The following is a 230686-nucleotide window of genomic DNA, read 5'->3' as shown; positions in this document are numbered from 1 at the left end:
TTGCCGGGAATCGGGACCGTTGAGCACATGAAGAGGGCTGCGGATACAGGAATTCAAGTCATTCGCGTGGCCACCCATTGTACGGAAGCGGATATTTCTGAACAGCACATTGGAGAAGCGCGAAAGATGGGGCTTGAGACCGTGGGTTTTCTGATGATGTCCCATATGGTCCCGGCGGGTGTGTTGGTGGAAGAGGCGAAAAAAATGGCTTCTTACGGGGCACAAACGGTATACGTGGTGGATTCGGCGGGGGCCATGTTGATGGGTGAAGTCCGGGAGAAGGTCACCGCGTTGCGGGAAGCTCTGCCGGACGAGGTGGAGGTCGGGTTTCACGCCCACAACAATCTCGGGGTCTCGGTGGCGAATTCCCTTGCGGCAGTGGAAGCGGGTGCAACGAGGATTGACGCCAGTCTTGCGGGCCTCGGGGCCGGTGCCGGGAATACCCCGTTGGAGGTTTTCGCGGCGGTGGCGGAAAAAGCGGGCATTGATACAGGGGTTCGCCTGTATCCTGCGATGGACGCGGCGGAGGATGTGGTTCGCCCGAGGATGGCGCGGCCGGTACAGACGGACCGGGTGAGCCTGACAATGGGATACGCCGGGGTCTACTCAAGCTTCTTGTTGCACGCGTTCCGCGCTGCGGAACAGTTTGGCGTGGATGCGCGGGATATCCTGGTCGAATTGGGCAAACGAAAGGTGGTCGGCGGTCAGGAGGACATGATCGTGGATGTGGCGGTGGAGCTGGCCAAACGTAAAGAGGTTGGCGCCGCGGGCCGCTGAGCATCGGTGGCCTCACGTTGGGAAAGGCGCGAACCGGGCGGAAGGCTCCATGTCCCGGCCCATGGGCCTGTGACCGTGAACCGTGGCCCTCGCAGAGAGAAAGGGGATGAACGGATGCAGGATGTGGACTTGGATGCGTTGGCGCAGCGGGTGAATGAGCATCAGCGCAAAGGCTTGGCCATGAGAAAGCTAACGCTTGAATACCCGGAACTGACGGTGGAACAGGCATACCGCATACAGGCATTGGCCGTGGAAAGAGAGCTGGCCGCGGGCGACAGACTTATCGGATGGAAAATGGGACTGACCAGTCGGGCCAAACAAGTGTCCGTGGGTGTGGACGAACCGATCTATGGTCGATTGCTGGGCGCAATGGAATTGAAAACACCCATTCTCTCGGTCACGGGTTTGGTGCATCCTCGAGTGGAACCGGAGTTGGCGTTGGTGCTCAAGGGCCGGCTGGAGGGCGATTCCATCACACCGAGAGATGTGTGGCGGGCCACGGAGTGTGTAGTTCCGGCTCTTGAAGTGATCGACAGCCGGTATGAAAATTTTTCGTTCACATTGGTGGATGTTGTGGCAGATAACGCATCGTCTTCCCGCTTTTACTTGGGCGAACAAGGATTCTCCCCGTACCACACCCAGTGGGACGAGGTCGGCGTCGTGGTTCGCAAGAACGGCACGGTGGTTCAAACCGGGGCGGGCGCGGCGGTACTGGGTCATCCGGTGAGGTCCGTGGTGATGCTCGCTCAGATGTTGGCCCGGGAAGGATTGGCTCTGGAACCCGGTATGGTGATCTTGACAGGCGGCATCACCGAAGCGGTTTCCGTGGCGCCGGGGGATCGGCTCCAGGTGGCTTTTGACGGCCTTGCCACTTTAGAGCTGCGCGTGGAGTGACGACATAAAGCGCAATCCGGTAACAAGGGGGGACGGGAATTGCCTCTGGTACAGCTGCATATCCTCGAAGGGCGGTCACCCGAAATGAAGAAACGGGCTATTGAAGAGGTGACGGAGGCCCTTCATCGGAGTCTGGGAGCGCCAAGGGAGAATATCCGCGTGGTCATCTACGAGATTCCGAAAAGCCATTGGGCTGTCGGCGGGGTCACCATGGAGGACAAACAGACGAAGAAACACGAGCCCCCGAACGGCTCGTGAGCGGGATGCGAGGTGAACGGGCATGAGACCGAACGAACCGGTTCGATCCACCTTCGCCCTGAACCACAACACGGCGATGGCGATGGTTCAGGCGGCTGAAGCAAAGGCGCGGGAGATCGGAGTTCGTTTGAATATCGCGGTGGCGGATGCCGGAGGTAATCTCCTGGCCTTTTTGCGAATGGACGGCGCGCCCCTTTTGAGCGGAGAGATCGCCCGAAACAAGGCATACACGGCGGCGGCTTTTGGCAAGGCGACAGGGGATTGGTATGGGTTTATTAAAGATGAACCGGCTCTTTTGCACGGGATTGTTCACACGGACCGCCTGGTGATTTTTGGTGGGGGATTGCCCATTTATTATGGCGAGCATCTGCTTGGCGGGATCGGCTGTTCGGGGGGATCTTCCGAAGAGGATACGATCTGTGCCAGGGCGGGGCTGGCGGTGCTTGAAAATCACTCGAGTTCTTAAGAGAATCCTACTGAACGAAGACAGTTTGTGAATCGTCGAACAGATGGCAGCTATGGGGGACCCCAAAGGGGTCTCTTTTCATCAGTCGACAACTTAAAAATTCCTGTATAATTCCTTGTAAGAGACCAGGAGGGAGAGCACAGATGGATGCCATGACGTTTCGGCAAGTGATGGGGTTGTTTGGTACTGGGGTGACGGTGGTGACGGTGCCGGACGGGGACGGGGCCCACGGAATGACGGCCAATTCCTTCACGTCGGTGTCCCTGGATCCGCCGCTGATCCTGGTCTCGGTGGACCGGCGGGCCCGCACCCACGAGCTCATTCGGGAGGCCGGGAGGTTTGGGGTGAGCATCCTGCGGGAGGAACAGGAGGGAGTATCTCGGCATTTTGCCGGTAAACCGGATCCCGCGGTGGCGGCGGCTCTGAAGTATGAATGGCCCGAAGACATTCCGGTGTTGGCGGGAAGTCTGGCCCAGATCGCGTGCCGATTGTGGGCGGAATACGACGGCGGGGATCACACCCTTTATGTGGGAGAGGTTCTGTACCTGGCCGCCAATGAAGGACGGCCCCTGTTATTTTTCCAGGGACGGTATCGGAGACTTGGGGAGATTTTGTGAACGTCGCTCATATACATAAAGCAGGTTGTCGGTCACCGCAGCCTAAACCCGGTCCATTTGGTGAGGAGGGGACGGCGATGTGGAGGCATTGGCTGAGCCTGCTGATCGGAATCTGGCTTTTTATTTCTCCATGGGTCATCGATTTGTCGAATCGGGTGGCGACGACGTGGGATTTTGTCATTGTTGGGATTTTGGTTTTTATCCTGAGCATTGTGGATTTGTCCCAGGGAAGAGGTGCGCCTTGACGGTCAGGGGTTGAGCCTTTGTGGTTCGATCCCGGGCTTTGGGCGGAAGCCGCTGTCGCCGCGTCCGGTTGGCACAGGCAAGTGCCCATTGACCCACTTCCTTTTACCAGTTACGGCTGCTGGGAGTCCCGGAGCCGTATTTTTCGTGAGGACCGCCCTGAAGGTAGGCGATGTCTCATAAGGGGCCGGGTGGGGCCCCGGGACGTGGGTTCAACCCCTTTCGGGTTGCCCGAAGAGGACGAGGACACGTCAGGGCCTGGGTGCCCTGCGGTTGGCTTGCGTCCCAACTCCATGTATACTGGATCGTGAGCCAATGGTGCGATGGAGTCGGAGACAGGTGGAGTGGGTTCAATGTCTTTTCGCGTAGGATTGGTGCAGATGCGCCCGGTGTTAGGCGATGTGGCGGAAAATGCCCGCCGTCATGTGATGTGGGTGGAGAAGGCCAAGGGGGCCGGTTGCGATCTGGTGGTATTTCCGGAGCTTAGTCTCACCGGTTACTTGCTGAAAGACTTGGCGGTGGACTGCGCCCGGATGGTGGAAGACCGGGAGGTGCGGCAGGTCATTCAGGCGAGCCGGCACGCGGATATCGTGTTTGGCATGGTGGAGATGACCAAGAGATACACGTTGTACAACACCGCCCTGTACGTGTCCGGGGGCGAGGTGGTGTATCGCCATCACAAGGTTTACCCGCCCACATATGGGATGTTTGAAGAGAGCCGCTACTTTGGGCGGGGGAAGCGGGTGCGCGCCTTCGATGCCCCGGGGGGGCGTTTTGGACTGATGATCTGTGAAGATGCCTGGCACCCTTCGGTCCCTTATATCCTGAATGAGGACGGAGCGATGGTGCTGATTATTCCCTCGGCTAGCCCGGCCAGGCCGGCGGTGGGGGAGCGGGTGGGATCCCAGGAGACGTGGTACCGCACCTTGCGTACCTACGCCCAATTGTTCGGGGTCTACGTCTTGTTTGCTAACCGGGTCGGGGTAGAGGACGGCGTGGCATTTTATGGAGGGTCGGCGGTGGTGGATCCCTTCGGGGAGATCATCGCCGCGGCTCCGGAGTTTGAAGAGACCCTGCTGGTGGCGGATGTGCATGAGGAGGTGCTCCAGCGGAGCCGGTTGACAACTCCTCTGGGGCGGGATGAACAACTGGATGTCACGGTTCGGGAATTGGGTCGGATCTACGAGGGGTGCTACGGAGGGGGGCGGTCGAGTGAATCGTTTTGAGCGTTCCACCGAAGAGCTGTTGGCGATTTCGGCGCCCCTTGCCGTGGAGATGATGACCCGGTTTTTGCAGGATGAAGTGACCAAGGCGGGCTTCTCCAAAGTGGTATTCGGTCTTTCCGGGGGCATCGATTCGGCTGTGGTCGCGTATCTTGCCGCCCGGGCTTTTGATCGCGGGCAGATCCTCGCCGTGCTGATGCCGTATAAGACCAGTTCTCCGGCCAGCCTGGACGATGCCAGGAGGGTAGTCGAACAACTGGACTTGCCGAGCGAGATCGTGGACATCACCCCCATGGTGGACGCATTTTTCGCCGGGGATCCCGAGGCGTCGGCGTTGCGCCGGGGAAACCGAATGGCCCGGGAGAGAATGTGCGTGCTGTACGATCGGTCGGCCCGGGATGGCGCTCTGGTGATCGGCACCAGTAACAAAACGGAACTTCTTCTCGGCTATGGAACCCAGTTCGGGGATTTGGCCTCGGCGATCAATCCCATTGGCGATCTCTACAAAACCCAGATTCGCCAGGTGGCGCGATATCTGGGAGTCCCGAAGGAAATCCAAGAAAAGCCGCCGAGCGCCGACTTGTGGGCGGACCAGACGGACGAGCAGGAACTCGGGTTCACGTATGAGGAGGTGGACCGCCTCCTCTATTGTATGGTCGATCTGCAGTACAGCCGCCGGGATCTGGTGAGTTTGGGCTTTGCGCCCCGGTTTATCGATGCTGTGGCCAAAAGGGTGCGGATCAACCAGTTTAAACGCCGGTCTCCGGTGATCGCCAAGTTGTCCCGGAGGACCATCGGGGTGGATTTTCGCTATCCCCGGGATTGGGGCTTGTGATGAAAGGAAGGGGACGGTATGTCTGGACATTCAAAATGGCACAATATCCAGCGGCGAAAGGGCAAGCAGGATGCGGTGCGGGGGCAGTTGTTTACCAAAATGTCCCGGGAAATTTATGCGGCGGCCCGGCAAGGCGGTAGTAACCCGGAGACGAATTATCGCCTGAAGACGGCGATCGAGCGGGCCCGGGCGGCCAATATGCCCATGGACAGCATCCAGCGCACCATCGACAAGGCCGCGGGCAATGTGGAAGGTGTCAATTACGAGGAGATGTTTTACGAGGGCTACGGCCCGGGTGGCGCAGCGGTGATGGTGCAGCTTCTCACCGATAACCGCAACCGGACGGCCGCCGAGATCCGGCACATTTTTTCCAAACGGGGCGGAAGTCTCGGCGAGAGTGGGTGTGTGGCTTGGATGTTCGACCGCAAAGGAGTGATCGAAATTTCCCGGGAGGGGTTCCCGGGCTCGGAGGATGACGCCATGATGGCCGCCCTGGAAGCTGGGGCGGAAGATTTTACAGCGGAGGAAGATCGTTACGTGATCACCGTGGCACCCGAGCAACTCCGGGAAGTGCGTGAAAATCTGGAAAAAGCCGGAGTGCCCATCGAAGGGGCTGAGGTGACTTTTGTTCCACAAACCACGGTCAACCTTGAAGGGGACGAAGCCCAGCGGATGGTGGATCTCCTCGAAGCCCTCGAAGAACACGACGATGTACAAAACGTGTTTTCCAATGTGGATCTGGGTGACGAGGACTTGTTGTGAAAATATGTATTAGACCTGTGTCCAACGAGGCAGGGATCGGATAAACCGGGGGGGCCGCGGCGATACTGGGAATGAATCGGGTTTGCGGGAGGAATCGCCCATGGTTCATGCGCCAATGTTTCTGATCCGGGTGTTCACCGCGGTCATCCCGGCGCTGGCGGCGGTCGGTTTTGTTGCGGGTTCCGCCCAAGCGGCATCGCCGCTGTATCTTCCCACTTTCGGCGTATTTGCGCCGGAACAGGAGGCCCTTTTTGTCACGGAGTACACCGGCGGCCTGTTGCGGATTCACCAGGGGGTGGTGGCGGACGTGACAGAGCCGGCTTTTGCCGCGCACGGGGCGCGCTGGATGCTGGACGGAGGGCTGACGGTGGTGTCCAATCTGCCGGTGTTTCGGCGTTTGGTGTCCGATATCCCCCTTGACGCGAAGGGACACTTATACTTTGTCCTTCGCCAGGATAACCACCTGGTTCTCTGTGACGGACAGCCAGGGACCGGGAGGGTGGTCAAAGATTTTGGTCTGCTAAACGTGGAAAGGGCGGCTAAAGGGTTGCCTAAAGGGGCCCTGGATAGTTTGCGACGCGGGGTTCGGGTGGATGGGCGAGAGGATTATGCCTCCATTTTGGACACATATGGAGAATATTTACACTGAAAATGAGGCGAGAGGGCGGAGTGCGGGGTGAGGAGAGAAGCGGGGTTGCGCGTGCTCGGAATCGACCCGGGGATCGGCCGGATGGGGTACGGGTTGGTGCGATCACAGGGGAATCGGCTGCGGACAGAAGATTATGGGTGTGTTGAGACCCGGCCGGGACCCACCGGAGACCGACTGGTCAGAATCTACGAGAAGATGCAGGAACTGCTGCAAAACCTCAACCCTGACGTCGTGGCGGTGGAGCAATTGTTTTTTTATCGGAATGTAACGACAGCCTTTCATGTGGGGCAGGCCCGGGGAGTGGTCTTGCTCGCGGCTCGCCAGGCCGAGACGGCGGTGGCGGAGTATACGCCGATGCAGGTGAAACAGGCTGTGACGGGGTACGGATCGGCGGAAAAAGGGCAGGTTCAGCGCATGGTGGCCATGCTGCTCGGCCTCCCGGCGCCGCCGCGTCCGGACGATGCGGCCGACGCCCTGGCCGTGGCCATTTGCCACTTGCACACTGCGCCGACCATGGCTCTGGTTCGGGGGAGGAATGGGGATGATCGCTTTCCTGCGGGGGAAAATCGCCGGAGTGAATCCTGATCATGTGGTGATGGATGTCCAGGGCGTCGGGTACAAAGTCTATGTAGCCCCTTCCCTAGCCGCTACCTTCCGCCTTGGCCAAGAGGCGCTTCTGCACACCCAGTTAGTTTGGCGGGAGGATGGTCCGACGCTGTACGGCTTCGCGGATCCCAGGGAGCGGGATTTTTTTGTTCTTGTGCAGACCGTGCCCGGGATAGGGCCCAAGGTGGCTCTCGGCGTGGTGGCTGCGGGAATCGATCGCGTGAGCCGGGCGGTGGTCGAGGAGGATGTGGCTTTTTTGCGCGGGCTTTCCGGCGTCGGGCGGAAAACTGCGGACCGCCTTGTGGTCGACCTGCGGGACCGGCTGAGTGGTTTGGTCCCGGATGCCGCCGGTCCCGAACGAGAAGGTTCCGGGGTGCGCCCGATGGAAGATGTCGTTGCGGCTCTGTCGGCGCTTGGCTATAATGAGAGGGAAATCCAGTCTATCATGCCTGTGTTGCGCCGGGAATGGAAAGAAGGCCGCGAACCGGAAGAGATGATCCGCCTGGCGTTGTCTCAGTTGGCGCATCGTTGAGGGGGCGTTGGGAGGCGGAACCGTGCAGGAGCGGATGGTGTCAGCACATTATACCGGGGAGGATGGGCAGCTTGAGTCCCTGCGGCCTCGGAACCTGGACGAGTATATCGGCCAAGATCAGGTGAAAGAGAACCTTCGGGTTTTTATCACCGCGGCCAAGATGCGCCGGGAGGCGCTGGACCATGTGCTGTTGTACGGACCACCGGGATTGGGGAAAACAACTTTGGCCGGGATCATCGCCCATGAACTCGGTGTCCAGATGCACACGACTTCTGGGCCGGCTATTGAAAGGCCGGGGGATCTGGCGGCGATTCTTACGAACCTGGGCGAAGGAGATGTCCTCTTTATTGACGAGATCCATCGGTTGTCCCGGGTGGTGGAAGAGATTCTCTATCCGGCGATGGAAGATTATGCCCTTGATTTTATCATCGGCAAGGGTCCCAGTGCCCGGTCGATTCGTTTAGATCTTCCGCCTTTTACATTGATCGGTGCCACCACCCGGGCAGGGTTGCTGTCTTCCCCCCTCAGGGATCGGTTCGGGGTCGTGGGCCATCTGGAGTATTACAGCCATGAGGATTTGTGCCGCATTGTTCGGCGGGCAGCCCAGATCCTCCAAGTCCCCCTGGAACCGGAGGGGGCCGAGGAGATCGCCCGGCGGTCCCGGGGCACCCCCCGGGTGGCGGGCCGGCTGCTCAAACGGGTGCGAGATTTCGCCCAGGTGGACGGTCACGGCAAGATTGATCGGGAGGTGGCGGCGGCCGCCCTGGAGCGGATTCAGGTCGATTCCGCCGGGCTCGATGCGCTGGATCACCGACTGTTGTTGACGATGATCGATCATTTTGGCGGGGGGCCCGTGGGGCTTGAAACCTTGTCGGCCACGTTGGGCGAGGAACCCGACACCATCGAAGACGTATACGAGCCGTACTTGCTGCAGATTGGCTTCATTCAGCGCACACCGCGGGGCCGGGTGGTGACCGAGCGGGCCTGCGTGCACTTGGGACGGTGCCCGGCAGGTGGACGGGCCGGAAAGGGCTAGAGGGGGTAGAAGCGTGCATCCCGTCGCAAAAACCCTGATCGCGATCGGTGCGGTCCTGGTGGTCGCCGGGCTTTTATGGCAGTTTGTCGGGCGATGGCTGCCCCTGGGGCGACTGCCCGGGGATATCGTCATCCGCAAGGAAGGTTTTTCGTTTTATTTTCCCATTGTAACCAGTTTGCTCCTGAGCGTCGTGTTAACGCTTCTCGCCTGGTTATGGAATTGGTTGGGACGGCAATAAGACCCCCAGATACGCGAGAGCGGTAGCGAATTCTTTTCATATAAACGGGGTGAACGGGTGATGGTGTTCCCCTTTCACCGAAGGCGGAATGCTGAAGAGGCCGACCTTGGCGATCTCTTGGCGAGAGCGAAGGCTGGAGACGACGGGGTCCGCGACCAGTTGTTGAGAAAATATATCCCCTTTGTAGCAAAAAGTGCTTCTCGGGCATCCAGCCGGTATATTTCCCGGGGCGAGGATGATGAGTTCAGTATTGCCTTGGCGGCCTTCAACGAGGCCATCGACCGGTACGATGGAAATCGGGGCGCGAGCTTCCTGGGATTTGCCGATACGGTGATCCGGCGGCGGCTCATCGATTACTTTCGATCCCGAGAGAACCGGGTTCGAGATATTCCGATGGCGGAACTGGAAACCGAGGACGAGGAAGACCACCCGTACAACAAGATAGAGATTCAAAAATCTCTGGAGATTTACGAGACGACGCAGATTGAGGATGCGCGTCGAGAGGAGATCGAGCGGTACAGTGCGTGGCTGGCGGAGTTTGGGATTAGCCTGGAAGAGCTGGTGGAGTTGTCCCCGAAGCATGCGGACGCGCGGTGGAATGCGATGCAGGTGGCGAAAGTCATTGCCTCCCGGCCGAGTTTTTCCGACTACCTCCTCAGGAAAAAATCCCTCCCGCTCAAGGAACTGGTGGATGAGGTGGGGGTGAGTCGGAAGACGTTGGAACGGCAGCGCAAGTATATCATCGCCATCACTTTGGTCTTGATTGGAGATTTTGAATTGCTTCGCGAATATATTGCGTGAGCGGGAGGGCGCGTCCGCGGTGAAAGGGATTGTCATAAAGACCGATGAGAGCGAGGCCATTGTGCTCACCCGGGATCGCCGCTTTGTTCGGGTGCCATATCGTCCGGGGTTGGCGGTGGGCCAGGAGACCGAAGTCCCGCCGCAACGGTTATGGCACTCGGCTGACAGCGGCCGCTGGAAAGTGCTCCGCACGTGGGGATGGGTGGCGGCTGCCGCAGTGGTGCTTTTGGCGGGGATCGGGTGGCGGTTGTTTCAAGGTGCCCAGATCCCTTCGTCTGCGTATGCCTATGTGACCGTGGACAGTGATCAAGCGGTGGAATTTTCCATAGACCAGTCCAGTCATGTTACGGATCTTCGGGTCATTGGCCATTCTGGTCCGGTGGTAGATCCCGGGGGACTGAAAGGGTTACCCGTCTCTGAGGCGGTCGCCGCCTGGGTGCACCGCGCTGTCGCCCAGCAGCGAATACAAGACGGAGGAGAAGTGTTTATCGCCACCACCCCCGGGGATCGGGTTCCCGCAGTCACCGCCCAGGCGGCTCTGGACCATCTCAATCGGGAGGTCGCCTATGCTGTCGCCAATGCGGTAAAAAACGACCTCGATCTCGTTCATGTAGATGCCCTTCAAGTGCCGGAGGAGATTCGGAAAAAAGCCTTGGCCCAGGGGATGTCGCCGGGGCGGTACTATCTGTATGCGATGGCGAAGGAACGGGGCATGGCCGTCAATCTCGAGGAGTTTCGAAGCCAGTCCCTGACCGCATTATTTAGCAATTATCGAGAGTTAACGGGTTTGTTACAGCATATTCAAGAACAGGGGTCCCATCGGGATCAGCGGTTTTAAGCCAGGGCCGCCGGAGCGAATTCTTCCGGCGGCCCGTCCCTTGCGCAGGGGTCCCGGCCGTGGTATGGTTAGCGCAAATGCCTTGGAGGTGAAAGAAAAGCGTTGCGGGTCGAGGATTTTGATTACGACCTCCCGCCGGACCGAATCGCCCAGGTGCCGTCGGCAGACCGGACGGCGTCCCGGCTGTTGGTGTTGTACAGGGATTCGGGGAGGATGGAACACCGGCACTTTCGGGATCTGGTGGATTACGCGGTGCCCGGAGATGCCCTCATCCTCAACGACACCCGGGTGATCCCCGCTCGTCTTCTCGGTGTGAAAGCAGGCGGTGGCGGTCGGGTGGAGTGTTTGCTGTTGCGCCGGGACGATCCGGAACAAGATCCGGATCTATGGCGGGTGCTGGTCAAACCCGGGCGTCGCGTGCATCCCGGGCATCGGCTTGTATTCGGCGATGGGGCGCTGGAAGCGGAGGTCTTGGATACGACGGAGGAACGCGGCCGCTTGGTCCGTTTCCTGTATGCCGGGGATTGGGAGGATTTGCTTAAGCGCCTGGGAGAGATGCCTCTACCTCCTTACATTAAAGAGCGGACGGCGGATTCCGGACGGTATCAAACGGTGTATGCCCGGGTTCCGGGGTCGGTGGCGGCGCCCACGGCGGGTCTTCATTTTACCGAGGAGCTGCTGGAACAGTTGAGGGACAGGAGCATGGAGGTCGGCACCATCACCCTCCACGTCGGCCTCGGTACCTTCCGGCCGGTCCAGGTTGCCCGGGTGGAGGAGCACCACATGCATGCGGAATATTTTCGAATCCCTTCTGAGACGGCGGAATTGGTGTCCCGGGTGAGGGAGCGGGGTGGGCGCATCTGGGCCGTTGGGACCACCGTGTGCCGGGCTCTGGAAAGTGCGGCGCTCCAGGGTTGGGGGCCCCGGGAAGGGTGGACGGACCTCTTCATTTACCCCGGATTTTCTTTTCACGTGGTGGACCGCCTGATCACCAATTTTCACCTGCCCAAATCCACGTTGTTGATGCTGGTCAGCGCCTTGGCGGGGCGGGAACAGATCCTGCGCGCATACCAGGAGGCCATCGAAAAAGGGTATCGATTTTTTTCCTTCGGGGACGCCATGTTGATCACAACCGAATCGTAATACGTTTAGCTCCTGTGTATAATGAAAAGGTGGAAAGAGTGGGCCGATGGGTCTCCGAAAGAAAAGGAGTCGATTCATGGCAGTACAATTCCATCTCATCAAAACAGATCCCTCCTCCCGGGCGCGCCGGGGGCGGCTGTACACTCGGCATGGCTCGGTAGAAACCCCCGTTTTTATGCCTGTCGGCACCCAGGCCAGCGTAAAAACCATGAGTCCCCATGAACTTCTGGATATTGGGGTGGAGATGATCCTGAGCAATACGTATCATCTGTTTTTGCGCCCGGGCCACGATCTCATTCGGGAGGCGGGCGGGCTTCACCGCTTCATGGCCTGGTCGAAATCGGTTCTGACAGACAGTGGGGGGTTTCAGGTTTTTAGCTTGTCACCTTTGCGCCGGATCAGCGAAGAGGGCGTGACGTTCCGCTCTCATCTCAGCGGGGAAACCTTTTTCCTTTCACCGGAACGAGCCACCGAAGTACAGAATGCTCTGGGGGCGGATGTCATCATGGCTTTCGATGAGTGCCCGCCCTATCCTGCCGAAAGGTCCTACGTTGAAGAATCCCTGGAGCGGACGTTGCGCTGGGCCAGGCGGTGCCAAGCGGCTCACCGGCGGCCAGAAGACCAGGGGCTGTTTGGGATTGTTCAAGGGGGGATGGAGTTCGATCTCCGCCGTCATGCCGTCGAGTCTTTGGCGGAGATGGACTTTCCCGGTTATGCGGTGGGGGGGCTGAGTGTCGGCGAGCCGAAGGAGAAGATGTACGATGTCCTGGAGTACACGACTGAGCTTCTTCCGGTGGACAAACCTCGCTATCTGATGGGAGTGGGGGCGCCGGAGGACCTCATTGAGGGGGTCTGGCGGGGTGTAGACATGTTCGACTGCGTTCTCCCGACCCGGATTGCCCGGAACGGGACGGTGTGGACCCGGCGGGGAAAACTGGTGGTCCGAAACGGGGCCTACGCCCGGGATTTTCAGCCGCTGGATCCCGAATGTTCCTGTTACACCTGCCGACATTTCACCCGGGCATACATACGGCATTTGTTAAAAGCCGACGAGATTCTCGGTCTGAGGCTGACCACTTATCACAATCTGTATTTTTTGGTGCACCTCATGCAAGATATCCGGCGGGCGATTGAAGAGGATCGCTTCGCCGAGTTCCGAACCGTGTTTTACCGGACATTTGAAATCCGGAAATCGGAAGACGCCGAAGGAGGCCGATAACCTATGCAATGGCAAAATTACTCGGGAATCCTGTCGATCATTGTGATGTTTGCGATTTTCTACTTTCTCCTGATTCGCCCCCAGCAAAAAAGGCAGAAAGAACGCCAGGCCATGTTATCTAAGTTGCAAAAAGGCGATAAAGTGGTCACCATTGGAGGGATTCACGGGACCGTGGTGGATTTAACGGACGATCAAGTGACCCTCCGGGTAGCCGAAACCACGAAGATCGTGTTCGAGCGAAGTGCGATATCCAGTGTCATAAAGGACAGTTGAACCTACAGGAAGGCTTGAGTTCATCGGGCAGGTGGGACCCGACCCGTTCCGCAGACGAAATCCGGCTGGTGGGAAGTCGGCTTGCCCGATGGCCGCCCTTCCGCCGTTATTCCCGTTTCAGATTGACCCCGATGACGCCTCCGAACGTTCCGATGACCACGAGGAGCACGCCCTGAATGAACGCCGCGGGGCTCCACGTGACCTCTGCGGAGGTCAGGGCCAGGATCGTCACCGTCAGGGCGTAGCCGAGGCCGGTGATGGTCCCGTAGTACCACCCCCGCTCCCCGGCCATGCGGGCGGCCCACAGGGCTCCGACCACGACGGCCAGAACGTGAATAGTAAAGGTGAGATAGGGCAGCGAACGTTCTGACAGCGGGGTCCAACTCAGGGCGGACGCCACGATCAGAATGCCCACCAAGGCGGTGCACAGGCTCACGATCAGTCCGTATAAGACAGCGACCGCGGATGGACGAGACGGAGAGGGCGAGGGTCCTGAAAAATCGGCCATTTTTCATTCCTCCCGATGGCCCGGTTGGGTACCGAAGGCGCGGATGTCCGAAACCGGTACATGTATATGAGACGGCAGGTCGGAAATATGTGCCGGGATGAGGGTTCAGGTATGGAAGATGCGGGCCGGGGCAAGGCTGGATAAAGCCGAACCGCGGGACATGAAGCGGTTGAGACAGAATTCGAACATTGGACGCTCCCGGGCATTTCGCAAAGAGGATGGTTCGCCGGTTCGGCTCCCGTTTTTAGGGACCGGCGGGAGGGAGATTCATGGGGTTGTGGATCGGGCGCACAGTCTTTGTTTATCTGTTTGTCCTTATCGTGATGCGGATTATGGGCCGTCGGGAGATTGGCAAGCTGTCCATCTTTGATCTGGTGGTCTCGATTATGATTGCGGAATTGTCGGCCATTGCACTCGAAGACCCCCGCGGGTCGCGGTTGTGGCACGCGGTGGCAACCATCGCTCTTTTGGCTGGTCTGCAGTTGGCCGTTTCCCAACTTTCACTCCGGAGTTCTTGGTTTCGACGGTTGATCGACGGCCGCCCGGTGGCGGTGATTGAAGGCGGCCATTTGCAGGAAAAGGCGATGGGCCGCCTTCGTTATAACCTCGATGATTTGATGATGCAGTTGCGGGAAAAGGGCATTTTCCGGGTGGACGACGTGGAGTTGGCCCTGATGGAGCCGTCGGGGAAGCTGTCTGTGTGGCTGAAGGAGGGGCGGCAGCCGGTCAATCGGGAGGATCTTGGGATGGGCGGGCAAACCGGAGCCCTGCCGGTGATCCTTGTGTTGGACGGTGAACCCTACCCTCCGGGTTTGGCCCGGCTGGGCCGGGACTCCGGGTGGCTGAAGCAAGAACTGGCCGCGAGGGGGTACCCGGACATGAGGAGGATCTTTTACGCCCACATCGACAGCCGGGGCAGGTGGTATGTGGATCCGAAGGACAGCGCCGCAGGGGCGGCGGGTGCCCGGGGCGGACCGGGTTTAGGCGGCGGGGCCCCGGGGGATGGCGCGGATCAAGCGAACCAGGCTGTTCGGGTGTACGACGCCAAGCAGCATGAGCAAAGCGGTGTAGACCGCGGCACCCAGGGTGGCTGAGAGCAAGATCTCCGCCCAGGGGGACTGGGTCCACAGCGTCACATAACTCATCCAGGCGTAGGTACCAAAAGTGGCCAGAGCGATTTTGACCAGGTCCATGGCCGGGATGGGAAATCCGATCAGTCTTCCCAAGGAAACACTATGGAGGAGGGTGGTGAAGCAGATCGATGCCACCACCGCCCACAGCACGCCGAGAATATGGTAGGCGCTTTGGGAAGCGAGCCACCAGATGAGCCCGAGGCGCAGGACGGATCCCGCGATGGAATTGCGCATGGCGAGATCTGCCCGGTCCAGCCCCTGTAAAATGCTGGCGAGGGGGGCCTGGAGGTACAACAGAAATCCCACCGGAGCGAGCTGTTTGACGATGACGGCCACCGAGGCGTTGTGGTACAGTCCTTCGGACAGGGGTTCGGCAAATAAATACAGCCAGGCGGATGTGGGAAAGCCGATGATGGCCGAGATGCGCAACGCCTGAGAAAGGCGGCGCCGGATGAGGCCCGTTCGCTGCTCCGCCGCCGCTTCGGACACGGCGGGGACCAGGGCCGTGGACAGCGAGTAGGTCACCACGGTGGGCAGGAGGATCAGAGGCGCGGCCATGCCCGCATATTGTCCGTAAAAGGCGGTGGCCATCGAAGCAGTCATCCCCGCGATGATCAAAGAGCGGTGTACGAAGACGGGTTCCAGGGCATAGGCGAAAGATCCCAACAGTCGGCTGGCAGTCACCGGGATGGCGATGCTCTGGAGAGCCCGGACCGCGGACCGGGTGGAACTTCGCTGGCCGCTCACGTGGCGCCAAACGGCCCAGGTTCCGGTGGGCGTCAGCGGGCGGGCCCGCCAGAGCAAAAAAAGCAGACCGGAAAGTTCTCCCAGGACCGACCCTACCATCGCCGCGGCCACAGCGTAGGGCAGACCGTAGGGAAGGGCGAAACCGATGAGCCAATAGACGCTGCCGATGCGGATCGTCTGTTCAAGAATGACGGAGACGGCCAAAGGGTTCATGTGTTGCAGCCCCTGAAGGTATCCGCGTACCACCGAGGCGATGCTGATGATGGGAATCAGGGGCAACATGGCCACGAGCAAGGGATAGGTGTCAGGATTGTGAAAAATGGTCCGGGCGAGCCAGGGGGCGGCCGCCAGAAGGGCCAGGGTGCCGGCGGCGGACAAGCCGGTCACCACGCCGAAGGAGATGAGCAGCACCCGCTGAATAAACCCGGTATCCTCGGTCGCTGCTGCCTCCGCCACGCACTTGGAGACGGCCGTGGACAAGCTGAGGGTTGTCAAAGTCAGGACAAAGCTCAACAGCGGGGACACCGTCTGAAAGAGGCCCATGCCCTGATCGTGAATGAGGTTGGCGAGAAAGAATCGGTAAACAAACCCCATCACTCGGGTGATCAGAGCGGCCACGGTCAAGATCAAGGCCCCTCGAAAAAATTGCCCAGCTCCCATCCCCATCCTCCCTCCTCAGGCCAGTCCCTTTTTCACCCTATGCGGGTTTGTCCGGGAATAGTCCCGGGCTCCAGTTCGAGGAAAGGGTCCGGTCGGAAGGAATTCAGATCTCGGCCGCGAATTACTGGTGGTGGGGGAGGCGATGCCGATGCTTGCGCCGGAGGAATGGCCGATGATGTCACCCGAGGAGTTGACCCGGAGCATTGAGGAGTTGTGCCACAGCAAGGCACGGGAATTTGAGGTGCTCGGTTACGATAATGTCACGGGCCAGGAAATCTGGCAGTGTGTCTCTTCCCGGTACAAAGACGGTTTTCCGGCTCTTCATCGGATCGTCAACGATATTCTTTCTCTTAAACCCACTCAATATATGGATTGGGCCATGGTGAAGGCGATGAAAGGGGAATAGAGAGACCGCCGACTGGGCGCGGCGCGGTGGAACCTGCGGTTTGACAGGGAAAGGAAGTTGTTGCTACTATGAGAATATGGCCGAGCAGTCGAGGAGGAACGTCATGAGCCGTTCATCAAAACCTGTATGGAAACGGATTGCGTTATTTTTTTTGTTCATCATTCTTTTTGGCGCCCTGGCGGGATGGACGACCCCGAAGGTGATTCACCGGATCGTTCTGGGTCTCGACCTGCAGGGCGGTTTTGATGTTTTGTATCAAATTGTCCCACCCCCCGGCCAAAAGGTTGACCAGAATGCCGTCAAGGCGACGGTGGCGGCGTTGGACCGGCGTATCAATGCGCTGGGGGTGGCGGAACCGTCGATCCAGGTGGAAGGGACCGACCGCATTCGGGTACAGCTTGCCGGTGTATCCGACCAGGAAAAGGCCAGGCAAATGCTGGGCAAACCGGCGGTGTTGGAGTTCAAGGCTTCGGACGGAACGGTTCTTTTGACGGGAAAAGATCTCAAAAGCAATGCCAAATACGAAGCCGATCCCCAGACCAACGCGCCGCTGGTGGCGGTGGAATTCCAAGATCCGGCCAAGTTCCGGGATATTACGCAAAAATACCTGGGCCAGCCCATCGCCATTGTGCTCGACGGCCAGGTGATCAGCGCTCCCCAAGTAAAAGCAGTCATCCCAGATGGCCATGCGGTGATTGAAGGAGAAAAGACCCCGGACGACGCGATTCGCTTGGCGAATTTGCTGAATGCGGGCGCGCTGCCTTACCCATTGAAGGAGCTCAGCTCCACGGCTGTAGGGGCGACGTTGGGACAGGCCGCCCTTCATCAAACGATGATCGCCGCGGCGGTCGCGGTGGCGGCGATTTTCCTGTTCATGATCATTTGGTATCGAATCCCTGGCGTGATCGCGGTGATTTCTTTGATCGCTTACATGTACCTGATCATCGTGGTCTTTGCGGGGCTCAAGGTCACATTGACGCTGCCCGGGTTAGCGGCCCTGGTGCTCGGGGTGGGCATGGCGGTGGATGCAAACATCATCACCTATGAGCGGATCCGGGACGAGTTCAATAATGGGAAGTCTCTCATATCGGCTTTTGTTACCGGAACGCGCAAATCCCTGGGGACGATTCTCGACTCCAACATCACCACGGTGGTTGCGGGGGTGGTTCTCTATTTCTTCGGAACGGGGTCGGTTCGCGGCTTCGCCGTTGCCTTAGTGGTGAGCATCATCATCAGCATGCTGACAGCCGTGTTTTTAAGCCGGTGGCTCTTGCATCTGGTGGTTACGGCTAACTGGCTGAATCGGCCGGGATTGTACGGGCTGAAGGAAGGGGGCGAGGCGCGGTGAAGGTTCTGTTTCCCATCACTCGCCACCGAAAATGGTACTTTGCATTTTCGCTTTTAATTACGGTGCTGGGGATCGTGGCGATCCTCCTGTTCGGGCTCAATCTCGGCACAGATTTTCGCGCGGGAAGTCGAGTTCAGATGGATCTGGGCCCGGGTTGGAAAACCCAGGATATCATTCATCTTTTGCAGAGCCAAGGCTTATCCGTTTCTCCGGGTGATGTGACGTCGGCCGGAGCTCGGGGGGAGACGGCTGTGGTGCGGCTCAAGGACCGACTGGACCCGGCCAAAGAGCCTCAACTCACGGCGGCGATTCAAAAGCAGTATCCCCAGGCCAAGATCGGCATCGACAGTGTGGAACCCCTGGTTGCCCGGGAGTTGAGCCGCAATGCGATGTACGGGATCGGGTTGGCATCTCTTGGCATCTTGGTTTATGTGGCGATTCGGTTTGAGTTTCGCTTTGGCGTGGCGGGGGTAGTGGCCCTTCTTCACGACGCTTTTATTGTGATTTCGCTCTTCGCCCTTTTGCGTCGGGAGATCGATTTGCCTTTTATCGCGGCGGTCCTGACCATCGTGGGGTACTCGATCAACGACACCATCGTGATCTTCGACCGAATCCGGGATAACTTGAAAAACGCCAAAATCAAGACCGTCGAAGACCTGGAACACCTGGTGGATCAAAGTTTGTGGCAGACGATGCGCCGGTCGATCTATACCGTGCTCACGGTGGTGATCGCCGCCTTGAGCCTGTTTTTGTTCGGAAGCGCGTCCATTCACAATTTCTCGTTGGCTCTGCTGATCGGTCTCATCAGCGGCGCCTACTCTTCGATTTTTATTGCGAGTCCCCTCTGGGTTGCCTGGCGGGGCCGGGAACTTCGGCGCACGGCGGCTAAATGAACCGACCGGGGAGGTTAGTGCCTCCCCGGGATGACGGGGGACTGACGCTTGCGACGGGGACGACCGCCGTACTATAATGAACATATTCATATATGGAGGCGTTTTCCGACGATGGATTTTCAGTCGCACATTCGGGTCATCCCTGATTTCCCACAACCGGGGGTGTCGTTTAAAGACATCACGCCTCTGTTAAAGGATGGACGGGCATACCGGGCCGCCATCGACTCCCTGGTTTCCCTGGCCCGGCCCTTGGCGCCTGAGATCGTCGTGGGTCCCGAGGCCCGGGGATTCGTCATCGGTGCCCCCGTGGCATACGCCATGGGATTGGGTTTTGTTCCGGTGCGCAAAGCGGGCAAGTTGCCTGCGGAGACAGTTTCCGTGGCGTATGATTTGGAATATGGAAGTGATCGCCTGGATATTCACAAAGACGCGTTGCGGCCGGGGCAGCGGGTGTTGGTGGCGGATGATCTTCTGGCTACCGGCGGCACCATTCGCTCGACGATTCGGTTGGTGGAGCAGCTGGGGGCGGCGGTGGTCGGCTGTGTTTTTCTTATTGAATTGACCGAGTTGGAGGGACGGGCGAAACTCGCCGGCTACAATGTCCTATCACTTGTCCAGTATTGAGTCGGCCGAAACGGCCCCGAGAAAACCGGATCCGGCGGAGCGGGCCTTCGATCTTCTTTGCGAGAAAGTGCGCGGTTATGCCGAAGAAGGGGAGATTGCGCGTTTGCGCGAGGCCTTCGCCTTGGCCAAAGCGGCGCATGCGGGTCAGAAACGCAGCTCTGGGGAAGATTACATCCTTCACCCCATCGCCGTAACGGAGATCCTGGCCGACCTCCATCTCGATGGGACGACGTTGACGGCTGCGCTGTTGCATGATGTGGTCGAAGATACGCCGGTGACGTTGGAGGAGATCGGGAAGCGGTTCGGGCCGGAAGTGGTGGCCTTGGTGGACGGCGTGACGAAGTTGCGCCGCATTCAGTACGCCACCCGGGAGGAGCAGCAGGCGGAGAACCTGCGGAAGATGCTTTTGGCGATGGCCAAAGATATCCGGGTGATTCTGATTAAACTGGCGGACCGGCTTCACAACATGCGGACCCTTCGCCACGTTCCCGAACAGAAGCAGATGCGGATCGCGAAGGAGACTTTGGAGATCTTTGCACCCCTTGCCCACAGGCTTGGTATCTCCCGGATTCAGTGGGAGCTGGAAGACCTTGCGTTGCGCTACCTGAATCCTCAGCAATACTATCGCATCGCCAATCTGATGACCAAGAAGCGCCGGGAGCGGGAAGCGTACATCCAAAAGGTCATCGACACGTTAAAAGAAAAGTTCGTTGAGCTGAACATTAAAGCGGACATTTCCGGTCGGCCGAAACACATCTACAGTGTATATCGAAAGATGGTCAACCAGAATAAGCAGTTTGGCGAAATTTATGACTTACTGGCAGTTCGGGTGATTGTTGACAACATTAAAGACTGTTACGCGATTCTCGGCGTTGTTCACACGTTGTGGCGCCCTTTGCCGGGCCGGTTCAAGGATTACATTGCGATGCCAAAACCCAACATGTACCAAAGCCTCCACACCACCGTTGTCGGCCCCCAAGGAGAGCCCCTGGAGATCCAGATCCGCACCTGGGAGATGCACCGCACGGCGGAGTACGGGATCGCCGCCCACTGGCTCTACAAGCAAGGCGGACGGACCTCCGATCCTTCCTTTCAGCAGAAACTCGCTTGGTTTCGGGAGATTCTCGAATGGCAACAAGATTTTCGCGATGCCCAGGATTTTATGGAGACGTTGAAAGTCGATCTGTTCTCCGATGAAGTGTTTGTCTTCACCCCCAAAGGGGATGTGGTGGCCCTGCCCACGGGTTCGGTGCCCATCGATTTTGCCTACCGGATCCACACGGATATCGGAAACCGGTGTGTGGGCGCCCGGGTGAACGGCCGCATTGTGCCCTTGGATTATCGGTTGAAAACCGGGGACATTGTGGAAATATTGACCTCCAAGCACAGTTACGGACCCAGTCGAGATTGGCTTAAGATTGTAAAATCGTCCCAGGCCAAGAGCCGGATCCGCCAGTGGTTTAAAAAAGAGCATCGGGAGGAGAACGTCGGAAAAGGGAAGGAACTCTTGGAGCGGGAGTTGAAAAAACACGGGATCGAATGGGCCGACGTTCCCGAAGCGGTTTGGCAAGAAACTGGGGAGAAACTCCATTACAGCAAGGCCGAAGATCTGTGGGCGGCCGTGGGATACGGCGCCGTGGGGGCCCAGCAGGCGGTCGGTCGGGTGCTGGAGCGGCTGCGCAGGGATGAGCGCAGCACCCCAGCTCTCATACCCGGGGACGGCCGAGAGCGCAAAGGGGCTAAATCGAGCTCGGGAATCCGGGTAAAAGGGGTGGATAACCTGCTGGTGCGCTTTGCCCGGTGTTGTAACCCGGTTCCTGGGGATGAAATTGTGGGTTACGTGACCCGGGGAAGGGGCGTGTCGGTCCACCGGGCGAACTGTCCGAATTTGAAACAGCTGTCCCAGTCCGAGGGCCGCATGATCGATGTGTCCTGGGAAAGTTCTCCGGAGATTTCCTACAATGTGGAGATTGAGGTGACGGGGCTCGACCGGTGCGGTCTCATCAATGACGTGATGAACGCCGTGGCGGAGACCAAGACCGATATCACGGCGGTAAACGGAAGGGCGGACCAGCACAAGATGGCGATCATTCACCTGAGCCTCAATATCCGGAACGTCGATCATCTGCACACGGTGATCGAGAGGATTAAGCGGATTCGAGATATTTACACAGTGCGGCGGGTGGTTCAGTAGTGCGGGCGGTGGTACAACGGGTCTCCCGGGCCGAGGTGCGGGTGGAAGGCGAAAGGGTGGCCCGCATTGGCAAGGGGCTCCTGGTGCTCATCGGCGTCTCCAGGCAGGATGGGGAGGCGGACGCGGTTTGGCTGGCGGAGAAGTTGGCTGGGCTCCGGGTTTTTCCGGACGATGCGGGGAAGATGGGGCGATCGGTTCTGGATGTGGGGGGCGCGGTTTTGTCGGTGTCCCAGTTTACGCTCCTCGGCGATTGCAGGAAAGGGCGGCGGCCAGATTTTACAGGGGCCGCGCCGGCGGAGACAGCCCTGCCTCTGTATGAGCGGGTGAACGCCCACCTTCGGGAGAAGGGGGTGAGGGTGGAGACGGGCGTTTTTGGAGCCCACATGGACGTGGAGCTGGTAAACGACGGGCCTGTGACGTTATGGTTGGACAGCAGGGTCTGAATGTTTCGGCTGCCAGGAAAGGAGGAAGGGGAGTGCGGGTCGAGCGGCTGGTGATCAATGAGATGGGCACAAACTGCTATATTGTCTCCGGGGGAGACGGCGGCGCGGTGGTGATCGACCCCGGAGGCTCGAGCGAACCCATCGAGGAGTACCTTCAAAAACGAGGATTGGTCGTTCGGGCCATTCTTCTCACCCACGGCCACGCGGATCATCTCATGGGCTTGGAAGCGCTCCGGGAGCGCACCGGAGCACCGGTGTACGTCCACGAAGCGGATGCCGAGATGCTCACAGACCCCGCCAAAAACCTCTCGGCTTTCATGGGTCGGCCGGTGGTCTGTCGACCTGCGGAGCACCGTTTAAAAGACGGAGATGTTCTTGAGGTTGGGGGGCTGATGGTCAAGGTTCTTCACACCCCGGGTCACACGCCTGGGGGAGTCTGCCTGGACATCGCGCCCCAGGGGGCCTCGATTCGCCCGAAGGTCGTTTTTACCGGGGATACGTTGTTTGCCGGGTCCATCGGCCGGACGGATTTTCCCGGGGGCAGCTACGAGGTCCTGCTGGCTTCGATCCGAAAGTCGCTCTTGCCCTACGAGGATGACACGGTGATCTATCCGGGCCACGAGGAGGACTCTACCATCGGTGACGAGCGCCGGTACAATCCATTTTTGCGGGATGAGGAGGGCGTGCGGTGAGTTTACATAAGGAATGGATCGAATGGTCGGCAGCCGGTGCCCGGCGGCGGGGGTATGCCGTATGGCTGGAACGGGCGACCTTGCCTCTGCCTGTGGTGGTGGTTATTCAGGAGATCTGGGGTGTGGACGGTCACATCCGGGATATGACCGAGCGGTTCGCCAAGGCCGGGTATCTCGCGGTGGCCCCGGACCTCTATGCCGCCGATGGTGCGCGTCCCCCGGCGATGGCGGAGGAGCGGATTGAAGCGGTGAAAGAGTTTTTGGACACGCTTCCACCTGAGGCCTGGGGCAGCCCGGAGAAACGAGACGAGGCGCTGGGGCGGCTGCCCGAGCCGTCGCGCACCGAGATCGCCGAGACCCTCCAGGCGCTGTTTGGCGGGATGGCTTCGAATATGGAGACTTATGCCGAAATCCTCGACGGCTTGGTTTCGCATCTTGCCGGGTTTGAAGCGTCTCGGGGAAAACCCGTGGCTTCGGTGGGGTATTGTATGGGCGGGGCGCTGTCCGCCCGGTTGGCGGCCCGGCGGCGGGACCTGGCGGGAGCGGTGGTGAACTACGGGCGGTTGCCGGACGCCGAGACGGCCAAGGGAATCCAGTGCCCGATGATCGGGTTTTTTGCCGAGTTGGATCCGGGGATCACCGGTCAGGTTCCCGATTTTACCGAGGTCATGCAGCGAAACGGGAAAGCGTGGGAGGCGCACGTGTACCCGGGTGCGAAGCACGCCTTTTTCAACGACACGCGGGGCGCGTACCACGTCGAGGCGGCCATGGATGCCTGGGTGCGGACGCTGGAGTTCTTCCGCAAAGTGCTGTGGGGGAAACACAGCTGAGGTGACGGAAAGAGGCTTACTGCCTCTCCCGGTCCAATATCTGGACGGCTTTCCGTTCATATAGCCTGTAGTCCGCCCCGGAATACAAAACAAAGACAACTTCCCTCACACTCGACTTGCCGGGTAAGTGCTCGGCCACCGTGCTGATGGCGATGGTGGCCGCTTCTTCTTTTGGATACCCATAGACCCCCGTGCTGATGGCGGGAAAGGCGATACTCTTCAGACCGTGGGCATCGGCGAGGGACAAAGAGTTTACATAACACGATCGTAAAAGTTCAGCCTCTCCAGCGGAACCCCCTCGCCAAATCGGCCCCACGGTGTGGATGACATGGGCGGCCGGGAGGCGATACCCCTTCGTGATCTTCGCCTGGCCGGTGGGGCATCCCTTGAGTGTTCGGCACTCCTCAAGCAACTCCGGCCCCGCAGCCCGGTGGATGGCCCCGTCCACACCACCTCCGCCGAGCAGCGAAGAATTCGCCGCATTGACAATGGCATCAACGTCTAGCTTCGTAATGTCCCCTTGGTGCAACCGGATCAGGCGATCTCCCAGTGACCGAATCCACATCGCACGACCCCGCCCCTTTCCATAAATTCTGACAGGACGCGCTCCGCCATCATCGATGGGCGATACCCCCATTGCCGCGAAGAATGGGGGTATCCCCTGTGTCCTCCGATCATCCTGGAATCTTGGCTGTCGCGTTTTCGAGAATGGGAAACTCGCTTTCCCTATTGATGCGGCGCGGTCCTCACCGTTTCGATTATAACACGGTCAACCAGTAGGCGACCAAGGACAGCACCACCGAGGCCATGAGCATCGCCCCCAGGGGCCGGGCCGCCCGACCGAGCAACTGCCGCAACTCCACATTCAGCCCCAGTCCCACCATGGCCGCGGTGAGGAGCCAGGACGCCACAGCCGACACGGCGTTCAAAAACGCAGGCGTCAAGGGCGCGTAGGTGGTGATCACGCTCGTGGCGACAAAACCGAGGAGAAACCATGGAAAAGTAAACGCCGCCCGGTCTGTCGATCTGCCCCGGCGGCTCAGCCACCCGAGCAGTACCAGGGACAAGGGCACCAGGAGCGCCACCCGCCCGAGTTTGGCCAGGATCGCCTCCGCCAGGGCGCCCTGCCCGGCGGGAGCCGCAGCCGCGGCCACATGGGCGATCTCGTGTAAACTGGAACCGGCCCAGAGGCCAAACTGGAGATCGCTGATGGGCAGCCAAGGCCGAATCACCGTATACGCGATGGTAAAGACCGTTCCAATCAAGGCCACAAGCCCCACTCCGGCTGCCGTATCTTCGTCCCGGGATTTCAACAGTGGCGCGACAGCGGCGATGGCCGCCGCCCCGCAAACCCCCGTGCCCACCCCGAGGAGAAAAGACAGACGGCCATCCGCCCGAAACCAGCGGGCAAAAAGAGCGGTCAGGGCAATGGCGAGAACCACGCTTGCCAAATCTTGTAGGATCATGTGCCATCCCTGATGGGCGATCATGGCGATGTTCACCCGAAACCCGTACAGAATAATGGCCAATCGCAGCAGAACTTTAGAAGAGAATTGGATCCCGCTGACCAAGAACACGGGGTATCCTGCCACCTGTCGGTAAATGACAGCCAGGAGGATCGCCAGGACCATCGGTCCGAGACGGCTTAATCCGGGTAGTTCCGCGAGGGCCGTGCCCGCCGCCGCCACGGCAAAGGTAAAAAGCACGCCTGCTACCAATCGACCCGTTGGCTGCAAAGACCTCGGTATGCGCCGGTAAAATGGTCTGTGGGAATCCGCTCCGGTCGCGTGGTCCGCGGCGATCGATTTTGCTTCGTTCACTTTCGTCCCCCCTGTTCTTGTGGATGATTCGATCGCTCTCCAGAATACGCGAGGAGATTCAATAAGTAAAATAAATTGTTTTTATCCGATTGATGTATTTATATTATTATAAAATGAAAATAGTAGGAGCCTCCCTCGACATCACCCGAAGCTTCCGTCCCGCCAATGTCACCACGCCCCCGCTCAACTCTCGCAGCAACCTATTGGGAGGGATGACCCCATATTCGCACGCACCTCCGGACGGCAACAGTCCCGGCTCCGATTCCCAGAAACACTAACGGCATCGCGGCGACATTGTAGCGTCCAAACACAAAATAGACGCTGTACACAACTGTAAAATACCCGAGCACCATGGCGATGAAAAGCATTTCCCCACGATTGTGCCGGTTGAGCGCCAGATAGAGAAGTCCGCCTGCCACCCCGCCGACCACCGCCAAATGGTGGAGGACCACCACCGTCTCCGGGCTAATTCTGAAAATCTCGATCCAGTAAAACGTTCCGCCCCACAAGATGATCGGTTTGCGAAGCAGATAGCTGTACAGGAGAGACCCGGGGCTGCTTTGCCACCACTCCCGCAGTCGCTCCATGGCCACTTCTTTTTGGACTTGCATCCACGTGAAAGAGTCGGCGTTCGGGTATTCGGTCTGGAGACGCTGAAGGAGGGCGGACAAAGGCTCGTGGTTCGGGTACCCCACACCCTGGTACGTCCCCATTAACAGGGGATTCCCATCGCCGGCGGTCAGGGGGATAAACTGATGATAATGGACATAATTGCGCACCCACCACGGCCCGAGAACGACAAGTATCGCGACAAGGGCTATGGTCGCCTGGCGAATCATTAGAGGAAAAGGGTACCTTTTGAACAGCAGATACACGAACAACACCAGCGGATACAGGGCGACCGTGGCTTTGAAGAAAAGCGCAACAAGGTAAAAGAACAACAAGGCATAAAAATACACCGGTTTGCGTTTTGACGCCAGTTTCACCGAAAAGTACACCAAATAGATTAGACTCGTCATAAATGGGGTTTCCGTTAACAACAAATTATCGGTTAAAATCTGCTCAACCGAGACGGCTAACAAGAGCGCCGCTATCAAACCCGCCGCCTCGCCGAAACAATACCGCCCCAGCAAATAAATCCCATAGATCCCGGCCAGGCCGATGAGGATCGTGGCGATTTTAGCAGCATACACACCGACGGTTCCCGTTCCGAACAACCAGAAGATCGCGGCTAACAAAAATGGCTGTCCCGGCATGATTTTCACCGTCGGGTCGAGTTCGAATCGCGCGGGCTCGGAGGGGCCCCGGTAGGTCAAGGTGCCTGTTTGCAGGAGTCGGATCGCACTGTGAACATACCCTTGATCGTCGCTGTGGAGCGTGAGGCTCAAACCGTACGTCATTAAGGCGGCGATTCGCAGGACGAATGCTAGCAGGATGACCCATCCGATCCATCGCGGCCATCGAATCATCGACTGATCCCTCCCGCCGATCGAAATCGGATTATCGTTCTCATACACTGATTTGAATTGTAGTCGAGTTTGCCGCGGAATTGTACCTAAAGGATACCGCTTTTCCTCCAGAATTTCGGTAAATCGTCAGGAACTCCTTGCCACTCCTACCCCCCGGTGTATGGATAAGCCGAATCAATCCCGTTAAGGTGAAGGTATTGGAGGAACTTATCACGGGTTGGAGGCGTCTCCCATGGATCATTCTCTGCTGATCTTCGCGACCGTGGCCAAGACTCGCAATTTTTCCCGGGCCGCCGAAGCCCTTCACATGACTCAACCAGCTGTCAGCCTGCAGATCCAAGCTCTTGAACAGAAGTTTGGCGTCAAGCTTTTGGAACGCACCAACCGGACCGTGCGATTGACCCGGGCTGGGGAAATTCTTCTGGACCGGGCCGAAGAGATCCTCGAGTCCTATCGAGAACTCGGCCTGATTATGGACGACCTGGTGCAAGGGGAAGGGGGCCATCTCGCCATCGGGGCGAGCTATACCTTTGGAGAGTATGTCCTTCCCCGGATTCTGGCACAATTCTGTAAGCGCTACCCCAAGGTATCCGTGGCGATCACTATCGAGAATACCACTCAAGTGGCCGAGGCCATCCTGCGGCGAGAACAGGATGTGGGGATTGTGGAAGGGGGGCTGCATCATTCAGATCTGGAGGTGTTGCCCCTTTTTGAAGACGAGCTTCGCGTCGTCGTTCCCGCCAGCCACCGGCTGGCTGGCCGCGCTGAAGCGACGCCGGAGGAGTTGGCTGGGGAAAGGTGGATTCTGCGCGAGCATGGCTCCGGAACCCGGGAGGCGGCCGATAAAATGTTCTCGGCAACGGGACTTGTTCCTGCGGCCCTCGTGGAACTCGGGAGCACGCAAATCATCAAAGAATCGGTGGAGGCCGGCCTCGGGGTTTCCTTGCTTTCCACGTGGACCGTCGTCAAAGAAATCCGCTTGGGGACCTTGAAAACCCTGCGACTTCACGAGTTTCCGATTCTTCGCACGTTCTCTGCCGTGCTCCATCGCACCCGTTATCACATCCGGGCCGTGGATCATTTTATTGCCGTTTTGCGGGAGGAATCGGAGACCATTCGTCGATTTGGCACCAGCCGATGGGAGAATGAGATTCAGGAGGGCGGATGCACGCCCATCATGAAACGCGCCGGCATCGAAAAGGAGGCCCGCCCTGGGCCGAATGATGGCCAGGGCGGGTGAAAGTTTTGTGGCCAGGGAGATTTTAGACGAACTGCTCCTCTTCGGTGGAACCGGTGAGCGCCGTGGTGGAGGAAGTCCCCCCGGAGATGACCATGCTCACCTCGTCAAAATACCCGGCTCCGACCTCCCGCTGGTGTTTGGTCGCCGTGTACCCGTGCACTTCGGCGGCGAATTCCCGCTGTTGCAGCTCGGCGTAGGCGGCCATGCCGCGCTCTTTGTACTGCCGCGCCAGATCGAACATGCTGAAATTGAGGGCGTGGAAACCAGCCAGGGTGACGAATTGGAACTTGTATCCCATCTGTCCCAACTTTTTCTGGAAGTCGGCGATGGCGGCGTCGTCCAGTTTCCGCTTCCAGTTAAAGGACGGCGAACAATTGTAAGCCAACAGCTTGCCCGGGAATTTTGCATGAATCGCCTCGGCGAACAGGCGCGCCTCTTCGAGGTTCGGCTCCGAGGTTTCGCACCAGATCATGTCCGCGTACGGAGCATAGGCGAGTCCCCGGGCGATGGCCGCCTCCAGCCCGTTGCGCACCCGGTAGAATCCTTCGGAGGTGCGTTCGCCGGTGATAAATCCTTGATCCCGCGGGTCGATGTCGCTGGTGATCATCGTGGCCGCCAACGCGTCGGTCCGGGCCACCAAAATCGTCGGCACCCCCATCACGTCCGCCGCCAACCGGGCCGCGGTCAAATTCCGGATAGCCTGGGAAGCCGGGATCAGGACCTTGCCTCCCATATGGCCACACTTTTTCTCGGCGGCCAACTGATCTTCAAAGTGGACGCCCGCCGCTCCCGCCTCGATCATCGCTTTCATCAGCTCATAAACGTTCAGCGGCCCCCCGAATCCAGCCTCGGCGTCTGCCACGATGGGCGCAAACCAGTAGATATCATCTTTGCCCTCCATGTGGTGGATCTGATCCGCCCGTTGCAGAGCCTGGTTGATCCGTTTTACCACGTGGGGAACGCTGTTGGCGGGGTACAAGCTCTGATCCGGATACATCTGCCCGGCGAGATTGGCGTCCGCCGCCACCTGCCAGCCGCTCAGGTAGATCGCCTTGAGTCCGGCTTTGACCTGTTGCACCGCTTGATTCCCGGTCAAAGCCCCCAGGGCGGGGACGTAAGGCTCCGTATGGAGCAGATGCCACAGGCGCTCGGCTCCCATCCGGGCCAGGGTGTGCTCGATTCGAATCGAGCCTCTAAGCCGTAGCACATCTTCCGCCGAATAGGTCCGAACGATCCCTTTCCACCGGGGATCTGTTTCCCAACTGCGCTCTAACGCTTCCGCTTCTTGCTTGTCGATCATCGGCGAACATCCTTTCCCTTGTGAAAATATTCCTGATCCGGTTAGTCAATCGATCAAATCGTACCCGGGCAAGGTTAAAAATTCGGCGAAGGAATCGCTGGTGGTCAAGCGGCTGAACAGTTCGGCGGCTTCCGAGTACCGTCCACCGGCGAATCGGTCTTCTCCCAGCTCCGCCTTGATCTTGTTCAACTCCTCGTCCAAGACTTGCCGGAACAACTCCACCGTGACCTTTCTCCCGTCCTCCAGCACCCCGCGGGGGTGGCGGATCCACTGCCAGACCTGGGCCCGGGAGATCTCCGCCGTGGCCGCGTCTTCCATCAAGTTAAAAATCGGCACGGCTCCGGATCCCCGCAGCCAGGCTTCGATATATTGAATCCCCACACTGATGTTGGTGCGCAAGCCCTGCTCGGTGATCGGCCCCTCGGGTACCTGGATGAGGTCGGCCGCCGAAACGTGTACGTCTTCCCGCTTGCGATCCAGTTGGTTCGGCGTGGGCATCAACCGGTCAAAGACTTCCATTGCCACAGGCACCAGCCCGGGATGGGCCACCCAGGTCCCATCGTGGCCATCTGTCGCTTCCCGCTCCTTGTCCGCCCGCACCTTGGCGAAGGCCTCTTCATTGGCGGCCGGATCGTTTTTGACCGGGATTTGCGCGGCCATCCCCCCGATGGCCATCGCCCCGCGACGGTGACAGGTCTTAATCGTCAACTGCGTGTAAGCCCGCATGAAAGGCGCGGTCATGGTCACCAAGCCGCGGTCCGGCAGAATCACCTCGGGGCGGTTCCGAAAGCGTTTGATGAAGCTAAAGATGTAGTCCCACCGGCCGCAATTGAGTCCAGCGGCGTGATCCCGGAGTTCATACAGGATCTCGTCCATCTCGAAGGCCGCGAGGATCGTCTCGATCAACACCGTGGCTTTGATGGTGCCCCGGGGAATCCCCAGGCGATCTTGGGCCACATTGAACACATCGTTCCACAGGCGGGCCTCGAAGCGACTTTCCATTTTGGGAAGGTAAAAGTACGGCCCCGTCCCCCGCTCCAGCAACTCCCGGACATTGTGAAAAAAGTACAGGCCGAAATCAAACAGGGCGCCGGAGATCGGTTCGCCATCGACCAAAACGTGCTTCTCCGGCAGATGCCAGCCCCGGGGCCGCACGATCAGGACTGCCGTTCGATCCTTCAGCTCGTACCGCTTGCCTTCCGGGCTGACGTACCGGATCGTCCGGCGCACGGCATCCCGGAGATTGATCTGACCCCCGACGGTGTTTTCCCACGTGGGGGAGTTGGCGTCTTCAAAATCCGCCATAAAGGTTTTGGCGCCGGAGTTCAGGGCGTTGATGACCATCTTCCGGTCTCCAGCCGGGCCGGTGATCTCCACCCGGCGGTCCAGAAGGTCGGCCGGGATCGGTGCCACCGTCCAATCCGCCTGGCGAATGTCGGCAGTCTCAGCCGGAAAATCCGGCATCTGACCCCCGTCGATGGCCGCTTGGCGCTTCTGTCTTTCGGCCAGGAGTGCCTGGCGCCGACCGTTGAATTGACGGTGGAGATCGGCGACGAACTCCAGTGCCGCAGGAGTCAAGATTTCCCGAAAGGATTCGTCAACAGGTGCGGTGACCTGGACGCCAGCAGGGTACGCGACGGTTTCTGGCATGGTGTCCCTCCTTTTCGTATATTGATACACACATCAAAGGAAATAACTGTTATAGTACAGGAGGGGCACAGTCCTCCTCCTGTGGCCGGGCCTCACCCCCGATGGTTCTCCCCAGCCAAGGCCCTAACACGGGGCGCCCGGCGGCATCTGAAGTATAACACAGGAACAATTTACGCATCTATTATAACACAGGTGAGCGATCTGCCAAGAGGTGAGCGCAAAAAAACGGCGCACAAAAACATGCCCGCAGGTGAAATCCCCGCGGGCACGAAGTTCACTGGGTGAGTGGCCGATCAATCCAGGTACGCGTAACCGGGAAGGGTGAGGAATTCCTCAAAGTCGTCCCGAAGGGACATATCTGTGAACAGTGCCGCGGCCTGGTCGAACTTGCCGCGGGCGAATCGCTCCTCCCCCAGGTTCTCTTTGATTTTCTGCAATTCCTCGGTCAGAATCTGCCGGAACAACGCGGCGTCCACCTTGCGGCCATCCGACAGAATCCCCTTCGGATGGTGAATCCACTGCCATACCTGGGCCCGGGCGATTTCCGCCGTGGCCGCATCCTCCATGAGGTGGAAAATCGGAACGGCGCCGTTACCCCGAAGCCACGCTTCGATGTACTGGACTCCTACGCTTACGTTGTTGCGAAGCCCCTGTTCGGTGATCGGCCCTTCGGGGATCGCCAGCAGGTCGTCCGCCGTCACGTGAACATCTTCCCGTTTCCGGCTCAGTTGATTCGGGCCCGGCATCAGACGGTCAAACACTTCCATTGCAACGGGAACGAGACCGGGGTGAGCCACCCAAGTGCCGTCGTGGCCATCCTGGGCTTCCCGTTCCTTGTCCGCCCGGACTTTCGCAAAAGCCTCTTCATTCGCGGCCGGGTCATTTTTCACCGGGATCTGGGCCGCCATGCCGCCGATGGCAAAAGCTCCGCGCCGATGGCAGGTTTTGATCGTGTAGAGAGTATAGGCACGCATAAAGGGCACTGTCATCGTCACGAGATTGCGATCGGGAAAAATCACGTCGGGTTGATTCCGGAAGCGCTTGATGTAACTGAAAATGTAATCCCAACGCCCGCAATTCATGCCGACGATGTGATCCCGGAGCTCGTACAGCATCTCGTCCATTTCAAAGGTCGCCATGATCGTCTCCAAGAGCACTGTCGCTTTGATCGTCCCGACGGGAAAGTGCATCCTGTCTTCAGCAAAGGTGAATACATCGTTCCACAGCCGGGCTTCGTGCCGACTTTCCATCTTCGGCAGATAGTAATACGGCCCCGTGCCCCGGGCGATCAGGTTTTTCGCGTTGTGGAACAGGTAGAGGGCAAAGTCAAACAAGGCGCCGGAGACCGGGCGGCCGTCCACCCGGACGTGTTTCTCTTCCAAATGCCATCCCCGAGGCCGGACCATGAGAACGGCGACCTGGTCTTTAAGGGCATAGTGTTTCCCTTCGGGGCTGGTATACGTGATGGTGCGGTTGACGGCGTCTCGAAGGTTGACCTGTCCGCCCACGGTATTGGCCCAGGTGGGAGAGTTAGCGTCCTCAAAATCTGCCATGAACACCTTGGCGCCGGAGTTGAGGGCGTTGATGACCATCTTCCGGTCCCCGGCCGGGCCGGTGATCTCCACCCGCCGGTCCTGAAGATCGGCGGGAATCGACCCCACCGTCCAATCCCCGGCCCGGATCTCCGCCGTCTCTGCAGGAAAATCCGGGCGCCACCCGGCGTCGAGGCGCTTCTGGCGCTCTGCCCGGTCGGCGAGCAATGCCCGGCGCCTTTCGTCAAATCGGCGGTGCAGATCTGCCACGAACGCCAAGGCTTCTGGGGTTAAAATCTCCCCGTATTCCGGTGTCACTTCACCGATCACTTCGACCCCTTGCGGCCACTCAGCCATCCTTTCTCCTCCCTTCGAATCCCCTTTTGTGGATCCCGGGGACTCCCCAATCAGTTAAATAATGTGTCAGAACTGTTCCGTGATACAGTTTTTACTACGCGGTGTTCTGTAATACGGAACACTGTTCTATTTATATTCATCATACCATGAAGGCGAGGGGAGCGTAAACATTTTGACACGGGAAATCGGCCGAAAAAGCGTTCTGGAAGTGCGGGGAAGTGGTATAGTGAAAGACAAGCGGGCCAGTGGAAAGGAGCAGACGATCATGTCTCAGGGGAAACGCGCGTTAAACTTTAATGCCGGGCCGGCCGCCCTTCCGTTGGAGGTTTTGGAGCAGGCCCGGGAGGAGTTCGTCGACTTCGGGGGCACGGGGATGTCCGTCATGGAGATGAGCCACCGCAGCAAAACCTACGAGGCGATCCACAACGAAACGGCCGCCCTCGTTCGGGAGCTGCTTGGGGTGCCGGAGGGGTACGACGTGTTGTTCCTCCAGGGCGGAGCCAGTTTGCAGTTTGCCATGGTTCCGATGAACTTTCTCCCGAAGGGCAAAGCGGCGGGCTACGTCTTGACCGGCAGCTGGTCCGAAAAGGCATTGAAAGAGGCTCAGCGACTCGGAGAGACTTTTGTGGCGGCCAGCACCAAAGACGGTCATTATCGGCGCATCCCGGGGGCGGAGGAGATTTCCTTCGGCAGGGACAGCGCCTATCTGCATGTGACGTCTAACAACACGATCTACGGGACCGAGTGGGCCAGTTTTCCGGACACCGATCCGGTGCCTCTCGTGGCCGATATGTCCAGCGATATCCTATCCAGAAAGATCGATGTTCGCCAGTTTGCGCTGATTTACGCCGGAGCCCAGAAAAACCTGGGCCCCTCCGGGGTGACCCTGGTGATTGTGCGGAAAGACATGGTGGAGAGAGCGCCGGAAGATCTGCCGACGATGCTCCAGTACCGGACCCACGCAAAAAACAATTCGCTGTACAATACTCCGCCGACCTTCGGGATTTACATGATGGGCCTGGTGTTGAAGTGGGTCAAAGGACAAGGCGGGGTGGAGGCAGTGGAGCGCCGAAACCGCGAAAAGGCGGGGCTGATTTACAAAGTGATCGATGACAATCCCGATTTCTACCTGGGCCATGCCGAACCGACGAGCCGGTCGCTGATGAATGTCACCTTCCGATTGCCCACGCCGGAACTCGAGAAGGAATTCCTGGACGGTGCAAAGGCGGAGGGTTTTGTCGGGCTAAATGGTCACCGGTCGGTGGGTGGATGCCGAGCTTCTTTGTACAATGCGGTACCCGTAGAGCACTGCGCCGCATTGCGGGATTATATGGTGGAGTTTCGGAAAAAGCACGCCTGACCTTCGTTGTGCCGGTGGAGGATGACCAGGGTTTCCGTCTCCCGGAATGCGGGCGGGGACATTTCAGCGCCCCGCCCGAATGCTGGGTATACAGGTTAAGGGCGCTCAAGAGTTCTGTTTGGCCTTGAGTTGCTCGGCCAGTTGAACGAAAAAGTTTACCGCATCGGGATTGGCGGTAGAATCCAGGTTGACCGCCTTGTGAACCGGCGTGCCCAGCAGGATTTTCTTGATCGGGACCTCCAGTTTCTTTCCGTTTAAAGTCCTGGGCACTTCCCGAATTTGATAAATCTCATCCGGAACGTGGCGGGGCGAGAGATTCTTTCGGATTTGGTCTCGAATCTTCTTCTTAAGCCCGTCGTCCAACTCGATCCCCTCTTGAAGGACGACAAACAACGGCATAAAGGAAGATCCTTCCATTCCTTCGAGATCGATGACCAAACTGTCCATGACCTCAGGTAAGCTTTCGACTGTCCGATAGATTTCACTCGTGCCCATCCGAACGCCCAGGCGGTTGATGGTGGAGTCGGATCGGCCGTAGATGATCGCCGTGCCCCGGGGAGTGATCTTAATCCAGTCTCCGTGGCGCCATACACCGGGGTACATATCGAAATAGCTGTCCCGGTACCGGGCGTTGTCCGGATCATTCCAGAAATAGAGGGGCATAGAAGGCATCGGTTCCGTGATGACCAATTCGCCGACCTCATCGATCACCGGCCGGCCGTCGGGGTCGAAGGCTTCGACCTTTACGCCCAGGCTGCGGCATTGAATCTCCCCGGAGTAGACCGGAAGAATCGGACAACCTGTGACAAAGGAAGAACAGACGTCCGTACCTCCACTGGTCGAGGCGAGCCACAGATCTTTTTTGACATGCTGATAGACCCACTCAAAACCTTCGGGCGGAAGCGGCGAACCCGTGGAACCCATGCTTACGAGGCGTGACAAATCGTAGTCCCGGCCTGGCTCGATTCCCGCTTTCATGCAGGAAGTCAGGTATCCAGCGCTGGTTCCAAAAACGGTCATTCCAGTCTTCTCGGCGAACTCCCATAGGACGTTGAGGTCTGGATATCCGGGACTGCCGTCGTACAGCAGGATGGTGGATCCCGCCAGGAGGCCGCTCACCACGACATTCCACATCATCCAGCCGGTGGTGGTGAACCAGAAAAACCGATCGTCCGGAGTGAGGTTGAGGTGTAAACCGATCGATTTCAGATGTTCGAGCAGAATGCCGCCATGCCCTTGGACGATCGCTTTCGGCAGGCCGGTGGTGCCGGAGGAGTACAAGACCCATAGCGGATGATCAAAGGGGACTTGCTCAAACTGGAGCGTGCTGTTTTGTCCCAGAATGTCTTGCCAGAGAAGGGCGTTGGCAAGTCCCTCGACGCCGCTTTCCGGGTTTAGATAGGGAACCAGGACGGTGTGCGACAAAGTGGGCAGTGCCTGCTGCAACTCCTGGATCACGGGTCGGCGGTCGAAAGCCTTGCCGCTGTAGCGGTATCCATCGATGGCAAACAGCACCTTCGGTTCAATCTGCCGGAATCGATCGATCACGCTGACACTTCCGAAATCTGGCGAACAACTCGACCAAACCGCCCCGATACTGGCCGAGGCGAGCATGGCAATCACGGCCTCGGGCATATTGGGTAGATAGGCGACCACCCGATCCCCGTGTTGTACGCCCATATTCCGCAAGGCGGCAGCCACCGAAGCCACGTGTTCCTTCAACTGTTTCCAGGAGACCGACTCAAAAGGCCGGACTTCGGATTGAAAGAGGATGGCCGGTTGTTCGTTCGAGTCGTGGCGCAAAGCATGTTCAGCGTAGTTGAGTTCGGCGCCAGGGAACCACTGGGCGCCGGGCATGGAACGGGATGCCAAAACCCGGGTATAGGGCTTAGAGGCCTTGATATCAAAAAAGTCCCAAATCGAAGTCCAGAAAGCGTCCAAGTCGGACACTGACCACCTCCAAAGTTCCTCATAAGAACTAAAAGTCAAACCTCGTGTTTCTTTCAACCATTGCATATAACGATATAAATTCGTATTGTGTTTGAAGACTTCGGACCCTTCCCACAGCAGGGAACCCTCTGGCATGTTGGCCACGTTTCACACCTGCCTTTGTTATCAATCGAAGATGAGAGGCTCGGGCGGATGAATTTATTGTACCGTGTTCAAAGAGAGAAGGGAAGGCGGTTCCGATCGGGCACGCCCTGCCCTTCGATGTTTGGTCGAGATTGTGCGTGAAACAGTATTGTCTACTCTCGACCTGTTATAGTACAATTGCAAAAAGGCCACGGGAAAGGGGCAGGGGTACATGACCACAGGATTTCAGCTGGTGCACAAATGGATCGAGCGAAACCGGGGACTTGGAAAAACGGATGAAGAGATGATGAAGGTTCAATTCGTGTACGGGGATACCCTTTACCGGTTGAGAAAAACGGATAACGGGGAGATTGCGGTAGATGCTGAACCCGGTACGGTGATCATTTTTCGGGATGAACGGGAACTGGAGGACGAATTGACCTGTCGAATCTGTGGCGCCCGCTATACCAACAAGATCGACACGATCCGCTGCTGTATGAACGGGGACGAATGAAAGGTTCCGGGCCGAGGGCCAGGTGCGGTGAGGCTTGGTTGCAGGTGAGTGCCTGAATTGTTTCGGTGACGGCAGGTGTCCAAACACCGGAGCACCATTCTGCATTTCCTGACAGTGCGGAGGGGGGTGAGCCAAGATGTTCGGAGTGTTTGGATACTATACTCGGTGGGCTGTGGTGTTTCTGGTGATCTTTGTGCTGTTCTTCCTCCTCGTCCCGTGGGGCGGCTACGGTCCGGCGGCGGGTGCCGCAGCCAGCGCGGCGGCTTACTGAAGACAGATGGATAGAGTGAAACAAAAACCGGATCGGAAAGTCGTGGGCGGGGATTCTCCCCGCCTTTTTGTCTTCGTGCCGGAGGGTCAAGAAAAGAGGTTCAAATTAAAGCTCGCACCCGGTCGACCACGAGTTGCAGATGACCCCGGCGGCGTTCCACCGTCCCGTGAACCCCAAGGGCGATGGCGTCAGGGCGAAATAAGTCTCCTCCTGAACGCCGATATTCTTTCTCAAACATCACAGCGTCCACCATGCCGGTTTCATCCTCCAAGCTAAAGAATACCACTGTTTTTCCCGATGGGGTTGGCGGACGGTGGGGGCGGACCAAGATGCCCGCCGTCCACACCTCTTTCCCTTCAAAGGATTCCAAATCGACCACGGGCAAAAATCGCCGCATTCGCAGGGTCGGCCGGAATAGTTCCATGAGGTGGCCGGACAATCCCACCTGAATCAATCGGTATTCGTGAAAGAGACGTTCTTTCAATGTGAAATCTCCGCTGTCTCCGGGGGGCGGAAGGATTTGTGTCCAATGGATATCAACTCCCGGATGTTGCAAAAGATCTTCTAGGTACCAAAGGAGTTGACGGCGATTCGGATAAAGGCGGTCAAAGGCTCCGGTCAGAATCAGATTTTCAAGCAAAGTTCGGGATGGATGGATTCGAAGGCAAAACTCCTCCGGAGAGGCGAAGGGACCCTGGCGTTCCCGATCCTCGACGATTCGCGCCACTTCCTCCCTCGGAAGGCCTTTGATGAGGTTCAGTCCCAGTCTGATGTTTCCCTTCTCTAAACGGCACCCCGTTTCACTGTTATTGACATCGGGGGGGAGGATCTCCACCCCCCTTCGACGGGCTTCCGAACATAGGACGTGGATGGGGTAATATCCCATCGGGAACTGATTCAACAGCCCGGCATAATAGGCCGCCGGATAATGTCTAGCCAGATAGGCCGTACGGTAGGCGGTGGCCGCGAAGGCGGCGGCGTGAGCTTCGCAAAAACCGTATGAGGCGTATCCCTTGATGTAGTTGTAGATCTGCTCCGCCGTCTCTCGGGAGACCCCCCTGGCCATGGACTTTTCTAGAAAAATTTTCCCAATTTCCTCCATTTCCCGGAGGGAGCGGTGGTGGCTCATCACCCGGCGGAGGCGGTCTGCTTCACCAGGAGTAAATCCAGCCACCGCTGTGACGATTTCGATCACTTGTTCCTGAAAAAGGATGACCCCGTACGTCTTGTCCAGAATGGGTTTTAAGGCGGGATGAATATAATGGAATTCCGCATTCCCCCTTCGCCGTTCCAAAAAGGGTTCTACCATATTGCCTTTGATCGGACCCGGGCGGATAAGCGCTACACTGGCGACCAAATCTTCGAGGTGATCGGGTTTGAGACGAACCTGCAGGGCGCGCTGGGCGGGGCTCTCCAATTGAAATACGCCGATGGTCCGCCCTTCTCCAATGGCGGCGAACGTGTCCGGATCGTCCAGAGGGATATCTTCCGGATCGATCGGTTTTCCGTCGCGGTGGAGAAGCTGGACGGTATCCTCCACTGCGGATAGAGTTCGCAGAGAAAGAAGGTCCAGTTTCATCAAACCCACGTCTTCCACCGCTCGCTTGTCGAAGGGAGTGATGATGACCCCTTTGGCCGACCGTTGCAAAGAGGTGACGGTGGTCAAGGGGTCCCGGGAGATCACCAGTCCACCTAAATGGGTGCCGATATGTCTGGGGATATCGACGAGGGCGGACACCAGGTGGAATAGCTGCCAAACTTGTTTGTGTTCGATTCCCGCGTCTCGCAATTCTGGGAACCGTTCCAGCGCCGCTCCCAATTCCCCAGCCCGCACCATGTGCGGAATTCGCTTGGCTAGGCGATCGAGCAGGGGCGGGGGAAATCCCATCACCCGGCCCACTTCCCGAATGGCGGAACGGATTTGGAACGTCTGGTAGGTACACACGGCGGCCACGTGATCTTCGCCGTACCGGTTATACACATAAGCAGCCACTTCATCCCGGCGCCGGGCGTCGAAATCGACATCGATATCCGGTTTTTCCCCGCGCTCTAAACTGATAAATCGCTCGAACAATAATCCTCTCCCCGCGGCGTCCACATCGGTGATGCCGAGGCAATAGGCCACCGCCGAATCGGCGGCAGACCCTCTTCCGGCATAACGAATCCCTTTCTTGCGGGCGAACTGGACCACATCCCAAACCACCAAAAAATAATCGGCATACCCCAAGGTTTCGATAATGGCAAGCTCATGTTCTAACCGCCTGCGGATCTCCGGTGTGAGGGACCCGTAACGACGAATCGCACCTTCTTCGGTGAGGCGCCTCAGGATCGCCATGGGGGTATCTCCGGGACCGTGGGGAAAGGCCGGGTGGCGGGGGAAGGAAAGGTCCAGGGATACCTGGCATCGTTCTGCAATCTCCTTCGCCCGGTGAAGAGCGTCGGGACGTCGCTGAAATCGCAGGTTCATCTCCTCGGGCGATAACAGATACGCCTTGCCGTTCAACGGGCGCTCGGGGTGGGGAGACTCCAAGTCCGTTTGGTTTCGGATACAGGTGAGCACATCATAAATCGGAAATTGATCCGGGCTTGCGTAATGAATATCGTGAGTGGCGGTGACGCCGATGTCGAGAGTATCGGCCAGTTCACACAGCCGTTCTGTAAAATATTGGCTGCCGGGGGTGAAGGAGTCTTGGATTTCAAGAAAAAAGCGATCTTTTCCGAGCCCGTCTCGAAGCCATTCGGCCATCTCCCTCGCTTTCTGGTTTTGTTTCTGCAGGAGCAGAGAGGGGATTCGCCCCCTTCGGTCACCGGAAAGGACGATCAGCCCTTCCCGGTGTTCCACCAGATCTTGGTACAAGGTCCGCGGTTCTCCGCGGGGGTGGGAAAGGTGGGCTTTCGTCAAAAGGGTGCAAAGTTCGGCGTATCCTTTCGCGTTCTCAGCGAGGACCGTTAGAATGGTACCGTCCTCCATCGTGACCTCTGCCCCGGAAATCGGTCGAATGCCCACTCGTTCAGCTGCCCGGTGAAAAGGAACAAGTCCCGCTACAGTATCGCGATCGGTGAGGGCCATCGCCGAAATGCCCAGCTGGGAGGCGATATCTACCAATTCCTCCGGAGCAGAGGCGCCGTCGAGAAAAGAGAAGTAAGAATGGGCATGAAGATGGACCATGGGTGATTCCTTCTTTCAGTCCCAGATTCGGTACAACCGCCACTCCTCTTTGTATCGTTTGAGGTCGAAGACCCCAAGATCCGCCGTCTGAACGCGGTAGATTCGATAGGAAGGCTCTCCTTTCCACCAAGCTCCGCTTTCTTCCCACTGATCGATAATTTCGAGGATCTGGTGGCTCTGTCCGCGGAACGAGAAAGAATCGGGCAGGCCTTTTTTCACCCGGACTGCAACGGGGCGGTCGATCAGCCGGCTCAAGAGGACAACTGGGAGCCCTTCATTGGATTTGGCGGACTCCCACACGCCTGTGAGCTGTTTTGCCAAGGATCCCACCAAGCTTGTCGTTGATTTCGCCAGGGAACGGAAAGTCCGAAACGAATCGGAGCGCGGGGGTACTTTTGCCCTAACTCGTCGATCAAAAATCGCCATGTTTGTTGCCGGAATTCGAGGGGAGGGTAGAACTCGTTCCCTCGTAAAAGCCAGCTTACCTGTTCCCCGCGAAAGGGATGAAGGTGTGTGGCGGTGAGTTGAACCCCGGAAATTCGGGTTATCTCGGGGTGCCGGCTTCGAAGGCGAATGTTTAATACCCGAGCGGATCTCCGAATTCCTTCGGGATGAGCGAGAACTTCGGGGAACAAATGCTGTTCCCAGACCCGGTTTCCTTCATCGTCGGTCCACTGGATGGCGATTCCTTGGATTCCGACTTGTTCTCGTTCAAGTCGCTTTACTAATGCATCACACAGCAGATCTAATAAAAGCTCGGTCGACTCAGTCGGGACCGCCTCCCCAGCTGGGGCTACCCAGGTTTGTGACAAGGTTTTACCGGGGTCTCGGGGAACAAAAGAATCCCCGAGCTCTCCGGCAGCAAAGTGCTGCCAAGTAAGAGCTTCAGGGCCAAACCTCCTTTGTAGCAAAACGGGGGGGATCTTCGTCAACTGCTCTCCGGTGTGTACGCCGAGTCGTTCCATCTCCTCCTTTATCTGAGGTGGAATGTGCCGAAAGAACCGAAGGGGAAGGTGGCGGACAAACTCGGCGTCATCTTCGACCCAAGCGCCGGACACCGGCAGCACTGCCATGCGAGAGGGCGGGGAGAACGCCCTCAGGCCTTCTTCGACGATGCGCAGGGAAATGGCTTCGGCTGTCGACGGACGGCCGGCGAGGCCGCTATATCCCCTCCACCCTCGATCGGGAAGTCGGTCCTTCAGGCGGGCAAATAACTCCCGCCATTGTTCCCGGGGATGCTCTGAATAAAAGGCGGCATACCATTCCTGATCTGAAACGATCTTTAACCACGGAGTCCATCCGCGGAGGATGTCCTGCATGGTATCAATCCACTTCCGGTGGTGGCGCGGGTGGAAATCCACTACGAGGGCGTCCGGTGCCAGCCGAAGAGCTTCTATTAAAGTCTTGAAAGGAGTGATTCCTAGCTCCTTCGCCGATGTGTTGTAATCAAGGATCTGACCATCTTGCACAACCAGCACCGGCCGACGATCCTCTTTTGCTTCAGCCGCAATTAACCCCACAAACACAGCATGGATCACCCAGCGTTTCTTCACCCTTTGTGCGGGTCTCCCGTACGGGGTTCCCGCAGCCCCCTCTCTTGATGTGGTGCTCTTTATTATAACGGGTAGGGGAAAGAATTGCAAACAAATGTTTGCGATAAGACGAAAACGTACCCGGGCGTACCGTGGCTGATCGTCGGCCCCACCGGAGCGGGTAAAACCACGGTGATCGATCTGTTGATGCGATTCTACGATGTGAATGCCGCCTTCGCTTAGCAAAGCCCCGGTCGCTCGTGTGCGCCGGGACCTTTGATTGGCTGAGGGGTGAGGCTCTTGGGGTCCCAAACGTGGACGGTCATCCCCCGGCTCGGTACAATGGAGGAGAGGTGAGCCCCATGATGATCCGCGACCCGATCCACGGCGATATTCATCTCAGTTCTTGGGCCACCCGGGTGATCGATACCCGGGCTTTTCAACGATTGCGGGGGATTCGGCAACTGGGAACGGCCTACCTCGTGTACCCCGGGTGTCACCACACCCGGTTCGAGCATTCCCTTGGCACTTATTGGGTGGCGAAACAGATCATGAACCACCTGTGGGCGGCCGGTTCGTCCGAACTCACCCAAGCGGATGCGGGACAACTGGAAGGGGTGGCTTTGGCGGCTTTGCTTCATGACGTGACCCACGTCCCCTTTGGTCACACCCTGGAGGATGAGTGGCGCCTGTTTCCTCGCCACGACACCGGTGCCCGGCTTCGTCACGTGTTCTCCGAAGAGATCGGCGAACTCTTGGACCGGATGGGGGTGCTGTCTTTTGTCCACAGGCTCCTGGATCCCCGGGAACCTTTTGAATGGCCATGGGCGAGAGAGATCGTATCCGGGACGGTGGACGCGGATCTGTTCGATTACGTGCGCCGGGACGCGCGATTTGCCGGCCTTCGAATGGATTACGACGATCGGATCGTGTCCAATTTTATCATCGCGGAGGGAAGGTTGGCCCTGAACCTCGTCAAAGGGGGCCGGGAACGGGCGGACGTGCGGTCTGAATTTTTCCATATGCTTCATATGCGGTATGTACTGACAGAACGGTTGTATTATCATCATGCGAAAATTGCTTCGTCGGCGATGGTGGCCCGGATGGTGGAATGGGGGGCGGAAGGAGAAGGGATCACCGAGGAGCAGCTTTTGGGCTGGGGGGATGCGGAACTATTGGAAGCTCTTCGGCGCATGGGCGAGAAGGACGGCCGGATCGGCCGCATGTTGGATCGCTTGGCGCGCCGGGGCCTTTTTAAACGCGGAGTAGAAGTGTATCCTGGCGATCTCTCCCCGGAACAGAGGATTCGGTGGGTCCAGGGTCTCCGGGAACCGGCCACCCGCCGAAGACTGGAACGGTGGATAGCCCGGCGCTTGGGATGTGGGGAAGACGAGGTGATTCTTTACTGCCAGGCGGAGACCTTTATGAAAGAGGTCGATGCCCGGTGTCTGACGGCAGACGGGGTGAAACCCTTGGGCGAGGCGGGGGTGACCACCGAATTGGAGGTGCGCCTCTTGGAACAAAAATATCGGGACCTGTGGCGTTTGTATGTGTTGGTTCCACCCGAATGGAGGGAGCGGTGCCGGGAGCACCGGGAGCCCATTTTGAAGGCGCTGGACGAGGCTGCCGAGGCGCCTTCCGGGAAATTAGGATGACTTGGGGAGGGTGGCTTGGTAATCGTACACCATTCTCGACACGGTGGAAAGAACCTGGGCGGCGGTGTCCTGGTCGATGTCCCGGCTGAATAGGCTGATCACGTACGGGCGCCCGGACAGGAAGACGATCCCCACGTCGTGCCATTGATCGGTCCAGTTGCCGATCTTGTGTGCCACCGGGACTCCCTTCGGCAGTTTGGCCGGGATTCGATCGTTAAAATCCGTGTGTTCCAGGTCGTCGATCAGGGGCGCCGCCACAGTGGGATTTTTCTTGACGAATTCAAATAATTTCACCGCATACAGGGCCATGTCGTCAGGAGTAGTCACGTTGTCGCCATCCACCACCTCTTTGCCGCCCAATTGGCGCATAAAGGCCTTTACGTTGTCGACCCCCAGGTCGTCCAGGAGAATATTCGTGGCCACGTTGTCACTCGCCACGATCGAGGCTTGGGACAGTTCTCGGATCGTGTACTCCGTTCCCACGGGGGTGGAGGCAATCCATCCTGTGCCATCTTCGTAATCGGACGCCTCGTAGATGAGTTTGGTGTTGGGATCGACTTTACCTTGGGCGATCAACGTGTAAAGATAGAGATTCATAGGAAGCTTAAAGGTGCTGGCCGCGAAAAAAACGCGATTTCCGTCGATGTCGAGCTTCGCGCCCGAGTCTAGGTCCACTACGACGACGCCATAAGTTCCGGGCTGAGACGTTATGTATCCGTTGATGGCTTGTTTCAGTGCTGTATAATCCGGCGGGGCAAGGTGGGCCGATGCGTCAGTTCCCCTAGCCCAGGTGGCGATGGCCCGCCCCAACTCCCATCCTGTCCACCCGAGAACCAAGACGAGAACCGCGAGGGTCAACCGGCGGCGGCGCATGCGTTTTCGCCGCGCGGCGGCATTTTTTTGCTGGGTGAACCGGGATAGTCGCCCGGGACTGTACGGGGTGTACATGCAGCGGCCTCCTCACAGGTGTTCTTTTTGCGCTGAACTGGTATCATTGTAGCATGGAAAAGAGACAGAGAGATAAGGAGGTGTGCTCCTCCGAGACGGTGAGTTCCTTTTATTTGACGTACACGCTTATGGATGGATCGGTGGGCGCGGCCCGTTTTGAGACCGAAGAAGACCGGGATGGTTGCCACATTTCCCTCGATCTGTACCGCGCGAATCTCGGGCCGGTGGATGATGGCGTTTTTGCCAGGATGGTGCTTCGGCATCGGGGTCGCGTGTTGAAAAATGGCGAGGATAGGGGGCCGGACGGAGCCGATGGAGCGCGGTGACGGAAGGCGGTCGAATAAACCCGCGGGTGGAGGATGGATGTCTCATGATAAGCCAAGTCCGGGTTCTTCCGCCGGGCGCCGGGGATCCCGCCGCCGGCGTCCTCCGGGGCACGGGCGGGGGCGCCTTCCCGGAGAAGGGCCAAGGGCCGGTGGACGGCACCATCGCCGTCCGGCGACTCTCCACGTGTCAGACGATCTGGGCAGAGAGTTTCCCGGGGCGCTGGATCTTGTGTCTGGAACGACGGGAGGGGAGTTCCAAGTCGGACAAAAAGTGAAATACCTCGGGCATGTGCGGCGTCATCGGTATCGGGTGGGGATTGTGGAGCAGGTTCTCGGCGACGGGGAATACTTGATCAATATCCAGCACGAATTGATCTGGACCTACGGTTCATACCTTGAACCCACAGATGAGCCGGTTTTTTACAAGTAGCGCCGCCCGAAGCCCTCGGGGCGACCCGGTGGGCACAGTGTTTCCCGGAATCTCGGGCAGACGAAAAAATCGCCCCGACGGGGCCAGATGGACAGGAGGATGTGTGGTGACCGAAGAACTGCGAATGTCGCTGGACCAGATCCGCCAGGAGATGCCGGCGGCAATGCGGTGGATTTATATGAATACGGGGACCACCGGTCCCCTCCCGGAGCGGGCAATGCGCGCCGTGGAGAAACAGACGGCGGCGGAGGTGGATCGGGGTCGGATCGATCCAGAGCTCCACCAGCGTGTCTCCGAGTTGAAAGAAACCCTTCGTCGGGCCTGGGCAGAATTGACAGGAGCAACGACCGCTTCCATTGCCTTGACCCAGAACACCACAGAGGGGATCGGGCTGGCCTTGGCGGGGCTCGATTGGCAGGCGGGCGACGAAGTGATCACTACAAACCTCGAGCACTCCGGCGTCATCATGCCCCTTTATCTCCTCGCTTCTCGCAAAGGGGTCCAGATCCGGTTCATCGACCTCGGGGTCGGGGAGAAAAACATGATTGCGGCGTTGGAGCAGGCGGTGACTTCGAGGACTCGAATGATCGCTTTCTCCCATGTTTCCTACCAAACCGGGGCTGTGTTGCCAATGGAGCGCGTGGCTTCCTGGGCAAGGGAGCGGGGGTTGTGGACACTGGTGGATGGCGCCCAGGGCGTCGGTGCTCTCCCCTTGAATCTCAAACAAACGGGCGTGGATTTTTACGCCATGCCGGGACAAAAATGGCTGTGCGGCCCCGAGGGGTGCGGCGCCCTGTATATTGCCGAAGACCGGTTGGAACAAGTCCAGCCTACTTTGGTGGGGTGGGCCGGGCTCAAACAGATGGGACCTTGGCCCGAGGTGGTCCTTCATCAAGACGCGCGAAAATTCGAAGTGGCATCGTTCTCGGCGCCACTCTTTGCTGGAATGCTGGAGAGTCTGCGATTCGGTGAAGACGTGGGGTGGACGGGGATTTACCGCCGAACCCATCGATTGGCGGCGAGGTTTCGGTCGTTGCTCGGCGAAGTTCCCGGCGTTCAGGTGGTCACACCGGACAATCATGCGGGACTGGTGAGTTTTGAAGTGCAGGGGCGGAAGCCTGAAGAGGTGCTGGAAAGACTGCGATCCCGAGGCATTCTGATGCGGATCATTCCCAGAACTCCGTGGGTGCGAGCCTCTTTAGGATTTTTCAATAGCGAAGAAGACGTGGATCGGGCGGTTGAAGGAGTGGCGGAATGGCCGTGAAGGGAGGGTGTCCCCTCCCCTCGCGTACCCTTGCCGTCTTAGAAAGCCGCCGCGCTGGCTGCTGCACCACCGCCGACTCCGTAACCGCCCAACCCGTCGCCGGGTGCGATGAGGAAGAACAACACAAAGATGATCAGGAACACGACGGCCCAGCGGGTCGCGGGACCGAACACACCCCAGTACATACGTTGTTCACCTCCTTATCTGGTGCTATAAAGATGCAGCCCTGCGCCAAGAATTGTGGACGCCTTACCTAGGGCCGGGAAAATGTGCGATGGCTCGTTCGATGGTCGGCATGAGGAGTTGAAGGGAAGGGCATACTTTTTCCAAAGATTTGCCGAAATGGCCGCGGGGAGGGATTTGCGATGGGGTTTGCAATCGTAGGGGATTGGGATACGGCGGAAGACCGTTTTCTCGATGCGCTGCAGGCGGAGATGCGCCGGAGAGGGATGGTGCAGGCGGATCAGGCAGAGATTCGGGAATCTACGGTGGTCTTTCACGTGTTGGAGCCCGGCCGGATAATCCCCTATCGGCGGCGTTCGCAAAGTGTGTACGTGGTGTCGGTGGTCTTTCTCGACCAGTGGCCGGACAATCTCCTTCATTTCGGTTATCCGATGCTCATTCGATCCCTGGGGAATCTCCTGCTCATGACGGATCGGGATCCCTCGGCTTGCCGGGCGGCCTTCGTGACGCTGGAGCAAGGCTCTTACGTGGTGGAAGAGGACGGCGGGTTTGATCGGTGGATTGCGAAGGTGGTGGATCGGCTGTGGCCCCTCGCCACGTCGCGGTTGGTGATCAACAATCGATTTGAACCGGATCTTCCCGAGTTCCTGTGGGAAGGAGATGCCGTATCCAAGCGGTTGTGCGAAGCGGGCCGGCGGCTGGATGAATGGGACTTGTTGCCTGCGCCTTTTCCAATGGAGCAATTGTTATCGCCCCGGGACATGCGCCATATCCACCATTTGTTCGGTATCGGGGGGCTCAGCTACGGTAATCTCAGCGCCCGTTGCCCGAGCGGCGGTTTCTGGATGAGTGCCAGCGGCATTAATAAAGGAGCGATGACCACCGTGGGCGAGCACGTGCTGTTGGTGAAAGATTACGATGAGACTCGCAACGAGATGGTCCTGTCCGTTCCTCCCCACATTCAGCCCCGCCGGGTGTCTGTGGACGCCATTGAGCATTGGATGATCTACCGCGACCATCCCCAGGTTGGTGCCATTGTCCACGTCCACGCGTGGATGGACGGCGTGAAGGCCACCCAGGTGAATTACCCCTGCGGGACGATTCAGTTGGCCAGGGAAGTGGCGGGACTCGTCCGGGAGGCGCCGCGGCCCGAACGGGCGGTGATTGGCCTCAAGAATCACGGCTTGACGATTACGGGCACGGATTTGGACGACATTTTTGCGCGGATCGACGGGAAAATTCTCCGTCATGTCCCGATGGTTTGAGACGGGGTGACAGCCGATGACACCCGATATGCGTCCCCCCGAAGACCCGCCCCACCTCGTTGAATGGGGCGGGGGATCTTCTTCGTGTATCATATGTGGTCGGCCAGTCTCCGATGGCGTCCCCTTATGTGAAGACGAGGTATGTATGAAGCGATTTGCCGATGTGTTTCTCACCGGCATGACGAACACGCGGAAGGGGGATCAAAGTGGGATTCTATGACGGCCGATGTGTGGCGATCGTTGGCGCCTCCCGGGGGATCGGCCAGGCCGTTGCAACTCGGTTATCTGGGGAGGGTGCCGAGCTCATTCTCTTTGCCCGGGACCGGGATGGTTTGCTGAGGGCGGCCGAAACGTTGCCGGGAAAGGTACACGTTTTTTCTGTCGACGTGACCTCCACCGAAGCGGCTTCGGCCATGGCCGAGGCTGTTGAACAAAGCCTCGGGCGATTGGATGCCCTCATTTATTCGGCGGGGATTCTGCCCTTGGCTCCGGTATCCGGGATGTTGACGGAAGAGTTCGAACAGACGATGAATGTGAATTTCTGGGGGGCCGTTCGGGCCGTTCAGGGCTTAGTACCGATTCTCGGGCGAGGGGGGATGAGGTCCATTGTCCTGTTATCTTCCTTGTCCACTCATTTTCCCTTACCCTTTTTCGCGGCCTATTGCAGCAGCAAAATGGCCCTTCGGGGGTTTGCCGCCTCTCTGCGCCAAGAGCTGGCTCCGCAAGGATTTCACGTGGGGCTCGTCTCTCCCGGGCCGGTGGATACGGCGATGGTGAAGGGAAAGCTCCACACCCCTTTGTACCGGGTTCCCCGGTGGATGCCGCTTTTGCGCCCGGAGGATGTCAGCCGGGCGGTGGACCGCGTTTTGCGCCGTCGACGGGCGGAGGCAATCGTTCCAGGGTGGCTGGCGCCCCTCGCTTGGTTGGGGTTAGCGCAACCCAGCCTGGTGATGGGCAGTTACCGGTTCGCTGTGCCGGGATGGGAGCAGGCTGTGCGGGAAGGGATGAACCGGGCTATTCCCGGAGAAGTGAGCCCCGAGTCCCGGAGCTTTAATCAAAATCATTCGTAAGTTAAAGGAAATTGATCTAGTCCAACTTGGCAGGCTATGGTATAGTTGTGTGTGCCACGGTTCTACAAATGTGGACAATGCAATGGGGTGGGAGGGGTGTCAGTGAGCGGGAACCGGACAGGAGGCCGGCCACAGCCGGACCGAACACGAACAGAGAATCCCACTGGTTCCTTAGGGTGGAAGATCCGCGAAGCGAGGCGGGCCCGGGGGCTGACCCAACAATCGTTGGCGGAAGGCATCGTGACAGTGAGCATGGTCAGTCAGATTGAATCGGACAAAGCCATGCCTTCGTATCGGGTGTTAAGGGCATTGGCCGAACGTCTGGCGTTGCCCCTGGAACATTTTCTTTCTGACGTCGCCCAGCAGACGCGGCAGAACGCGTTGTACAAGTTGGCCAAAGGGAAGATGGAAGCTGGGATGGCCCAAGAGGCGGCGCCGATCCTTCAAGACCTTTTGCAACAAGAACCGCTATATGTTCCCGCGTGGAAACTGCAGGTAGATTTAGCAGAATGTTATGTACGGACAGAACAATGGGAACAAGCGGAAGAACTCTTGGAAAAACTGGTCGAGGGGCTTGACGGAGAGGCGGACCCGCAAGTGATGGTGCAATGTTTAGATCGCCTGGCCCGGGCCCGGCTTCAGCTGCGCCGGGTCTCCCTGGCGATTTACCATTGGGAAAAGGCGTGTGAACGGATGGGGGAGGAGGCCGATCTGTACGGCACCCTCTTCTCGGAGGTCTATTATCACTTGGGGATGGCCTATGCCCGGGTGGGGCGGCTCGAAGATGCCGGCCGAGTGTTGGCCAAGGCTTTCGTTTCGATCCAGAAGGACCCGGCAAAAGTCGGAAAAGTGGCGCTTCAACTGGCCGAGGTTTTACATGCCATGGGGGAGGACAAGAAAGCGTGCCAGTACGCGGAACGGGCGATGAGGTTGTTTGAAGACGCCCGGCAGCGAAAGTTGTATCTGGACATCAAAGCACGTTATGCCCGGTATTATGGTTACCTGGGGAAGGTCGCGGACTCGATGTTTATGTTGCGGGAGTGTGCAGAGGAGTACCGCAACGCCGGACATCGGGACGAATGGGTGGAGACCCTGGAGCAGATCGCGCTGTTGTCGCTTCAGAGCGGCCGGCCGGAGGAAGCAAAGACCATATGCCGGCAGGCTTTGGAGTCCGCAGAGCCCGACAGTGGGCAAGAGGCGCGGATTCGATATCTGTTGTCCCGGATTTTACGGGAGGTCGGGGATCTGGAGGGAACAGTGGTCGAGTTGGAAAAGGCTGTGGCGATTTGGCAAACTTTAGGTGACGAAGAGCGGCTGTCAGAAGCCTACCCGGACCTGGTGGAACTCTATCGCAAACGGGGGGATTATGTCCGGGCCGAGGCGGCGTTGCGGCACGGTTTGACCACGATCCGCCATTATCGCCAGTTATTCTTGGAAATGGGGTGATGCGATCCGGAGGTGGTGCCGGGTGTGGCCCGACCCTCGGCTGTACAAAGATCGGACCCATTGATAGAATAAGAACAGTCTGGAACACGGCGAGCCGATCGGCGGCTTTGGTCGCGGCCAAGAAGGAGTGAAAGTTGTGCGAAGCGATATGATTAAACGCGGTGTGGACAAGGCGCCGCATCGCAGCCTCTTGAAGGCCACGGGGGTACGGGATGAAGATTTCGGAAAGCCTTTTATCGGCATTTGTAATTCCTTTGTCGAGATTATTCCCGGCCACGTGCACTTGCAGGAGTTTGGCCGGTTGATTAAGGAAGCGGTCCGGGAAGCGGGCGGGGTGCCCTTTGAATTCAACACCATCGGCGTGGACGACGGCATTGCCATGGGTCACATCGGGATGCGCTTTTCCTTGCCCAGCCGGGAGCTGATTGCTGACGCGGTGGAAACGATGGCCATGGCCCATTGGTTCGACGGCCTGATCTGTATCCCGAATTGCGATAAGATTACGCCGGGTATGTTAATGGCGGCAATGCGGGTGAATATCCCGACGATTTTTATCAGCGGCGGACCCATGGCGGCCGGGCGCACACCATCGGGCAAGATCGTGGATCTCATCTCCGTGTTTGAAGGGGTGGGGGCGTACCAATCGGGCCAGATCTCGATGGACGAACTCAAGGAGCTAGAAGATTATGGATGTCCCAGTTGTGGGTCTTGTTCAGGGATGTTTACGGCGAATTCTATGAACTGTTTGTCCGAGGCCCTGGGCATGGCGCTGCCCGGGAACGGATCGATTCTGGCGAACACCCCGGAGCGGGAAGAATTGGCGCGAAGGGCCGCAGCACAGATTTTGGACCTTGTGCGCCGGGATATCAAACCCCGGGATATCGTCACGATCGATTCCCTCGACAACGCCTTTGCGCTGGATATGGCGATGGGCGGCTCCACCAATACGGTTCTTCACACCTTGGCGATTGCAAAAGAGGCGGGGGTAGAGTACCCCCTTTCTCGAATCGATGAGATTTCCCGACGGACCCCCCATCTATGCAAAGTCAGCCCCGCTTCCCATTGGCACATGGAAGATGTCCATCGGGCCGGGGGTATTTCCGCGATTCTGAAAGAGTTGAGCCGGATCGATGGGTTGCTGCACCTGGATGCCATGACGGTGACCGGTCGTACCCTGGGTGAGAACATCGCCAATGCGGAGATCCGGGATGCCGAAGTGATCCGGCCCATTGAGAACGCATACAGCGAGACGGGCGGCTTGGCCATTCTTTACGGGAACCTGGCTCCGGACGGAGCGGTGATCAAGGCCGGTGCCGTGGATGAGTCGGTGAAACGGTTCGAGGGTCCGGCGGTGATTTTCGAGTCCCAGGATGAAGCTTTCGAAGGGATCATGTCCGGCAAGATCCACGAAGGGGACGTGGTCGTCATCCGGTACGAAGGTCCAAAAGGGGGACCGGGTATGCCGGAGATGTTGGCGCCGACGTCGGCCCTGGCCGGGATGGGGCTTGGAGCCAAAGTTGCACTCATTACCGATGGGAGATTTTCCGGGGGCTCGCGGGGAATCAGTGTGGGGCACATTTCCCCGGAAGCTGCGGAAGGCGGACCGATCGCCTTACTCCAAGACGGGGATGTGGTCGTGATTGACATTCCCGGACGCAAGCTCGAGGTGAAGTTGAGCGACGCGGAATTGGCAGAGCGTCGGGCAAAGTGGCGAGCTCCGGATCCTAAGGTCCGCACGGGGTATCTGGCCCGTTACGCAAAGCTCGTCACCTCGGCCAACACCGGGGCAGTATTGAAAATCGACTGATATTCGGCAAGGGGCGGAGGTGTAGTGCTGGCCGCCCCCTTTTTATTAGCCGGCCCAGATCCGGCGGGGAAGGCGGGGCTCGGGCTCGGCTGAGGGGGCGCCGGCTCACCGGTCAAGTACAGGTGGACCGTTTCTCCCAGGACGACAGACTGGACGTGAATGGCCCACACGCGGCCGTCCACGAGAATGGTTCGTCCCTCCAAAAGGCCGATGATGAGGTCGGGGTGGTCGTTGAGGGTGGAGAGACTTTTCCCGATCAACGTTTTGGTCTGGTCCTTGGCAAAGCGAAGGATAGCGATTTCGGCGAAATGATCGTTTGTTTGAACTTGAACCTCAATGGTGCGGATTTCCGGTTCTCTGGACTGCTGGTTAAGTTTTGCCCGCAAACCGTTAAGTTCCTCGGTGAGTCGGTCGACCTGGAGGCGGTACTGTTCGATGGTATAATGCAACTCGTCCATTTCCCGGGCGGTGATGGCCATCCACCCCGCGGCGCCGGTGATGAGGCCGAGAAGAAAAACGGCGACCGCGCGAACGGGATTCACGGTTTGATTCCGGTTGCCGCCCGGAGCACGAGGTAGGCGGCCTGGCTGCCGAGGAAAGCAGCCATGAGGTAAGTGAATTGTTTGGCGACCGGGGACAAATGACCACCGAGCACCCCGGTCTCGATGACTCGGAGCGTATCCATGGTCCCGCCCAGGGCACTGACGAGGCCCCAAATCTTAAGATGATCCGCCAGCCGCATCATGGTGCTCCCGGGTGGCAGGTGCACCAAGACGGCGGCCATGCCCCCAATGAGCGAACCGCCCAGCACGATCCCAAAGGCGACGAAAAAGTCGAGTACCACTGTGCTCGTAAAACGGTCCATGCGATGTCCCTCCCCGTCCATAGCTATGGCCGGGGGAGATGGGATATGCCTTCAAGACTAGGATTCTTCCATTTTGGTTTTCGCGTGCTCATAAAGAGCATAGATGAACTTTTTTTGATTCCTGTGAAGCGTGATATCGCGCAGGGCATGATAAGAGCCGTACCATTTATTGACCTGGTGAAACTCGATCAAATCCTCCCCTCCCGCTGTCGTAGAATGAACCGGACGTGAAGGGATTGTATCGAAAGGCCTACAAAAGGTAACAGAAAACCATTGATTCCTACATACAGGCGTAAAAAATAGGCCTTTCGCCCCAGTCGATTTTCTGGGCTTGTCGAACAATTCCGGGTTTATTCGGGGGTTTTAGTCCAAACGTCTCATGTAGGATAAAGATGGATTCCGATACAATTCTGTTACAGGATTTGTCGGATTTCGTCGGAGATCCTCGAAAATCAGGGGATCCTGTCGGGGGCGAGTTCGACATCCCCGATCACCAAAGGACGGGGAGGGACGCAGCTGGAATATCCTTGGCAACCGGATACAGATACATACCGAGAGCACGTAGTCGCTGGAAAGACGGCGGTGGTTGATATGAAAAGAAAAACCATTCGTCAAGGACGGACTGAAACAAAGAAGGGTGAGAAAAAGTCCGTTTGCCGCTTTGTAGGTACGGGGTGATCAAAGCGGTGTAAAAGAGATGAAACCGGGCAGAGCCGGTTGCAATGGGGTGGGGAAGCAAGATGGATGAACTAACGGCTCTCGCGTGTCGGGCCAAGTCCGAAGCGGACGCGTTTTCGGAATTGGTTCAGCGTCTCAATCCGCTTTTGGGAGGCTTGGCTCAAAGATATTGGATCCCGTATGAAACCGACGACGAAGTGGCTCAGGTGTTGCGGATCGAGTTGTGGAATGCCGTTCGCTCCTTCCGCAGCGGCCATGTTCCGTTTTTGCCTTTTGCCAAGATGTTTGTGGAAAACCGCATGAAGACGATGATGAAGCGAAGGGTTTACGGGGCCAAGTACTTGTTTATGAATCAGATGAAGCGGGTGGACGAGCAAGGACCTGCGAACGATCGGGGAGAACCTCTACCCGGGACCACGCCGGCGGTGGAAGAGGACGTTGTGCACGAGCTCGTACTAAAAGCGGCCCGGGAACGTCTGTATGAGTTGCTGGAGCAATTGCTGACAGATCTGGAACGGGAGTGTTTCGTCCGGCGGTACATTTACGAGCAGTCTTACCGGGAGATCTCCGAACAGCTGGAACTCGTCAGTGTGAAAGCGGTGGACAACGCCATCGCCCGGGTGAAGAAAAAGATGATGAACCACCCGGCGGTGGTGGAACTGTGGAACAGTGTAGCCGGTTGAAGGACTTCATATTCGCATTTCATCGATGAGTAAGCGCGTCTTAATGCTTAGCAGGGAGGGCCACCTTTTTCAGGTGGCCCTTGTTCGTATGCGGCGCCTTCTAAGGGTGGCGCCTTCGCAAGTCGGGCTTGGGGGTCGGGTCTTGTAGAGCGCAAGGGCCTACAAAGACTTGGACGGGTATTGCACGATGTAGACGGGCACATCGCGCTTGACCCCGAACTGGAGGGCTTTGTTGACATCGGTCATGTATATGTCGATTCTTCGCCCCCGTATGGCACCGCCCGTATCCTCGGCGACTCGATAGCCGATTCCTTCGATATACAGTTTTGTACCGATAGGAATCACATTCGGGTCAACAGCCACCGTCCTTCCGGGGGTGGCTGGACGCCCACTGGCCGTGACGCCGTAGCCCGGATCACCGGGGGACTTCCCCGTGGATTCCGGCCCCGAAGTGTAGGCGGTTAAGGTACAATAGAACACGGCCAGCGGTGCGGCCGGCTTACCTTCCTGGGTAGTCGCCGGCTCCGAAGAGGTGGGCGCGGCCGCTGTCGGAGCAGCCCCGTCCGGGATCACTAACGTTTGCCCACTTTGCAACAATCTCGGGTCGACGATGCCATTCGCCGCTTGCAGGGCCTGCGGCGAGATGCCGTAGCGTTTTGCGATGCGATAGATTGTTTCGCCCGGTTTTACGAGATACTGGTGGTGGGTTTGGTTCGTCATCCCGTCGCCGCCCCGGGACGCCAGGGCACCCCCCGCACCGTCTTCCGCCGAGGCCGTCCAAGGGGCCAGATTCCGGGTGGAATCGAAGGCGGCGAAGGGGTTGTCGATCCAGAAGGCTCCGGCATGGGAGGCCTGGGTTAAGGCCATCAGCAAGAACACCCCGGCCGGCGCCCGATAGCGAGTCATCGGGAATCTCTCACCTCTCAAGTGTAACAGATGGTTCTATCCTGGCCAGGGATGAGAAATTTTAAACATACCTGGCAACTCGCCGATCAAAAAAAGTTGTCGGAGCGGTAACCCGACGCTGAATGTGGTATAAACGTATCTAGAAAGGGGAATCGGCAGTGGCAACTCAAACCCAGAGCGCAAAAGAGAATCTGCGCCGCACCTTAGAGCGTATCGATGGTCGGGGGTATCCGGCTTATCGAGATCTGGAGGGTACATACAGGTTTGAAGCTTTTCAGTTGGTGATCGAACACGTCCAGTCGGACCCTTTTGCTCCTCCGTCCCGCTTCCGGGTGGAGATGGGGTTGGATACAACCGGGATTCCAGAAGAGCTGTATGCCGATCCGGTGAGGCGAACGGCCATGGAGGATTTTATTCTGAGGACGGCCCATCAGCGGTTGAAAGGGTGGCGACAGCGGCGGGGTAGTGGCAAGAGTGGGCTCATTGAAATTACGGAGCCAAGCCAAGTCGTGATCCCGCGAAGTGCCGTGGAGATTGGGCACAGCCGGTTGACCGTGCGTTTTGTGGTTGGACTCCCGGCCCGGGGACGGACTGTGCTCGGCCGACAGGCTCAAGAAATGATTCTCGAAGACATCCCCGCATGGGTCGAGGAAAGTTTTCTCTGGAAATCGATGGATCAAAACAATGCCCGGGACCACGTCGCTTTGGCGGTGGATCAAGCGGCGCTCAGGAGATGGATGGCGGAGGAAAAGGTGATTGCCTTTGTTGCAGATGGGGCGATCCTCCCCCGGGAAAGCGGCCAAAGTGACAAACCGATGGGCCGGGGTGCGGTTCCCTTTCGGTCGCCGGAATCGCTGCGCCGGGAGGTTCGACTGCCGAGTGGCCGTTCGGTCGCGGGGATGGCCATTCTCCAGGGGATCACGCTGATTTGCGGGGGCGGGTATCACGGCAAAAGCACCCTGCTCCGGGCGCTGGAACAAGGGGTGTACAATCATATTGCCGGCGACGGACGGGAATGGGTGTTGACAGACCCTACCGCCGTGAAGATTCGGGCTGAAGACGGCCGGTGGGTCCGAGGGGTCGATATCAGTCCCTTTATCAACGACCTTCCCTATGGAAAGTCCACAGATCAGTTTACGACCGAGTCGGCCAGCGGGGCTACGTCCCAGGCCGCCAACATCATGGAGGCCGTGGAGATCGGCGCCACCACTCTCTTGATCGATGAAGACACCAGTGCGACGAACTTCATGATTCGAGATGCACGGATGCAGGCGCTGGTAGCGAAAGAGCATGAACCGATCACCCCGTTTATCGACCGGGTGCGGCAGTTGTTCGATGAGTGGGGGGTCTCCACGGTGTTGGTGGTGGGCGGGGCCGGGGATTACCTGGATGTTGCGGACGCGGTGATCGCCATGGAGAGCTATATCCCAAAGGACGTCACCGAAGAAGCCCGGCGGGTGGTGGAACGGTTTCCTTCGGGGCGGAGGGCGGAAGCGGTGGGCCCACTTCCCGCAAAACCTGTGCGAAAGGTGCGGGAGTTGGGCAGGCGGCCGAAACCCGGAGATAAGTGGAAAGTCGAAGCGAAAGACGAGCACTTGATTCTTTATGGCCGGGAGCGGGTGCTTCTACAGGCGGTGGAACAATTGGTGGAAATCGGGCAGACCCGGGCCATTGCCGCCTGCTTGCGAATCCTCACCGAACGCGCGGACGGGCGCACCTCCCTGGACGAATTGGTGCGACAACTTTTGGCCGAAATGGACCAGAAAGGGTTCGCGGCACTGGCTGGGCCTCGGGGCTGTCCGGGCAATCTCGCCATGCCGCGACCGCACGAGGTGGCGGCGGCGGTGAATCGCTTAGAAGGGTTGAAAATTGTCTAAATCAGAGAAGGAGGGCGATGTCATGGCGGTGATCTCGACGGTTCGGGTGCGCTATTGTGAAACTGACGCCATGGGTCATGTCAACAATGTCAGTTACTTGATTTACTTGGAGCAGGGCAGAACGGACTTTATGAGGGAGATTCGCAAAGACCTGGGCCGGGAGGTAGGAATCGTCCTTGCGTCCATCCGTTGCGATTTTCGAGCCCCGTGTTATTTTGACGACGAGCTGCAGGTCCGGACCGAAATCCAGCGGGTGGGCAAAACCAGCATCACCATGTCCCAGGCGATTCTGAAAGGGGATCAGTTGGTCGCCGAAGGGGAGAGCGTGATTGTACACGTGGATCCTGTCGTCCAGCGTCCGGTCCCCATCCCGGACGATCTTCGCCAAGTGTTGATGGGACAGATGGCCGGGGAGGTCAACTGTTCATAGTCGGGCTCGGGGCTCTGTGGACGCCGGCCCGCCAGCGGGGGTGTCGGCGGCTGAAGGTTTCGGACCGGGCCTGGTGATCGCCGGTTACCGCGGCGATGGGAAAGGGGCGCAGTCGATGGCGTGGTGGCAAAATCTCAATCTGTTGGAAAGCGCCTTCAAGTCCTGCCGTCGCTGCGGATTGCGGGGCGGGTGCAGCCAAGTCGTGGTCTCCCGGGGCACCCCAGGCCCCGTGGTCCTTGTGGGTGAAGCGCCCGGGGCGGACGAAGACGCGCAAGGATTTCCTTTTGTGGGACGAGCAGGGCAGTTGCTGGACAGAATGCTGAAGGAAGCCGGTTTCGATCCGGCCCGTCTCTATATCACGAATGCTGTGAAGTGCCGGCCGCCGGGGAATCGAAAACCTGCACCTGAGGAAATGGTGGCGTGCCGCCCGTATCTGATGGCGCAGTTCGCAGTTTTGCAGCCTAAAATCGTGGTGACGATGGGGGCGACGGCCATCCAGGCAGTGTTGGGCCGTCCGATTCCCGTGGGGCGGGCCTCCACCCGCTTTTATCATGCCCGGCACCGGGGCCGGGAGTTTCTGGTCGCCCCTTGCTATCACCCTTCCGCCATCCTGCGGGATCCGCGAAAATACCCCCAGGCGGTGGCCAGGTGGGTGGATATCCGAAAGCGGGTGGAGGCGGCAGGTCTCATCCTCTGACGGTTCAATCGTTTTTTAGAAGGCGGAGGAATTGGCGGGTGAATTCCTCGGATAGCCGGACGTGGAGGGTCCCGGCGCCCGTTTCTGTAATCCCACTCGGGCGATGGATGCGCATGTTGGTGGCGACGATTTTCACTACACCCGGGCTGTCCGCAGCCGGTACCCGGGTGTCTCCACTCCACTCCTCGGGGAATACCGGGGGAGTGCCTTGTTCCACGACGCCGAGAATGTCGTCAAAGGCGATGTGGTAGGCTTGACTTTCTTTTTGCAAAACGAACTCTTGAGTGGTCAATTGAAAACCGGTGTTGCGTCGAATCTCCGTGCGCCGCAACTCTCCGCGCAGCGCCTTGACGCGCCAGAGCTTTTTCAAACCCTTGCCCCCTCGTATCGGAGTTCCCGAATCAACCCCAAACTTTGGCCCATACGTACGGGATCCCCGGTTTTCAGATGGGATTTCCATTCGACTCGTCCCCGTTCAAACAGCAAAACCACCGTCGACCCAAAGGAAAAATATCCGATCTCCTCTCCTTTACCGATCGTGGGAATGTGGGAGACCTCCCACTTTTGCAGGATTTTGCGATCGGATATCTGCTGGATCTCCTCTGGCAGATACGTTAATCGCACACTTCCGACGATGAAAGATCCAATTTCCACCAGATACATGGTGCCAGCCGCCGTGGAGAAGGTCGTTACCCAGCGTTCATTTCGGGCGAACAGCCGGCGCACCCCCCGGGTGCCGAGGCGATTGACCGGGAAAAAGGTTCCGGGTATGTGAGCGGCCTGAAGCGGCTTCCCTCTCAGCGGGAGGTGAATGCGGTGGTAATCGGCGGGACTGAGATACAGCGTGATCCAAGTCCCTTCCTCCAGTTCATCCGGAAAATGGCCGCCGAGCAAGTCGGCCACTGGATAGGCGTGACCTTTTGCCTGGATGAACGTCCCGTCGTGGATGACCCCCATCCCTCCCACCACGCCGTCCACGGGTGAAACGACCGTTTTGCCACCCGGGTCGACGGGACGCGCGCCGGGCCGCAGACGCCGGGTAAAGAGTTCGAACAGGGATCGATATTCCCCCGGGGGAAGGATCGCATCGGTCAGGTCTAGAGAATACCTGCGAATATACCAAGGGATGAGCAGCCGGCTCACCTCGTGTTCAAGCAGCCGCCCCGCCGCCCGGGTTAAACTTCGTTTGGGTAACAGGGCCAGGAGCGCCCCGATCAGGGAAAATCGACTTTCCAAGAAAACGCCTTCTTCCAAGGCAAGATGTCCTGGTCTGACAGGATCATACGCGAAGTGGTCCATTTTGGCAAGGCGCGGTGCCGGGGAATTCTCCGACTCAGACACGTCCAGGCGCCGATTTATTGGATCAGGTGGCGGCGCAGCGCCACGGCCACCGCCTGGGCTCGGTTGGAAGCGCCCAGTTTTCTCAGGATTGTTCCTACATATTCGGAAACGGTGTACTCGCTGAGGTGAAGTCTCGCGGAGATATCCCGGGTATCCAATCCATCTGCAATGAGTTGTAAAATCTGGTGTTCCCGCCGGGTCAGCACAGAGGGGGTCTGTCGGGATGTGGGCCGGGGTGAACCCGACAAGTGGGTGGCGATAGGTTTGGACGCCCGGCAGAGCAAAGTATGCACCAAGCGGACTGTGCGATCTTCCGGCTGAAAGGGTGTGCCCCCCTGGTCGAGCAGCAAAACGGCCCCGGGTCGGCGGGGTTCGAAGACCATCGGGCAGAACAGAAGGGAGGTCAAGTGAAAAGTCTGCACATAATGATCGGGCAGGCGACGGGCGACATTTTCATAAAAAACAGGGGTGGTGGACCGCATGACTTCCTGGATGCCGGAAAGGTTTTCCTCATATTCCCGGATGCGGAGGATATCCTCGCGTTGCAGGTTGAAGGCGTGAGCCCCCACCACCGTCCGGGTGAGAGGCGTATACCAAAAAAGGGCTCCCCGGCGAAATCGACCGATGCGGCACACTTGATCCACGGTGCTCGACAGAATTTCTTCTAAATCTCTAGATTGGAGTAGCGCTTCGTCAAAATTCAGGACGGCATCGTACAGATGAAAAAGATCACCCGCTTTGCCACTCGGTCCGGTGATCCGGGCCGAGAGATCGAAGCATAAACTGAGCCACTGGGCCACTTGATTGACCCGAAACCGGGTTTCTTCGCCCGGTAAGCCCGCCGTCTTGACCACAAGGTCCACCCCCGGGGCCACGGAACGACAAAGGGTGTGCCGGTCGACGGTACGGACCCGTTCCTCGAGGTCCATGGCTTGGCCGGACGCCATATCGGCTTCCTGCCATCCTCCCTCCGGTGTGGCCATGGCGGCGTCCAAAAGTCTGCACGACGCCGATCGATCCACGAGCGCCGCCCACTGCCACGCTTCCCCCCGGGCCACGCGGTTGAGCAGTCGGGTGAGGGGTGGTTTCCACTCCGTCTCCGTTTTTTCCTCTTTGCAAGGCCACAACGGCATCTGAAGGACCAGGGCGTGGACGTTAAGGATCAAGGAGCGGATCCAAGCGCAGCCTTGCTCGGCATTGCCAGGTCCCAGGGCATGCCGGAGTGTCCGGCAGACGGTGTCTTCCCAGTGGGCTAGCATGGCCACCACCGCCGTCGGGGAAACGGCGCTCCCGTTGCTGATCAGATCAGAATAGAACCCGCTTAAAAATGCGATTGGGTCGCCTCCTTCCGCGCAGAAACGCCGATGGAAGGAGGAAAATAATTCCTCTAGAATCTTCTTTTCCGCCTTCCTGAGGTTCATGGTGTTGAGCATCACCATCCATGACGCCAGGGATTGAGTGGACCCTTGATCGATGATCTCAAACACCTGCTCCAGGCAACGAGAAGATAGAAGGGGCAGGGGGAATAAAAGATTCCGAATGATCACGGTGGACCCCCTCTCTCGACAGAATTCGATATTAGATACAAAAAGTTCGCTTATTATAGAACTTCGAGATCGTCCATAAACTTGTAAGGGTACCCCCGGAAGATAGGGGATAAAATTCCCCGAAAATGAGGTATTGTTTGATTTTATATGACGATTATATGATACTCACTGAACTGAGAATCAATCACGAGGGGGCGATGGGGTGGGGCTTGAAGCCTTTGGGCCCGAATGGGCGAAAGCGTGGGGGGAAAAGATCAATGCCAGTGCGGCATACCGCCAGGCGGCGGGAACCTGGGAGTGGCCGCTCGTCTTAACGATGGAACGGGATCCGTCAGCGGGGGTTTCGGAAGACCGGTCGGTTTACCTGGACCTTTGGCACGGAGAATGTCGGGAGGCCCGGGCTGCGACGCCGGAGGATGTCGAATCGGTTCCTTATGTCATCAGCGCTGACCCGTATTCCTGGAAGCAGATTTTTGATCGAGAAGTCGAGCCGCTTACTGCCATGATGCGGGGCCGTCTCAGGTTGGTGAAGGGGAATTTGTCCACTTTGTCAGCTTACGTGATGGCGGCCAAATATCTGGTGGAATCATCGTTGGAAGTGGAGACCGACTTTCCGGAGGGACTGCAATGAAGGCGGTCGTTTTTCGGGGTGTCGGCCAGGTTTCGGTGGAGTCGGTGGAGGATCCAAAGATCCTTCAGCCCGGTGACGCGCTCATCCGGGTGACCACCGCTGCGATCTGTGGCTCAGATCTCCATCTGTACCACGGCCGGATTCCCGGTGTTCTTCCGGGTATGATCATGGGCCACGAGTACGTGGGAATTGTGGAGGAGGTGGGGTCCGCTGTTTCCGCCGTGCGCAAAGGTGATCGGGTGGTGGGCGCTTTTCACGTGGCTTGCGGGCACTGCCGCGCATGTCGAAGCGGGTACTTCAACCAGTGCTCTCAGGGCGGGGTGCTCGGCTACGGGATGGCTTTCGGCGATTTGGCGGGAACCCAGTCTGAATATGCGCGCATTCCCTTTGCCGATTGGACCCTTCGCAGGGTACCCGATGAGCTGACCGACGAGCAGGCGCTGTTTTCGGGGGATATTCTTTCCACCGCCTACGGGGCGGTGAGGAATGCCGGCCTTCGCCCGGGGGAAACTGCAGCGGTCATCGGGTGCGGACCCGTGGGGCTCATGGCGGTCATGAGTGCCCTCGCCTGCGGAGCTTCCCGGGTGTTTGCCGTGGACCTCGTGAAATCGAGGACCGACGCGGCGGCCCGGTTCGGTGCGATCCCCGTTCCCTCGGGGGAAGTCAATCCGGTGGCGAGGATCAATGAGGGAACGGACGGAGAAGGGGTCGACGTGGTCATTGAGGCGGTGGGTAGCATCCAGACGTTGACGCTTGCTTTTCAGTTGGTTCGCGGAGGCGGGCGGATTTCGGCGGTGGGCATCGCTTCGGAGGAACAGTTTCCGTTTCCGTTGGCCCAGACCTTGGTCAAAGACATCACATTTCGGATTGGAGTTGCCAATGTTCATCGGGACATCGATACGACCCTGGCGCTTGTCCGGGCCGGTCGGATCGACCCGACCGCGGTGATCACCCACCGGGTTCCCTTGCATGACGCCCCGGAAGCCTACCGACTGTTCGATCGCAAGGAAGCGGGGAAAGTGGTCTTGCGCTTGGCGTAATACGAATTCGGGGGGATGGATTGTGCGGGTTTATCAGACCACCAGCGAGAACGGGCTCAATCACGCCCTTCTTCCCATGCGGCTTTATCACAAGGCGAAACGGCTTGGCACATGGGATCCGAAAGAGATCGATTTCACCCAGGACATTGAAGATTGGCAGACCCTTGACGAGCGGGAACAAGAGACGGTGTTGCGCCTGTGCTCTCTGTTTCAGGCCGGGGAAGAGGCGGTCACCCGGGATTTGCTTCCCCTGATTCAGGTGATTGCCGAGGAAGGGCGCCTGGAAGAAGAGATGTTTCTCACCACCTTTTTATTTGAGGAAGCGAAACACACGGAGTTGTTCCGGCGTGTGTTGGATGAGGTGATCGGAGCCAAAGGCGACCTTGCCGGGTGGCACCAAGAGAATTACCGGAAGATTTTTTACGAATTTCTGCCCGAAGCCATGAACCGGCTGAAGGAGGACCCGTCTCCCGAGGCCCAGGCGGAGGCCTCGGTGACTTACAACATGGTGGTGGAAGGCGTGCTGGCCGAGACTGGGTACTACAGCTTTTTTAACGGACTGGGGAGGGTGGGGAAGATGCCGGGGCTCATCAAGGCCGTTCATCTTCTGCGCCAGGATGAGTCCCGACACATCGGATACGGCACCTATCTCTTGTCCCGGCTGGTGGCGGAACATGAACAGATCTGGGAGGTTATCAACCGCCGCATGGGCATCCTTTTGCCCTACGCGATCGGGGTGGTCAACGACACCTATGAAGGTCAGGAAGAGCCCTATCCGTTCGGAATGACCCAGGAGGAGACGGTAGAGTTTTCTACACGGCAGTTCCAGACCCGCATGGAGGTCTTGGAAAGAGCCCGGGGCCGGTCGGTGGAGGAAATTTTCGCCCTCAGTGAGACGGTTGTCGGTGTTGAGGGGTGACGGTCGATGAGTTCCAGCCTGGAGTTGCCGGCGGTTTCCGAGTCGGTTCGCCGCTTTGTCGGCGAGGGGCCGAAACGGCTGCTCGTCGGGGGAAGGTGGATTCCGTCCCAATCGGGGCGCTGTTTCGAGACACTGGATCCCGCCACCGGCGACGTGTTAACCACGGTCTACGAGGCCGGCGAAGAGGAGGTTGAAGCAGCGGTACAAGCGGCGCGGCGGGCTTTGGATGGGCCGTGGAAGTCCCTGTCCCCCGCGGAACGGGGAAGGTTGCTGTGGCGGCTTTCCGACCTCCTTGAAGCGCATGCCGATGAGTTGGCACAACTGGAATCGCTAGACACGGGAAAACCCCTCACCGAGACCATGCTCGTCGATATTCCGTACACTGTTGACCATTTTCGCTATTACGCCGGCTGGACCACGAAGTTGTCCGGGGAGGTTCTACCGGTGTCTGCCCCGGGGCAGTACCTGGCTTACACCCGTCGGGAACCTGTGGGTGTAGTCGGGGCGATCGTACCATGGAATTTTCCCCTCATGATTGCCGCCTGGAAAGTGGCTCCCGCCCTGGCCTGTGGGAATACCGTGGTGCTCAAGCCTTCGGAGCTGACCCCGCTCACCGCTTTGCGCTTGGGTGAGTTGGCTTTGGAGGCCGGAATACCCAGGGGGGTGCTCAATGTCGTTCCCGGATTCGGCCACGTGGCCGGGGCCGCCCTGACCCGGCACCCGGGTGTCGATAAAGTCAGTTTTACGGGATCGACGCGGGTCGGTCGGGAAATCGTTCAGGCGGCCGCGGGCAATTTTAAGCGGGTCACCCTGGAACTCGGGGGCAAATCCCCGAACATTGTTTTTCCCGATGCGGATCCCGATACGGTAGCGGGCGGAATCATGATGAGCATCTTTTTTAACCAAGGGGAAGTGTGCTGTGCCGGATCGCGATTATACCTCCACAAGCGGGCGTACGATCGGGTACTCGCGGCGGTGGTGGACCGGGCTCGGTCGATCCGCCAGGGTGTGGGCGTGGACATGGCGACCCAAATGGGGCCTCTTGTGAGCGAGCCGCACATGAAACGGGTGCTGGATTACATCGAAAGGGGGGTGGGAGAGGGCGCCCGGGTGTTGACCGGGGCAAAACGCAAAGGAGACCGGGGGTATTTTGTTGAGCCGACGGTCCTGGAAGCGAGGGACGAAATGGTGGTGGCCCGGGAGGAGATTTTCGGACCGGTCTTGGCGGTGATGCCCTTCGAGGATGTCAGCGATGTCGTGCGCCGGGCGAATGCCAGTGACTACGGGCTGGCTGCGGGGGTGTGGACGGCCGACGTGAGACAGGCGCTTCGCGTCGCCCATGAACTTCGCGCCGGAACGGTGTGGGTGAACGGCTACAATTTGCTCGATCCCACCAGTCCTTGGGGTGGTTTTGGACACAGCGGCTGGGGCCGGGAGATGGGGCTCTACGCCTTGGAGCATTATACCGAGGTGAAAAGCGTCTGGGTGAATTTATCGTAAATTCTTGAGAAACTAGGCGAGATCGACGCGGGAGAATGGGTAAAGGCGAGAGAGCTCGTCGATGCACGCAGTGGAGGGAGTTGCGAGTTATGCGGGGTAAGCGAACTGAAGGGTGGAAGCGGAAAAGGAGGCGGCTGGCTGCAGGGGCTTTGGCGGCCGCCTTGGTTCTTCCCGCGGCAGTGCCGTGGGGAGGTGCGGCGTCGGCCAGTGATGGCCAGGATTATTCCGGAAATGGTTCCGCCACGGCGGTGCAGGTCAGTATCTTGTCAGGGTTGTCGGCGGGGAGTGCCGCCGGTTCGGGAAGCTCCGTCGGCCATGCGTTAATTGGGTTGGGCGGGGCTACGGGCCTGCTTGGCGGCCTCACAAATACGCTGGGGAAGGTCGTGGGTGGAGTGGTAGGCGGGGTAACCGGTCTTGTGGGTGGCCTTTTGGGCGGGTCATCCGGGGGCTCGGGGAATGGGGGTGGCACTGCTTCGGGTACCACAGATACCAGTTCCGGAAGCCCGGCGACGGGGCAGACCGGCAGTGCCGGCGGGGCGGGCGGAGGCTCGGATAGCCTGCTCGGTGGCCTGACGGGGCCGGTGACAGGTTTGACGGGAACCATTGGAGGGCTCACGGGTACGGTGGGAGGTCTGACCGGGGCGGTGGGCAATACGGTGGGAGGCCTCGTCGGGGGGTTGACCGGAACCTTGGGCGGGTTGACAGGAGGTCTGACGGGATCTAATTCGGGCAGCAGCGCCGCGGGGGATGTTCCGGCGGGTACATCCGTGCAGATCGGGGTCAGCCAAGCCACCCTGGACAGCGCGGCGGCCAAGCCTTCCCAAGCCGATGCGTATCCTCTCGGGGTTCAAGCTCCCGGGGCGGGGATGGTCAAACCTCTTGATGCTCATGCCGAAGCGCCGCCGGACTCGGAAGATGGAGGCCCGATTCCCGATGTCAATGCCGGGGGTGTCCAGGCGAAGCTCCTCAATGCCCACGCCAGGGCGGTGTGGGAAGGGGGTTATCCGGCTTCCGAGTCGAATACGTCCACGGCAAATGTCGGGGCTCTGGGACTTTTGAATCTCGGGGCCGTCGAAACATCGACTTCGGTGACCACTGACCCCTCGGGGGCGCTGACGACCACATCCCACATGCATGTGGCCGATCTCTCCCTGGCAGGGGTGGTCAAAATCGCGGCTTTGGACGCGACGGTCACGGCAACGGCGAACGGCCAGAGCGGCGGCGCGAAAGTCACGTCGGATTTTCCCGCGGCTAAGCTCTCGATTCTTGGTATTCCTTACGAAATTCAGTCAGGTAAAGTTTTAAATATTCCGGGAGTTGCTAAAGTGGCTCTTGGGGAAGTCGGCAAACAGGAGGATCCCGCCGGCCTGACGGCGTCGGGTTCGGGCAGCGGGTTGACCATTGAACTGCTCGGGGCTTTGTTCAACGGGATTACGGTACAAATCGGCGCCGTTCACGCGGATGCGAAGGTGCCCGAGGGCGGGATTCCGTTTCAGGCTCCCTACACCCTCGCAAAAACCGCTGTGCGAGACACGGTGGAGCCCGGGGGTGAGATCGAATATCACCTGGTATACAACATCACCCGGGATATTCCAGGGGTGCAGATCAAGGACCCGCTTCCGGACCATACGAGCTTCGTTAGTGCCGACTCTGGAGGTACTTATGATCCTTCCCAAAATGCCGTGATCTGGAATTTAGGGGACCAGAAAAAGGATGACGGCGGTGTTTTGACTTTTAGGGTCAAAGTGGATCCGGCAACTCCGGAAGGGACCGTGATTGCGAATACAGCAACGATCTCGGCGCCCGGGGCCGAGCCGGTGTCCTCCCAGACGGTGGACGTGACCGTAGGGGCAAAGGTCCACATTCCCTTCCTAATCGGCTACCCGGATGGCACTTTCCGCCCCGATCGATCGGTGACCCGGGCAGAGTTGGCAACCATTGTTGCCCATATCATGAAATTGCAAGATTACACGAATCAACCGATTTCCTTCCGGGACGTGCCCAGCAACTACTGGGCGAGGCCCTTTATCGCAGCGGTCACGGCCAAACATCTTTTCCCGACCTTTAATGACCAAACCTTCAGGCCGGATCAACCGGCCACCCGGGCCGAGGTGGCAGCGGTTATGGTGCGGATGCAGCAGACAGACCCTGTCGAGTTTGCCAAACTCCCCGCCGGGGCGAAGGCCACGTTCACCGATGTCCCAGCGGGATACTGGGCCTATAACGACATTGAGACCGCTGTGCGCCTTGGGTTTCTATCTGGATATCCGGATGGACATTTTGGACCGGATGATCCGGTGACCCGGGCTCAGGTGGTATCCCTGTTGTGCCGGGCCCTGGGCCGGGGGCCTTTAGTAGACGGCAAAATCCCCGTGGTCCAGCACTACCCGGATGTGGCTCCCGACTCCTGGTACTTCGGATGGGTTGAGGAGGCCACCCGTTATGGACATAAAGGGGTCTACGTGGAAGGCCACGGCGAAGAGCTGCAAAGCTATGTGCCGGATGTGAATGTGTGGTAAGGAATGTCCGGGGGCTTTTCGCCCCCGGGCTTCACGGTGTACCGGAAAGGAGGAGAGGACGGCCATGGGGACGATGTCGGCGGAATACGTGCGGGCCCCTATCCATGCACTGAGCCTCGAAGAGAAAGAAGAGATATCCCGACGGATTTCCGCGATGCGGGCGGGGATCACCAGGGGACGGCGGTATCGGGCCATCGCCCGGGCTCTGTCCAAACACGGTCTTCTCCATCTGTTCCAGGACCGGGGCCGACTCCGCCTTTTCGGCCGACGTGCCCGGGCAGAGGAGGACGAACTTCGCCAGATTGGTCGGCGGTTGCGTTTGGTGTTTGAAGAGCTGGGGCCCACCTTTATTAAACTGGGTCAGGTGCTGGTCACCCGCCAAGAGCTGATCCCGGAACCCATTACCCAGGAGTTGGCGGAACTCCTGGACGAAGTGCCACCGATGCCTTTTCCGTATTTGGCCGCGGTCATGGAGGACGAACTTCCCGGGGGTTTGGATACCTTTGAATGGATTGATCCGGACCCCATCGGCTCGGCGTCCCTTGCCCAAGTGTACAAGGCAAAGCTCAAAGATGGTCGCTTATGTGCGGTGAAAGTCGTGCGCCCTTTAGTGGGCGACCTTTTTCAAACGGATATCGCGATTATCCGAAGGCTAGTGCGCCGCATCCAACGGCGCCTGCCTCCGCGACTGGCTGCGTCCGTGGACTTGCCCGGGCTGATCGACGACTATTACAGCAGTTCGAAGAACGAGCTCGATATGCGAATTGAAGCGCGAAATATGGAGGAGCACCGACGAATCGCCGCTGAATTTGAAACTTTGCACGTACCGACCATTTACGAAGTTACCGAGCACGTGTTGGTCATGGAATATATCGATGGATGGAATCTCAAGGAATTTCCCGTCGATTTTTTGGATTTTGAAGAGAGATTTACGCGCATGGTGGATTTGGCGCATTATTATATAAAAACGTTTGTCGAAGGATTTTATCACGCTGATCCCCACGGTTCCAACATCATGATCGACCGGCACAGCAGGAAAGCGGTCATGCTCGATTGGGGCATGGTGGGACGGATGGATAGCCTGCATACTGAAGCGATTTTTCGGATGTTGTTGCACTGTCGGTTGAACCAAGCGGAAGATGCCGCCGAGGCCGCCCTGGACATCATTCAGCCGACGGTGTACACGAATCCGATTCATCTAAAAGACCAGTTGCGTTCGATGTTGATTCACTATGTCAACAGCGAGCAGGCCAGTCGGTACAACTGGGGCAATATGGTGATTCAAATCATCACCATCGGCATGAAAAATGCTTGCCGAATTCCCAACGGATTGGCGCTTTGGGCCAAGGGGTTTTCAGCGGCAGAAGGGACCGCCCGGTGGCTTTGTCCCGAGATCACCTATCACACAGTGGTGGAAAGCGCCGATGTGCAGATTCTGCGCCGGTGGCTGGGCAGGCGGTTCAATTACCGCGCCAACGCCAGCCTCGTGTCGGAAACCGCAAAACTGATCGGCACTCTCCCCCGCAGGCTGAATAAGATTCTCGATCGCCTCGTGTGGAACGACCTGAAGTTGGTGGTGGAAGGCCGGCTGTCCCCGGATGTCGTCCGCTCCACCAACCGGATGGTCAGTCGATTCACCCTCGGCCTGATGTCCGCAGGATTTTTCGTTGGGGGAGCGGTGCTTGTCAGTTCCGGTCCCGCAGGGCTCGCTGTCGTGCCCGGCGGGAGAGGTCTCGCGGCAGCTGTGCTCTGGGGATCCGCCGTGCTGGCGTTGGGGGTGCTGTGGAGTGCCTTTCGCTCCCGGCGACAGGGGTGACGCGAGCGAAGGGGCTTGGGCTGAGGGCAAAAAGGTCTGGCTCTCTCCAAGACGGCCGGGCCCGATGGACTCGATGATCCCAGGAGATTGACGAGAGATCGGAGGGAGAACAGGTGGGATACCGGTGGAAATGGTTTCTTTACAGCATGAGCGGGGCGCTGGCTTTGTTGTTTGCTCTGGTGTTCGGGATTTGGAAAGGCGGGGTAGCCCTGGCGGTACCGGTTGCGGGAATCGGGAGCTTTTATATTGAGGCGGACCAGATCGACGTAACGAACTTTAAACTCCTACCGAAAATCGGAGAGAGCAGTGAATCGAGTGTGGTGCCCCAGGGGGCTTCCACCCTGGATGCGACCATCAAGGGCATGAAACTGTACAAAGATATCGACATGCCCGGCAAGGGTCGGGTCCGGGTGTTGATCACCGCTGCCGGGGACGTCAAAGCGTCTGGCTTGACCCTGGATTTAAGCCGGCTCAGCAGCGACGGGTCCTTCACCAAATTGGAGGTGGCGGAACACAACGACACGGATCCCACTAAGAAATTTTCCATGGGCGCGAGTTCCATTGTCTTAAACAAGCCGGTAATCGAGGGCCATTATCTCTTTGCCAACAGCATTTCGTTGCCCGGCATGGTCATGCAGTTTGAATTAAACCCGAGCCAGTGAGGAGGGGGGCGCCGTGGTAGAGGGGATGGATGTGAGGCCGAGGGAAGGGGACTCACCAGGTGACGGAGATCGCGCGCGGGCGAAAAACAGACCCGAGATCAGAGCGATGCGCCGACGGCCCCGGGCGGGGTTGACCCTCGTTACGCTGGCGGGGCTTCTCATCGTTTGGATTCCAGCCAATTTGTACTGGTTGGCTTTCGTGCCCGGCAGTTTTGCATTCGCCGGACTCCTGTTTGGATCTTTGGTGCTCGCCTGTGGCGTGGTGGGTTGGATCATGCCGCGTTACGTTAGGCTTCTCGGCGTTTTTGCGATCATCGTATCGATTCTGTCGATCATCGGAGCCCTTGGCGGGATGATCATCGGCATGTTGCTCGGTATCATTGGGGGAGCTCTGTGCGTGGCCTGGAGTCCGAAAGACCGGGCCACTTCCGAAGATGCGGGTGCCGGATCTGCGTCGGCGGGGGGAGCAGTGACGTTGCCCGCGGACGGGATGTGGAATCGGTGGTTTCGATGACTAGGAGAAGAGGACGGTGGTTTATGGGGCTTACGGCCGCGATGGCGCTGGGGATCGGGGTTCCAGCTGCCCAGGCTGCGGTGCCCCCACTCGGGGTACTGGCATCTTCTCCTGCGGGGGATGGGGGAGTCGTGGTGCGGGCCGCCCGGATCACCGCCGAAGGGCTGCTCCCGACCCTGGCCCAGGGCTCGGATGGTGGTGTGGTGATTCGTTTGTATATCGCCCATGCGACCGCGTACGGGATGCGTCTCATTCGAAATCAGGCGCTGGGCGGAACCAGTTGGGGGCTTGGCATCGACAGTCCTGGACCGGTGGAGCTCACGGATCTCACGGCAGACGTAACGGCGCTGGGCATGCGGGGAGTGGGGTTGAAACTGGACGTCAGGGTTCCGGGATTGACCTTGACCGATGTGTATCTCCGGTGTGACCGACTGACTGCTGCCCAGGTTTCTTTGCCTTCTATGGTACTGAAGACGGAGCCCACGGTGCCTGACCAAGGTACCGCGCCCCTGCTCGATTTGCGCACTTTGGCGCCCGTGAACGGCCAGGGTCTTGCGGACCTGATCAACGGAATTCTGTCAGGGTCAGGCATAGGAACCGAAGCGAAAGACGCCCGGGGAAAATCCACCACCGCCAACCCCGGTTCGGGTTCCGGAACAGAAGTGAATGGCAGCGTCCCCGCCAGGGACGGGGAGCATGGCGGGACATCGGGTGGGCCCGGGACTCCCGCACCCAGTCCTTCTGATTTCAGCCTGGCCTGGAGACCCTTGCCACCCCGCGGACAGGGTTCCGCCGGATCTGGAGCCTCGGGAGGTCCCCCTCAGGAACAATCTCCGGGCACTGAGCCGGCGATGGGGGAACGGATGCCGCCCGCCCTGGGCATGCCGCCGGAACTTTTGCCATTCTCGGGTGACAGGACCCCGGTGGGTGGGACGTCTCATCCGTTCACCGGGCCGCAGCCGGGAGGCACGGTGGAACAATCTCCGGCTCAGTCCACCGACGAGGCACCTGCCGAAAGCCCCGCTCCCGCCGGCTCCATAAACGGTACGTCGGGACTGGATTCCTTGCTCCGCTCCCTGCTTGGCGGGCGGTGAATCGATTGTGGAGGTTGCGCCATGGATAAGAAGATGACGATGGAAGCGCGTATTGAAGCTTTTTATCGGCAAAGCGGAGGTCCCCATAATCCGCGGATTGATAAATTGCTGCAAAAACATTTGCTTTACGGTAAGGATCACGGCATGCCCGGGTATCGCGAAACCTTTGCCGACGCTTTGATGGACGTGGTTCTTCAGGATCCGAGCTTGCTGCTTCTTTTCGAGCGCATTCAACGCAGTCGAGTTGCCCGCTCGGACCATTCAAAATGGGAGGCGCTCGAGCAGCGCCTGGAACGGAGGTTTCAAAAAATAGAAGCGGAGTTGCAGGCCATTCAGGCACGGCTCGATGAGTTGGCGGGAGGCATGGAATCTGGGAGCATGCCCAAGATCGATTCCCTCGACCGCTGAAGGTGCAGGCGGCCCGGAGTTTGGCGGTCGGGCGCGAAGCCAAAGTAAAAAAGGGATAACAGGTCTGCGATTGTGTAACAACCTCCGTATGGGGCGGATGAGTAAAATACCCGAAATCGGCATGAGAAGTCGAGCAAGAGAGTCCGGTGGACGGCTTGCCGCTCTTTCGCCACTCAGCGGGTTGGAAGTCCAGTTGGAGATATTGATACAATCAGGGAGGAAATCAAAGGGAAACTTGGTTTAAAGTCCAAGAGAAAAACGAGACGGGAGGAGAGGTTGCGTGCGAGGTTGGCAATGGGTGATGGGAGCAGGGGTGTTGGGTATAGGCGTGGCGTTGTGTCCTTGGCCAAGTAGCCCAGGAAACCCGCAAACCGTGGGAGAGATGATATCACTGCTTGTAACTAGACAACGACCGGACGTCTCGACGGCGGCATCCGCAAAATCTCCTCCCATTCTCGCTGCTGCAGTTCCGGTACTTCGGTCGGGTACGCCGTGGGCTCCGATTTCGTCTGGACAGCCCGGTTCGCTGACTAGCCGCGGTAGGGAGGGCGTCAAAGAGGAGGATGCGTCTGGCGCGGACGGAGGCTTCGGGGCCCTCGGGTGGCTGGGCCGCCCGGAAGGGGGCACAGGTTGGGCGGTGTTTATTGGAACTTTGCGAATGGTTGGCTGGCCTGGTTCGGATTTTGCATACAACCCACTCCCAGGGTCTCGGGGCACGGCGGCTTCGTCTCTCAGTGCGTCTAATGGGAACCCGGCGTCGGTGCCAGCGGGAAGCGGGGCCTCTGGGGAAAATGCACGTTCGGGCAATGTAGGTCGGCCAGCTTTTCACTCATCCACGAACCCCTGGCCTTTTCCGAGCAGTTACGGCGGGTCTCATCGTAGCGGCGCTACAGCACCCCCCGCGCCACCTCGGCCATCCGTTCCCGAGCTACCCGAGCTACCCAAACCGGCCCAACCGCCCATACCGACAGTTCCGGAAGGGAGTGCCAACCCGCCGACATCCGTTCCAATTCCGGAGCCGCCGACGGTACCAAATCCTCCTGTTGCCGTGATTACTCTGCCGGTCTTACCCGGACTACCAGCTTTGCCCAGTCTACCGGTGTTACACGATCTGCTGACTTTACCGGATCATCCGGAACTTGGGAAACCAGAGCCCGGTGGCAAAACTGGCCCCAGCGTGCCGCGCATGGAAGCGGGGTCGTTGCCCGATTCATTGTTCGGCCAGGTTTTAGATGCCCTTGTTCCCGAAAAGAATGCCGAACTTTTTCCGATGCTTCCGTTCGATCCGACGGCTCAAAGTCCAGCCGACGTTCCCGGGCAAAAGGCGATGGCGCCAACCCCCGACGGGCTACTTTCCCGGTCCGAACAATCCCGGGTGCCCGCTCCGGGAGACGGTGCGAATCGTTCACCGGTAAGTCCCGTCGGAGATGTGCGGCAGTGGATGGACGAAATTCTTTCCGTGGGGAACACTTCCAAGGACAGAGGTGGGGTGTCGACGGGGCACACTGGGCCAGCGCATTCCGAGACTCGATCCACACCGGCGTCCGTCGGGAGAGATTCGAGTGCTGTCCGGGGGACATCTTGGGGTTCACCGGCGGCGAGGTCCAGTGCTTCACCTCAGAGCTCAGCGGATGCTCATCCATCCTCTGGAGGCACGTCAGTGTCCTCCTCGTCTTCCACAGCATCCGCCGGTTCGGCTTCTTCTCGATCCGGAGGCCTAGGCGGGACCATCAGCCATCTGCTAAGCAGTTTGGCGAAAAGTCTCTCCCTCCCCTGATCTGCCCGAGGGCGAAGGTCGAAGTGAGTCGGGGTTCTGGTGGGCTCTGTTGCGCCGTGACATTCCTGTGAAGACTTTGCGTCCTTCCGCATGAAACCAGGTTCGTTTGTATATCCTGGCTTATAACTGCAGGAGGGAGGGGCGCAAAGTGAATGGCCGCGGGAAGAGCAAGCCGGATCCCGGGTCTGATAACCGGGATCCATCGGCAGCCGGGGAGAAGGCAGGAGACGCCCCGGAGGCGGTCTCGACAGAATCTCCTGATCAACAGCACGGTCCATTTTGCGAGTGCATTTATTGTCTGGGGACTTGACCGGGGATGGCCCGGCAGGTCCTTTTTTCATGGTATACTGGCAGTCGGGACCCCGGACAGGCCGAATCTCGGGGGTGTGATGAATAGAGTAAACTGACTTCCTGTGACCATGGCAAAGGTGTGGATCAATGTGCAAGTGGATCTCGGCGGCTTGCGAATCAGTTATGAGGATCGCGGGGAGGGATTTCCCGTGCTCCTCCTTCACGGGTGGGGCGGGCGGGCCGAAAGTTTCCGGCCGGTGACCGATCGTCTGGCTCAGGGATATCGGGTTCTCGTCCCGGACCTTCCAGGATTTGGAGAGAGCGCTCCTCCCCCTTCAACTTGGGGAGTGGGGGATTATGCGAAGTTCGTGCTGGAATTTATGAAACATGTTGGTATTTCTAGAGCTCACGTGATCGGACATTCCTTCGGGGGGCGGATCGGCATTGTCCTGGCTGCCACCCACCCGGACCGAGTTGCCCGTATGGTGTTGGTGGACGCAGCGGGAATTCGCCCCCGCCGTTCCTGGAAGTACTATATCCGGGTGTACACATTTAAAACGTTGCGCGCTCTGTACCAGCGTCTGCCCGGCAAGGACCGGGACAAACGGTTGGCGCAGTTGTACGCGCGGTTTGGATCGAAAGATTATCGGGAGGCCGGCCCCATGCGGGCTGTGATGGTGAGGGTGATCAACGAGGACCTGCGGTCGTTTTTGCCCCGGATCCGAGCTTCAACCTTGTTGATATGGGGTGAAGAGGATCGGGATACCCCGGTGTGGATGGGCAAGGTCATGGAAAAGGAGATCCCCGATGCGGGACTCGTCGTGTTCCCGGGGGCCGGGCATTTTAGTTATCTCGATCGATTTGCGGACTTTTCCGTGATCGTGGAACGTTTTTTTAAAGGGTGATCGGGTTGGGTATGGGATGGTGGGTCATCGCGGCAGTGCTTTCTCTTCCCGTGGTGGTCGGACGTGGAAAATACCTTCTTCACATGGCGCAGCTGGAAGGGTATCGGCCGGAGCGCTACTTGCGGTGGATGAAGCGAATGCCATCCGCGCTGTGGGAACGCTGGGCCGCGGCGGTGTGGGTGATTGGGTTATTGGTCGGGCTTCTGGTCCCAGGGGATGTTGTCGGCGGGATCGTCTGGGTCGCATTCGCCGTCGCCGTGTCGGCCCTCGCTCTGCGGGGCGTGCGGTTGCCGGCGAAAAAACCGCTGGTGTGGACGTCAAGGGCGAAGCGACTGTACGCGTGTTTTCTCGGGCTGAACTTGGTATTGGGGCTTATTTCCGCCATGGTCGGGCCGAGGTTTGGGTTGCCCGTTCTCGGGTTCATGTTGTGGACGGAACCTTTGTGGATGATGGTGGCGACCGGGCTGATGAGTCCAGTGGAACGGCGTATCAACAACAGATTTCTGCGTGCCGCCCGGGAAAAACTCGCTCAGCGCCCGGATCTCATTATCGTGGGTATCACGGGAAGTTACGGGAAAACCAGCACAAAGTTTATTCTCGGCACGCTTTTGACCCAAAAATTCAACGTCCTGGTGACACCGGACAGTTATAACACTCCGATGGGGGTCTGTCGGGTTGTCAATGAGCGCCTGAAACCGGAACATGAAGTTTTCGTGGTTGAGATGGGGGCCAGGCAACCTGGGGACATCCGGGAGTTGGCCGATTTGGTTCACCCGAAAATCGGTGTTCTTACAGCCGTGGGACCGGTGCATCTTGAAACTTTCGGGTCTGTAGAAGCGGTGGCGAGAACAAAATATGAACTTATCAAAAGTTTGCCTCCCGACGGGCTGGCCGTGATGAATTACGACAATCCGTATTGTCGGGAGCTTGCCAAGGAGACGCGGCATGTCCAGGTGGAGGGATATGGTCTGGAGAACCCGGGGACACGGCTTTTCGTGTCCGATGTTCACGTCTCCGAAAAGGGCACGACTTTTGTGCTCGCGGACCGGGAAACCGGGGAATCCGTGTCCTGCAGGACAGATTTGCTCGGTCGCCACCAGGTGCTCAACATTCTCGGTGCGGTGAGCGTCGCCAGGCATCTGGGTCTGTCCCTGCGCCAGATTGCGGCGGGGATTGGGCAACTGCAACCTGTCCCTCACCGTCTACAGTTAATCCGCTCAGGCGGGGTCTATGTGATCGATGACGCGTTTAATGCTAATCCAACCGGGACCGAGGTAGCCCTGGAAGTGCTCAGCGGCTTTTCCGGCCGCAAGGTCGTGGTCACCCCGGGGATGGTGGAATTGGGAGGGGAAGAAGAAAGGTACAACCGGGAGTTCGGCCAGCGGATGGCCCAAGTCTGCGATCATGTCATTCTCGTCGGGCCGGAACGGACGAAACCCATCGCTGCGGGTCTTTTGGACGGCGGGCTTCCCCGGGACCGAGTGTCGGTGGTGACGAGCCTCGAAGAAGCGACGGCGGTGTTGCAGCAGTTGCTGCGGCCGGGGGATGCGGTGTTGTTTGAGAATGATTTGCCTGACAACTACACCCGGTGATAGTCGGTGATGCGGGAGGGAGCCCCATGAAAAAGCTTATTGCGGTCATTTTCGGGGGGCGGTCGGTGGAACACGAAGTTTCCATTGTGACCGCCCAGCAGATCATGTATCAACTCCGCCGGGATCTCTATGACGTGATGCCCCTTTACATCGACAAAGAAGGGGCCTGGTGGACGGGCGATGTACTCGCCAAATTGGAATCTTTTAAGGCAGCCAACCGGAATGCCGCCCTTGCCCAAGCGGCCCGCGTGATCGTGGTTCCGACTCCGGGCGGGGGGGTGATCGAAGATCCCAGGGCTTTGCGAGGGCTTTTTCGCAAACCCCGGCGGTGGACTCCCGATGTCGCGATTCTGGCCACCCATGGAACTTACGGGGAGGACGGGTGTTTGCAAGGGCTTCTTGAGATGGCCGGAATTCCTTACACCGGTCCCGGGGTGCTGGGATCGGCAGTGGGGATGGACAAAATTCTGATGAAAGATGTATTCCGGGCCCAGGGGATCCCGGTGGTGGACTACATGTGGGTCCACCGGGACGAATGGCATGAGCATCCCGATGAGGTGGCGGATCGGGTGGAAGGGGAGTTGCAGTATCCGGTTTTCGTAAAACCCTCCAACCTCGGTTCGTCGGTGGGGATCGGCCGGGCGGAGGACCGGGACGGTCTGTTCCACGCCTTGGATGTGGCAGCGGGGTACGACCGTCGGCTGCTCATCGAGCAAGGGGTGGTCTCGCCCCGGGAGATCAATTGTTCTGTTCTGGCCGATGGCAAGGATCTCCGGGTTTCTCTTTGCGAAGAACCGGTGTCCTGGGAAGCCTTTCTTAGCTATGAAGATAAATACATTCGCGGGAATTTCACCAAGGGCCAGACCGGCCGGCGCATTCCGGCGGAGCTGCCGGACGGGGTGACGGAGACGGTGCAGGAGTTGGCTCGCCGGGCTTTTCGCGCCATTCAAGCCCGTGGGGTAGCCCGGGTGGATTTCCTTCTTTCCCCAGACGGTTCGATTTATGTGAATGAAATTAACACCATTCCGGGTTCCCTCTCCTTTTATCTGTGGGAGCCCAGTGGCGTGTCGTTTCCCGATCTCCTTGACAAATTGATCGAAGACGCCTTGGGCGATTACCGGGATAAAAGTCGAAATATCTCTACGTACGATACAGACCTCATCGAACAATTTGGCCGAGGTGGGAAAGTGGGCGGTAAGGCGTCGCCACAAACTTCTTAATTCGACAAACCTCTCCCGATCGGCAGGAACCGCGCGAGGGATGTCGAACCCTCTTATGGAGTGAAATTCATAGGAGGGACGAGATTGCGAGAACGGTGGAATGCCGGGAGGCACGGCGGGTGGATCCGTTTGTCGGTGGCCGGCGCCTTGGCGGCGATGGCGGTAACCCGGGCGGGGGTCGGCCTTGCGGCGAGTGGGGCCCCATCTTTTCCCGACGTGCATCCCGGGGACTGGTATTATCCGGCGGTCAGCGACTTGGCGAATCGGGGCATTGTGCACGGCTCTACGGATGGTCGATTCCATCCGGAGGCCTCGGTCACCCGGGCGGAGTTCACAGCCATGGCGGTCCAGGCTTTCGGCTATCATTATACGGTCCTACAGGGTACACAGCCGAAGCAGGTCTTTTCTTCTCAATCGGATGCAATCGCTTACGCTTCCCAGTTTGATCATGCTTTCGTCCGAGATAATCAGACCGGGGCGGTGGTTTGGAACAATTATCCGAGTTCCGACCAGTCCCAGCTACAGCGGGATAGCACCTACTCTCATTTCTCAGATGTTCCCTACGGCGCGTGGTACTGGCCCGTTGTGGAAGGGGCGTGGGCGGCAAACGTCGTTCATGGGGTGGGGGGCGGGCAATTTGCTCCAGATGCCCAGATCGAGCGCCAGGACATGGCTGCTTTGCTGATCAACGCCCTGCGGCTGAGCGGGGTGGACCCCGGAAAGGACGTTTTACAGCCCTTCGGGGATGCGGGGCAGCTGAGTACATACGCGGTGGTGCCGGTAGCCATGGCGGTGAAGGTGGGCGTTGTCTCCGGGGATGACAAACGGCTTCTTCATCCCAAGGATCCGGCGAGCCGGGCGGATGCGGCGGCGATGATTGACAAGGCATTGCAGATTCCCCCAGATCAGCTCCAAGCGTGGCAAACTCGAACCATTCAGCAACTTCAAGCGGTTCCTCAGCAGGTTAAGTTGTCGCTGGGTCAAACGCAAAAGATCGTGGCCCTGGCCCTGCGGCAGGACGGCGAGGCGGTTCCCGTCAGCGTGAATTGGCAGGTGGAGGGAAACATCGGAACGATCCAAGGGGGAGAATTGCAGGCGAAACAGGCCGGCACCGGTACAGTCATCGGCACCTTGACCACAGCGGATGGCCGGACATTGACCACCAAGATTCCCGTGACTGTGGACGCCTCGGTGCCGGTGCAGGTGGAACTGGCCGTCACCCCCTCCCTCAGTTTGGTGCCTGGGGGACAAGCCCATATCCAGGTGACGCTTCGCGACCCGGCCGGGCAGTTGGTTCCAGGGGAAGTAGATTTGAACGTCAGTGTCTCTGACCCCTCCAAGGGTCATCTCGATACGACAAAAGCTGTCGTCACCGGAGGCATCGGGGATCTGGGGACGTTTACAGCGGGATCCCAGTACGGACCGGTCCAGGTTCGCGCGGATATTGCGACCCAGGGGTGGAAGGGGTCCGGACAGGTGACACTGAATGTGGTTAAAGTGCAGAACCCAGTCAATGGCAAGGGCATCTGGGGAACCTGGGTGGAATGGGGAACCTCCGGTTATGACCCGGACCGCATTGTACAAACGTCGAAACAGGCGGGGGCTAAATATATCTATCTCATTGTCCGGAATCAGCCTGGCGAAGGGACGATCCGTCCCGAGTCCAAGGCCATGCTTGACGCCATCGTTCCCAGAGCCCATGCCGCCGGGATACCCGTTATCGGGGTGGTCTACCTAGTGGATGATCCGGCATTGGATTCAAGCCGGATGTTGACGGTGGCGAAATACACGACGCCGACCGGGGAACGGGTGGACGGCCTTGCGGCCGACATCGAGGAGAGCCCGACTTCGGAGTCCATCAGTGGCACCATGATACCGGTCCGTCAGGCTCTTGGGCCCGATTACCCGATTATCGCCGTGACCTATCCGCCTCATATCAGCACGGCATGGCAGCGATCGGCGACGTACCCGTGGAGCACCTTCGGTCAATATTTTACGATGATCAGCATCATGGACTACTGGCATTACGAAGATCGAGCGTACACGGCGGACGAAGTGCGGAATGAAATCTACAACGAAGCGAAAGCCGCCGCCACTCTGACCGGTCGGCCCGTAGAGGTGATCGGACAAGCGTACCGCATGAACACCGCCTCGGGAAAACCCTTTGCCACGGTGCCCACCGGTGAAGAGGTCACCGCGGCCATGCAGGCGGCGAAAGATGCCGGGGCGTCGGCATTTTCCCTGTATCGCTGGGACACGGCCACTCCCGAAGAGCTGAGCGCATTTCATAATTTTTCCTGGTGAGCCAGGCCGCGCAAGCTTCTCCCTGGGATCGGTGATACTGAGAGAGAATCGGTTCATCGATAACACAGGGGAGGGACGTTACGTGATAAAACCGTGTATGCTGGCGGCCGGCGCCGTCCTGCTGGTGGCGAGTCTCGGGACGTCGGTGCCGGTGTTGGCGGCGGAAGGGCCGCAATCCACGGCACCGGTCCACGGCCGGGCTCATTGGGACATTGACTGGGATGAAGTGCACAGCAGTGTTCAGTTAACGGACGCGCAGAAAAAACAGCTCCGTGTGACCATTGAACAGGCGTACCAGCAAGCGCTCATGCCTCACGCCAAGATTACGGCGAAACAGGCGGAGCAAGCGGCCCTGAAGGCCGAGCCAAAGGGCATGGTCACCGAGGTCAAGCTTCACAGTGTTCACGGGAACGTCGTGTATCTGGTGCACATGAACCGCGACGGGGCGCGATCCTTGGTGGTGGTCGACGCCGGCAACGGCAATGTTTTGGTGCACAAGACCATGATGAAGGCGCACGGCGACGATTGACAAACGAGGGTCCATTTGGGCCGGGCGCTCCCGGAAGGTTTTCTGCCGCTGGGGGCGCCTTGGTTTTTGGACCTTTGAGTTTGTGCGAGATTGGCGAGGGGGATCACCATGAATGAAAAGAGAATTCCGCAGCGGATTTTGTTGGGACCTGGCCCAAGCGACTGTCATCCCGAGGTTCTGAAGGCCATGGCGACCCCCTTAGTGGGACATCTCGATCCGGTTTTCCTCGAACAGATGAACGAGACAATGCAACGGCTGAGACAGGTGTTTCAAACCCGTAACCCGCTGACCCTGGCGATGTCCGGAACGGGCAGTGCAGGGATGGAAACGGTGTTTGTCAATGCCTTGGAACCCGGAGACCGGGTGGTAATCGGCATCTGCGGCGCCTTCGGGGAGCGGATGGTGGACGTCGCCTCCCGTACCGGTGCCGAAGTGATTCAGGTGCGGGCGCCGTGGGGGAAGATCGTCGATCCGGGTCAGATTCAGGAGGCTCTGAAAAGTCACCCGAGAGTGAAAGCGGTGGCGGTAGTTCACGCCGAAACTTCCACGGGGGTTTTACAGCCCCTGGAGGAGATCGGCAGATTTGCCCAGAATTACGGGGCTTTGTTCCTGGTCGATGCGGTGACGTCATTGGGGGGCGTTCCCGTGCCGGTGGAGGAGGCGGGGATCGACGCTTGTTATTCCGGAACGCAAAAATGTCTCAGTGCGCCTCCCGGGCTTTCTCCGGCGACGTTCAGCCCGAGATTCGAAGAAGCGTTGGAGCGCCGCAAGCGAAAAGTCCAGAGTTGGTATCTCGACTTGACGATGGTTCGCCAGTACTGGGGGATGGAGCGTTTCTATCATCACACCGCCCCCATTACCATGATGTACGCTCTCCACGAGGCCCTGGGATTGTTGTTGGAAGAGGGTTTGGATTCCGTATTCCGGCGGCACCTGGTGAACGGCCGGGCTCTTCAGGCGGGCCTTGAGGCGATGGGTCTCAAGCTGTATGCCGACGAACGGCATCGCTTGCCCCAGTTGACTTCGGTGTGGATCCCGGATGGTGTGGAGGATACTTTGGTGCGCAACCGCCTGCTCCACGAGTACGGGATCGAGATCGGCGGGGGGCTTGGAGAGGTCAAGGGCCGGGTGTGGCGAATCGGGTTGCTCGGCCATTCCAGCCGACGGAGAAATGTCCTGCTCCTACTCGGTGCCCTGGAGCAGATTCTCCGGAGTGTGGGTTACTCGGTGGAATCGGGTATAGGCTGTCAGGCGGCGGAGGGGGTGTACCGGGATTTTTTTGGCTAAGGAGTGAATTGGCTGCCGACACCTTTGCGCGGTTTTCGGCGTACCTGTATCGTAACAGGTTTCAAGTGAATTCCCCCGGGACATAACTGGTAAGGAACCTAGGAGAAGAGGGGGACCTCGCAGATGGACGATCTCCGCGTGGCCGCCGTGTTTCGCGCTTCCGCCCATCGGATGACCGTATATGAGCGGATGAAAACCTGGCGCGGTTCCGATGTAAGCACCGCGGTATCCCATACACCCCAAGCGACAGTTTATACGTCCTGCAGTTCCACGGGGGTGGTGCGGGTCCGGGCGGAAGAGGACAACCTGTCCGGGAGTGCCAGTTTTTACGGTGAGCCGGCGGCACTCGGTTGCAGCGGTCTGGTGACGGCCTGGCTCGACTTGCTCAAAACGGTGGAGGCCGGAGGCACCGCCTATGTGACGTGGAAAGGGCGCATCAGTGAGGTGCGCTTCAGCCGAGGTCTACTGTTTTGGGAAGCGGTGGGGCGAGTGGAATGGGATCAGCGGACCGACTGGGATTTACTTATTGAGAAGGAAACCTGGACAGGTCACGTGCACCGATATCTGGATCTGCTCGCCCAAGCCTTGGTGGTGCCAGACCCCGAGGCGCAGAAAAAGGCGGTATCCGAGTTGGCCCGGGCCCAGCAACACCTCCAGCGGGTGAACCAGGAACTCTCCGCCAGGCGGGGCGCCCAGGTGGCGATTGGCCGCAGTTCCGGCGGCCGGGGATGACGGAAGCCGCCTGTCCATCCGATGCAAGCGGGGTGTCACTTTGTCCTTCGGACAGCCGAGTCTCGGGCGGCTGTCTTTTTTCTTCGCGCCAACGCCCCTCAATCATGTCCCGAAATCGCTTTTTTGCTATGATGGAGAGCGGGGGGAAGTGCGGTGCGTCATTCGGTGCTCGTTTTTATCTGTGCGGTGGAACCCCTACAGGTGTTGTTGCTCAAGCGAACGGCGGAGCGGGGGGGATGGTGGCAACCGGTAACAGGGCACGTGGAGCCGGGGGAGCGGGCGGAGGAGGCGGCGGGGCGGGAAACCCGGGAGGAGACGGGGTGGATACCGGACCGGTTGATCAGGACTCCCTGGACGGCCCAGTTTGAGCATCTGGGGCAAACATACCGGCACACCGTCTGGATCGCTTGTTGCCCTCGTCCTTTCGTACCGCACCTGAGCGGCGAGCACACCGACAGCCGCTGGGTGGATCCCGGCAGGGCCGAAAAGATGCTTTTTTGGCCGGACAATCGAGAATTGTTGTTTCGCGTTACGGATTGGTTGGAGCGACAAAGGAGGATGGATGGTGGGATTACTTGACGGCAAGAAGGCATTGGTCATGGGGGTGGCCAACGACCGAAGCATCGCCTGGGCCATCGCCAAGGCCCTGGCGGACCAAGGGGCGGAACTGATCTTTACATATCAAGGGGAACGGCTGGAACGCCGGGTTCGGGAGTTGGCGGAGCAGATTCCGGGATCGTTGTTATTTCCCTGCGATGTGAGCCGGGATGAGGACCTGGATGCGTTGAAGGAAATCCTCGATCAACAGGTGGGCGCCCTTCACGTCCTGGTGCACAGTATCGCCTTTGCGAAAACCGAGGAGCTCTCCGGGCTTTATGTGGATACCTCCCGGGAAGGATTCGCCGTGGCCCAGGAGATCAGCGTCTACTCCTTGACGGCAGTGCTCCAGCGCCTGCGGGGGCTTTTGGCCAAAGAAGGCGGGAGTGTCATTACCATGACCTACATGGGTTCGGAGAGAGTCATGCCGAACTACAATGTGATGGGGGTGGCCAAGGCGGCCCTGGAATCCAGTGTGCGCTATCTGGCGGAGGATCTCGGCCCTGATGGGATTCGGGTGAACGCCATCTCGGCGGGTCCCATCCGCACCCTGTCCGCAAAGGGAATCAAAGATTTCAACAGCATTTTAAAAATCATCGAAGAAAAAGCGCCCTTGCGGAGGAATACCGACCCGGCGGAGGTGGGGGATACGGCGGTCTTCCTGGCCAGTTCCATGTCCCGGGGCATTACCGGGGAAATCATTCACGTCGATAACGGGTATCACATCATGGGGGTTTGAGTGGTTGGACAGTAAGGAGTAGATTGGCCGGGAAAAAAGGCAGTCCTCGGATCCGGAGGGCTGCCTTTTTGATCAGGTGTTCCAAAAACCTCCCAGGGTATCGGCCAAGCATCGCCGGGGGACGGGAGGGAAACGGGGGCCCCGGTGCCCAGAACCCCCGGGCCCGGGTGACTACTTCGTCGACTTATCGGCCTCAAAATGTTTGAGAAATCCCTTGTTCAGCCATTCACCGCCGTCCAAGGTCACAACTTCCCCGGTCATGAAACCTGCGTAATCGGAGACGATGAACGAGGCAAGCCTGGCAACCTCTTCGGGCTGCCCGAACCGCCCTGCGGGGATTTCTTGTTTCAGGCGTTCCTCGATCGTCTTGGTCGGCCACAGCTTGTCTGCGCCGCCCGTGTGTTCGATGGGACCCGGGGCGATGGCGTTGACCCGGATGCCGTACCTGGCCCATTCCACCGCCAAGGTTCGGGTCATGGCCACGACCCCGGCTTTTGCCGCAGCCGAGTGGACAGTGCCGGGTCCGCCCGTCCAGGCGTAGGTGGCGACGATGTTGAGGATGTTTCCACCTCGCCCGGATTCGATCATCTCTTTTCCCATCGCCCGGGAGCAGTAGAACGTTCCATTGAGGACGATGCCGACCACGGCGTTCCACCCGTTGACCGACAACTGTTCGGCCGGGCAGACGAAATTGCCCGCGGCATTGTTGACGAGGATATCGATCTGGCCGAAGGCTTGGCGCGTTTCTGCCACCCAGCGATCGACGTCCGCAGGATTGCGGACATCCCCTGCGACGGCCAACACCCGGGCTCCCGGGGTGCGGCTGAGTAGATCCTGGGCGGCGGCATTCAAGCGTTCTTCATTGCGTCCGGTGATGACGATGTGGGCGCCAAGCCGGGCGAATTCGCCGGCGATCGACTTTCCCAGGCCAGAACTGCCTCCGGTGATCACCGCGACGCGGTTTTTTAAGGTATCAGGACTTAACATGGGCGATTCTCCTTTTAAGAGTGATAGGGAAGGGATGTAGATAGAGTTGATTCATTAGATTCGAGAGGATTGGTCGATTTTCCTGCCAGAACGACCGTTTGGTTGCAGGAATTTGGGCAACAGTCCGTTGACGGACGGGAAAAGGACACGTAAGATGGTACCAGGAAACCTGATCGAACGCTCGCTCGGCGTTTGGCCGGCCGAAGAAATGTCGAAAGGAGGGGGGGCGGGGTGTGCCCGCAAAAGCACATTCCCTCGGCGGTCAAGGACCCCAAACTGATCGAAACCCGAAGACAGCAGATCGTGGCCGCCGCGGTGAATCTCTTTGTGAAAAAAGGGTTTCACGGCACCACCACCCGGGAGATCGCCCGGGAGAGCGGACTGAGCATCGGAGCCCTTTATGAATACGTGGAGTCCAAAGAGGACGTGTTGTACCTGGTTTGCGACAATATCCACACCACCCTTGAGACGCGGCTCCGGCGAACCCTCACCGAGGCGGGCAACGGCCGGGAGAGCCTGCGGTCGGCCATTCGACAGTATCTGTACGTGATGGACGATATGCAGGATGATGTGCTGCTCATCTACCAAGAAAGCAAATCTTTGCCCCTGGAGGCCCTGCGCTTTGTGCTGGGAAAAGAAGAGCAGATTACCGGGATATTTGCCGACATTTTGCGCCGGGGGATCGAGGACGGCAGTCTTCGCCTGGACCCCGGGGCGGTGACGCTGATGGCCCATAACATTATTGTGCTCGGTCAGATGTGGGCCTTTCGCCGATGGGCGTTGCAGCGGCATTATACGCTGGAGGAGTACATCAGGGTTCAGACGTCCCTCTTGCTGAACGAACTCATGAGTCCAGACGAGACAGATGACACAGATACACACGATAAAAAAGAACAGGGGGAAGCTGTCGGTGGAAACTGAAGTGTATCGGCCGCAGCACCAGGTGCGTTTCGTGACGGCTGCCAGCTTGTTCGACGGCCACGACGCGGCGATCAACATTATGCGGCGCCTGTTGCAACGCTCCGGAGTGGAGGTGATCCACCTCGGGCACAACCGCTCTGTGGAAGAAATCGTGAATGCCGCCATCCAAGAAGACGTGCAGGGGATTGCAGTCAGTTCTTACCAAGGCGGGCATATGGAATTCTTTAAATACATGTATGATCTCCTGCAAGAGCGGGGAGCGGGGCACATCCTGATTTTCGGCGGCGGCGGGGGGGTGATCATTCCCGAGGAGATTCGCGAACTCGAAGCATACGGCATCGCGAAGATTTTCTCCCCCGAGGACGGCCGGGAGATGGGGCTTCAGGGGATGATCAATCATATGATCCGGTTGGCGGATCACCCCACCCCCACCCGGTTGGCCGAGTCAGGTGCGGAGGTGCCCCTCACTCCCACCGAGGTGCGCCGGGTGGCCGAGTGGATCACCTTGGCGGAACGCCGGGTGGTGGAGAAACATCCGGAATGGGACGAGATCTTCGTCCGGCTGCGGGAAATGCGCCGGCCGGTTCCCGTGGTGGGGATCACCGGAACTGGGGGTGCGGGAAAAAGTTCGTTAACCGATGAATTGCTTCGCCGGTTTTTGCGCGTCTATCCTGATAAAACTTTCGCCGTTCTCAGCGTGGACCCATCCAAACAGAAGACTGGAGGCGCATTGCTCGGTGACCGGATCCGCATGAATGCCCTGGCCAGCCCCAGGATTTACATGCGAAGTCTGGCCAGTCGACGATCCGGGTCTGAACTGAGCGCCGCCATGGACGAGGCCCTGGATGTGGTCCGGGCGGCCGGATTCGATCTGATTATCGTGGAGACCAGCGGTATTGGCCAGGGTGATGCCGAGGTGGCCCGGGTTGCGGATCTGAGCATCTATGTGATGACCAGCGAATTCGGAGCGCCGAGCCAACTGGAAAAAATCGATATGCTCGATTATGCCGATTTTGTTGTCATCAACAAGTTCGACCGCAAAGGCTCCGAAGATGCGCTTCGGGAGGTGCGAAAGCAGTACCGGCGCAACCACAATCAGTTCGAGGGTCCCGATGAGTCGCTTCCGGTCTACGGGACCATTGCCAGCCAGTTTAACGATCCGGGCACCGATCGCTTCTTCAAGGTCTTGACCGACCGGCTGGCCCTACAATTTGGGGAGACGTGGCGGGGCGATTACACGCCCGGGGCGATGGACAGCCGGAAACCCGGCGTCATCCCTCCCGAACGGACCCACTACCTCGCAGAAATTGTAGACACGATACGACGCTATAAACGTTGGGTCGAGGAACAGTCGTCTATTGCAAGGAAAATTTACCAACTGGAAGGGGCCAGGACGGTGTTGGCCGAGGCGGCCGGGGAAGGGGAGGTGGTCCCCCTTCAGGAAATCGACCGCCAACTGGCCCATTTTTGGGAACAACTGCATCCCGACTGCAGAAAAGCCCTGGAGGAGTGGCCGAAACTGAAGGAGAGGTATCGCCAGGACGAGCTGGTGATGAAGGTCCGGGATCGGGAGATTCGCCAGCCTTTGTACACCACGAGCCTGTCAGGTACCCGGATTCCCAAAGTGGCCCTGCCGCGATACGAGGATTACGGGGAGGTTCTGCGCTGGATCCTGTTGGAGAACGTTCCGGGTTCCTTCCCTTATACCGCCGGGGTGTTTCCCTTGAAGCGGACCGAAGAGGAGCCCCGCCGGCAGTTTGCCGGGGAAGGTACTCCGGAGCGCACGAACCGGAGGTTTCACTATCTCAGCCAAAATGACACGGCGAAACGCTTGTCCACCGCTTTTGACAGCGTGACCCTGTACGGCCAGGATCCCGATCGGCGACCCGACATCTACGGCAAAATCGGGGAGAGCGGGGTCAGCGTCTGCACCCTGGACGACATGAAAAAGCTGTATGAGGGTTTTGACCTGTGCGCTCCCAATACAAGCGTGTCCATGACCATCAACGGGCCGGCGCCGATTTTACTTGCCATGTTTCTCAACACCGCCATCGACCAACAGGTGGAGGCATTCCGGCGGGAGACGGGCCGGGAGCCTTCCCTGGAGGAATACGAAGAGATTAAAGCCAAGACCTTGCGCACGGTCCGGGGGACGGTGCAGGCGGATATCCTGAAAGAGGACCAGGGGCAGAATACCTGCATTTTCTCCATCGATTTTGCCTTGCGGATGATGGGGGATATCCAGGAATATTTTATTGCGCACCAGGTCCGCAATTATTACTCGGTGAGCATCAGTGGCTATCACATTGCCGAAGCCGGGGCGAATCCCATTACCCAGTTGGCCTTTACTCTGTCCAACGCTTTTACCTATGTGGAATACTATCTGTCCCGGGGCATGAAAATCGACGATTTTGCCCCGAATCTGTCGTTTTTCTTCAGCAACGGCATGGACCCGGAGTACAGTGTGATCGGGCGGGTGGCCCGGCGGATTTGGTCCACGGCGATCAAATACCGATACGGCGGCAATGAGCGGAGTCAAAAACTGAAGTATCATATTCAAACGTCCGGCCGGTCGCTGCACGCCATGGAGATCGATTTTAACGACATTCGCACCACCCTGCAGGCGCTGCTGGCCATTTACGACAACTGCAATTCCCTGCATACAAACGCTTACGACGAGGCGATCACCACCCCCACGGAGGAGTCGGTCCGGCGGGCGATGGCGATCCAGATGATCATCAACCGGGAATTCGGCCTGGCGAAAAATGAAAATCCGCTTCAAGGGGCGTTCATCATTGAGGAGTTGACCGACCTGGTGGAGGAAGCGGTGCTTCAGGAGTTTTTGCGGCTCAATGACCGGGGAGGAGTGCTCGGGGCCATGGAGACCCAATACCAAAGGGGAAAGATCCAGGATGAGTCGTTGTACTACGAACAACTGAAGCATACGGGGCAGTTGCCCATCATCGGGGTCAACACGTTTCTCAATCCAAAAGGCCCATCCGAGACCGAGCACACCACCATTGAACTCGCCCGGGCGACCCGGGAGGAGAAAGAAGAACAGCTTCGCAACCTCCGGGCCTTTCAGGAGCGCAACCGAGATCGGGCACCCCAGATGCTCCGCAGACTGCAGCAGGTGGCCACCGAGGGCGGAAACATTTTTGCGGAGTTGATGGAGACGGTTCGATACTGCAGTCTCGGCCAGATCACGGCGGCGCTGTTCGAAGTCGGGGGCCAGTACCGGCGGAACATGTGACGATAGAGGGAGAGGGTCCGAACGCAACCGGGTCGGGTCGTCCCAAAGCGGCCCGGCTTTGTTGTGCGCTGATGGGGATGAGGTACCCATCATCCTCCTGGGGAGACGGAACGATGGTGACGTCTATAAGCGGCCGGGGAGAATGAGGGATTGATCACCGCTGGCCTTGAGGTGTCGCGGTGAACCTGTCGGCCGCCCTTTGCGGATGCGAGCCCCATGAGCAAAGGGACAGGAAGGGAGCGCAGTCCCTTCCTGTACGACACAATCGGATTCTTGCTCTGTGATCCAAGTTACCGACTGAACAATCCCGGGTCGGCCCAGATCAGAACCCCGTTCTGACCGCCAAATCCAAAAGAGTTGCTCATAGCCACGGCGATATGCCGCCTCCGGGGCCCGTCCAACACCAAGTCCGGAGGTGCTTCCGGGTCCGGCTGCCGACAATGAAGAGTGGGGGGAATCCAACCGGTCTCAATCGACTTAATGCTAACAATGCTCTCCACCGCTCCGGCGGCTCCCAGGAGGTGGCCCATCCCTCCCTTGGTGGAACTGACCGGAATCTGGTTGAGATGTCCCCCGAAAACCCGGCGCAACGCCAGGGATTCGGCTCGATCCCCGGCGGTGGTGGCCGTGGCATGGGCGTTGATGTAATCGATGTCCGCCGGACCCAGCCCTGCGCTGTACAGAGCCCGCTCCATTGCCAGCACCGCGCCGGTGCCGTCGGGATGTGGGGCTGTCTCGTGATATGCATCGTTGGATGCCCCGTAACCCACCAAGACCGCGTAGACCTTTGCCCCCCGGGCCCTCGCCCGATCCAGAGGTTCCAAGATCAGGGCTGCCGCTCCTTCTCCCATCACCATTCCGGTTCGGTCCACGTCAAAGGGCTTACACCAAGTGGAAAGATCTCCCTCTCCCTCCATGGCCACGGCGCCGGCTGAGCGCAGGCCGCCCAAGGCCGTGGGCGTGAAAAGACTCTCGGAACCGCCCGCCACCACTTGGTCAACGATGCCCAGCCAGAGCCATTGAAGGGCTTCCCCCAGGGCGTTCGCCGAAGCGGCGCAAGCCGTGGTGTAGGTCATCGCCGGGCCCCGGATTCCGTAGTGCATGGCCAGGGCCGCTTCGGCGGCATTGGGAATCGCCTTTGAAACCACCCGGGGCCCGACCCGGCCCTCGGGATGTTTCGCCAACCGCACCGCTTCCTCTTCATAGCTGGGAAGCCCGCCAAAAGCGGTTCCCCAGGCGATCCCCGTCCGATTGGCGTTGACTCCCCGCAACTCGAAAGGATCCTCCTCCGCTGTCCAACCCGCGTCGGCCATGGCTTCGGCGGCCGCCACCAGGGCCAATTGGGTGCTTCGATCCGTGTCCCGGACCGTTTTTTTGGGCAAATGGTCCATGGGTGAAAAATCTTTCACTTCGGCCACGGCGGGGCTAAAGTGGGCGATGCGGGCGTCAGACGGTGCTCCCACCGCTGTGCGGCGCCCCATGATCGCGTTCCACAGCCGCTGGACGCCCGAGCCAAAAGGAGTGACCGCGCCCATCCCGGTCACGGCGACGGGAGTGAATACAGGATTGCGCCTCATTGCCGCCGCCCTTCTCGGTAGGAAGCTGGTTGAGTGAGACGCTCCTGGGCCATCTCTTGCAGTTTGAACTTCTGAATCTTTCCGGTCCCCGTCATTGGCCACTGCCCGGGCTCCACGAACCAGACGTACCGGGGGACCTTGAATTTGGCCAAGCGGTCTTGACACCAACGAGCGACCTCTCTCCGGGTCAAGGTAGCCCCGGGCTTGAGTTCAATAAAAGCAGCTCCTACCTCGGTGGTTAAGGGATCGGGCACTCCCACCACGTACACCTGGCCGACGGCTGGATGGCGGGAAATCACTTCTTCCACTTCCTTTGGTGAGACGTTTTCTCCAGACACTTTGTACATCTCCTTACTGCGGCCGAGAAATTCGATATATCCGTTTTCATCGATGCGACCGAGATCTCCCGTGCGGAACCAGCCATCCTTATCGATCACCGCCGCTGTTTCTTCGGGCTTGTTGTAGTAGCCCCGGGTGACGATGTTGCCCCGGGCGGTCAATTCCCCGACGGCGCCTTCCGGCAGGTCTTCGCCGGTGTAGGGATCGACCACTTTGTACTGGACATTCGCCCCGCCGAACTCCGGCAGGCCGGTGGACCCCGCCGGCTTGATCCGTCCCACCCGGCTGACCACAATATCGATGGGATCTCCGACCTCGGTGTGTACAGTGGAAGCTGTCACCTCCGTTCCCCCGTAGCCAGTGCAAATTTCACGGACGCCCAGCTCCTTGACCGCCCGTTCCCAGATGGGCACCGGCGCCGGGGCGGCGGCACACATGAGGGAATGAAGGGCTCCCAGGTCAAATCGTTCCCGGTCCGGATGGTTGAGGATCGCCACAAGCATCGACGGCACGCAAAGGAAATCGGTAGCTCGGTGGGTTTCCATGAGAGCGAGAGCCTCCCGGGGATGGAACTCGGGCATCGAAATGATCGCGCCGCCGACAAAAGAAACAGCGAGCAGGCCTTCTTCGTAAGCGAAGACGTGGTAATACGGCAAAGGGGTAAAAATTCTCCGGCCTTCTTCAAAGGCTCGGCTGAGGGTGGTGCTGTACGCGCAGCGCAAAAAATTGTCGTGGGTGAGCATCACGCCCTTGGGAAGTCCCGTGGTTCCGGATGTATAAATGATATCGCTCACTTCATCGGGATACTCGGACTGCCGCATTCGCTCTTCCAGGGCCTGGTCCGAGACGGAGGAAGACTGCTGTAAAAAGGATTCCCAAGACAGAAAGGCACCCTCCCGGGCACCGGCGCCATCCCCGATGTACACCACTTGCTGGAGCTTACGTTCCCCTTCATCGTCCATCCGAGCGAGGAGCCGGGTCACCGCAGGACCGTGTTTCATCCCACCTGCCGACCAATGCATCACGAGCCAGCGGCTGTCTGACTGGCGAATCATGTAGTGCAGTTCATCTTCCCGCAGGAGGGTGTTTAAAGGAACGGCCACCGCTCCCACCATGGCCACGGCGAATTTCACGAACACATACTCGGGTTCATTGGCCATCAGGAGGGCGACGTGGTCCCGGCGCTTCACGCCGAGGGCCAGCAGGGCCTTCGCCACCGACCGGGCTTGCTGCCAAACTTCTCGGTAGCTGTAGTTCCGGTCGGCCGTCATAATAAATGGGCGATCGGCGAACTCCCGGCACATTTCCTGCATGTGGGATGTGAGTGTCCGGCGGGGCCAGGTGGGGAATCGACTTTCGAGCCACCTTCGTCGCTCCGAAGGGCTGCGTACCATAACGACACCTCCCTGTGGATTCGTTGATTTTCGACGTTTCTGTTACAATAGTACATCAAATACGCGATGCATGGTTGTATTTCCTGCAAGTTTGCCGATGAAGACGGTTTCCTTTCCAGGATGGAGAAAGACGGCAGGAAAATCCGTTTTCGATCTCGAATTATGCTATACTGGGAGTGGTGGATATACGAGGCTGAAGTGGCGGCTGGATCTTCCGACTGTTTGGTTGATGTTCATGGAAAGGCGAGATGGTGAGGAGGATTGTGAATGACCACAACGATCAACCGAGTTGCGGTTCTGGGCTCCGGCGTGATGGGAGCGGCCATCGCAGCGCATCTGGCGGGGGTGGGCCTCGAGGTGGAATTGCTCGACATGGTCCCTTCGTCCCTCACAGAGGCAGAAAAGGCCAAAGGGTTGACCCTGAGTGACCCGGAAGTTCGCCTGCGAATTGTCCGAACAGGGCTCGAGCGGGCTCTCAAAGCGAGACCGGCGGCATTTTATACCCAGCGGGCGGCGGACCGGATCCGGATTGGTAATTTCGAAGACCATCTGGATCGCATTGCGGACTGCCAATGGATTATCGAAGTGATCGTGGAAAATCTCGAAGCCAAGCGAGCACTTCTCAAGCATGTTGAAGCCTATCGGCGCCCCGGCACGGTGGTCAGTTCGAATACCTCCGGCGTGTCCATCACGAAGATGGCGGAAGGGCGATCCGAAGAGTTTCAAGCCCATTTTTTGGGCACTCACTTTTTCAACCCGCCCCGGTATATGAAATTGCTGGAGATCATCCCCACGGCGAAAACCCGGCCCGACGTGGTGGAGGACATGTGTCAGTTTGCCACTCGGGTACTGGGCAAAGGCGTCGTCGTGGCCAAGGACACGCCGAATTTTATCGCCAACCGCATCGGCACCTACGGACTTCTCGCCACGGTCCAGGCCATGTTAGAGGACGGGTACACTGTGGAAGATGTGGATGCCGTGTTCGGTCCGGCCATGGGTCGACCCAAGAGCGCGGTCTTTCGGACCTTGGACCTTGTCGGCATTGACACCTTTGTGCACGTGGCGCACAACGTCCGGGATAGTGTTTCCACCCCGGAGGAGAAAGCGGCTTTCGAGGTCCCGCCTTTCATTCTAGAGATGGTGAAGCGTGGTTGGATTGGAGAGAAGGCGGGCCAGGGAATTTATAAACGGGTCAAGAGCGAGGCCGGACGGGAGATCCTGACCCTGGATCCGTCGACGATGGAGTACCGGCCGAGAAAGAAGGCGGAGTATCCGTCTCTAACCCAGGCCAAGTATGCCACGTCCCTTGGCGACAAGATTCGGGCGCTACTGTTCGGCAAGGATCGGGCATCGGCGCTCGCCTGGAAGGTGACAAAGAAGACGCTGCTTTACACGGCCTCGAAGATCCCCGAGATTGCCGATGACATCTTGGCGGTGGATCGGGCGATGAAGTGGGGGTTCAACTGGGAACTGGGTCCCTTCGAACTGTGGGACCTGATCGGGGTGCGCGAGGCGGTGGAGCGCATGAGGGCCGAAGGAGAGGCGATCCCCCCACTGGTGGAAGATCTTCTGGCCCAGGGTCTGGACAGTTGGTATCACAAGGAGCCCGGCCAGGTCGGGCGGTTTATGCCGGATAAAGAAGTGCGGTACACGGAAGAACCGAAAGAGTGGATCCATCTTCCTCGGCTGAGGGAAGAGGGCAAGGTGGTGATGGAGAACAGCGGGGCGGCCCTGTACGATCTGGGGGACGGGGTGGCCTGCCTGGAGTTTCGGTCACCACATAACGCCATCGGCCCGGATGTGGTGGAGATGATGTTCAAAGCCGCGGAAGAGGTCTCGAAAAACTGGCGGGGCCTCGTGATCGGAAACCAGGCGAAAAACTTCTCCGTCGGCGCCAACCTGTTTCTCATCCTCATGGGGGTCCAGGAAGAGGAATGGGACGAGGTGGAGATGGCCGTCAGCCAGTTCCAACAGGCCAACATGCGCCTGAAGTATCTCGACAAACCGGTGGTGGCGGCGCCTTTTGCCATGACTCTCGGCGGCGGGGCCGAGGTGTGTTTTGCGGCGTCCAGGGTGCAAGCATCGGCAGAGACCTATATGGGCCTGGTGGAGACCGGGGTGGGCGTGATTCCCGGGGGAGGAGGTACTAAGGAGTTGCTCCTTCGAGCCATCGAGGGCGTCCCGGAAAAAAGCGGGGTAGACCTGCAGCCTCTCGTCAATCGTACCTTTGAAACCATCGCCATGGCCAAGGTCAGCACCAGTGCCGCGGAGGCCAAGGAGATGGGATTTCTGCGAGCCGGCGACGGCATCTCGGTCAACCCTGACACCTTGTTGTACGATGCCAAGCGCAAAGTCCTTCAGTTGGCGGAGAACGGGTACCGGCCTCCCGTCAGGAGAAAGATCCCGGTCGTGGGAGAACCCGGCTATGCCGTCATGGCGGTGGGGGCGTACACTCTGCGCATGGGCGGATATATCAGCGAACACGACGAGAAGATTGCGAAAAAGTTGGCCTGGGTGTTGGCGGGCGGAAGTGTGCCCGCAGGGACTCTCGTATCGGAACAGTACCTGCTCGATCTGGAAAGGGAGGCGTTTTTGTCCCTGGCCGGGGAGCCCAAGACACAGGAGCGAATGGCATATATGCTCAAACACAATAAACCGCTGCGGAATTAGTGATGGGGAAGGTAAAAACTGCGTAGACGAGATCGGGAGATGAAGAGGGGGAGAGCGATGCGGGAAGCAGTGATTGTGTCCGGGGTGCGCACCGCGGTGGGCAAGGCGCCGAAGGGTGCCTTGCGCGAAACCCGGCCGGAGGACCTCGCGGGGCTCGTGGTGGCCGAAGCCCTGCGCCGGGTGCCGCAGGTGGAACCCGCCGAAGTGGAGGATGTGATCATCGGTTGCGCCATTCCTGAAGCAGAACAGGGGATGAACCTCGGGCGGATCGTGGCCTTGAGAGCGGGTTTGCCGACATCGGTGCCCGGAGTGACTGTCAATCGATTCTGTTCATCGGGGCTTCAGACGATCGCCATGGCGGCGGAGCGAATCATGGCCGGATTTGCAGACGTGATCGTGGCCGGGGGCGTGGAGAGCATGAGCCTGGTCCCCATGACCGGCCACACCGTGCGCCCAAATCCCTATCTGGTCGAACATTATCCCCAGGTGTATTTGTCCATGGGGCTCACCGCTGAGCAGGTGGCCCGGAGGTTTGACGTGAGCCGGGAGGATCAGGATGCTTTTGCGCTCCGCAGCCATCAGCGGGCCGCCCGGGCGATTGACGAGGGACTGTTTCGTGACGAGATTGTTCCGGTCCCGGTGACCCGCACGGTGGTGGGTGAGGACGGCAAAGTGGTGAAAACGTCCTTTGAGTTCGTCGAAGACGAAGGGGTGCGCCGGGATACCTCCATGGAGGCTTTGGCGCAACTGCGTCCGGCCTTTGCCAAGGACGGCACCGTGACAGCGGGCAATTCCTCCCAGACCAGTGACGGCGCGGCGGCGGTGGTGGTCATGTCCGCCGAACGGGCGGCGCAGCTCGGCTTGGAGCCAAAACTGATTTTCCGCAGTTTTGCCGTGGGGGGTGTCGACCCGGATATCATGGGCATCGGGCCCGTAGAGGCGGTGCCCAAAGCCCTGAAAAAGGCCGGCCTGTCCATCGACGACATCGATCTTTTTGAGCTCAACGAAGCATTTGCCGCCCAGTCCCTGGCGGTGATGCGGAAACTCGGGATGGATCCGGAAAAGACCAATGTCAACGGAGGGGCCATCGCTTTGGGCCATCCCCTGGGCTGCACCGGCTCGAAGTTGACCGTCTCCCTGATGAACGAGATGCGCCGCCGGGGCAGCCGCTACGGGGTGGTTACTATGTGTATCGGAGGAGGCATGGGGGCGGCCGGAGTATTTGAACGCCCCTAGTGTTTGGTCAAAGCGTCCTGGGATGCTGTCTCGGGATGTCATAGAAACGATCGAGAGAGGAGTGGCATCATGGAAGAACAAAAAAAGGTCAAGGGTGGAGAATTTTTGGTGGGCCCGGTGGATCCCGCCAGTGTGTTTACACCGGAGGATTTTACCGAGGAGCACCGCATGATCGCCAAGACCACTTACGATTTTTGCGTCGGCGAGGTGCAACCCCGGGATGCCGAGATCGAAGCCCAGAATTTTGACGTCACTGTCGGGTTGTTGAAAAAGGCTGGCGAGCTGGGGCTGCTTGGCGCGGATGTCCCCGAGGAATACGGGGGCCTTGGACTGGACAAGATCAGTTCCACCCTGATTACTGAGTATGTCACCTATGGCGGGGCCTTCGCCCTTTCCCATGGGGCTCACGTCGGCATCGGGACCCTTCCCATCGTGTATTTCGGCAATAAGGCCCAGAAGGAAAAATATCTTCCAAAGCTCGCGTCCGGCGAGTGGCTGTCCGCTTACGCCCTGACCGAACCCACCTCGGGATCGGACGCCCTCGGGGCGAAGACCACGGCGGTGTTAAATGCTGAAGGTACCCACTATATCCTCAACGGCACGAAGCAGTTTATCACCAACGCCGGGTTTGCCGACCTGTTTATCGTCTATGCCAAGGTGGACGGGGAAAAATTCACCGCCTTCATCGTCGAGCGCGGATTCCCCGGGGTTTCCACCGGTCCGGAAGAGAAGAAGATGGGGATCAAGGGCTCTTCCACCCGGCAGCTCATCCTTGAAGATGTGCCGGTTCCGGTGGAGAATGTGTTGGGCCAGATCGGCAAGGGCCATCTGATCGCCTTCAATATCCTGAACATCGGCCGTTACAAATTGGCCGCGGGCTGTGTCGGGTCTTCGAAGATCGCCCTGGCCATGTCTGCAAAATACGCCAAGGAACGAAGCCAATTCGGCAAACCAATCGCCGAGTTTCCGCTCATTCAGAACAAATTGGCCACCATGGCGGTTCGCACCTTTGCGGCGGAGTCTGTGATTTACCGGACGGTGGGGTTGTTTGACAGGCAGCTGCAGGATTTTGACCTCACCCAGGACGAGGTGGGCATGCAGGCCGCTGCGGCCATCGGGGAGTACGCTTTGGAATGTTCCATCAATAAGGTGTTCGGCTCCGAGGTGCTCGACGCCGTGGCGGATGAGAACGTCCAGATTCACGGCGGCTACGGCTTTATCGCTGAATACGGTGCCGAGCGCATCTACCGGGATTCCCGGATCAATCGAATTTTTGAGGGGACGAATGAGATCAACCGCATGTTGATCCCCGGCATGTTGATGCGCAAGGTCATGAAGGGCGAGCTGCCCCTGCTGCAAAAAGCCCAGCAGCTGCAGGGTGAACTCATGTCCGGGAGTGTTGCCGGGGTGGAGGACGGCGGATTCCTGGGAGTCGAGCGGGGCCTGATCGAACAGGCGAAGAAGATTTTCCTTCTGGCGGCGGGCACAGCAGTGCAAAAATATCAGGCGAAGTTGGAACAGGAACAAGAAGTCCTCGCTGGTTTGGCCGATTTGGTCATCGACATCTTTGCCATGGAAAGCGCGGTGCTGCGAGCGGTGAAATTCGCCCAGGCCCAGGGGGAAGAGAAGGCCGGGCTCATGGCGGATATGGCCCGTTGCCAGGTTTATGAAGGGTTTGACCACTTGGAGACGACCGCCCGGTCGGTTCTTGCGGCGGTGGAAGAGGGGCAAACTCTCGCGATGATGCTGGCGGGGCTGAGGAAACTGGCCCGGAGGACTCCGGTGAACATCGCGGCCCTGAAGCGGCGGATTGCGGCCCGGATTCTCGATGCCGAAAAATACGTGGTTCAGTGATCGATAAAGGTGCCGGTGGTGATCGCCGCCGGCCAAACCGGCTCCTGGAAAGGGGCCGGTTTTTTTCTGCGTGCGCCCGGCATGGGCGTTGACTGGGTGGTGAAAGTCCACTGCAGGCGAGGCAGCACGAGTCTGCTAGCCAAAGGCAAGGGTGTCCGCTGCGAGGCGGAATCCGAAGGAAGCCGGAGGCAAACCCACGGCCCGATGAACAAGAACCTCATACGAGGCTGCACCGTTCGGATGAGCTGGCGCAACACAGCGAAATCCAAGGCTGCCAAGGGGCGGGGGAGTATATGAGGCGGGCGCGGGGGGAAGGTCAGCGTTCTTACCCGGGGAGGCCTGCCGGATACACCAGGAAAACTGGCAACCCCGAACCGAGAGGTTCGGCTGAACCGGCAGGAGTCAGCAGAGGGCATAGTACCCAGGAGGTCATGAATTCAGGGGGAAGGCCCGAACATCAAGTCAGAGGTGAGACCGATGCGTTCGCGAGAAGGACGAAGACAGCCGAAAACCCTGAACAGGGACTGCCCACGGGAGGAAGTGGTGAAGCCACGGGGGACCGTGGGAGAGCCGAGCCCTTCTCCGGCACAAAGCGGAGCCTCACCTCGCGGAGATCAAGGTGACGGCCTGATGGAGAAGGTGGTGGCCAGGGGTAACATGCTGGCTGCCCTGAAGCGGGTGGAGCAGAACAAGGGCGCGCCCGGCGTGGACGGCATTCCCACGGAAAACCTCCGGGAACAGATCCAAGCCGAGTGGCCGCGCATCCGGGAAGAACTGCTCGCGGGGACCTACCGACCGCAGCCCGTGCGCCGGGTCGAAATCCCGAAACTCGGGGGAGGCCAGCGGATGCTGGGGATCCCCACCGTGATGGACCGCCTGATCCAACAGGCCCTCCTGCAAGTGCTGACACCGATCTTTGATCCGCAATTTTCGGAGGCCAGCTACGGGTTCCGTCCCGGGAGAAAGGCCCACGACGCGGTCAAGAAGGCGAGGCAGTATGTGGAAGAAGGATACGAATGGGCCGTGGACATGGACCTGGAAAAGTTCTTCGACCGGGTGAATCATGACATCCTGATGGCCCGGGTCGCCCGGAAGGTCACGGATAAACGAGTACTCAAGGTCATTCGCCGATACCTCCAGGCAGGGATCATGGTGAACGGGGTGGTCATGGAAAGGGAGGAAGGGACGCCACAGGGCGGGCCGCCCCGTCCACTGTTGGCGAATATCCTTCTGGATGACCTGGATAAAGAACTGGAAAAGAGGGGCCACAGGTTCGTCCGGTATGCGGATGATGCCAACATCTACGTTCGAAGCAGACGGGCGGGGGAGAGAGTCCTGGCCAGTATCCGGAAATTCCTGCAGGAGCGGTTAAAACTCAAGCTTAACGAGCAGAAGAGCACGGTGGACCGACCGTGGAAACTCAAGTTTCTGGGGTTCAGCATGTACAAACGCAAAGCCGGGGAAATCCGGATTCGCCTGGCCAGGCAGTCGATCGACCGGGTCAAGACCAAGATCCGAGCCCTCACGGCGAGGAACCAACCGATCGCCATGGAGGAACGAATCCGACGGCTGAATACGTACCTGGGCGGCTGGATCGGATACTTTGCCCTGGCCGAAACGCCGAGCACATTCGAAGAAATCGAAGGATGGATCCGGCGGAGGCTGCGGATGTGTCTCTGGAAACAGTGGAAACGGGTGCGGACGCGATACCGTGAACTGCGCGCACTGGGGTTGCCGGAGTGGGTGGTACACCCATTCGCCAATGCCCGCAAAGGGCCGTGGCGAATGGCCCATGGGCCGATGAATCGAGCCCTGGACAACACCTACTGGCAGGCTCAAGGTCTGATGAGTTTAACCGAACGTTACCGAAGGCTCAGTCAAGCTTGGTGAACCGCCGGATGCGGACCCGCATGTCCGGTGGTGTGAGAGGACGGGGGCTAGCCGCCCCCTCCTACTCGATGTGCAAGGGGGCCGGAGTGGCTTCAGGTTTGGATAGTCAGGCTCCGCGTCCCTGGGATCCGCCTTCGCCTAAAGCGTCCCGGGACGGTCGGCCATATGCTGTAGGGTAGGGTGAAAGGGGGAGTGGCATATGGCTGACGCCGCATGGGCGCAGCAACACGGACTGCGAATTCCCTTTCCCGTGGATTGGGACTGGTGCCGCAGATGGAAGGGACAATGGGTCGAAGTACGGACCCGGACAGCGGTGTATCGCGGCACTTTGGTGGAAGTGGTGGAAAAAGGTCTGTATCTGCGCGTGCACGAAGCTCTGGCAACAGAGGGAGAAACCCGGGAGGAAAGTTCGGGTTTGCGCCGCGTCAACCCGTTTGTGTTATTCATCCCTTTTGCAGCGCTGTTGGCACTGACACCTTTGATTCTATCCCAACCCGGCCCCGGCGGTCCGCCGTACGGCCCCGGTGGTCCGCCCTATGGTCCGGGCGGTCCTCCTTACGGGCCTCCGCCGGGGGCCGGTGGGTATGGTGGCGGATACGGCGGGGGGTACGGCGGGGGATATGGGGGCGGTTACGGCGGGGGCTGGGGAGGCCCCCCGCCCGGCCCGCCGCCGGGGTATGGCAAGCCCTGGACCTGGTGACAGGCCCCCGCTCCCGGGCGGGTTCAGTGTAGACACGGACGGTGGTGAGGTGTATATTTATCACCATCACCGAATATTTATTCCCCACGCTGAGCCCGCGGGGATGGGGGAGTTTGGGCATGGAATTGAGGAAAGCTGTGGTTGAAGACGTCGACGCCATGTATGTCTTGATCGATTATTATGCACAACAAGGGTTGCTTCTCCCGCGTTCCCGGCTGTCCTTGTACGAATCCCTCCAATGCTTCAGTGTGGCGGTGGAGGGTGAACGACTGCTGGGGGTCGCGGGGTTGCACATCCTTTGGGCAGATTTGGCGGAGATCCGGTCCTTGGCGGTGGCGCCGGACGCCCGGGGGCAGGGGATCGGGGGTCTGTTGGTGGATCGGTTGTCGGAAGAGGCCCGGCATCTAGGTATCCCCCAGGTACTCGCTTTGACCTATCAGCGGCGTTTCTTTGAAAAATGCGGGTTCTACCCCGTGGAGAAGCAGACCCTGCCTCACAAAGTCTGGAAGGATTGTGTCACCTGCAGCAAATTCGCCACCTGCGATGAAGCCGCATATTTGCGGGTGGTCACGCCGGATGTCTCTCCCCGGCTACGCGTTTCTCCGGCCATCCAAGTGACGCAGCCTTAGACACCGGGGTGCAGGCCGGCATCGACGTTGACGCCGTGCCCCTCGTCCGGTACCTTAAGGGCAGAAACGGCTCGGGGTGGGGCGGATGAGAACTGCGGCAACGCTCGCAGCGACGGTGGCGGCTATTTTTCTGCTATTGCCACTTTTTGTTCTTGGGGTATCTTGGATGTTGCAGGCCACCGTGTCCACGGCAGTCCTGACCATCGTCCTGCGCACAGCGGTGGCGGCGGCTGTCGCCACCGCCATCGACATGATGTTTGGAATCGCAGTGGGTTATCGCCTGAGTCGGGACCCTGGGTTTCGCCGGAGGCCGCTCCGGGTGTTGTTACAGATCCCGGGTCATGTCCCCCAGGCGGCGGTGGGGCTCGCGCTGGTGATGGCCTGCGGGGGGATGCTGGGAAGTGGGTCTTCCTGGGCTGGCTACGCCCTCGTCATCGTGGCGATGGTGTTCGTCAGCCTCCCGGTTGCGGTGGAAGAAAGTCGGCGCGGATTCGATGCCGTTGATCTTCATTTGGAGAGGGTCTCCCGGACCCTGGGAGCCGGGGCGGGCAAAACCTTTCGACAGGTGACTCTGCCCCTGGCCGCCGATGGGCTTCTCGGAGCGGCGGCCGTGGTGTTTGCCCGAGCTTTCGGGGAATTCGCCGCCCTGGCCTTTGTTGTGCCCTTTCCCTTGACCGTGGGCACCGGTATTTATCAATGGTTTTCACAAGGAATGACGGAAAAAGCGGTGGAGCTGGCAGCAATCGGGGCCATGTTCAGCCTCCTCAGCTGGGTGTTGGTTGCCGGCATACGGCTGTGGGTCGGGCGACGGCTGGGGAGGTTTCGCGGTTGAGTCTGGAGATCGAGGGGTTGACGGTAGAGGGGGATCCCGGTTTTTCCCTGCGTATACCGGGGTGGTTTGTCGGGGAAGGAGACATTGCCACTTTGGTCGGACCCCAGGGTGCCGGGAAAACCCTCCTTTTAGAAACGATTGCCGGTTTCGTCCGACCCGTGTCAGGCGATATCCGGGTCGGGGGACGGTCGGTGGTGGGACTACCTGTAGAGCATCGCAACATCGCGGTTCTTTTTGCTCGGGACGGCCTTTTTCCCCATATGACGGTTTTTCGGAATCTGTCTTTTGTCGTGCCTCGCCCCCGCCTTGCCCGTCGCTGGCTCTCCCTCGCTGACCTTGAGGCTTTAGCCGATCTCTATCCCCGGCAGTTGAACTCCTTCGACAGGCGCCGGGTGGAGCTGATCCGGGCTCTGGCCAGCCGTCCCCGGGTGATTCTGATTGATGAACCGACGGCTGATATTCCCGAGGAGAGCAAGGAGCAGTGGCGCAGCTTTGCCGGGAGCTGGCTTCGGGAGACCCGAGTCACGGCGGTGGTAGCCGTTTCAAACGTGGAGGAGGCTTTCCACTGGTCGAACCGCCTTGCTCTGCTTTGGAAGGGCCGGTTGGTCCAGGAGGGCACCACGGAAGACGTATGGAACCGACCGGCCACCCCCGAGGTGGCGGCGATCTTGGGGGGAGGTCGGGTGTTCCGGGGACAGGTCGTCCAAAGGAGCCACTCGTGGATGTTGGTACGCCTGTATCCCGGCCAGGGCGCCGTGGACCTCATGATCTGGTCGAACTGGTTGTACCGAGAATGGGAGGACGTGTGGGTTTACATCCCATCGTACGCGTGGAAGGTGTGGCCCCGGGGGGAAGGGGAGGCCGCAGCGGCGTCCCCCAATCGATTCCCGGGCTCAGTCGGCAGCATTCAATTGCACCTCGAAGGCGTCCTTGTGGAAGTGAATACGCATCGCCTGACGGTCAGAGCCCTGATCCCCCATCGGGACTGGGCGCGGGCCGCCTTTGCCCAAGGAGAACCGGTATGGCTCTCCATCGACCCTAGTGACCCGCAGCTGATTCGGGCAAAACAATAGCGGGGTATCCCTTTTGGCGCAGCTCAGCCGCCAAAGCATCTGCCCGCTGCCGGTCGTGGAAGGCGCCGACCTGAACGCGGTATAACACTTCTGGCCCCGGGGAAGAGGTCGGAGCCGGAGTCGGAGCCGGCGTGGGGGTTCCCCGGAGGGGAAGTTGCAGGGCGTCGGCGAGCCCCGCGGCGGCCGCGGCTGCGAACTGGTCTTGGAATTCAGGTGAGACCAACAAGGCGCGGTCCTTGGCACTGTCGATAAACAGGACTTCCAGGAGCACCGCATCCATCACGGTTTCCCGAAGTACGGCAAAATCCGCTTCTTTCTTCCCCCGGTCCGCCACCCCGAGTTTCTGGAGAAAATGAGCGATATAATCGTGCAACACGTCCCGGATTCGGCCGGTGGATCCTTTCTCGGTGCCGGGGTAGATGTAATCCTCATACCCTTCCCCGCCGCCGGCGTTGATGTGAATCGACAAAAAGAAATTTGCCCGGGCATCGTTCGCAATTCTTGCCCGTTCGGATAAGCCGACGAACCGATCATCCTGTCTTGTGTACATGACATCCACAGAATACGTGTCCACCAGGCGACGGCCTAGCGCCAAAGCCAGGGCCAGGGTGAGGGTTTTCTCATAGAGGGTTCCATAGGTGGCCCCGGGGTCGGAGCCCCCATGTCCAGGGTCTAGGCAGACCAACATCGCATCTTCCTCCTTTTTGCCGATCTTCTTCCATGTATATGCGGACGGCCTTGAGGTCGGCAGACAGGCCGGCCAAAAAGGTCTGTCTGTCCATCGGCGGACATAGGATGAGGACAGGATGAGATGGTGCGGACGGAGGGGTTTGCATGGCGGAGGGGGGACATGGAAGGCGTCTGTCACCGTGGGCGCGGCTCATTTTGTACACGGCACTGGTCGCAGTGGCCGGGCTCGTGGTGACAGGGCTTAACGCAGGGGCTCTCAATGAGTCGGGAGGCGACGGCCGGCTCAGTGGATGGGTGCTCTTGGTTGCCGCTGCCTTGGTGCCGGTGATGTATCGCTTTGGCGAAGGCCGTTCTCCCGCCCATATGGGGCTGCGTCTGGAAGGTTTTGCTCGCCAGGCCTCCTCGGGAGCTTTGTGGGGGGCGATTGGCGTGATGGGCGCCGTCACGCTGTTTTGGGCAGTGGGATGGGTCCATTGGCCCAAGGGTTTTTCCGGCGCCACCCCCGGGCGGGGTTTGATCAGTTGCTCATTTTTGGCTCTTTGGGAAGAGCTGGCTTTTCGAGGCTACTTATTCTCCACCCTTCGCAGCCAGTATGGTTCCCGGCCCGCGGTGGTCGGAAGCGCGTTGCTATACGCCCTGTATGCGGCGATGGGGGCTCCGGGGCCGCTCTTCGCATGCAACCGCTTTTTATTGGGCTTGCTATTGGCCCAGTCCCGGGACAATAGCAATTCCCTCGGGTGGGCGGTGGGTTTTCATTGGATGTGGATCGGTCTTCAAGGCCCTCTCTTTGGTATGGGGGTGCCCGCCCTGGGCGGACCAGTGGCGGAGTGGTTTGGACCGCAGTGGTTGTTTCCAGACGAGGCGGGACTAGAATCGGGGGCGGCGGCCACCGCCGGGCTGATCGTGTATCTTGGCCTCTTTTCTCACTTTTTGTCCAAGCGATCCTCTTGACAGACTGCAAAAGGGGATCTATGATGAGAATGTGACGGGTTTGTGAAATAAAACACAAAGTGTGGGGGATATCGGTGAACAAGCGCGTGGTGGTTTTGGGAGCGGGGTACGGAGGATTGGTGGCCGCCCTGAAGCTGGCTAAAGGAACGCCGGCCGGATCGGTGGACATCACCCTCGTCAACAAATACGACTATCACCAGCTGGTGACCCAGTTGTATGAACCGGCGGCAGCGGCGAAACGGGATACGGAGGTTCGGATTCCTCTCAAAAAGTTGCTCGCCGGGAAGCCGATTCGCTTTGTCCAGGATGTGGTAACAAAAATTGACCCAAAGGAAAAGGTCGTGACCTTGGAGGGTGGGGAGCTCTCCTACGATTATCTTGTGGTGGCCCTGGGGAGCGAGACAGAGTACTTTGGCATTCCGGGGATGAAAGAGTACGGCATGACGTTGAAGTCCGTCGATGAAGCGCGGTTGATTCGCACGCATATCGAGCGCTGCTTCGCGGAATACCCGTTGGATCCCCGGCCGGAGTTGCTGACTTTTGTGGTGGGCGGTGCAGGACTCACGGGCATTGAGTTGGTGGGGGAGATCGCCGATTGGCTTCCCCGACTTTGTGAAGAAAGTAACATTCCCCGGGAACAAGTGACCTTGTACAACGTTGAAGCAATGCCTTCGATTCTTCCCGGTTTCGAGCCCGATCTGGTGGCCAAAGCGGAAGAAGTCCTCAAGGCCAAAGGTGTGATCTTCAAGGTGGGATCGCCCATCGTGCAGGTGGAGCCTGGAGCCGTTCACCTGAAAGATGGAGCAGTGATCCAAAGCCGGACCATCATCTGGACCGGCGGTGTGCGGGGCAATCAGATCGTCGTGGACGCCGGATTCGAAACCGAGCCCCGGGGGCGGGCTAAAGTCAACGAGTATCTTCAGGCCGTCGGTTACGATGACGTGTACATGGCCGGAGATTGTTGCTTTGTCCTGAATGAACAGGGGCGGCCGTATCCGCCCACGGCTCAGCTTGCCATCCAGATGGGCAATTCCGTAGCCCACAATCTGGCCGCCGACCTGCAAGGCCGCCCAAAGACCCCCTTTGTGCCCAAGATTCTCGGCACGGTGGCGTCCCTGGGAGGCCGGGATGCTGTGGGGAAAGTCGGAAACAATTACAAGGCCTCCGGGCGAGTGGCGTACTTCATTAAGGATTTGAGCCAGATCAGGTACCTGGCCAAAATCGGCGCTCTGATGAAATAACTTCAAAACGAGGGCGGCAACCCATTCCAAAAGGATGAAAGCGAGAAAATAAAATATGTCCACGAAACCAGGTGCCCTCCGTAAGGAGGGCTTTATTTTTGGCGATCATGGGAATAGAGTGAGAACAGGAGTTGTGACGGTATGGACGAGGAGGGAACCCTTTGAGTGAGGAATTTGAAACCACGACCGTTCCGGGAGGACAGGTGCACCTGTGGTCCACCAGTCGTTTCCACACCATCACCATGGTGGCGTACTGGGTGTGGCCGCTAGAACGGGAGACGGTGACCGCCGCAACGCTTCTTCCCCATGTGCTCCTGAGAGGAACTCGAAACCTTCCGGAGTTTGATGATCTTCAGAATGCCTTCTCCGATCTGTACGGGGCCTCGATCCAGGCGGATGCCAAACGCAAAGGGGATCTGGTCACGTTGGAGTTTGTCGTGCAAGTGCCGGCTGGGCAGAGAATCACAGAGGGGTTGGATTTGACCCGCCCGGCATTAGAATTGTTGGGACAAGTGTTATGGGACCCCCTGGTCGTCGGGGATGGGTTCGAGGAAGATCGCGTCCATCGGGAAAAAGAGCAGCATCGGAAAAGAATCGCAAGTCTCATGGACGACAAAATGCTGTATGCCGCCCAGCGTTGTACAGCGGAGATGTTCGCCGGCCAGGCTTATGCGGCCCCGAGATACGGATTTGAAGAAGACCTGGCCCAAATCAGCGGAGCTTCTCTCTATGCCCTCTATGAACAGATCCGGGACGGGGGCTCTTTTCACCTGTTTGTGGCTGGGCCGGTGGACCCGGATCCGGTGGTGGCCTTTGCCGCGAAATGGGGGAGAGCAGGGGTCCGGGGGGATTGGTCTGCCGGGGAGCCCTTTATGGCCGATCGACCGGTTAAAATGGTGGAAGAGGTCATGGATATTCAACAAGGGAAACTGAATATCGGTTATCGAACGGGATCCGGTTGGCGGGATCAAGATTTTCCCGCGATGATGATGTACAACGGGGTATTGGGTGGGTTTCCCCATTCAAAATTGTTCATCAATGTTCGGGAACGGGCAAACTTGGCCTATTATGCGTCTAGCCGCCTGGATGCCCACAAGGGAGTCTTGTACGTGATGACGGGGATTCCCAGCGATCATCGGGACACGGTGATGGAGATCGTCGACCGACAAGTGGAAGCCATGGCCCGGGGGGAAATCAACGACGAGGAGTGGACCTGGACGCGGATCGGTTTGCAAAACCAGTACCGGGAGTTGCAGGATTCGCCTTACGGCATGATCGACATGAGGCTGGCGGGAATTCTTCACGGTGTCTCCCGTTCACCCGGGGAGATGATAAAGGCCTTGGATGCGGTGACAGAGGAGGAAGTGGCTGCTGTAGGCAGGAGGGTTCAAAAGGATACCGTATATTTTCTGCGCGGAAAGGAGGGGACAGAGGATGCGGGAACGGAAGTATGATCACTTGGGGGTTCGCATGGTGGAACACCGGTGCGCGAACGGTCTGACGGTGACGGTGTTGCCCAAGCCGGGCTATAACCAGGTATTTGCCACGTATTCCACGAATTTCGGCTCCATCGACCACCGCTTCCGATCCGGGGACGGGCGGGAGATCAAAGTCCCCGACGGCGTGGCGCATTTTCTTGAGCACAAGATGTTCGAGAAAAAAGAAGGGGATGTGTTTCGATTATTTGCTTCCCGGGCGGCATCGGCCAACGCCTATACAACTTTTGATATGACCGCCTATCTGTTCTCAGCTACCCATGATATCCTCGAAAACCTCGAAACCCTTTTGGATTTTGTCGACGAACCGTATTTTACCGACGAGACTGTTGAAAAAGAGAAGGGGATCATCGCCCAGGAGATCCGCATGTACGAAGACAATCCGGATGCCCGGGTCTATTACCAGCTTCTCAAGGGACTTTATGAACACCACCCGGTGCGTATTCAGATTGCGGGTACAGTGGAGAGCATCCGGGCCATCAGCAAAGAAGACCTTTACACCTGCTACCGGGGCTTCTATCACCCCCAGAATATGCACCTGTTGGTGGTCGGGGGAATCGACCCGGAGACGGTGATTGAGACGGTGGAGAAGAACCAGGCGAAAAAGGCAAACCGCACTGCCGAGGGACCGGCTCAGCGATTGGCGGAGACGGAACCCGACCGGGTGTTTCAAGCTCGCCAGGAGTGCGAAATGCCGGTGAACACCCCGCGAATTTTTGTGGGGTATAAGGATGTCGGCACGGAGGTTCGGGGGGCGGAGGGGTTGAAAAGAGACACGGTGACCTCTCTTTTGTTCGACGCCTTGTTCACAAAGGGCGGTCCCCTGTACGGACAATTGTTCGAAAAGCAGCTGATTGATCAGAGTTTCGGGTGGGAGTATGATTACGGACGAGGATATGCCCACGCGGTGATCGGAGGCAACACCCCTGAACCCGAACGTTTTCTGGAGGTTGTGGCCGAGGGGTGGCGCCAGGTGGAGAAGGACGGGATTGGAGACGAGATTCTGGAGAGAAGCCGCAAGCGGTTGATCGGACAGTTCGTGAAAAGCCTCGATTCATTGCGGTTCTTGGCCCGGTACATCACGGCCTATCATTTTAAGGACATGGATTTGTTCGCCACCATTCCGGCCTTGCAAACAGTGAAGCGGGAGGATGTGGAGGCGCGGCTGCGGGAGTTGATCCGGCCCGAAAGACAAGCCGTCTCTCTAGTGCGTCCGGTGAACTGATGGTCTTCCTGCCCGGTGGGGATCCCGAGGGTCCCGGGGCTCGGCCGGAGAGGCGGGGACCCCTTGTGGAGGGATGTTCAGATGAAAAAAGCACAATGGGCGGTGGCGATTCTCTCTGCGATCGTGGCGTTAGCCGCCTTGGTGTTGTGGGAATGGCACCGGCTGGCGGGCCAGCCTGTACCCCTGTATGTATGGGTGATGGCCGCATACGGTTGGACCTTCGTGATAGGTCTTGGCGTCGATCGGTGGGCTCGGGGAGTGAGCCGGCGGCGAGGGATTCCGGGCAGCCGGCCGCGGCCAAAGCCGGCATCTGTTCCTGATGAACGGGAGGAAGTGTTATCGGCCTCTGCGACGGAGGATCTGACCGCATCGGCGGAGACGCGGGAGGGCCGGTAGCGGTGAACGACCCGGGTGCCCGGGAGCGTTAGCGTCGTCGGGACTGCCGCTTTTGGCCGATTGCAATTCTTGTCTTTTGCGCGTTGTGTTTTTATACTGAAAAAAACGGATTGGAGGGGAAGGCGCTCATGCTTCGGGAGAAAGTGGAAGAAGCTTTGGAGCGGATCCGGCCGGGTTTGCAATTCGACGGCGGAGACGTGGAGTTGGTGGATGTCGAAGACGGTGTGGTGACCCTGCACCTGATCGGCGCCTGCGGGGGATGCCCGATGTCCACCATGACCTTGAAGATGGGGATCGAGCGGGCACTTCGGGCCGCGGTTCCCGAGGTCAAGGAAGTCGTCGCCGTCTGAATCCCGCTGCAAGGTTCGTCTAAGGATAAAGCCTTTGTCCGCTTCGCCCCCGGTGAGTACTCCGGGGGCGAAGGCCACTTGTTGAATGGGTCAAGGCACGTCCTTGGCCACGGCGGCAAAAGCCGCGTCCGCAGCTTCGAGGGTCTCATCGATATCTCGTTCTGTGTGCGCAATGGTAAGGAACCAAGCTTCGTATTTCGAAGGGGCCAGATGCACGCCCCGGTTGAGCATTTCATGAAAAAAGCGGGCAAATTGATCTGACCGGGAAGCTTTCGCGTCTTCATAGTTGTGGACGGGCCGATTGCCAAAAAAGAGGGTCAGCGCCCCTTTCAGGCGATTGATGGTGACCTCGACACCGTGGTTTTGGGCCACGTCCAAAAGGCCTCTTTCCAGGCGGTCTCCCAGGAGATCCATCTTTTCATAGGTGCCCGGCCGGGACAGGATATCCAGGCAGGTGAGTCCTGCTCGCATCGAAAGAGGGTTTCCGGCCATGGTGCCGGCTTGGTAGGTGGGTCCTAAGGGCGCCACCCGCTCCATGATTTCCGCCCGCCCTCCGTATGCCCCGATGGGGAGCCCTCCGCCGACGATTTTCCCGAGAGCTGTGAGATCGGGTTCAACGCCGAACAGCGTCTGAACCCCTCCAAAATGAAAGCGAAAACCGGTAATGACCTCGTCGTAGATCACCAGAGCCCCCCGGTCCCGGGCGAGATCCCGGATTCCCTCCAAGAACCCGGGATGGGGGAGGACGATGCCGAAGTTCCCCACCACGGGCTCCACGAGGACAGCCGCAATCTCTTTGCCAAAATGGTCGAAAGCCTGGCTCAGGGCATCGAGATCGTTGTAGGGGACGGTCACGACATCCTCGGCGATGCCTTGGGGGACCCCGGCGCTGTCCGGCGTCCCCACCGTAGAAGGACCGGAGCCCGCGGCCACGAGGACAAGATCCGAATGGCCGTGGTAACAACCCGCGAACTTGACGATCTTGTTCCGGCCGGTGGCGGCCCGGGCCACCCGGATTGAGCTCATGACCGCTTCGGTTCCGCTGTTGACAAACCGAATTCGTTCCATGGACGGAATGGCCGATCGGAGGGTTTCGGCCAGGGTCGTTTCCCATGTTGTAGGTGTTCCAAACAGAATCCCGTCTTCTCCGGCCCGGGTCAGGGTAGCGGTGATTTCTGGATGGGCGTGGCCGAGAATCACCGGACCGTAGGCGCAAAGGTAATCAATATATCGATGGCCATCCACATCCCACAGATATGCCCCTTGGCCGCGGGTGATGAAGACCGGTGCCCCCCCGCCCACGGCTTTAAATGCCCGGGAGGGGCTGTTGACTCCGCCGAGAATGACCTTTTGCGCCCTTTCGTAACACCGCGCGGATTCCGGGCGATTGACCGACCCCGTTTGTTCCATACTTGTGACCCCTTCCTGCAAAATCGTCTTTGATCAATCCGGTATCGTCAGAACAGTGGTCGATAAGGCCACGACGAAGGGCCGCCCGGGCGGATTCGAAGGCGGCTTCTGCGGTTCGGCAGTTCGCCGGACTCGGATGTGAACGGTTTTCGTCGGTTTTGATCCTCCTGGTTGTCGGGAAACCGGGGGATCGTTCACGGACCCGCAGAAGAGAATGAGAGCTGATCCCCCAACATCAGGCGTGTGTGAGCGTGTTTACGAAGGAATATCATCCAGTTTCCCCTGAAAGCGATATCCTGTGCCATAGACGGTTTTAATGTACTTCGGATGTTTCGGTTGGTCCTCAATCTTGGCCCGAAGGTTTTTCACATGGGCGTCGATGGTTCGGGAATCTCCAACAAAATCCGGGCCCAGCACCCAGTCGGACAATTCTTGTCTCGAAATGGTTACCCCGGGCGAGCGGGCCAACATCAACAACAGCATGTACTCCGTGGGAGTCAGTGGAATCTGTCGTTCTCCGCGATACGCGGTGCGCCGGTAGACGTCGACCTCCAGATCCCCATCGTTGAAGCGCAGCCTTCGTGCAAAGATCGGTTCCTTTCGCCCCCGAAACAGAATTGCGCGCACCCGTTCGGGCAGTTCATCGGGCCGAAAGGGCTTGGGCATCCAACCGTCGGCGTAATCATTGGAACGTCTGTCCGCCGGGTCGGTATCCTGTAGCCATTGTCGGCCCAACAGGAGTAGCAGAAATCGATCGGGGATCTGCCGCAATGTTCGACATAGGTCCCAGGACATGTCTGGGACCGAAGCGTCGAGGATGACAATGTCCGGAGCTCGTTCCTGCACCGCCGCTAACCCCAGGCGGCCGCGGGGGACAACGGTGGGAATGAATCCGTTTTTTCTTAAATTCAGTGCAACTTGGCGAGCGATGCGAGGTTCCGCTTCGATGACCAGTACTCTCGGTGTCATCCTTTTCCCCCTCATCTGCTGCTCTGCGGGTCCGTTGCTTTCTATTGTCGTATAAACACCTTTTTTTGAAAAGGTGTAAAGGTGATTTGAAAGTTGCGAACTTAAGGGGGCTGGCTCAGGAAACGCTGAGCCAGGATGGCCTAGAAATAATTTCAATCCACAAGGGCCCCTCCGCCCATTTCATGGGGCCTTGCGCGGTCGAAAATTGAAACCAGCCTGTCGAAGTGCGGCTCCAGGTTCCTTCAAACATTTGGCCCGATCGAAAAAACCACCCCTGGCCCGACCCTGTCAATGTGATCTGACGGCGTCCCGCCTGATCGATGATCCGATCCGGAGCTACCATCACCGCGATATTCTGACTCTCAATCCGCGTTCCATCATCCATCACGTGGGGCGTACCGTTTTCGCTGCGCACGTACTGGCTTCCGTTCCAGGTCCAGGATGCCGAGTAGTCGTACCAATGCAGTTGCACGGCCTTGGCGGGTGTCCCCGACTCCATCATCTCGCCCCTGGGGATGGGTACCGGCTCTCCAAGGGAATATCCTTTCGCCTGAACTGCCGCCATCAACTTGTCCGTACTGGTATACAGGTTGTGGGGGGCCTGGCGATGGGGATCCCGCCAAAAGGCGGAACCGGCATTGTAGATCTGGTCCAGATCCGGCCAGCCGCCCCGGCGGACCATATTAAGGGCGTCGGGACTGCCGCCGGCGTGAGCTGTCGGCGCCCCCAGGGATTCGGCCAAGGTGGCAAAATACGGCCGGAGGCTGCGCACCGGTCCGATTTTCGCCACCTTGTGATCGACGAACACCTCGAAGCGCGTGATGGGTCCTTCGGCCAGGGCCTCCACCACCGCGGCCGCCTGGTCGACCCCCGCTTGAGGGCGGGCCTGTTGGAGATTGTCGATCATCACGGCTAATGTGCCGCCGAGAGGTGGAGGGGCAGAAGTGGTGGGTGGGCTCGGCGCCGGAGCGGGAGCCGGTGCCGGTGCGGGAGCCTGCATCGGAGCGGCGGGCCCGCAGCCCGGGAGAACGATGAGAAGGCCGAGGGCGGCGGTGGCGGCGAGTCGAGTGAACATCGAACGCGGCACAAAAATCCCTCCTCTCTGGGCTTGTCCAGGCTCCTTCCCCCATGGCTATGCAATCCCCTGGGCGCGTATGCTCACTCGGCGAGAAAAATGTCCAGAATCCGAATGCTTGCCCGGCCGTCCCCGTACGGGTGTGTCCACCCCCGGGGAGCCCGGGCCATCATTGACACCGCCTCAACGATGGTGTCCGGATGGTATCCCGCCAAGCGATTGGATCCGATGGCTAAAGTTTCCGGTCGCTCGGTGTTCTCCCGCAGCGTGACGCAGGGGACGCCGAGCATACACGCTTCCTCTTGGAGTCCTCCGCTGTCGGTGAGCACGACGGCCGCCTGGGACTGTAGGGCCAAAGAAGCAAAAACGTCCACCGGGGGGTAGACCACTCGTATCCCCGGGATGCCGTAGAATCGGTCGAGCCAGCCGTATTCGATCAGCCGCCCCCGGGTTCGGGGGTGAAGGGCGCAGACGATGGTGAAGCCGAGTTCTTTTCCGACCCTCTCGATCCCTTGGATCAAAAGATCCATGCGTTCCCGGTGGTCCGTATTCTCCTGCCGGTGCAGCGTCAGATACACGTACGCGCCCGGTTTGAGATGAAGTTCGTTCAAGATCGGATGTTCCGCCAAGCCCGGCCGGAGGAACTCAATGGCGTCCGCAGCAGTTTGGCCGGTTAAGTAGACCCCATTTTCGATTCCCTCAGCCCGAAGGTTGTCCACCGCCGCAGGGGTAGGGGCAAAAAGATGGGTGGCGACGTGATCCGCGAGAACCCGATTGACCTCCTCGGGCATGGTGCGGTCGAAACTTCGCAACCCCGCCTCCACGTGACCGATGGGGAGGTTGAGTTTCGCGGCTGCCAAGGCGCCCGCCAAGGTGGTGTTCGTATCGCCGTGCACGAGGACGGCCCGAATGTCTTCTTGCAGGATGTACGCCTCGAATCGTTCCAAGATGCGTGCCGTGACTTCGCCGTGCCGTCCGGATCCCACCCGCAGATTGACGTGAGGATCGGGAAGTTGGAATTGTTCAAAAATCGCCCGATCCATGGCGTGGTCGTAATGTTGGCCACTGTGGACCAGGCGATAGTCGACCTTTCTCCTCTCACATTCCCGAATCACCGGTGCCATCTTGATGATTTCCGGACGGGTCCCGACGATGATGGCGAATCGTTTGCCCATAATGTGCGCAACCCGCTTTCTGGCAGAGACTGTCGCAATGCGACGCAAAACTGGGATCAGTGTAGCACAGCGGAGATGGATTGACTATAGATTCCTGTCCACTTTCGGGAATGCCGGCGCCCAGTTTCTTGACGTTGGGTCGGCCTGTTCGCTATCATGATGCTGAGTGGCAGGTGGATGTCAGTCCCGTCCCTGCGCCCCGGGGCGGGTTTTTTGTTTGCGTGTGGGGGACGGGCTGGCCCCGTCTTCCGTGGCGAAGGAGGGATTCGGGGTGTTGACACAGCGACCGCGGGGGATGCACGACATCCTGCCCCAGGAGGCGTCCCTGTGGCATGAGATCGAGGAGGCGGCCCGGCGAATTTGTGCACGATACGGTTTTTCCGAGGTGCGTACCCCGATTCTGGAGCACACGGAGTTGTTTCAGCGGGGGGTCGGGGAAAACACCGATATCGTGGAAAAAGAGATGTACACGTTTAATGATCGCGGCGGCCGCAGCATGACCCTGCGCCCGGAAGGCACGGCAGGGGCCGTTCGGGCTTATGTGGAGCACAAGTTTTACGGTGGGCCACAGCCCGTCAAATGGTTTTATCTCGGCCCGATGTTTCGTTATGAGCGACCTCAGGCTGGACGGCAGCGCCAGTTTCACCAGTTCGGGGTCGAAGTGTTCGGGGTGGCGGACCCGGCCGTGGACGCCGAGGTGATTGCCCTGGGCCTGGATTTTGTGGAAGATATCGGTTTGAAAGGACTGCGGCTGGAATTGAATAGCGTGGGCTGTTCCCAGTGCCGGCCGGTGTACCGGGAGCGCCTGCTGGCGTACTACCGACCGTTGCGAGAACAGCTGTGTGAGGATTGCCAGGGCCGATTGGAACGCAACCCATTGCGGCTACTCGATTGTAAGCGGGAGACCTGCAAGGCTCTCGCCCAGAGGGCGCCCAGGATCGGGGAGGCGTTGTGCGACGAGTGCCGGGCTCATGATGAGGGGTTGCACCGCCATCTCGACGCCGCCGGCATTGCCTACGAGATCAACCCCCGGCTAGTCAGGGGTCTCGATTATTATACCCGCACAGCCTTCGAAGTGGTGGAAGAAGGAATCGGGGCCCAGGGCACGGTGCTGGGCGGAGGCCGTTACAACGGGTTGGTGGAGGAGCTGGGAGGCCCTTCGGTGCCCGGGATCGGATTTGCCGCCGGGTTGGAGCGCTTGATCTTGGCCCTTGAGCAGCGTCGGGGCGAGGGGGCCTCAGAAGCCGGTGTGGATGTGTTCGGCATCGCTCTCGGGGATGAGGCGTCGGTGGAGCTGACGGGGTGGCTGCGCCGCCTGCGGGCCTTGGGCTGTCGGGCGGAGCGGGGGTTCGAAGGGAAAAGCCTCAAAGCCCAGTTGAAGGCGGCGGACCGACTGGGTGCCCGGTGGGCCCTCATCCTCGGAGAGGAGGAACGGCGACGGGGGGTAGTGATCGTGAAGGATTTGACGGGCGGTGAACAACGAGAGCTGCCCGCTCTGGAATTGGAGTCATGGTGGAAGGAGACCGAGCATGGCACAGGCAGGTAAGGAATCGTTAACGCGCACCGCGATGTGCGGACGGCTAAGCGAGTCCGACATAGGCCGGGAGGTGGTTCTCAGCGGCTGGGTCCAGCGGCGGCGGGATCTGGGTGGAGTGATTTTTCTGGATCTGCGGGACCGCAGTGGAATCGTTCAAGTGGTGTCGAGTCCAGAGTTTGGAGAGGCTGCCTTTGCGGTGGCGGATCTCGTGCGCAACGAATATGTGATCAGCGTGCGGGGGGATGTGGTGGCCCGGGATCCGGATACCGTCAATCCGAATTTGGAGACGGGGACCATCGAAGTGAGGGCCCGGGAGGTGGAATTGCTCAACCGGTCGAAGCCGACCCCCTTTCCGATTGAGGACGGCATCGATGTGGATGAGTCGGTGCGTTTGCGGTTTCGATACTTGGATTTGCGGCGGCCGGAGATGCAGCGGACGTTTTTGCTGCGGCACCGGGCCATGCAACTGGTCCGGCGGTTCTTGGACCGCCACGGGTTCATGGAAATCGAGACCCCCATGTTGACCCGCAGGACGCCAGAAGGGGCCAGGGATTATCTCGTCCCCAGCCGGGTGCACCCCGGACAATTCTATGCCCTGCCCCAGTCCCCTCAGCTGTTCAAGCAACTGTTGATGGTCTCGGGGTTCGAACGGTATTTTCAGATCGTGCGGTGTTTCCGGGATGAAGATCTCCGGGCGGATCGCCAGCCCGAGTTTACCCAGATCGATATTGAAATGTCCTTTATGCCCCTGGCGGAGTTCCAGGAATTGATGGAGCGGATGATGGCGGAGTTGTTTCAGGAACTGCTCGGCGTGACGGTTCCACTCCCGTTTCGGCGGATACCCTATGATGAAGCGATGCTCCGGTACGGCTCAGATAAACCGGACTTGCGGTTCGGTCTGGAGATTCGGGACGTGACGGAGACGGTTAAAACCTGTGGATTTCGGGTGTTTCAGAGCGCGGTGAATTCCGGTGGGGCGGTGCGCGGGCTCAACGCCAAGGGATGCGGAGGGTTCAGTCGCAAGGAAATCGACGATTTGGGGGCACTGGCCGGACAGCTGGGGGCTAAGGGCCTGGCGTGGATGGTCATTACCGATGAAGGCGTCAAATCCCCGATCGCCAAATTTTTCACCGACGAGGAACTCGCCGCCATCCGCCGGGAGCTTGGCGCCGAGGCCGGGGACCTGCTTATTTTTGTGGCCGACCGGCCGGAGATCTGCGCGGAGGTGCTGGGGCAACTGCGGTTACATTTGGGGCGCAGACTCGGGCTGATCGACGACGGGTCTTTCGCCTTCGCATGGATCACCGATTTTCCGCTGTTTAGCTATGATGAAGAGGAAAAACGATGGGTGGCGGAACATCATCCCTTCACGATGCCTCGCTGGGAAGATGTGGATTTGATGGAACGAGACCCGGGGCGGGTACGGGCTCAGGCTTACGACATGGTGCTCAATGGTTATGAGATCGGAGGCGGCAGTCTGCGCATTTATCGCCGGGAGATCCAGGAGGCGATGTTCCGGACCCTCGGGTTCTCGATGGAAGAGGCTCGGGAGAAATTCGGCTTTTTGTTGGAGGCCTTTGAATACGGGGCCCCTCCCCACGGGGGAATGGCTTTCGGATTCGACCGGGTCGTGATGCTTATGGCGGGGAAGTCCTCCATTCGGGAGTGTATTGCTTTCCCGAAAACGGCCAGCGCCTCGTGCCTCTTGACCGGTGCTCCTTCGGAGATCTCGGAAGAGCAGTGGCGGGAGTTGCACATCCGGCCGGATGGCGTGACGGCCCGACAATAGGCCGGACAAGAGTCCGTGACGGAGAATTTCTCCATTGCACAGTGTGAAGTGCTGTGGTACCATAAAGATGCGGAGAGCGAGCGGGCGAGCTCGCGATACCGCGACGATCCGTAGGTTTGGGCCCTTCTGTGTTAGTGATCTATCGTGAAGTTTTGAGCCAACACCGTTTAAAAGGGAGACCGGGGTCGGCGCGGAGCGCATAAGCCATCTTCGGGTGGACATGTAAACCGTGACGCAGGTCACCCACCTGCCGAGGGCAGGTTCAAAACTCAGGGACACGGCATGGCAGGGCTCTTACCCCATATATGAAGGATCATCGAAAACGGGCGAGGGCCCGTTGTTTTTTTATGTTGGAAAGTAGAGTATAATGATGAAGTTACGGGTGAAAGAAGGGCGGAAAATGGATCTGTTTTCCTATCGCGCTGAGCAGGAGAAACGGATGAACGCTCCTCTGGCGGCCCGCATGCGTCCGGCGACCCTTGACGAACTCGTGGGCCAGGAGGATGTGGTGGGCCCTGGCACCCTTCTTCGTCGAGCCATTGAGGCGGACCGACTCACTTCGGTGATCTTTTACGGACCTCCGGGCGTGGGTAAAACGACCCTGGCTCGGCTGATCGCGGGGTACACCCGCTCTGCTTTCGTCACCCTTAGCGCCGTGACCGCGGGGGTAGCGGATTTAAGACGAATCGTGGATGACGCCCGGGAACGTTTGGGGATGTATGGGCAGAAAACCACATTGTTTATCGACGAGATCCATCGTTTCAATAAGGCCCAGCAGGATGCCCTGCTGCCTCACGTCGAGGACGGGCTGATCATCCTCATCGGGGCGACCACGGAAAATCCGTATTTTGAGGTCAACAAGGCGCTCCTGTCCCGCTCCCAAGTGTTCGCCCTGCACCCGCTCGGTCCGGAAGACTTAAAAACGATCGCGAGGCGGGCCATTGCGGATAAAGAACGGGGGCTGGGTACGATGCCTCTGGAGGTGCGGGAGGAGGCATTGGATCACTGGGTGCGCTATTGTGAAGGAGACGCCCGCAGGCTGCTAAGCGCCCTGGAGCTAGCCGCCTTGACGACCGCTCCGGACGACCGGGGCCGGATTGTTGTCACGCTGGAGGTGGCGGAGGCGTCCATTCAGCGCCGGGCGGTGGTTTACGATCGGGAAGGGGACGTCCATTATGACACCATTTCCGCCTTCATTAAATCGGTCCGGGGTTCAGACCCCGACGCGGCGCTGTTGTGGTTGGCGAAAATGCTCAAGGCGGGGGAGGACCCGCTGTTTATCGCACGGCGGTTGGTGATTCTGGCCAGCGAAGACATTGGGAACGCCGATCCACAGGGACTGGTGGTGGCGGTGTCGGCTTTTCAAGCGGTCCAGTGGCTCGGCATGCCCGAAGGGAGGATCCCCCTCGCTCAGGCCACGACCTATTTGGCCACGGCGCCAAAGAGCAATGCCAGTTATATGGCGCTGGAGAAAGCGTTGGCAGATGTCGGGAAAGGGCTGGACCTGACTGTCCCCCGCCATCTCCGGGATGCCCATTATAGCGGAGCAAAGGCCATGGGTCACGGAGAAGGGTATCTCTATCCCCACGATTATCCTGGCCACTGGGTGGAACAGTCCTATCTGCCTCCGGGAATTGCACCCCGGCGGTATTACCGGCCCAGCGATCAGGGCCACGAGCAGCAAATCGCTCGTTTCATGGCCGCGCGCTGGAAAGAAGAGCAGTCCCCGGGCGAAAAGAGGGGGGAGGCGGGCGAGAAGATCACGGGCGAGGGAAAGCATCAAGTCGAAGGGAGTGGGACTCCATGAAATTGTCGACCCGAGGTCGTTACGGGATTACGTTGATGGTGGATTTAGCGATCAACAGTGGGGACCAGCCGGTGTCCCTGAAATCCATCGCCGAGCGCCAGAATCTGTCGGAACATTATCTGGAGCAGTTGATTGCGCCTCTGCGCAACGCCGGGCTTGTCAAAAGTATCCGCGGCGCGTACGGGGGGTATGTGCTTGCCAAACCCGCCCAGGAGATTACGGCCGGGGATATCGTCCGGGTTCTGGAGGGCCCCATCACCGTGGTGGAAGATGAACCGACGGGTCTTCGCCGGCTGTGGGATGAAGTGCGGGATGCCATCAATGCCGTGTTGGACCGAACGACCCTGGTTGATCTCGCGGAGATGATGCGCCAGGGCACAGATGACGGTTTGATGTACTACATTTAAGAAAAACAAGTGAGGTGGAGCCGATGAGGGCCATCTATTTGGACCACGCGGCGACCACCTTCGTGCTGCCGGAAGTGCGGGAAGCCATGGCCCGCCACTTGGAAGAACGGGTGGGGAATCCGTCGAGTATTCACGAGTTCGGCCGCAGAGCCAAGGCGGCTGTGGAGGATGCCCGGGAGGCGGTGGCGGCGCTGATTGGCGCCACTGCGGCAGAAGTGGTGTTCACCAGCGGAGGCACGGAGGCGGACAACGCCGCGTTAGTCGGTGCCGTTTTGGCTCTGCGGGACCGAGGTCGGCACGTGGTGACCACGGCCATCGAGCACCATGCGGTGTTGTACACTGCTCGGCACTTGGAGGAGTGGGGGTTTGAGGTCACCTATGTCCATCCGGGGCCAAGGGGTGTTGTGGGGGCCGAAGACGTGGCCAGGGCGCTTCGGCCGGACACGGTTTTAGTCAGCGTCATGTGGGTGAACAACGAAACCGGGGCGGTTCAGCCCGTGCGGGATATCGGCGCATTGGCCAAGGAGCGGGGCATCCTTTTTCACACCGATGCGGTCCAGGCAGTGCCGTGGCTCCCGGTGGAGGTGGATGCGGTCGGCTGTGATCTGCTGTCCGTGTCCGCCCACAAACTGCACGGGCCCCAAGGGATCGGCGCGCTCTATGTCCGGAAGGGCACTCCCTGGGTGCCGCTCCTGTACGGCGGAACCCAGGAACGGGGGAGACGGGCGGGCACGGAGAATGTCCCGGGCATCGTCGGATTTGGCGCGGCGGCAGCCTGGCTCAAGGCGAGGCGAACTGCGGGTTTGGACCACGCGGCTCGGTTGAGAGAAATTTTTCTCGGTGCAGTCCGGGAGGAGTTTGGCCAGGTCCTGGTTCACTCCCCGGAAGACGGCATTCCCGCCATCCTCAATGTCGCGTTTCCCGGGGTTTCGGCGGAGACCTTGTTGATGAATCTCGATTTGCACGGAATTGCGGCGTCGAGCGGTTCGGCGTGTACTTCCGGGTCTTTAGAGCCCTCCCATGTACTGCAGGCGATGGGCCTCGGGGACGCGGTGGTGCGAAGTTCCTTGCGTTTTAGCTTTTCGATACAAACCACAGAGGAGGAGGTGCGGGAGGCCGGACGCGCGGTGGGGCGGATCGCCCGGCGATTGGTCCGGCCCGGTGGCCATGGATAAGGGGACCGTGGTGGTAGCCATGAGCGGCGGCGTGGACAGTTCGGTCACCGCCGCCCTGCTCAAGGAACGAGGATACGATGTGATCGGAATTACCATGCGGCTGCGGGGGGGAGAAGAGACTTCTTCCGGCCGGGGGTGCTGCTCGGTGGATGATGTGAGCGACGCCCGGCGGGTCTGTCAGACGCTGGGGATTCCTTTTTACGCCGTCAATTACCGCGAGGCTTTCGAAAAACGGGTCATTCAGTATTTTGAAGACGAATACAAGCGGGGACGGACGCCGAACCCCTGCATTGCGTGCAACATGTATATGAAGTACGACCTGCTCCTCGAGCAGGCGTTGGATCTCGGGGCGGACTACCTGGCCACGGGACATTACGCCCGGGTACTGTACGACGAATCCCGGGGTCGCTATGTGTTGCGCAAGGCGGAGGACCGGCGAAAAGACCAGACCTATGTCCTGTATCACCTGACTCAGGAACAGCTCGCCCGGACCTTGTTCCCCCTCGGGGAGTACGAGAAGTCGGAGGTTCGGGAGATGGCGAGGGAATTTGGGCTCCGGGTGGCGAACAAGGCGGAGAGCCAGGACATCTGTTTCGTCCCGAACGGGGATTACGGAGAATTTCTCCGTCGGAGGATGGGGGATTCAGCCGTAGCGCCGGGGGATTTTGTCGACACCGAAGGGCATGTGGTCGGTCGGCACGAAGGGGTTCCTTTCTACACCATCGGCCAGCGAAAGGGCTTGGGGGTGGCGGTGGGTCATCCCGTATATGTGGTGGATATTCAGCCAGAGCGCAATCGGGTGGTGTTAGGGCCCAGGGAGCGGGTGTTTGCGGCGGGCCTCGTGGCTTCGAAGGTGAATTGGGTCTCCCTTCCCCGGCCGGACGGTCCGACCCGGGTGAACGCGAAGATTCGTTACGGGGCCCCAGAAGCTGCGGCCACCCTTTACCCCGAAGAGGAAGGGCGGGTCCGGGTGGAGTTCGATGAGCCTCAGCGGGCGGTGACCCCGGGGCAGGCGGTGGTGTTTTACCGGGGCGAGGACGTGGTTGGCGGTGGTACGATCGAAAAAAGTTTGGCCTTGGCCTGAGGGGATGTCCCGGGTTGCACCGGGGCATCCCGGCTTTCGGCCGCCAGGTCAGGACGACCACCCGAGAAATGGATTTACAAGTATATTTTTGTTGCTTCCGGTCGGAAAATACGCTATAATAAAGGCAGCTCGGGTTCCCGGTCGAGACCCGGGCGAGTTGAGCCAAGGAGGGATTCAGATGAGTCAAGCGGCTTGGACGGCATGGCTGAGTGCATTGCTGGGGCTGTGGTTCATCGTATCACCTTGGGTCTTCAACTTCAGCCAGAACGTCGGGGCGATGTGGAACAGTATCATCGTCGGTATCGTCGTGGCGGTTTTGTCGGCCTATGCGGGCTCCCAGATGAGTAAACGGGGTTCGTGATCGTAATGGCACTTATTATCCACTACTTTGATAATCGAGGATAACCGGATATACCGGACCCCCTCACCCGAACGGCGAGGGGGTTTTTTGTGCCCCAGCTCTGGGGCGTGGATTTAGTTTTCCGCCGAGGAGATAGGATTCGTGTGCGTCGGCTGGGACTCATTCGCCTGGCGCAAAACCCGGATCTCCAAGCGAATCCAGAGCGAAACGGCCAAGGCGACAGCCAAAAGGCCGGCGAAGACGTAGAAGGTGGCGTCGTAGGATTTCGTGGCATCTTTGATCGCTGCCACCACCATGGGACCGACGATGCCCGCCGCTGACCAGGCCGTCAAAATGTACCCGTGTATGGCGCCCAATTGCTTGGTGCCGAACAGGTCTCCGATGTAGGCCGGAATCGAGGCGAAGCCGCCGCCGTAGCAGGAAATGATGGCGAAAAGTAGGACTTCAAACAACAGTGCCTGGTGAAGAGACGGCATATACAGGAAGGCGATCAATTGGAGCTGAGCAGGGCGATGATCCAGCGATTTTTTGAACTATTCATTCCAGTTTCCCCCTTTGTAAGATTAAAACGGATAAAGCCGTCATGAATGAGAAAAGCCGCCACAACCGGGATCCAGGGAAACGATCCCGAAGTTGTGGCGGCTAGCCACCAGCACGAGGGTACCGTGTACCAACCGCTAAACGGTCTTCTCATTCTGCACATTGACGCTGATTATTATAATCGGGATTTTGATTTTTGTCAATAAGTTTTCGTCATTTGGTCACATTCTCATCGGTGATTCGTTCGGCGTGGGTGTAGACATTCATCCCATTCCCCCGAAGAAACCCTGCCACCGTCACTCCGAGTTCATCGGCCAGGCGTAAGCCGAGGTCTGTCGGGGCCGATTTGGAGAGCAGGATCGGCGCGCCCATCTTGGCGACCTTCAACAGCACCTCCGAGGAGACGCGGCCGCTGAACACCACCATGACCTGAGTCGCGTCAAACTTTTCCCTGAGGGCCCAGCCGTACAGTTTGTCGAGCGTGTTGTGCCGTCCGACGTCCGCGCGGACAGCGACGAGATCCCCGGAAGATTGTGCCAAAGCCGCGTGATGGATGCCTCCGGTGGCGTGAAAAAGCTGGGATGCCTGCTGCAAAGAAGCCATGGCTCTAAAACAGGCTTCCGGGGACACGGTCCAGGTGCCGATGATCTTCCGGGCGGTGCGGGCGTCGTTGAAAAAATAAAATGAAGTCCGCCCTCGGCCGCAGCAACTGGTGAGGATCCGTTTTCCGAACATCCTCCGGGCGGGTGTCGACAGCCTGGGCAGTGACGCCCACACGATGCCGTCCGAGGCGTCCATGGTGAGAGATTGAATGTCTTCCGGGCCCCGGATTAGCCCTTCCGAGGCGAGAAAGCCGATAATAAGCTCCTCCACACAGTCGGGGGTGCAGACCAGGGTCACGAATTCCTCGTCGTTCACATAGAGAGTGAGCGGTGTTTCCACCGCCACCGTATCGTCGAACTCTTGGACGTGACCGAGAGTGATTTTTTTGGCTTTATACGAGCGGACGTTTTCCGCCATGAAGATCTCCTCGCTTTAGATTCCCAGCACGCCGGCGTGCGGACCTCTTTGTTCACGCCAAGCGGCCGGAGCTGTTTGGTTGACTCCGTTCTTAGAATAATGCTACATTGTTTTTGCGGGGGATGAAAGGATGGAGGAGTCGCGGCGGGATCGCGAGCAAGCGTTCGCGAATTTGGTGCGGGCCTATCGGAAAAACCATATCGGCAAGGGGCCGGAAAAGATCAAGGTGACCTTTTTTGGAAACTGGGCCATCGCCCACATGGCCGGGAGCCTCAGCCCGGTTGAGCGATTTATTGCGCGCACCGATCAGGGACGGATGATGATTTGGCAGGCGAGAACGCACATGATTAAAGAATTATACCAACAAACGCGTCCCGTGGACATGGAGGCTTTGGTGGGTGCGAATTTTGTAAAATTGTTCACCGATATTGACGTCGATCAGGATGAGGTGGTTTCAGTATTCGTTTTTGATCGGCCTATCGATGGAGGGACCCGGATGAATGAATTATAGGTCACGGGTTGGATCAGCAAACAAGGGTATACCGGTTGGAACACGGTACCGAAGGAGTGCTGGTGACTAACCATCGCGATGAATCGGAATATGGCTGAGGTGCATGGGGAGTGTACCGGCCGACAGCCGATCGTTGCGATGGTTTTTTGATGGGTCAAAGGGGGACGAGACAATGGCAGAGCGGGCGGATGGGATCACCCGGGAGGTTTCGGGGGTGGTCGTTCACGTGAACGGGGAGGTGCGACGGGGTCGTCTGGACCGGACGGTGCTGGAGGTTCTGTTGGAGCAGGGGGAGGAGATCCCCCATGTGTGTTATCACCCGAGCCTGGGTCCCATTCAGACCTGTGACACCTGTCTGGTGGAGATCGATGGCGAATTGGTCCGTTCCTGCGGTGTCAAGGTGACTGAGGGGATGCGGATCGACACCCGGTCGGAACGGGTGCGCCTGGCGCGGCTCGAAGCGATGGATCGCATCCTTGTGAACCACGAGTTGTACTGCACGGTGTGCGACAACAACAACGGCAACTGTGTCGTGCATAATACGGTGAAACAACTGGGGGTACAGCATCAGCGCGAACCCTTTTCCCCCAAACCTTACGAAGTGGATGCATCGAATCCCTTTTACCGGTATGACCCCAACCAATGCATTCTGTGCGGCCGATGTGTCGAGGCATGCCAGAATCTCCAGGTCAACGAAACTCTCTCTATCGACTGGAGCCTGGAGCGTCCCCGGGTGGTGTGGGACGGGGGCGTACCCATCGACCAATCCTCCTGTGTATCTTGCGGGCACTGCGTCACCGTTTGTCCGTGCAATGCGCTCATGGAAAAATCCATGCTCGGCCAGGCCGGGGTGATGACGGGGCTGAAGCCCGGCGTTCTGCGGGAGATGATCGAGGTCACCAAAGAGGTGGAACCGGGATACGGGCCGATTCTCGCCCTCTCGGACGCCGAGGCGGCGGTGCGCAGTCAAGGCATCAAACGCACGAAAACGGTGTGCACCTATTGTGGCGTGGGATGCAGTTTTGAAGTGTGGACCAAGGGGCGTCATATTCTCAAAATCGAACCGACTCCCGAGGCGCCAGTCAATGGGATTTCTACCTGTGTCAAAGGGAAGTTCGGCTGGGGACACATCAACAGCCCAGACCGCCTGACCAGGCCCCTGCTTCGTCGGGATGGGGTTTTTGTGGAAGTCTCCTGGGAGGAAGCCCTGGAGGCTGTCGCTCGGGGGTTTGGAGCGGTACGGGAGAAGTACGGGCCGGATGCTCTCGGGTTTATCGCTTCGTCCAAATGCACCAACGAAGAGGCGTACCTGATGCAAAAGTTGGCCCGAGCTGTCGTGGGGACGAACAATGTGGACAACTGCTCTCGATATTGTCAGTCTCCTGCCACCCAGGGGCTGTTCCGCACCGTGGGCTACGGCGGGGACTCCGGGTCGATCGCCGACATTGCCGCCGCGGATTTGGTGATCATCATCGGGTCCAATACCGCGGAATCTCACCCGGTTTTGGCGACCCGGGTCAAACGGGCGCAGAAACTCCGCGGTCAAAAGGTGATCGTCGCCGATCTGCGCCGGCACGAGATGGCCAGGCGGGCGGACTTGTTTTTGCCCCCCGCCCCGGGGACGGACTTTGTCTGGCTGGCGGCGGTGACCAAATACATCATCGACCAGGGGTGGGAGGATAAGGAGTTTCTGGCCAAACGGGTGAAGGGCTGGCCGGAGTATGTGGAGAGTCTCAAGGATTTCACCCTCACCCGGGCGGCGGCGGTGACGGGGATCTCCGAGGCGGATCTCACCCGGGCGGCACAGATGGTTCATGAGGCGAAAAGGGTGTGTGTCCTGTGGGCGATGGGCGTCACCCAGCACTGCGGAGGGAGCGATACCAGTACGGCAATTTCCAATCTCCTGCTCGTTACGGGCAACTACGGCCGCCCGGGCACCGGGGCTTATCCCCTGCGGGGGCACAACAACGTGCAGGGAACCAGCGATTTTGGCGCCATGCCGGCCTACTATCCCGGCTATGAGCGGGCTGAGGATCCGGCGGTGCGCCAGCGTTACGAGGTGGCCTGGGGCGTCAAGCTGCCGGAGAAGCCGGGCCTGGATAATCACGAGATGGTGGATGCGATCCACGCCGGAGATCTCCGGGCGATGTACATTATTGGCGAAGATATGAGTTTGGTGGACGCCAATGCCCATTATGTCCAAGCGGCGTTTGCGAAGTTGGACTTCATGGTGGTCCAGGATATGTTTCTTTCGCGCACGGCAGAGTTTGCGGACGTGGTACTGCCGGCCGCCCCGAGTTTGGAGAAAGAAGGCACTTTCACCAACACCGAGCGGCGCATTCAGCGACTGTACCGGGCGTTGGAACCCCTCGGCGAATCCAAACCGGACTGGGAGATCATCCAGGCGGTGGCGAATCGACTGGGAGCGAATTGGCGGTACGAGCACCCGGGGGAGATCATGGCCGAGGCGGCGAGGTTGGCGCCTCTCTTTGCCGGGGTGCGGTACGACCGGCTGGAGGGATTCCGCAGCTTGCAGTGGCCCGTGGCCGAGGACGGCACCGATTCACCGCTGCTGTATGCAGAAAGGTTTGCTTTCCCGGACGGGCAGGCGAGGCTCTATCCGATGGAGTGGGTACCGCCTGTGACAATGCCGGAGGAATACGACCTTCACTTGAACAACGGAAGGCTCCTTGAACATTTTCACGAAGGAAACATGACCTACCGCACCGAGGGACTGCGGTACAAAGTGCCCGGGGCCTTTGTGGAGATTTCCCGGGAGTTGGCCGAGGAGCGGGGGATCGAGTCCGGGGCACTGGTGAAACTCATCTCTCCTTTCGGGGAGGTGGTGATCCGGGTGCTGGTGACCGACCGGGTGAGGGGTCGGGAGCTGTATTTGCCCATGAATACGGCCACTGAAGCTGCCGTGAACTATGTCACCGGCTCCCATACCGACCGGGTGACTCATACCCCGGCGTACAAAGAGATTCAGGTTCGGATGGAAATTTTGGAAAAATCGGGTCCGACGCCGCTGCCGATCCATAACCCGCGGTTTCATGAGCCTACGCCGAGATCCGGCGTGGAAGTTGAGGAAAAATGGCGGCGCCGGGATTACGTGTTTCCGGGGAAGGGGGAGGGCGGACGTGGCTGAGCCGATCCGCATGGTGAAACGGTCTGTCGGGGGCGGGGAGCAACCGGCCGCTCCGGGATGGCAGGAGATGGCGGCCAAATACGCGCCGGCGTTGGAGGAGACCTTGGAGCTACTGGCCGTGTTGCGTGAAAAAGGGATCCTGCGCACTTTGCGGGATGTGGCGGCATCTGGGGAAGAGGTCCTGGAGATCCTGGTCCATCAGGTGAACACCCAAGGCGGAAAGCGGTTGTTAAAAAATGCGGTGGCTTTAGGAGAGGTATTGGCGTCGGTGGACTTGCAAGGAGCGGCGGAAACGGCCAAGATCGTTGCAGAGGGGTTGCGTCAGCCCGCCGGGGCCCGGGAATGGGAGCACCGGCCGCCGGGGATGATGGATCTGTTCCGGGCGATTCGGGATCCGGATGTGGCGGCCGGTCTGCTGATCCTTCTTCGGGCGGCGAAGGTCATCGGTGCCGCAGCCCGGGGGGCGGAGACCGGGACGGCTCCCCGCCCATAGGCGGCCCCGTCAAGTCAGATGTCTCATCGAACCGGAAAGGAGATCTCATCATGCCGAAATTAGAACCCATCGATTTTGCCGACGCGAGACGCCTGTGTTTCGAACGCGTGACACCCTTGGACCGGGTGCGAATCCCCCTGGGACAATCCGCCGGTGAGGTTCTTGCCCGGTCAGTGGAGTTGCCCGAGGACGTGCCCCCCTTTGACCGATCGGTGATCGATGGGTTTGCCGTCCGGTCGGTGGACTGTTCCCAGGCGAAGGCGAACGAACCCGCCGTACTGTCGGTGGTGGATGAGGTGGCGGCGGGGGGCTGGCCCTCCCGAAGCTTGGGGCCGGGTCAGGCAGTGCGAACCATGACCGGGGCGCCGGTGGCACCCGGGGCGGATGCGGTCATTCCCATTGAGGATGTCCGTTTTCCCGAAGGCTCCAGGGGTTTAGTAGGAGAACGCATCGAGGTGATCGCCCCGGTTCCCGTCGGAGAATCGATCCAGCGCCGGGGGGAAGATTTATCCCGGGGATCTGCGCCGGTGGAAGCCGGTCGCCGGATCGGTCCGGCGGAGGCGGCGGTGCTTGCCACGGCCGGGGTCGAAGAGGTGGAGGTGTGCCGTGCGCCTCGGGTGGCGCTGTTTTCCACCGGGGACGAGTTGGTGAGCGGCCCCGGGCCTCTCACCCCGGGGAAAATCCGCAACAGCAATGGCCCGATGCTCCTGGCAATGACGCGGTTGGCCGGGGCGGATGCCCGGGATCTGGGACGCCTGCCGGATCTCCCGGACAAAGTGATCGAGGCGGTGGCGGGGGTCTTGGAGTGGGCCGATGTGGTGGTGACGACCGGAGCGGTGTCTGTGGGGGATTACGATGTGGTGCCCGGGGCCATGGAAGAACTCGGGATGGACATTTTATTCCAAAGGGTTCGGATCCGTCCCGGAAAACCTGTGACGGTTGCGGTGAAGGGCAACAAAATGTGGTTTGCCCTCCCCGGCAACCCGGCTTCTGCCTTTGTCACCGGCCACCTGTTCCTGCTCCCGTCTCTGCGCCTCATGCGCGGCTATACGGGGTGGGATTTGTCGAAAACTGAGGCGGAACTCCGGGGCCGACCCGGCGGTGAACCCGGGCCTTCCGTTCGATTTTGGAGGGCCCGGGCGTGGATCGAAGACGGCCGAGTGGTGGCGGATGCTGACCGGGAACAATCGTCTTCCGCCCTCTCCAGTTTTGTGGGTGCGAACGCCGTGGTGGAAGTTCCGCCTTTCGCCGATCCTGCCGTAGGGGATCGGGTCACAGTCTGGTGGCTAAATCCCCTGGTACCCTGATGGCGAGACCCATGGCTTCCACTACGGGTTTTGTGCACCACTGCGCCGCATATACTCCTCGTAATCTCTTGGGGTGTTGAGATTCACCCAGCTTCTTCGTGTTGCCGGAAGAACCTGGGCGGGCCCCAGGGCGTCGAGCCATCCTCTGGCGGAGGCCCGGGGCCCAGCCTTTGTTAGAACTTTCCTGGCCGCCCGCAACGCCGATTCCCGCCGGTAGAGTCCGTGAAAGGGCTCGCCAGCCACATATATCCCGGCCAAGGGGGCGTCCGGCGAAGGGGTGGCGGCGATCTCCATCATTTCCGCCAAAAGCGCCGTATCCAGATTGGGGATGTCGCAACTTAGTAGCGCCATCCATTCGGAACGCACGGCGGCAGCCCCGGAAGCGATCCCCATCACGGGTCCCCGCCAGGCTTCGGCATCAAAAACAAAGGACGCCCAGGGAACCAAGGATTGATAACGCCCGATCCGGGCGGGAGGACCGGCGGGCGGGAGAACGATGACACAAGGCCAGCCAAGGGCCCGGACTTGCTCGGTCAGGTGTACGATCAGGGGCCGATTGCCAACCGGCAAGAGCGCCTTGTCTACCCCCATTCGAGAACTGCGGCCCCCTGCGAGCAAGACCGCCCAGGGCCGGAGCGTGCCTTTGTGCACGGTCATTCCCTCCGTTCCTTTGCCTCGCATTGTAGCGGCCCCATCCTTGGTGCACAAGCCCCCCTTCGGAGCATTTCCTGTCATTTCTCCCTTTTGCCCATGGGCGCATTTAGTATAAATTTTCCATGAAAAGGTCATGATACCAATGATGAGACTGCCGAAGGGGGGATGAGTTGTGGATCCGATGACCCAGTGTCCGCGCTGCCAATGTCGGGATGTGGGGCGAATCGGCACCCATCAGTACTACTGTTGGAGTTGCTGCACGGAGATGGTGGTGACGGACACGGAAGTGCAGATGTTTGAAGTGGCCGAAGACGGCAGCCTATTAGAAGTTGGACGGGTGGAAACCGCCGGTTGACTTTTCCCCCACCTCCCGGTAAATAAAGGGGAGGGGGCGTGGAACGTGAAGAAGCTCGTCTTATTTTTGCGACTGGTGAAATTCGAACATACGATATTCGCTCTCCCCTACGCTTACCTGGGAATGATCCTGGCTGCATATGACCACACCCGAGGCCTCCCCACCTGGGGGCAAGTGTTTTGGGTTACGGTGGCGATGGTCGGAGCCCGGAGCGCGGCCATGGGGTTGAATCGGGTGATCGACCGGGCCATCGACGCTCGAAATCCGCGCACAGCCCAGCGGGAGTTGCCCCGGGGACTCCTGTCGACGCTGGAAGTTTGGGTGTTTATCATCGTTTCCCTGGCGGTGCTCGGCGTGGCCGCATGGAAATTGAACCCTCTGTGCGTGGAACTGTTGCCGGTGGCCGTGGTGATTCTCGTAGTGTACTCGTACACCAAGCGATTCACCTGGATGAGCCACTTCGTTCTCGGCATTGCAGATGGTCTGGCACCCCTTGGCGGGTGGCTCGCGGTCTCTGGACAGTTCGATCTGCCCGCGGTGGTGCTGGCGGCGGCGGTGGCGACGTGGATTGCCGCCTTTGACATCATCTACGCCTGCCAGGATGTGGATTTCGATCGGGACAATGGCCTACACTCGGTGCCAGTCCGGTTCGGTATCCGGAGGGGTTTGTGGATTTCCCGGGGTTTAGACGTTGTATCGGTGGCTTTGTTTTTGAGCCTTCTGATCTGGGTGCCCCTTGGGTGGCTCTACGCCGTGGGAATCGCCATGGTGGCCCTGCTTCTGATTTACGAGCATCGGCTGGTATCCCCCGAGGATATGACTCACATCGAAAAAGCCTTTTTCACCGTCAACAGTTATGTGGCCATGGTAGCCTTTGTTTTTACGGCGGGGGACGTACTGTGGCATGTTTTGCGGTGATAGCCCCTTGGGATCGATGGGCGGCGCTGGGCGTTAGGCAGGGGCTGCTGATCTCGGCGGTGACCCGGGCGGCGGGTGCCAGTCCCGAGATCGGGGTGGACATGGGTGATCCGGGCGACGCATAATATGGTGGTGCGGATGGGGTAGGTATCCGGCCTGACTGATGGTTTTGCTTGGGGAGCAGGGGAGGGTGAGGCCGTGGGCAAGTGGACCCAGCGAGAGCTCCTCCAAACCGCCACCTTGATTTTGGTCGTTCTGGCTTGCGTATATATGGTGATCCAGCTGCGTCCGGTCTGGGATTGGGCTTTGGGTTTGATCGGATCGGTGGCGACTCCTTTTGTGGTGGCCTTGATCATTTCCTATCTTTTGAACCCCGTTGTCGAGGCCCTGGTGAAACGCAGGGTTCCCCGGGGTATCAGTATACTCATCATTTATGCCATCTTTTTGCTAATCAGTGCAGTGGCGGCAGTGCAGGGCATCCCTGCCTTGGTGGAGCAGGTCAAAGCTTTGGCCGCCAACCTGCCGGAAACGGTCAACCGCATCGATCAATGGCTGAATGAGCTGGCCCGGCAGACCCGATATTTACCTGACGGCATCCAGCAGGCGGTGGAAAATCACCTGAACCAGCTGGAGCGATGGACGGGACGGTTTCTCGGCCAGGTGGTCGCCTCCTTGGGGGCCACGGTGGGCCAGTTGCTCAGCGCCTTTGTCGTGCCCTTCCTGGTGTTTTATCTTCTTAAAGATCTTAAAATGGTCGAGCGCGTGGTGCTCAGTCTAGCTCCCCGGGAACAACGGGATTCCTGGAAAAAGCTGTTGCAAGAAATCGACGATGCTCTGGGTCGGTACGTGCGCGGGCAGCTTTTGGTGATGGCTCTGGTGGGCGTACTGACCTATGCGGGTTATTTGATCATCGGCCTCCCCTTTTCTCTACTTATGGCCTCGATTGTGGCCGTGGCGAACATCATCCCGTACGTCGGGCCCTTTATCGGCCTTGCCCCGGCCGCTCTGATCGGCTTGACCATTTCGCCGGCCATGGCTCTGAAGGTGCTCCTGGTCAACCTGATCGTGCAGCAGATCGAGAGCAATCTTATTTCCCCGACGGTGGTGGGGCGCTCTTTAGACATCCACCCCTTGGCGATTATTTTTGCATTGCTTCTGGGAGGACAATTGGCCGGTATTGCGGGGATGGTGTTCGCCGTCCCGGTTTTAGCGGTGCTTCGGGTGATTGGGCAGCATTGGTCATCTTTTCGCAAAGGGCCCGTTTGACAGTCCTTTTTATCTGTGAGTATAATGGCTATAACTGTAACCGGACCATGCAGGGATGGAGAAGAGTAGGGCGATTCCGCGTCCCAGAGAGAGGGCCCCGAGGCTGGAAGGGTTCTCGACGGCGGGCGTCCGAAGGCCGCTCCGAAGGAACCCTGCCGGCGGGCGACCGTTATCTCGCGAGTGAGGGACTCCCGGCCCTGCCGGGGGTAATCAGGGTGGTACCGCGTGAGTCAAACTCTCGTCCCTGGAGGGGCGGGGGTTTTTTTATGGGAGGTTGAAGGCGTGAAGGGCGCAGAGATTCGAAAGAAATTCCTGGAGTTCTTCGCATCTAAAGATCATGACGTCTATCCCAGCGCCAGTCTCGTCCCGGTGGACGATCCGTCGCTGTTGTGGATCAACGCAGGTATGGCGCCGTTGAAGCCTTTTTTCGACGGGCGCAAAGTGCCGCCGAATCCGCGCATCGCCAGTTCTCAGAAGTGCATTCGAACCAACGACATTGAGAATGTGGGGAAGACGGCCCGGCATCAGACCTTTTTCGAGATGTTGGGGAACTTCTCCATCGGGGACTATTTTAAGAAAGAGGCCATCGACTGGGCCTGGGAGTTCCTCACCGAGCACATGGGCCTGGATCCCGAGCGCCTGTCGGTGACGATTCATCCCGAAGATGACGAGGCTTACGAGCTGTGGCACCGGCGGATTGGGGTGCCCGCCCACCGGATTTTCCGGATGGAGGACAACTTCTGGGAAATCGGGGAGGGCCCCAGCGGGCCATGCTCCGAGATTTTCTACGATCGGGGAGAAGATCGGGGCTGTGGGCGGCCGGATTGCAACGTCGGGTGTGAGTGCGACCGTTTCCTGGAGATTTGGAACCTGGTGTTTACGCAGTTCAATCACAATCCCGACGGCACGTATACGCCGCTTCCAAAGAAGAACATCGACACGGGAATGGGCCTGGAGCGAATGGCGTCCGTCATGCAGGATGTGGACAGCAACTTTGACACCGATCTGTTCCGCCCCATCATCGAAGCGGCTGCCGAGGCGGCTGGAGTCCAGTACGGCCGAAAAACCCAGTGGGATGTCGCCCTCAAAGTGATCGCCGACCACATTCGGACGGCGGTCTTCGCTGTGGGGGACGGGGTTCTGCCCGGCAACGAAGGGCGGAGCTATGTTATCCGCCGGCTCTTGAGGCGGGCGGTGCGATACGGGCGGAACCTGGGGTTCGACCGTCCATTCTTGTACCGGTTGGTGCCGGTGGTCGGGGAGGTTATGGGGGAAGCGTATCCCGAGATCGTAGAAAAAGGGGATTTTATCGTACGGGCGGTCAAAGCGGAAGAGGAGCGGTTTCTGGAAACTCTGGCCGAAGGCGAGCAGGTGCTGGAAGACTATATCGAAAAGCTGCGGTCGGCGGGTCGGACGACCCTAGCCGGGGAAGACGCTTTCCGGCTTTATGACACTTTCGGCTTCCCCATCGATCTCACCAAGGAGATTGCTAGCGAGCAAGGGATCGACGTGGATGAAGAGGGGTTCGCCCAGGCTTTGGAGGCTCAGAGAGAGCGGGCCCGGGCGGCTCGGCAGGACGTGGAGAGCATGCAGTCCAAGCGAGGGGTGTTGGTGGATCTTGAGGCCCCGAGTCGCTTTGTCGGCTACGACGTATTGGAGACCCAAACCCGGGTCGAGGTGCTGGTGGTGGATGACCGGGTGGTGGAGCGGGTATCCGAGGGCGACCAGTGTTTGATCGTGTTGAATGAGACGCCCTTTTACGCCGAGAGCGGTGGCCAGGTGGCTGATCGGGGCACCATCGAAACCGCCACTGCCCGGCTGGAGGTGGAAGATGTGCAAAAGGCCCCCCGGGGGCAGCACGTGCACCGGTGCCGGGTGGTGAGGGGCACGGTGACGGCCGGGGAAGTGGTGCGGGCTCGGGTGGATCGCCGCTACCGGGAGGATATCATCAAGAACCACACCGCTACCCATCTGTTGCACAAAGCCCTGCGGGAGGTGCTCGGGGAGCACGTGGCCCAGGCGGGATCCCTGGTGGCGGACAGCCGGCTGCGTTTTGACTTCTCTCATTATGGCCCTTTGGCGCCGGAAGAGCTGGAGGCGGTGGAACGGGTCGTGAATGAGGAGATCTGGCGCAATGAACCCGTGGACATTCGGGAGATGCCCCTGGATGAAGCCAAAGCCATGGGAGCCATGGCACTGTTTGGAGAAAAATACGGTGAGCGGGTCCGGGTGGTCAAAGCGGGGGATTTCAGCATTGAACTGTGCGGAGGGTGCCACGTCCGCCGGACGAGTGAGATCGGGGTTTTCAAAATTGTTTCGGAAACGGGGATCGGTTCGGGAGTGCGGCGGATTGAGGCAGTGACGGGTCGCCACGCCTACGCATTTCTGGATTCGCGCCTGAAGGGGTTGGATCGGGCCGCGTCCCTCCTGCGAGTGGCCCCGGCGGATGTACCGGATAAGTTAGAGCAAGTCCTCGGGGACATGAAAGAGACGGAGCGCGAGCTGGAGTCTTGGCGGGACCGCTGGATCCGCGGCCAGGCTCTGCGGCTGGTGGATCGCGTGACTGACATCCAGGGGGTGCCCGTTGTTGCCGAGGTTGTGGAGGGCGCGACTCCAGACCAGATGAGGCGAATGGTGGACGTGCTGCGGGAGACGATCCACTCCGGAGTCGTGGTGCTCGGGTCCAAACAAGAAGACAAGGTCATGTTCGTGGCGGCGGTATCCCCGGATTGGGTGGCGAAGGGTCTCCACGCCGGACAGTTGGTGAAAGAGGTGGCCGCTGCGGCCGGGGGCGGCGGTGGCGGGAAGCCTGACCTCGCCCAAGCGGGCGGGCGACATCCGGAGAAATTGGCAGAGGCACTTTCCCGGGTGCCGGGGTGGGTGATGCGCCAACGAGGGGCCGGGGTGTCATAACCCGGGAGTCCTCGGGGCTCTGCCGGCCCCCAACCGGGGGGCGGCAAGCGGCTTTATGGCGGAAAAGGGAAAAAAATGATCACCGCAAAAGGAGTCTGCGGCTTTTGAGGCGAATAGAGTAGTTACGAAGAATGGCACACTACGGGGTAAGGAGGGGAGCGCATGCATTCCTCCATGGACGAAACGATGCACTTTAACGTGCAGAAAGACGGATCTTCCGCGGTCCGAGAGGCATTGTTGACGGCGTATGATGCCTTAAAAGAGAAGGGTTACAATCCTCTTCATCAGTTGGTGGGGTATCTATTGTCCGGAGATCCGGCTTACATCACCAGTCACCGCGACGCCAGAAACCGCATCCGCCGGTTGGAAAGAGACGAGTTGTTGGAGGAGTTGGTGCGGACCTATCTGGCGGTGCATCGTCCGGAATGAGCCGGATTCTGGGGCTGGACGTCGGACGGGTGCGCATCGGCGTGGCGGTGAGTGATCCTTTGGGACTCGTGGCGCAGGGGCTCGAAGTTGTGGCCGTGGACGACGAGGAGTCTGCCTTGGCTCGTATCGAAGGGTTGATCGCCGAGTGGGGCGTCGAGCGGGTCGTGGTGGGATTGCCCCGGAACATGGATAATTCCCTGGGGGCCCAAGGCCGCTATACGGAGGAATTCGCGGAAAAACTCCGCCATCGCGTGCGGGTTCCCGTCGATCTGTGGGACGAGCGTCTGACCACCGTCGTGGCAGAGAAGACTTTAATTGGTGCGGGGTTGCGAAGGGCCAGGCGCAAGAAAGTCGTGGACCAGGTGGCGGCGACGGTGTTACTCCAAAGCTATCTGGACGCTCATCCAGATGAAGGGGGATCAGGATATGGCTTCCGAAGACCGGGAGGACAGAGTGGTGTTGACGGATGAAGAGGGTGGGGAGCACCCATTTCGGGTTATTGACGTGATCGAGGTGGAAGGGAAGATCTACGCGATTCTCTTGCCTGATGCCGGGGATGTGGACGAGGCTGGCATGGAAGAAGCTGTAATTTTTCGGGTGGAGGAAGACGAGAACGGCGAAGAAGTGCTCTACGACATCGAAGATGACGACGAATGGGAGCGGGTGGCGGAGGCCTACAGCCAGATGGCCGAGGAGGAATAAAGGGGATCGGACCGGGGAATTTCCCGGGAAAAGTTCGGGGCGGACAAGGGCGCGCACAGTGAGGGTGCGCCTATCGTTTTGATCCAGGAGTGCCGGCGGTAGCGCAAATGGTCGAGTCGGTAACTGCAGAGATGGGTGATGGCCATGAATTCGTTGGAACGATTGAAATTTTTCGGTCCTCGGCATCGCACGTATGTGTGTCTCGTGTTGGAACGTGTTCAGAAGTATTACGCCGATCGACTTCTTGCCTTTGCGATCTACGGGTCTTATGCCCGAAGGGAGAACCGGATGAATTCGGATTTGGATTTACTGATCGTGCTTCGGGAGGCCTCGATCCGTCGGGAGCGGATTGAGGAGTTTATTACGGAGGTCGAGATGTTCTGTGAGTCTGAAGCCCAGGAATTGTATGAACAGGATGGTGTGCTGTGTGATCTCTCACCGATGCTGCTCGTCGAGGAGGAAGCGCTCCAGTTTCAGCCGATTTACTCACAGATATGACGGAAAATTGTGTCATCCTTCTCGATCGTGAAGGGCTTCTTCAGCGCATTTTGGTCTCAGTTCAGCGTTTGTTGCACGAAACCCATGCGCGGAAAGTCCGGCTTAACAATACGTGGGAGTGGCAGTATGAAAAATTCTTGGGGGGGACGGGGCTATAAAACGTGATGAATTGACCCGAGCATATTTACAAAAGGCGCCCGGGAAAGCCCACCTCTTTCGGGGTGGGATGAAAGCGAGGTATTTTCGGGCAGTGGTTGTTATAAGATCCGGTCCCCTAGAATGTATCTATGGATAATCAGTATATACGCAAACACACGTCTGTATAGCTGGTGAACTATCATTTTGTTTGGTGTCCTCGCTATCGGCGCAAGGTCCTGGTCGGGCCTGTGGAAACACGGTTGAGAGAGCTGATACAGGAGGTGGCTAAAAAACTGGATTTGGAGATTCTTGCCCTTGAAATCATGCCCGACCATCTCCATTTCTTTGTCAACGCTCCGCCGACACTGGCACCACACGATATTGTGGCACGCTTAAAAAGCGTATCTTCGCACCATCTCCGTCGGGAGTTTGATCATAGTGCCCGTATGCCGTCCATGTGGACGTGAAGCTATTTTGTTTCCACTGCTGGCGACGTTTCTTCCGATACCATCAAAGTTGTCGATCTTTCCGACCGAGATGCCTTGCTTTTGGGCCTGTTGGGTTTTGTAGCCACCAAGCTCTGGAATGTGGCCAACCATCATCGGCGTTCGGTTTGGGACGCCACCGGCAAAATACCAGACTTTGCGCAACAGTGCCGGGAGTTGAAAGTAAACCGCTGGTACAAGCTGCTCCCGTCCCAGAGCTCTCAGGAAATCCTAAGCGAACTGGATGATTCGTATCGTTCCTGGTTTTCGGGCCGGAAAAACGGCGACCCAAGCGCACGTCCGCCGGGATTCTGGAAGAAGGAAACATTAAGGACCGTAACATTCAAACCGAAGGCTTGAACCTGGCTGAAAACCACGGTGTTTCCACATCTTGGTCGGCGAATTAAAAGGTATTCGCGCAGACAAAGATTGGGGAGACGCGGGGAACCAGAAGTTTCACGCATGGCCGTTCAGCCGGATTAGCAACCTGCTCACCTACAAAGCGGCCCTTGCGGGTATTCGGGTCATCAAGGTGTCGGAGACAAACACCAGCACGACTTGTCCCCTCTGCGACAAGAGGGCGAAAACGGCCCGCGTCCGCCGAGGGTTGTTCCTCCATTGCGGACAAGCCTTCAACGCGGATCTGGTGGGCGCGTACAACATTCTGCAAAGGTATCTCCGTGAGACGGGTCGGGTTTTGCCGGACCCGGCGGGAGTAGTGGGCGCACTGGCACGCCCGGCGGTCAACCGGTTCGTGTGGCGGAAAACCACACCGAAAGGCCGTGAACAGGGGACGTTCAAACAGGCCGCTTAGGCAGTTTGGGCATCCGTAAATCGACCGTCAATGAAGGGGAATCCCACCCTTTAGGGGTGGTGGATGTCAGAAAAGGCGGAGGATTTTGTTCCGACTGAGGAGTACGATGACGCGGACGCCGAGCAGGCTATCCGGGAGGCCGCTTTCGTCTACAAAATTGTCCGGGGGGCTTTTGACGTGGCGGATGACCCCGATACCGATGGACCTTCTCCGCACAAATAAACGAAAATCTCCTCAAACACTGTCCTTTTGTGCAGTTACAGGATGATAGGAGAATCGTTAAGATAAAAGCGCAAGAACCTAAATTTCCTGTTAACGCCGAAAGGAGAGAAGATGAGGATGGGTGTCATGCGTTTGGGGCGGGTCGAAGCGCGGGTGCTCGATTTGGAGAAGAGCATCGACTATTACAGTAATGTGATCGGCCTGCAACTGGTGGCCCGGGAACCAGGAAAGGCCTATTTTAAAGCCTGGGACGAGGAAGACCATCATAGCCTGATTATTACTGAAGCGGATTACCCTGGACTGGAACATATGGGATTCAAAGTTCGTTACCAGGAAGACTTGGATACTTTCGAGAAGGCCATCGAACAGTACGGAATTCGCGTGAATCGCGTGTCGAACCGCCATCGGATCGGGGAAGGGGAAGCCATTCGATTTACTCTTCCGACCGGTCAGGTGATGGAGCTCTATCATGAGATTGAACGGATCGGCAATGGTTTGAAGCTGAACCCCGATCCCAAGCCGGAGAATCTCAAAGGGATTGCCCCGCCTTACCTGGACCATCTCCTCATTGCCGGGGAAGATGTCCCGGCCACTACCGACCTGCTCATGAAAGTGATGGATTTTCATATGAGTGAACGGGTCATCCTTCACGGTGACGAGCTGTTCGCGGTGTGGCTGTTCCGCACGAATACTCCCCACGATATTGCCATTATCAAAGGTCCCAATGGAAAGCTACATCACTTTGCCTTCGGACTTTCGAGTTGGGAGGATGTGCTTCATGCCGCTGACTGCCTCGCGAAAAATGAGGTGGTATTGGATGAGGGGCCGACCCGGCATGGCATCACCCGGGGCCTGACCATATATTTCTTCGATCCGTCTGGCAACCGCAATGAAGTGTTCAGTGGCGGTTATATCCCCGGAGAAGATTTTACCCCGGTGACTTGGACCGAAGAGCGGCTACCCCGTGGCATTTTCTATCACAAAGGGGAAATCACGGAGCGGTTCACAGGGGTATTCACCTAATGACCTGCATTTATCGGCGAGGTTAAACGGATGGCTAACGAATATCGGATTTTTGTCGCAAACAAAAGCCGGGAGTATCTTTGCCGACATGGACAGAATATTCTTTCTTCATCCATCGAACAGGGCGTTCGTGTGATTAAACGCGGATGCCTGGGGGGTGGTTGTGGATTCTGTAAAATTCGGGTGGAGGCGGGGCAGTACGAGCTCGGAAAGGTTTCAATCAAAGCTCTGCCGGCGGAAGAGAGAAAAGAGGGCTTTGTACTCGCATGTAAAACCGTTCCTTTGTCCGATCTGGTCATTCGCATCTCGGGGGACTAAAAGTCGGCGATATGGGGAGGTTGAATGCCATTGAGTGCGCGGGTCAAACGGGTGGAACCGGTCCGGGAGCGACCCTGGGACTGGGCGACGAAAAACGAGTACGAGGAAGTGACCGTGCGGATCCAGCCATATCTGCACGGCCACTATCGGCACAAATACCGCAAGACGGAATACGACATCTATGATCCCCGATATACCCGGCTGCGGTCAAGCAACTGGGACGCTTTCCGGGATCCTAAGCGGTTCTGGTACTATCCTTACACACTGAACCGCAAACGGATGGCAGACGATGTAGAGAGCCTTTTTGATCGCGCGCTGAAGCTCGGGCTTCAGGATCACGTGGCCGACTCGTGGCGGCGATTCAGCGAGGAGTTTTATATTCCGTTGCGGCATTACGAGTACGCAGGGGCGGTTCAGCTCCAGCACGTCGTGCGTTACGCGATGGGAGGGCCCATTGAGCAAGTCGCCACGTACACGGCCTTCGATAAACAAGGTCGCGCCCAGTGGTTGAGCTCCTGGGGGTTAGATTTTCCCGGGGGCGGGGGCAGTGCCGCGCTGGAGCATGGAAAGGAGTTGTGGCTTGACGATCCTGCGTTTCAAGGTTTGCGAGAGTATATGGAACAGGTTTTGACCACCGAGGATTGGGGAGAAGTATTGACCGCCCTTCATCTTGCGGTGGAGCCTCTCGTCGATGGGATTCTGTACGATGGCCTAAATGCTGTTGCTTTGGCACATGGTGACGTGGTTCTTCCTGAGCTGTCTTTGATCTGTCAGGAGCAGATCAAATGGCAGGAGCAATGGAGCCAAGCGTTCTTTACATGGATCACCGAGGATCCGGCGTCCAGCCGTTGGGAATACCTCAAGGCACTGGGTTACGAAAATTGGCCGGGCGATTATCGCTGGGGAAAAACGCTCAGTGATCCACGGGAAACTCCCGAAGAGGAGTTGACAAATCGAGAAGTGGTGGCAGAATGGCTCAGCTTGTGGCTGCCCCGGGCTCTTGAGGCGGTGCGTGGGCTTCAGCCTGTGTTTGATCGGCACGGGATTCCTTTTTCGGTGGCATCATCGGTGGAGCGGACGGTGGATCAAGCTATTCGCCCACTTGTGCGGGCGATGGGAATTGAATCGCTGCCGACGTTGGGAGGCGAACAGCATGTCGAATGAAGCCTATGTGGGGATGGATCTGGACAAAAACGGAGGCCTTTTGATCGACGCGATCCTTGAAGCCCTTCGGGAGGACAATCCTCGAATTGAAACGGTGGATTTTAACATTTACGTGAAGGTGAAATCGCCCCGAGAGATGGTCCTGAAAAGGGAAACGGTGGAAGAGAAACTGGGCCGGGACTGGGATATCAATGAGCTCCAGGTCTACATGTCCTCTTACTTTGGTTTTATTGAGGAGTGGGACGACGACCACCTGCTGATTCGCTGGAACGGCTGAAATCTAGTAGAAAATGGGGATGGAGAGGAGGCGCCGGGTATGGCAAAATTGGGGACAACCGGGAGGTATCGCGCCCTGACCCGGGATCTGATGTGGGATCCGAAAAGTGTGGATTGGAAACAGGTCTACCCACTGGTGGAGGCGGAGGGGATTATCCTCAAGGATCCTAGCCGCTGGGAGGACCCCTTCCGGATGACGTTTAATCAGTATGTGAAGATTCAAGCCGAGAAAGAGCATCTGCATCACGCCATCCGCCACGCGTTTGAGGCCCATCATGGGCATGCTCGGGTGGTGGATAGCAGATGGTTCGAGGGAGTGAAGGCTTTTGCAGTAGCGGTGCAACCCGCCGAATACCAGGCCCACCGGCTGATGGCGTACATCGGCCGCAACATTCCTGTGGAGGCGATCCGGTTTGCCACATTCAACCAAGCGCTGGACGAACTCCGCCACGCTCAGATCGAAATCAAGCACTATGCGTATCTCAGCCGCTATTACGACGGTTTCCATGCATACGCCAAAACGAACGAGAATTTGTGGTTCAACACCGTTCCAAAGTCCTTTTTTGACGATGCCCTGACGGCCGGTCCTTTCGAGGCTCTCATTGCCATTGCTTTCTCCTTTGAATACGTTTTTACGAATATTCTATTCCTCCCTTTTGCAGCTTCGGCGGCGGCAGTGGGGGATGAACACTTTGCTTCTGTGGGCAAGAGCGTTCAATCGGATGAGTCCCGGCACATGGCCCTGGGGATGTCTGCCATGAAAATGTTGCTGGAGGAAGATGACCGCAATGTCCCCATTGTTCAGCGCTACCTGGACAAATGGTACTGGCGGGCGTACCGGTTGTTCTCAGTGGTGGCGACCTTGGTGGATTACTATCCTCGGGTTCGGCCGATTTCTTGGAAAAGGGCCTTTGAAATGTACGTGGAGGAACAGGTGCTGCATGGTTTGTTTAAAGACCTTGAGAAATACGGTATCCGGCCGCCCAGGAATTTTGAGGACAGCATCAAAGAGAAGGAGCACTACTCCCATGTGACCATGCGGATCCTCGACCACGCCAAGCAGGTCAACTACTTCCGAGGTTTTAAACTTCAACCTGACGATTATGAGTGGCTTCACAACGAATACCCGAACACCTTTGATCGGTACTATGCTCCATTTTTCCGCAAAATGGACGATCATGTGTTGGCGGTAGCATCGCCGGGGTTGCCGGCCGTTTGTGCCGTGTGCCAGATTCCCACGGAGTTCCCGAATCCGGATAATCCGTCGGAAATGTGGACGCAGTACGCGGAGCACAAAGGGAAGACCTATCAATTCTGCTCACCGGGATGTAAAACTATATTTCTGGAAGAACCTGAGAAGTATATCCAGTTCTGGTGGCCGGCGGAGTCGTATTTGTCCGGGGAATTCGGGTCGACCTTGGAAGACATGTTTGAGTATTTCGGATTTACTCCCGAAGAGACGAATGAGCATTACTCTTCTCGGGATTACTACCGATGGATCCGCTATCGGGAAGCCTTGGGATTGGACCGTTCGTTCCAGGTGAACGGATAGGAGGGTCGAGTGATGTGGATTGTGTGGGTGAGAGTTCCGTCGGATGATCGGTTTATTACCCATATGGGCCTGACCGTGGAACCCACGGCGACGGGGGAACAGGTGATTCGCCAGGTGGCAGGGATGTGGGGGCTGGACGAGAAGGGATCGTATCGCTTGGTGAGGCTCCGTCCCGACGGTTCCGAGGATATCTCTCCAGGTCAGACTTTGCTGGAGAGCGGGGTGCGGGACGGCGACCCGCTGGACCTCTTGGTTCCTTAGACGCGTTGTCTAATTCTGGGGGTGAGGCGGTGTGAAGATGAAGGCCCAGTCTCTGGTGTTTGAACACGTGATCGACATTCATCCGCGGACCGGACAGATCACGATGAACGGCCGCCGTATGGCGTTGATGTCCACCGAAGCGTTGGGAATTTTGCGCCGGGACTTGGTCAGTACCCTGGGAATGGACCGGGCAAAGGGGTTTCTCATGCGCTACGGCTGGTCCTGCGGACGAAACGATGCCCGAGCCATACGCAGCCTGTTTGAATGGGAGTCTTTTGAGGAGCTGATTTTGGCTGGGCCGGCTCTTCACACCCTGGAAGGAGTGGTGACCGTCGAACCCGGGGAGATGCGGGTGGATTCGACTATCGGTGAGGTGTATTTTACTGGAGAATGGCGCCATTCCTTTGAAGCCGAGGAACACGTCAGGCACTTTGGCGTCGACGAAGAGCCGGTCTGTTGGAGCTTGGCGGGTTATGCCAGCGGATATTTGACAGAGTTGTTCGACCGTCCGGTGGTGACCTATGAACGAGAATGCCGAGGAAAAGGGGATGCGCGTTGCATTTATGTGGCCAAGACGGTGGATGAGGCCGACGAAGTCCAGATGCGGGATCTCCGGTATTACCAGGCGGAATCCCTGGCTACGGAATTGGACGAGGCTCATCGTAGAATTCGCGCGTTAAACGAGACATTGATGCGTTCGGTGGAACTCCACAAGCAATTGAGCAATCTGGTCATGGAAGGGAAAAGTCTCCGCCAAATTGTAGAGACGATGGCTGGGGCATTCGGCCGCAGTGTGGTGGTGGAGACAAAATCCAGGCGGGTTTTGGCGGCCAGCTTTGTGTGTCCTGAGCATGAGGACACGTACCGGCGCTGGAAGCCGGGAGAACGAGGTGCGGCGATGGACTCTGGCAAAACGGGACGAGAGAGCTGGACTGTTGACGGCGTTTCGGTGGAGGCGTGTCGGATCACAGCCAACCATGTTCACCTGGGCACCCTGTGTATGTTGGGGAATCCTCCTCTTTCTCATGAAGATGAGATGCTGATGGAACGAGCTGTCAACGTCTGCACGTTGCAAATGTTTTATGAACAGCTATTGACTGAGTCCACATACCAGATGCGAGGCGACTTCTTAGAGGAGATCGTCCGGGGGCGCTATGACGCGGAAACCCTTCGGCGACGGGCCCGCATTCTGGACCTCGACCCGGATACGCCCAGGCGGTTGTTGGCCATCAAGGTTTTGCCCCGGGAGCAATTGGAAGACGTTCGGGACGCATTGCGGGGAGCCTGTCGCGGTGACATCATCTCCCGGAATGGCTATCTGTTCGTTTTTCTCCCGGAGGCCGCCCATGTGCAGGGTGAAGCGGGAATCGGCGATTTTCTCGATAACCTGGTCCGGTTCGTAGAAACGAGGTTCAAGGCGGTTCGCGTGTATATCGGTTGCGGTCGAAGAGCGGAGACGATTACCGATCTGGGAAGAAGCTACCAGGACGCCATCCGGATCGTCGATTTTTTGGAGCTTTCCAGTCCGGGGGAAAGTCGGTTCGGCCTGTACGATCATTTGGCCCCGCTAATGTTTTTACTCCGGGTGGCGGAGCAGGAGGAGGTGTTGGAGTTCTACCAACGGGTGTTGGGTGCCTTGGTGGAATATGACAGGGGTCATCAAGGGGATTTGGTGCAGACATTGCATTCTTACCTGGAGATGACCGGGAATCTCCGCCGGGTGGCCGAGGCGATGCACGTCTCGGTCACGGGCTTAAGGTATCGACTTTCGAAAATCGAAGAAATCTGCGGTGTTGACTTGGATGACGGGACGACGCGATTCAATCTGCAGCTCGCTTTACAAATTCATTATGCCCTTCATATGAGGCGCCGGGATTTCTCGGGTGGCCCGGGTACTCCTCAATGAACGCATCGGAGAAAGATGGAGGGATGATCCATGGCGCCAACCAAGGAGAGCGTGTCGACGTACCAATTGCGGTTTGAGCCGAGCGGACGGGAGGTCTCGTGCAAAGAAGGGCAAACTCTCCTGGACGCCGCCATTAGGGCCGGGTTGAATATTCCCTATGGGTGCCGGCACGGGAATTGTTCGGCTTGCAAGGCCAAGGTCCTGGAAGGGGATTACACGTCAATGGACCGGGTTTCGGAGTTTGCCTTGATGGGATTCGAACGGGATCAGGGCTATGTTTTGCTTTGCAGTACCCTGCCGGAAAGCGATTTGGTGGTGGAGATCGAGGAAGAAGATGAAGAGCCCGGTGTACGTTTGTTCACTGTGTATGATTTTTCTGCTGTTGTGGTGGAAAATGAGGCGATGACCCAGGATATCCATCGCCTCCGCCTGCGCTTGGAAAATCCTGTGGATATCCCCTATGCCGCCGGGCAGTTTTTCGAGTTTGAGATTCCGGAGATCGAGGATACCCGAGCTTATTCGGTGGCGGCACCCCACCGGCCTGGAGAAGGGTTGGAATTCCACGTCCGAAGGGTCCCGGGCGGTCGCGGATCCGGGTACATGACCGCACTGCGTCCCGGGGATCGGGTGACGGGATCGGGACCGTACGGCAAAATGCAGCTTCGGGATCGAAGCAAAGACTTGCTTTTTGTCGCCGGGGGATCCGGGATGGCGCCCATCAAAAGCTTGTTGGAGGAATTGTACAGCGAGCCGGTGGATCGGCAGGTGTGGTTTTTCTACGGCGCCCGAATGGCCCGGGATCTCTATCTGGTGGACCAGTGGCGCCGATGGGAGGAGGAGCGGGCGGGGTTTCACTTTGTCCCGGCGCTCTCCGAACCAGGGCCTGATGAACCCTGGAATGGAGAACGGGGATTTATCGCCGATGTCCTCGCCCGGTACTTTAGCCGATTTGACGGGATGGACGCTTACCTGTGCGGACCGCCGGCGTTGATTCAGACGACGTTAAAGGTCCTCTACCAAGGTGGCCTTCGGAGCTCGAACATTTACTACGATGAGTTTTGACCCAGTGGACGCGGACGAGCTCCCCGGCAGACGGGAGGGCTTTTTTGCGGCTTTTTGTTGAGCCATCCGGGGGCATTCCCAACCAGCCGTCCGATCCGGCGGAGTGCAGACTATCGTTGTTGATGGATGGACGCGAACCCTTCATTGCCGGTACAATGGGGCTGGGGAGGGCGAGAAATTGGAAATGAATCCAAATGTGTCATCACCGTATGTGTTGCTTGATTTTGTCGACGACCGCGGCCGTTGCCGGCGGTTGTTTTTTTCCGATCCGGCCGAGGTGATTGTGGCCGCCCGGCCCGAGGAGGTCCTGCCGGCCCTCGGGAAAGTGCAACGGGCGGTGCGGGAAGGTCATTGGGTTGCGGGATTGGTTTCCTACGAGGCGGCTTCCGGATTGGATCCGGCTCTGAAAGTACGTGGTGGACATCAATTGCCCCTCGTGTGGTTTGGGGTGTTCGACAGACCTCCTTCGGCACCGGATCGGTCGGGTGTCGTGGGCGAACCTTTTCAGTTGTCTAACTGGAGACTTTCTCTTGCTCGGGAGGCATACGACGAGCGGATCCGACGCATCCGTCGGGCGATCGCCGAAGGGGATACATATCAGATCAATTTCACGATGCGGCTGCGGGCGTTTTTTGAAGGTGACGAGAGGATGCTGTACGAAACACTGCTGAAAAAACACCCAGTGCCCTACGCGGCCTGCCTATGCTTAGGGCGGTTTCGCGTCCTGTCGATGTCGCCGGAGCTGTTCTTTCGGGTTGTAGATCGACGAATCGTCACCCGGCCGATGAAGGGGACGGCGAAGAGAGGACGTTGGCCGGAGGAGGACGAACGTCAACATGACTGGCTGGCGGGTTCGGAGAAGAACCGGGCCGAAAATGTGATGATTGTTGACCTGTTGCGCAATGACCTGGCACGGATCGCCAGGACCGGTTCGGTGCGGGTGTCCCGTCTCTTCGAGATCGAACGGTATCGGACCGTCTTCCAGATGACCTCGACGATTACCGCTGATTTGCGGGACGGTGTTGGGCTTCCGGAGATTTTTGCTTCCCTGTTTCCTTCCGGTTCGGTCACAGGGACTCCGAAGGTGAGTGCAATGCGGATCATCGCCGATCTGGAAGAGGAGCCGAGGGAGGCTTATTGCGGGACCGTCGGCTTTGTGAATCCGCAAGGAGAGGCGGTTTTTAATGTGGCGATTCGGACCCTGATCATCGACGGACACAACAGGACGGCCGTTTACGGAGCCGGGGGCGGGGTGACATGGGATTCAGGCAGCAGAGAGGAATACGAGGAGGCCTTGGCCAAAGCGGCTTTTCTCGTTAAACCGCCCGCAGATTTTGCGTTGTTGGAAACGATGCGGCTGGAAAACGGGAGGTATGTGCTGTTGGAGCGGCATCTGGACCGCCTCTTCCGGTCAGCCGACTATTTCGACATGCTCGTGGATCGAAGTGAAATTGTCCGGGCGCTGGAACACCATGCACGGCTTCACCCGGGCGAGACTCGCCGGGTGCGGCTGTTATCGGGGCAGAACGGCGCCATTCATGTGGAGAGCACTCCTCTCTCCGCTTTGTCGGCGGGGCCGGCCACGTTTGCCGTGCGGCCGGCCGGCCCGGGGAAGGTTCGTGGGGGTGGAGTCGGAAGGGAGGGGAACGGCTCCATCGCCGCCCCCCTGCCGGTGGCCGTCGCTAAGAAACCAGTTTCCAGCGGGAATTCTTTTTTGTTCCACAAGACGACCCACAGGTCGTTCTATGAAGAACACCGGGAACCGTTTCCCGACGTGCTCGATGTCTTATTGTGGAATGAGAAAAGGGAGATCACGGAATTTACCAACGGCAACGTGGTTTTGGAGGTTGACGGTCGGAAATGCACACCGCCCGTGTCCAGCGGTTTGTTGCCGGGCACCTTTCGGGCGGAGCTGCTGGACCAGGGAGAGATTGTCGAAGAGTGTCTAACTCTGGATGATCTGGTGCGGGCGCAACGGATATGGTTCATCAACAGCGTGCGGGGCTGGGTGCCTGTTCATCTGATAGGCTATTGAGGCAGCTATCCTTGGTATTAGGGCAAAACTACAATGGGAGTGGCCATGGTTAGAAGACCGTGCACATGATGGTTTCGCAAAGGCTCCAAAACCAGATCTTCAGCGAGGGCGCGGGGCCGGACGTGAAGATTATTCCGATCGAGTCTGTGGACAAGGAGGTCATTATGGATCCGGAATACTTCGAGGAACTGCTTCGGTATAAAGAGGTCGTCGAGCAGGTGATGGACGAGGAAATGGTCCGGCTGGCCGCAGAGCGCAAGGACGATGCAGCGGATATTCCGTTGGATCGCGTGATTGGAGATAATTTCGGCTTCGATGAGATCAAGGCCGAAATGGACAGGATTGGGGTGGACGACGAGGAATGAGCCGTGGACTGGGACCGTTTCGACGAAATGCTCGGGCAATGCGGTGTTCGGGGTCGGTCCACGAAGGCTGCGGCCGGCCGGGAACGGGATTCCGCCCACCGGGAACTGGCGCGACTGGTAAAAATCAAGAGCAAATCGGCCAATTTGGGCCTGGCGATGGCATTGGGAAGGGTGCGGGAGAAGCGGCAAGAACGCATGAGGAGCTTGGTTCGCAGCGTGTCCTAAACGGAACGCGATCGTAGAAGGCGGAGCTCCTGGGCCAGGTAACCAAGAACCTGACCGTGGTTCAGCATGGCCTGAACAACCCAACCTGGGGAAAAGGGAAAAAGGGAAAAAGGGACATCGAAAAAGGCTCAATGCGAAGTATACTTAACATGTGCGTATTATTGGGAGTAGAATGATTATATTCCCTGGTTTACTTATCGTCTATAATGTTAGTGAATAACGGGTTTGGTTGTAAAGGACTCGCTGTAGGAGTACCCGTTCACCAGGAGGAGGGGCAACATGCAGCAGTACAGTTTTGCCATCTCTTCTATCCACCAGTTTACGTCTCGAAAGCACGACTTGTATCACCAATGGGAGAAGATGTGTAATCATGAAGAAGTCAGTACGATTCGCCAGGAAATTAATTCATCCTGGAAAAGGTGTTTATCGAAACGGGTGGATCCACTCCGTCAGCAAGCTCCTGTTGTGTTCACTGAAGCCACGCTGAAACAAAAAAAGGAAGAAAAATTGGAGCTTTTGCGTCTGGTGGAACCGTATATGGATCAGTTGTATGAGCAATTGGCTGCCGAGGACATATTGGTCATGTTGTCGGATTCAAATGGCGTTATTCTTGAAGGGAAAGCCACAGCCAGGGGCTGGTCCATGGTGGAGAAGCTTCATTTTTACCCAGGTGCTGACTGGTCAGAATCGGGAGCGGGAACGAATGCCGTGGGTACTGCGGTGGCTGAGAGAAAACCGGTTCAAGTGTTTGGTGCCGAGCATTTTTGTCAAGGATGGCATACATGGGTGTGTTCTGCAGCCCCGATTTTTGATCCTGTAACGGACGAGTTGTTAGGTGTGCTAGATATATCCGGTACCATGGACCGTGTGCAGGCTCACAGTTTGCCTGCGGTTGTCCATCAAGTGGACAGGATTCGTCAGGATCTGAGCAGTGCGTTTATGACTCGAGACGTCCCCACCTGGCGTGCGATATCTGACGCATTGGACCAGCCATTAGCCATATTTGACACAAAGTTGAGGGTGGTTCGGCTAAATGAACGGGCAAGAACTGTCCTCGGACTTCGCGCTGGGTGTACGATTCAAGATTTATTTACAGAAGACAATGCGTCCAGTCTCGATTCGCTGCACTGGAATACTCCTACACCCGTGACGTTTCGTTCGCTGAAACCCGGAACATGGGTGGCGACCCTTTATCCCTATCATGTTGCTAACCGGCTTCTCGGTGGTCTGATCGTGTTTTATCCCATAAAAGTATCGAATAATTCGACTCGGTCGCCGAGCGCGTCGTTTCATATATCAACTATAATTACCCAAAATAATGAAATGATTCGCCTGATCGAAAAGGCGGGAAAGGCCGCCAGATCCGATATGAACGTACTGTTGGTCGGGGAGACGGGCGTAGGTAAAGAGATTTTCGCCCGTTCCATTCATGAATCCGGCCCACGAGGTCGCGAACCGTTTGTGGCTGTGAATTGTGGCGCGATTCCTCGAGACCTTCTTGCCAGTGAGTTGTTCGGTTACGAGCCGGGCGCCTTTACTGGAGCGACAGCCAAGGGGAGACCCGGCAAATTCGTCGCGGCGGACGGTGGAACGATTTTTCTGGACGAAATCGGCGAGTTGCCGTTAGAGGCCCAGGTCTATCTTCTCCGGGTGCTGGAGGAACGGGCCGTGGTGCCTGTTGGAGGCACTGAACCTCGACCTATCGATGTGCGGATTATCGCTGCAACGAACCGAGATCTAGAGGAAGAGATTCAGCGGGGGCGATTTCGGGCGGATTTATATTACAGGCTCAATGTGTTGCGTTTTCGCATTCCCCCTTTGCGAGAGCGTAAAGAAGATATCCCTCTTCTCGTGCGTCACTTCCTGTTAAAATGTGACGACACGGGGATACCATGGGTTGTCGAAGACGCCGCCATGGACTGTCTCATGCGACACAGTTGGCCGGGGAACGTCAGGCAATTAAAAAACGTTGTCGCGCAGGCCGTATTCAATGCGGAGGATCATCGGATTCGACTTGAGGATCTACCTCCTGAGCTTGTGCATTCCGCCGATGGAACCACCACTGGATTGACAAAGGATAACAATGAGAGCGCACCCGTTTCCCGATTCAATTATCGCAAGGTTGTAAACCGGGAAGTTCTTGAGCACGCGTTAAAAATGACGGACGGCAATGTGAGCCGGGCTGCTCGGTTGCTGGGGGTTTCTCGGATGACGGTTTACAGGAAGGCAAAACAGTACAATTTGTCGACGTAGATGTAACAGGAGTGTCACAGTGGTATCTGTGACACTCCTGTTACATGATAATGTTACATGCAATGTATCGAGAAGAACAAATATGTCGGGGAATCCAGCGATTTCTCCAATGGGCCTCTTGTTGGCACGAGAATTGCTCTCTCCAATCTGAACAGAAGAGGGCGAAAGAGATTCAGGAGATTGTTCGCCTTCTTTAAACAGAAAATCGTGATTGGAGGAAGGAATGTATGGCCGTTGCAGCAGGGCCCAAACCCAGAATTCTCGCCATCGATGCCGGCGGAACCATGACCGATACCATATTGGTCAATGAAAAGGGGGAATTTGTGGTCGGCAAGGCACAGTCGACGCCTGAGGACGAATCTGTCGGATTTGTCAATTCGTTGAGAGATGCCCTCCATTATTGGAATGTACCCCTGGAAGAAGGGGTTCCACACCTCGTCTCGGGCATCTATTCCGGGACGGCCATGCTGAACCGCCTGTTGGAGCGTAAAGGACTGAAATTGGGTCTCCTTGTTACGGCGGGTTTTGAAGATTATCTCCGCATCGAACGCGGCATCCAGACCTATCTGGGGTATTCCTATTCGGACCGTCTGCACCTTGTGACCCACGTCCATAATACCCCCTTGGTCCCTCGGGATCGGATTTATGGCATTCGTGGTCGGATCGACATCTTTGGTGCGGAGCAGATTCCCCTGTACGAGAACGAAGTTCAACAAGCCATCCGGGAACTTCTACAAAAGAATGTGCAAGGTATATGTATAAATTTCCTACACTCTTATGCCAATCCCGCGCATGAAGAAAAAGCCAAGGCGATTGCGCAAAAGGTGATGGAAGAGTTCGGCGTCCATGTGCCGTTGTTCCTGTCTTCGGAACTCTATCCCGTTTCCCAAGACTTTGCCAGACTTAATACGGTCTTGGTCGAAGCCTACGCCGCGGAACCCTCTCGAGGCCAGTTTCAGCGAATTACCCAGAAACTACGCGATCTTGGATCGAAGTTTGAACTTCGGGTGATGGCCTCTCACGGGGGCACCATTTCTACAGAGGCCAAAGAACTGGCTCGGACCTTGGTGTCGGGTCCCATCGGCGGCGTAGTCGGAGCTCAGTATTTATCTAAGCAACTCGGCTTTGATAACGTCGTGTGTTCGGATATCGGCGGCACAAGTTTTGACTTAGCCCTCATCACAGGAGGTCAATTTGCGATTCGGACGCAACCCAATATGGCGCGATTTGTTCTCAAGCTGCCACTGGTTGAAATCGACTCCGTGGGAGCGGGAACCGGTTCCTTTGTACGGCTCACACCGAGTTCAAAACGGATCGAGATCGGGCCCGACAGTGCCGGCTATCGCATTGGCGTCTCGAATCCGGACAGCGGCGTAACCACGGTGACGATTAATGATTGCAACGTGGTTCTTGGTTATCTGAATGCCGATAATTTTCTGGGTGGCGATGTGAAACTCGACCGGCAACGCGCTTACGAGGCGATACAAGAGCAAATCGCGGCTCCGCTTGGCTTGGACGTATATGCGGCGGCAGAAGGCATTGTTTCCCTCTTTCAGGATCATCTGCGTAATGAAGTGATCTCCCGGGTTCTTGGGAAAGGCTACGCGCCAGAGAATTATCGGCTACTTTCCTATGGTGGAGGCGGTCCTGTGCATGTGGCCGGTTATACGGCCGGATTAAACTTTCAAGATATTCTCGTCCCGTCTTGGGCGGCCGGGTTTTCGGCTTACGGTTGCGCGTGTGCCGAGTTCGAATACCGCGCGGATAAGACGGTGCAGGTGGCCGTCGCTCATGCTCAGGCCGATTTCGGTGCATTTGCTTCCGCCATTAATACAGCATGGAGCGAACTGAAAGAACGGGTAATCGGTGAATTTGCGAAAAGTGGAATCGCCCAGCGGGACATCGAATTTCGCCATCATGTCCGGGTCCAGTATGTGGGCCAACTGAATGACGTTGAGATCCAAGTCCCATTTGAACGAATTGAAAGCTCAGAACAGGTGCAAACGATTATCGACCGGTTTGAGGAAGCATATTCAAAAATGTATTCTCGTTCCGCCCGGTCTCCGGAGCTGGGATACCTGGTTACGACGGCCATTATTACTGGGGTTGCCCCCAGTGAAAAACCGAGTTTGCCTGAAGAACCTGTTAGTAGGGAGCAGCCGGAGGCAGACGATGTCGAGACGAGGCCCGTATATTACAAAGGTGCTTGGACAACTGCCAATGTGTACAAGATGGAGAAATTGAAAGCCGGGAACCGAATTCAGGGATTTTCCGTGATCGAATCGCCGAATACCACGTTTGTCGTGCCGACAGGTTACGAGGCGATACTGGATACCCATCGAATTTTTCACTTGAAACCACCTGTGAGTCATTAACAGTCCCTGTGCCGGGATATTTCAAGTTAAACACAAGGAGGAGAAAAAGATTATGGGCGAAGGGTTGAAGCCGTCCACAGCCGTCCATCCACAGGTCGCAATCGGTTGGGGTGGAAAAACACTCAAGGAGATGCTCGAAGAGTCGGAGCGCGTGTTTAAGGAAACAGGAAGGTACGCAGGACTGGATCGGCTTTCATTGCGCGAGGAGGATCCTATTCGATATGAGCGCATCTTCTCACTGCTGCGAGGTGGGCTCGTCAATGCCCGAGAAACAGCATTGAACATCTCAGCGTCTCCGATTGTGAAAGAGATTGGCGAACTTTGTTTCGCGTTATATACACCGGAAGGCGATTCGATTGCGCTCTCCACGGGCATTATCGTTCATGTCCACACCATGAGTGACGCAATTAAATTCATGATTCGAAACAATTGGGAAGTCAGCCCGGGAATTCGATCAGGTGATATTTTTTCCAATAATAATTCGATCATTGGAGACGTTCATACTGCTGATGTACACACCATTATTCCGATTTTCTGGGAAGGAGAAATTATCGGCTGGGCGGGTGGAGTGACCCACGAGATCGATGTGGGTGCGGTGACACCTGGGTCGATGGCGTTTGGACACGAAGACCGATATGGCGATGGGTTGTTGTTGTCCTGCGAAAAAGCGGGTGAAAATGATGAATTTTACCAGAGCTATCTAAAAAAAGTCAGCGACTCGGTGCGTGCTGAGATGTACTGGGTCTTGGATGAACGCACCCGCTTGGCTGGTTGCCACATGATTCGTGACCAAGTTTACCGGGTAATTCAGGAAGAAGGCATCGAGACCTATAAACGTTTTATTCGTGAAGTTATCGAAGAGGGACGGCGAAGCTTTAAGGAACGCGTGAAGGAAGTGACGTTCCCCGGTATCTATGAGTCGCCGAGATTTACGGATGTTCCGTGGAAAGACGATCCTACTGTCTCCCACAAAGCTCGAAGAGACACGCTCATGCATGCGCCATTAACGATACAAATCGGCGCAGACGGCGATTTTAACATGTCGTACGAAGGAGCGAACAAATGGGGTTATCACTCCTTTAACTGTGCGCCGTCACCCATGCAGGGTGCCTTATGGGTTCAAATGACACAAAGCTTGATTCCGAACGATAAGGTCAACGATGGAGCCTATCTGGCGACGTCGCTAAAGCTCCCTTATGGGTCATGGTGCAATCCAGATTATGAAAAAGTCTCCACCACCCTTTCGTGGCATTTCCTGATCCCGGCCTTTACAGGGTTGATTCGCAGCTTGGCCCGTGCTTATTACTCCCGGGGTTACCTTGAGGAAATCTCAGCGAGTTTCCCACTGACAGGTAATATCCTGCAGGGCGGCGGCAAGAATCATTATGGTGTCGAATCTGCGTTTACCAATTTCGAGATGTCATCCGAAGGCACCGGGGCGATGTACTTTAAGGACGGAGAAGATTCCACAGCCGCCATGTGGAACCCCGAAGGAGATATGGGTGAGGCGGAGACATGGGAATCACTGGAACCACTTCTATACCTCGGGAGGAGCTTGAAGCCGATGACTCCTGGTCCCGGAAAGTATCGGGGAGGGGCCGGAATCGAAAGTGTGCGGATGCTGTATCGTACCGATGAACAGACCTTGTTCAATGGACTTGCTGACGGCCATGTTTTTGGAAGCGCAGGCATTTTCGGAGGTTATCCGGGTAACGCGGGCTATCGGCACAGTTTACATGGTACGAACATGAAGGAAATCATCCAAAATCAACGGCCTTATCCGACCCGAGATGGTGACCCGGAACATTCGGAAGTGGATGAGGTGATCCGTGCGGAGGAAAACGTGTTTGACAAACACGCCACTGCCGGGCCCCAGATCTTTCGTGAATATGACATTTACGTGTCTGTCCATCGGGGCGGACCAGGACTCGGAGACGTTCTAGAACGGGATCCGCACTTGGTGGAGAAGGATCTGAACGAAGGGTATCTCCTGCCGAGATATGCGGAGTCGATTTACGGGGTTGTTGCGGAACAGTCAGCCGATGGGACATGGAAGGCTGATCTGGAAAAGACGGCTGCCCGCAGGGAACAGATGAGGAAGGAACGCCTGGCTCGAGCCATACCGGCCGAAGCATTTCTTGAGCGCGAACGAGATCGCATCTTGCACCGGGATTTTATTGAACCGGTTCTGGAAATGTATCAGAGCTCGATGGACTTATCCCCGGAGTGGAGAGAGAAATTTTTGAAGTTCTGGGATTTGCCTGATGATTTCCGGATGGTCAACGGCTAAGAAACTTTTCTGATCGGTGACAGTCATGACGTGTGTAGATCTGAATTGAGGGGAGAGATGAAGCTGTGGCTCAATATGATCTGGAAACTCTGCGGCAACTCAAACGTGGTGAACTTCCTTTTCATTTGGTTCACGAAATGCAGTCGAGCCATAAGGATTCCGATCGATTTTTTAAAATGTTGGCCATTGCCCAAGAATCGGTACCTTGGGACGACCGGATTTTATTGCCTTACGCAGAACATCTCTACATTGTGGAAAAGCCGGACAAGAGCCGGGTTGTCAAGTGTGACTGCGGCCATGAGTTCGGTGATTATCGCCGGAATTGGAAACTACGTGCCTTGGTCTACGTCCGGGACACCGAGGAAAAGATTAACGAGATCTACCCGAATATGCTGGGATGTGACCCCGAGTGGATGCACCTAAGGGAGTATATTTGCCCCGGATGCGGCACGCTTCTTGAAGTGGAAGCTGTGCCACCCGGTTATCCGGTAGTCTTTGATTTCCAACCGGATATCGATACGTTTTATGAAAAGTGGTTAAAGAAACCCCTGAACCGTGAATAAACAAGTGATCGAGGAGCAAGCCTCCTGCAGTGAGTGTTGCTGCAGGAGGTGCCTCCTTTGGTCTATAATGTTTATCAAACCCATATCTCCGCGCCAGCGAAAAGGATGCATGTGAAGGAGGCTCTCTCATGATTTCAGAAGGGGAAATTTTATGGGAACCGTCTACATATTTAAAACAAACCTCTGGAATGTCACAATATATGCATTGGTTGGAGAGAGAAAAGGGTTTAGTATTTCCCGATTTTTTATCATTGTGGCGTTGGTCTGTGGACGATCTCGAGTCGTTTTGGGCGTCGATATGGGAGTATTTTCAAATACAGAGCCCGACCCCCTATACACGGGTGATGGAAGGCCATGAGATGCCTGGGGTTCGGTGGTTCCCCGGCGCTCGTGTCAACTTTGCTCAGCATGTATTCCGGGGAAGGCCAGGCGATCGACCGGCCTTGTTATTCCAGTCTGAGCATCGCCCCCTTACCATCGTGAGCTGGGACGAACTGTCCCGGTCCGTGGCCTCGGTGGCCGCTCATCTTCGGGAATACGGCGTCCGGCCGGGGGATCGAGTGGTGGCCTATATGCCGAACCTCCCGGAGACCGTGATTGCTTTTTTGGCCGCTGCGAGCATCGGCGCTGTCTGGTCGAGTTGTTCTCCCGATTTCGGTGCTGTGACGGTAGTGGATCGCTTCAAACAGATCGAACCAAAGGTGCTCTTTGCGGTGGATGGGTACCAGTATGGTGGAAAAGTCTATGATCGAACCGAAGTAGTACAGGATCTGCAGCGATCTCTGCCCACATTGGACAAGACGGTGTTCGTGCCCTACATTGGGTTGGACGGGGGCGGGGTGGAGAACGCGGTGATGTGGAACGATATTGTTCGGACACCGGCCGAACTGCATTTTGAACCTGTAGAATTCGAACACCCGTTGTGGGTGTTGTATTCTTCGGGTACAACGGGTCACCCCAAGGGAATTGTTCACGGCCACGGAAATATTGTCTTGGAGCTCCTCAAAGTCCACCAACTGCATTTTGACGTTCAGCCAGGGGATCGCTTTTTCTGGTTTACCACTACTGGATGGATGATGTGGAATTTCACCGTGGGCGCCCTCTTATCTGGGGCCACCATTCTTCTCTACGATGGTCATCCCGGCTATCCCAATCTCGATGTATTGTGGGAATTTGCGGAAAAGACGGGGATGACATCATTTGGAACAAGCGCGGGCTATATTCAGAGCTGCCTGAAAGCGGGGCTTGAACCGGGTAAGGATCACGACCTTTCAAAGCTGCGGGCGATCGGATCGACGGGGTCGCCGCTGACCATTGACGGTTTTGAATGGGTGTATCAAAAGGTTAAAAAGGACATTTGGTTGGCTCCCGGGAGTGGAGGGACAGACGTCTGTACACCCTTTGTCGGTCCCTGTCCGCTCTTGCCCGTCAAGGCAGGTCTTATGCAGGGACCCATGCTCGGCGTGAAGGCGGAAGCCTACGACGACAACGGTCAACCAATCATCGGTGAAGTAGGAGAACTGGTGATCACGCGTCCCATGCCTTCCATGCCTTTATACTTCTGGAATGATCCAGAGATGAGCCGGTATCGGGAAAGTTACTTCGAAATGTATCCGGGTGTATGGCGACATGGGGATTGGATCAAATTCTATGCGGACGGCAGTTGTGTGATCTATGGACGGTCGGATTCCACGATCAACCGTCATGGAGTTCGGATGGGGACAAGCGAGATTTACCGAGCCGTAGAAGGGTTGGACGAGATTGCTGACAGTTTGGTGGTAGACTTGGAACTACTGGGTCGACCTTCGTTTCTGTCTTTGTTTGTTGTGTTAAAGCCGGGGGTTGTGATGACGGATCAATTGAAAGCAGCCATTCGAAAGCGGATTCGGGAGACGGTTTCGCCCCGCCACGTGCCGGACGAAGTGTACGTGATCGATGAAGTGCCTCGAACACTGAATGGAAAAAAGATGGAAGTTCCAATTCGCAAAATCCTGTTGGGTTACTCTTTGGAGAGAGCCGTCAACCCTGATTCGATGAGTAATCCCCAATCCCTTGAGTTCTTTATAGAACTGGCGAAACAGTTAAACACCTAAGAGGTCACAATCCGAGGTGGTGATCGCCGTGAATACACCGTTTTCAGATCACCAATTGTCAATTGTGCAGACGGGTGAACAAGTGAATCGATGGGAAGCGTGGGTTAAAGACGGCATTCTTGATCCACAGCTGCGTAAACCGATTAAATCATCTTGGGAGAGGTGTAAAAGCATGGGGGTCGCTTTCAGCACAGATGCGGCCCCTATCCGCATGAAACGCGCCGAAGTTCAGCATATTTCGTCCTTTTACCGGGAAATGATCGAGGTTGCGTTACCGATAATGAGGTACGTTCAGCGGGAGCATGGTTCCGATCAGGCGGTGGTCACGTTGAGTGACCACACGGGGCTGCTACTGCAAGTCACGGTTGATAACGATGACTTACTGAAACATGTGAAACATCGACACTTTTTTGAAGGTGCCGATTGGAGCGAGAGTGGAGCGGGCACGAACGCCGTCGGGACGGCTGTCATCGAAAAACACCCTGTTCGAGTCATTGGTGCGGAACATTATTGTGCAGGTTGGCATGAATGGGCGTGTTTGGCGGTTCCGATTTTCGAGCCTTTAACGGGGACCCTGTTGGGTGTTCTCGACATTACAAGCCGACGTCAGTGGTATGAAACTCACAATCTTCCACTCATTCAATGGGCTGCGAATCGAATCGGGCAAGATTTACACAAGAATGCGATTTCTGACGCCTTTTTTGGCCTTGTTCAAGAGTTGGATAAGCCTGCGTTTTTATTGAACCGGCACTTGTATGTGACGTGGGCAAACGCCCAGGCGATGGCTGCAGGGATACGTTCGGGCGAACCATTGCCCGTTGTGGACGGTCCTCCGGCATTGCTCACCGGGCAAGATCATGGGACATACGTACAAGAATTTAGATTGGGGGAGGGGGATGTACGGACGCTGTTAAAGGTGATTCCGTACCGATTATGGGGACTGGATTTGGGTGTGTTGTGTCTCATGATGCCAACATCCGGCGGAAAATCTACGGCAAAATCATCTTCGAAGAGCAAGGCGATGTCCCCGGTCGATTGGACAACCCATTACACGATGGACTCTATAATAGGGAGAACTCCTGTCATACTCGAGGCGAAACGACTTGCCCACAAGGCGGCGAATCTTTTGGCTCCGGTGTTTCTGGCGGGGGAATCAGGCACAGGGAAAGAGCTTTTTGCTCATGCGATCCACGCTTCGGGACCTCGTCGTTCCGGTCCTTTTGTAGCTGTCAATTGTGGGACTCTCCAACGAGAATTGGCGGCGAGTGAGCTGTTTGGTTATGAGGAAGGGGCGTTTACGGGCGCAAAAAAGCACGGTCAACGAGGGAAATTCCTTTTGGCAGACAAAGGGACCATTTTTCTGGACGAAATCGCTGATTTGCCGACCGATTGCCAAAGTCTATTGTTGCGCGTGCTGGAGGAAAGGCGAGTAGTTCCCGTTGGTGGAACGCGCCCCATTCACGTAGATGTTCGGGTGATCACTGCTACCCACAAGAACCTGGACCAGGAAGTGCAGAGTGGTCGATTCCGAAAAGACTTATTCTATCGTCTGTCAGCTTTATGGATCCGCTTACCCTCATTGCGGGAACGTTCCGAAGATATCCCACTTCTCGTGGATACGTTTCTACGGCAATTTGCCAAAGAGATTGGGAAGATCTCCGTCCGACTTTCTCCTGAAGCGATGCAACGTCTGACCGAACATTCCTGGCCAGGGAACATTCGAGAATTGAAAAATGTTCTCCAACGGGCTGTGTTCTTGTGCGATGGCAATGTGATTGAGCCGCGGCACATTTGTCTGGCCGGGCCCTTTGAAAATGCACCGTCCGTGGATACGGCCAAAAAACGCAGAAGCATCCACCGCTCTCTGGTTGAACAGGCTTTACGAGAGAGCGGTGGAAATGTGACTGAAGCAGCCCAAACCCTGGGAATTTCCCGAGCAACAATGTACAGGAAAATGAAACTATTCAATTTAATCTAGAGGTTTGGGGTATACACGCTCAGCCTCATTGTTGCAAAGCGACAGTGTGAGACAGTGAGACATAAACTGAGACGTTAACCATGCGCCGAGGGCGCTTTTTTCATGTCTTGTAATCGTTGGCACGATAGTTGCTTATCGTGTCTCTCGGAACAACAATTCATTGATCAGAACTAGGGAGGGGGAAAAATGGCATTTTCGGTTGGCGCGTTTACTCGAGTGAGTCTGAAACAGTTGGTGCAGGAAGTGGCTGAACGGACGCGGAACACGGGGCATTATGCCGGTCTCGTCGAATTAGAGTTGCGCGACAAGAATCCCTTTCGGTGGGAAGAAGCCATGACGAAACTGATTGCCTCGGCGGTGACCGCCCGGGAGGTGGCTGTTCACATTGCTGCATCGCCGCTCACGCGGAGTCTTGGTGAGACGTGTTTTGCTCTCTTTACCGCGGACGGGGATGCGGTGGCGTTATCGACCGGCATTATTGTCCATGTTCACACCATGAGTGAAGACATTAAGCAAATGATCGAGGCGGGCTACGAGGAGTTTCCCGGGATACGCGAAGGCGACATTTACTCCAATAATGACCCAGCTCTCGGTAATGTGCACACGACAGACATTCATACCTTGGTACCGATTTTCTATCAGGGCGAGTTGGTGGGCTGGGCGGGCGGGGTGACGCATCAAGTCGATATTGGAGGCGTAACCCCGGGCCACGACATTGTTGCGGCCACGTCTCGCTATGAAGACGGGCTGTACATGACCAATGAGAAAATCGGGGAACAGGGAAAATTGCTGCCGCACTATCTGTTGCGATCAAGGCAAGGGGTGCGAACCCCTCTATACTACGACCTGGATGAAAAAGCGCGCATTGCCGGGGCAGAAATGATCAAGCGCGCGGTGATTCAATTTATCGACGAGTACGGATTGGATTTCTATCTTCGTCTGTCCCGAGAAGTCATTGAGTTCTCTCGTCGGAATTTCCTGGCTCGAGTGAAAGAACGGTTGGTACCAGGACGATTTCGTGCAACCGCCTTTGTAGATACCCCTTTTTCCAAGGAGGCCTGGCAACCTCAAGCTCAGAGGGACACATTGCATCATTTGCCGTTAGAAGTGGTGGTCAAGGCGGACGGAACATTGCGGCTTGACTTTGAGGGTAACAGCGGTTACGGCCCGTGGGCGTGGAACACTGCGTTGGCTTCCGTCCTTGGGGCATTGTGGGTCGTTCTTTCGCAGATGCTCGGGTACAGTGAAGTGGTTAATGAGGGATACAATTTGGCCCTTGAGACCTATCGTCCACCGCGCACATGGCTTAACAACAATGAAGTGTACGATTTATCCAGACAAACGCCTTGGTACCTGACAATTCCGATTTACACAGGGTTATATCGCTCGCTTCAACGAGGATTTTTGAGTCGCGGCTACGTGGAAGAAGGGGCGTCCGGGTACGGGATGACCGCGGATCCAACCCAAGGGGGAATGGTACTGAGCGGTGCGACAGGGGAACCCAAAGGGGTCTATGCACCGATCACGACCTTTGAAATTTCCGCCGTCGGGATGGGGGCAAACGCAACCAGGGACGGCATTGACCACGGTTATGCCATGTGGAACCCCGAGTCGGACATGGGGGATGTGGAGGAGTGGGAGCGGTTGCAAATGGGACTGCGTTACCTTTCCCGCCGCATCAAACCGAACAGTGCCGGCTACGGGCGTCGAAGAGGGGGCGCCGGTTTTGAAACGATGGGTTTGTTCTACGGGGTCGCCGGGGCTCAAGCTTTCAGCTTAAACCAGGGCATGGTGTTTACCAATGCAGGGAACTGCGGTGGCTATCCTGCGTTCGCATCCTATACGTTACACGTGAAAAAAACGGATATTGAGCAGTTGTGGCGGAACCATCAACCTTATCCCCAAGGGGACGACCCAGATTCCCCTGAGGTGAACAAACTCCCTTCTGCAGAGGTCACCCGATTGCCGTACGGCACCTACTACCCTCGACCGTTTGATCAGGGCGACTTGATCTACATGAAATATAACGGTGGCCCGGGATATGGAGATCCGTTGGAGCGTCCGATTGAGCTGTGCGAAAGGGATCTGAATGACGGGATCTACACGGAACGCATCATGGAAAGCGTTTACGGCATTGTAGCATCACGGGATATACATGGAGGATTTGTCGTCGATCGAAAAAAGTCCGAAGCGAAACGGGCGGAGATCCGTCGAAATCGGCGTGAACGTTCGGTGGATTTTGCCGAATTTTATCATCGAGAACGAAACCGCGTCCTCAACGGGGAGCTCACCCCGGTTGTGCGTGCTATGTATGCGGAGTTGGCGGATGTAGGGCCAAGATGGTGGGAGGAATATCGTGCAGTGTGGCAGTTGCCGGAGGAATTTACCTTATAATATCTGGTTCAAGCCATTCTTCTCGAAAGGAGGAAGTTGTATGACCCAACGTCAAACGCGAATCTTGGCCATTGACACCGGTGGCACGATGACCGACACGATACTGATCGATACCAATGGCCAGTTTGTGGTGGGTAAAGCGCAAACCACCCCTGACGCGGTTTCCAAAGGGATCATGGAGTCTTTAAAAGATGCGGCGGGCCAGTGGGATATAAACCTTCAAGAGGCCGTGTCGGGATTAGAATTGGTCGTATACACCGGAACGTTAATGCTGAACCGTGTGGTGAGCCGGACCGGTATGGCACCTTTGGGGGTTTTGACCAGTTCCGGCTTTGAAGATACACTACGGTTTGGCCGGGCGCGACAGTCTTGGCATCATTTGTCCCTCCCAGAACGACTGCATGCGGTGTCCCACTTTCATCCGGATCCTCTCGTAAGCCGAGATTTTATCAAAGGGGTGCGGGAGCGGGTCCTCCCAACGGGTCAAGTGATGATCCCCCTCTATGAAGAGGATGTGCGTGAGGCAACCTTGGACCTTTTGGATCGGGGCGCTAGAGCGATTATCATCTGCTATTTGAATTCTTTCGTCAATCCGTCTCACGAAATCCGTACCGCGGAAATCGTCGGCGACATACTGAAGGAGCGGGGGATGCAGATCCCAGTGTTTCTCTCTCACCGGGTACACCCGATCTTGGGGGAGGCGGGAAGGCTGAACGCTGTGGTGATTCAGGTTTACGCGGCGGAACCGTCCCGGGATCAGTTGAGAGATCTTGAGGGTACGTTCAGGGATCAAGGCAGCCATGCTGGAGTACGGCTACTGACTAACTATGGCACCACGGTTTCCACTGCTTACGATCAACTGATTCATACCGTGAATTCGGGCCCGACGGGCGGCATCATCGGGGCCCAGTTTCTCGGGAGCGTTTATGGTCTCAAGTACCTAATTGCGACGGATGTAGGCGGGACGACTTTCGACGTCGGAGCGGTGATCAATGGACAGATTGTACTTCGGGATGTTGATCGTCAAGTAGAATTGACCCCGGTTTGGCACTGAATTTTGACCCCCCTCAGAAAACGGAAGTCATTGCTTGCCATGTCGTGTCGTCACTCAGGGTTCATCGTCGTCGGCCGTTGTCCCAACGGGCCGAGTGTATCGGCCCTGGCCGCTCCGTCAAGGGACGCTTCGCTCGCCCAAGGGCGCCCTTGACCTCGCGGCTGCGGGCCGATGGGGGGCCCTTAGGGGACAACGGCCACGTGTGCGTGTCGCACACGCACGGACAACATGGGGTACCAAGTCCGCCGGGCTGGTGATTAGGCGGAGGCATCGGCCTTGAGCTTGTCCTTCATCCGGTAACTGTGACCCTGAATGTGAAAAATGTGACTGTGATGCACCAGACGATCAATGATGGCGGCAGAAGCAATTGTATCGCCAAACACCTTGTCCCACTCGTCAAAAGGCATGTTGGTCGTCAGGATGATTGATCCCGTCTCATAGCGCTTGCTGACGAGCTGGAAAAAGAGGTTCGCCCGTTGCTTGTCCATGGGCATGTAGCCCAACTCGTCGATGATCAGCAGGTGGTAGCGGCTCAGCGACGCCAGCTTTTGGGGCGTGGAACGATCCGCTAAACTGGCATACAAGAGATCCGCCAGTTCAGAGGCGGTGAAAAACGCGACCCGGAGTCTGGCCGTGCACGCTTTGACCCCAAGGGCAATCGCTAAGTGCGTTTTTCCAACCCCTGGAGGACCTAGGAAAATAACGTTTTCTTTTCGGTGGATAAAGCCGAGTTCTCCCAATTCCCGAATCTCCGCGGCATGGAGCGAAGGTTGAAACGAGAAATCGAACTCCTCCAATGTACAGATCCGCGGGAATCGCGCCAGATGAATCTTCGTGGCAATGGACCGGTTGGTCTTCTGCAACACTTCCGCTTCCACGAGCCGCGTGAGAAAAGCTTGGTAAGTCAGCTTCATTTTCACCGCGTTCTCAATTTCCCGTTCCACCACCTCCCGCATATACGGCAGTTGGAGCGTTTTGAGATGTTGTTTCAGGGTCTCCATCGCATCTTCGGTCACGGGAACTCCCCCTTGTTAATGCAACAGTTGACTGTAGTAGGACAACGGGCGAATGGTGTCGGCGCGCCGAGATAACGCCTGGACCTCGACGTTTCTCGAAGAGGCGGCCGGTTTTGTCGGGTAGTTGGCCAGCAGTTTCAACACGACCTTCTCGTCCGTGGCTCCGTAAGCCAAGGCCTCCTTCAGGGCCATTTCAATAGACTCGTCGCTATAGGTGCTGCGCATGTCCAGGATGCGGGCGGCATGGTACCGAGCGTTGTGGGCATACCGACGGGTGAGCCCTTGGTAGAATGCCGCACCGCTGGGAAACACCTCGCAGAATCGCTGACGAACCGAGACACGCTCCCGGTGAGGCGCCTGGTGTTCGGGCAGCGTGTGGATCGAGCCGGTGTCTCTCGATTTGACGTGCCGACACAAGAAGGTGCCGTCTGGGCCGTACATCTCGACATATGCCCCCCTGGGTTGCGTCACCCACACCTCCCGGCCGAGGTAGGAGGGCGGGACCGAGTATTCCACGTGATCGACGGAGATGTATCCGTCTCTGCTGACGCGGCGCAAGACGCGCACACTGTCGACATACCTGCGCTCGGGGAGGGGCCGTAAAGCCGCCCGGTCCGCCTCAAACCGCTCCAACGGGGTTTGTCCCAACCGGCGGTGCACCCGCTGATTCTCCGATTCGTCAAAGGACTTCCCTTGGGTAATGAGGTCCTCAAAGTCTTTGAACTCCGTCCCTTTGAGGAAATGCTGTTCCAGCATATAGAAGGCCCGTTCCACTTTCCCCTTCGTTTGGGCGCGGTACGGGGCGCATGCATACGGGTCCATCCGGTACAGTCCCATGACCTTGAGAAATTCCGGGTGGTACCGTACAGCTCCATCCGGCCGATGATCCACGACCATTTGACCGGCATTGTCGATCAGCACCCTCTCAGGCACACCGCCAAAGTGGCGAATCCCGCACTCCAGAGCTTCCAGGACCGTCTCCAGCGTTTGATTCAGCGCAAAGTGCGTGTATCGCATTCGACTATAACTGAGAATGTAACGGTACGCGTATACCTTGACCTCCTTGCCTCCTATCTTTACTGAGTACTCCGACCAGTCGAACTGGGCTTGTTCACCTGGAGCCGTCTCCATCCGCTGAACCCGCACTTCGGTGTGCGGCTGTTCTTTCTTCAGCCGCTGCAGACACCGGTGAACCGCAGAAAGTGAACCTTGGTACCCCATCTTCTGCAACTCCGCATAGATTCGTGTTCCGATCAATTGTTTTTCCACGTACATCTGTCGAATGTGCTCCAGGAATGGGTCTGTTGCCCGAGCCGACGGCTTCTTTCGCACATACTTGGGTGGATCGTCTCCCCGCAAGGCACGACGCACAGTGTTGCGCGAAATTCCCAGTTGCCGCGCAATCGCCTTAATACTGACACCGCGGGCATGGAGTGCTCGAATCGCAGTCCAATCCTCGATAGAGATCAACCCTTTCTCCCCCGCTCCCACTCAGATTAGTAGGAGCGTACCAGTCTATCTGGTGGGGGTCAATTTTCACTGACGATCTGGGGTCCATTTTCAGTGTATATCAACACGGGATTCCGGAATCATCGATCAGTTTTGGGTAAATACACCGATGGTAGCGGTCGATTCAATTGGATCCGGTACCGGATCGTTTGTCCGGGTGGATCCGGTTACCCAACGGGTTCGCCTCGGTCCCGACAGTGCGGGGTACCGTGTGGGGGTGTGTTGGCCCGAAGGTGGGGTCGACACCGTAACCGTTAACGATGCCAACCTCATTCTCGGGTATCTAAATCCGGATAACTTTCTGGGTGGCCAGGTAAAATTGGATCGGGAGCGAGCGACGCGGCTGTTCAAGGAGCAAATCGCGGACCGTCTGGGTATCGATGTATTCGAAGCGGCTTGGGGAGTTCACAACTTGGCCAATCTCACGCTCAAGCTTCATTTGCAACAGGTCATGCTCGGAATGGGATTCGGACCAGAGGTATTTCATCTCGTTGGATATGGGGGTGGAGGTCCCCTTCACGCCATTGGGTACACCCATGGTCTGGACCTGGCCGGAGTGATGATTCCAACCTGGGCCCCGGGCTTTTCCGCGTTCGGTGCGGCTTGCGGGGAATATGGTGTACGACAGGAAATTTCCACGGATATTTTTGTGCCACCTCCAGCGGGAGTAGATCCCACTGGAATCGCGTTGCAGATCATGCGTGGTGCTTACGATTCCTTACCTCCTGATGTCAAGGGCAGTGTCGATGAACAGTTAGCCCAAGGTCTGCGGTTGGAAGCCGCCATGAGAGGCGTGTTGAATCAGGTCGCGCTGGACCAGCTGAGCCGAGCGTGGAGTTCTCTGAAAGGCCAGATTGAGCTGGAAGCCTCTCGGGAGGGTCTGGATCCGACTCGATTGCGTTTTGTGTTTGGTGCGCGGATGCGCTACGCCGGTATGTTGGATGATCTGGAAGTACAGACTGGGGCCCCAGAGATCAAACCGGAAACTCTCTCTGAATTGGCGGAGCAATTCGAAGTGAGTTTTGACAAGGTATATGCCCGGGCAGCTCGGAGCACCGAGTTTGGGTACCAAATTACTCGGGCTGTAGTCACGGGGTATTACGAAAGTGTAAGGCCCACTGTGCCGGAAGAGTCGTTGGACGGTGAAACACCGGCGCAAGGCTGTCGAAAAGACCACAGACCGATATTTTGGAACGGCACCTGGCATGAGTCGGATGTATATGAAATGGATCGGGTTCGGGCAGGGAATGTGTTGACAGGTCCGTGTTTGGTGGAGTCGCCCGCGACGACTATTCTAGTTCCGCCGGAGTATCGGCTTTATATGGACCGCCGACGGGTGTTCTGGGTGGTCCGGCCCGGCGAGGATGTAGCGATGTATAAGGGAAGGTGAGATCATGGCGGTCAGTCGTGAGAAAATCCAGCGAATTGCCGATATGCTGGAGGGACGAATTTCTACCCAGGAGCTGTTTCGGGTGATCGCGGGACAGAAGGACCCCGAAGCCTTTGATGCGTTGGTGGCGTATTTTCAGGAGAAGGTGCCCTGGACTGAGCGTGTGATTCTTCCGCTTTCCGATCACCTTTGCATCGTGTCCAAGACTGAAGGAACAAAGAAAAAAGCGATTGTGAAATGTACCTGCGGATACGAATTCGAGGACTATCGTGTGAATTGGAAAGTGAAGGCGAGAGTCTATGTCCGCGAGTCATCGGAGGAATTTCACGAAATTTATCCCCAGTATATGCATGCTGAACCAGGTTGGCAGGTTTTGAGGGAGTATTATTGTCCTGGTTGCCTTACTTTGCTTGAGGTCGAGGCGGTCCCGGTTGGATATCCTCCTACTTTTGACGCTCTACCTGACATTCAAACCCTTTACAGAGATTGGCTTGGACGCGAATTGCCTGTGGACGAGCATACATTTGGAGACCTGACGGCGGACTATGTGAAAACACATTTCACTGTAAATCACTGAAAACAAGAAGCATTGGATGGGTTGCCGACAAAATCTTGACTCAGGGTTAAACGGGCGGTGAGGTTGCCGCCCGTTTGTCTGATTACATGCCTGGGTAAAACCACGAGGTCGGCAGGAGAAAGGTCCACGGGGCGGTTATAACTGCCAAGGTGGCCGATAATTTGGTCCGGGTAACCTTTTCCGCGACGATGCGCTTAAACGTGAAAAAGTAATTCAGCGCGTAAATGCACAGGGCGGAGAGAATGATGGCGCCGAGGACGGTGAGGAAGGCACCGACATTGGTAAAAGGGTTCAAGTTGACGGCGGAGACGAGGGATGGCGGGATGGACAAGGGAAGGCCGGTCACCGCAAGAAGCGTTATAACGCCGACAAGGTCCGCCACAAATCCGAAAAGCACAACCTTAAGAATCGAAGATTTATAAAGCGTTTTCAAACTTTGATTTGTGATTCTTGGCACTCCTGCGAGGGTATAGACCGCCACGAGCACCAGGCTATCCAAGAGAAAATTTCCAACCACAACCAAGATGATGACGGGTGGCAGTAACCAGAGGAACCAGATCGGGAAGATGATATTCCGCGCTTTCATGATCATCCCTCATTTCGCCTTTGGCTCGGCTACATTCCTCGGTGGAACCTTCGCAGCTGTCGCAGCTTCTTCAAGATACACGAAAATTCCCGGAGCCACAAGATTGTCTTTGCCACCCTACAAAAATGTTAAAGAAAGCGGGGACGCGAAGTCGTAAACCAGGCCCGTTGACCGAGTGGGAAGGCTGGGCATAAACTAGTGACTGTGGCGCAGTTTTCCGTGTAGGCCTATGCGAATCCAGGGTTCTGGGGGGGATGGATCGTGCAAGCGGTGGCCCTCGGAATTCTGGCGTCGTTCTTTTTTGCGGTAACTTTTGTGTTGAATCAATTGATGGCAGATGCCGGTGGAAGTTGGGTGTGGAGCGCATCGCTCCGCTTCTTTTTCATGGTGCCGCTGCTGATGGCGATTGTCTGGGTCAGGAAAGGGATCCGGCCCCTGTTTGTGGAGATGCGGCGTCATCCATGGCTGTGGCTTTGGTGGAGTTTCGTCGGGTTTGGCTTATTCTACGCGCCGCTTTGTTTTGCCGCGGCCTTCAGCCCAGCTTGGCTGACCGCGGGAGCCTGGCAGTTTACGATTATCGCCGGTTCCCTGGTGGTACCGCTGTTTGATGAGCTCGTGGCGACCCCGGAAGGGGTTGTGCGCCGGCGCAAGCGGATTCCGTGGAGGCGGATGGGCATGTCGGTGATCATCCTCGCCGGGATCGGGCTCATGGAGTGGTCTCAATCTACCCACGTTCCCCTGCGCGAGTTCCTCTTAGGCGCTCTCCCCATCCTGGTGGCGGCCTTCGCGTACCCCCTCGGCAATCGCAAGATGATGGAACTGTGCACAGGCCGGGTAAACGCCTACCAGCGAACCTTGGGCATGACTATCGCCAGCCTACCCGTTTGGCTCGTTCTGTCGGTGGGTCAACTCGTCGCCCAAGGAGGACCGAGTGCCGGTCAGACCTTGCAATCCCTGATCGTTGCCCTGTCCTCCGGTGTGATCGCCACGGTGCTATTTTTCCGGGCGACCGATTTGGCGGGTGGCGACGTTCATCAACTGGCTACCGTGGAAGCCACTCAGTCGGGAGAAGTGGTCTTTGCTCTAATCGGCGAGCTCTTGGTGATTCCCGGTACGCATATTTCCATAGAAGGTTTGGTCGGCCTGGGTCTGGTGGTCCTGGGCATGATTCTGCACAGCCTTGTCTCCGTTCGCTCCACGCACGCCACCTGGGGTGCAGCCTGAGGTGTGCGGGACTTGGTCCCTTTCTGGGCCTGGGCGAGGATCCAGAGGGCGTTCTCGAATCTCCAGGCCCGGGAGGGGCTATGTCTGTGGAGATGTGAGGTGCCTGCTGCAACGGTGAGGTCACGGCAGACAAATCGTCTGTCCGATGAGCAGGGCCTCGGGACGAACGTGGGGATTCATCCTCATCAAAGCGTCGACTGAAATATTAAACCGCTGGGCAATGGAGTAAAAGGTGTCGCCGGGCTGAACGATATAGCGGTGGGGACAGGTGACCGGCGGAACGGCGAGGGGGATGCAGATGATCTGCCCCACTCGCAGGCGGTAGGGATCGATTCCCGGGTTCGCCTCGATGAGATCGGCCAAGGAAACGTTGAAAAATTGTGCAATGGCAGCCAGGGTGTCCCCGGGGCGGATGGTGTAGTAATTTCCTTCTGGGCACGCCGGGTAGATGGGTTGATGAGGGATGCAGAGCTGCTGTCCGATGCGAAGATGGTACGGGTCGACGAAGGGATTGGCTGAGATGATGGCACCGACGGTGGTCCGATAACGCTGGGCCAAGTGATACAGCGTATCACCCGGCCTCACAAAATAAGGAAACGTTCGCGGTGGACAGGGCCTGAGGGCATTCATCGGCGGTTTTCCACCTCTTGTCACCGGAAATTTGCCCCATTGTATGCGAATCCGGCCCAAGGTGTGCGGCTGTCCCCCAGGTTAACGTGTGTCCGCGCCGGATACAGCGGCATGGAGAGTCTGCGCCTTTCCCGTTTTGAGATCTTGCAACAACTGCCTCAGATGTCCCACCACTTTCTGGGATGCCCGTTCCAGATCCGCCAAGCGGCTTCGCGCCTTCACCGTTTCTCCCGCCCGGATGAGCCGGTGAATCTCCTCCGCGAGCCGATGCACCTGGATGTGGGGTTCTTCAATGGCCCGGAAAGAATCCATGGAGGACAAGGGCGTCCGATTCCGGGCCTGTTCGTACCACTGTCCCAGGCGGCACCGGCGATGATCGAGCAACTCTTTTTCATCGATCACATGGTAACCGAGGATCATGTTGTACAGCCACCATTTCCACAGCAGGTGTTCCGTAATGACCACGCGGACCAGCTGCGCGTCTTCCAAACGAGGGATGTTGCCAATGAGTTCGAGGCGCAGGCGATTGGCTTGAACACTGGTTTCATGGATCTGATTTCCGATCCGGTTCGCCTCATCATCGGTGCGGGCCACATCGCCCAGGACGTGATCGATGCGAAGGGCAATGTCATCGGTGGCTGCAGCCTGCTCTTCCGTCGTCGCCGCCACTTCATTGAAAAACTCCGCCATGTGTCCCACCTGGCTGACAATCTCCTCGAGGGTCCGGAGCGCATCCCGGGATTGCGCCACCCGGAGGCCGAGGTTGTCGACGACCTGGTCAGCCAACTCCCGAACGGCCCGGGTTTCCCGTTGCACTTGTTCCACAGTCCCCGCGATCCGATGAATCGACTCCTTCGTCTGATCGGCCAGGGTGCGCACCTCGGAGGCAACGACCGCAAATCCCCGACCGTGATCGCCAGCCCGGGCCGCCTCGATGGCCGCGTTTAGGGCCAAGAGGTTCGTCTGATCGGCGATCTTGCGGATGAGACTGGCGATGTGGGAAATGTCCTCGGCAGCGTTCGATAATCCGACGATCTTCTCCCGGGCGGCTTTGAACGACTCCCCCAGATCTGTCATACCCTGGAGGGATTCCTGAATGACGCGGCGGCCGGATTCCACATGGTGAATCACCTGGTCGGAATAGTCGGCGACCCGGCTAGCCTGTTGGGCGACCTCTCGAATGGATGCCGTCAGTTGTTCGGCGGCGGCGCTGATCCCTTCGGCGTGGTTTTTTGACGTCGCAGACGCCTCCAGGATGTTCGCCGTTCCGTCAATCTTCAGAATCGACTCCATAATGCCCGAGATGTGATCGATGAACCGGAACTCGGTCTCCTCCTCGTAGGCTTCGAGAATCAACTGCATGTCAAAGGAGATCACTTTTAACACAGAAAGCAAGATGTCAGCCAATTGGTCCGGCTTTCTGGAATGACTATGTACCAATCGCGGGATGAGATGCTCGTAAAGTCTTATATAGGAGGCGATGTACCATTTGGCGGGGAGATGGACTTGACTGTGAATCCGTCCGATCGCTCGGCGGGTTTTGACGAAGTTATCATCAAAGTCTTCTATTGAAAATAAATTTGTGAAATAATGAACAAATGTCCCCGTCAGTTGTTCCCGGTTGCTGTGGCGGTCCATGATCGCTTGCAACTCCGGGATCTCTTCAATTCGATCATAATGCTCTGCAGCCACCTCGTGGACAACAGCCTTGATGTCACTTTTCAAAGCCCGCACCGTTTCCAAGTCCCGTGCGGACAAATGGAGAAATGTTAACTGATCGGTAACTTCAGGAGATGATTGGATCTCCAATTTCTTGCCCGTCCGAGTTGGTTCCTGTGGCCCTTTCCCTCTCCACTTTGCCCGATCGATCACCCGAAAGCCCCCCATACCACAATCAGAATCGTTGTTTGAATTATTTTATCGTAAAAAGTTATGGTGGTCAATGTCTCAGGGGTTCATGTCCGGCCGTAGGTCGGTTTTCGGCGTTATTGACGTTTCCGTAAACGTTATGTTAGAATCGACACCAGAACAATGTGACAGTCCAGGGGGAATGATCGGTGTCCCGGCAGTATACGATCTCGGATCTGGCCCAGATGTACGACACCACCACCCGTACCATCCGTTATTACGAGGAATTGGGATTACTGCGTCCGGAGCGGGAAGGTTCTCGGCGGGTGTATTCCGAACGGGATCGGGTCAGGCTGCAACTCATTCTGCGGGGGCGGCGACTGGGTTTTCACTTGGACGAGATTCAGGAGTTGCTCGATTTGTACGATCTCGATCCCACCGAAGTGTATCAGCTGCGGGAGGTGATTCGAAAAGGGGACGAGAAGTTGGCCCAGATCGAGGCACAGATTCGGGATCTTGAGGCGATTCGCGAAGAGTTGCTGGATTTGCGGGCGAGGATGGAGCGCCTGCTTGCCGAAAAAATCCGGGGAGGAGCGGAATCATGAGGCATCAGTCCTATGCGTACGGCCTCAACCATTGGTTGGAGGATCGAGATCTGCAGGTGATTTTGTCGCACTATTGGCCTTCTTGGAAAGAGTATGCACCTGAACTGGAATCTTTTGGTGGGTTAGCGGGTGCCGATGTGTATGAAGCGATCTACCACATTGATCACGATGCGCCCCCGGTGCTCGTGATGCACGACCTAGACGGGAGGCGGGTGGATCGGGTTCGCCTGTCCCCGGTGGAGACGCGATTGCTCAAAGAGATCGCCCCGATGAATCGCGTCCCCTATGAGGGTGGAGGGTGGCATCACCACTACGCGCTCGGATATCTTCTGGCGGATCCGGGGCTGTACTGTGTGATCACCATCACCGGTCAAACAGCTTATGCGATCCACAAGTACGCTCCGGCGCACGCGGAGTGGAAAGAAAAGCTCTTGGCGGGGGAGATGTTCGGCGCCACTTGGATGACTGAAAACCAGGGGGGCAGCGACCTGGGGGCCAACACCACCGTAGCCCGACCGGACGGAGAGGTGTGGCGGCTGACAGGGGATAAATATTTTGCCAGTGGTGCCGGATTGACCGATGTCGCCATCGTGACGGCCCGGCCGGAAGGGGCTCCGGCGGGGCCAAAGGGACTGGCCCTGTTTCTCGTCCCCCGGCTCAACCGGGCCGGCGAACTGAATTATCGGGTCAGGCGCCTGAAGGACAAGAGTGCCACCCGGGCGGTACCTTCCGGGGAAGTGGAATTGGAGAATAGCGAGGCGTATCTCGTCGGCCGGGCGGAGGAAGGGATCTATTATACTTTGGAGAATCTCACGGTCTCCCGGCTGGCGAACGCCGTGGCGGGCATGGGCATCGCCAAAAAAGCGCATCTCGAGGTGATGGAGCGGGTTCGCCGGCGTCACTCCTTCGGCCGGGCCCTGCAGGACCACCCCTTGGTCCGACGAGACCTTGTGGACATGGCCGTCCGACTGGTCGGGGGAACGGTCCTGGGCTTTCACGCCGTGGAGGCTTTTCAGCGGGCATGGCACGAGCGACCGCCCTATTCCCCGGCGTACCACTACGCCAGGTTCCTCAGCCATTTGGCGAAAAATCGCACGGCCGACCACGCGGCGGAGATCACGCGGCTGGCGATGGAACTGTTCGGAGGCCTGGGGTTCCTGGAGGAATACGCTGTGGCCCGGTGGCACCGGGAGGCGCTGATCACGCCGATTTGGGAAGGGCCGAGCAATATCCAGGCTCTAGATCTTCTGGAGACGGTGCAAAAGAAGAATGCCCATGAAGGATTTTTGGCAGAATTTATCCCAATCCTGGAAAAGGTGGGGACGGTCGAGGCCGGATGGGCGAGGGAAACGATCGAGAAGGTGTTTACAGATGCGGCGGGGCTGAACCCTGAAGAGTTGCAATGGTATGCCAAACACTGGGTGGTCCAGATGGCTGACGCCGCTCAGGTGGCGCTGCTGTACCGGTTGGCGGAGACCGGCGGTGAGCGGTACAGCCGGTTGGCGACGCTGTATGCCCATCGCTTCTTGCGGGGCGAGGAGTATCCCGCCTGGGCGTTGCAGGAACCTCAGGTGTGGGGAGGTGCAGCCCAGTATGAAGAAGCTCGTCGTTCATGAACTGCTGCGGCACACGCTGCTCAGCCGTCCGGAGTCGGAGATTGTCAGCGGGGACGTACGGCTCCCCTATGCCCAGATGTACGATCGGGTGGTGCGGCTGGCGGATCGCCTGGGGCGCATGGGCGTCGGCCGGGGGACGGTGGTCGGGGTGCTGGACGTGAACAGCCATCGGTATCTGGAGCTCCACTATGCGTTATCCATGCTCGGTGCAGTGATTCATACTTTGAATTTTCGCCTAGCCGCTGAGGATCTTGCCCATACCATCCGGCATGCCAAAGACGAGTGGATTTTCGCGTGGGAAGGGTTTGCTGAGGCGGTCCGGCCGTTGAGATCGACCGTTTCCCGGTGGGTGTGGATGGGAGACGGGGCTGATCCGGAAGACGGTGCTCTCACCTATGAGGCGTTGGTGGCCGAGGGGCGCCTGGTGGAGCCGGACGGGGCGGATAGGATTGATGAGGCTGATCCGTATTCGATTTTTTATACCACGGGGACCACGGGGCGGCCCAAGGGATTGATGTATCGGCATCGTGATGTTATCCTGGCCTCGTTGCAAATCGCCCACCATCTCGCTTTGTATCGGACGGGTGCGTCGGTGGGGACCGGCGACGTGTTTATGCCCTTGATTCCATTTTTCCATATTCACGGTTGGGGATCGGCGATATTCGTTCCCTATCTGGGGGCGAAGCTGGTGCTTCCCGGCCGGGCGGGTCCTGCGGAACAGCTTGCGCTGATTCGTCGCGAAGGGGTGACTTGGAGCAACATGGTCCCCACTCAAATGCAAATGCTGTTGGATGCGGCGGGGGACGAGCCTTTGGGGCTCAAGGTTTTGACCGGTGGGAGTCCGCTTTCTTCGGGTCTCGCCCAGGCGGCCCGGGATCGGGGTGTAACCTACAGTTTGATCTATGGCGGTTCGGATCAGTTGGGGGCGAGCATTTCGGCGGTTCCTGAACATGTGGACCCGACTTCCGCGGAGGCCGGTCGGATTCTGGCCACCCGTACCCGGCCTCTTCCTATGGTGGAAATCGAGGTGCGCGACCGAGAGGGGTTGGCCGTTCCCCGGGACGGAAAGACCATCGGCGAGGTGTGGGTGCGCAGCCCTTGGTTGCCCCAGGGATACTACAACGATCCGGAGAGAACCCGGGAGAGTTATGTAGATGGCTGGTTCCGCAGCGGGGATCTTGCCGTTTTGGAAGACGATCGGACTTTATATGTGGTGGATCGGGAAAAAGATGCGGTCAAAAGCGGCGGGGAATGGATCCCTTGTGGAGTGTTGGAAAGTTTACTGTCCGAACACCCAAAGGTCATTGAAGCCGTGGTGGTGGCAAAACCGGACGAGCGATGGGGGGAACGGCCGCTGGCGGTGATTCGGCCCCGGACGCCGATCTTCCCCGAGGAATTGCGAGCTTACCTCGGGGGACTGGTCGATGCCGGAAAGCTCACTAAGTTCTGGGTGCCAGATGATTTCGTGTTTCTCGACAACCTGCCGGTGACCAGTGCGGGGAAAGTTCATAAAGTCTCTCTGCGAAAGATGTTGGGGCTCGCCTGAAAGGAGTGGAGTCGTCTTTGGCTGACATTGGCTTATCTGATAGCGTTTTTATCGTGAAAGAGAACACCGTCTACCCGACTGAACTGGCGCGGGGGCCCTGGGATCCCAATGCCCAACATGGCGGTGCTCCGGCAGGTCTGTTTGCCCAGCTCATCGAAAGGGCGGCAGAACCCCAGCGGGTGGTTCGCCTCACGGTGGAACTCCTGCGTCCAGTACCGCTGTGTCCTCTAACCTACCACGTGACGGGGGCGGCGGGACGCAGCGTTGGCCGCTGGACGGCCTCCTTGTCTGCCGGCGACCGGGAGGTGGCCCGGGCTTACGCCCTGACGGGCAGGATCGACCCGGAAGGGGTGATCCTGCCCCGGGCGGATGAGGGTGAACCGAATGACCAGCTTCCGTTCCCTGAAAACGGGCCGGCCTTTCGGATACCGGGGATGCCTGAACAGCGCTCATTCTACTGTACGGCGATGGAGGCGCGGCTGGTGACGGGCAGCGTGACGGAGCCGGGTCCGGCGGCGGTGTGGTTCCGGCTGCGCCATCCGTTGACCAATGGAGACCCTCTAACCCCCATGGGGCGTGCGGCGGCTTCGGCAGATTTTGGAAACGGCATCAGCTGGGTGTTGCCCTTTGACCAGTACGTGTACACCAATGCCGACCTCACCGTTTCCCTTTTTCGCATGCCCATGGGAGAATGGATCGGCGTCGATGCTAGAACCAGGATTGATCTACCGGGAATCGGTGTAACATCCACAAAATTGTACGATCGCCAGGGCCTGGTGGGTTTCGCCCATCAGACCCTCGTGGTTCGCCGGCGCTAAGCTTAGGATACTAATGGGTGATCGAATTCGGATCGGACAAGGCAGTTTTGACGTTGATCGACGTGTAATTGGGGTTGACCTTGATCCACGAGGTTCCCTTTTTAAAACCGGCGCAGCCGTTCGTCGACCAAGGCCGAGCGATTGAGGCCCCTGGATACCGTGGCGGTGGAAACCCCTGCCCGTTCCGCCACCTGGCGGATGGTGACTCAGGGATTGCCCGACGGCGGGGGCCGGGGGCGGCAGGGAGTGGAGTTCTAAAGAGGGCGAGCCGCTCCCTGCCCTGTCGCCCTTTGTACCGGTCGGCATGTTACGACAATGGAGATGGGTTCACAACGCAGGGTCATAGACCCTTTTGGGCTGGCGATGTTTCGCTGGTCTTCGCGATTTCCCGAAGGTGTTGGAGCCCCACCCGGGTGCAGAAGTCTCCGAAACGTTCCCCGGGACGGCGATGGCGTTGAAACGCCACGAGCAGCGGCCGCAAGACATTCACCAGTTTCTCGTAAGGAACTAAGGTCTCGTAGAGAGAGGCAAGCCGGGTTCCTACCGAATCTCCGCCCACCCAGATGTCGTATCGCCCGGGGCTCCGACCTACCAGTCCAATGTCCCCCACGTAGGGCCTAGCACAGCCGTTCGGGCAGCCGGTCATGCGGACGCTGAGGGGTTCGTCAGCCAGGCCGACTTCGGCCAGGGTTTGTTGCAACTTTTCGAGAAGCCCTGGAAGCGCTCGTTCTGATTCCGCCACCGCCAGTCCGCAGGTGGGTAGGGCGACACAGGACATGGCGAGGCGCTGGACCGGAGGCAACTCTTCCGCCAAAGGAACACCGAATTGGTGAAGCACCTTCGAAATTTCTGTTCTCACTCCGGGATCAAGGCCAGTGAGAAGAAGGTTTTGCTCGGGAGTAAGGCGAATCCCCGGTCGGTAACGACTGACGATTTCCCTCAGTGCCGTCTTCATCCGAAACGATCCCGTATCTCGAATGCGGCCGCTGGGGATGAAAATCCCCAACCATCCTCTTCCATCCCCCTGATCGTGCCAGCCCAGGTGATCATTTGTATTTTTCCAGTGCAGGGGACGTGCTGGGAGCAACTCCCATCCCAAGCGTTGCTCGACCTCGTGCCGAAACCATTCTAACCCCCGGTTGTCCAGGAGGTATTTTAGGCGAGCCTGTTTGCGATCAGAGCGGTTTCCATAATCTCGCTGGACCGAGACCACCGCCCGGGCCAGGGGGATGATTTGGTCGGGGGTTACAAACCCCAGAGGGGTGGCTAACCGCGGGTAAGTATCGGGCCGGGAAGCGGTTCGACCCATTCCGCCACCCACCAACACGGTGAAACCCTCCAGGTGCTCTTTGGTGCCGTGGGCGACCAAGCCGAGGTCGTTGGTGTACACATCCACACAATTGTCCCCTTCAATGGCCAAAGCCACTTTGAACTTGCGCGGAAGATACGTTTGACCGTAGAGAGGCTCAACGGGATCGGCCACCTCAGCACCCGCGCTCACAGGCTGGGAGGTACCGTATATTTCCGCACCTGCCTCGTCGGCACCGACGTCCACCCGCTGGCCGTCCAGCCAGATTTCGTGGTAGGCGGGCGTCTTCGCCGACAGGGCGTCCGCCAAACTTTTGAGGACATTTTCCAACTCCCGGCGAAAAGGGGTGTTAAGGGGCGCCGGGCACAGAATGATGTTCCGAACCTGATCGCCACATCCTCCCAGAGTCGTGACCAACTGTTCGTTGATCGACCGAATGGTTTTTTTGAGATTGCCCTTCAGAACTCCGTGCCATTGGAACGTTTGGCGGGTGGTGATTCGCAGGCTTCCTTGTCCATAACGGTCACTGAGTTCGTCGAACACCAGATAGGCCTCCGGGGTGACGATGCCCCCCGGGATCCGGGCCCGGATCATCATCTGGTGGTGTGGTTCTTGGCCTTGCTTTTTCAATTGCGGGCGCAGATCGCGGTCGTCTTGTTGATAAATACCGTGGAATTTTAGAATCTCTCGGTTCTCATCCGAGAAGGAGGCAGTGTTTTCGGCCAACTCTGAAGCGATGGTGCCCCGAAGATAATCGCTGCGGGCTTTTATCGTTTCATTCTTGGTGGGGGAATGGGAGTCGCTCATCTCATCGCCTTCTTTCTCATTGGGAATGTCATCGATTCGGATTGGATTATACATAAATTCCGGGTAATTATCAATATCAGGGCTGTTAACTTGATATTTTCGATAAAAAAATAACGAAGGATTGTCTTCGTTCCCATGTACTAGATCTGCGGGCTGGGTCCGTCGTGGTTTGGGACACCCCGTTTACAGGTGCAACGGATTGTGTATAGAATACTTATAGATGAAATTTGCACTTACTGAAGGTCGGCCTTCCCGTGATGAAGGTGTGGGGATGGCTGGGATGGAAATGGCCGAATCTGTTACATAGGGATGGCGAAAGACGGGTGGACGACAAGCCGAAAGGGTGGGATACGGATGGCGAAGGACGATGGCATGCGGGCGGGGTCAAGGGCTGAATATGTGGAACCGCTTATACCCCAGGATGCTCCGGGGGCAGGCCGGGTGATCCTCCGGGATGGCCGGACGGCCCTACTCCGGTCGGTGGACGGGATGGATGACAGATTACGGGCGTTTGTGCGCCGGGAGACGGGCGATGTCCGATTGCAGCGGCTGTTCGGCGTCGAAGATGGGGCCGACGGGTCCGGGGCACGGACCCTTCTCGGGGTCTTTCAGGGGGACAGGGATGAGCACGGTCTCATCGCTGTGGGAGGGTGGTTTCAGTCCGCCCCCTCGAAGCCGTCGGCAGAGGTGGGGTTTTTGGTCCGGAAAGACAAGCGGGGGCTGGGTCTTGGCACGATCTTGCTGGAACAGCTGGCGCTGATGGCGCTTCGGCGGGGCCTGGACTTTTTCACTGCGACGGTGGACCCGAACAATCGCGAGATGCTGCAGGTGTTTCAAGACAGCGGGTTTGAAATCAAGATGGAGGAAAAAGGTGCTCCACTGCGCCTGGGTTTTGCCATTCGCCCGAACCGCCGCAGTGTGGAAGGGGCAGAGAGGCGGGAGCGAATCGCCACCGTCGCATCCCTTCGGCCCTTTTTTCAACCCAAGAGCGTCGCGGTGATCGGTGCTTCGAGGAATCCGGACGCCATCGGGAGGCGGATCTTTGAGTATCTGTTGATGAATCGTTTTGAAGGCCCGGTTTATCCCGTCAATCCCTCCGCCAGGGTCGTCGGCTCAGTGCCGGCCTACCCATCGGTGTCGGCACTTCCGGAGAAGGTGGATCTGGCGGTGATTGCGGTCCCCCGAGATGCGGTGATCCCCACTGTTGAAGAGTGCGGGCGGGCAGGGGTTCGGGCGGTGGTGGTCATCACAGCGGGATTCGCCGAAACGGGAGCCGAGGGTCGGGCCATGCAGGCTCAGTTGATCGAAACGGCCCGGGGTTATGGGATGCGGGTCGTGGGGCCTAATTGCCTCGGGCTCTTGAACGCAGATCCGAAGATTCGCTTGAACGCCAGTTTCTCGCCGATTTTCCCACCCTATGGTCCGGTGTCCATGTCTTCTCAAAGCGGAGCTTTGGGGATCGCCATTTTGCAATATGCGGCGGAGATGGGACTCGGCATGTCGAATTTTGTCAGTGTGGGGAACAAAGCGGACGTTTCAGGGAATGATCTTCTGGAGTATTGGGAAGAGGATCCGAACACCGGGTTGATCCTTCTGTACCTGGAGTCCTTTGGCAACCCCCGCCGGTTCTCCCGGATCGCCCGGCGGGTGGGACGGAAAAAGCCAGTGCTCGTGGTGAAAAGCGGGCGGACGGAAGTGGGGCACCGGGCGGCGGGGTCGCACACGGCGGCTTTGGCGGCGAACGAGACGATGGTGGACGCCCTATTCGAACAAGCCGGGGTGATCCGAGCGGACACTTTGGAAGAGATGTTCGACATCGCGGCATTGCTAGCGTACCAGCCGCTGCCTGCCGGGAAACGGATCGCGGTGGTCACGAACGCCGGAGGGCCGGGAATTTTGGCGGCCGACGTTCTGGCGGGCATGGGGTTAAGCCTACCCGAAACCTCTCCGGAGTTGCAGAAGAGGTTGGGCGAGGTGCTGCCAGCCACGGCGAGCCGCAGGAATCCCATCGACATGATTGCCTCGGCCACGGCGGACCAGTATCGACGAGTCCTCGAAGAAATCCTGGCCAGTCCCGAATACGATGCGGTCATTGTGATTTTCCTTCCTGTGGGACTGACCCCAACGGAAGAGGTCGCCCAGAACATCACCGATGCCCTGGGAACGATGCGTGACCGAGGGATTTCAAAACCTGTGGCCACGGTGCTCATGGGGCAGGGAGTGCCCGCGGCCCTCCGGGTCGGGGACATGTTGATCCCGAATTATCGCTTCCCCGAGGGTGCCGCCCGGGCTCTGGCCCGGGCCTACCGATACGCGGTGTGGCGCGCTACCCCGGAGGGAATCATTCCTGATTTTGATGATCTCGATGTTGACCGGGCCCGGGCGTTGATCAAAGAACAACTGGCTGCTGGTGCCAGTTGGCTGGACCCCGGGACGATGGCCGAACTTTTCACCTGTTTCGGCCTGCCCTGGGCCGGGGGCCGGGTGGCGGCAACGCCGGAAGAGGCGGCGGGGCTGGCTCGGGAGATCGGCTTTCCAGTCGTGGTGAAAATGGTCTCTCGCACGCTCCTCCATAAATCGGAATGGGGCGGGGTGGTGCTTGGACTGACGGACGGGGAGGCCGTCCGTGCCGCCTGCCAGGGTATCCGTGAGCGGCTTGCCCAGGCCGGAAGGGAGAATGAGTTGGACGGGTTCCTGGTGCAGCCGATGATTCAGGGTGGGGTGGAACTGATGGTGGGGGTGACCACCGATCCCCAGTTCGGCCCGCTGATCGCTTTCGGTCTCGGAGGGATTTACGTCGAAGTGCTTCGGGATGTGGTGTTTCGGGTCACGCCCCTGACAGATCGCGGGGCCAGGGAGATGGTCCGGGGCATCCGGGGCTATCGGCTGCTTGAAGGTTACCGGGGTCATGCCGCAGCCGATATTCCGGCGGTGGAGGACCTGCTCCTCCGCCTGTCCCGCATGGTGGAGGAGCTGCCCGAAGTGGTGGAGCTCGACCTCAACCCGGTGATGGCCCTGGAGCCCGGCCGGGGGTGCCGAATTGTGGACGCCCGGGTGCGGGTCGCCCGGGCCAGTCGGTAATCATCGCCGAATGGTGAACGTTTGATCGGTCAAGGGCACATCCAGGGACCTGATTTCCACGAGGTCCACCCGGGATCCGGGTGGGCCTTTTTTGACGGCGCGGACAAAGGCTTCCATAGCCTCCGCAGAACCCGCGGCGTTGATTTCCACGGTGCCCTCGGGATGATTTCGCACCCATCTGCGGATGTTGAGGTTGGCGGCCTGTCTCGCGGTGTAGGCGCGAAACCCCACGCCCTGGACTTTGCCATGGACCACGAGGTGTTGGTGAATCATCCGTATGACCCTCCCTACCTCAAATTTTCGGGGTGCCGGTGATAACGACGGTTCGGAATTCTTTCCCAAATCCTCCTCTGATCTTATAATACAGGTACGCGCTTTGGAAGGGGAGAGGCGGCATGCAAATGCTGTTAAGCCACCTATGGGCGGCGGTGGGTGATGGGTGGACGATCCTTTTTACGGCCATCCGGGTCACCGTGGTGTATGTTGTGCTCCTGGGTGTCCTCCGCTGGATGGGGCGACGTCTTCTCGGGCAGATGACCCCCTTTGATCTGGTGACTCTCCTTCTGCTGTCCAACGCTGTACAAAATGCGATGATCGGCCCGGATAATTCGCTGGTCGGCGGCCTCCTCGGGGCATTGATTCTGTTGGTCTGGAACCGGGTGATCAGCCGCCGGACGAAGCTTCGGCGGTTTTTTGAAGGGGCCCCCGTTGTGTTGATCACCCGGGGCCGGGTGGTAGAGGAACATCTTCGCCGGGAAGGGATCGATCTGGAGGAGCTTCTTGCGGCCTTGAGGGAGCACGGGGTGGACCGGATCGACGCTGTGGATGCGGCTGTTTTGGAGATGGACGGCACCATCTCGGTTATCCCGCAAAGTTCGCCGACGATCCACCGGTTGCGCAAGGTGCGTTCCAGTCGCAATCGGTAGGTGAAGATAGATTTCGCAGCTTCATTTTCAACAGGGACTTGACACGGTATCCCTTTTACTTTAGGCGGTGGAAAACGGTATCCGGGAAGGGGTGATTCGAGGGGGGAACGCCGATGTCGCTGAGCCAATCCATTTGGGCCAGTCTTCACGGGTTGACGTCGCTGTTGTTGGTTTTCCCAGGTTTTGGATAGCAATCTCAGGAAGCTTTGATCGACTATGATATTAATGCTTTGATGGCCGGAGTTGTCGTCTCGTCTTGAAGGACTTTTTGTTTGGTTTCATGTGAACAGTGTTAAGTTCGGGAGAAGGGGGCCCGTGAAAATGTTGGCGGGGATTCTGCTGGACCTGCTGCCGATTACCGCTGCCGTTCTGGTACGGCCCTCGCTACTTGTTGCAATCCTTGTGACGGGAAGAATGTAGAACATATCTTGCATTGTCAAAGAAACTGTCAAAATCCCAGGGTGTTTGTTCCTGGGATTGTTTTTTTGTCAAACTTAAGGAGTTCAAGGACAATGAATGAACATTTATAGACAAGTATGGGGAGAAAAGGTGAATACTCCGCGAAGAAATGTTGAACAAGCGAACAACACGCATGGCAAAGTGATATCGTTTCTAACAAACGGCGATGCCGCCGAATTGTCGGCTCGGGGAGCCGAAGGTGGCGGCGGCCGGGGATCGAGACTGAGAAGGGGGGATGCCGCATTGAAGCCGGTGAGTGCCGGACACAAGTCGTTGCTTCTCGTGGTGGGCGCGGCGGCCGCCCTTTTTCTGTCCGGATGCAGTCCGAACTACCTCGTGTTAAATCCTGCGGGGCCGGTGGGGCGGGAGGAGATGCATTTGATCGTTCTCTCCACCGTCCTGGTGTTGGCGGTTGTCATTCCCGTGTTCGTTCTGCTCGCTTTTATTGTGTGGCGTTACCGGGATCGCCCCGGAAACCCGGCGGCCTATCGACCCGAGTGGTCGGAGAGCCGGATTCTTGAAATCGTTTGGTGGGGAATTCCCATCATCATCGTCGGCGTTCTTGGTTTTTACACGGCGAAAACTACCTTTGCGCTGACCGAGCCACCTGAATCCAGCACCCAGCCGTTGACGATTCAGGTGACATCGTTGAACTGGAAATGGCTGTTCCAGTATCCGGGCCAGGGGGTTGCCACGGTCAACTATTGTGAGATTCCCGTCGGCGTGCCGGTTCAATTCGAGTTGACCGCAGATTCTCCCATGAACTCCTTCTGGGTGCCACAACTCGGGGGGCAAGAGTACGCCATGCCGGGAATGGCCATGCGCCTGTGGCTGCAAGCGGACAAACCGGGCACGTACTACGGACACGGCGCGAATTTCACGGGAGAGGGATTTGCCCATATGGGCTTTAACGTCGTGGCCGTCTCGCAAAAGGATTTTGATCAATGGGTGAGCAAGGCCAAATCCACCGGCCAGGCCCTGACCGAGGCCGGGTACCAGCAGTTGAAGAAACCCGGAGTCATGGGGACGGCGACCTATTCGTCTTATCCACCGGGGTTGTTTCACGACACGGTATGGACCAATGGCGGACGCTATGATCCAAAAATGGCCGGAATGGGCGGAACCGACGGGCGGGCAGGGATGATGCCGAAGGGGGCCGCTTCGATGCCGGGGACAGGTGCACCAAAATGATGGCGGAGGGGGTGTAGAACAGTGTCGGAGACCCTGCGTAATTTTGCCAATACGTACCTGATGTGGAACGAGGGTCCCCTCATCTGGGGATCGGACGTTTTGATTCTCTTGACGATCATCGGGATCGTCGGGGTTTTGACCTATTTTAAGAAGTGGCGATGGCTGTGGGACGAATGGTTGACCACCGTGGACCACAAGCGCATCGGGATCATGTATCTGATCGCCGCGCTACTGATGTTGTTCCGGGGCGGGGTGGACGCGGAACTTCTTCGCACCCAGCTGGCGATTCCGGGAAATCATTTCTTGGATGCTGCGCATTACGATCAAATCTTTACAACTCATGGCACGATCATGATATTGTTCATGGCCATGCCGTTCATTTTTGCTCTCTTTAACATTGTGGTGCCCCTGCAGATCGGGGCCCGGGACGTGGCATTCCCGTATTTGAATGCCGTCAGCTTCTGGCTGTTTTTCTTCGGCGCGCTTCTGTTCAACATCTCCTTTGTGTTCGGCGGTTCGCCGGATGCTGGCTGGGTGAGCTATCCACCCCTTTCAGAATTGGGGTTTGACCCCGGGCCAGGAGAGAACTATTACTTATTGGGCATCCAAATATCTGGAATTGGCAGTATTGCCACGGGGATTAACTTCCTGGCCACGATTTTGAAAATGCGCGCACCGGGAATGAGTCTCATGCGCATGCCCTTGTTTACCTGGTCGGTCCTCGGGGCGTGTATCATGATCATTTTCGCTTTCCCGGCCCTGACGGTGGCCCTGGCGCTGCTCCTTTTGGACCGGGTGGCGGGAACCCACTTTTTCACGATGTTGCACGGCGGGAATCCGGCGATGTTCGTCAACCTGTTCTGGATCTGGGGCCACCCCGAGGTGTACATCGTGGTGCTGCCGGCTTTCGGGGTGTTTTCTGAAGTGGTGGCCACCTTTGCCCGAAAGCGGATTTTCGGGTATGCCTCGATGGTGTCGTCCCTGATTCTGATTAGTGTCATCAGCTATTTCGTGTGGGTTCACCACTTCTTCACCATGGGAGCGGGCCCGGACGTGAATACCTTCTTTGCCATTGCCTCGATGGCGGTGGGGATCCCGACAGGGGTGAAGGTGTTTAACTGGCTGTTTACGATGTGGCGGGGGAGAATCCGCTTGTCACTGCCCATGATGTGGACCCTGGCCTTCATTCCGACCTTTGCCATCGGCGGGGCGACGGGGGTGATGCTGGCCGTAGCTCCGGCGGACTACCAGTATCACAATAGCTACTTCCTCATCGCCCATTTTCACCAGACGCTGATCGGCGGGGTGGTGTTCGGAATGCTCGCGGGGATGTACTACTGGTGGCCGAAGATGTTTGGCTTCAAGTTGGATGAGCGGTTGGGCCGTTGGGCGTTCTGGTTTTTCAATATCGGATTTTACATCTGCTTTATGCCCCAGTACGCCCTGGGTCTGATGGGCATGCAGCGCCGTATGTACGTCTATCCGGCAGACATGGGCTGGAACACCTTGAATCTGGTGTCGACCATCGGGGCGTATCTCATGGGAATTGGGTTTCTCTTCATCGTGGCCCAGGTGGTGTACAGCATTCGGCACGGGGAGCGGGATTTGACCGGGGATCCGTGGGACGGACGGACGTTGGAATGGTCGTTGCCCTCTCCGGCGCCGCACTATAACTTTGCCGTGATTCCCGTTGTCACCGATCGGGATATGTGGTGGATCCTGAAGCGTGAAGGCCGGGAGGAGGAGTTGATGCCGAGGCCCGAGGAGGTCAAGGACATCCACATGCCCAAGAATTCCGGGGTGCCGTTTTTGATGGGTGTCTGCTTCTTTGTCGGGGGCTTCGGGGTTGTGTTCAATTGGTGGTGGCTGGCGGTGGCCGGTTTGGCCGGGGTGCTCCTGTCTCTGTTGTCGCGTTCGTTCCAGTACGAGGAAGAGTATTCGCTGCCCGCCGAAAAGGTGATTGAGACCGAAATCTCATTGGGGAGGCTGTAAGCCATGGCAGTGGTGGAACGCGAACTGAAGCGGGTGGCCGGGCGAGCCCATCAAGAAGGTCCTCTCCAGGAGGATGCCGGGCGGGGCCCGCTGGAGTATCGAGATCCCCACCAAGCGGTGAAGATCTTCGGGTTCTGGCTGTTTCTCGCCACGGATATGCTGCTGTTCGCCTGTCTATTTGCCACCTATCTCGTGCTCCGGACGCACACGGACGGCGGCCCGACAGCCTGGGAGTTGTTCGACATTCCCGGGTTCACGGCGGAAACCTTTCTCCTGCTCACCAGCAGCTTTACCGGGGGCTTGGCGACGCTGGCCATGCGCCGGGATCGCCGGAATCAAGTTCTCGGGTGGCTGGCGGTGACGATGGCCCTGGGCCTTGGGTTCCTGGGCCTCGAGATCAAAGAGTTCGCCGCCGATGTGGCGGTTGGGGCCACCATGCAGCGGAGCGGATTCTTGTCGGCGTTTTTTACCCTGGTGGGGACCCACGGGGCTCACGTGACCTATGGCATTCTGTGGATGCTGATGGTTTTCATCCAAGTGGCCCGTCGGGGATTGACCATGCAAACGGCCCGCAAGGTGTTCACGGTTAACTTGTATTGGCATTTTCTCGACGTGGTGTGGGTGTTCATTTTCACCGTGGTCTATCTTTTCGGGGTGGTGATGTGACGTGGCGACACATGAGACGGGGGCAGCATCGGGGAGCGGAGCGGCCCCCCGGCATGCCCATTCGGGGGACGGCCACTCCGCGGGCAAATACGTCCTGGGTTATGTGGCGTCCCTGGTGCTGACGGCCATTGCCTTCGGGCTGGCCTTCACCCATACCCTGACGCCGAGTCCGCTGGTGTTGGTCCTTTTGGTGCTGGCGGGATTTCAGATTCTGGTGCAACTTTTCTTCTTTATGCACGTGACGGAAGGAAATGGGCCGGCCTTTCATTCGGTGGCCATCCTGCTCGGGTTTGTGTTCACTTTCGCTGTGGTGCTGATGTCGATGTGGATCATGACTTTCAGTTCCCAAGTCGCTTAATCGGGGGTGGGCCAGACGGCACCGAGCGGCGCGTCTGGCCCACGCTTTTTTACAGTTCGTCTTCCATCATCAACTCGATGATGTGACGGGCCTGGCGAATCGCTAAGGCACTGATGGTCAAAGTCGGATTTTCTGCAGCGCTGGTGGTAAAAACGCTGCCGTCTGCAATAAAGAGGTTTTTCACTTCGTGCGCCTGGCCGTATTCGTTGACGACAGATTCGTTCGGGTCTGTACCCATCCGGCATGTGCCCAGGTTGTGGGTGGCGGGATACGGAGGTGTGTCGAATACTTTGTACGCTCCTGCCGCGGTGTATAGCTCCCGGGCTTTCTCCCACGCGAATTGTCGCATTGCTTGGTCATTGGGGTGGTCGTTGTAGGTCACGACGGGGATGGGCATGCCGAATTGGTCCTTCTGATAGGGATGAAGGGTGACCCGGTTGTCGGGCTGGGGCATATCTTCCCCCACAATCCATAGGCCGGCCATATGGGTGTATTGCTCCATCAGCTCTGCCAATTCCTTTCCCCACAGCGCCCGCCGGTCTTTTGTGGAGGTCAAAGGCCCGGGCTGTACAAAAACCGATGTAAAGGACGGTCCCAGCATGATCGTTTCGAAATGGAATCCCCCGACGAAGCCCCTCCCCGATGGGTCGTTTGATGCAAAATCATCAATGAGGCCCATCATGGTGATCCCTTTATAGGCGTGCACAGGCTTGGGGAACAGAGCATAAGAAGATGCAGTCACGTGGCGCATATAATAGCGCCCGACGGTGCCGCTGCCGTTGGCAAGACCGTTGGGAAACTTTCCGGATACTGAGTTGAGGAGCAATCGCGGGGTTTGGATGCTGTTGCAGGCGACGACGACGGCTCTGGTTTTCTGTCTGACCAGCTGTCCGTCGCTTTGTGCATAGATGACTCCGTCGACCAGTCCGTTCGAATCCACGGTGATGGAAAGAGCTTGACAGTTTGATCGCAAATCCAGCCAGCCGGTGGCTTCCGCTTTTGGAATGGCTTCATACAGACTGCTCCATTTTGCTTGGTTGCGACATCCCTGAAAACAGTAACCTCGTTGGGTGCATGCCCCGCGCCCATCATAAGGCTCCGTATTGATGGCGATATAACCTGGGCGTGCATGGAGTCCAATTCGCTCGGCCCCTCGTTTCATGACCAAGTAGTTGGTGTTTCCAGGTGGGAGTGGCAATACCCGACCCGCCACGCCCATCACTTTTTCGGCTTCTTCATAAAAGGGCAACAGGTCACTGTAGTCGATTGGCCAGTCCCGCAGATCGGCGCCGGGAATGTCTCCGTAGGTTGTCCTTGCCCGGAATTCATGGGGTTGGAAGCGAAGTGCGGCTCCCGCCCAGTGGGTGGTGGTGCCCCCGACGGTTTTGCAAATCCAGGTGGCCATCCCCGTTGCATCGTTTCCTTCTGTCACGACAGGGTCCAGCCATGAAAGTTTGTAAAACATCGCCCACTCATCTTCTTCAAAATCTTTGTCCGGGTCGAGTCGAGGTCCGGCTTCCAGGGCAACCACTTTCACGCCCTTCAGGCACAATTCTCGGATGACATTGCCACCCCCGGCTCCGGTCCCAATCACCACGACATCGGCCGGTTCGTCGTAAGGAACCCGCAATGGCGCACGCGCCATGTGATCATCCCCCTTTAAAGTTGCCTATCGTCGTTAGTCCCACGGCAAGTGATCAAACCCTTTGTTGAGGTAGCCAGCTCCATCCCGTTGCTCCAAGCCGGGATAACCGATCACTTCCCATACAGCATGGCGATTATAAAAGTCGGAAATTGTTGCGTTGATTAGGTTTTGGAAAAAAGGGGTATCTTCGATTCCGCGCAGTAGCGTGTCTTGTTGGTCAGGTTCAAGGTCAGAAAAGGCTTGACCGAACGTTTTCTGCGAGTGAAGGTTCAACTCCCGGAGTTTGGACCTCACCTCTTGTCTGAGGAAAACTTGGTCAACGAGCCGGGCGTCGTAGGACTGGGCCGTCAGCCAAATTGCTTCAATCAAGGTGGGATGCGTGTGGGGGACAATTCGCCGCATGACGGCTACCAACGTGAGAGCTTCTTCAGGAGTCAGCGCTTGAAACGCAATCGACTGTAGGCTTTCCATTAAGAACCCCCATTTCATTAGTTTTATTCGATTTATTCCGTTTATACTATATAATTCTATTCCCTGTGAGTCAATCACAAAAAAGCCCCCGGCTCGCGGGGTGTGGGACAGCGTTGGCCGCCCCTGGAGGGTGTGGCTTTCAGTCTTGGTGAATCGCCGGCCTCTTTGTTAGGATAAAGGAAGAGTGGTTCCGCGTGCTGAACGGGTGTGCAGGGAACCAACCGCCTCGGTGGGCGTTCGGAAAGGATGAGAGGAACATGGCAACGAGGGATTTGACAGTGGTGCTTCAAGTCGCCGAGCGGGCGGCGGAGGCGGCCGGGGAGTTGATCCGGGAGTGGTCCGGCCGGCCGGAGGTGGTCGATACGAAAAGCGGGCCGCACGATTTTGTGACCGAGGTGGATCGGCGGTGCGAAAGTGTCATTCGGGAAACTATTCGGGACGCGTTTCCGGATGATTTTATCCTCGGGGAAGAAACGGTGGCGCAATATGGAGGCGCAGAAGTTGTCCTGGGAGCCGAGCATGAAGATCTGTGGGTGGTGGATCCCATCGACGGCACGACCAATTTTGTCGCGGGGATCCCCTTTTGTTCTGTGTCCATAGCCTATGCGCACCGGGGCATCCTCGAGGTGGGGATGGTCTATCACCCGTACCTGAAGGAACAATTTAGTGCGGTCCGGAGCGGCGGGGCCTTTTTGAACGGCCGACCGATCCGAGTTTCATCCGCCTCGACCCTGTCCGAGAGCGTCCTCGGGACCGGTTTTCCTTCAGGAGAACACGCCCGGGCGGTGAACACCAAGGGGATGGTGGACCTGGCCCCTCGGTGTCGAAACATCCGGACGCTGGGGTCCGCCGCTTTGCATTTGGCATACGTGGCTTGTGGCCGACTGACCGGGTTCTGGGAGACTCATCTAAACCCTTGGGACATGGCAGCGGGGGCCCTGCTTGTCCAGGAAGCGGGTGGCCAAGTCACAGATATCGAAGGGCGCCCATATACATTAGAGGTCAGGCACGTGGTGGGCACAAACGGCCTCATTCACGGCGAACTTCTCGGCCGGTTAAAAGGGGCCATGGCGGCGGAAATTTAGAGGTCCAAGTCGAAAAGTACGATGGGAAGGTACAATAATCATAAAGAGAGAGACGGGCCGCGAAGGAGGGATGAAGGTGACGATCGGATTGGCGCTAGGGGGCGGGGCGGTTCGAGGGCTTGCCCATATCGGCGTGTTCAAGGTACTGAAACGTTGCGGGATCCCGGTGGATTTTATCGCCGGCACCAGCATCGGGGGAGCGGTGGGCGGCCTTGTGGCGGCGGGGATCGATATCGAAGAAATCGAGGATTTTATCCTGTCCCGGCGGTGGTACCGGCTGGTGGACGTCGGGGTGGGAAAAGGCGGGATTTTGTCGGGAAATCGGCTTCGGGGCGCCCTGGTGGAACTCATGAAGCAAAAAGGGCTCGATAACATGCGCATCGAGCAGCTGCCCATACCCTTCCGGGCTGTGTCAGTGGATTTGGTTACCGGGAAACCCTTTGTATGGGAGCGGGGGAGGCTGATTCTCGCCATCCGGGCCACCACGTCGATCCCGGGGATTTTCGCACCGGTGGCGTATAAGGGCATGGTGTTGGTGGACGGAGGAGTTTTGAACAACCTGCCGGCGGATTTGGTGCGCCAGGCGGGGGTGGACCGGGTGGTCGCCGTGGATGTGGAGCGGGAGCACGAGGCCCGGGAGCCGCGAAACATGCTGGAGGTGCTGTACCGCTCGTACACGATCATGTCCGTCGCTTTGCGCCGGTCGAATCTCCGCTACGCCGACTTGGTGCTTCGTCCCGAGGTGGGGCGGATCCTGGCTCTTGACGTCACGAAAATGAAAGAATGCGTGGATGCGGGGGAACAGGAGGCGGAACGCCACATTGAGGAGATCCGGAGTTGGGTTTCGCACCCCCTTTGTCCCAGTCGGCCGAGCCCGGTATAATTGGGATGGCAGATGAGAGGACGGGAGGGTGAGACGGTTGATCCGACCCGCCGTAAAAAAGGCGCTGGCGGCCGCCATTGCGGTGTTGATCATCGCTGCGGGTGTTGGCGGTTGGGCCTGGTTTCGGCCAACGGCCGTGGGAGCCCCGGTGGTGGTGGTCATTCGTCCGGGGTCGTCAGTGGGCGATATCGCCGATGAGTTGCAGCGGGCCGGACTCGTACGTCATGCGTCGGCATTCCAGGTTTACGTATGGGGCAGGCGATTGGCCCCGCAGTTGAAAGCTGGGCGGTATCAGTTTGTCCCCGGGACAAGCATTCCGGCCTTGGCCTGGGCCATTGCTCAAGGCAAAGTGAGCCCGGATGTGGTACGGGTCACGATTCCTGAGGGATTCACCGTTGAACAAATCGCCGATCTTTTACAAGCCCAGGGGGTTTGTTCAAAGGCGGATTTTCTGCGGGAAATGGACCACGGTCAGTTCAAGGGGGAGATTCTCGCTTCCATCCCCAAAGGGGCACCGATGAAACATCGGCTGGAAGGGTATGTGTTTCCCGATACGTATTTTTGGGAAAAGCACAGCCAGGCACATCAGGTGATTCAGGATATGATTGACAACCTGGCCGCTCACATCCCCCAGGACTGGATTCGTACGGCTGAGGCCCGGGGGGAGAGTTGGCACGCGGTAATGACGGTGGCTTCGATGGTGGAGAGGGAAGCGAAAGTCCCGGCGGAGCGCCCACAGATAGCCGGAGTGATTTATAATCGTTTGCGCAGCCGGCCACCGATGCCTTTACAGGTGGATGCGACGGTGGAGTATGCGGTGGGTTATAAACGGGCATTGACCTACCAAGATCTCCGGGTCGACAGTCCGTTCAACACCTACATCCATACGGGATTGCCTCCAGGTCCTATCGCGAATCCGGGATTAGATTCGATCAAAGCCGCCGTTTTCCCGGCGAAAAACGATTACTATTACTATGTTGCAAAAGGGGATGGATCCGGGGAGCATTATTTTGCTCGGACCTATGCGGAACACCTTCAGAATGAGGAGAAGGCCCAGGGATCTTCGCCGTAGCCCGGGGACCGGCAAAGCGAGGGCGTAGGATGAAAAAAGAGTCGTACATGTCTTCACATCCGGGAACGAGGGAGGGAACGAAGACAAGGGAGCAGCGCCGGCCCGGGGGAGCGGAGGTGCGGTCACCGGGCACTGGACCGAAGCGGAGGCGCCCGGTGCTGATCGGGATCGCCGGGGGAACCGGATCGGGGAAATCGACGGTGGCCCGGGCCATTTCCCGGCATATCCACCGAAGAAACTTGGCCATCGTCGAACAAGACGCGTATTATCGCGATCAAAGTCATTTGCCATTAGAAGAGCGCAAGCGGGTAAACTACGACCATCCGGACGCCTTCGACAGCGACCTGCTGTACGACCACGTTTGCAAACTTTTGCGGAGGCAGCCCATCGAGAAACCCGTGTATTCCTTTGAGCAACACGTTCGCCTCCCGGAGACGGTTCATGTGGAAGCCCGGGACGTCATTGTACTGGAGGGGATCCTGGTACTGGACGATAAACGGCTGCGGGATCTGATGGATATTAAGATCTATGTGGACACCGATCCCGACGTCCGGGTGATTCGGCGCATCTTACGGGATGTTCGTTATCGTGGACGAACCATTGAGGCGGTCATCCATCAGTATCTGACGGTGGTGCGCCCCATGCATCTGGAGTTTGTCGAGCCGACGAAGCGGTATGCCGATCTGATTATCCCAGAAGGCGGTCGGAATCAGGTGGCGGTGGACATTCTCGTCGCCAAGATTCGCTCCATGATCGGCAGGACCGATTCCCGGTGTTAATCGTGGGTCAGATGGGCGACGGTATTCATCCTTGGGTCGGAGGAGTTGTCGGTGGCTTTGCGACTCGCGAGAGCCCGGCGGTGGGCGATGTTGGCCATCCTGGGGCTTGTTGTTCTGGCGTTGTTTGGATTTGGATTCATCTGGCTCACCCCTTATTGGATTGATCTCGTTCGTCCGGCACCCATGCCCCCCGCCGTGGACGAAAGGGATTTCGGTGATCGGGTTTTGTACATATCACCGCATCCGGACGATGAGTCCCTGGGCGGAGGAGGGCTGATCCAACGGCTGGTCGCCCAGGGAAAGCAGGTTTTTGTCGTCTTCATGACGGTGGGGGACGGATACCGGCGGGCTGCCGAAGAAGCGTTTCATGTATTCCCCGCCAGGCCCGCGGACCTGCGGCGCTTGGGAGCCCTTCGTCACGGCGAGGCTTTGGCGGCCCTCGGTCGGCTGGGGGTGCCCGCGGAGAATGTCGTATTCTTTGGCTTCCCGGACGGGGGCCTTTCGCCGATGTGGGAGGCTCATTGGTCTGACGATGACCCGGTCCGGGGACCCAATGGCGCCACCCGGGTGCCGTATCCTTTTGCCTATCAATCCGATCGACCGTACAGTGGCAGCGCGGCGGTGGCGGAATTGGAGGCGGTGTTGAAACAGTTTCAGCCCACGGATGTGATATACCCAGATCCCTTTGATCAGCATCCGGACCACCTGGCAACCTCGGCGTTTGTGGTGTACACTCTCGCCAAGCTACAGCAGGATGTGAGGGAATGGACGTATCTCGTCCATCGGGGCGATTACCCGGTGCCCTGGACTTATGAGCCAAAATGGTTTTTGTTACCGCCCGGCCCCTTGGTTGCCGTCGGGGTGCACTGGTTGGCTTTCCCCCTTCGCGGCGAGGAGGAGGCGGGCAAATATGCCGCCATCTCGCAGCACGTTTCTCAGGTGCGGACCATCGGCCCTTTTTTGCGGGCTTTCGTGCGGCGTAATGACCTGTTCGGCCGAATCGACACGCCGGTTCTCCGATCTGTGGCGGGTTTTGACCCGATGGGGGCCGCCCGGTCCGGTGCGGCGGCAGGCGCGCCAAGGGAGCACACCTGGAGTTTCATTGGCTCTGGCGGATCCGGAAACCGGGCTGAACCAGCCCCCTTGGCGCCTTATACTGTGGTGCTCGATGCGGTGGGGGATACGCTTCAACGGGAGTGGGAGGGATCGGCAGATCTTCGGGCGGTGGCATCGGTGCGCAGCGGTGGCCGCTGGTACATCGGCATCCAGACCCGGAGGCGGATTGATTCGGCTGTCTCTTACGAGCTTCACCTGCGTCTCTTCCAAAAGGTGGGGGTGAGGCGGGTCGATCTTGCTGTGCGGGGCGGGGTGCCCACGGTTCTGCCCGGATCTGCTCCGTCGGATGCGATTCCCCCCGGTGTCATGATTCGCGGAGACGTGTTGTGGCTTTCGTTTCCGGATGCGTGGCTCGCGGACACCGGAAGTTGGATGGTGGAGGTGCAGACCCGGGTGGCCGGCCACCAGGTGGACAGCTCTCCCTGGCGCATCATTCGTTTATCTCCCAAATGATTCTGCAGCTGTCCAAGAGTTCTCCAAAAAAAGTCGCCCGGTTGCACAAGGGGTGCCCGGGCGATGTTACGTTTCTCCGAGGTGATTGACCATAGATTTTTTATTCTTGGGCCTGCACTTCGTTGATGCAGTGCTCACACTCGGTGGCATAGGATTCGCATTGTTCTTCAAATTCTTTCCCACAGACGGTACACTGTTTTTTTGGGATTTTCGTATAAAATTCCATCACCGCGATCATCGTGGTCCCCTCCGGTCGTTCTCTGTTGTTGACTGTAGTATAACACCGACCGGGATATTCGTAAAGTGTAGTACAACAGAAAAACCCGCCCAAATCTGTGACGATTCTGTGGCAAAGAGGGGCCCGATGGCGGACTTTATGATGTTGTTCTACTGTGGAGAATGGGGAAAGGGGGCTGAGACGAATTTTGCCGCATAGGAACAATTGCCGCCCGGTTGTGGCGTTTCCCTCCGACCGTCTTTTGGCCCAGAGATAGGTTCAGGAATTTGCCAAGAGGTCTATCTTGACGGATGGCTCATGAAGAAGATGGATGATGTTCACATTCGGAAAGGAGAAGAGCAGTTTGGAGTTCGTGGGCGGAGGGAACTCGCGTCATTTACTGCGCCCGGACCAAAAGCATCTCTCAAGGAGAAACGTTTGGACAGAACTGCACGAGAAGTCGAAAAACAAACACCGCTGCCATCCCCCTGGGTCCAGCTGCCGAACCTGGAGAAATCGCCCGTGTTTCCGCCTCGCGTGCCACTTCGTTCGTCAAAGGAGCGTCGTGGTGTAATCGACGGGGGAGGGGAGATCCGGGGCGGAGGCAGTTTGTTTTATCCAGAAGACCGCCTGTCTCCGAGCCATTCCGAATTCCTGGCCGCGGGGCCGTTCGATGAGGCACTCGTATGCCGGATACCGCCCCTTCCTCCATACAAAGGTTTATGACGATCATATTGTAGGGCTGTGCGTTCTTCGATAGTATTATAAAAGTAACTCAGCGACGAAGCGGGAAGGATTCCGATGTTCTCCACGGAGTGCTTGCCGGAGATCGGTTTTTGTCAAAGTATCTCGCGAGAGCTTTCTGCCCGGCATGGGTTTGACCGACATCGGGAACGGGCGATTTTCTAAAGTGAGGGTAAACGAAGTGAGAATGCCGACAACGCGTACGGAATGGGTATATGAACAACTGAAAGAGGCGATGATGGCGGGGAAACTCCCCCCGGGGGAACGCCTAGTGGTGGATCAATTGGCGAAAGATCTTGGAACCAGTTCGATCCCGGTCCGGGAAGCCATTCGTCGACTGGAGGCGGAGGGCTGGGTGGAGAATACCCCCTTTGTCGGTGCAAGGGTGGCTCCTGTACGGGTTGAGGAATTTTCCGAGCTTTTTACGATTCGTCTAGCTCTGGAGCCCATTCTTGCCCGCACCGCCGTTCGCGGGGTGACCGATGAAGATATTGGCCGATTGGAGCAATTGGTCGACGGCATGGATGAAGCGATTGAACAGAACGATGCGGCCGAGTTCAGCCGTCTGAACTATGAGTTTCATCGTTCCCTTTATGAACTCTCTCCGTGGAAAGAACTGTTTCGTATCGTAATGGGCGTATGGGAACGCTGTGCACGCTCCCGATGGGTGTTTATTCATAACCCGGCGTCTATGCACACGTCTCAGCAAGAACACCGGGCCATGATCCAAGCGCTGCGGAATCGCGACGAAGATGCACTCGAACGGTTGACGAGGTTGCAAAAAGAAAGGTCCATGAGCGGCTATATGTCGTTTGTACAGGAGATGGCTCACCAGTCGGATGCCATCAAAACCTAGGTGTCGCTCCCCGTTCCCGTGATGGACCGCTGTTCGAATGTTTGTCCCGTTCGTTCCCGTCCCTTGCTTCGGTTTGGATCCGCCTAGCCCGGCGCCGGTTATCATCCAGATGACCGGTGTCGGGCTTTTTTTGATGAGCGCGGGATTTCGGCTGCCCTCCCCGACAGTTTCCGCCACGGTCCGCCCTCATAGATGAACCTCTGCGTCGGTTTCTCTTCAGGTATGCGTTACGAAAAATGAAGAAAAGAGCGGTAAACCGTAGAAATGAAAAGCGATCAAGAGATATTGAAAAAATATGATCTGTTAAGCCGGTTGAAAGTAAGCGATAGAAACAGAATAATAAGGGTTGTTCAATCATATATCATATATGATATATGATTGAACAGGGCCTGAGAATATGGGGGGAGACGATGGATACAAGGGAATTGCGGTACTGTTTTGGACGATTTGCCACGGGTGTGACGGTGGTTACATATGAGTTCGGCGGGGAACCTCACGGAATTACGGTCAACTCCTTCACGTCGGTGTCTTTGGAGCCGCCGTTGCTGTTGGTGTCCATCGCTCGACAGGCCAAAGCTTGCAGTCGGCTGGACGGTGCCCCTTTTGTGGTCAATGTTCTTGCCTCCCACCAACGTGCGGTGGCGATGAATTTTGCGGGCAGACCCCAACAAGACGCTTCGTTTGCCTGGGAGAGGGGGGAGCGGGCTCCGAGGTTGTCCCCGGTTCTTGCATGGATGGAGTGTGTTCCATGGCGCAGGTACGATGGGGGAGACCACGTTCTGTACGTCGGGGAGATCGTGGGGTTCGATTATTGCGAGGATTCACCGTTAATCTTTTTCACCGGGAATTTTGGGATTCCAGCTGCCGCCGGAGAGAGGGGGTAAGGTGTGCAGCCAGGGGCGCCGCCGCAGCAAAAACGGAGACGTTGTGGAGGGGGAGCTCGTCGCGATGTCCGGAATTCCGGGTGGAGGTGATGGCAGAAAGGCACAAAACCAAAAAACTGATGGGATAGGGGAAGAAAGACACTCAGATATGGAAGGGGAAATGATCCAATGGCAGTTCATGCAACTTTGAGTCGCCCCATGACCGGACAGGAGTATCTGGAGAGTCTGCGCGACGGCCGGGAAGTTTGGATTTATGGAGAACGCGTCAAGGATGTAACCACCCATCCCGCGTTTCGCAACTCGGCAAGAATGCTCGCGCGGATGTATGATGTCCTTCATGATCCCAAGTATCAGGATGTCCTTCTGACCGACACCGACACGGGCAACGGAGGAAAGACGCACCCGTTTTTCAAAGCTCCCAAAAGTGCCCAGGATCTGGTTGCGGCCCGGGATGCCATTATGGCTTGGCAACGAATCAGCTATGGATGGATGGGACGCAGTCCGGACTATAAAGCGAGTTTTCTGGGGACTTTGGGTGCCAATTCCGAATTCTACAAACCATTTGACGAGAATGCGAAAGCGTGGTACAAGCGCGCCCAGGAACAGGTACTGTTTCTGAACCATGCGATCGTGAATCCTCCGGTGGACCGAAACAAGCCTCCACATGAAGTGGGCGACGTGTTTATGCACGTGACAAAAGAAACGGATGGCGGTATATACGTCAGCGGCGCCAAAGTGGTGGCAACCGGATCCGCTCTGACCCACGCAAACTTTATGGCACCTTATGGAACACTGCCGGTTCAGAAAGAAGAGTTTGCCCTGACGGTTATCGTTCCCATGGACACCCCGGGAGTGAAGTTGTTGTGCCGTCCCTCGTACGAGTACACAGCCGCCGTGATGGGCAGTCCCTTCGATTATCCGTTGTCGAGCCGTTTGGACGAGAATGATGCCGTGCTGGTTTTCGACAATGTTTTCGTCCCATGGGAAAACGTGTTCATTTATCGCGACGTGGAGAAAGCGAACCAGTTTGTTCCGATGTCGGGGTTTGTCCCGCGCTTTACGTTCCACGGCTGCACTCGACTTGTCGTAAAACTCGAACTCATTGCCGGGTTGCTCATGAAGGCGCTTGAGTCAACCGGAGCAAAAGATTTTCGCGGTGTGCAGGCCCGGCTGGGCGAGGTGATCGCCTGGAGACACCTGTTTTACTCGATTACCGAGGCCATGGCCCACGCTCCCGTTCCGTGGATTGGAGAATATGTCAATCCGGACGTTCGCCATGGACAAGCCTATCGCGTCTTTGCCCCCATGGCCTATCCCCGTATCAAAGAGATTGTCGAAACGGATGTGGCCAGTGCCTTGGTATACATGAATTCCAATGCGGTGGATTTCAAAACCCCCGAGATTCGTCCTTATCTGGACAAGTATCTGCGGGGATCAAACGGGCATGACGCCGTTTCCAAGATGAAGGTGATGAAAGCGCTCTGGGATGCCGTGGGAAGCGAATTCGGCAGCCGTCATGAGCTTTATGAGCGAAACTATGCCGGAAATTACGAGAACATTCGCTTGGAAACCTTGCTGTTTGCCCAATCCATGCAGGATGTGGACAAATATGTCGGACTCGCCGAGACGATGATGGGTGAGTACGATTTGGATGGCTGGACGGTGGAGGACCTCATCAATCCGGACGATGTCAACATTCATCTTCAGAAATTGAAGAAATAGGGATATTAACAAATCTGTGGACATATCGAAAGGAGAGATCATTATGGGTGTCATGCGCCTCGGAAGAGTCGAGGTACGGGTCACCGATTTCAAACAAAGCATCGACTATTATAGCAATGTCATGGGATTGCAATTGATGGCTCAAGAGAACGGAAGGGCTTATTTCAAAGCTTGGGACGAGGACGATCATCACAGCCTGATTCTTGTGGAGGCGGATCATCCCGGACTGGTGCACGTGGGCTTCAAGGTGCGTAGGGAAGAAGAATTGGATCGCTTCGAGAAAGCGTTGGAAGAGTACGGAGTGCGCGTGGGCCGGGTGTCGAAAGGAGAACGACTGGCGGAAGGGCAGGCGATTCGATTCACCCTTCCGACCGGTCAAGTCATGGAATTATACCATGAAATTGAACGTCCTGGCAACGGTTTAAAACTGAACCCGGATCCTTATCCCGCGAATTTAAAGGGCATTGCCCCGCCGCATCTGGATCATCTGTTGATTTCCGGCGACGATGTCAAAGGAACCACCGATCTTTTGATGAATGTGTTGGATTTTCATATGAGCGAGCAAGTCATCCTGCAAGAAGAATTAACGGCCACATTTCTGTTTCGCACCAACACCACCCACGATATCGCGGTGATCAAGGGGCCGGACGCCAAGCTGCACCATTTCGCCTTTGCCTTGAACAGTTGGGATGATGTTTTGAGAGCCGGTGACTGGCTGGCCCGAAATAATATCGCCCATGATGAAGGCCCAACCCGCCACGGGGTAACCCGGGGCTTGACGATCTATTTCTTCGATCCGTCCGGGAACCGCAATGAGGTGTTCTCCGGCGGGTATGCACCCGGGCCCGACTTTATTCCGGTCACGTGGACGGAAGAACGGTTTTTCACCAGAGGAATTTTTTATCACCGAGGGGAAAGCAACGAGCGGTTCAGCACGGTGTTCACTTGATCCTGACAGGGTTGGGGTGCGGGATGAAACCCAGGTATCGTGTGATGGTGTCCGATCAGCAAACGGAGTACACGTGCCGACAGGATGAGAACCTATTGTCCGAGGCTTTGAATCAGGGCATCCGTGCGATCAAGCGCGGTTGCCTCGGAGGCGGATGCGGTTTCTGCAAGGTGCGTGTCGAAAGCGGCCGATATGAACTTGGAAAATGTTCTGTGAAGGTGCTCACCCCCGAAGAGAAAGAGCGCGGATATGTCCTGGCGTGCCGAACCAAGCCGTTGTCGGATTTGATGATACGTATCGAGAAATAGATTTCCGTCTTCCGGGACAAAGTCCCGGAAGACGGAAAAAAAGAACGAGGGATGAGAGGAATGGAAGTGTTACGCCACTTTATTGACGGAGAGTTTGTCGAGTCCAAAGACGGCAGGCGATTTCAAAACATCAATCCAGCCACGGAGGAAGTCATTGCCGAGGTGGCGGAAGGAGGGAGAGATGAGATCGACCGTGCGGTGTCCGCCGCGCGGAGAGCTTTTAAAGAATGGGGGCGCACGCCGGTGGCCCGACGTTCGGAGATCCTGCATCGGATTGCCGATCTGATCGAGGAAAGGGCGGAGGAGCTCGCGAGGCTCGAGACCCTGGATACCGGTAAGCCCCTTCAACTTTCCAGGACTCTGGATATACCCCGAGCGGCGTATAACTTCCGGTTTTTCGCGGATTTTGTCAAAGGCCTCGGCACCGAAGCGTTTCAGATGGACGATGTGGCGCTCAACTATGCGTTGCGCAGGCCGGTCGGGGTGGCCGGCTTAATTTCTCCCTGGAATGCTCCTTTGTTTTTGTTGACATGGAAAGTGGCACCATGTTTGGCGGCGGGCAACACGTGTGTGATCAAGCCGGCGGAGTTGACGCCCACGACCGCGACCAGATTGGCGGAGATCTGTCAGGAGGCGGGATTGCCCGACGGAGTGCTCAATGTGGTGCACGGATTTGGGCCCGATGCGGCTGGATCGGCACTGACCGAACACCCGAATGTGGACTTGGTTTCTCTGACAGGGGAAACCGCTACGGGAAAGGCGGTGATGCGTGCGGCCGCTTCCAATCTCAAAAAATTGTCCTTTGAACTGGGGGGGAAAAACCCCAACATCATCTTCGCCGACGCGGACCTGGAGGATGTGGTGGAAACGACGATCCGCTCAAGTTTTGCCAATCAGGGGGAACTGTGTTTGTGCGGGTCGCGGGTATACGTGGAGCGTCCTCTCTATGATGAGTTCCTGCGGCGCATGACGGATCGAATCGCCTCCCTGACCGTGGGAGATCCCATGGATACGGGGACGGATGTGGGGGCATTGATCAGCCAAGAACACCTCCTGCGCGTGGAAGGGTTTATCGAGCGGGCCGTCGCGGACGGGGGGCGAATTCTCATTGGCGGCGGCCGGCCGGCTCATCTGAAACGCGGGTATTACCTGGAGCCCACTGTGATCGTGGACGTGGATCGCTATTGTGAGATTGTCCGCCACGAAGTTTTTGGGCCGGTCATCACGGTTCAACCCTTCGATTCCGAGGAAGAAGTGATCGAACAAACGAACGACACCGATTATGGGCTGTCCGCGACGATTTGGACAACGAATCTCAAGCGGGCCCATCGGGTGGCCGCCCAGATCGAGGCGGGAGTCATCTGGATCAATACTTGGTTTTTGCGGGATCTCCGAACACCTTTCGGTGGAATGAAGCAAAGCGGGATCGGCAGGGAGGGCGGAGTACACAGTTTTGAATTCTTTACGGAATTGACCAATGTGTGTGTAAAGCTGTGAGGAGGACAAAAGGGTGCACCCGGAGAGAGTAGAAAAATGGGCAAAAAGGCTGCTGTTGGCAGAACAGGATCGCTCCCCGATCCCACCGCTGACCGAACAGGAACCCGGAGTCACCGTTGAAGAAGCGTATCAGATTCAACTGGCGCTTATTCATCGTAAGCTTGCCGCGGGAGATGGGATCGTCGGGCACAAAATCGGCCTCACCAGCCGTCCCATGCAGGAAATGATGGGGGTCAGGGAGCCGGATTACGGTCACCTGCTGAAGTCGATGCAATATCCCTCGGGAGTGCCGGTGAAGCACCCGCTCCTGCAGCCGCGGGTTGAGGCCGAGATTGCCTTTGTCTTGAAAAAAGAACTAAAGGGGCCCGGTCTTGGCCTCCATGACGTGCTGCAGGCGACAGAGTATGTGGTGCCCGCTATCGAAATTGTCGACAGCCGCATCGAGAACTGGCGGATTCGGCTTCCTGATACGGTGGCGGACAACGCTTCGTCCGGCTGTTTTGTCTTGGGAAACCGGCCCACCCGGGTGACCGACGCGGGGTTGGAACGGGTGGGGATGGTTCTGTATGAAAACGGCGAAATGGTGCAGACGGGTACCGGTGCGGCGGTGCTGGGACACCCGGCGATTGGGGTTGCCTGGCTGGCCAACAAATTGGCGGAATTCGGAACGATTCTTCAGCCCGGACACGTGGTGTTGTCAGGTGCGATCAGTGCGGCGGTCACCGTGAAGGCGGGAGCGTGGTACACCGCGTCCTTTGGGCGACTGGGTTTCGTGGACACACAAGTTTTGACACGGGAGGCTGCTGAATGAAAAAGGCAACGGCTGCAATTGTCGGGTCGGGAAATATCGGCACAGACCTGATGTTCAAACTCATGCGCAGCAAATGGATCGAACCACGATGGATGATCGGAATCGACCCGGAATCGGAAGGGCTGAGGCGGGCCCATCAATTGGGTCTGGAGACGTCGGCGGACGGATTGAAAGCGGCGCTGGAGCGCGGGGTGCGGCCGGATCTCGTGTTTGATGCCACCAGCGCAAAAGCTCATGTCAGACATTCGAAGTGGTTGCGGGAAGCACAAATCCAGACGATTGATCTGACTCCGGCCGCCGTGGGACCGTATGTGATCGCGGCTGTGAACCTGGGGGAACACCTGGATGCCCCGAACGTGAACATGGTCACCTGCGGCGGTCAGGCCACGGTTCCGATGGTCCGAGCCGTGAGTCGTGTGGTCGGGGTGTCTTATGCGGAAATCGTGGCCACGGTGGCCAGCAAGAGCGCCGGTCCGGGAACGCGGCAGAACATTGACGAGTTTACCCAGACGACGGCGAGAGCGTTAGAGGTGATCGGGCAAGCCCGTAAAGGGAAAGCCATTGTCATTCTGAACCCGGCGGAGCCGCCGATTCTGATGCGCGACACGGTCTCTTGCCTGATTGATGAGACGGGAAGCCACATCCACGAAGCCATCGACCGGTCCATCCGGGAAATGGTGGCACATGTCCAGACCTTTGTTCCTGGGTATCGGTTGAACCGGGAGCCGATTTACCGCGACCGTGTGGTCAGCATCTCGATCGAGGTGGAAGGATTGGGTGATTTTCTGCCGGTGTATGCCGGAAACCTCGACATCATGACGGCGGCCGCCACCAAGGTGGGCGAAGAGTTTGCAAAAAACCGATCAATGGTGCAACGGTAAGGGGGACGAAAGGTGGAGAAACAAAAGATCCGGGTCACCGATGTGTCGCTCCGGGACGGTATGCATGCGGTGCGCCACCAGTTCAGTGTGGAGGACGCGCGGGTCATTGCCGAAGCTTTGGATCACACGGGGGTGACGATCATTGAAGCGAGCCATGGTGATGGTTTGGGAGGCAGTTCGATCCAGTATGGATTTTCGAAGGAAACCGAAGAGGACTACCTGCGGGCGGTGTGCGGGGCGGTCCGGCGGAGCAAGGTCGCGGCATTGCTCGTGCCGGGGATCGGCACCGTCGAAGATATGAAGCGGGCGGTGGATTGGGGGATCCGGGTCATCCGGGTGGCGACCCACTGCACCGAGGCGGATGTGTCGGAGCAGCACATTGGCGAGGCGCGAAAACTGGGATTGGAAACGGTCGGTTTCTTGATGATGGCCCACAGCGTCGCCGCGTCCGTTTTGGTCGAGGAAGCCAAAAAAATGGCTTCGTACGGCGCTCAAACGGTCTATGTGGTCGACTCGGCCGGGGCCATGCTCATGGATGAGGTGCGCGAAAAAGTGTCGGCCTTGCGGGAAGCTCTGGATGCGGATGTGGAAGTCGGATTCCATGCCCACAATAATTTGGGAGTATCGGTGGCCAACTCCCTGGCCGCGGTGGAGGCGGGCGCGACGAGGATCGACGCCAGCCTGGCCGGGCTGGGAGCCGGGGCGGGGAATACGCCGTTGGAGTTGCTGGCGGCCGTCGCGGAGAAAGCCGGAATCGAGACCGGAATCAATCTTTATGTGGCCATGGATGCGGCGGAAGATATTGTCCGTCCGCGGATGATCCGTCCCGTGCAAACGGATCGGGCCAGCATCACCATGGGCTACGCGGGTGTGTATTCCAGCTTCTTGTTGCACGCGTTTAAGGCTGCGGAAGAGTTCAATGTGGATGCTAGGGATATTCTGGTGGAACTGGGGAAACGGAAGGTTGTGGGCGGTCAGGAAGATATGATTGTGGATGTGGCGGCGGAATTGGCAAAACGTGCGACCCCAACGGTGGGAGCCGGAGGATTGCAAGAAAGTCGGATGTAGGGGGGACGAAGTGGGTGGATTTATCGCAATTGGCCAGGCGGGTGATGGAACATCAGTTGTCGGGACGTCCGATGAAAAAGCTGACCGCGGAATATCCTGACCTAACGGTGGAGGATGCGTATCGCATTCAGGCGCTCTGTGTGGAAGCGGCGGAGGCCCGGGGAGATCGTCCGACCGGGTGGAAGATGGGGTTGACCAGCCGGGCGAAACAGATTTCGGTGGGAGTCGATGAACCGGTTTACGGACGGCTGATGGCGTCCATGGAATTGAGAAAGCCGCGTCTGTCCCTTGCCGGCCTGATTCATCCACGGGTAGAACCTGAATTTGCCTTTATTCTCAAGCACGACTTGGGAGGACCGCATGTGACGGCCCGGGATGTGTGGGCCGCTACAGAGTGCGTCATGCCGGCTTTGGAAGTGATCGACAGCCGATACGAAAATTTTTCGTTTACTTTGGAGGACGGAGTGGCCGACAATGCGTCCTCGGCAAAATTCTACGTGGGTGAGCAAGTGTACCTCCCGTACGGGATTCGCCTCGACGAGGTGGGGGTCACGGTGCGCAAGAATGGAGAGGCCGTGGTGACCGGAGCGGGGGCGGCGGTACTGGGCCACCCGGTGCGGTCGGTGATTCTGTTGGCGCAGATGCTGTCCCGCGTCGGGAAAATCATTGAAGCCGGAGCGGTGGTGTTGACCGGGGGTATCACCGAGGCCGTGCCGGTGAAGGCGGGAGATTGGATACAAGTCATCTTTGACGGGATGGGAATCATTGAACTTGCCGTAGACTGAAATGCCGCATCTTGCCCTTCCCGGTCGATGGCCGGAAGGGGGAGGCAAGGGTCGGGACTGCGAAAGGGGTTGAGAATGTGCCGTTGATTCAAATACACATACTGGAAGGTCGGTCGCCGGCCATTAAAAAGCGGCTGATCGAGGAGGTCACTGAAGCCGTCCATCGAAGTTTGGGGGGATCCCGGGAGGCGATTCGAATCGCCATTTATGAAATTGCGGAAGAGCACTGGGCCGTGGGTGGAGTTACGATGAAAGAACGGCGCTTGTCCAATTCTTGAATCTGCTGGGAAAATACCGCAACGGGACTGTGTATCTTGGTATTTAGGTGCACAAGGGGGGAATCCCCCTTTTTTCATGCCCACGCTACATCCGCAAACGAGAACCTCTCGTGGTATTCCACGGGCAAACGCGGTATCTTGAGCTCGATGCGTCCGAGGCCTGAGCATCTGGTTCCACCATGAAGGTCATGCGCCTTTGGATCACCTCGACGTTTCTTTGGTCGGGATCATTTTTCGAAGTCATCTCAGTTGCCTCTTTCAGGTACGGGGCCGGACAGGGTCACCCCCCTGCCCGCCCCGCATATACATAAACCGGAGCCTTTTCGCGCCAGGTTCCCAGGGGACGGGAGGTGGTCCAGTGGCCGGCTTGACGGCGCTGTTGGCCCTGTTGGTGCGGGAGATTGCCCTGTTTGTCTCCTATATCAAGAATAGTGCGTTTCCCCATCCACTGTCTGAAGAAGAACAATACCTAAAACAGATGGCCGAGGGAGACGAACGGGCGCGCAACCTGCTGATTGAGCACAATTTACGGCTTGTGGCCCATATAGTCAAGAAATTCGAAAACACCGGCGAGGACACCGAAGATTTGATTTCTATCGGCACAATCGGGCGAGGCGATGCTGGAAGAGGAACACGGGATTTCGGAGACCCGGAAATTCATCACAGACGTGTTCCCGGGCATCCAGGTGGAGGCGGTCGAGGACCTGTTCATGGACTTTGTGGAGATGCAGCGGCTTCCGGATTATGACTGGCGGTCGGTTCTGGACGAGCTGGAAGAGTTGCCGCAGGATGCCGACCGGTATGACTACTAGGTCTCGGAGTACCTGCTTCGGTGGCGGGACGATCCCAATGGGCGGTCAACGCCGGGGCAAGCCTCGGCGTTGGTCGGGTTCGGGTGGCCGATGGATGAAATTTCCGGCCTGAACCGATTTGAGGCGAGTTGGTGCATCGAAGCCCACCTGCGGGTGATGAAGGCGTGGACGGCGGAAAAGGCCAAGGTGCGGAGCGTGGTCATGGGCGAATCGGAAGAAGAAGTTGTAAGCAAGTATTTTCGCCAGCCGTGGCAGTTCAAGCCGGCGACGCCCAAACAGCTGGCTTTGCTGAAACGTTTGAAGGTGCCCCTGCCGCCCGGAGATCTGACGGCCGGCGATGCGTCCATCATCATCGACCGGGCGCTGGCGGCAAAGAAGGCAGGTTGATGTTTCTCTCGCGCCCGAAAAAAGATGAGTAGTTTGTCAATCTTGTAAGACAGGATTCTGACTGGCCCGCCCAAGATCGCAAAGAAAAGGCGGCCCCTTGAAGGAGATCGCCTCTTCTCGGCGGTCCGCCGGAGAAATTCCGTTCCAGGAGGTGAACGAGGAGGTGCTAGTACTACGACTCATTGGGCTGCCAAACAAAAGCTACTGCGAATCAGTATCAGTATCCGCCGCCGGAGTAAGCGCTGGCCGAAGCATATGATCCACCATCGTACCACGGTACAAGGAGGAAGAACAGCACGAAGATGATAAGGAACACAATCGCCCAGCGGGTAAAGGGACTGAACACCACGGTCGACCTCCTTTCGTATCAGCCTGCTACACCTTATGAAAATCGGTCTACGGGGGACAAGGCGGACAGTCTAGTTACATCGCCAAATTTTCCTGGTACTTCCGGGCGCGGTCCTGGATCGTGCCGCCGTCGGACTCCGGTGCGCGGCTAGAGTGAACCAGACGACGTCCTGTTTGGTCAAGTCTCGTCAAGTGGCGTAAAATCACCGTTTGTGTCAAGAGTGTGGCGGCATTGTCTTTGTCCTTGGGGAAGGTGGCGTCCAGCCAGACATACGGATATTCCCGTTCCAGCGGCCGCCCTTTGAACTGTTGGATGTCCTCATCCAGTTGCTTACACAAACGAGAGACTTCACTTTTGCTGATGCCGTCCAGCCCAAGCGCCCGAACCACATCGTCCACCTGGGTGGCGCTCGCGGTGGACCGGCGGATATTCACCCCGATTGCACGGGAGAGCTACAAATGGGCCAAGGAATGCAGGCACAGGGCCGCGGTGGAACGGGTGAACAGCCGATTGGACGTCTCGTTTGGGTTTGAACGGCACACCGTTCGAGGGCTGGGGAAGATGCGGTTACGCTGCGGCTTGGCTTTGTGCGTGATGCTGGCGATGGCATTGGGGAGGGGGCGGGAGAAACGGCAAGAACGCATGAGGAGCTTGGTTCGAAGCGTGTCCTAAACGGCACGCGATCGTAGATAGCCATGCCGAACTCACCACGCCGATGGGATTCGTGCTGAAGGTTCGGGGAAAACGGGACATCGAAAAAGGCTCCTGTGACGATTCTGTGGCACCGGGGCTGCGGCTAACAGATGGTAGTCCTCCGGCCGTTGGTTCCTGGTGATGAGGGCGCCTGTCCGCCAGGTCACCCCCCTGCCCGCCCCGCATATACATAAACCGGAGCCTTTTCGCGCCGGGTTCCCAGGGGACGGGAGGTGGTCCAGTGGCCGGATTGACGGCGCTGTTGGCCCTGGTGGTGCGGGAGATTGCCCTGTTTGTCTCCTATATCAAAAATAGTGCGTTTCCCCATCCACTGTCTGAAGAAGAAGAAGAACAATACCTAAAACAGATGGCCGAGGGAGACGAACGGGCGCGCAACCTGCTGATCGAGCACAATTTACGGCTTGTGGCCCATATAGTCAAGAAATTCGAAAACACCGGCGAGGACACCGAGGATTTGATTTCCATCGGCACAATCGGGCTGATCAAAGCCATTGAAAGTTTTCAACCCCACAAGGGGACCAAATTGGCCACTTATGCTGCCCGCTGCATCGAAAACGAGATCCTCATGCATCTCCGAGCCCTGAAGAAAACGCGCAAGGATGTGTCCCTCCACGACCCCATTGGAACGGATAAAGAGGGCAATGAAGTGACGCTGTTGGATATTCTGAGCAGTGATGCCGATGATGTTGTGGACATTGTCGAGATGAAGCTGGAGAAACATCAGATTTACGAAAAACTCCGGGAGTTGGATGAGAGGGAGCAGGAAGTGATCCGCGGCCGGTTCGGCCTTCAAAACGGCGAAGAAAAAACCCAACGGGAGATCGCCGAAGAACTGGGGATTTCCCGTTCCTACGTGTCGCGGATCGAGAAGCGCGCGCTTATGAAGCTGCTGCACGATCTGCGCCCGAGAAGAAAAACCACCGGGGACGACCGCTGACGCAAAGAAGTCGAGGCGGCCGGGACTTGACGGGGCTTCCTTTATTTTTCCGCTGAAGTTGAGGCCCCGTCCCGCGGAAAGGACATAGGATAGAGCAGCAGGACCGCGGGAGGTGATGGATGATGGCTTTCGCCGGAGCAGCGGCGTACAGCCGTTATTTGGGGCGTTGGGTTGCTGTGCGTTGTTACAGCGGCCGGGTGTATCGCGGGGTGTTGCACGAAGCCCGGCCGGACGGGTTGGTGCTTTACCAGCCGGGCGGTGTCTGGGCCTCTGCGCCGGGTCAGAACCGCACGAATCTGGTTTACGCCGATGGATCCCTGCGCCCGGAACAGACCAATCCCAGTCAAAGCGTATCCGGGAGCACCCCGCCGACAGGGGCGGCCCGCGAAGGGAGCGTGGGGACCGACTCCGTGTTTCGAATGGACACAGTCCCCGCACAGTTTTTTGGCGGATTTTTCTTTGTTCCCGCCTTCACTATCGGGGTGGTTGTACCGATAGGATTTTTCTGGTAGGAACGAAGAAAAGAAGTTCGAGAAAGCCCATCCTCATCGACCTGGCCCGGCCGGCCGAACCCGGCACCGGGCCAATTTTATTGAAAGGACCAACCCGCCCAATCTTCAATGCCATCTGATATAATAAAATCGCCTTGCAATCACGACAGGAAGGAGTGGTCGTGATGCTCCACAGGGGCGGTTCAATGGGCATGTGGCAGAGGTTTGTTCGGGAGGGAGTGTTGGATGAAGCCCGCATTGGAGGTCGGATTGCTGAGTCTTGGCGGCGCTGCCGCCGGGAAGGAGTGGACCCTTTCGGTGGATCCGGCCGGACCATTCTCAGCCGAGGGGAGTTGGAGGATCGGAGGATGGCCCGGGATCGGCTTTTGCGGGCTGCGGCACCGTATCTGGAGGATTTGTATCATTACATTGAGGACACCAAGCACCTGATCTTACTCATTGATGCCGAAGGATTCGTGTTATTTCGAAAAGGTTATCGAGAAATGGCGCGTCGGGCGGACGGCATTCAATTCGTTGAAGGAGCCCGTTGGACGGAGTCGGAGGTGGGGACGAACGCCATCGGCACCGCCTTGGCGACGGGCGAACCGATCATGGTCGTCGGCGCTGAGCATTATGCTGTTGCTTCCCACCCATGGGTGTGCGCCGCCGCACCGATTCGGGATGACCGGGGCAATCTGCTCGGGATTCTCGATGTCTCCGGCCCCGTGGAGCAGGCGCACCCCTTGGCCCTGGCGACAGTCACCGCTGCGGCCTACGCCATTGAACGGCAGCTTCATTTGGATCAACACAGGGATCGGATGACTCTCCTTCATATGACCCTGGAGGACCCCTCTCTTTCTCTAAGGGATGGACTGACCGCCGTCTGTGATGCGGATGGTTCGCTGGTGTGGTTGAGCCCGGCCCTGCGGCGGCATGTCGGCGGAGAGTCGGTACGGACATTGGAACAGCTGCAGGAAACAGGCGCCCGGATCCATGTGAAACGCCCGGTAACTGTCAGGGATTCGGGGTTCGACCGGACGCTGGGATCGATCATCTGCCTGGGAAACCCCGATTCTGGGGTATACAGGGTGGTGCAATCGCCCCGTCCCCGAGCTCCGGAGATCGAGTTCCCGGGTCAAATCGGAGAGAGTGCGGCGTTCCGGGCGGTTCTTCGTCAGGTGGAGAGGGTGGCCAAAACGGATGTCACGGTGTGTATCGAAGGAGAGACGGGAACGGGGAAAGAATTGGTCGCCCGGGCCATTCACGCCAACAGCGCTCGGAGGGGTGGCCCTTTTGTGGCCGTGAACTGTGGAGCGATTCCTGAAGAACTGCTCGAAAGTGAATTGTTCGGATATGTGGAGGGGGCGTTCACCGGGGCCAGGAAGCAGGGTTACAAAGGCAAGTTTGAACAGGCCCACGGGGGAACCCTTTTCTTGGATGAGATCGGGGACATCACTCCGGCCATGCAGGTGGCCCTTCTCCGGGTGCTTCAGGAACGTCGGGTGACACCCCTGGGATCCTCCAAGGAGGTTCCTGTGGATGTGCGAGTGATTGCGGCCACGCATCACAATCTCCGGGAACAGGTGAAGCGGGGACGGCTGCGCGAGGACCTCTTTTACCGGCTGTACGTGTACCCAATTCGGGTACCGCCATTGCGGGAGAGAAAAGAAGACATTCCGCACCTGGTTCGGTATTTTTTTCGCGAGCACAATAACGAAGTGTCGATTCCCCACTGGATTATGGAAAAATGGATGCAGTACGATTGGCCGGGAAATGTTCGGGAACTTTTCAACCTGTTGGAACGCGCTCAAGTGGCCGGTCCCGGGGAATGGGAGGCGTGGTTGCCGGATTCAGGTGCCCCCGGACCTGAAGGTGCAGCTGCCACCGGTGACCCCGGAGCCCCTTCATCGGGAAGGCTGAATTATCGGGAACAAATTCAAAAAGAAGAGATTATGCGGGCCTTGCAAGAAACAAAAGGAAACGTGCGGTTGGCGGCGGAAAGGCTCCACATGCCCCGCAGTACCCTGTATCGCCGGATTCAGAAATTCGGATTGTGAGACCAGTTTGACTCGGGAAGATCAGGCGGCACTTGGCGAAACGTGTTGGGACAGAATGGGACAATTTGAGACGGCGTGAGACGCGGGCCGGAGGCGCCCCGGGGCGCGGATTGGAGATGTTCTGAAAGTACCGGAGAAATCCGGTATTTTTCTATTTGGCACGACCTTTGCGATCGGATGCGCCGGGGAGGCCGACGAGAGGCGATCCCGGATAAAGAACGTCGGGAGGGATCGACGGATGGGGATGATGATGACCGCGGACGCGGCGCCGACCAAAGAACAGGCGCTCTGGATGTACGAACGAATGCAGATGATCCGGACTTTTGAAGACACGGTGCACGGGCTGTTCGCCAAAGGCAAGATTCCGGGCTTCGTCCATCTGTACGCCGGGGAAGAGGCGATCGCCGTGGGAGTCTGTGCTCATTTGGGTGACAAGGATTTTATCACCAGCACTCACCGGGGGCATGGTCACTGTATCGCCAAAGGATGCGATGAGCAGGGGATGATGGCGGAATTGTACGGCAAATCCACCGGCCTGTGTAAAGGCAAGGGCGGGTCGATGCACATCGCGGATCTAGAAAAGGGCATGCTCGGTGCCAATGGGATCGTGGGCGGCGGATTTCCCCTGGCCTGCGGTGCGGCCTTGACCGCCAAGAGAAAGAAGACGGGGGGAGTGGCGGTTTGCTTTTTCGGCGACGGGGCGAACAACCAGGGGACCTTTCATGAAGGGTTGAATCTGGCAGCGATCTGGAAACTGCCCGTTGTGTTTGTGGCTGAGAACAACGGATATGCCGAAGCCACGCCTTTTACGTATGCCTCAAGCTGCGAACATATCGCGGACCGGGGGGCGGGGTACCGCATACCTTCCGTACAGGTGGACGGAAAAGACGTGCTGGCGGTGTGGCGGGCGGCCGGAGAAGCGGTGCGCCGGGCCCGGGAGGGGGAAGGGCCTTCTTTAATCGAATGCAAAACGTATCGGAATTATGGTCATTTTGAAGGGGACGCCCAGACCTATAAATCGGCCGAGGAGAGGAATCGGCATCTGCAGGAATGGGACGCGATTCGGCGATTCCGGGAGTTTCTATTGCAGGGGCTTATATCGGAACAGGAGCTTGAGGCCATTGACTCTCAAGTGCGCGACAGGGTGGAGCGGGCTGTGCAGTTCGCCGAGGAAAGTCCGTTTCCGGATCCGGACCAGTTGACTACGGATGTGTATGTGACCTATTGACTCGGCAGCGCAAAACGGGTCGAGTTCTGTGAGGAGGGATACCGATGGGTCGACAGATCACCTTTGCCGAGGCGATCAACGAAGGCTTGGCGACGGCGATGGAAGCTGACGAAACGGTGGTGCTAATGGGGGAAGATGTGGCTGGCGGTGCCCAGGTGGATCATCTCCAGGATGAGGAGGCTTGGGGAGGTGTCCTTGGGGTCACGAAGGGCCTTGCAAAGCGGTTTGGCCGGGAGCGGGTTTTGGATACGCCGATCAGCGAGGCCGGATTCATCGGTGCGGCAGTGGGGGCGGCCGCCACGGGACTGCGCCCGGTGGCGGAGTTAATGTTCAACGATTTTCTCGGCGTGTGCCTGGACCAATTGCTCAATCAGGCAGCAAAGCTGCGCTACATGTTCGGCGGCAAAGCCCGGGTGCCCCTGACGATCCGGACGATGCACGGGGCGGGATTTCGGGCGGCGGCCCAGCATTCCCAAAGTCTGTATGCGATTTTTACACATATTCCGGGGTTGAAGGTGGTGGTGCCCTCCACACCGGCGGACGCCAAGGGGCTTTTGCTGGCGGCCATTGAGGACGACGATCCCGTGATCTACTTTGAAGATAAAACACTGTATAACGTCAAGGGCGAGGTTCCGGAGGGGCGGCATGTGGTGCCTCTTGGCAAGGCGGAGATCAAGCGTCCCGGCGAGGACGTGACCATCGTGGCCATCGGCAAACAGGTGCATACGGCTCTGACAGCGGCGGAACGGCTGGCGAAAACCGGGGTGGACGTGGAAGTGGTGGATCCTCGGAGTCTGTCGCCCCTAGACGAGGAGACGATCCTGGCGTCGGTGGCGAAAACCAACCGGCTCATTGTCATCGATGAGGCCAATCCCCGGTGCAGTGTGGCGTCCGATCTTGCTGCTCTAGTGGCGGAGAAGGGATTTGATAGTTTGGATGCCCCGATCAAACGCATCACGGCGCCGCACACGCCGGTGCCCTTTTCCCCGACTCTGGAGGATCTCTACCTCCCGACACCGGAAAAGGTCATCCAGGCCGTATCGGAGCTTCTCGGGGATGAGTCCATCGTGACGGCTTCGTGATAGCGGGCTCGGGACCCACTCGTGACCCGGAGGTTTGAGGAGGAGGATTCACCTTGGCAGTCGAAATCGTCATGCCAAAACTCGGCATGAGTATGGAAAATGGAACGGTGATGCAGTGGCATAAACATCCGGGCGATCCTGTGGAGAAAGGCGAGCCTCTTGTCGCGGTCAGCTCGGAAAAAATCGAATACGAGATAGAAGCCCCGGCGAGCGGGGTACTCCTAGAAATTCTCGTGCCGGAGGAAGGGGTGGTACCCTACGGCACGGTGATCGGTTACGTGGGACAACCGGGCGAGCGGGCAAATACGGCTATGGAAGGAAAACTGGAGGCGGCTTCGGCCTCGGCGGCTCCGGCGAGTGAACTGAGGAGGGAGGAGCGAATCAAGATTTCTCCGGCGGCCCGGAAAATGGCCCGGTCCGCCGGAATCGACACCTCTTCCCTCGTCGGAACCGGACCCGGAGGCCGCATCACCGTAGAGGACGTCCAGCGGGCGGTGGCCGACGCCTCGTCGCCGTCGGGGATTGCCGGTGAAATGCGGGCTCTGGACGTCGCCGGGCCCGACGCGGCCCGGGGCACTGGTAAGGCGGGGGGCACCGGCACGTCCACGGAGGGCACCATGGCCACGGGCGAAACCACAACGGCGGAGGCGACAGGTGGGATGGGGGCCTTCTCCGGCGCCGAGAAGGCGTCCTCCCATGGGCCGCAGTGGTTACCGGAGGATGCCGGGAACGTCTCCCGGGTGCCGCTCCGCGGCATGAGAAAGGTCATCGCCCAGCGGATGCAGAACAGCTTGCTGGAGACGGCGCAACTTACTCTTACCGCCCGGGCGGACGTGACCCAGGCGTTGCGGCTACTCCGAGAATTGGCCCAGGAGTGGGGTGAGGAAAAAAAACCCACGATGACCGACCTGGTGGCTCGGGCGGCGATCGCAGCCCTTCGCGAGCATCCGGAGATGAATAGTCGGTTTGTGGAGGGGCAGGTGGAGATCCATTCTTTGATTCATCTCGGGATTGCCGTGGCGCTGGACAAAGGGCTGGTGGTTCCCGTGATCCGAGACGCCGGCGGAATGTCCTTCGCCCAGTTATCCGCTGCCATTCGCATGCTCAGCCGGCGGGCCCGGGATCATGAGCTGGACTCCGCAGAGATGGCGGGCTCCACCTTCACGGTGACAAATCTCGGCCAGTATGGGGTCGAGTGGTTCACCCCGATTCTGAATCCGCCGGAAACGGGGATTCTCGGGGTCGGGCGGGCGGAAGATGCTCCGGTGTACTGCGGGGATGTTTTGGAACGAAGAACCCTCCTCCCCCTTAGCCTCACCTTCGATCATCGGGTGGTGGACGGTGCGCCAGCCGCCCAGTTCTTGGCCATGGTGAAACGCGGATTGGAGCACCCGTTGGATCTCCTCGTCGGGTGACGGCTGACCATTGATCGAGCGCTCGGAGCCGGGGAGGACCCGTAAGATCTACGGGCCCTGCCCGGTTTTTTCGCGACCCGAAACACCGGTCCTGGGCCAGTTTCCAGGCTGCACGTCAGCGGTCGGGGTCGAGGTTGACCGGCGTCAGTCCCTCTAGTCCCATCGACTGGAGCTGGGTGTGATTGAGCACCATCATCTTGGCGTGCGCCCGGGCCTTCGGGACCCCGTCCAAGCTGGTGATCTGGGCCTCCGCTTCAATCAGCCGGCGGGTTTTTCGCACGGGAAACGCCACGACGCGCACCGTCTCCCCAGAGTGGATGGGGTTTTGGAACTCCACATCGAGTTTAGCAGTGACCGTAATCAGCCCCAGATTATTGGCGACATAAGCGGCCGCTTCGTCCAAGAGCGCACAGGTGATGCCCCCGTGTTGAATCCCCGGCCAGCCGCCGTGCCATTCTTCGGAGTTGAATTCTGCGGTGACCCCTTCCTCGCCATATTTTTCAAAATGCAGATGAAGGCCCTTGGGGTTTTCGGCGCCGCACACGTAACACCGTTCGTATCCCACTGCTTTACATCTCCTTACGTGTTTCGGTTGGCATTCCGCCGGTCGGTGAACACCAGACGGACGTTCGAAAATCAGTTCTATTATAACAATCTGCCGGCGGGGTGGGGCAAGGGGACGGAGTGCGGCAAGACAGATCACAATTTTATGGTACAATGGGACTAGTCGGAACCTGGAGGTGGACATCGCCCGACACCGGGGCAAGCCCTATCTGGATCGAGGCGAAACCTTTGGGCTGGATGATCTTTTGGCCTGTGCGGAGCGACAGGGCGTGACCATCGAGAAGCACGACATTCTCGTTCTACGCACCGGCTGGCTGAAAATCTTTTATGAACAGGGGCCCGGGGCTTTTTATGGGGATTCGTTCAATGAGCCGGGTCTCGCTTTTTCCCCGGAGCTTGTAAAATGGTTTCATGCCATGGAAATCCCGGTGCTTGCGACGGACACCATCGCGAACGAGACGACGGTGGACCCGAAGACCGGAGCGCTGCTCGTGCTGCACAATGCCCTGATGCGAAATCTTGGAGTGCTCTTTAACGAAATCCTGTGGCTGGAGGATTTGGCGGCGGACTGCGCCGATGATGGCCAATACGCCTTCCTTTACGCCGGGTCGCCCTTAAAAGTCTACCGCGGCACCGGAGCGCCGGTGAATCCCGTGGCGGTGAAGTGAAGGATCCGTGATAACTGAGAGGGGGGTGCGCCGTGGGTTCTGTCTATGAGGAGAAGCCTTGGCTCAAGTTGTACCCGGATTTTGTGCCTCGAGAACTTCCGCTGCCGGAAATCAGCATGATCGACGCCTTTGAGAAGAGCGCCAAAAGGGCAGGGGGCCGTCCGGCAGTTCATTATTTTGACCAGACACTCACGTACGGACAGCTGGATGATCTGGCGACCCGTTTCGCGACGCTCCTGGCGGGTTGGGGCGTAGGCAAGGGGGACCGGGTGGCGGTGTATGTACAGAATAACCCGCAATTCTTGATTGCCCAATACGGAGCTTGGAAACGCGGGGCAGCGGTGGTTCCTCTCAACCCCATGTTCAAAGCAAAAGAGGTGGAATATCATCTCCAGGACTCCGGGGCCAAAGTTCTCGTGGCTTTGGATTCGCTCTACGCGGCCCATGCGGAGAAAGTGATCGGGGGAACGGACATCCAGCAGGTGGTGACCACCCACGAGAGAGATTTTGTCTCCGAGGATGTCGCAAAAAAGACGCCGCTTTTGAACCAGACGGACAAATCCCCCCCGTCAGGGACGGTGGATTTGGTTGCGGCCCTCAACCAAACGGTCCCGGACCCGGGAGTCCGGGTGGCGGTGGGTCCCGAAGATATTGCGTATCTCGTGTACACATCCGGGACAACCGGACGGCCGAAGGGCGCCATGAACCTGCACCGCAATGTCGCCTATAACGCAAATGTCTACAGGATTTGGATGAAGATGGCGGATGAAGACGGGGTGCTGGGGCTGGCTCCCTTGTTCCACATCACAGGCATTGTCGGCCACGCCGCTCTGGCCGCCATGGCCGGGATTCCGTTGGTCTTGTTTCATCGTTTTGATGCCGCTTTGGCCCTGGAGATGATCCAGCGGTGGCGGCCGACCATGACCGTGGCCTCTATCACGGCGTTTATTGCCCTGATGAACGCCCCCGAGGCCAAGGAGGCGAACGTGGCCTCGATGTCGAAGTACTACAGTGGAGGTGCCCCCATTGCCCCGAGCTTGGTGGAGCAATTTGAACGGGCCTTCGGTGGATACATCCATAACATCTACGGTCTCACGGAGACCAATTCTCCGACCCACGCAGTTCCGCTTGGGGTCCGGGCGCCGGTGGATCCGGGGAGCGGGGCCCTGTCGGTGGGGATTCCGGTGCCGGGTTGCCTGGCCAGGGTGGTGGATCTGGAGGACCCCAGTCGGGAAGTCGGTGTCGGGGAGCCTGGGGAGTTCGCGGTCAAGGGTCCGATGATTTTTTCCGGCTATTGGGACAAACCCGAAGCGACGAAAAGTGCGTTTCAAGATGGGTATTTTCTCACCGGAGACGTTGTGGTCATGGACGAACAGGGCTGGTTTTATGTGGTGGACCGCAAGAAAGATATGATCAATGCCTCCGGATATAAAGTGTGGCCCCGGGAGGTGGAGGACACCTTGTATCAGCACCCGGCGGTCAAAGAGGCGGCGGTGGTGGGGGTGCCGGATCCGTATCGAGGCGAAACGGTGAAAGCTTTTGTGGCCCTTCGAGGCGAATACGCCGGCAAGGTGACCGAAGACGATATCATCCAGTTTTGTCAAGAGCGGATGGCGGCGTATAAATATCCGCGACTGGTGGAGTTTCTCCCGGAGATTCCAAAAACCGCGACGGGGAAATTCCTGCGCCGGGAGCTTAGGGAGCGCTCTTCAGGGTCGTGAAGAACGAAAGGTCGAAGCATCTGATGAGTAAAGTCTACCTGTGGACGGCTAAGGAGCAGATCGACCCTTATCGACTCCGGGGTGGCGTGGCTGTGGTGATGGATGTCCTGCTGGCGACCACGACGATGATCACCATAATGGAGCGGGGAGTGGGGCGAGTATTTCCCGCCCGGGATCTGGCCGATGCCCTGGAGTTGAAAAAACGGTGGCTGTCACCGCGGCTATTGACCGGCGGTGAGGAAGAAGGCCGGGAGGTCCCGGGGTTTGACCTGGGGCCCTTCCCGGAGGAGTACTCCGAAGATGTGGTGGCCGGGCGGGATGTGGTGTTTTTGACGACCAACGGCACCCCGGCCTTGCGCCGGTCGGAAGAGGCCGACCGAGTCCTCCTGGCTTCCCTTCGGAATGCCCCGGCGGTGACAGAGTATCTTCAAAGGCACGCGTTCTCCGAAGTTTATCTCGTGTGCGCCGGGTCGAAGGGCAGAATGTCCCTGGAAGATGCCCTTTGCGCAGGCGTGATCGCAGGTGGCCTGGAGGCGGCGGGGTGGGAGCTGGATGATGGCGCCATCGTGGTAAGGGATGCGGCCCGGGCCAATCGTGGGAGGGTGGTGGAGGCTCTCAGTCGGGGGCGGGTGGGCCGGTGGTTCACCCGGGTGGGCCGGGAACAGACCTTGGCTTTCGCCGGGGCCGTGGGAGCGAGTGATGCGCTAGTCGGACTCGTGGAGGGACGGCTGCGATTCATTGATGACTGATCCAATGGGGAGCTTCGTTCAAGGAGGTCGGCGATGTGACCGAGACAGAGATGTTGAAAAAATCCCAAGAAAGGCGATCGTCATGAGCGGGGGAATGAATCACCCGAAGAGCGCCCGGGGGACCATCCCCGTTCGCCCCGGGGAGGAACTGGACGCGAAGGCCGTACAGAAATTTTTATCTGAGCATATTGAGGGGTTGGGGGATTGCGCCGTCCACATCGAACAATTTCCTTCCGGGGCGTCGAATCTGACTTACTGGATCCGCTGCGGGCAATGGGAGGGGGTGCTCCGGCGCCCGCCCTTTGGGCCGCTGCCGCCCAAGGCCCACGATATGAAGCGGGAATCCTCTTTTTTAAGCCGGCTCAACCGGGTGTTTCCCCTGGCGCCGAGACCTTACGCATTTTGTGAGGACTCCGGAGTCTTGGGAGTGCCTTTTTATGTGATGGAGTATCGGCGGGGTGTGGTGTTGGATGACCAGTTTCCTCCAGGCGTCGAGGTGACGCCGGAGCTTTGCCGCCGTATCTCCGATGCTGTGGTGGATACCCTCGTGGAATTGCATGCTGTGGACTGGCGTGAGGCGGGACTCGGGGAGTTTGGCCGGCCCGAAGGTTTTTTACAACGGCAGGTGAGGGGATGGATCGACCGGTATCACCGGGCAAAAACCGATGAGATTCCCCAAGTGGACCGCATTACCCGCTGGCTGGAAGACCATCTTCCGTCTTCGCCGGCGGCGACCATCATTCACAATGATTATAAGTTAAATAACCTCCTGTTGGACCCGGAAGACCTGTCCCGGGTGGTGGCCGTGGTGGATTGGGAGATGGCCACCATCGGCGACCCGCTGTTCGATTTGGCGGTGTCTCTCAGCTACTGGGCCGAGGAGACGGACCCGGAGCTGCTCAAAGAGGTATTGCCGACGGTGACCAAATACGGCGGATTTCTCAGTCGAGACGAGTTCGTGGAGCGCTATTCGCGCCGGAGCGGACGGGATGTATCGTTCCTGGATTTTTATATGGTGTTTGCCTACTTTAAGCTGGCGGTTATTCTTCAGCAGATCTATGTGCGGTGGAAACGGGGACAGACCCAGGATCCGAGGTTTGCCGGGTTTGGGCTGCGGGTGAGGCGACTGTTGGAGCACGCTGACGGGTGTATTCCAGGCCGGGCGTGAGGTGAACCCTGCACAGCGATCGGTTAGAGGATGCGGTAAAACCACTGGGTGATGGGGCCGAAAACAGCTTCCAAAGGAGCCAGAGGGTTAAACTGCAGGTAGACCTGCCACTGGACCATGGCTGCCATAACGAGGGCCAGCGCGAGTAACGTTCCGTGAACCGTCAACTCTCTGCGCTGGCCGGCCCGCCACATGGCGGGCCATTCCAGCAACGCAGCGGCGACGAACAGGATGGCCAGCCACAACATCTTCGTTTCCTCCGATTTTCCTCATGGTTCCACTTTAGGTTCGTCCAGAAAACCCGCGATTATACGGCGGGACAGGACTCTCCTTCGCCTGGAGACGGAGTCGCCGGTGGAGCGGACCGCCGTGAGGCGAATGCGAAGCCCGGTGAGAGTCCGTTCAAAGCGAACTTCCGCCCCAATGGAAGCGGCCCGCTGCCGGATGAGCGCCACCCCGTAATGTCCCTCCTTCTGTGCGCGATCCCAACTTTCTTCCCGCTGCCCGTCGTCAGTGATGGTCAACTCCCAGCGCCTCCCCGCCTGCGTCCAGGTGAGAAACACTCGGCTCGCCGCTCCGTGTTTGACGGCGTTCACCACTGCTTCCCGGCAGATGGCTGCGAGGACCGGCCACGCGACGGGAGCCAGTTCCGGCGCCTCTCCGGCGATCACGACCTGTGCGCCGAAACCGGTGGCGAACTGCTCGAGGTGCGTTTTCCACGTCTGCTCATCCACCGAATCCCCAATCCCGGGCCGCAGATCGAGGATGGTTTTCCGCAGTTCGTCATCGACTTCCCGAAGGGCTTCCTGAATTTCCTCCAGGTGTACGCCGGCGGGATGCCGGGCCGGCAGCTTTTTTCGGGCATGATTCAGTTGCACTCCGATAAAAAAGAGGGTTTGCCCGATGTCGTCGTGCAGTTTTTCAGCCATTCTTTTATGTTCGGACGCGACGAGCTCCCGTTCCCGCGCCTGGGCGATCTCGTCATGCAAGGCGTCCAGCCTGGCAAAAAGCCGCCTGGAAATGAGGGCCGTAACCAAACCAGCGAGGATGGCGGTAAGCCAGTTGGAGGCTTCCATCGGAAGAAGGCTGAGCACCCAGGGCGTGTGTCGAATCAGTTCGAAAAGGGCGACGACCACGGCGGGGACGATGAGCAAGGCACGCCGAACAGCGCGTTCGTTCACGGGGGATCACCTCTCTTGCTCGAACAGGCTTCTCCTGTATTGTGAGCGATCCGCAGGGGTTTCGCAAGGGAGCGGAAAGACGGTTGATGTGGCGTGGGGCTAGGCAGTCGAACATTCCTTAGTTCTGCCACACTCATACCTTGGAGGGAAGGTGGAAGGAGGGGCGAAGAATGAAGGTGGTGGCTTTTGGATCGGAGACACTGTCCCATTTTCCCTATCGCGACCTGTTGGAGGTGCTCCCGGCCGAGTGCCGGTATTATGTAGGCGCAGGGTCTGACTCTGGCGGTTCGGGTCTAGAAGAGAATGCCGATGTTGAGGATGTCGTTCGTGACATCTCTATTGAAGAGTGCCGGCGACTGCCAGCCGATGAAACCACGGCCATCGTGACCGAACCGCTGTGGGTGTCTGCCTTCGGGGGGTGGCGCCCGGAGCGCACGGTTGCCGTGATGGCTCATATTTCTTTCAGCACCGCCGCCCAGCGCCGCTTGGCGAACCTCGTTGCGGCTGCTGCAGACGCTGTATTTGTTCGATCGGAAACTCAGTATCTTCAATGGTGCTTTCAGCGGCCAACGGTATTTTTTTGGGATCCATACCGCTGCCGGCAAGAAGCGGTGCACTGGGTGTCGCGGGTTATAGGGGCATTGGAAAATCCTGAGGAACTCGGAGGGCTGGAAAGGGAACAGTGGCACTCGCGACTGAAGGAATATCAAGGCTTTGTGGGGCGGGAAGAAATCGCCGAAAAGGCCCTCTATTTCTCGGCGGCCTACCGGTACCTCTTGGAGGATCCAGCGGCCCGGGAGGACCTTCTTGCTTCTTTTGAACGGGCCGTGGCGTCGGGGCGTGCCGATTGTCTCGTCACGCATTACCGGTTTTTGTCCGCTATTCTGGTGAAGCAGGGGCGTTTGGAGGAGGCGGTTCAGGCCTACGGGGTGACTGCGCTGGACCAAGCTGCCAAATGGGAGTATGAACGTTTGCTGACGTGGCTGGAGGATGGACGGCAGGCGCTGGTCCGGGCCCGGCTCTTTCTGCTCAATGATGATCTGCGTTCGGCCCGGGAAGTGCTGAGTGAAACAGATGGGGAGGAAGCGGGACGACTCCGGTTGGAAATCGCTTTGCGGACAGGTTATCCGGACCAGGCTTTTCGCGAGGTCGCACTGGCGGATTGCAAAACCCATTCGGTGCACCGATCGGTCGAGATTCTTGAGGGTTTTTTCTACTGGCTTCAAGGAGACCGCCCCGGGGCGATTCACCATTTTCTCCGGGCCGCCGCCGAAGACCCTAACGCCCTTGGTTACATTCTTGAAATGGACGAGGCGGAAAGTCTTCTTGAGCAAATCCGCCGTGGGGAAAGAGCGTCATGACTCGTCCTGTGCGCAAATCCTCCGGTAATCGCTTGACGGCCATGATGCAGGTTCGCAATGAAGCGGACCGCTATTTGGACACCGTGCTTCGGTGCCTGTCGGAATTTGTCGATGACGTGGTGATCGTGGATGACGCCAGTACCGACGGGACCCCCGACCTTTGTCGCGATTTTAAGAAAGTCGTTAAATTAGTCGTTCTGCCCGAATCTCAATTCCGGCGGGAGTGGAACTTGCGGTCCCTGCTCTGGGATGTGGCGGTCTCCACCCACCCCGATTGGCTACTCGCCGTGGATGCGGACGAATTATATGAGGACCGCGCGAAGGAAGAGATCCGGGCCCTTATCGATCAGGACCAGTACGATTGGGTGGCCTTCCGGATGTTCGACATGTGGGGAGGCCTGACCCATTACCGAGAGGACGAGCATTGGAACCTTCACAAACGTTACACCGTTACCTTGGTCCGCTTCCTCCCGGGGTATCATTACTTTTTTCCGCCGATGGATCTCCACGTCCCCCGCGTTCCCCTATCCTATGGCCCCCTTCCCGGCCTGTGTTCGCCGATTCGGATCAAACATCTCGGGTGGGTGGGCCCCAGGGAGTATCTTCAGCAAAAATATGAGCGCTATATGGCCCTGGATCCCGACGGCCGCTGGGGAAGCCTTGCCCAGTACCGCTCGATCCTCGAACCGAATCCCCGTTTGGTGGAGTGGAGGGAAGACGGAGAATGAAAGTGGGGATTCTGACGCACAGCTTTGTCGACGGGTACAATGGCCGATTTGAAAGGGTTTTTGCGGGCGGGTTGGAACGCTACATGTTTGATCTGGCCCTTTTGCTTCAGGACTTGGGAATGCGGCCGGAAATCCACCAACTGTCCTTTCAAGGTGCATTTTCCAGTCAGGTCGACGGGATCGATGTGTATGGACACGCATGTGGCCCCGACGATGCCGTGAAGGTGTTTGAACAGATGGCGGATGCCGTGGATGGGCCTGTGATTTATGCCAGTTTCCTCTGGCATCCCCTTCGCTTCCGCCCCCACAGTATTGGAATTTGTCATGGAATCAACTGGGATCGGGGCGACGGCTCCGCCCAGGAGAAAGCCCAGGTGGCCGGTGCCATCCAAGGGGCGTTAGACCATCTGCAGCGCATCGTGTCCGTGGATTCACATTTTGTGACCTACTGCCGGTCGGTGTGCACCTTTAACGATCCGCGAAAATTGGTGTTTATCCCGAATCATGTGGATACTCGCAGGTTTCGCCCTGACCCCGGGATGCGGCGGGCTGATCAAGTGCGGGTACTCTTTCCCCGGCGCATCAGTTGGGAGCGGGGCGTGATTCCCATGATGATCACAACAGACCGGATTCTGGCCCGGCATCCGGATGTGGTGGTGGAGTTTGCGGGGGATGTGGTGGAAGGTAATCCTATAACCCGGGTGTTTCGATTCTGGATGAAAGAACACCCCCACCGCCATCGCCTCCTTCACCATGTGCTGTCCTTTTCGGAGATGGTCCGCGCCTATCAAAGGGCCGACATCGTGGTGATCCCCAGCATTTTTTCCGAGGGAACTTCGTTTTCTTGTTTAGAAGCTCTCAGTTGCGGGGCGGCGGTGGTGGCTACCGATGTCGGGGGGTTGAACGATCTGGTGATCGACGGGTATAACGGCCTGTTGGTGCCGCCAGATTTTGAAGCGTTGGAAGCGGCGGTGGGGCGCTGCATCGAGAATCGAGGTCTGCGTAGAGCCCTGGGGCGCAAAGCCCGGGAGACGGCCCGGGCTTTTGACCGGTCTCGCTGGCGGCTCCGGTGGAGCCGGGTGCTCAGACCTTGGTTGGCCGGTTGGGCTGCCCGGTCTCCCAGGGCCGTGGATTGAAATGTCTTCTAGAACGGGGGTTCGGAGAGGGCGGCCAGGAGCTGTCGGCTGTGGAGGGCCCATGGCAGGGGTCCCGGGAGAACTCTGGCTGCCACGTCGGGGACAAGGCGCTGGAAGGTGCGCACCGCTGCCAGGAATCGCCCAACCCGGGGTGCAGCCCGATGGGGGTACATCCCGGCGGCGAGGGCGAACCATTTGGCAGCCAGGGTGTCGAGGTCGCTTTCCAGGGCCAACCATCCGGCCAACAGGGCTTCTTGGTACGTCGGCTCGGAGGAGAGGCTCAAATACTGCCGGGCCCACGTGGCGATTTGTTCGCGGGAAACGCCCAGCAGATGTAACGGCCTGGGAGGGAGAAGGTCTATCGAAGGATCCGCCGGTCCCCGGTCGGGAGGGGGCACCGGAGCCCCCGGGTTTTCAGTGTTCATAGGCACCGACTGATTTCCACCTTGAGCGCTGTTCATATCGAACAAACATTTCAATTCGGCCAGCCGGCGCCCCGCCGGTTCATAGCCGGGGTGAGTCTGGAGAGCCCGTTGATAATGGTCCATCGCCTCCTCCCATAACCACAACCGTTCACAGGCGATACCGGCTAGAAAATGACTTCGATACGTTCCCGCCCCGGACGCCGAACTGTAGCGGCCGTCACAAGGGCCCAACTCCAGGCAATGGTCCAGGAGGGGCAGAGCCAGGTCCGCCCGATCGTCGTCCAGGTGCAGGATGGCCCTCCACTCGAAAAGATCGACAAAATCGCGGTAAAAAGCGGCCGCTTCCCGGAGCAGTTGTGCGGCCTCCCGCCGGCGGCCCAGTTCACGGAGGCAGTAAGCCGTTTTCATCACCAAGTCTGACGTGTATCCCGTAAAGACGGGGGCTGACTCCAGGGCCCGCTCAAAGGCTGTCAGTGCTTCCTTATAACGGGCTTGTTGGAACTGCTCCGTTCCCCAGGCGTAAAGGAGCACGGGATCCTCGGGACGCTGAGCTAGGGCTCTTTTCAACAGGCGCTCGTTGCGCTCATTTTTCTTTCTCCTGCGGATCACCTCATCGACATACCCCTCGTGCCAAAGGACCAGGTCGGAGAACCGAATCCCATCGCCATAGGCCGCCCGGATGGCAGAGGCGGTTTCCTCGTGGATGACCCCTTGAAATCGAATCTGCGGGTCATTCCGGAACAGGCGGCAGGCCGCATCCGTCACATATTCGCCTGAAGAACCGTCCCCGATCCGATGGAGGATCTGCAAAAAATATCCTTTTACATCTCGGTCCGCCAGGAGGCGGCCCAGGTACCCCGAATCCGGAGGCACGAGGGTTTCATCGGCGTCCATTACCAGAATCCACGGCATCCGAGCGGCTTCCAGCCCCGCGTTGCGAGCTTGGGAAAAATCGTCCGCCCAGGGGATGTCGAGAATCTTCGCTCCGAAGGAAGCGGCGATCTCCCGGGTCCGGTCTGTAGATCCGGTGTCCACCATGATGATCTCTGACACGTAGGGGGCGACGGAAGTCAGGCAGCGTGGCAAAAAGTCTTCTTCATTGCGCACAATCATGCAGAGCGAGATGTCAAAGGGCATGACTTGCCACCTCCCCGAGTTGTATCTGAGCGATCTCCAGGCGAACGGCGAGAATCAAGGATTGAAAGGGTGTAGAGTCTGTTATCCTGCACAGGTGCCGCTCCGCATCCGCCAGACGCCGGCTTACCCCAGGTGATAAAGTCGTGGAACCGATCCTCCTTGTTTGCCGGCCCTTCGGATCGCCTGCGGCCCAGGTGGCCCAAAAATCCGAAGCCGCCTTTTCCCCCCGGATGACACGGAGAATAGCCGCGATTCGAAGGGCGGCCGGCCGCAGGGCCGGCTGAAAGGTCAGCGCGGCTTTAAACCACATCAGGGCGGCGTCGTATACCCGGAGTTGTTCCGCGGCGGCACCGAGGGCGAAACAGGGAAGATACGTTCCCATTCTTTCTTCTCGATGGAACATCGAAGGAGCAGGGCCGAGCTCCACAGCCTTGCGCAGAAATTCTGTGCCCGCCCCCCACCGGCCCAGGTCCAGAGCAATGAGGCCGGCCAGGCAGTATAAATCTGTATACTTCGGAAATAGCCGCAGACCTTCCTGAATGAGGGCGAGGGCATCCCCGGGCTGGCCGGCGGCGTAGAGACACCGGGCTTCGGTTTTATACAGAAGGTGCGCCCAGGGGGTCCGCTCCGGTTCGATCCCCCGCCTCGCCCGGCGGAAACAGGCCAGAGCCCGCGGCAGTCTTCCGGATCGCACGTATTCGACCCCGAGATTGTACCAATGAAAGGGGCGGTCCGGGTGGTCGCGGATCTCCAGGCGAAGAAGCCTCAAGTTCCGGGCGACCTTGTTGCGGCTGTTCACCGTTTCCGGGTGGTAGCCCAGGTGGCGAACTCGGACTTCACTGACGATAAAGCGGGCTTCCGGCCGGGCCCGGCAGATGGAAGGAGTGATCTGTTCGTGAACCCTGCCTTCGAATCGGTATTCCGGCCGGTTCCGGAACAAACGAACCACCGGGTTGATGACGGTGGGCTCTTGACCGGGGCCGGGCTCATGACAGATTTGGATCAGCACAGCCTCGGCCTCCGGCTCTTGTGCCACGGTACGCAGCCCGGCCGCACCGCCAGGCTCCAGGCGCTCATCCGCATCGAGCACGAGAATCCAGTCGCCCCGGGCCCGGTCGAGACCGGCATTTCGGGCCCGGGCAAAGTCGTCCCGCCAGGGTTTACGGATCACCCGCGCCCCGTGGCGCATGGCCAACTCAGCGCTGCCGTCATCCGAACCGGTATCCACCACGATGATTTCGTCTACGGCGCCCCGAACGCTGGTGAGACAGGCGTCCAGGTACTCTGTCTCATTCTTGACGATCATGCAGAGGGAGATCTGCGGCCGACTCATGTCGATTCCTCCTTGTCCGGCCCCGCCAGTGGGTGTGCCACCCGATTCCATCGAGAAGTTCCAATGCCCGCCCGACAGCCCTGCGCTCCTCCGCGAACCCACCCCTTTTCGGTCGGAGAGCCTCGGCTTCTTCCAGCATCCTCTTGGCGGACTGAAGGGCGGCCGCGGCAGCGGCCGGCCGGGCCCGGGAAAACCCGAGACCTGCACTTTGCTCGAACAATTCCGCCGCCTGATCCCAATGTCCCTTGTCGTAGAGCATCTCTCCCAAGAGAAACAGCCCCTCGGCGTCCAACTCGCGCCGGGTAAGAAGACGGAGCAAGCGGTCTGCGGCGAGATAGACCCATCCTTCACGGTACAGGGTCTTGGCGAGAAACAGATCCATCCCGTTGCTGTGGAGGGCGGCCAGATCTTCCGCCAAGGGAATCAAGCGGTGTTGAACCGCCCGTTGGATCAGGGGCCGAAGGATGTCCGGTCCAATTGCCGCGTGGCTTTGAGTGTCCGGGGATGCGGGGCTCCCCATGAGCCTGGCGTCGATGCTTTGATAGACCGGGGGAAGTTCCAGTCTGCGGTCGAGGGATTGATCCTGAGCCCACCGGGCCAAGGCGTAGTCCATGATCTCCTCCTCGCCCAGAGGGACTTGCCGGTCTCCCGAATGGATACTGAGTTCCACTATCTGGCACGCCTCCCGCCATTGACCCAAAGCCACGAGACATTGAACTCGCAGCGGCCGGTTTTCACTGCCGAGAGAGGTATCTTCAGAATCTAGGAGCCCGATGACCTCGCCGTAGGCCCCAATATGCAGTAGCGCCCGCACCAGGCTCCGCTGGTCCGGCGGTGTTCCGGCACAGGAGGCCAATGCTTTGACGAGATCGCCCTCTGGTACATCCCGGGCCGCGAGAATTTCGGCCAGCGTTTCCAAGGCCGGCTCCCACCCCGGCCGGGCCGCCAAGGCCTGGCGTACCCACTGCTCTGCCTCTTGCAACTGCCCGAGGTCCAGGCACAGCTGGGCCGCCGCGTGGAGTGGGCGGAAGCTGTTGATCCCCGCGCTGCCGACGTGGGCACCGGGGGGAGGACAGGCCGCTGCCTGCAGATACGCCTTCAGCGCCTCCTCCCGCAACCCTTGAGCCCGCAGGGCGTCGGCGAATATCACAAAAAGATCGGCGTACTTCGGGTAGCGCTCGAGCTCCGGCCGCAGTGTCAACTCGACGTCGCGAAATTTCCCCAGGGCGAGCCAGACCATCCCCAGGTCTCGAAAGAGGGTGGGGCGGTACGGCGCCTGAAGTGGCGTCAAAGAGGCCGCTCGGCTGAGCCACAGGGCAGCCCGGTCCAGGCGGCCGGCCTGGCACCAGGTGACCCCGACTTGATACGTGTAAAACGGGTGCCGGGGGAGATCCCGAAGCGCAAGCCTTAAAAGCCGGAGATTGCGCCGGACCTTATCCCGCCGGGCGATGACCTCGGGGCGATACCCATGGTGGACAATCCGCCAAGGGGCTATCTGCGTTTCTGAAATGCCTTCTTGGTCCCAAACGATTTGTTCATGAATGCGCCCTTGAAAATACACTCCGGGTTCTCGCCGAAACAACCTGGGGACTCGGTGGATCAACCGGTCGTCCATCGATGGGC

218 protein-coding genes, 1 other RNA gene and 3 pseudogenes (2 of these 222 only partly in view) are annotated in these 230686 nt (G+C 58.2%); 170 read left to right on the top strand and 52 right to left on the bottom strand.

The genetic code is table 11. From position 1 onward, the window contains the following. The 19 genes from dmpG (CVV65_RS11290) to yajC form a co-directional block, all read left to right on the top strand. Positions 1-777: the 3' portion of a 4-hydroxy-2-oxovalerate aldolase gene (gene dmpG / locus CVV65_RS11290; RefSeq protein WP_100668216.1), read on the top strand. Its footprint begins 258 nt before the window's first position; the window shows 777 of its 1035 coding nt (coding positions 259-1035); its start codon lies off the left edge, out of view; its stop codon occupies positions 775-777. A gap of 114 nt (positions 778-891) precedes the next feature. After that, on the top strand, positions 892-1671 hold the full coding sequence (locus CVV65_RS11285) for a 2-keto-4-pentenoate hydratase (RefSeq protein WP_100668215.1): 780 nt from the start codon (positions 892-894) through the stop codon (positions 1669-1671). Positions 1672-1710: 39 nt separating this feature from the next. After that, positions 1711-1929 (top strand): 4-oxalocrotonate tautomerase, encoded by a 219-nt coding sequence (locus tag CVV65_RS11280; RefSeq protein WP_100668214.1) that lies wholly within the window; start codon positions 1711-1713, stop codon positions 1927-1929. 22 nt (positions 1930-1951) lie between these two features. After that, complete coding sequence (locus CVV65_RS11275) at positions 1952-2395, top strand: GlcG/HbpS family heme-binding protein (RefSeq protein WP_100668213.1); 444 nt, start codon at positions 1952-1954, stop codon at positions 2393-2395. 143 nt (positions 2396-2538) lie between these two features. Further along, positions 2539-3012: a flavin reductase family protein gene (locus CVV65_RS11270; RefSeq protein ID WP_100668212.1), complete on the top strand. Its 474-nt coding sequence runs from the start codon at positions 2539-2541 to the stop codon at positions 3010-3012. Between the two features lie 77 nt (positions 3013-3089). Beyond that, positions 3090-3257, top strand: a complete 168-nt coding sequence (locus CVV65_RS11265) for an SPW repeat protein (RefSeq protein WP_100668211.1) — start codon at positions 3090-3092, stop codon at positions 3255-3257. Positions 3258-3608: 351 nt separating this feature from the next. Beyond that, positions 3609-4481 (top strand): nitrilase-related carbon-nitrogen hydrolase, encoded by an 873-nt coding sequence (locus CVV65_RS11260; RefSeq protein WP_157935493.1) that lies wholly within the window; start codon positions 3609-3611, stop codon positions 4479-4481. After that, positions 4468-5313 (top strand): NAD+ synthase, encoded by an 846-nt coding sequence (locus CVV65_RS11255; RefSeq protein WP_100668209.1) that lies wholly within the window; start codon positions 4468-4470, stop codon positions 5311-5313. Before CVV65_RS11260 ends, CVV65_RS11255 begins: the two co-directional genes overlap by 14 nt. Before the next feature lie 18 nt (positions 5314-5331). Further along, positions 5332-6075: a YebC/PmpR family DNA-binding transcriptional regulator gene (locus tag CVV65_RS11250; RefSeq protein ID WP_100668208.1), complete on the top strand. Its 744-nt coding sequence runs from the start codon at positions 5332-5334 to the stop codon at positions 6073-6075. A gap of 100 nt (positions 6076-6175) precedes the next feature. Next, on the top strand, positions 6176-6724 hold the full coding sequence (locus tag CVV65_RS11245) for a BofC C-terminal domain-containing protein (protein ID WP_100668207.1): 549 nt from the start codon (positions 6176-6178) through the stop codon (positions 6722-6724). 45 nt (positions 6725-6769) lie between these two features. Continuing rightward, on the top strand, positions 6770-7309 hold the full coding sequence (gene ruvC / locus CVV65_RS11240; protein ID WP_100668206.1) for a crossover junction endodeoxyribonuclease RuvC: 540 nt from the start codon (positions 6770-6772) through the stop codon (positions 7307-7309). Beyond that, positions 7266-7862: a Holliday junction branch migration protein RuvA gene (gene ruvA / locus CVV65_RS11235; protein ID WP_157935492.1), complete on the top strand. Its 597-nt coding sequence runs from the start codon at positions 7266-7268 to the stop codon at positions 7860-7862. The genes ruvC and ruvA overlap by 44 nt, the downstream gene beginning before the upstream one ends. Before the next feature lie 22 nt (positions 7863-7884). Then, a complete protein-coding gene (ruvB, locus tag CVV65_RS11230) occupies positions 7885-8898 on the top strand; it encodes a Holliday junction branch migration DNA helicase RuvB (RefSeq protein ID WP_198592007.1) in 1014 nt (337 codons plus the stop codon). A gap of 13 nt (positions 8899-8911) precedes the next feature. After that, on the top strand, positions 8912-9136 hold the full coding sequence (locus CVV65_RS11225; RefSeq protein ID WP_100668204.1) for a DUF2905 domain-containing protein: 225 nt from the start codon (positions 8912-8914) through the stop codon (positions 9134-9136). Between the two features lie 60 nt (positions 9137-9196). After that, complete coding sequence (gene sigI / locus CVV65_RS11220; protein ID WP_100668203.1) at positions 9197-9937, top strand: RNA polymerase sigma factor SigI; 741 nt, start codon at positions 9197-9199, stop codon at positions 9935-9937. A 19-nt stretch (positions 9938-9956) separates the two neighbouring features. Then, entirely contained in the window at positions 9957-10775 is an 819-nt protein-coding gene (locus tag CVV65_RS11215; RefSeq protein ID WP_100668202.1) for an anti-sigma factor domain-containing protein, read from the top strand. Positions 10776-10877: 102 nt separating this feature from the next. Beyond that, the gene (queA, locus tag CVV65_RS11210) at positions 10878-11918 is read left to right on the top strand and encodes a tRNA preQ1(34) S-adenosylmethionine ribosyltransferase-isomerase QueA (RefSeq protein WP_100668201.1); all 1041 of its coding nucleotides are present in this window, start codon (positions 10878-10880) and stop codon (positions 11916-11918) included. 76 nt (positions 11919-11994) lie between these two features. Next, the gene (gene tgt / locus CVV65_RS11205) at positions 11995-13137 is read left to right on the top strand and encodes a tRNA guanosine(34) transglycosylase Tgt (RefSeq protein ID WP_100668200.1); all 1143 of its coding nucleotides are present in this window, start codon (positions 11995-11997) and stop codon (positions 13135-13137) included. Positions 13138-13140: 3 nt separating this feature from the next. After that, positions 13141-13410, top strand: coding sequence for a preprotein translocase subunit YajC (gene yajC / locus CVV65_RS11200; RefSeq protein WP_013075018.1), 270 nt, complete (start codon positions 13141-13143; stop codon positions 13408-13410). Between the two features lie 106 nt (positions 13411-13516). Here the strand turns inward: yajC and CVV65_RS11195 are convergent, their stop codons facing one another. Then, the gene (locus CVV65_RS11195) at positions 13517-13918 is read right to left on the bottom strand and encodes a TIGR04086 family membrane protein (protein WP_100668199.1); all 402 of its coding nucleotides are present in this window, start codon (positions 13916-13918) and stop codon (positions 13517-13519) included. Positions 13919-14187: 269 nt separating this feature from the next. Here CVV65_RS11195 and CVV65_RS11190 point away from each other — a divergent pair, with 269 nt between their 5' ends. Continuing rightward, positions 14188-15012, top strand: coding sequence for a DUF421 domain-containing protein (locus tag CVV65_RS11190; protein ID WP_100668198.1), 825 nt, complete (start codon positions 14188-14190; stop codon positions 15010-15012). Here CVV65_RS11190 and spoVB read toward each other — a convergent pair. Further along, positions 14899-16458 carry a stage V sporulation protein B gene (gene spoVB / locus CVV65_RS11185; RefSeq protein WP_157935491.1) on the bottom strand — a complete coding sequence of 520 codons (1560 nt, stop codon included), beginning with the start codon at positions 16456-16458 and terminating at the stop codon, positions 14899-14901. The two genes, CVV65_RS11190 and spoVB, sit on opposite strands and share 114 nt — an antisense overlap. Before the next feature lie 148 nt (positions 16459-16606). Here spoVB and CVV65_RS11180 point away from each other — a divergent pair, with 148 nt between their 5' ends. From CVV65_RS11180 to CVV65_RS11145, 8 genes are all read left to right on the top strand, one after another. Continuing rightward, a complete protein-coding gene (locus CVV65_RS11180) occupies positions 16607-16864 on the top strand; it encodes a post-transcriptional regulator (protein WP_100669446.1) in 258 nt (85 codons plus the stop codon). A 103-nt stretch (positions 16865-16967) separates the two neighbouring features. Next, the gene (gene secD, locus CVV65_RS11175) at positions 16968-18212 is read left to right on the top strand and encodes a protein translocase subunit SecD (RefSeq protein WP_157935490.1); all 1245 of its coding nucleotides are present in this window, start codon (positions 16968-16970) and stop codon (positions 18210-18212) included. Beyond that, positions 18209-19105 carry a protein translocase subunit SecF gene (secF, locus tag CVV65_RS11170; protein WP_100668195.1) on the top strand — a complete coding sequence of 299 codons (897 nt, stop codon included), beginning with the start codon at positions 18209-18211 and terminating at the stop codon, positions 19103-19105. The genes secD and secF overlap by 4 nt, the downstream gene beginning before the upstream one ends. Positions 19106-19216: 111 nt before the next feature. After that, a complete protein-coding gene (locus CVV65_RS11165) occupies positions 19217-19729 on the top strand; it encodes an adenine phosphoribosyltransferase (protein ID WP_100668194.1) in 513 nt (170 codons plus the stop codon). Then, the gene (locus tag CVV65_RS11160) at positions 19704-21923 is read left to right on the top strand and encodes a RelA/SpoT family protein (protein WP_232796595.1); all 2220 of its coding nucleotides are present in this window, start codon (positions 19704-19706) and stop codon (positions 21921-21923) included. Before CVV65_RS11165 ends, CVV65_RS11160 begins: the two co-directional genes overlap by 26 nt. After that, on the top strand, positions 21923-22366 hold the full coding sequence (dtd, locus tag CVV65_RS11155) for a D-aminoacyl-tRNA deacylase (RefSeq protein WP_100668193.1): 444 nt from the start codon (positions 21923-21925) through the stop codon (positions 22364-22366). Before CVV65_RS11160 ends, dtd begins: the two co-directional genes overlap by 1 nt. A gap of 32 nt (positions 22367-22398) precedes the next feature. After that, positions 22399-23058 carry an MBL fold metallo-hydrolase gene (locus CVV65_RS11150; RefSeq protein WP_198592006.1) on the top strand — a complete coding sequence of 220 codons (660 nt, stop codon included), beginning with the start codon at positions 22399-22401 and terminating at the stop codon, positions 23056-23058. Next, positions 23055-23888, top strand: coding sequence for a dienelactone hydrolase family protein (locus CVV65_RS11145; protein WP_100668192.1), 834 nt, complete (start codon positions 23055-23057; stop codon positions 23886-23888). Before CVV65_RS11150 ends, CVV65_RS11145 begins: the two co-directional genes overlap by 4 nt. A gap of 16 nt (positions 23889-23904) precedes the next feature. Here the strand turns inward: CVV65_RS11145 and CVV65_RS11140 are convergent, their stop codons facing one another. The 3 genes from CVV65_RS11140 to CVV65_RS11130 form a co-directional block, all read right to left on the bottom strand. Next, entirely contained in the window at positions 23905-24453 is a 549-nt protein-coding gene (locus CVV65_RS11140; RefSeq protein ID WP_100668191.1) for an O-acetyl-ADP-ribose deacetylase, read from the bottom strand. A 193-nt stretch (positions 24454-24646) separates the two neighbouring features. Further along, positions 24647-25708: a YeiH family protein gene (locus CVV65_RS11135; protein ID WP_100668190.1), complete on the bottom strand. Its 1062-nt coding sequence runs from the start codon at positions 25706-25708 to the stop codon at positions 24647-24649. A gap of 200 nt (positions 25709-25908) precedes the next feature. After that, positions 25909-27177, bottom strand: coding sequence for a glycosyltransferase family 39 protein (locus CVV65_RS11130; RefSeq protein ID WP_100668189.1), 1269 nt, complete (start codon positions 27175-27177; stop codon positions 25909-25911). Between the two features lie 232 nt (positions 27178-27409). On the opposite strand from CVV65_RS11130, the gene CVV65_RS11125 reads away from it, so the two are divergent. Next, on the top strand, positions 27410-28417 hold the full coding sequence (locus CVV65_RS11125; RefSeq protein WP_100669440.1) for a LysR family transcriptional regulator: 1008 nt from the start codon (positions 27410-27412) through the stop codon (positions 28415-28417). Positions 28418-28439: 22 nt separating this feature from the next. Here the strand turns inward: CVV65_RS11125 and aceA are convergent, their stop codons facing one another. The 3 genes from aceA to aceB (CVV65_RS11110) form a co-directional block, all read right to left on the bottom strand. Next, positions 28440-29717 (bottom strand): isocitrate lyase, encoded by a 1278-nt coding sequence (gene aceA / locus CVV65_RS11120; protein ID WP_100668188.1) that lies wholly within the window; start codon positions 29715-29717, stop codon positions 28440-28442. 45 nt (positions 29718-29762) lie between these two features. Then, positions 29763-31367 (bottom strand): malate synthase A, encoded by a 1605-nt coding sequence (gene aceB, locus CVV65_RS11115; protein ID WP_100668187.1) that lies wholly within the window; start codon positions 31365-31367, stop codon positions 29763-29765. Between the two features lie 293 nt (positions 31368-31660). After that, positions 31661-33256, bottom strand: coding sequence for a malate synthase A (aceB, locus tag CVV65_RS11110; RefSeq protein WP_100668186.1), 1596 nt, complete (start codon positions 33254-33256; stop codon positions 31661-31663). A gap of 265 nt (positions 33257-33521) precedes the next feature. Between aceB (CVV65_RS11110) and serC the strand changes: the two genes are divergently transcribed. Then, complete coding sequence (serC, locus tag CVV65_RS11105; RefSeq protein WP_100669438.1) at positions 33522-34616, top strand: 3-phosphoserine/phosphohydroxythreonine transaminase; 1095 nt, start codon at positions 33522-33524, stop codon at positions 34614-34616. A 105-nt stretch (positions 34617-34721) separates the two neighbouring features. On the opposite strand, the gene CVV65_RS11100 is transcribed toward serC, so the two are convergent. Continuing rightward, positions 34722-36701: an acetoacetate--CoA ligase gene (locus CVV65_RS11100; RefSeq protein ID WP_100669436.1), complete on the bottom strand. Its 1980-nt coding sequence runs from the start codon at positions 36699-36701 to the stop codon at positions 34722-34724. Between the two features lie 220 nt (positions 36702-36921). On the opposite strand from CVV65_RS11100, the gene CVV65_RS11095 reads away from it, so the two are divergent. Together CVV65_RS11095 and CVV65_RS17290 are read left to right on the top strand one after the other, a co-directional pair. Continuing rightward, a complete protein-coding gene (locus CVV65_RS11095; protein WP_100668185.1) occupies positions 36922-37203 on the top strand; it encodes a hypothetical protein in 282 nt (93 codons plus the stop codon). A 136-nt stretch (positions 37204-37339) separates the two neighbouring features. Beyond that, positions 37340-37474, top strand: coding sequence for a hypothetical protein (locus tag CVV65_RS17290; RefSeq protein ID WP_269148819.1), 135 nt, complete (start codon positions 37340-37342; stop codon positions 37472-37474). Between the two features lie 100 nt (positions 37475-37574). On the opposite strand, the gene CVV65_RS11090 is transcribed toward CVV65_RS17290, so the two are convergent. The 3 genes from CVV65_RS11090 to CVV65_RS16790 are packed head-to-tail and all read right to left on the bottom strand — an operon-like array spanning position 37575 to position 42196. Next, a complete protein-coding gene (locus CVV65_RS11090) occupies positions 37575-40643 on the bottom strand; it encodes a DNA polymerase III subunit alpha (RefSeq protein ID WP_100668184.1) in 3069 nt (1022 codons plus the stop codon). Between the two features lie 15 nt (positions 40644-40658). Further along, positions 40659-40898 (bottom strand): DUF6504 family protein, encoded by a 240-nt coding sequence (locus CVV65_RS11085; RefSeq protein WP_100668183.1) that lies wholly within the window; start codon positions 40896-40898, stop codon positions 40659-40661. Then, positions 40895-42196, bottom strand: coding sequence for a Y-family DNA polymerase (locus CVV65_RS16790; RefSeq protein ID WP_157935489.1), 1302 nt, complete (start codon positions 42194-42196; stop codon positions 40895-40897). The genes CVV65_RS11085 and CVV65_RS16790 overlap by 4 nt, the downstream gene beginning before the upstream one ends. An 84-nt stretch (positions 42197-42280) precedes the next feature. Here CVV65_RS16790 and CVV65_RS16785 point away from each other — a divergent pair, with 84 nt between their 5' ends. Together CVV65_RS16785 and CVV65_RS11075 are read left to right on the top strand one after the other, a co-directional pair. Then, positions 42281-42418, top strand: coding sequence for a hypothetical protein (locus CVV65_RS16785; RefSeq protein ID WP_157935488.1), 138 nt, complete (start codon positions 42281-42283; stop codon positions 42416-42418). Positions 42419-42537: 119 nt separating this feature from the next. Beyond that, positions 42538-43830 (top strand): HD domain-containing protein, encoded by a 1293-nt coding sequence (locus CVV65_RS11075; protein WP_100668181.1) that lies wholly within the window; start codon positions 42538-42540, stop codon positions 43828-43830. Here CVV65_RS11075 and CVV65_RS11070 read toward each other — a convergent pair. Then, positions 43822-44778 carry a serine hydrolase gene (locus tag CVV65_RS11070; protein ID WP_100668180.1) on the bottom strand — a complete coding sequence of 319 codons (957 nt, stop codon included), beginning with the start codon at positions 44776-44778 and terminating at the stop codon, positions 43822-43824. The two genes, CVV65_RS11075 and CVV65_RS11070, sit on opposite strands and share 9 nt — an antisense overlap. Before the next feature lie 80 nt (positions 44779-44858). Here CVV65_RS11070 and CVV65_RS11065 point away from each other — a divergent pair, with 80 nt between their 5' ends. From CVV65_RS11065 to CVV65_RS11055, 4 genes are all read left to right on the top strand, one after another. Next, complete coding sequence (locus tag CVV65_RS11065; RefSeq protein WP_100668179.1) at positions 44859-45104, top strand: hypothetical protein; 246 nt, start codon at positions 44859-44861, stop codon at positions 45102-45104. 44 nt (positions 45105-45148) lie between these two features. Further along, on the top strand, positions 45149-45379 hold the full coding sequence (locus tag CVV65_RS16780) for a hypothetical protein (protein WP_157935487.1): 231 nt from the start codon (positions 45149-45151) through the stop codon (positions 45377-45379). Further along, entirely contained in the window at positions 45376-45534 is a 159-nt protein-coding gene (locus CVV65_RS16775) for a hypothetical protein (RefSeq protein WP_157935486.1), read from the top strand. The genes CVV65_RS16780 and CVV65_RS16775 overlap by 4 nt, the downstream gene beginning before the upstream one ends. A gap of 106 nt (positions 45535-45640) precedes the next feature. After that, positions 45641-46798 (top strand): aminotransferase class V-fold PLP-dependent enzyme, encoded by a 1158-nt coding sequence (locus tag CVV65_RS11055; RefSeq protein ID WP_157935485.1) that lies wholly within the window; start codon positions 45641-45643, stop codon positions 46796-46798. Positions 46799-46836: 38 nt separating this feature from the next. On the opposite strand, the gene CVV65_RS16965 is transcribed toward CVV65_RS11055, so the two are convergent. Further along, the gene (locus tag CVV65_RS16965) at positions 46837-46983 is read right to left on the bottom strand and encodes a hypothetical protein (protein ID WP_170085966.1); all 147 of its coding nucleotides are present in this window, start codon (positions 46981-46983) and stop codon (positions 46837-46839) included. 180 nt (positions 46984-47163) lie between these two features. Between CVV65_RS16965 and CVV65_RS11050 the strand changes: the two genes are divergently transcribed. The 4 genes from CVV65_RS11050 (at position 47164) to ilvD (ending at position 52569) form a co-directional block, all read left to right on the top strand. Next, positions 47164-48246 carry a class II aldolase/adducin family protein gene (locus tag CVV65_RS11050; protein WP_100668176.1) on the top strand — a complete coding sequence of 361 codons (1083 nt, stop codon included), beginning with the start codon at positions 47164-47166 and terminating at the stop codon, positions 48244-48246. A 206-nt stretch (positions 48247-48452) separates the two neighbouring features. Then, positions 48453-49316, top strand: a complete 864-nt coding sequence (locus tag CVV65_RS11045; RefSeq protein ID WP_157935484.1) for an SDR family NAD(P)-dependent oxidoreductase — start codon at positions 48453-48455, stop codon at positions 49314-49316. Positions 49317-49418: 102 nt separating this feature from the next. Beyond that, positions 49419-50762, top strand: coding sequence for a helix-turn-helix domain-containing protein (locus CVV65_RS11040; RefSeq protein ID WP_198592005.1), 1344 nt, complete (start codon positions 49419-49421; stop codon positions 50760-50762). Positions 50763-50898: 136 nt separating this feature from the next. Continuing rightward, the gene (ilvD, locus tag CVV65_RS11035; RefSeq protein ID WP_100668173.1) at positions 50899-52569 is read left to right on the top strand and encodes a dihydroxy-acid dehydratase; all 1671 of its coding nucleotides are present in this window, start codon (positions 50899-50901) and stop codon (positions 52567-52569) included. Here ilvD and CVV65_RS11030 read toward each other — a convergent pair. Genes CVV65_RS11030 through CVV65_RS17285 form a run of 3 tightly spaced genes read right to left on the bottom strand, consistent with a single transcriptional unit; the run spans position 52515 to position 53626 of the window. Continuing rightward, complete coding sequence (locus tag CVV65_RS11030; protein ID WP_100668172.1) at positions 52515-53111, bottom strand: sporulation membrane protein YtrI; 597 nt, start codon at positions 53109-53111, stop codon at positions 52515-52517. The genes ilvD and CVV65_RS11030 overlap by 55 nt on opposite strands. Continuing rightward, entirely contained in the window at positions 53108-53434 is a 327-nt protein-coding gene (locus CVV65_RS11025) for a YtrH family sporulation protein (RefSeq protein WP_013075053.1), read from the bottom strand. Before CVV65_RS11025 ends, CVV65_RS11030 begins: the two co-directional genes overlap by 4 nt. A 57-nt stretch (positions 53435-53491) precedes the next feature. Then, positions 53492-53626: a hypothetical protein gene (locus tag CVV65_RS17285; RefSeq protein ID WP_269148818.1), complete on the bottom strand. Its 135-nt coding sequence runs from the start codon at positions 53624-53626 to the stop codon at positions 53492-53494. A 548-nt stretch (positions 53627-54174) separates the two neighbouring features. Here CVV65_RS17285 and CVV65_RS11020 point away from each other — a divergent pair. Beyond that, positions 54175-54795, top strand: a complete 621-nt coding sequence (locus CVV65_RS11020; protein WP_157935483.1) for a sigma-70 family RNA polymerase sigma factor — start codon at positions 54175-54177, stop codon at positions 54793-54795. A gap of 159 nt (positions 54796-54954) precedes the next feature. On the opposite strand, the gene CVV65_RS11015 is transcribed toward CVV65_RS11020, so the two are convergent. Next, positions 54955-55701 (bottom strand): 3D domain-containing protein, encoded by a 747-nt coding sequence (locus CVV65_RS11015; RefSeq protein WP_100668170.1) that lies wholly within the window; start codon positions 55699-55701, stop codon positions 54955-54957. A gap of 158 nt (positions 55702-55859) precedes the next feature. Here CVV65_RS11015 and CVV65_RS11010 point away from each other — a divergent pair, with 158 nt between their 5' ends. From CVV65_RS11010 to CVV65_RS11000, 3 genes are all read left to right on the top strand, one after another. Then, positions 55860-57578 carry an ABC-ATPase domain-containing protein gene (locus CVV65_RS11010; RefSeq protein ID WP_100668169.1) on the top strand — a complete coding sequence of 573 codons (1719 nt, stop codon included), beginning with the start codon at positions 55860-55862 and terminating at the stop codon, positions 57576-57578. 22 nt (positions 57579-57600) lie between these two features. After that, positions 57601-58008 (top strand): acyl-CoA thioesterase, encoded by a 408-nt coding sequence (locus CVV65_RS11005; RefSeq protein ID WP_100668168.1) that lies wholly within the window; start codon positions 57601-57603, stop codon positions 58006-58008. A gap of 115 nt (positions 58009-58123) precedes the next feature. Continuing rightward, a complete protein-coding gene (locus CVV65_RS11000; protein ID WP_133121289.1) occupies positions 58124-58705 on the top strand; it encodes a uracil-DNA glycosylase in 582 nt (193 codons plus the stop codon). 4 nt (positions 58706-58709) lie between these two features. Here CVV65_RS11000 and CVV65_RS10995 read toward each other — a convergent pair whose 3' ends face one another. The 3 genes from CVV65_RS10995 to CVV65_RS10985 form a co-directional block, all read right to left on the bottom strand. After that, positions 58710-59075, bottom strand: a complete 366-nt coding sequence (locus tag CVV65_RS10995) for a hypothetical protein (protein ID WP_100668166.1) — start codon at positions 59073-59075, stop codon at positions 58710-58712. Beyond that, positions 59072-59941, bottom strand: a complete 870-nt coding sequence (gene asd / locus CVV65_RS10990; protein WP_157935482.1) for an archaetidylserine decarboxylase — start codon at positions 59939-59941, stop codon at positions 59072-59074. The genes CVV65_RS10995 and asd overlap by 4 nt, the downstream gene beginning before the upstream one ends. 119 nt (positions 59942-60060) lie before the next feature. Further along, positions 60061-61593 carry a LuxR C-terminal-related transcriptional regulator gene (locus CVV65_RS10985; RefSeq protein WP_100668164.1) on the bottom strand — a complete coding sequence of 511 codons (1533 nt, stop codon included), beginning with the start codon at positions 61591-61593 and terminating at the stop codon, positions 60061-60063. 202 nt (positions 61594-61795) lie between these two features. Between CVV65_RS10985 and CVV65_RS10980 the strand changes: the two genes are divergently transcribed. From CVV65_RS10980 to CVV65_RS10935, 10 genes are all read left to right on the top strand, one after another. Beyond that, complete coding sequence (locus CVV65_RS10980; protein ID WP_198592004.1) at positions 61796-62224, top strand: SCP2 sterol-binding domain-containing protein; 429 nt, start codon at positions 61796-61798, stop codon at positions 62222-62224. Then, positions 62221-63264, top strand: a complete 1044-nt coding sequence (locus tag CVV65_RS10975; protein ID WP_100668163.1) for an alcohol dehydrogenase family protein — start codon at positions 62221-62223, stop codon at positions 63262-63264. The genes CVV65_RS10980 and CVV65_RS10975 overlap by 4 nt, the downstream gene beginning before the upstream one ends. 22 nt (positions 63265-63286) lie before the next feature. Beyond that, positions 63287-64183: a R2-like ligand-binding oxidase gene (locus CVV65_RS10970; RefSeq protein ID WP_232796594.1), complete on the top strand. Its 897-nt coding sequence runs from the start codon at positions 63287-63289 to the stop codon at positions 64181-64183. 6 nt (positions 64184-64189) lie between these two features. Then, the gene (locus CVV65_RS10965; protein ID WP_100668161.1) at positions 64190-65683 is read left to right on the top strand and encodes an aldehyde dehydrogenase family protein; all 1494 of its coding nucleotides are present in this window, start codon (positions 64190-64192) and stop codon (positions 65681-65683) included. Positions 65684-65772: 89 nt separating this feature from the next. Continuing rightward, positions 65773-68202 carry a choice-of-anchor P family protein gene (locus tag CVV65_RS10960; RefSeq protein ID WP_198592003.1) on the top strand — a complete coding sequence of 810 codons (2430 nt, stop codon included), beginning with the start codon at positions 65773-65775 and terminating at the stop codon, positions 68200-68202. A 64-nt stretch (positions 68203-68266) separates the two neighbouring features. Next, complete coding sequence (locus CVV65_RS10955; RefSeq protein ID WP_232796593.1) at positions 68267-70018, top strand: ABC1 kinase family protein; 1752 nt, start codon at positions 68267-68269, stop codon at positions 70016-70018. Between the two features lie 113 nt (positions 70019-70131). After that, positions 70132-70680, top strand: coding sequence for a DUF6230 family protein (locus CVV65_RS10950; protein ID WP_100668159.1), 549 nt, complete (start codon positions 70132-70134; stop codon positions 70678-70680). A 13-nt stretch (positions 70681-70693) separates the two neighbouring features. After that, positions 70694-71194 carry a DUF6114 domain-containing protein gene (locus tag CVV65_RS10945; RefSeq protein ID WP_100668158.1) on the top strand — a complete coding sequence of 167 codons (501 nt, stop codon included), beginning with the start codon at positions 70694-70696 and terminating at the stop codon, positions 71192-71194. 23 nt (positions 71195-71217) lie between these two features. Further along, a complete protein-coding gene (locus tag CVV65_RS10940) occupies positions 71218-72288 on the top strand; it encodes a hypothetical protein (RefSeq protein ID WP_100668157.1) in 1071 nt (356 codons plus the stop codon). 21 nt (positions 72289-72309) lie between these two features. Next, entirely contained in the window at positions 72310-72696 is a 387-nt protein-coding gene (locus tag CVV65_RS10935) for a hypothetical protein (protein WP_100668156.1), read from the top strand. An 887-nt stretch (positions 72697-73583) separates the two neighbouring features. Here CVV65_RS10935 and CVV65_RS16770 read toward each other — a convergent pair. Then, complete coding sequence (locus CVV65_RS16770; RefSeq protein WP_157935481.1) at positions 73584-73730, bottom strand: hypothetical protein; 147 nt, start codon at positions 73728-73730, stop codon at positions 73584-73586. Positions 73731-74913: 1183 nt separating this feature from the next. Between CVV65_RS16770 and CVV65_RS10930 the strand changes: the two genes are divergently transcribed. The 9 genes from CVV65_RS10930 (at position 74914) to fabI (ending at position 84669) form a co-directional block, all read left to right on the top strand. Then, a complete protein-coding gene (locus tag CVV65_RS10930) occupies positions 74914-75669 on the top strand; it encodes an alpha/beta fold hydrolase (RefSeq protein ID WP_232796592.1) in 756 nt (251 codons plus the stop codon). A gap of 11 nt (positions 75670-75680) precedes the next feature. Beyond that, entirely contained in the window at positions 75681-77261 is a 1581-nt protein-coding gene (locus tag CVV65_RS10925) for a UDP-N-acetylmuramoyl-tripeptide--D-alanyl-D-alanine ligase (RefSeq protein WP_232796782.1), read from the top strand. A 26-nt stretch (positions 77262-77287) separates the two neighbouring features. After that, a complete protein-coding gene (locus tag CVV65_RS10920; RefSeq protein ID WP_100668153.1) occupies positions 77288-78481 on the top strand; it encodes a D-alanine--D-alanine ligase family protein in 1194 nt (397 codons plus the stop codon). An 84-nt stretch (positions 78482-78565) separates the two neighbouring features. Continuing rightward, positions 78566-80785, top strand: a complete 2220-nt coding sequence (locus tag CVV65_RS10915; RefSeq protein WP_100668152.1) for an S-layer homology domain-containing protein — start codon at positions 78566-78568, stop codon at positions 80783-80785. Between the two features lie 82 nt (positions 80786-80867). Next, on the top strand, positions 80868-81314 hold the full coding sequence (locus CVV65_RS10910; RefSeq protein ID WP_133121286.1) for a PepSY domain-containing protein: 447 nt from the start codon (positions 80868-80870) through the stop codon (positions 81312-81314). A gap of 108 nt (positions 81315-81422) precedes the next feature. Further along, a complete protein-coding gene (locus CVV65_RS10905) occupies positions 81423-82601 on the top strand; it encodes a pyridoxal-phosphate-dependent aminotransferase family protein (RefSeq protein WP_100668150.1) in 1179 nt (392 codons plus the stop codon). A 123-nt stretch (positions 82602-82724) separates the two neighbouring features. Further along, positions 82725-83333 (top strand): hypothetical protein, encoded by a 609-nt coding sequence (locus CVV65_RS10900; RefSeq protein WP_100668149.1) that lies wholly within the window; start codon positions 82725-82727, stop codon positions 83331-83333. Between the two features lie 153 nt (positions 83334-83486). Further along, on the top strand, positions 83487-83912 hold the full coding sequence (locus tag CVV65_RS10895) for an NUDIX hydrolase (RefSeq protein ID WP_100668148.1): 426 nt from the start codon (positions 83487-83489) through the stop codon (positions 83910-83912). Continuing rightward, positions 83896-84669, top strand: coding sequence for an enoyl-ACP reductase FabI (gene fabI, locus CVV65_RS10890; RefSeq protein WP_100668147.1), 774 nt, complete (start codon positions 83896-83898; stop codon positions 84667-84669). The genes CVV65_RS10895 and fabI overlap by 17 nt, the downstream gene beginning before the upstream one ends. A gap of 171 nt (positions 84670-84840) precedes the next feature. On the opposite strand, the gene fadH is transcribed toward fabI, so the two are convergent. Next, a complete protein-coding gene (gene fadH, locus CVV65_RS10885; protein ID WP_100668146.1) occupies positions 84841-85656 on the bottom strand; it encodes a 2,4-dienoyl-CoA reductase in 816 nt (271 codons plus the stop codon). A 231-nt stretch (positions 85657-85887) separates the two neighbouring features. Between fadH and CVV65_RS10880 the strand changes: the two genes are divergently transcribed. Together CVV65_RS10880 and icmF are read left to right on the top strand one after the other, a co-directional pair. Continuing rightward, the gene (locus tag CVV65_RS10880; RefSeq protein WP_100668145.1) at positions 85888-86577 is read left to right on the top strand and encodes a TetR/AcrR family transcriptional regulator; all 690 of its coding nucleotides are present in this window, start codon (positions 85888-85890) and stop codon (positions 86575-86577) included. After that, entirely contained in the window at positions 86567-89830 is a 3264-nt protein-coding gene (gene icmF, locus CVV65_RS10875) for a fused isobutyryl-CoA mutase/GTPase IcmF (protein ID WP_100668144.1), read from the top strand. Before CVV65_RS10880 ends, icmF begins: the two co-directional genes overlap by 11 nt. A 290-nt stretch (positions 89831-90120) precedes the next feature. Here the strand turns inward: icmF and CVV65_RS10870 are convergent, their stop codons facing one another. Further along, positions 90121-91407, bottom strand: a complete 1287-nt coding sequence (locus CVV65_RS10870; RefSeq protein ID WP_100668143.1) for a beta-ketoacyl-[acyl-carrier-protein] synthase family protein — start codon at positions 91405-91407, stop codon at positions 90121-90123. Beyond that, a complete protein-coding gene (locus tag CVV65_RS10865) occupies positions 91404-93140 on the bottom strand; it encodes a class I adenylate-forming enzyme family protein (protein ID WP_100668142.1) in 1737 nt (578 codons plus the stop codon). The genes CVV65_RS10870 and CVV65_RS10865 overlap by 4 nt, the downstream gene beginning before the upstream one ends. A 267-nt stretch (positions 93141-93407) precedes the next feature. Here CVV65_RS10865 and CVV65_RS10860 point away from each other — a divergent pair, with 267 nt between their 5' ends. The 8 genes from CVV65_RS10860 (at position 93408) to CVV65_RS10820 (ending at position 104024) form a co-directional block, all read left to right on the top strand. Then, a complete protein-coding gene (locus CVV65_RS10860; RefSeq protein ID WP_100668141.1) occupies positions 93408-95810 on the top strand; it encodes a 3-hydroxyacyl-CoA dehydrogenase/enoyl-CoA hydratase family protein in 2403 nt (800 codons plus the stop codon). Between the two features lie 57 nt (positions 95811-95867). Then, positions 95868-97046, top strand: a complete 1179-nt coding sequence (locus tag CVV65_RS10855; RefSeq protein ID WP_100668140.1) for an acetyl-CoA C-acetyltransferase — start codon at positions 95868-95870, stop codon at positions 97044-97046. Positions 97047-97115: 69 nt separating this feature from the next. Next, positions 97116-98900: an acyl-CoA dehydrogenase family protein gene (locus CVV65_RS10850; protein ID WP_100668139.1), complete on the top strand. Its 1785-nt coding sequence runs from the start codon at positions 97116-97118 to the stop codon at positions 98898-98900. A 477-nt stretch (positions 98901-99377) separates the two neighbouring features. Beyond that, positions 99378-100790 (top strand): group II intron reverse transcriptase/maturase, encoded by a 1413-nt coding sequence (gene ltrA, locus CVV65_RS10840; protein WP_100668137.1) that lies wholly within the window; start codon positions 99378-99380, stop codon positions 100788-100790. A 199-nt stretch (positions 100791-100989) separates the two neighbouring features. Then, positions 100990-101490: an LSm family protein gene (locus CVV65_RS10835; protein ID WP_100668136.1), complete on the top strand. Its 501-nt coding sequence runs from the start codon at positions 100990-100992 to the stop codon at positions 101488-101490. Positions 101491-101609: 119 nt separating this feature from the next. Then, positions 101610-102119 (top strand): N-acetyltransferase, encoded by a 510-nt coding sequence (locus CVV65_RS10830; protein WP_100668135.1) that lies wholly within the window; start codon positions 101610-101612, stop codon positions 102117-102119. An 85-nt stretch (positions 102120-102204) separates the two neighbouring features. After that, the gene (locus CVV65_RS10825; protein ID WP_100668134.1) at positions 102205-102951 is read left to right on the top strand and encodes an ABC transporter permease subunit; all 747 of its coding nucleotides are present in this window, start codon (positions 102205-102207) and stop codon (positions 102949-102951) included. Continuing rightward, complete coding sequence (locus tag CVV65_RS10820) at positions 102948-104024, top strand: ABC transporter ATP-binding protein (RefSeq protein ID WP_157935480.1); 1077 nt, start codon at positions 102948-102950, stop codon at positions 104022-104024. Before CVV65_RS10825 ends, CVV65_RS10820 begins: the two co-directional genes overlap by 4 nt. Here the strand turns inward: CVV65_RS10820 and CVV65_RS10815 are convergent. Beyond that, positions 103990-104712, bottom strand: a complete 723-nt coding sequence (locus tag CVV65_RS10815; RefSeq protein WP_100668132.1) for an N-acetylmuramoyl-L-alanine amidase — start codon at positions 104710-104712, stop codon at positions 103990-103992. The two genes, CVV65_RS10820 and CVV65_RS10815, sit on opposite strands and share 35 nt — an antisense overlap. 146 nt (positions 104713-104858) lie before the next feature. Here CVV65_RS10815 and CVV65_RS10810 point away from each other — a divergent pair, with 146 nt between their 5' ends. From CVV65_RS10810 to CVV65_RS10785, 6 genes are all read left to right on the top strand, one after another. Then, positions 104859-105665: a CPBP family intramembrane glutamic endopeptidase gene (locus tag CVV65_RS10810; protein WP_100668131.1), complete on the top strand. Its 807-nt coding sequence runs from the start codon at positions 104859-104861 to the stop codon at positions 105663-105665. A 74-nt stretch (positions 105666-105739) separates the two neighbouring features. Next, positions 105740-106906: an NAD(P)/FAD-dependent oxidoreductase gene (locus CVV65_RS10805; protein WP_232796591.1), complete on the top strand. Its 1167-nt coding sequence runs from the start codon at positions 105740-105742 to the stop codon at positions 106904-106906. Between the two features lie 161 nt (positions 106907-107067). Then, positions 107068-108360: an EF-P 5-aminopentanol modification-associated protein YfmF gene (yfmF, locus tag CVV65_RS10800; protein ID WP_100668130.1), complete on the top strand. Its 1293-nt coding sequence runs from the start codon at positions 107068-107070 to the stop codon at positions 108358-108360. Then, a complete protein-coding gene (gene yfmH / locus CVV65_RS10795; protein WP_100668129.1) occupies positions 108341-109627 on the top strand; it encodes an EF-P 5-aminopentanol modification-associated protein YfmH in 1287 nt (428 codons plus the stop codon). The genes yfmF and yfmH overlap by 20 nt, the downstream gene beginning before the upstream one ends. An 81-nt stretch (positions 109628-109708) precedes the next feature. After that, positions 109709-110023, top strand: coding sequence for a hypothetical protein (locus CVV65_RS10790; RefSeq protein WP_100668128.1), 315 nt, complete (start codon positions 109709-109711; stop codon positions 110021-110023). Between the two features lie 128 nt (positions 110024-110151). After that, positions 110152-110373, top strand: coding sequence for a NifU family protein (locus CVV65_RS10785; RefSeq protein ID WP_100668127.1), 222 nt, complete (start codon positions 110152-110154; stop codon positions 110371-110373). 90 nt (positions 110374-110463) lie between these two features. Here the strand turns inward: CVV65_RS10785 and CVV65_RS10780 are convergent, their stop codons facing one another. From CVV65_RS10780 to wecB, 4 genes are all read right to left on the bottom strand, one after another. Then, positions 110464-111783 (bottom strand): glutamate-1-semialdehyde 2,1-aminomutase, encoded by a 1320-nt coding sequence (locus CVV65_RS10780; RefSeq protein WP_100668126.1) that lies wholly within the window; start codon positions 111781-111783, stop codon positions 110464-110466. Between the two features lie 255 nt (positions 111784-112038). Continuing rightward, a complete protein-coding gene (locus CVV65_RS10775; protein WP_198592002.1) occupies positions 112039-112752 on the bottom strand; it encodes a response regulator transcription factor in 714 nt (237 codons plus the stop codon). A gap of 115 nt (positions 112753-112867) precedes the next feature. Continuing rightward, positions 112868-113839, bottom strand: a complete 972-nt coding sequence (locus CVV65_RS10770; protein WP_100668124.1) for a DUF3048 domain-containing protein — start codon at positions 113837-113839, stop codon at positions 112868-112870. A gap of 71 nt (positions 113840-113910) precedes the next feature. After that, the gene (gene wecB / locus CVV65_RS10765; RefSeq protein WP_100668123.1) at positions 113911-115002 is read right to left on the bottom strand and encodes a non-hydrolyzing UDP-N-acetylglucosamine 2-epimerase; all 1092 of its coding nucleotides are present in this window, start codon (positions 115000-115002) and stop codon (positions 113911-113913) included. Positions 115003-115273: 271 nt separating this feature from the next. Between wecB and hisS the strand changes: the two genes are divergently transcribed. The 8 genes from hisS to CVV65_RS16960 all read left to right on the top strand — a co-directional run bounded on the left by hisS (position 115274) and on the right by CVV65_RS16960 (position 123162). After that, positions 115274-116548: a histidine--tRNA ligase gene (hisS, locus tag CVV65_RS10760; protein WP_100668122.1), complete on the top strand. Its 1275-nt coding sequence runs from the start codon at positions 115274-115276 to the stop codon at positions 116546-116548. Beyond that, positions 116532-118328, top strand: coding sequence for an aspartate--tRNA ligase (gene aspS / locus CVV65_RS10755; RefSeq protein WP_100668121.1), 1797 nt, complete (start codon positions 116532-116534; stop codon positions 118326-118328). The genes hisS and aspS overlap by 17 nt, the downstream gene beginning before the upstream one ends. Before the next feature lie 117 nt (positions 118329-118445). Then, positions 118446-118624: non-coding RNA, 6S RNA (gene ssrS / locus CVV65_RS10750), on the top strand. A 104-nt stretch (positions 118625-118728) separates the two neighbouring features. Next, positions 118729-120135: a replication-associated recombination protein A gene (locus tag CVV65_RS10745; RefSeq protein ID WP_100669428.1), complete on the top strand. Its 1407-nt coding sequence runs from the start codon at positions 118729-118731 to the stop codon at positions 120133-120135. Beyond that, positions 120132-120542, top strand: coding sequence for a cysteine metabolism transcriptional regulator CymR (gene cymR / locus CVV65_RS10740; protein ID WP_100668120.1), 411 nt, complete (start codon positions 120132-120134; stop codon positions 120540-120542). The genes CVV65_RS10745 and cymR overlap by 4 nt, the downstream gene beginning before the upstream one ends. A 23-nt stretch (positions 120543-120565) precedes the next feature. Next, entirely contained in the window at positions 120566-121717 is a 1152-nt protein-coding gene (locus tag CVV65_RS10735; RefSeq protein WP_100668119.1) for a cysteine desulfurase family protein, read from the top strand. Then, complete coding sequence (gene mnmA / locus CVV65_RS10730) at positions 121710-122801, top strand: tRNA 2-thiouridine(34) synthase MnmA (RefSeq protein WP_100669426.1); 1092 nt, start codon at positions 121710-121712, stop codon at positions 122799-122801. The genes CVV65_RS10735 and mnmA overlap by 8 nt, the downstream gene beginning before the upstream one ends. A 178-nt stretch (positions 122802-122979) precedes the next feature. Then, positions 122980-123162, top strand: coding sequence for an SPW repeat protein (locus tag CVV65_RS16960; RefSeq protein WP_013075124.1), 183 nt, complete (start codon positions 122980-122982; stop codon positions 123160-123162). Positions 123163-123275: 113 nt separating this feature from the next. Here CVV65_RS16960 and CVV65_RS10720 read toward each other — a convergent pair whose 3' ends face one another. Then, positions 123276-123656, bottom strand: a complete 381-nt coding sequence (locus CVV65_RS10720; RefSeq protein ID WP_100668117.1) for an MFS transporter — start codon at positions 123654-123656, stop codon at positions 123276-123278. 259 nt (positions 123657-123915) lie between these two features. After that, positions 123916-124722 (bottom strand): formate dehydrogenase accessory sulfurtransferase FdhD, encoded by an 807-nt coding sequence (gene fdhD, locus CVV65_RS10715; RefSeq protein WP_100668116.1) that lies wholly within the window; start codon positions 124720-124722, stop codon positions 123916-123918. Positions 124723-124852: 130 nt separating this feature from the next. Here fdhD and CVV65_RS10710 point away from each other — a divergent pair, with 130 nt between their 5' ends. From CVV65_RS10710 to CVV65_RS10695, 4 genes are all read left to right on the top strand, one after another. After that, complete coding sequence (locus tag CVV65_RS10710; RefSeq protein ID WP_013075126.1) at positions 124853-125233, top strand: Na-translocating system protein MpsC family protein; 381 nt, start codon at positions 124853-124855, stop codon at positions 125231-125233. A 172-nt stretch (positions 125234-125405) separates the two neighbouring features. Next, complete coding sequence (fdhF, locus tag CVV65_RS10705) at positions 125406-128381, top strand: formate dehydrogenase subunit alpha (RefSeq protein WP_100668115.1); 2976 nt, start codon at positions 125406-125408, stop codon at positions 128379-128381. Beyond that, a complete protein-coding gene (locus CVV65_RS10700) occupies positions 128374-128874 on the top strand; it encodes a helical membrane plugin domain-containing protein (RefSeq protein ID WP_157935479.1) in 501 nt (166 codons plus the stop codon). Before fdhF ends, CVV65_RS10700 begins: the two co-directional genes overlap by 8 nt. Before the next feature lie 50 nt (positions 128875-128924). Further along, complete coding sequence (locus tag CVV65_RS10695; protein WP_198592001.1) at positions 128925-130181, top strand: molybdopterin molybdotransferase MoeA; 1257 nt, start codon at positions 128925-128927, stop codon at positions 130179-130181. Between the two features lie 21 nt (positions 130182-130202). On the opposite strand, the gene mobA is transcribed toward CVV65_RS10695, so the two are convergent. Beyond that, positions 130203-130832: a molybdenum cofactor guanylyltransferase gene (gene mobA, locus CVV65_RS10690; protein ID WP_157935478.1), complete on the bottom strand. Its 630-nt coding sequence runs from the start codon at positions 130830-130832 to the stop codon at positions 130203-130205. Positions 130833-131007: 175 nt separating this feature from the next. Between mobA and CVV65_RS10685 the strand changes: the two genes are divergently transcribed. The 31 genes and pseudogenes from CVV65_RS10685 to CVV65_RS10540 all read left to right on the top strand — a co-directional run bounded on the left by CVV65_RS10685 (position 131008) and on the right by CVV65_RS10540 (position 164762). Continuing rightward, positions 131008-131190: a hypothetical protein gene (locus CVV65_RS10685; protein ID WP_100668111.1), complete on the top strand. Its 183-nt coding sequence runs from the start codon at positions 131008-131010 to the stop codon at positions 131188-131190. Positions 131191-131235: 45 nt separating this feature from the next. Beyond that, positions 131236-132108, top strand: a complete 873-nt coding sequence (locus tag CVV65_RS10680; RefSeq protein WP_100668110.1) for a UbiA-like polyprenyltransferase — start codon at positions 131236-131238, stop codon at positions 132106-132108. Continuing rightward, positions 132090-132233, top strand: a complete 144-nt coding sequence (locus tag CVV65_RS16765; protein WP_157935477.1) for a hypothetical protein — start codon at positions 132090-132092, stop codon at positions 132231-132233. Before CVV65_RS10680 ends, CVV65_RS16765 begins: the two co-directional genes overlap by 19 nt. A gap of 73 nt (positions 132234-132306) precedes the next feature. Beyond that, a complete protein-coding gene (locus CVV65_RS10675) occupies positions 132307-133374 on the top strand; it encodes an AI-2E family transporter (protein WP_100668109.1) in 1068 nt (355 codons plus the stop codon). A gap of 282 nt (positions 133375-133656) precedes the next feature. Then, positions 133657-136287, top strand: a complete 2631-nt coding sequence (alaS, locus tag CVV65_RS10670; RefSeq protein ID WP_100669424.1) for an alanine--tRNA ligase — start codon at positions 133657-133659, stop codon at positions 136285-136287. 162 nt (positions 136288-136449) lie between these two features. Further along, positions 136450-136716: an IreB family regulatory phosphoprotein gene (locus CVV65_RS10665; protein WP_013075137.1), complete on the top strand. Its 267-nt coding sequence runs from the start codon at positions 136450-136452 to the stop codon at positions 136714-136716. Continuing rightward, the gene (gene ruvX / locus CVV65_RS10660; protein WP_100668108.1) at positions 136713-137186 is read left to right on the top strand and encodes a Holliday junction resolvase RuvX; all 474 of its coding nucleotides are present in this window, start codon (positions 136713-136715) and stop codon (positions 137184-137186) included. Before CVV65_RS10665 ends, ruvX begins: the two co-directional genes overlap by 4 nt. Beyond that, positions 137173-137418 carry a DUF1292 domain-containing protein gene (locus tag CVV65_RS10655; RefSeq protein ID WP_232796590.1) on the top strand — a complete coding sequence of 82 codons (246 nt, stop codon included), beginning with the start codon at positions 137173-137175 and terminating at the stop codon, positions 137416-137418. Before ruvX ends, CVV65_RS10655 begins: the two co-directional genes overlap by 14 nt. 144 nt (positions 137419-137562) lie before the next feature. Further along, positions 137563-137916: a nucleotidyltransferase domain-containing protein gene (locus CVV65_RS10650; protein ID WP_157935476.1), complete on the top strand. Its 354-nt coding sequence runs from the start codon at positions 137563-137565 to the stop codon at positions 137914-137916. 326 nt (positions 137917-138242) lie between these two features. Further along, positions 138243-138518 (top strand): annotated as a pseudogene (tnpA, locus tag CVV65_RS10645) (IS200/IS605 family transposase); the annotation flags it as partial. 412 nt (positions 138519-138930) lie between these two features. Continuing rightward, positions 138931-139353 carry a zinc ribbon domain-containing protein gene (locus CVV65_RS10640; protein ID WP_157935475.1) on the top strand — a complete coding sequence of 141 codons (423 nt, stop codon included), beginning with the start codon at positions 138931-138933 and terminating at the stop codon, positions 139351-139353. 63 nt (positions 139354-139416) lie between these two features. Continuing rightward, the gene (locus CVV65_RS10635; protein ID WP_198591999.1) at positions 139417-139575 is read left to right on the top strand and encodes a hypothetical protein; all 159 of its coding nucleotides are present in this window, start codon (positions 139417-139419) and stop codon (positions 139573-139575) included. Between the two features lie 117 nt (positions 139576-139692). Then, on the top strand, positions 139693-140598 hold the full coding sequence (locus CVV65_RS10630) for a catechol 2,3-dioxygenase (protein WP_100668104.1): 906 nt from the start codon (positions 139693-139695) through the stop codon (positions 140596-140598). Between the two features lie 30 nt (positions 140599-140628). After that, positions 140629-140916, top strand: a complete 288-nt coding sequence (locus CVV65_RS10625; RefSeq protein ID WP_100668103.1) for a 2Fe-2S iron-sulfur cluster-binding protein — start codon at positions 140629-140631, stop codon at positions 140914-140916. A gap of 30 nt (positions 140917-140946) precedes the next feature. Then, entirely contained in the window at positions 140947-142080 is a 1134-nt protein-coding gene (locus CVV65_RS10620) for a ferritin family protein (protein WP_100669422.1), read from the top strand. After that, positions 142070-142357 carry an MmoB/DmpM family protein gene (locus CVV65_RS10615; protein WP_100668102.1) on the top strand — a complete coding sequence of 96 codons (288 nt, stop codon included), beginning with the start codon at positions 142070-142072 and terminating at the stop codon, positions 142355-142357. Before CVV65_RS10620 ends, CVV65_RS10615 begins: the two co-directional genes overlap by 11 nt. Positions 142358-142396: 39 nt before the next feature. Then, positions 142397-143908 (top strand): YHS domain-containing protein, encoded by a 1512-nt coding sequence (locus CVV65_RS10610; protein ID WP_100668101.1) that lies wholly within the window; start codon positions 142397-142399, stop codon positions 143906-143908. Between the two features lie 12 nt (positions 143909-143920). Further along, a complete protein-coding gene (locus CVV65_RS10605) occupies positions 143921-144169 on the top strand; it encodes a hypothetical protein (RefSeq protein WP_100668100.1) in 249 nt (82 codons plus the stop codon). A 37-nt stretch (positions 144170-144206) separates the two neighbouring features. Further along, positions 144207-146075, top strand: coding sequence for a XylR N-terminal domain-containing protein (locus tag CVV65_RS10600; protein WP_100668099.1), 1869 nt, complete (start codon positions 144207-144209; stop codon positions 146073-146075). A gap of 30 nt (positions 146076-146105) precedes the next feature. Next, positions 146106-147137 (top strand): NADH:ubiquinone reductase (Na(+)-transporting) subunit F, encoded by a 1032-nt coding sequence (locus tag CVV65_RS10595; protein WP_100668098.1) that lies wholly within the window; start codon positions 146106-146108, stop codon positions 147135-147137. A gap of 184 nt (positions 147138-147321) precedes the next feature. Further along, positions 147322-149172 (top strand): aminodeoxychorismate synthase component I, encoded by a 1851-nt coding sequence (gene pabB, locus CVV65_RS10590; protein ID WP_232796781.1) that lies wholly within the window; start codon positions 147322-147324, stop codon positions 149170-149172. Between the two features lie 65 nt (positions 149173-149237). Beyond that, positions 149238-149537: a hypothetical protein gene (locus tag CVV65_RS10585; RefSeq protein ID WP_100668096.1), complete on the top strand. Its 300-nt coding sequence runs from the start codon at positions 149238-149240 to the stop codon at positions 149535-149537. 3 nt (positions 149538-149540) lie between these two features. Beyond that, the gene (locus tag CVV65_RS10580; protein ID WP_100668095.1) at positions 149541-149762 is read left to right on the top strand and encodes a hypothetical protein; all 222 of its coding nucleotides are present in this window, start codon (positions 149541-149543) and stop codon (positions 149760-149762) included. Positions 149763-150041: 279 nt separating this feature from the next. Further along, on the top strand, positions 150042-152015 hold the full coding sequence (locus CVV65_RS10575) for a sigma-54-dependent Fis family transcriptional regulator (protein ID WP_100668094.1): 1974 nt from the start codon (positions 150042-150044) through the stop codon (positions 152013-152015). 227 nt (positions 152016-152242) lie between these two features. Continuing rightward, on the top strand, positions 152243-154390 hold the full coding sequence (locus tag CVV65_RS10570; RefSeq protein WP_013075146.1) for a hydantoinase/oxoprolinase family protein: 2148 nt from the start codon (positions 152243-152245) through the stop codon (positions 154388-154390). Between the two features lie 52 nt (positions 154391-154442). Continuing rightward, positions 154443-156680, top strand: coding sequence for a hydantoinase B/oxoprolinase family protein (locus CVV65_RS10565; protein ID WP_100668093.1), 2238 nt, complete (start codon positions 154443-154445; stop codon positions 156678-156680). A gap of 65 nt (positions 156681-156745) precedes the next feature. After that, a complete protein-coding gene (locus CVV65_RS10560) occupies positions 156746-157243 on the top strand; it encodes an acetone carboxylase subunit gamma (RefSeq protein WP_100668092.1) in 498 nt (165 codons plus the stop codon). 128 nt (positions 157244-157371) lie between these two features. Beyond that, positions 157372-159336: an acetoacetate--CoA ligase gene (locus CVV65_RS10555; protein ID WP_100668091.1), complete on the top strand. Its 1965-nt coding sequence runs from the start codon at positions 157372-157374 to the stop codon at positions 159334-159336. A 28-nt stretch (positions 159337-159364) separates the two neighbouring features. Continuing rightward, positions 159365-161314 (top strand): sigma-54-dependent Fis family transcriptional regulator, encoded by a 1950-nt coding sequence (locus CVV65_RS10550; protein ID WP_133121283.1) that lies wholly within the window; start codon positions 159365-159367, stop codon positions 161312-161314. Positions 161315-161500: 186 nt separating this feature from the next. Then, positions 161501-163708 carry a hydantoinase B/oxoprolinase family protein gene (locus tag CVV65_RS10545; protein WP_100668089.1) on the top strand — a complete coding sequence of 736 codons (2208 nt, stop codon included), beginning with the start codon at positions 161501-161503 and terminating at the stop codon, positions 163706-163708. Positions 163709-163748: 40 nt separating this feature from the next. Then, positions 163749-164762, top strand: coding sequence for a hydantoinase/oxoprolinase N-terminal domain-containing protein (locus tag CVV65_RS10540; RefSeq protein WP_100668088.1), 1014 nt, complete (start codon positions 163749-163751; stop codon positions 164760-164762). 257 nt (positions 164763-165019) lie between these two features. Here CVV65_RS10540 and istB read toward each other — a convergent pair whose 3' ends face one another. Both istB and istA read right to left on the bottom strand, forming a co-directional pair. Continuing rightward, positions 165020-165778: an IS21-like element helper ATPase IstB gene (gene istB / locus CVV65_RS10535; protein WP_100666831.1), complete on the bottom strand. Its 759-nt coding sequence runs from the start codon at positions 165776-165778 to the stop codon at positions 165020-165022. Positions 165779-165793: 15 nt separating this feature from the next. Next, positions 165794-167248, bottom strand: coding sequence for an IS21 family transposase (gene istA / locus CVV65_RS10530; RefSeq protein ID WP_157935348.1), 1455 nt, complete (start codon positions 167246-167248; stop codon positions 165794-165796). A gap of 97 nt (positions 167249-167345) precedes the next feature. On the opposite strand from istA, the gene CVV65_RS10525 reads away from it, so the two are divergent. Both CVV65_RS10525 and CVV65_RS10520 read left to right on the top strand, forming a co-directional pair. After that, a complete protein-coding gene (locus CVV65_RS10525; protein ID WP_331250467.1) occupies positions 167346-168677 on the top strand; it encodes a hydantoinase/oxoprolinase family protein in 1332 nt (443 codons plus the stop codon). A 4-nt stretch (positions 168678-168681) separates the two neighbouring features. Beyond that, entirely contained in the window at positions 168682-169254 is a 573-nt protein-coding gene (locus CVV65_RS10520; RefSeq protein WP_100668086.1) for an acetone carboxylase subunit gamma, read from the top strand. A gap of 82 nt (positions 169255-169336) precedes the next feature. Here the strand turns inward: CVV65_RS10520 and CVV65_RS10515 are convergent, their stop codons facing one another. Next, positions 169337-169840 (bottom strand): hypothetical protein, encoded by a 504-nt coding sequence (locus CVV65_RS10515; protein ID WP_100669420.1) that lies wholly within the window; start codon positions 169838-169840, stop codon positions 169337-169339. A gap of 261 nt (positions 169841-170101) precedes the next feature. Between CVV65_RS10515 and CVV65_RS10510 the strand changes: the two genes are divergently transcribed. Beyond that, the gene (locus CVV65_RS10510; protein ID WP_100668085.1) at positions 170102-171064 is read left to right on the top strand and encodes a DMT family transporter; all 963 of its coding nucleotides are present in this window, start codon (positions 170102-170104) and stop codon (positions 171062-171064) included. Between the two features lie 120 nt (positions 171065-171184). On the opposite strand, the gene CVV65_RS10505 is transcribed toward CVV65_RS10510, so the two are convergent. After that, positions 171185-171694 (bottom strand): LysM peptidoglycan-binding domain-containing protein, encoded by a 510-nt coding sequence (locus CVV65_RS10505; RefSeq protein WP_100668084.1) that lies wholly within the window; start codon positions 171692-171694, stop codon positions 171185-171187. A gap of 81 nt (positions 171695-171775) precedes the next feature. After that, positions 171776-173566, bottom strand: a complete 1791-nt coding sequence (locus tag CVV65_RS10500) for a methyl-accepting chemotaxis protein (RefSeq protein WP_100668083.1) — start codon at positions 173564-173566, stop codon at positions 171776-171778. 185 nt (positions 173567-173751) lie between these two features. On the opposite strand from CVV65_RS10500, the gene CVV65_RS10495 reads away from it, so the two are divergent. The 4 genes from CVV65_RS10495 to CVV65_RS10480 are packed head-to-tail and all read left to right on the top strand — an operon-like array spanning position 173752 to position 178127. Then, the gene (locus CVV65_RS10495) at positions 173752-174147 is read left to right on the top strand and encodes a MerR family transcriptional regulator (protein ID WP_013075157.1); all 396 of its coding nucleotides are present in this window, start codon (positions 173752-173754) and stop codon (positions 174145-174147) included. Further along, complete coding sequence (locus CVV65_RS10490; RefSeq protein WP_100668082.1) at positions 174144-175763, top strand: acyl-CoA dehydrogenase family protein; 1620 nt, start codon at positions 174144-174146, stop codon at positions 175761-175763. The genes CVV65_RS10495 and CVV65_RS10490 overlap by 4 nt, the downstream gene beginning before the upstream one ends. Beyond that, complete coding sequence (locus tag CVV65_RS10485) at positions 175741-177309, top strand: AMP-binding protein (RefSeq protein ID WP_100668081.1); 1569 nt, start codon at positions 175741-175743, stop codon at positions 177307-177309. The genes CVV65_RS10490 and CVV65_RS10485 overlap by 23 nt, the downstream gene beginning before the upstream one ends. A 17-nt stretch (positions 177310-177326) precedes the next feature. Further along, complete coding sequence (locus tag CVV65_RS10480) at positions 177327-178127, top strand: thioesterase family protein (protein ID WP_198591998.1); 801 nt, start codon at positions 177327-177329, stop codon at positions 178125-178127. A gap of 10 nt (positions 178128-178137) precedes the next feature. Here CVV65_RS10480 and CVV65_RS17550 read toward each other — a convergent pair whose 3' ends face one another. The 3 genes from CVV65_RS17550 to CVV65_RS10470 all read right to left on the bottom strand — a co-directional run bounded on the left by CVV65_RS17550 (position 178138) and on the right by CVV65_RS10470 (position 180243). Continuing rightward, entirely contained in the window at positions 178138-178269 is a 132-nt protein-coding gene (locus CVV65_RS17550; RefSeq protein ID WP_456237323.1) for an alpha-amylase family glycosyl hydrolase, read from the bottom strand. Further along, positions 178229-178318 carry a LacI family DNA-binding transcriptional regulator gene (locus CVV65_RS17450; protein ID WP_198591997.1) on the bottom strand — a complete coding sequence of 30 codons (90 nt, stop codon included), beginning with the start codon at positions 178316-178318 and terminating at the stop codon, positions 178229-178231. Before CVV65_RS17450 ends, CVV65_RS17550 begins: the two co-directional genes overlap by 41 nt. Before the next feature lie 149 nt (positions 178319-178467). Then, positions 178468-180243 (bottom strand): NADPH-dependent assimilatory sulfite reductase hemoprotein subunit, encoded by a 1776-nt coding sequence (locus CVV65_RS10470; RefSeq protein ID WP_100669416.1) that lies wholly within the window; start codon positions 180241-180243, stop codon positions 178468-178470. A 354-nt stretch (positions 180244-180597) separates the two neighbouring features. On the opposite strand from CVV65_RS10470, the gene CVV65_RS10465 reads away from it, so the two are divergent. Then, positions 180598-183324, top strand: a complete 2727-nt coding sequence (locus CVV65_RS10465) for a bifunctional acetate--CoA ligase family protein/GNAT family N-acetyltransferase (RefSeq protein WP_232796589.1) — start codon at positions 180598-180600, stop codon at positions 183322-183324. Here CVV65_RS10465 and CVV65_RS10460 read toward each other — a convergent pair whose 3' ends face one another. Further along, complete coding sequence (locus tag CVV65_RS10460; protein ID WP_100668079.1) at positions 183325-183597, bottom strand: acylphosphatase; 273 nt, start codon at positions 183595-183597, stop codon at positions 183325-183327. Between the two features lie 122 nt (positions 183598-183719). Between CVV65_RS10460 and CVV65_RS10455 the strand changes: the two genes are divergently transcribed. The 5 genes from CVV65_RS10455 to CVV65_RS10435 all read left to right on the top strand — a co-directional run bounded on the left by CVV65_RS10455 (position 183720) and on the right by CVV65_RS10435 (position 188916). Beyond that, positions 183720-184250: a DUF421 domain-containing protein gene (locus CVV65_RS10455; RefSeq protein ID WP_232796588.1), complete on the top strand. Its 531-nt coding sequence runs from the start codon at positions 183720-183722 to the stop codon at positions 184248-184250. Between the two features lie 711 nt (positions 184251-184961). After that, a complete protein-coding gene (gene qoxA, locus CVV65_RS10450; protein WP_331250466.1) occupies positions 184962-185900 on the top strand; it encodes a cytochrome aa3 quinol oxidase subunit II in 939 nt (312 codons plus the stop codon). Positions 185901-185921: 21 nt separating this feature from the next. Beyond that, positions 185922-187892 (top strand): cbb3-type cytochrome c oxidase subunit I, encoded by a 1971-nt coding sequence (locus tag CVV65_RS10445; protein ID WP_100668077.1) that lies wholly within the window; start codon positions 185922-185924, stop codon positions 187890-187892. Positions 187893-187895: 3 nt separating this feature from the next. Further along, positions 187896-188558 carry a cytochrome (ubi)quinol oxidase subunit III gene (locus CVV65_RS10440; RefSeq protein ID WP_100668076.1) on the top strand — a complete coding sequence of 221 codons (663 nt, stop codon included), beginning with the start codon at positions 187896-187898 and terminating at the stop codon, positions 188556-188558. A gap of 1 nt (position 188559) precedes the next feature. Next, positions 188560-188916 carry a cytochrome o ubiquinol oxidase subunit IV gene (locus tag CVV65_RS10435; RefSeq protein ID WP_100668075.1) on the top strand — a complete coding sequence of 119 codons (357 nt, stop codon included), beginning with the start codon at positions 188560-188562 and terminating at the stop codon, positions 188914-188916. A 49-nt stretch (positions 188917-188965) separates the two neighbouring features. On the opposite strand, the gene CVV65_RS10430 is transcribed toward CVV65_RS10435, so the two are convergent. Together CVV65_RS10430 and CVV65_RS10425 are read right to left on the bottom strand one after the other, a co-directional pair. Continuing rightward, on the bottom strand, positions 188966-190561 hold the full coding sequence (locus tag CVV65_RS10430; protein WP_100668074.1) for a GMC family oxidoreductase: 1596 nt from the start codon (positions 190559-190561) through the stop codon (positions 188966-188968). 33 nt (positions 190562-190594) lie between these two features. Then, positions 190595-191032: a gluconate 2-dehydrogenase subunit 3 family protein gene (locus CVV65_RS10425; protein WP_157935474.1), complete on the bottom strand. Its 438-nt coding sequence runs from the start codon at positions 191030-191032 to the stop codon at positions 190595-190597. Positions 191033-191289: 257 nt separating this feature from the next. On the opposite strand from CVV65_RS10425, the gene CVV65_RS10420 reads away from it, so the two are divergent. The 5 genes from CVV65_RS10420 (at position 191290) to CVV65_RS10400 (ending at position 196420) form a co-directional block, all read left to right on the top strand. Further along, complete coding sequence (locus CVV65_RS10420) at positions 191290-192117, top strand: inositol monophosphatase family protein (RefSeq protein ID WP_100669410.1); 828 nt, start codon at positions 191290-191292, stop codon at positions 192115-192117. Positions 192118-192193: 76 nt separating this feature from the next. Next, a complete protein-coding gene (locus tag CVV65_RS10415; RefSeq protein WP_100668072.1) occupies positions 192194-193000 on the top strand; it encodes a patatin-like phospholipase family protein in 807 nt (268 codons plus the stop codon). Between the two features lie 28 nt (positions 193001-193028). After that, positions 193029-194072 carry an endolytic transglycosylase MltG gene (mltG, locus tag CVV65_RS10410; protein ID WP_100668071.1) on the top strand — a complete coding sequence of 348 codons (1044 nt, stop codon included), beginning with the start codon at positions 193029-193031 and terminating at the stop codon, positions 194070-194072. A gap of 116 nt (positions 194073-194188) precedes the next feature. After that, positions 194189-194851, top strand: coding sequence for a uridine kinase (udk, locus tag CVV65_RS10405; RefSeq protein ID WP_100669408.1), 663 nt, complete (start codon positions 194189-194191; stop codon positions 194849-194851). A gap of 51 nt (positions 194852-194902) precedes the next feature. Beyond that, positions 194903-196420: a PIG-L deacetylase family protein gene (locus CVV65_RS10400; protein WP_100668070.1), complete on the top strand. Its 1518-nt coding sequence runs from the start codon at positions 194903-194905 to the stop codon at positions 196418-196420. A 100-nt stretch (positions 196421-196520) separates the two neighbouring features. Here CVV65_RS10400 and yhfH read toward each other — a convergent pair whose 3' ends face one another. Next, on the bottom strand, positions 196521-196658 hold the full coding sequence (gene yhfH / locus CVV65_RS10395) for a protein YhfH (protein WP_100668069.1): 138 nt from the start codon (positions 196656-196658) through the stop codon (positions 196521-196523). Between the two features lie 910 nt (positions 196659-197568). Between yhfH and CVV65_RS10390 the strand changes: the two genes are divergently transcribed. From CVV65_RS10390 to CVV65_RS10325, 14 genes and pseudogenes are all read left to right on the top strand, one after another. After that, positions 197569-198237 (top strand): GntR family transcriptional regulator, encoded by a 669-nt coding sequence (locus CVV65_RS10390; protein WP_232796586.1) that lies wholly within the window; start codon positions 197569-197571, stop codon positions 198235-198237. 410 nt (positions 198238-198647) lie between these two features. Beyond that, positions 198648-199121: a flavin reductase family protein gene (locus tag CVV65_RS10385; protein WP_100668068.1), complete on the top strand. Its 474-nt coding sequence runs from the start codon at positions 198648-198650 to the stop codon at positions 199119-199121. Between the two features lie 168 nt (positions 199122-199289). After that, entirely contained in the window at positions 199290-200843 is a 1554-nt protein-coding gene (locus tag CVV65_RS10375; RefSeq protein WP_100668066.1) for a 4-hydroxyphenylacetate 3-hydroxylase family protein, read from the top strand. Between the two features lie 43 nt (positions 200844-200886). Continuing rightward, positions 200887-201792 (top strand): catechol 2,3-dioxygenase, encoded by a 906-nt coding sequence (locus tag CVV65_RS10370; RefSeq protein WP_198591996.1) that lies wholly within the window; start codon positions 200887-200889, stop codon positions 201790-201792. A 23-nt stretch (positions 201793-201815) separates the two neighbouring features. Next, complete coding sequence (locus CVV65_RS10365) at positions 201816-202100, top strand: 2Fe-2S iron-sulfur cluster-binding protein (RefSeq protein WP_133121281.1); 285 nt, start codon at positions 201816-201818, stop codon at positions 202098-202100. A gap of 60 nt (positions 202101-202160) precedes the next feature. Next, the gene (locus CVV65_RS10360) at positions 202161-203597 is read left to right on the top strand and encodes an aldehyde dehydrogenase (RefSeq protein WP_100668064.1); all 1437 of its coding nucleotides are present in this window, start codon (positions 202161-202163) and stop codon (positions 203595-203597) included. 13 nt (positions 203598-203610) lie between these two features. After that, a complete protein-coding gene (locus CVV65_RS10355; protein ID WP_100668063.1) occupies positions 203611-204408 on the top strand; it encodes a 2-keto-4-pentenoate hydratase in 798 nt (265 codons plus the stop codon). Next, on the top strand, positions 204405-205289 hold the full coding sequence (locus CVV65_RS10350; RefSeq protein ID WP_100668062.1) for an acetaldehyde dehydrogenase (acetylating): 885 nt from the start codon (positions 204405-204407) through the stop codon (positions 205287-205289). The genes CVV65_RS10355 and CVV65_RS10350 overlap by 4 nt, the downstream gene beginning before the upstream one ends. A gap of 12 nt (positions 205290-205301) precedes the next feature. Then, complete coding sequence (dmpG, locus tag CVV65_RS10345) at positions 205302-206357, top strand: 4-hydroxy-2-oxovalerate aldolase (protein WP_100668061.1); 1056 nt, start codon at positions 205302-205304, stop codon at positions 206355-206357. 14 nt (positions 206358-206371) lie between these two features. After that, on the top strand, positions 206372-207142 hold the full coding sequence (locus tag CVV65_RS10340; RefSeq protein WP_198591995.1) for a 2-keto-4-pentenoate hydratase: 771 nt from the start codon (positions 206372-206374) through the stop codon (positions 207140-207142). A 77-nt stretch (positions 207143-207219) separates the two neighbouring features. Beyond that, entirely contained in the window at positions 207220-207420 is a 201-nt protein-coding gene (locus CVV65_RS10335) for a 2-hydroxymuconate tautomerase (RefSeq protein WP_100668060.1), read from the top strand. A 358-nt stretch (positions 207421-207778) separates the two neighbouring features. Then, positions 207779-208057: pseudogene (locus CVV65_RS17170) on the top strand (RNA polymerase subunit sigma-70); the annotation flags it as partial. Beyond that, positions 208038-208232 (top strand): hypothetical protein, encoded by a 195-nt coding sequence (locus CVV65_RS16955; protein ID WP_198591994.1) that lies wholly within the window; start codon positions 208038-208040, stop codon positions 208230-208232. The pseudogene CVV65_RS17170 and the gene CVV65_RS16955, both read left to right, overlap by 20 nt. A 90-nt stretch (positions 208233-208322) precedes the next feature. Beyond that, positions 208323-208619: a hypothetical protein gene (locus CVV65_RS10325; protein ID WP_133121280.1), complete on the top strand. Its 297-nt coding sequence runs from the start codon at positions 208323-208325 to the stop codon at positions 208617-208619. Positions 208620-209206: 587 nt separating this feature from the next. Here CVV65_RS10325 and CVV65_RS17545 read toward each other — a convergent pair. Beyond that, positions 209207-209378: pseudogene (locus CVV65_RS17545) on the bottom strand (transposase); the annotation flags it as partial. 4 nt (positions 209379-209382) lie between these two features. On the opposite strand from CVV65_RS17545, the gene CVV65_RS10315 reads away from it, so the two are divergent. From CVV65_RS10315 to CVV65_RS10285, 7 genes are all read left to right on the top strand, one after another. After that, entirely contained in the window at positions 209383-209640 is a 258-nt protein-coding gene (locus CVV65_RS10315) for a transposase (RefSeq protein ID WP_232796585.1), read from the top strand. Between the two features lie 262 nt (positions 209641-209902). Beyond that, positions 209903-210619 (top strand): RNA polymerase sporulation sigma factor SigK, encoded by a 717-nt coding sequence (sigK, locus tag CVV65_RS10310; protein WP_100668058.1) that lies wholly within the window; start codon positions 209903-209905, stop codon positions 210617-210619. Between the two features lie 119 nt (positions 210620-210738). Continuing rightward, complete coding sequence (locus tag CVV65_RS10305) at positions 210739-211131, top strand: hypothetical protein (protein ID WP_232796584.1); 393 nt, start codon at positions 210739-210741, stop codon at positions 211129-211131. Between the two features lie 164 nt (positions 211132-211295). Further along, positions 211296-213167, top strand: a complete 1872-nt coding sequence (locus CVV65_RS10300) for a sigma-54-dependent Fis family transcriptional regulator (RefSeq protein WP_100668056.1) — start codon at positions 211296-211298, stop codon at positions 213165-213167. A 238-nt stretch (positions 213168-213405) separates the two neighbouring features. Then, the gene (locus CVV65_RS10295) at positions 213406-214395 is read left to right on the top strand and encodes a thiamine pyrophosphate-dependent dehydrogenase E1 component subunit alpha (RefSeq protein ID WP_100668055.1); all 990 of its coding nucleotides are present in this window, start codon (positions 213406-213408) and stop codon (positions 214393-214395) included. 44 nt (positions 214396-214439) lie between these two features. Then, a complete protein-coding gene (locus CVV65_RS10290; protein WP_100668054.1) occupies positions 214440-215477 on the top strand; it encodes an alpha-ketoacid dehydrogenase subunit beta in 1038 nt (345 codons plus the stop codon). 53 nt (positions 215478-215530) lie between these two features. After that, positions 215531-216892, top strand: a complete 1362-nt coding sequence (locus CVV65_RS10285) for a dihydrolipoamide acetyltransferase family protein (RefSeq protein ID WP_100668053.1) — start codon at positions 215531-215533, stop codon at positions 216890-216892. 115 nt (positions 216893-217007) lie between these two features. On the opposite strand, the gene CVV65_RS10280 is transcribed toward CVV65_RS10285, so the two are convergent. Continuing rightward, the gene (locus CVV65_RS10280; protein ID WP_013075191.1) at positions 217008-217457 is read right to left on the bottom strand and encodes a PaaI family thioesterase; all 450 of its coding nucleotides are present in this window, start codon (positions 217455-217457) and stop codon (positions 217008-217010) included. A 175-nt stretch (positions 217458-217632) separates the two neighbouring features. Here CVV65_RS10280 and CVV65_RS10275 point away from each other — a divergent pair, with 175 nt between their 5' ends. From CVV65_RS10275 to CVV65_RS10260, 4 genes are all read left to right on the top strand, one after another. Then, complete coding sequence (locus CVV65_RS10275; RefSeq protein ID WP_198591993.1) at positions 217633-218124, top strand: cyclase family protein; 492 nt, start codon at positions 217633-217635, stop codon at positions 218122-218124. Positions 218125-218156: 32 nt separating this feature from the next. After that, positions 218157-219845, top strand: a complete 1689-nt coding sequence (locus CVV65_RS10270; RefSeq protein ID WP_198591992.1) for an AMP-binding protein — start codon at positions 218157-218159, stop codon at positions 219843-219845. Positions 219846-219868: 23 nt separating this feature from the next. Beyond that, on the top strand, positions 219869-220594 hold the full coding sequence (locus CVV65_RS10265) for a 2-phosphosulfolactate phosphatase (protein ID WP_133121279.1): 726 nt from the start codon (positions 219869-219871) through the stop codon (positions 220592-220594). Between the two features lie 82 nt (positions 220595-220676). After that, a complete protein-coding gene (locus CVV65_RS10260; protein WP_232796583.1) occupies positions 220677-221762 on the top strand; it encodes a phosphotransferase family protein in 1086 nt (361 codons plus the stop codon). A 23-nt stretch (positions 221763-221785) separates the two neighbouring features. Here the strand turns inward: CVV65_RS10260 and CVV65_RS10255 are convergent, their stop codons facing one another. Continuing rightward, positions 221786-222010, bottom strand: a complete 225-nt coding sequence (locus CVV65_RS10255) for a hypothetical protein (RefSeq protein ID WP_100668050.1) — start codon at positions 222008-222010, stop codon at positions 221786-221788. Positions 222011-222031: 21 nt separating this feature from the next. After that, positions 222032-222943, bottom strand: coding sequence for a sensor histidine kinase (locus CVV65_RS10250; protein ID WP_100668049.1), 912 nt, complete (start codon positions 222941-222943; stop codon positions 222032-222034). 170 nt (positions 222944-223113) lie between these two features. On the opposite strand from CVV65_RS10250, the gene CVV65_RS10245 reads away from it, so the two are divergent. Genes CVV65_RS10245 through CVV65_RS10235 form a run of 3 tightly spaced genes read left to right on the top strand, consistent with a single transcriptional unit; the run spans position 223114 to position 226168 of the window. Beyond that, positions 223114-224304, top strand: a complete 1191-nt coding sequence (locus CVV65_RS10245; protein ID WP_100668048.1) for a tetratricopeptide repeat protein — start codon at positions 223114-223116, stop codon at positions 224302-224304. Continuing rightward, positions 224301-225032 carry a glycosyltransferase gene (locus CVV65_RS10240; protein ID WP_100668047.1) on the top strand — a complete coding sequence of 244 codons (732 nt, stop codon included), beginning with the start codon at positions 224301-224303 and terminating at the stop codon, positions 225030-225032. The genes CVV65_RS10245 and CVV65_RS10240 overlap by 4 nt, the downstream gene beginning before the upstream one ends. Beyond that, a complete protein-coding gene (locus CVV65_RS10235; protein ID WP_100668046.1) occupies positions 225029-226168 on the top strand; it encodes a glycosyltransferase family 4 protein in 1140 nt (379 codons plus the stop codon). Before CVV65_RS10240 ends, CVV65_RS10235 begins: the two co-directional genes overlap by 4 nt. An 8-nt stretch (positions 226169-226176) precedes the next feature. On the opposite strand, the gene CVV65_RS10230 is transcribed toward CVV65_RS10235, so the two are convergent. The 3 genes in view from CVV65_RS10230 to CVV65_RS10220 are tightly spaced (each overlapping or abutting the next) and all read right to left on the bottom strand, a layout consistent with a single transcriptional unit that may run on beyond the window. After that, a complete protein-coding gene (locus CVV65_RS10230) occupies positions 226177-227730 on the bottom strand; it encodes a glycosyltransferase (protein WP_100668045.1) in 1554 nt (517 codons plus the stop codon). After that, positions 227720-229063, bottom strand: coding sequence for a glycosyltransferase (locus tag CVV65_RS10225; protein WP_013075202.1), 1344 nt, complete (start codon positions 229061-229063; stop codon positions 227720-227722). The genes CVV65_RS10230 and CVV65_RS10225 overlap by 11 nt, the downstream gene beginning before the upstream one ends. Then, positions 229020-230686: the 3' portion of a glycosyltransferase family 2 protein gene (locus tag CVV65_RS10220; RefSeq protein ID WP_100668043.1), read on the bottom strand. Its footprint extends 349 nt past the window's final position; the window shows 1667 of its 2016 coding nt (coding positions 350-2016); its start codon lies beyond the right edge, outside the window; its stop codon occupies positions 229020-229022. The genes CVV65_RS10225 and CVV65_RS10220 overlap by 44 nt, the downstream gene beginning before the upstream one ends.

Source organism: Kyrpidia spormannii, from assembly GCF_002804065.1.
GTDB classification, from domain to species: Bacteria; Bacillota; Bacilli; order Kyrpidiales; family Kyrpidiaceae; genus Kyrpidia; species Kyrpidia spormannii.
The sequence above is the reverse complement of the archived record's forward strand: the minus strand, read 5'-3'. Positions and strand labels throughout refer to the sequence as shown.

What these genes read in the sequence shown, in the direction of transcription:
- CVV65_RS10460 (WP_100668079.1), bottom strand. Translation starts at nt 183,597, where the DNA reads ATGATTCACCAACACCTCGTGGTCCATGGCAAAGTCCAGGGCGTGGGG.
- CVV65_RS10925 (WP_232796782.1), top strand. Translation starts at nt 75,681, where the DNA reads ATGGGATGGTGGGTCATCGCGGCAGTGCTTTCTCTTCCCGTGGTGGTC.
- CVV65_RS10920 (WP_100668153.1), top strand. Translation starts at nt 77,288, where the DNA reads ATGAAAAAGCTTATTGCGGTCATTTTCGGGGGGCGGTCGGTGGAACAC.
- CVV65_RS10365 (WP_133121281.1), top strand. Translation starts at nt 201,816, where the DNA reads ATGAAACCCAGGTATCGTGTGATGGTGTCCGATCAGCAAACGGAGTAC.
- CVV65_RS11165 (WP_100668194.1), top strand. Translation starts at nt 19,217, where the DNA reads ATGGATTTTCAGTCGCACATTCGGGTCATCCCTGATTTCCCACAACCG.
- CVV65_RS10235 (WP_100668046.1), top strand. Translation starts at nt 225,029, where the DNA reads ATGAAAGTGGGGATTCTGACGCACAGCTTTGTCGACGGGTACAATGGC.
- CVV65_RS11130 (WP_100668189.1), bottom strand. Translation starts at nt 27,177, where the DNA reads ATGATTCGATGGCCGCGATGGATCGGATGGGTCATCCTGCTAGCATTC.
- CVV65_RS10635 (WP_198591999.1), top strand. Translation starts at nt 139,417, where the DNA reads ATGTCAGAAAAGGCGGAGGATTTTGTTCCGACTGAGGAGTACGATGAC.
- pabB (WP_232796781.1), top strand. Translation starts at nt 147,322, where the DNA reads ATGAATCCAAATGTGTCATCACCGTATGTGTTGCTTGATTTTGTCGAC.
- CVV65_RS10385 (WP_100668068.1), top strand. Translation starts at nt 198,648, where the DNA reads ATGGATACAAGGGAATTGCGGTACTGTTTTGGACGATTTGCCACGGGT.
- CVV65_RS11260 (WP_157935493.1), top strand. Translation starts at nt 3,609, where the DNA reads ATGTCTTTTCGCGTAGGATTGGTGCAGATGCGCCCGGTGTTAGGCGAT.
- fadH (WP_100668146.1), bottom strand. Translation starts at nt 85,656, where the DNA reads ATGTTAAGTCCTGATACCTTAAAAAACCGCGTCGCGGTGATCACCGGA.
- CVV65_RS10625 (WP_100668103.1), top strand. Translation starts at nt 140,629, where the DNA reads ATGGCTAACGAATATCGGATTTTTGTCGCAAACAAAAGCCGGGAGTAT.
- CVV65_RS10390 (WP_232796586.1), top strand. Translation starts at nt 197,569, where the DNA reads ATGCCGACAACGCGTACGGAATGGGTATATGAACAACTGAAAGAGGCG.
- cymR (WP_100668120.1), top strand. Translation starts at nt 120,132, where the DNA reads ATGAAATTGTCGACCCGAGGTCGTTACGGGATTACGTTGATGGTGGAT.
- fabI (WP_100668147.1), top strand. Translation starts at nt 83,896, where the DNA reads ATGGTGGGATTACTTGACGGCAAGAAGGCATTGGTCATGGGGGTGGCC.
- CVV65_RS10850 (WP_100668139.1), top strand. Translation starts at nt 97,116, where the DNA reads ATGGAAGAACAAAAAAAGGTCAAGGGTGGAGAATTTTTGGTGGGCCCG.
- CVV65_RS10825 (WP_100668134.1), top strand. Translation starts at nt 102,205, where the DNA reads ATGAGAACTGCGGCAACGCTCGCAGCGACGGTGGCGGCTATTTTTCTG.
- CVV65_RS10975 (WP_100668163.1), top strand. Translation starts at nt 62,221, where the DNA reads ATGAAGGCGGTCGTTTTTCGGGGTGTCGGCCAGGTTTCGGTGGAGTCG.
- CVV65_RS10245 (WP_100668048.1), top strand. Translation starts at nt 223,114, where the DNA reads ATGAAGGTGGTGGCTTTTGGATCGGAGACACTGTCCCATTTTCCCTAT.
- CVV65_RS10710 (WP_013075126.1), top strand. Translation starts at nt 124,853, where the DNA reads ATGGAGGAGTCGCGGCGGGATCGCGAGCAAGCGTTCGCGAATTTGGTG.
- yajC (WP_013075018.1), top strand. Translation starts at nt 13,141, where the DNA reads ATGCAATGGCAAAATTACTCGGGAATCCTGTCGATCATTGTGATGTTT.
- CVV65_RS10600 (WP_100668099.1), top strand. Translation starts at nt 144,207, where the DNA reads ATGAAGGCCCAGTCTCTGGTGTTTGAACACGTGATCGACATTCATCCG.
- CVV65_RS10305 (WP_232796584.1), top strand. Translation starts at nt 210,739, where the DNA reads ATGATGGCTTTCGCCGGAGCAGCGGCGTACAGCCGTTATTTGGGGCGT.
- CVV65_RS11250 (WP_100668208.1), top strand. Translation starts at nt 5,332, where the DNA reads ATGTCTGGACATTCAAAATGGCACAATATCCAGCGGCGAAAGGGCAAG.
- CVV65_RS11005 (WP_100668168.1), top strand. Translation starts at nt 57,601, where the DNA reads ATGGCGGTGATCTCGACGGTTCGGGTGCGCTATTGTGAAACTGACGCC.
- CVV65_RS10780 (WP_100668126.1), bottom strand. Translation starts at nt 111,783, where the DNA reads ATGGAACAAACGGGGTCGGTCAATCGCCCGGAATCCGCGCGGTGTTAC.
- CVV65_RS10295 (WP_100668055.1), top strand. Translation starts at nt 213,406, where the DNA reads ATGGGGATGATGATGACCGCGGACGCGGCGCCGACCAAAGAACAGGCG.
- CVV65_RS10610 (WP_100668101.1), top strand. Translation starts at nt 142,397, where the DNA reads ATGGCAAAATTGGGGACAACCGGGAGGTATCGCGCCCTGACCCGGGAT.
- CVV65_RS11140 (WP_100668191.1), bottom strand. Translation starts at nt 24,453, where the DNA reads ATGTGGATTCGGTCACTGGGAGATCGCCTGATCCGGTTGCACCAAGGG.
- CVV65_RS11075 (WP_100668181.1), top strand. Translation starts at nt 42,538, where the DNA reads ATGATGATCCGCGACCCGATCCACGGCGATATTCATCTCAGTTCTTGG.
- CVV65_RS11000 (WP_133121289.1), top strand. Translation starts at nt 58,124, where the DNA reads ATGGCGTGGTGGCAAAATCTCAATCTGTTGGAAAGCGCCTTCAAGTCC.
- CVV65_RS11245 (WP_100668207.1), top strand. Translation starts at nt 6,176, where the DNA reads ATGGTTCATGCGCCAATGTTTCTGATCCGGGTGTTCACCGCGGTCATC.
- CVV65_RS10815 (WP_100668132.1), bottom strand. Translation starts at nt 104,712, where the DNA reads ATGTTGGTCTGCCTAGACCCTGGACATGGGGGCTCCGACCCCGGGGCC.
- CVV65_RS10585 (WP_100668096.1), top strand. Translation starts at nt 149,238, where the DNA reads ATGATGGTTTCGCAAAGGCTCCAAAACCAGATCTTCAGCGAGGGCGCG.
- CVV65_RS11195 (WP_100668199.1), bottom strand. Translation starts at nt 13,918, where the DNA reads ATGGCCGATTTTTCAGGACCCTCGCCCTCTCCGTCTCGTCCATCCGCG.
- CVV65_RS11070 (WP_100668180.1), bottom strand. Translation starts at nt 44,778, where the DNA reads ATGTACACCCCGTACAGTCCCGGGCGACTATCCCGGTTCACCCAGCAA.
- CVV65_RS10555 (WP_100668091.1), top strand. Translation starts at nt 157,372, where the DNA reads ATGATTTCAGAAGGGGAAATTTTATGGGAACCGTCTACATATTTAAAA.
- CVV65_RS10265 (WP_133121279.1), top strand. Translation starts at nt 219,869, where the DNA reads ATGAGTAAAGTCTACCTGTGGACGGCTAAGGAGCAGATCGACCCTTAT.
- CVV65_RS10940 (WP_100668157.1), top strand. Translation starts at nt 71,218, where the DNA reads ATGGGGCTTACGGCCGCGATGGCGCTGGGGATCGGGGTTCCAGCTGCC.
- CVV65_RS11160 (WP_232796595.1), top strand. Translation starts at nt 19,704, where the DNA reads ATGTCCTATCACTTGTCCAGTATTGAGTCGGCCGAAACGGCCCCGAGA.
- CVV65_RS11050 (WP_100668176.1), top strand. Translation starts at nt 47,164, where the DNA reads ATGGGGTTTGCAATCGTAGGGGATTGGGATACGGCGGAAGACCGTTTT.
- CVV65_RS10905 (WP_100668150.1), top strand. Translation starts at nt 81,423, where the DNA reads ATGAATGAAAAGAGAATTCCGCAGCGGATTTTGTTGGGACCTGGCCCA.
- CVV65_RS10255 (WP_100668050.1), bottom strand. Translation starts at nt 222,010, where the DNA reads ATGTTGTGGCTGGCCATCCTGTTCGTCGCCGCTGCGTTGCTGGAATGG.
- CVV65_RS10465 (WP_232796589.1), top strand. Translation starts at nt 180,598, where the DNA reads ATGGCGAAGGACGATGGCATGCGGGCGGGGTCAAGGGCTGAATATGTG.
- CVV65_RS11015 (WP_100668170.1), bottom strand. Translation starts at nt 55,701, where the DNA reads ATGACTCGCTATCGGGCGCCGGCCGGGGTGTTCTTGCTGATGGCCTTA.
- CVV65_RS11180 (WP_100669446.1), top strand. Translation starts at nt 16,607, where the DNA reads ATGCTTGCGCCGGAGGAATGGCCGATGATGTCACCCGAGGAGTTGACC.
- CVV65_RS10790 (WP_100668128.1), top strand. Translation starts at nt 109,709, where the DNA reads ATGAAAAAAGCACAATGGGCGGTGGCGATTCTCTCTGCGATCGTGGCG.
- CVV65_RS10505 (WP_100668084.1), bottom strand. Translation starts at nt 171,694, where the DNA reads ATGAATGCCCTCAGGCCCTGTCCACCGCGAACGTTTCCTTATTTTGTG.
- spoVB (WP_157935491.1), bottom strand. Translation starts at nt 16,458, where the DNA reads ATGGGAGCTGGGCAATTTTTTCGAGGGGCCTTGATCTTGACCGTGGCC.
- CVV65_RS11100 (WP_100669436.1), bottom strand. Translation starts at nt 36,701, where the DNA reads ATGCCAGAGGGTTCCCTGCTGTGGGAAGGGTCCGAAGTCTTCAAACAC.
- CVV65_RS11265 (WP_100668211.1), top strand. Translation starts at nt 3,090, where the DNA reads ATGTGGAGGCATTGGCTGAGCCTGCTGATCGGAATCTGGCTTTTTATT.
- CVV65_RS10900 (WP_100668149.1), top strand. Translation starts at nt 82,725, where the DNA reads ATGGACGATCTCCGCGTGGCCGCCGTGTTTCGCGCTTCCGCCCATCGG.
- CVV65_RS11020 (WP_157935483.1), top strand. Translation starts at nt 54,175, where the DNA reads ATGGATGAACTAACGGCTCTCGCGTGTCGGGCCAAGTCCGAAGCGGAC.
- CVV65_RS10965 (WP_100668161.1), top strand. Translation starts at nt 64,190, where the DNA reads ATGAGTTCCAGCCTGGAGTTGCCGGCGGTTTCCGAGTCGGTTCGCCGC.
- CVV65_RS10665 (WP_013075137.1), top strand. Translation starts at nt 136,450, where the DNA reads ATGCATTCCTCCATGGACGAAACGATGCACTTTAACGTGCAGAAAGAC.
- CVV65_RS10440 (WP_100668076.1), top strand. Translation starts at nt 187,896, where the DNA reads ATGGCAGTGGTGGAACGCGAACTGAAGCGGGTGGCCGGGCGAGCCCAT.
- CVV65_RS10575 (WP_100668094.1), top strand. Translation starts at nt 150,042, where the DNA reads ATGCAGCAGTACAGTTTTGCCATCTCTTCTATCCACCAGTTTACGTCT.
- CVV65_RS10375 (WP_100668066.1), top strand. Translation starts at nt 199,290, where the DNA reads ATGGCAGTTCATGCAACTTTGAGTCGCCCCATGACCGGACAGGAGTAT.
- ruvA (WP_157935492.1), top strand. Translation starts at nt 7,266, where the DNA reads ATGATCGCTTTCCTGCGGGGGAAAATCGCCGGAGTGAATCCTGATCAT.
- CVV65_RS10870 (WP_100668143.1), bottom strand. Translation starts at nt 91,407, where the DNA reads ATGAGGCGCAATCCTGTATTCACTCCCGTCGCCGTGACCGGGATGGGC.
- CVV65_RS11095 (WP_100668185.1), top strand. Translation starts at nt 36,922, where the DNA reads ATGACCACAGGATTTCAGCTGGTGCACAAATGGATCGAGCGAAACCGG.
- CVV65_RS10810 (WP_100668131.1), top strand. Translation starts at nt 104,859, where the DNA reads ATGGCGGAGGGGGGACATGGAAGGCGTCTGTCACCGTGGGCGCGGCTC.
- CVV65_RS11275 (WP_100668213.1), top strand. Translation starts at nt 1,952, where the DNA reads ATGAGACCGAACGAACCGGTTCGATCCACCTTCGCCCTGAACCACAAC.
- CVV65_RS10630 (WP_100668104.1), top strand. Translation starts at nt 139,693, where the DNA reads ATGGGTGTCATGCGTTTGGGGCGGGTCGAAGCGCGGGTGCTCGATTTG.
- CVV65_RS10955 (WP_232796593.1), top strand. Translation starts at nt 68,267, where the DNA reads ATGGGGACGATGTCGGCGGAATACGTGCGGGCCCCTATCCATGCACTG.
- CVV65_RS10540 (WP_100668088.1), top strand. Translation starts at nt 163,749, where the DNA reads ATGACCCAACGTCAAACGCGAATCTTGGCCATTGACACCGGTGGCACG.
- CVV65_RS10650 (WP_157935476.1), top strand. Translation starts at nt 137,563, where the DNA reads ATGAATTCGTTGGAACGATTGAAATTTTTCGGTCCTCGGCATCGCACG.
- CVV65_RS10745 (WP_100669428.1), top strand. Translation starts at nt 118,729, where the DNA reads ATGGATCTGTTTTCCTATCGCGCTGAGCAGGAGAAACGGATGAACGCT.
- CVV65_RS16960 (WP_013075124.1), top strand. Translation starts at nt 122,980, where the DNA reads ATGAGTCAAGCGGCTTGGACGGCATGGCTGAGTGCATTGCTGGGGCTG.
- CVV65_RS10290 (WP_100668054.1), top strand. Translation starts at nt 214,440, where the DNA reads ATGGGTCGACAGATCACCTTTGCCGAGGCGATCAACGAAGGCTTGGCG.
- CVV65_RS16780 (WP_157935487.1), top strand. Translation starts at nt 45,149, where the DNA reads ATGATAAGCCAAGTCCGGGTTCTTCCGCCGGGCGCCGGGGATCCCGCC.
- ltrA (WP_100668137.1), top strand. Translation starts at nt 99,378, where the DNA reads ATGCGTTCGCGAGAAGGACGAAGACAGCCGAAAACCCTGAACAGGGAC.
- ruvX (WP_100668108.1), top strand. Translation starts at nt 136,713, where the DNA reads ATGAGCCGGATTCTGGGGCTGGACGTCGGACGGGTGCGCATCGGCGTG.
- CVV65_RS10300 (WP_100668056.1), top strand. Translation starts at nt 211,296, where the DNA reads ATGCTCCACAGGGGCGGTTCAATGGGCATGTGGCAGAGGTTTGTTCGG.
- CVV65_RS10935 (WP_100668156.1), top strand. Translation starts at nt 72,310, where the DNA reads ATGGATAAGAAGATGACGATGGAAGCGCGTATTGAAGCTTTTTATCGG.
- CVV65_RS10430 (WP_100668074.1), bottom strand. Translation starts at nt 190,561, where the DNA reads ATGGCGCGTGCGCCATTGCGGGTTCCTTACGACGAACCGGCCGATGTC.
- tgt (WP_100668200.1), top strand. Translation starts at nt 11,995, where the DNA reads ATGGCAGTACAATTCCATCTCATCAAAACAGATCCCTCCTCCCGGGCG.
- CVV65_RS10370 (WP_198591996.1), top strand. Translation starts at nt 200,887, where the DNA reads ATGGGTGTCATGCGCCTCGGAAGAGTCGAGGTACGGGTCACCGATTTC.
- CVV65_RS10515 (WP_100669420.1), bottom strand. Translation starts at nt 169,840, where the DNA reads ATGAAAGCGCGGAATATCATCTTCCCGATCTGGTTCCTCTGGTTACTG.
- aceA (WP_100668188.1), bottom strand. Translation starts at nt 29,717, where the DNA reads ATGATCGACAAGCAAGAAGCGGAAGCGTTAGAGCGCAGTTGGGAAACA.
- aceB (WP_100668186.1), bottom strand. Translation starts at nt 33,256, where the DNA reads ATGGCTGAGTGGCCGCAAGGGGTCGAAGTGATCGGTGAAGTGACACCG.
- secD (WP_157935490.1), top strand. Translation starts at nt 16,968, where the DNA reads ATGAGCCGTTCATCAAAACCTGTATGGAAACGGATTGCGTTATTTTTT.
- CVV65_RS10230 (WP_100668045.1), bottom strand. Translation starts at nt 227,730, where the DNA reads ATGCCCTTTGACATCTCGCTCTGCATGATTGTGCGCAATGAAGAAGAC.
- CVV65_RS10775 (WP_198592002.1), bottom strand. Translation starts at nt 112,752, where the DNA reads ATGACACCGAGAGTACTGGTCATCGAAGCGGAACCTCGCATCGCTCGC.
- aspS (WP_100668121.1), top strand. Translation starts at nt 116,532, where the DNA reads ATGGCACAGGCAGGTAAGGAATCGTTAACGCGCACCGCGATGTGCGGA.
- CVV65_RS10545 (WP_100668089.1), top strand. Translation starts at nt 161,501, where the DNA reads ATGGCATTTTCGGTTGGCGCGTTTACTCGAGTGAGTCTGAAACAGTTG.
- yhfH (WP_100668069.1), bottom strand. Translation starts at nt 196,658, where the DNA reads ATGATCGCGGTGATGGAATTTTATACGAAAATCCCAAAAAAACAGTGT.
- CVV65_RS10865 (WP_100668142.1), bottom strand. Translation starts at nt 93,140, where the DNA reads ATGGTACGCAGCCCTTCGGAGCGACGAAGGTGGCTCGAAAGTCGATTC.
- CVV65_RS11090 (WP_100668184.1), bottom strand. Translation starts at nt 40,643, where the DNA reads ATGGTCCATCTTCATGCCCATTCTTACTTCTCTTTTCTCGACGGCGCC.
- CVV65_RS10615 (WP_100668102.1), top strand. Translation starts at nt 142,070, where the DNA reads ATGTCGAATGAAGCCTATGTGGGGATGGATCTGGACAAAAACGGAGGC.
- CVV65_RS16955 (WP_198591994.1), top strand. Translation starts at nt 208,038, where the DNA reads ATGCTGGAAGAGGAACACGGGATTTCGGAGACCCGGAAATTCATCACA.
- CVV65_RS10455 (WP_232796588.1), top strand. Translation starts at nt 183,720, where the DNA reads ATGCAAATGCTGTTAAGCCACCTATGGGCGGCGGTGGGTGATGGGTGG.
- CVV65_RS10360 (WP_100668064.1), top strand. Translation starts at nt 202,161, where the DNA reads ATGGAAGTGTTACGCCACTTTATTGACGGAGAGTTTGTCGAGTCCAAA.
- CVV65_RS10570 (WP_013075146.1), top strand. Translation starts at nt 152,243, where the DNA reads ATGGCCGTTGCAGCAGGGCCCAAACCCAGAATTCTCGCCATCGATGCC.
- CVV65_RS11285 (WP_100668215.1), top strand. Translation starts at nt 892, where the DNA reads ATGCAGGATGTGGACTTGGATGCGTTGGCGCAGCGGGTGAATGAGCAT.
- aceB (WP_100668187.1), bottom strand. Translation starts at nt 31,367, where the DNA reads ATGCCAGAAACCGTCGCGTACCCTGCTGGCGTCCAGGTCACCGCACCT.
- CVV65_RS11025 (WP_013075053.1), bottom strand. Translation starts at nt 53,434, where the DNA reads ATGGACCGTTTTACGAGCACAGTGGTACTCGACTTTTTCGTCGCCTTT.
- CVV65_RS10860 (WP_100668141.1), top strand. Translation starts at nt 93,408, where the DNA reads ATGACCACAACGATCAACCGAGTTGCGGTTCTGGGCTCCGGCGTGATG.
- CVV65_RS10835 (WP_100668136.1), top strand. Translation starts at nt 100,990, where the DNA reads ATGGCTGACGCCGCATGGGCGCAGCAACACGGACTGCGAATTCCCTTT.
- CVV65_RS10785 (WP_100668127.1), top strand. Translation starts at nt 110,152, where the DNA reads ATGCTTCGGGAGAAAGTGGAAGAAGCTTTGGAGCGGATCCGGCCGGGT.
- CVV65_RS16965 (WP_170085966.1), bottom strand. Translation starts at nt 46,983, where the DNA reads ATGTACTGGGGTGTGTTCGGTCCCGCGACCCGCTGGGCCGTCGTGTTC.
- CVV65_RS10520 (WP_100668086.1), top strand. Translation starts at nt 168,682, where the DNA reads ATGGCGGTCAGTCGTGAGAAAATCCAGCGAATTGCCGATATGCTGGAG.
- fdhD (WP_100668116.1), bottom strand. Translation starts at nt 124,722, where the DNA reads ATGGCGGAAAACGTCCGCTCGTATAAAGCCAAAAAAATCACTCTCGGT.
- CVV65_RS10830 (WP_100668135.1), top strand. Translation starts at nt 101,610, where the DNA reads ATGGAATTGAGGAAAGCTGTGGTTGAAGACGTCGACGCCATGTATGTC.
- CVV65_RS10490 (WP_100668082.1), top strand. Translation starts at nt 174,144, where the DNA reads ATGAGGCATCAGTCCTATGCGTACGGCCTCAACCATTGGTTGGAGGAT.
- sigI (WP_100668203.1), top strand. Translation starts at nt 9,197, where the DNA reads ATGGTGTTCCCCTTTCACCGAAGGCGGAATGCTGAAGAGGCCGACCTT.
- CVV65_RS11125 (WP_100669440.1), top strand. Translation starts at nt 27,410, where the DNA reads ATGGATCATTCTCTGCTGATCTTCGCGACCGTGGCCAAGACTCGCAAT.
- CVV65_RS10470 (WP_100669416.1), bottom strand. Translation starts at nt 180,243, where the DNA reads ATGAGCGACTCCCATTCCCCCACCAAGAATGAAACGATAAAAGCCCGC.
- serC (WP_100669438.1), top strand. Translation starts at nt 33,522, where the DNA reads ATGTCTCAGGGGAAACGCGCGTTAAACTTTAATGCCGGGCCGGCCGCC.
- fdhF (WP_100668115.1), top strand. Translation starts at nt 125,406, where the DNA reads ATGGCAGAGCGGGCGGATGGGATCACCCGGGAGGTTTCGGGGGTGGTC.
- CVV65_RS10960 (WP_198592003.1), top strand. Translation starts at nt 65,773, where the DNA reads ATGCGGGGTAAGCGAACTGAAGGGTGGAAGCGGAAAAGGAGGCGGCTG.
- CVV65_RS10565 (WP_100668093.1), top strand. Translation starts at nt 154,443, where the DNA reads ATGGGCGAAGGGTTGAAGCCGTCCACAGCCGTCCATCCACAGGTCGCA.
- CVV65_RS11190 (WP_100668198.1), top strand. Translation starts at nt 14,188, where the DNA reads ATGGGGTTGTGGATCGGGCGCACAGTCTTTGTTTATCTGTTTGTCCTT.
- CVV65_RS10735 (WP_100668119.1), top strand. Translation starts at nt 120,566, where the DNA reads ATGAGGGCCATCTATTTGGACCACGCGGCGACCACCTTCGTGCTGCCG.
- CVV65_RS11270 (WP_100668212.1), top strand. Translation starts at nt 2,539, where the DNA reads ATGGATGCCATGACGTTTCGGCAAGTGATGGGGTTGTTTGGTACTGGG.
- wecB (WP_100668123.1), bottom strand. Translation starts at nt 115,002, where the DNA reads ATGGGCAAACGATTCGCCATCATCGTCGGGACCCGTCCGGAAATCATC.
- mnmA (WP_100669426.1), top strand. Translation starts at nt 121,710, where the DNA reads ATGGATAAGGGGACCGTGGTGGTAGCCATGAGCGGCGGCGTGGACAGT.
- CVV65_RS10350 (WP_100668062.1), top strand. Translation starts at nt 204,405, where the DNA reads ATGAAAAAGGCAACGGCTGCAATTGTCGGGTCGGGAAATATCGGCACA.
- CVV65_RS17290 (WP_269148819.1), top strand. Translation starts at nt 37,340, where the DNA reads ATGTTCGGAGTGTTTGGATACTATACTCGGTGGGCTGTGGTGTTTCTG.
- CVV65_RS10225 (WP_013075202.1), bottom strand. Translation starts at nt 229,063, where the DNA reads ATGAGTCGGCCGCAGATCTCCCTCTGCATGATCGTCAAGAATGAGACA.
- CVV65_RS10595 (WP_100668098.1), top strand. Translation starts at nt 146,106, where the DNA reads ATGGCGCCAACCAAGGAGAGCGTGTCGACGTACCAATTGCGGTTTGAG.
- yfmH (WP_100668129.1), top strand. Translation starts at nt 108,341, where the DNA reads ATGCGGGAACGGAAGTATGATCACTTGGGGGTTCGCATGGTGGAACAC.
- CVV65_RS10425 (WP_157935474.1), bottom strand. Translation starts at nt 191,032, where the DNA reads ATGGAAAGCCTACAGTCGATTGCGTTTCAAGCGCTGACTCCTGAAGAA.
- CVV65_RS10325 (WP_133121280.1), top strand. Translation starts at nt 208,323, where the DNA reads ATGGATGAAATTTCCGGCCTGAACCGATTTGAGGCGAGTTGGTGCATC.
- CVV65_RS10605 (WP_100668100.1), top strand. Translation starts at nt 143,921, where the DNA reads ATGTGGATTGTGTGGGTGAGAGTTCCGTCGGATGATCGGTTTATTACC.
- CVV65_RS10485 (WP_100668081.1), top strand. Translation starts at nt 175,741, where the DNA reads ATGAAGAAGCTCGTCGTTCATGAACTGCTGCGGCACACGCTGCTCAGC.
- CVV65_RS10420 (WP_100669410.1), top strand. Translation starts at nt 191,290, where the DNA reads ATGGCAACGAGGGATTTGACAGTGGTGCTTCAAGTCGCCGAGCGGGCG.
- CVV65_RS10240 (WP_100668047.1), top strand. Translation starts at nt 224,301, where the DNA reads ATGACTCGTCCTGTGCGCAAATCCTCCGGTAATCGCTTGACGGCCATG.
- CVV65_RS10260 (WP_232796583.1), top strand. Translation starts at nt 220,677, where the DNA reads ATGAGCGGGGGAATGAATCACCCGAAGAGCGCCCGGGGGACCATCCCC.
- CVV65_RS10695 (WP_198592001.1), top strand. Translation starts at nt 128,925, where the DNA reads ATGCCGAAATTAGAACCCATCGATTTTGCCGACGCGAGACGCCTGTGT.
- CVV65_RS10855 (WP_100668140.1), top strand. Translation starts at nt 95,868, where the DNA reads ATGCGGGAAGCAGTGATTGTGTCCGGGGTGCGCACCGCGGTGGGCAAG.